The following is a 230,686-nucleotide window of genomic DNA, read 5'->3' as shown; positions in this document are numbered from 1 at the left end:
CCAACCTACGCCATGAAGAATCCGCCGTTGATCTCAATCACCTGGCCATGGATAAACGTCGCCTGATCGCTGGATAAGAACACCACCAGATCGGCAATCTCCTCCGCCGTTCCCAGCCTTCCAATCGGCGTTGCAGCACGCACTCCGTCCAGACCTTCCTGCGTAGAGAACGAGCGGTGATAGCCCGTGTCCACCGTGCCGGGCGAAATGCAGTTCACACGCACTCCCTGCGGCGCAAATTCCTTAGTCAGCCCTTTCGTCATCGTCGAAACTGCAGCCTTCGCGGACGAGTAAGCCAGCGCTCCCAAGCCACCACCAAAGCGTGCAGCCACGGACGACATGTTGATGATGACGCCGCTCTTGCGTTCGCTCATGCCGCGCAACACCGCCTGCGACAGGAAGAAGGCGCTGGTGAGATTCAGCATCATCACCTTCTCCCACAGCTCATGCGTGAACTCCAGCACACGCGTGCGCTGCACGAGAGATCCGGCATTGTTCACCAGGATGTCGATTTGCCGGTCTTCCGCATAGCGGCAGAGAACCTGCGTGCCGTCCCATGTGCCCAGGTCGGCCTGCACGATTTCGCCGTCTGCTCCGGCAGCGCGGACCTGATCCAGCACCTTCTGCGCCTCATCGGCCTGCGAGTTGTAGTGGATCAGCACGTGCGCTCCGGCAGCGGCCAATGCCAAGGCCGAGGCGGCACCAATGCCGCTGCTGGCACCCGTCACCAACGCGGTTTTTCCATTCAGTTGTTTTGTCTGCAAGCTGCTCATAGTTTTCTGAAAACCAGTCTTTCGTGGACGCCGAAATTGGAAGCGTTTCCGACAAGCATCAGCGCTGCAGGATTCCCTTGTCAATCCATAGCGGAAGCGTTTCCGACAAAATTGTGCCACAGGTGCCCAAGGAGTGACGAGTTTATTGACAATACAGGGTGACGGTGCGTATTTTCGGAAACGCTTCCGATTCTGCCAGACCCGCGTCGCTCTGCAGTCGCCATACATGCTTCCGGAAATCGGCAAAATCAAAACACTCCGACGGAGCAGACTCCTATGACGCCGCTGCACTTTTCCCGAAAGGCCATCCTCTCTGTATCGCTTGCACTTGCCTGCGTCGCCGTGGCCCACGCGCAGTCCAATACCGGCACCATCCTCGGCACCGTGCAGGACGATACGGGCGCCGCTATTCCCGGCGCAACCGTAACCATCCGCAACCTGGGCACAGGTGAAACGCGCACCGCAACTTCCGATGGCAGCGGCGTATACAACGTCCCCAATCTACAAATCGGCCATTACTCCATCACCATTGCGCACGATGGTTTCACCTCCGCACAGATTGCCGACACAGAGCTGCAGGTGGCTCAGCGAGCCACCATCAACCCCGTACTGCACGTGGGCGCGATCTCTGACAAGGTGGACGTGATCGCCACGCAAACACCGCTGCTGAATGAAGCATCGTCTGCCGTGGGCCAAGTCATTGATACACAGACGGTGCAGAACGTGCCGTTGAACGGCCGCAACTTCTGGCAACTCACGCAGCTTACGCCCGGTGTCAGCTTCATTCAGGGTGGACAGAACATCGCTTCCGGCGGCACATCCATCCGCGCCAGTGCGGTCAACGTGAATGTGAACGGCCTCTCGCCGTCGTGGACCGGATGGTATCTGGATGGATCAAACATCACGGAATCGCAGCTTGGCGGCACGCTCATCTCGCCCAACGTGGACGCGTTGCAGGAATTCAAAGTGGAATCCAGCAACATGCCCGCTGACTACGGCCACAGCCCCACGATTGTGAACGCCACGTTGAAGAGCGGCACCAACGCGTACCACGGCACGGCGTATGAGTTCCTGCGCAACAACGCCTTCGACGCGAAGAACTACTTCTATGTTCCGCCTGCCGGTTCCACGCGTCGCAATCAGCCATTGCATCGCAATCAGTTCGGCATTGCCGTTGGCGGACCGATCGTGAAGGACCACACCTTCTTCTTCCTTGATCTGCAATCAACGCTGTATACGCTGGGCCAGAATTTCGACAACATCGTACCCAGCGCCGCGATGCGTGGCGGCAACTACCAAGGCACCGGCATCACGCTCAAAGACCCGCTCACCGGACTGGCATTTGCGAACAATACGATCCCCTCAAACCGCATCGTGCCGCAGGCACAGTTCTTCCTGAAATACATGCCGGATGCAAACCAGCTTCGTGGCACTGTTTCTCATGCTGTGCTGACAAACCGTTTGAAGCAGCAACTGAACCAGGGCGACATTCGCGTTGATCAGACGCTCTTCTCCAAGGACCGCTTGATGGGTCGCTATTCCATCACAGATAACCATGAGACAGATCCCAATCCATTCCCTGCGCTTGGTGGTTTTCCCCTTCGCAGTCGTGGCCAGAATCTGGTGCTGCGAGAAACACACATATTCTCGCCAAAGTGGCTGACCGAAGCGCAGTTCTCGTACTACCGCAGCGTCTTCTTCTTCACCAGCTCGCTGCAAGGGCAGAACATCAATCAGCAAGCCGGCGTCAAAGGCCTCGAAGGTCTATCGCCCGATCAATATCAGGGCATGCCGCAGCTCAGCATCTCCAACTACGCTGGTTTCACGGGCCAAAGCGGCAACTATCCCAAGCAGAACAAGATTCGCTCGTGGCAGTACGTCATCCGCTCCACGTACACCAGCGGTAAGCATGAGGTCCGCTTCGGCTACGAAAACTTCCACGACACCAACACTTATCTCTTCGGCTCAAATTCGGTAGGTACGTTCACCTTCAGCAACTCCTACTCCGGCGATAACTTCGCGGACTTCCTGCTGGGCTATCCCGCATCCGGGCTGCGCAGCTACTTCCGCCAGCCGTGGGGCAACTACGTCAACTTCCAGACAATGTACGTCCAAGACGATTACAAGGCGAGTTCGAAACTCACCATCAACGCAGGCTTACGTTACGAGATCAACCCCTTCTACAACGGCATCAAGGGCCAAACCTCAGGCTGGAACCCTGCCAATGGCAAGCTGGTCATCCCGTCAGACTTCTCGATGAACGCGCAGCCCGGCACACCGTATCTCTACTCGCTGTTCTCAGACCGCATTCAAGGCAGCAACGACCTTGGCCTGCCCACATCCATTCGCCCCGCAGCCCGCGTCAATATGGGGCCACGCATCGGCCTTGCTTACAAGGCAGAAGAGAACACCGTTATCCGCGCAGGCTACGGCATCTTCTATCTCTTCCCGGATAACAACGCCATCAACAACACGCAGAACGTTGTCCCCTTCATCGCATCACAAACTCTGAACAACAACAACACGCCAAACTCAGCAAATGTACGCGTCCCCAACCTCACCTTTGGCGACTTCTACTCCGGTCAGCCCATCGTCGCCGCCAACACCAGCAACTCAGTCTGCTCATTTGGATATGTAGCGCTCTCCTGCTCGCAACCCAGCCTCACCACCATGGACCTCCGCGTGAAGAACACCTACGCGCAGGAATACAACCTGGCCGTGCAGCATCAGTTTGGCCGCAAAATCTCACTGGACGTGGCGTACGTTGGCAACCGCACGCAACACATCGTGCAGCCCTTCCAGATCAACGATCCGTTCCCCGGCGCAGGTACCATCCAAACGCGTCGTCCCTTCCCACAGTGGGGCACCATCGGACTCTCAAAGTACGCTGGCAACGCCAACTACAACTCACTGCAAACCAAGTTTGAGGCGCGCGCATTCAATGGAGCCACCTTCCTCGCTTCTTACACCTACGGAGCCTGCCTGACCGATGGCACCTTCAACGGCCAGACGCGCGAGCAAAGCAGCAACATCCGTTACTACGGCCCCTGCAACTACGACATCAAGCACAACTTCGTAACCAGCGGCCTGTATGAATTGCCCTTCGGCAAAGGCAAAATGTTTGCCTCGGGCGCAAGCGGCGTGGTGCAGGGCCTCATTGGTAACTGGAGTCTTTCCGGCGTAGGCACCATGCAGTCTGGCCTGCCCTTCACCCTGAGCATTAGCAACGACCAGGCAAACACCGGCCTTGGCGGCCAACGTCCGAACATCACCGGACGTCCGCAGATGGTACGCAGGCCCGGCTGCTGGTATTACGACTCGCACAACGCCTCCTGCCCCACCGGTGGCACGGATGCCTTCAGCATCCCCGCGCAATACACCTACGGCAACGGCGGCACCAACACCATGCGCAACGACGGTCTGGTGCAGTTCGACGTCTCAGTGCTGAAGAAAGTCCCCTTTGGCGACACCCGTTCTCTTGAGTTCCGCGGATCGTTCTTCAACGTCTTCAACCACACTACCTTTGCCACGCCCGTGACGAATATCGACTCGGCCTCGGCAGGCCAGATTACGTCAACACTCAATGCCGCTCGCTCCATTGAACTGGCCGCAAAAATCTACTTCTAAACGCAATAAGAATGCCGCGACGGAGAATTATTCCGTCGCGGCCTTTTTTGTTTGGAAATGGGGGAATAACATGGGACTTTCGGGGTGCGATACGCCCCATTCACGGCTTCAGCCAAGTAAAGTTACCTTATGGCGTATTTTCTGGCGATTGATGCGGGCGGCACAAAAACGGACTTTGTACTGGCCGATGAAACACGCACGCTGGCGAGGCAGCGCACCGGCACCATCAAGCGTCTTCGCACCGATGCGGATACCGCACTGCAGAATCTGGAAGAGGGACTTCGCGGCCTGACCGCGCAGAGCGGCATTGCCATGTCATCCGTACTGCGCACCTGCGTAGGAACCGCAGGCGAAACCGTTCCCATGGTGGCCGATTGGCTGCGCGAAACCATCGCAGAACGTATCAGCGGACAGCTCTTGCTTCTGGGCGATGTAGAGATCGCGCTCGACGCTGCCTTCCGTGGCGGCCCCGGCATTCTTGTACTGGCAGGAACGGGCTCCAATGTTGCGGGCCGCACACCTTCCGGCAAGATGGCCAACACCGGTGGATGGGGGCCCGTGCTCTCGGATCAGGGTTCCGGACACGCCATTGGCCTACGCGCCATCCGTTCCGTCTTCATGGCCATCGACGAGGGCCGCACTACGGCGTTGCAACAGGCCGTGATCGATTTCTGGAATCTGCCCTCGCTGGACCTGCTGATTGAATACGCCAACCGCACACCTGCACCGGATGTATCTCGACTCGCGCAGCTTGTGTACAGCGTGGCGCAGCACGGCGATCCTGTTGCACAGGAAGTATTGAAGGCTGAAGGCGAAGCACTCGCCCACTTGGTGCGCCTGCTGATTCGCAAGTTACAAACGCTGCAGGGCGACGCCACCTTCGTTCCGCAGCTTGCCTTCGCAGGCAGCATCATGGAACGCGTGGTCCCCGTGCGCGAAGCATTGATTGCGTCGTTGCGCAAAGACTTCCCATCGCTGCAAACACGCGATGGCGTGGTTGATCCGATTGAGGGAGCGTTGTGGCGCGCACGCGACCAGCAGGCATTTGAAGCACGCGCACATGCAATCGAACAACGGACCACGGAGTCAGTCGATGCCACCACGGCACAACCTGCTTAGCTCTCTTGCCTTCACCAGTGTTCTCATCGCGACATCAGCCTTCGCACAAACATCCACAGACGCGCATGCAACATGGCGCGCTTACGGCGGTTCAGAAGACGGCACGCAATACTCATCGCTGAAGCAGATCAACCGAACCAACGTTAGTCATCTACAGGAAGCATGGCGCGTCGCCACCGGCGATGGCCGTGGCTACGTTTTCAATCCGCTCATCATCGGCACAACGATGTATGTGCTGGCACAGAACAACAGCATCGTGGCTTTGGACGCAGGCACTGGTAAACAACTGTGGTCGCATCCGCTGGACGCGAAGACGCCTCTGGTTCCCACGCGCGGCCTCGCTTACTGGCAGAGCGCCGATGGCAAGGATCAGCGCCTCATCTTTGCAGTAGACAATCAACTGCGCGAAATTAACGCAGCCACCGGCAAATCCATCACCACCTTCGGCAAAGAAGGCAACGTCGATCTGCGTGAAGGCCTGGGCCGCGACGTGAACAAACTGACGCTGGTGCAGTCCTACAATCCTGGCCGAGTCTTCGGCGACCTGGTGATTCTCGGCTCAGCCACCAACGAAGAATATGACTCCGCACCCGGCGACATCCGCGCGTACAACGTCCTCACCGGCAAGATGACGTGGATCTTCCACACCATTCCGCATCCCGGCGAATACGGCTACGACACATGGCCGAAGGATGCATGGAAGACCGTAGGCGGAGCAAATGCATGGGGAGGCATGGCGCTCGATGTAAAACGCGGCATCCTGTTCGTACCCACCGCCAGCCCCAAGTACAACTTCTACGGCGCCAATCGCACCGGCTCAAACCTTTATGGCGACTCGCTGATTGCAATCAACGCAAACACCGGCAAACGCATATGGCACTTCCAGATGGTGCACCACGACATCTGGGATTACGACAACCCAAACACCCCCATGCTGCTCACCGTAAAACACAACGGCAAGGATGTGGACGTTGTCGCACAGACCAGCAAGACCGGCTACCTGTGGGTCTTCGATCGCGTGACGGGCAAGTCGCTATGGCCCATTGAAGAGAAGCCCGTACCGCAGGACGCCATGCCCGGCGAACACGTGTGGCCCACGCAACCTGTGCCCACCAAGCTTGAGCCCTTCAGCCGCCAGACATTCACATCGAAAGATCTGAGCCCATACCTCTCGCCCGAAGAACACGCGCAACTCAAGAAGCAGATTGATGCCGCGCGCAACGAAGGCATCTACACACCGCCCACGACCAAGGACACAGTGGAGATGCCCGGCAATAACGGTGGTGTGAACTATGGTGGCGCAGCCGTCGATCCCACGCACGGCTATCTTTACGTCGTATCCAAAGACCTGCCTGCTATGTTGAAGCTGCAACTGCCTCCCGCGGTGCCAGTGGGCGATACGCCGGAAGCACGCGGCGCAGGCGTCTACGCCAACACATGCAGCCTGTGCCACGGCACCAATCGTGAAGGCAAAGCTCCCGTCATTCCCACTCTCGTCGACATCAACAAACGACTCACCGAAGATCAGATTCGTCAGACCGTGCGCTACGGCAAGAATCAGATGCCATCCTTCGGTAGCCTGCCGACTGCGCAGGTCGATGACCTGATGAAGTTCCTGAAGAATCCCGGCCTGCCCATCATTGAAAGCACAAACGCTGTAGCATCCGGCGATCCGGCTACGCTGCGCTATCGCAGTGGCTTCGGCTTCATGTTTTCAGAAAGCGGCCTGCCCGTGATCGCTCCGCCATGGGCCACACTCACCGCATACGACCTCAATACCGGCAACGTTCGTTGGAAGATTCCACTGGGTGAGGTGCCGGAGCTAGCAGCCAAAGGCATCACCAACACTGGCGCACACTTTCCGAAGGTGAACCCCGTAGTCACAGCGGGCGGACTCATCTTCACCGGCACACGCGATCGCAAGATTCGCGCACTCGATGCGTCCACCGGCAAAGTTCTGTGGGAACACGAAGTGGGTGCCGCACTCGAAGGCATGCCCGCCATCTACGAGATCAACGGCAAGGAATACGTAGTGTTCTGCGCCGCGGCTCGCGCCACCACATACACGCACGCGGTGCCCGGACACCCTGCAGCGCAGGGCCCGATCCCCGGCGTATACATCGCGTTTACCCTACCCAACTAAGCAGCGGAATCTCCTTCGAATAACCCGGGAAGTTCGGCGAGTAAAGATCATTCCCTTTACGAATCGCTGGCTTCCCGTCCTCCACCCAATGCGGTCCGCGCACCTCAAGATGCTTCACCATGCGCGCACGCCACATTGCCAGCCTCTCCGCATGTGCAGCCGCCGCAGACAGATCATGTAACTCGGCGCGATCCTCCGCCAGATGAAACAACTGCTCCGTGCCGTCATAGCAATGGAAGATGTACTTCCATTTTCCATCGGTCAAAGCCGTCCAGTGGTTGCTGGGGTCATACGTAATGGCATGTTCCAGATCAAGGTACTCGCGCCACTCGTTCTCACCGCGTAGCAATCCAAGCAGGCTCTTGCCCTCCACATCTTCAGGGATCGCCGCTCCAGCCGCATCCAGAAATGTTGGTAGCAGATCGCGAATCTCCACCACTTGCGACATACGCCTCCCGGCAACATGCAACTGCTGTGACTTCGCAGGCCGTACCAGCATGGGAATGTGCGCGGACGATTCATACGCATACGACTTGCGCCACATATTGTGATCACCCAACATGTCGCCATGGTCGCTGAAGTACACAATCATGGTGTTGTCCAACATGCCGCGCTGCTCCAATACGCGCAGAATGCGACCAATCTGCTCATCCACAAAACTCACACCGGCGTAGTATCCCTGCCGTGAGTTATGAATCTCTGCATCACTGAACTTGCCATGCCACAGATCATCGCGCTCGCTGGCGTGTGGCTCATACTTCTTCGCCCAATCGCCCACAGCAGCCTTTGGAAGATCACGCTCATACATGCGGAAGAATCGTTCCGGCGCGTCATACGGACTATGCGGCCGAATGAACGACACCTTCAGAAAGAACGGCTCGTCGCGCTCATACTGTTGTAGAAAACGCACTGCCGTCTCACCAGTCCAATGCGTCGCGTGCATCTCTTCGGGATAGGCAAACGATTTGCTGCTGCGATCATTCCATCCCAGCCCCGTTGCATGCGGGTCTTTGTCCGGCATCTGCGACCAGAACCACGACTCATAATCGCAACGCGGCTCCGCAGACTGCGCATGTTTTCCTTCGCCTTTGTGAAACCAGTAACTGCAATGTTCATCACTCACCAGGTGGTGATAGCCATGCGGATTCGTTATGGGATAGTAGTGATTCTTGCCGACGGACGTGGTGTAATACCCCGCCTTCGCCATGGCCGCTGCCTTCTCTGTCGGATACGGATTTGTAGCGATGGTGCCGTAGCCAAGCATTCCGTGTCCCCACGGACTGCGGCCCGTCATCAACGCGCTGCGTGCGGGCGTGCAGCTTGGCGTAGATGAATACGCGTTCTCAAATACCACTCCTTCGCGTGCAATGCGATCCATGTTGGGCGTGTGAATGGCCTTGTTGCCATACGCACCCATGCAATCCCAACGATGCTGGTCCGCCATCAGCATGACGATGTTCACTTTGCTCGATGGACGATACGGCTTGATCGCCAGCGTTGTAGCGCTCTGCGGCGCTTCACCTTCCGCAAGCGGCCCGTGCAGCAGAGTCGCTCCACTCAACGACAAAAACGTTCGGCGATCCATGTCAGTCTCCCGCAACAGGATTCAACACATCCGCATGGAAGTCACGCGTGATGCATCAACTCCGCCACCAGGCGAACATCCTCAGCCTCAACGCGAGCCTCACCCTGTTGCCACAACACATCCCGAACATCTTCCGTCTTCGGCTTACGACGAAACGATCCATGCAAATCAAGCCCGGGAACCTGCGCCAGCAGCGCAGCGTTCTGCAGAGACACACCACCACCTGCAGCGATGCGAATCCGTCCGTCTGCAATCTCGGTTAACTCAATCAACATCTCCAGGCCCTCCATCACAGTCGGCTCACCACCGGATGTAAGCACCCGATTGCACCCAAGATCGATGACCACACGCAACGACTTGTGCAGATCACGAGCAAGATCAAACGCGCGATGAAACGTAACCGGACGCCCATTCGCAATGCGAATCAACTCCGTTGTCTGCGCCACATCGACAGCACCATCCGTAGTCAACGTGCCAATAACAATCCCGGCAGCGCCCAGCGACAACGCCATCTCCGCATCCGCACATGCCATACGAAATTCCGCAGCGGAATACACAAAGTTGCCACTGCGCGGACGCACCAATGCATGTACTGGAATCTTTGAAGCTGCAATCGCCTCACGCAGAAATCCAACACCAGCAGTAACGCCGCCCTCACTGAGGGCGGCGCACAGTTCAATGCGATCGGCGCCACCGGCATTTGCTGCTTCACATGCCTGCAGTGTCTCCGCACATATTTCCAGTTCTCGTTGCAATACTGCCTCCGCGAAACCAGCGCCTGTTACAGCGCTGCCTTCACTTGCTCAAACAGATACTTCGCGCCCTCCACACCATCCCAGGGGCCGTCCTCATACTCCAGCGCAAACACGCCGGTGTAGCCATTGTTCATCATGATGCGCACATTGCGCTGCACATCAATATGCGTGCCCTGACCAAATGCATTGTCCCAACGATCCCAATGCTTCGCATGGCACGTCGTGTGTGCGTAAGGAGCAAGATCGTTCAGTGCGTGATACACAAGGTACTTGTGCTCCCAGTTGCCGAAGTCCGGCGATGCTTCGCACCAACGGCTGTTTACTTCTTCAATGATGGTGCGGATGTTAATAGGATTCGCTGTCAGACCCCAGTGGTTTTCCAACGTTACCTTCACGCCCACCTTCGAACCGTGCTCTGCCATTTCCTTGAACGACTGGATGCACTGGTCCATGTACTTCTCCAGCTCCGGGTTCTTCGGATAGCTGGTTTCATTCGGCTGTGGTGAAGGCGCAATGCGCGGACCGCCACTGTTAATACGCATGCTCTTTGCGCCGATGATCGCAGCACCATCCAGCCACTTCTTCGCAACAGCAACACCAGCCTTGCGCTTCGCTTCATCCAGTTCGCAGATATCGCGCGGTGCGTTGTTTGAAATGTGATGACAGAAGACACCTTCTTCCTTCTGCTTTGCTGCTAGCTTCTCCAACCACTTCACGCCGTTGGGGCTGCCCGGATTGAACTCCGTAATCTGACGTTCTTTGCCGTTGTATCCCATGACCATCATGGGCTCGTACTGGCTCTCATCGGTGATGTCGCCAAACAGGCTCGACCAGATATCGAACTTCGTCACACCCGGGAAAAGCTTCTTCGCATACGCGGGATACTCCAGCGCCGTGATGCTGCCGTACTTCGCCTGCATCTTTTGAACGGTCGCCTTATCACCCACATTGTTGCGGTTCTTAAAGATCCAACGCAGCGGATAGCTGTTCGCTGCAATGCGGTCCAGCTTCTCGCTCTCAGTCAAAGGACGGAAGGCACTACCCTTCTCAATGGTTTCAGGTGTTGCGCTCTTCTGTTGCGCAAATGCCTCGCCTGCCAATATGCTGGCGGCCGCTGCGCCACCCGCGCCCCTCAGAAAATTCCGGCGATCCAGTTGCATCTTGCTTGACTCCATTGCCTTCTCTCCTCCTGCTGCATGCTGCGTTTCGACGAGTGTTTACGCCTGTTTGGGGCTGCGCGCCGAAATATACACCTTCGGCGTGTACGTGAGGTCATCCACAAACGGGTAGGTCGGCGGACGATTCTGATTCTTTGGCAAATGCACGATGTCCTGATTAATCGCGCCATCCGTAAGCGCCATCAGGTTTGCCTTCGCCATCTGCTTGATCTCCGGTTCCAGATAGCCAGACTTCACCACAACAATCTTCGCCGCATACGGATCAATGCCAAGCTTTGTAAAGTCCTCGATGAGGTGATACGGCCTACGATACGCACTCACAATCAGCGTGATGCCCTGTATCTGCACCGCAGCTTCGCGCTTTGCAGGATCAACATTCTGCAACAGCGCCTTCACCGTGGCCTGCACCTTCACCGGCTTGCTTGCAAGCGGATCAAGCGTTGCGCCAATGGACAGTGGAATTGTCTTGCCAACACCCGCTGCATAACAAGCGTCCGTCGCAGGCTTATCAGCAATGCCGCCAAAGACAACATCCTTCGCACCTGCCTTTAACAATGCTTCGAGCACTGTGGCTTGATCGCCATTGCCGCCACCCGTCGGATTGTCACCAGAGTCAGCGAGCACCAGTGGATGAACATCGGACTTCATCGCCTTCGCGATGCACTCGTCCAGCGGACACACCGGATCACCAAACGCGAACTCCTTGCGCGCATCCCAGTATTGCTGCGCAAGATTCGTGGCGACCTTCTCTTCATTCGCAGGATTGGTTCCAGTCACAACAACAGATGCAGCAGAACGTGACTGGTCAGCCCACACATAACCCACCAGCATGGACACATCCATCACACCCGGCGTCTTATTCAACTCCGGCAGTTGCGCCCACAAACGCTTCGCAGGCTGCCAGCTTGTGGAACTGCGCTCACCCGGCATCAACACAGGAACCGTTGCCCACTCCAGCGTGGGACGAATGTTCTCCTTAATGCACTTCACCAGCATGTCGCAGGCGCGGAACATCGCATCCTTCTGATCAACGTGCGGCGCCGTGCGATACGCAGACATCATGTCCAGCGCGTCGATAATGCGTTTGCTGATGTTGCCGTGCAGATCGTAGCTCGCTGACATCAGGCACTTCGGCCCGACCACATTCCGTGCGGCTTCGTACCAGTCAGCCTCAGCATCATCCAGGCCATCAACGGTCATCGCACCATGCATTGGTAAATAGAGACCATCCAGCGGCAACAGCGCTTTCAGACGATCGAGAAACTCCGCCTTGATCTTGTCATAGGCGTCGCGCGCAACAGGCCCGCCAGGAACGGCAGTGGCAACGATGGTGCCCATGAAAGGAACGTCAGGATAGCGCTGCTTCAACACGGCGAAACGAGGCATCGCATTCAACGCATCGCCACGTGTAATCGTGAATTCGTCATAGCGCGTACGGATATGACCATACGTGCTGCACTCAATCGCAATACCGCCAAACGCAATGCGCGGTGAATTCGTTGCTTTGGAAGTTTTGCAACCAACAACAGTGGCCAATGCGGCCATGGAACCGGACTTCAGAAACGAACGTCGCTGCATCAACGCAATCCCCTGAGCAAAGTACAGCAGTGAAAAGAATCGGGCGGCTCAACTGTGAGCCGCCCGACATTGTTTTAGTTAGAACTTCACTCGAGCCGCGAACTGAATCAGACGCGGGTTGTAAGAGAAGTTCGTTGCAGTGATTGCACCGTAACCAGCCGCTGGCGCGAAGCCGGCAACCGGGAAGCTGTTACATCCCGTGGTGCATGCTACCTGGTTGAGCGAGGCAGACGGATTGACGAACTGTGCCGTGTTCAGGACGTTGAACGCTTCGGTACGGAGCTCGAGCTTGAAGCGCTCGGTCAGATCGAAGTTCTTGAACAACGACAGGTCCACACGCTGGATGCCGGGGCCGTAGAGCTGGTTGCGGCGCTGCTGGCTGGTGGTACCGTTTGGCTGCCAGACAAAAGCATTCGTATCGAACCACTTGGTGATCGTCGGATGGCCGACGCGACCGCTGGAGAGCCTTGCGGAGCGATCGCTGTTGGTTGCCGTGGGACGCGTACCGGAACGGTTTACGTTGTTCGTGACGGAGAACGGAAGACCTGTTCCCCATACAACGATGCCGTTTGCCTGCCATCCCTTGGCAAGCACGCCAACGAAGCCGTGCGTGTTCTGACCGAATGGCAACGCGTAGTTGAAGGTTCCAGTGATACGGCTGCGCATGTCCAGGTTGCCGTTGCCATACTCAATCGAGTTGAGCAACTCTGCAGTGGAACCGAAGCCGTTGCCGCCGTTGTTGGAGATGGATTCCGTGTTGTCCAACAGACGTGACTGCGTATAAGCGACCTGCAGATCGAGGCCCTTGCTGAAGCGGCGCTTCAACACTGCCTGGAAGCCGTGGTAGCTGCTGGCACCGGTGCTGCGGTACAGCGGCACGCCCAACAGCTGCGTGTTGTTGCCCGAAGCAAATCGGCGACGGGAGTTATAGTCGGCCGTCGCCACCGGAGCGAGGGTAGTGCTGCCCTGTGTCGCAGCGGTGAACGACTGCGGCGCCAGGTTAAGCGGAACGGTGTTGAAGTCCGACAGGTAGTAACCGTTGCGGCGGCCGAGCTCGCCCACATAGGACAGCGTTCCAACGAAGCCCGCAAACTCGCGTTCCAGGGTCAGGTTGAACTGTTCAATATAGGTGGACTTGAAATTCGGATCGAGCGCTGCAGTCGCACTGCCTGTAGGAACAAGGTATGGATTCGCAGTCGGCGTGGGCATGCCGTTTGCAAACTTACCAAAGCCTCCCGGAGCCTGGACCTGTGTGTAGGGTCCAAGGGTTGCGGTGAAGGGCTGGTTTACCAGCGCCGAGCCGGAGGTGGTGTTTTCCGGAGCGAAGGTCAGACCGAAGCCACCGCGAATGACGGTCTTGGGTGCGGGGGTATAGGCAAAACCAATGCGTGGAGCAAAGTTGCTGTAGTCCGTCTTGATGCCACCGTGGGAATCCGCATTCACGCCGGCGATAAGGAACTTCTGCTGCACGATATCGAAGTTGGAAAGAATGTTATTCGTTTCGGTATACGGCGTGAACAAGTCGTAGCGCGCACCCAGGTTCACCGTCAGGTTCGGCGTAAGGTGAACGTCGTCCTGGAAGAAGAAGTGCGGTTCCCAGGTACGGTTACGTGGCGTGTACAAAATCTGGTTGCGAGCGGCTGTAGCGTAGTCGCCCGAAAGCAGTTTGGCAAAGTTGTCGAAGACCCAGTTGCCGTTGGCGGTATCGGTCTGTGTGGTGGAGTCCTGACGGCGGATCACACCTGCGCCTACCTTGATGATCTGCTTGCCACGTATGTAGGTGACCGTGCCTTCATACTGATACGTGTTCTCGTGGTAGATGATCGGCGGGCGATTGCCCAGGGTTGCGCCGCCGAGCGTCACGTTGACGGCCGAGAGTTCAGCCGTACGTCCGTCCACATTTATATTGGGTTGGCCAAACGCGGTGTTGATCGCTTTGCCAAAGTTCAGCGGATACTGCGCGTTATCCAGCAGCGTGTAGCCCGCCTTGAGTTCCATCAGCAGGTTCGGCGTGAAGGAATGCACATAGTTTAGGTGGGCCTGGTGAGCACGCGTGAGCGCAGGGCCAGGATAGGAACCCAGGTTGCCGCCCGGATAGATTACGCCGGCCGCAGAGTTGACCGCCGGGAAAAGGCTTCCGATGCTCGTGTCCACACGGTTGTACGTGTAGCGCACATAGAAGAGATCACCATTGCTGAATCGCTGATCGCCACGGACATCGCCCACCTTGGAGAACTGCGAGTCAGGACGCGCCGCCGTGTAGTTATTGGCAACCGTCGCGGCTGTACCGGTGTTCGGCAACGGGAACAGGTTGAAGTACTGCAGAGCAACCTTGTCGAAGCTCGCAGCAGGAACAATCGTGTTGATACCTACGTTGTCCGTGAAGTTACCGGGGTTGTTCCGCTCAAAGAGAGTGGGCACAGTCGTCGACGAAGGATTCTGATTGAAGACCTTGTTCAACTGCTCGTAGTCAGCAAAGAAGAACGTCTTGTCCTTGAAGATCGGTCCGCCGATGCTACCGCCGAACTGGTTCTGGCGATACTTCGGCTTCGGAATGGCCGCGCCGAACTTGAACGGATTGGCGTTCAGCTTGTCATGACGGAAGAACTCGTACACCGTGCCGTGGAACTGGTTGCTACCAGACTTGGTGATGACGTTCACAATCGCGCCCGCCGCACGGCCCACTTCTGCCGTGAACACGTTCGTCTGCACACTGACTTCCTGGATCGAATCCACCGACGGACGAACACCGATCGAACCGATAACGCGCTCGTTGTTGTCAATACCGTCAATCGTCTGGTTGTTCATCATGTCGGCCTGGCCGTTCATCGAAATCGACGACGTCTGGCGGCGATCATCGGGACGGTTGCCGCTGGCCAGACCGTTGTTCAGGCCTTCCGTAGCGCCCGGCGTCACCTGCACCAGGTTGATGAAGTTACGTCCATTCAGCGGCAGTTCCTGCGTAGCCTTTTCCGTCACCGTTGTAATGATGGCGGCGGAGTCCGTGCGCAGCGCGGGCGTGGTCGCTTCCACGTTGACCGTTTCGCCTTCGCTACCGACGGCGAGATGAGCATCTTCACGCGCGCGGTCACCGGCTGACAGGTTGAACGTGGTGATCTGGAAAGTCTTAAATCCTGACGCGGTAACCGACAGCGAATAGGTTCCAGGGTTCAGCAGCGTGAATGTGTATTCGCCACCGGTGCCCGCTTTGACGGTACGCGTTGTGTGCGTGTTCACGTCGGTCAACGTCACCGTCGCATTTGGCACCACAGCGCCTGATACGTCCGTTGCAGTGCCGACAACGTCAGCGGTAGTGGTCTGAGCAAGGGCCGGTGAAACCGCTGCGGCAAACATGCCGACCATCGTCATCGCGCGTAGCGCGCCTTTGGTCATAGCGAAACGCTGCTCATCCGCAGTGCCTCGCGACTGAGTACAGATTCTTGAAAGGTCCTTCATGGTCCTGGTCTCCCGAGGTATAGTTCCGCCTGGTATCGGCCTGTGTCGTCGTCCACGTGCGCACAGGCATCTTCTTGTGCCAAAAGGGAAATGAGTTCTTCCCCGGCGAAAAATGCGCGTACTCCCTGCCAGCTGCACTTCATCCTGTCCCGTTGGCTCGCCTATAAATTCACTGAGTGAATAAATTGGAGTCAATCCCGGTGCGGCTGATGTAGTATTGCGAAGGTAATCAGGTCAACAATGTTTCGGTAGGTGGATCATATCCACCACCCCGTGAAGGGTCAAGAAGGATTTACATCCCTGTCACCCTGGCGCAACACCCCGGCAACACATCCCGGGGTTCGGAGAGCTTTCTCATGAAGGTGTCTTTCCGGTCTGCGAAGACCGCCGTGATTGCCGCATTGCTCGAAAACGACCAGCTTTCCCGGCTGGAACTGAGCGATCGTGCGGCCGTGAGCCCCGCCGCTATCACGGAAGTGACACAACACCTGCTGCAACAGGGACTCTTGCTGGAAACGCCTGCCATGAATGCGGGCAAGCGCCGCGGACGCCCCACGGTCCAGCTGTCTCTTCAGGCCTCCCACTCCTGCTTCGTCGGCGTCAGTGTGAACGAAGAGAAGATACAACTCGCCATCACCGATTTGCGAGGCGAAGTTCTCGGGCACGAAGAAGTCACGGAACACAACGACCTTGACGGTCTTCCCGCCGCCATCCAGGCCAGCTTCACGCGGATGCTGCGCAAATCCGGAGTGGCACGCAGCCGCGTTCGCGGCGTTGGCATCTCCGTCGCCGGCATCGTAGACGCCGAAGCCGGCATCTGCCGCTACTCCGCCGGTCTGGACTGGCGCGATGTTCCCATTGCAGAAAAGATTGCAGCCGCACTGAAACTCCCCGCATGGGCAGACAACGACGCGAACGCTATCGCTATGGGAGAAAAGATCTTCGGTCGCGGCCGCGAGTATGACAACTTTTCCATCGTCATGCTGGGACGCACCATTGGTTCCGCGCATTATATGAACGGGATGCTCTATCGCGGACACGACGGCAGCGCGGGCGAAATCGGTCACATTACAGTCGACCCCAAAGGCCCGCCTTGCCGCTGCGGACGTAACGGCTGTCTGGATACGCTGGCGGGTGGTTACGCGTTGCGTCAAGCTGCGAAAAAGGCAGGGCTTTCCATTCAAAACATGCGTGATCTGGAAGACCTGGCCATGCGTGGCAATGCCAAAGCGATCAAGCTGTTGCGCGATGCAGGTGCAGCTCTTGGCAGCGCCATCGCGACACTGGTTCATTTGAACGATCCTGCGGCGGTGCTGTTTACAGATTTGGAAGGCTTCGAAAATGGCCTCTTCCGAACCGCCACCCGACAGGCCATTGAGAACGGCATTCTGCCGCGTTTCCTTGCTTCCACACAGATCATTTTTGGCGATGGTGAACCGGTCTCGCTGCCCCGCAGCGCGGCCTCTATCGCGGCCTTTAACTATCTGATCGCCCTGTAGCTATCAGAACCATACGGAGGGGAAAGTACATGCAGGAGCAGCACACACAGCAAGGAGAATCCGCAGGGCTGACGCGTCGCGGCTTTTTGAAGCACGCGGCCACCGCAGCCGCGCTGGCCACTGTCGCAGGTAAGATCGCGCTGCCCAACCGCGCTGAAGCACAGGCCATGAAGCGCACGCACGCTCCCATGGCCCTGGGCCTGCTCATCAAGCCTTTCCCAGATGCTGAAGCCCGCATCAAGCTGGTGCACGATCTCGGCTTCACAACCTGCTTCCTCTCTCTCGATAACTACATCGGCAAGTTCACGCCCGCGCTGGCGAAGCAGTTCAACGAATACTTCGACAAGTACCAGGTCGTCCCGACCACTGCCGAAGTCGTGCAGCCACTGCCGCTGAAGTGGAACTTTGTTGAAGGCCCGTCGACCATCGGCGTTGTGCCACCCGCATATCGTGCGGCGCGTGTCGATGCACTGAAGCAAACTTCAGATTTCGCAAAGCTCATCGGCGTGGGACGCGTTCAAACGCACTGCGGCTTCATCCCCGAAGATCCGCATGATCCTCTCTACGACGGAACCGTAAAGGCCATCCGCGAACTCACCGAGCATTGCGCGGCCAACGGCCAGCAGTTTCTGATGGAGACGGGCCAGGAAACACCCACCACTATGTTGCGCATGATTAAGGATGTGAACAATCCCGCACTTGGCGTTGGATTGGATACGGCAAACCTCATCCTGTACGGCAAAGCGAATCCGGTGGATGCATTGAAGGTTCTCGGACCGCACGTAAAGGCCATGCACGCGAAGGATGGCAAGTGGCCCACCGACCCTGACAAACTCGGCCAGGAAGTACAGATCGGCAAAGGCGAAGTCGACTTCCCCACCGTGTTGAAGATGCTTAAGCAGCTTAACTACACCGGCGCTGTCAGCATTGAACGTGAAACATCGGGCCCGCAGCAGGTCCAGGATGTGAAGGAAGAGAAGATCTACCTCGAAAACATCCTCAACAAGCTCAGCCACGCCTAAGCGACATTCGGAGAGAGAACAAAAATGGATCGCAGAAAATTTCTCAAAGGAACCGGCGCAGCTTGCGGTCTCCTTATCGTGAAACCTTCCACGGCCTTTGGTTATGCCGCAAACTCCGCAGTGCGTTACGGCCTGTTGGGATGCGGCAACCGCGGCACCTCCGTGGCGACATCGTTCGCGAAGAACACCGATGCGCGCATCGTCGCGCTCGGCGACATCTTCCCGGATCAGCTTGCCAAGGGTAAGCAGCACTTCGATCAGGTGAACGCTGCACTGGGCAAGCCTGCCGTTGACCCAAAGCTGACCTTCCACGGATGGGACGCATACAAGGCAATGGCCGCCAACCCCAACATTGACGCGGTACAAATCTCCACGCCGCCAATCTTCCACGTGGAGCATCTCGACATCCTCACCGCGGGCGGCAAGCACGTCTACGTTGAAAAGCCTGTAGGCGTTGACACTCCGCAGACACGCCGCGCACTCGACATCGCCAAGCGCATCGATGGCAAAGTGAGCGTCGCCGTTGGTTTCCAGATTCGCAAGGCACCGCCGTTCGTCGAAATCGTCAACCGTATTCACAACGGCGACATCGGCAAGATCGCATCGCTCAACGGCTATTACAACTCGCCGCCGGCAGTCTTCCACGATGTGCCGAACATCTCGCAGGAAGAGTTCCGCCTGCGCAACTGGCTGCGTGACAAAAAGCTCTCGGGCGACATTCTGCTGGAGCAGAACATCCACGTCATCGACGTATGCAACTGGATCATGGGCGCGCATCCCATCAAGGCCGATGCACGCGCCAGCCGCAAGGTCGTCACCACCTACGGCAACACCAACGACAACTACGAAGTCATCTTCACGTACCCCGGCGACGTACAGTTCGTCTTCAACTCCACGCAGTTCAACTTCAAGGGCTTCTTCGATGTTGCCGAACACATCTTCGGCAGCGAAGGCATTGCAGAAGCACCCTACAAGGGACCGCTGCGCATCCTTGGACCGAAGGCATGGACATGGAGTGGTGGACCTGCGAAGACTGACAGCAAGTTCGCTGCGGACGGAGCCTTCAACGACAACCTTGCTGAAGCCGACAAGATGAAAGATCAGGACTTCATCGGCAGCATCACCGGCAACAAGTATCAGAACCAGATTGCAACCGGCGTGGAAAGCGCACGTAGCTGCATGCTGGGTCGTATGTCTGCGGAACTGGGCCGCGTTGCCACATGGGATGAACTCATGGCCAACAACGAAGCCTACGAACTGGGCCTCGACATCAAGAAGTACCACTAAGCCTGACGATGACCATGCAACCTGTTCGCGCTGCCCTCCTCGGTTTCGGCTATGCTGGCCGCACATTCCACGCGCCTCTGCTTGAGGCCGTGGAGGGCATCGCATTTTCGCTCGTCGGCTCCAGCCGTCCTGACGATGTGCACGCACTCTATCCAAATGTGCGTGTATCCAGCGCGCAGGATGCTGTTGTCGATCCTGAAATTGATCTCGTAGTTATCGCCACGCCAAACGATTCGCATTTCCCGCTCGCAGCAGCAGCGTTGCGGGCAGGCAAACATGTTGTTGTCGACAAGCCGTTCACGCTGAACCTGCAGGAAGCAAAAGATCTGCAGCAGATCGCAAACGAACACAACCGCATCCTCAGCGTCTTTCACAATCGTCGTTGGGAGAGCGAAATCAAAGGCGCACGCGAAGTTTTGCAATCCGGCATTCTCGGCCAGGTGACGCATTACGAACTGCACATGGATCGCTTCCGTCCCAACGTGCGTCAGCGTTGGCGTGAAGATCCCGGCCCCGGCGCAGGCCTGTGGTTCGATCTCGGCCCACACATGATCGACGCGTCCATCTATCTCTTCGGCATGCCGCAAGCAATTCAAGGAACCTTGGGGATACTGCGCCCCGGCGGCGAAACAGACGACTGGGGCCACGCCGTTCTGCATTACCCGCACATGCGCATCGTGTTGAACGCATCCTTGCTAGTGGCAGGCACGGGCCCACGTTCCACACTGCATGGCACTGCAGGCACATGGATGAAATACGGCGCAGATCCGCAGGAACCGCAACTGCAATCCGGCATGTCGCCCAACGATCCTGCGTTTGGCATTGACCCCGATGGTGGTGTCATCATCAATGGAGCAACTGGCGAGACTACCCCAGCCACACCGCAACGTGGTTGCCAGCAGAAGTATTACGAAAGCATCCGCGACGCCATCCGCACAGGCGCAGCACCCGCCATCAACGCGCAAGACGCAGTGAATGTCATGACCGTGCTGGATGCCTTCTATCTTTCCGCCCGTGAAGGGCGCACCGTGCCTCTACGGCACGGATCAAATGAACAGCAATAGCAAGAACTAAAGAGGTAAACACTGTGAGCGATACACCTGCACCATACCCCCACTGGATGCTCCGCGAAATCCACGAACAGCCGGAGACGCTGGCCGCTACCCTCGCTGCCTACGCCACCGCGGAAGGATTCCGCGACGACACCTGCTCGTCCATTCGCCAATGGTTGCGTGAAGCACAGCGCGACATCGTTATCGCCGCCAGCGGTTCCAGCCGCCACGCCGGCCTCGTTGCAGAGCTGCTCATTGAGGACAAAGCAGGCATCCACGTTGACGTGGAATACGCCAGCGAATACAGCTACCGCTCGGAACACTCATTGAAGAGCGCCGCTGTCATGGTCATCTCGCAGAGCGGCGAAACGGTCGACACACTCGCCGCACTGCGTAAGGCAAACATCGCCGGTCATCACACACTGGCCATCACCAACGTTCCCGGCTCATCCATGGCGCGTGAAGCATCTGTTTCCATGCCCACCTTCGCAGGCCGCGAACGCGCCGTACCCGCCACCAAGAGCTTCACCGCACAACTGCTGAACCTCTATCTCCTCTCGCTGCTCGCAGCAGAAGAGCGTGGCGTTTTGGTGAAGCCGGAACTCGACAAGCTCCTCGCAGAACTCAGCACTCTCTCTGACCGTGTGCGTCGTCAGTTGCCGCTGTGGGAGAACCGCGTCCGCGAAATCGCTGCACAGATTGCAAACGCGAAAGCATTCCTCTTCGTAGGCCGCAGCGTTCATTACGCCATCGCACGTGAAGGCGCGTTGAAGTTGAAGGAATCCGCATACATCAACGCCGAAGGCTATCCCAGCGGCGAACTCAAGCACGGCCCCAACGCACTCGTCAGCAAGGAAACACCGCTGGTCATGATCGCCACCGTCGATCGCACCGACAGCGAATCCCTTGAGCGCTACGACAAAGTCGTGCAGCTTATGCAGGACATGCGCACGCAGGGCTCCACGATTCTCGCCGTCGGCAACGCGGGCGATACAGCCGTCGAACAACTCGCGGACTTCTTCGTTCCCGTGGAAGAATCCAGCGAGGGCATGCTCACCATCTGCGAAGTGATTCCGTTGCAGATTCTGTCTTACTGCATGGCTATCCAGAATGGCATCAACGTGGACAGCCCGCGCAACCTCAACAAGGCAGTGCTCGCCGAGTAGCACTGCCTCGAAAACACCCCTCTGTGCATCCAAATGTGCAGAGGGTACCTTCTACTTATGGCTACAGAGACAGCAATTCTGGCAGGCGGATGCTTCTGGGGTGTGCAGGAACTTCTGCGCAGCTATCCCGGCGTCATCTCCACACGCGTGGGTTACAGCGGCGGCGACGTGCCCAACGCAACCTATCGCAATCACGGCACGCACGCCGAAGCCGTTGAAATCGTATTCGATCCAGCAAAGCTCACCTATCGCACACTGCTGGAATTCTTCTTCCAGCTACACGATCCCAGCACGCTCAACCGTCAGGGCAACGACCTCGGCACCAGCTATCGTTCGGCCATTTACTACACCACGCCGGAACAGAAAAAGATTGCCGAAGACACCATCCTCGACGTGAACGCCAGCGGCCTGTGGCCCGGCGAAGTCGTAACTGAAATCGCACCCGCTGGCCCCTTCTGGGAAGCCGAGCCGGAACACCAGGACTACCTACAACGCATCCCCAACGGCTACACCTGTCACTGGATTCGTCCAGACTGGAAGCTGCCCAAACGCAACGGCGCTTGAGGAATAACGAGAAAGACACAATGAACATCGGACTCATCGGATACGGCTTCATGGGCGGCGCACACGCTGCGGCCATCATGCACATCCCCGGCGCAACACTTGCAGCCGTCGCCTCCCATAACAAGCCATCCGCAGATGGCCCCACACGCGGCAACCTCGATCTGAAAACCGAGCCACTGCCTGACACCGTTCGCTGGACACCGGACTGGCAGGAAGTCATCGACGATCCCACCATCGACGCCGTCGACATCTGCCTCCCCACGCCCATGCACCGCGAAGCCATTGAACGCGCCTTCGCAAAAGGCAAGCATGTGCTCTGCGAAAAGCCGATGGCGCTCAGCAATCAGGATTGCGAAGAACTCGTCGCCCTTGCAAAAGCCAGCGGCAAGACCTTCATGATCGCGCACGTTCTGCGGTGGATGCAGCCATATCCGTATGCGTTCGACTTCGTAAAGAAAACAAACAACATCACCACTGCAACACTGCGCCGCAGCACCGGCTACCCACACTGGAGCGGCTGGCTGCGCGACATTAAAGTCAGCGGCGGAGCCATCCCTGATCTTCTTCTTCACGATCTTGATCAAGCGCTGCAATGGTTCGGCGACCCCGTCACCGTAAGCGCCACCAGCATCGGCGAAGTGGATACCATGCGTGCAAGCCTTCGTTACGCAGACAAAGAAATCATCGTCGAAGGTGGATGGCTCGCGCCAGAAACACCCTTCGCCGCATCCTTCTCCATCACCGCAAACGATGCATCGCTAACGTTTGCGGAAGGCAAACTGACGGAAACCCACGGCAACGAATCGCAGGAAGTAAAGCTCCCCGAACACGACGCCTACTACGACGAGATTGCCTACTTCGTCGAATGCTGCCGCACCGGCAGCGCACCCACGCTCTGCACGCCCGAAAGCTCTGCAAAGGCTGTTCGCCTGGCGCTGCTGCTCATGCAATCACGCGACAACAACGGAAAGGAAATCTCATGGCAGTAGCAGAACCATTGGAAACAGGCCTCATCTTCTGGACAGAAAAGGATGCCAACACGCATCTTCAACACTTGAAGAGCTTCGGCCTGCGCGTATGTCAGCTTGGCATCGCGCCGACGCTCGATTGCGCTGCAGCCGTCAACGAGTGGAAAGAAGCGATTGCACGTGAAGGCGTCATCGTCTCTGGCGCTGCCGTTGCCTATCGTGGAGAAGACTACGCCAACCTCGCAAAGGTGCATGAGACCGTAGGATTCACCGCACCGGGCTACGCTGCGGAACGCATCGCACGCACGAAGGAAGCGTCGAACTTCGCTGCGGCTCTCGGCATCACATCGCTGTCATGCCACATCGGCTTCATCCCCGACGAACCCGCATCGCCCATCTTCACCGAACTCGTTGGCATCGCGCGTGAACTCTGCGATGCATGCGCCGCCAACGGTCAGAGCTTCACTCTGGAAACAGGACAGGAAAGCGCCTACACGCTGCTGCAATTCCTCGCCGAGGTGAAGAAGCCAAACCTGCGTGTGAACTTCGATCCCGCCAACATCACCCTCTACGGCATCGGCGATCCCATCGTTGCATTGGACTTGCTGCAGAAGCATGTACTCTCGGTCCACTGCAAGGACGGCACATCACCCAAGGCAATGGGCGAACTCGGCCATGAAGTCGCGCTGGGCGAAGGCGAAGTAGACTTCCCCGCATTCATCGCTCTGCTGAAGAAGATCGGCTTCACCGGCCCGCTCATCATTGAACGCGAAGAGCCCAACGCAGAACAGCGCGACAAGGACATTCGCCTCGCCATCGAGCGCATCGCGCAGTGGAAGCAGCAGGTCGCCTAAGCGAAGCGCATACGGTACGAAGTGGTGTCATCCTGACCGAAAAGAAGCCACTCGAATACATCATTCCAGCAACAAACAAATCCAGAAACGAAGAAGGGGATGGCCAAAGGCCATCCCCTTCTTTCATAACGAAACCGTCGCTTACAGAGGGCGAACGTTCTCAGCCTGCAGACCCTTCGGTCCCTTTACAACTTCGAATTCCACGTTCTGGCCTTCTGCCAGCGAACGGAAGCCCGAAGACTGTACTGCAGTGTGGTGAACGAATACATCACCACCACCGTTTGCACGGCTGATAAATCCAAAACCCTTTGCATCGTTGAACCACTTAACTGTTCCCTGTTCCATGTCTCTGTTCCTTAGTGAAGCTGTATGTACCGACGAACGCAATGTGGAGGTAATGCGGTGACGGTGGAACCAGAAACACGCAAAATGACCAGATCGAATCGTACGATCCTTATTAGGATAGCAGCAAGGCACGTTCGGGTTGGCTGGGTGCATTAGATTCGCACAACGAATGTAAGCTCAGCAAACAGCGCAAACCACGGAAGTGCACCGATAGCGGTGCAAGGCTGCTAATAGTCCCCGCCACCGCCGCCACTTGGCGCAAGATTCTCAAAACGCGTGTAATCCGACAGATACGCCATCTTCACCGAACCCGTAGGACCGTTACGCTGCTTGGCGATGATGATCTCCGCCTGCCCCTTCACATCCTCGTTTTCGCGGTCGTAATACTCCTCGCGATGGATGAAGCACACCACGTCCGCATCCTGCTCGATCGAACCAGACTCACGAAGATCCGAAAGCAACGGCTTCTTATCGCCCTGACGCTGCTCACTTCCACGCGACAACTGCGACAGAGCAATCACCGGCACATTCATTTCCTTGGCCAGCGCCTTCAGACCACGCGAAATCTGTGACACTTCCTGCGTACGGTTTTCCGGCTTGCGTCCACCAGGTCCACTCGCCGCAATCGTCATCAACTGCAGATAGTCGATCAGGATCAGGTCCAGCGAACCCTCCTGCTGCTTCAAACGACGCACCTTCGCACGCATCTCCGTCAGCGTAATGCCCGGCGTATCGTCAATGAACATCTTCGAACTCATCAGTCGATCCAGTGCATTGATGAGCTTCTGCTTGTCTTCACGCGGCAAAAAGCCTGTCTGAATCTTGCGGCTGTTCACCAGAGCCTCGCTGGCCAACATACGGCGCAGCAACGACTCCTTCGACATTTCCAGCGAGAAAACAGCCACCACCTTCTGGTCGCGCACACTGCAGTTCTGCGCAATGTTGATGGCCCACGCCGTCTTGCCCATCGAAGGACGCGCCGCAATGATCATCAGATCGGCCTTCTGCAAGCCGCTCGTCATGCGATCGAACTCGGTGTAATGCGTCTCCAGCCCGGTGATCTCGCGGCCCTGTTCGTAGAGCTGGTCAATGGAACCAAAGCTCTCCGTAACAATCTGCCCAATGTCAGAAAACCCGCGCTTGATGGCGCTTTCGCTGATCTCCATCAGCCGGTTCTCCACATCGCCCAGCACATCCAGCGACACTTCGCTCTGATCCGCGGCGCGATTCAAACCCATCTCGCACACCTGCATCAGCTTGCGCAGAATCGACTTGTCCTTCACCACCTGCACATAGTTTTCAATCGCCAGGTGGCGCGGCAAATCTTCCGTCAGCGAGATCAGATAAGGACGTCCACCGATGGCTTCCAATTCCTTGCGACGAATCAGCACTTCAGCCACCGTCACAAAGTCGATGGCGTGGCCCATGTCGGACAGTTCCTGCATGCAGCCATAAATGCGCTTGTGCGAGTCCAGCGAAAAGTCATCCGCAATCAGCTTCGCCGTGGCATCCACAACGGCCACCGGGTCAGACAACATGGCGCCAAGAATCACGCGTTCCGTGTGTACGGATGCGGGAAGCCCGTCGCGCTCGACGATCTGGAGGAAGGTTGCCATGGGTGTGTTCTCCTGCGCTTAACTACCGGCGCTCGTGGAGCGGGTGCAGCATTGCGTTTGTACAGAATATGCAGACGGCGGCTCGGTAAAACAGGTCTTGCAGCCTCGCCTAGTTCAGAGTACAGCCTCTGCCACGAGCCCGCTTTTGCCCAAGATCTGCAGCAGCCTCACCCTGCCCAGACTCAATTATTCACAGTCTGTTAGCAAGCCATGTAAGCTCTCAGGTGCCTTTGCAGTTACGTTTGCACCCGTTATCCACAAACAGCCTGTGGATTGCCTATAAGAACTGTGGATTACTGTGAATTCTGAGGAAGAAACCATGTCACAGAAAGATTCGCTACCCATTCCCGCCGCCGCATCGCGCGATCCCCGTTCGCTGGAGGTCCTTCGCGTGTGGATCGCCAACGGTGAACAGCACGTAGCGCTTGCCTTTGGCATGTGGGAAGACCCATCCGCATGGGGCCTGCTGCTGGCGGACCTCGCCCGCCACATCGCCGAAGCCCACGCACAACAGGACGAGCAGGTCGACGCCGAAGACTTTCTGGAACAGATCCGCGCCGGGTTTGAAGCAGAACTCGACGCCCCCACGGACGACGTAAGCGGCAGCGTGCAGTAACAACGGAGGCAGCCATGAATGGAAAGCTGATCGGCTTCGCACCCATCACCGACGCAGATCGCGCAAAAGCTTTCTACGCCGATGTGCTGGGCCTAACCTTCGTGGGAGATGACGGCTTCGCCCTCATCTTCCGTAGCGGCGCAAACATGGTTCGCCTCGCGAAGATGCCAAAGGTGGAACCAGCCCAGTTCACCATCCTGGGCTGGGAGACCACCTCCATTGAAGACGACGTGCAATCCCTCACAAGCAAAGGCGTGGAGTTCTCCCGCTTCGGCTTCATGGAGCAGGACGCGCTCGGCATCTGGACCGCACCCGGCGGCGACAAAGTCGCCTGGTTCAAAGACCCGGACGGCAACACACTCAGCCTGTCGCAACACATCTCTGCGTAAACGCGAACGGAACCGTGCTACAAACGGAGCATCCCTATTGCTTCCGAGGTTCCCACCGATGCGCCTTCTGCCGCTTGCGCTGGCTGTTGCCGTTGTTGCCTCCACCGCTGCTGCCCAGCAGCGAAGCACCTCACCGGAACCCATGTCACCGCCGCCGATTCCAATCCCGGCGAACCTGCCCGTGCTTCCCGCAGCCCAACAGGCAAAGATGGATCACGACCTCCTCGAGATCGACATCGAGCAACTGCACCAACTCTACAGACAGCGCAAATACACGGTGGAACAGGTCACGCGCTGGTACATGGGCCGGATCGCGAAGTACAACGGCATCTACCGCGCAGTCCAAACGGTGAACACCGAAGACGCCCTCGCAACAGCGAAGGCGCAGGACACCGCAAAGTTCGACGCAACGAAGCCGCTATGGGGCATCCCCGTAGTCATTAAGGCCAACACCGCGGTCAAAGGCCTGATCGACAGTGACGGCTGGCAAGGCTTCGCCCTTCCCGGCCACGAGTTCATCGCGCCCAAAGATGCAACCGTCGTAGCCCGCCTGCGCGCAGCGGGAGCGATCATCCTCGGCATCACCAACATGCCGGACTTCGCCGCCAGCGACACCAACCGCTCCACCGCCTTCGGCCGTACCGGCAACGCGTATGACGTACGCTTCTCTCCCGGCGGCTCCAGTGGAGGAACCGTCACCGCCGTCACCAGCAACATGGCCATGCTGGGCACCGGAACCGACACCGCCAACAGCATCCGCATGCCAGCGGGGACAAGCGCGGTCGTAGGCGTCCTTCCCACACGAGGCCTCGTCAGCATCGCAGGCATCGCCCCGCTCGACTGGCTGCTGGACAACACCGGCCCCATCGCCCGCAACGTGACCGACGCCACCATCGCCCTCGGTGCAATGAACGGTAGCGGCCACCCCGCCGATCCCCTCGACTTCCGCACCGAGGGCACAGGCCGCACCGAAGGCGCAGACACAGCACAGCTCGGCCCCTATCTTCCCTACCTGAAGAAGGACGCCCTCAAAGGCAAACGATTCGCCGTCCCCGCCTTCATGCTCAGCGGCAACACTGGCTTCGGCGTCTCCGTCGCACCCCGTCCCACCAACGGCATGCGCCCTGAAACCCGCGCCATGTTGATGAAAGCCATCGACCAGTTCCGCGCAGCCGGCGCGGAAGTCATCATCGACGACACCTTCATGCCCGACACCTTCGCGCAAGCCGTGCGCAAGGTCAACACGCGCGCCTACCGCCGCGACGGCACCAACCAGTGGCTGGCCGAGTTCGGCCCCGCTGAATACCGCTCGGTCGACGCCTACGAAAAAGCCATCGGCTCACCCCTCCCGGCAACCGTCACCGGCATCAGTCCGCCGGGAGCACCCGCGAATCCAAACCGCCCGCAGACTCCGCAGGTTCTGCTCAAGGGCGACCCCAATGCCGACGAATCCTACTTCGCCCCGCGCAAAGCGGCGCTCGCCCTGTTCCTCTCCGAACTCGACCGCCTCCACCTCGACGGCGTGATCTACCCCAGCGCGCAGATGCCGCCACCAGACGAAACCATGCCCCAGAACGGCCAACTTTCCAGCGGCCCGCACTCCTCCACCGGCTGGAACAACAACATCGGCGTCCCTGCCGTGGTGGTTCCGGCTGGTTTCTACGACAGCGGCCTGCCCTTCGGCCTCGAGATCAGCACACGCCCCTGGCACGACGGCGACCTCCTCGGCTGGGCCTATGCCTATGAACAGGTGACCAGGCTGCGCAAGCCGCCTACTCTGGTTGAGGCTGGTCTATTGCCGAATGCCCGTTAATCCCAACACGTTACGGGGCGGGTACCAGCGGTAGAAAAGTCACATCGATCAGGTCAAACTTGCATCCAATACCTGATACCCCGAGTGGCTGGCGTAGATCGTCGCTGTGGCGATTTTGCGCCAGTCAATACACTGGACGTTTGGAAACGATGAAGCACGCTCGAAGGAACTCACTGCTGCTCCTGGCGCTCTTACCAGCGCTGGGTGGTTGCCTTCGTACGACGCGCTCCGTCATGAAGACCCATCATCCGGACCAGGTGCTTTCGTCATCGCTCGATCAGGTCGTTAAGTCCACCACGGATCGCTACAACAGCATCAAGACCCTGAAAGCCTCCGTTGAGATGCAAGCCTCAACCGGCGGCGGCAAGCAGGGCAAGGTCGTCGACTACACCTCGTTCAACGGTTACATCCTCATCCGCAAGCCCGGCGACTTCCATTTCCTTGGACTGCTCCCCGCCATTCACACGCGGATGATCGACATGGTCACCAACGGCCAGAACTTCACACTCGTGATCCCGCCCAAGAGCCGCGCTGTCACCGGCTCCAACACGGTCACCACGCCGTCGAAGAACGCGCTGGAAAACCTGCGGCCTGACATGTTCACGGACTCGCTTCTGATCCAGAGCGCGAAGACTGGCGAACTCGTCTCCATGACCTCCGACGATCGCATCTACCAGCCCGACCCCACAAAGAAATACATCGTGGACGAGCCGGAATATGAGTTCGGTATCTATCGCCCGGTAGAGAACAGCCAGGAACTGAAGACGCAGCGCGTCATCCACATTGGCCGTTCCACGCTGCTGCCCTACCAGCAAGACATCTACGACGAGAAGGGCCAGCTGGTCACGGTCGCCAACTACAGCGACTACAAAATGTTCGGCGAGACCACCTTCCCCTCGAAGATCACCATCCGTCGGCCTCAGGACGAGATCACGCTGAACATGACCATCACGGAACTCTCCGTGAATCAAACGCTGGAAGACGACCAGTTCGAAGCTCCCAAGATCCCCGCGAGCTATTCCGTAGAACACCTCCCGTAGTTACTTATCGTCTTCCATGCTGCTTCTGAGCTTAGGTAAGAAACCTAACGGTATCAGCAGCGCTTTCAGGCGGTCATTCGTGTGCGCAGCGAAGAATCCCAACGCATCCTAGCGCAGCGACAGTTTCAAACCCTTCCAGCCACACACCTAAGCCAGCTTCGCGAAGTGAAGCTCATACGTCCGCAAGGTCGTCATCCTGAGCGGAGCCGAAGGACCTGCATTCCTCAACACCACTACAACGCATCAAGAAAACAAAAAGGCGGATGGCAATCGCCATCCGCCTTCACGTCCTTACGACGATTACAACAACTCAAACGCATACACTGTATCGCCCGAAGCCGCGATCACGTACTGATGTCCATCCAGAACAAACGTCTGCGGAGCATTCGTGATGCTGCCAATGTGCGCGTGCCACAGCGGATTGCCATTCGCCGTATCGAATGCCACCAGGTTGCCCGAACCGTCGCCGCTGAACAGCAGACCACCAGCCGTCGCCAGCAAACCGCCGCCGCCCGTGCCCTGTCCATACAGCGCATGACGCCACCGCGCCTTGCCCGTCTTGTAGTCGATACCCGAGATGTAGTTCGAGTACGTACCGATGGAAAGCTCATCCTTGCCACCCAATCCCATAGCGCCACGCGGATCAGGATCAGTCAGGAACGCCTCGGAGAATCCGTTGTTCTCATACTGGTACAGCAGACCCGTCTGCGGCGAATAAGCCGGAGGCTGCCAGTTCACAGTACCGCCCGAAGCCGGTGAGATAAGGCTGCCACCAATCGAAGCATCCTTAGCCGGATCAGGATACGGTCCACCACGTGGCGTCAGCTTGTTCGACCAGTTCGTCGTCTCGCCATACTTCGTGGTCAACAGATGCTCACCCGTCACACGATCCACCACAAAGAAGTAGCCGTTACGAGCAGCCGTCACAGCCAGCTTCCGCTTGCGTCCGTTGAACACACCGTCCACCAGCACCGGCGTCTGCGCGGAATCGTAATCGTGCGTGTCATGCGGCGAAGTGGACATGTACCACTTCAGCTTGCCGGTATCCACATCCAGCGCCACCAGCGAGCAGGCGTACAGATTGTCGCCGTCGCCGCGGTTGCCGTTCGTCCAGCTCGGCGTGGGATTGCCCGTGCTCATGATGTAGTAGTTCGTCTCCGGGTCATACGCACCCGTCACCCAGGTACCGCCGCCACCATGGCGAGCAGCATCCAGGTTCTTCCACGAATCAAGACCGGGATCGCCAGCATTCTGCGGCGTCACGTACCACGTCCACTGCAGCTCACCAGTCTCAGGATCAAACGACTTCAAAAAGCTCGGCGCATCAATGTCGTTACCCACGCCTGCAATTACATGGTTCTTGATCACAATCGGCGCGGGTGTGGCGAAGTATCCGCCCTCCACATCGGCCAGCTTCTTATGCCAGCGTTCCTTGCCCGTCTTCACTTCCAGCGAAACAAGATAGTCATCCGGCGTCTCGAAGAAGAGATAGTCCTTATATAAAGCAACGCCGCGATTGCCAATGTGCGTACCGCCACGCGTCTTCCAGTAGTAGTGCCACAGCACTTCACCGCTGCGTGCATCCACGGCATAGGTGTTGTCCGGCTGCGTCACATAAAGGATGCCATCGTGCTGCAGGATGGTGCCCTTGATACCGCCAGCACCCAATCCGCCGGGGCCTTGGCCACCAGTGATCAGCGTAGGACGAACCTTGCTATAGCCGGTTAGCGGCGCAAGCCCGTCACCCGGCGTCATCTTCGACGTCCACGCCAGCGTCAGGTGCTTCACCGTCTGCCGGTTCACAGCCGTCAACGCACTGTAGCGGCGCGCGGTGTAATCACCGTTGTAGGTCAGCCACTCGTTCTGCAGAGGCTTTGCGATATCCGCATTGGTCACGTTCTGCGCTGGCGCCAAAGGAGCCAGCAACAGGGCAGCAGCAAAAGTTAGGAGTCGTCGCGCCATCACTTCAGGGTCACCAGGTAAGCCGTTATGTCGTGAATGTCTTTGTCTGTGTACTTGGGCAGCAGGCTGCGATGCGCATCCAGCGGATCTTTCACCACCACCTTCGGCACCGCGCCATTGCGCTCAAACGTCTGCTGCGTGCCGTCTTCCACCTTCAGCGTCACCAGGAAGTCATCCACGTGAATCAGTGTTCCGCTCACCGCCGCCTTGCCCGGTTCCGTGACGGTCGCCGTCACCACAACCGGCGTCGCGCCCAGGTAGGTGCCACGCAGCCACGCAGCCTGCAACAGCTTGGGCGAAGCCACCTTCTTGGCAAATCCCTTCAGATCGCCCTCCGCAGAGTGGCAGGAGCCGCACGTCTTCGCAAACGTGGCCTTACCCACAGTCGCATCGCCCACCACAATGTTTGGCTGCTTCTGTGCGTCATACGGTGCGCGTCCCTGGCTTCCAATCAACGCCAACATGCTGCGAACGTAAGCACCCACAGCCAGGGCATCGGCATTGGAAATGTCGACCTTGTGCGTCTGCATGCCGGTCCACTGGCCCAGCATGATCGGCGTCAGGTGATCGTTGCCATGATCGGTCAGCGCAGGCTGCGAACGCAGAATGTTCACACCCGTATCCGTTCCGCGCAGATCGTCCGCGTGGCAGGAAGCGCATTTCTGCGCATAGACCTGCTTGCCGTGTTCCACGGCCTTCGGGTCTTCCGCAGGACGCTTCGGTGCCTGGTTAAACGTAGACGTTTCGATATGCTGCGCTGCCGCATAAGGCGCGCACGCTGCAACCGTAAGAAGAAATGCACCCGCTGCAGAGAGACGGTGAACACTTCGGTTGAGATTCCATTTCCGCATTCAGAAAGTCCTTGGCAAAGAAACAGTGTTGCGTCGTTCGAGAGGAGTTAGCGCTTGGAAAGATCGCGAATCCAGATGTCCTTAAACTGCATGTTGCCCGCGCCGCCTGCATGAAGCTGCAGCGCAAGCTTTCCATCGGGAGCGCCCGGCTTCGGATCGGTGAAGTCCACCATGGGCACGCCGTTCAAACGCGAACGATAACGATTGCCGATGACCTCAACAAGATAGTCGTTCCACTCGCCCTTGCGCACCACGCCCTCATTCTCAGGCGACGGCCAGACCACCCAGCCACGGCCATCTTCGGCATACACGCCAGCCGTGTGGTGCATCATCGTGCAGTCAATCTCAAACTGCATGCCCGTCTTGGCATCCACGCCATCGAAGCTCGTGTGGAAGAACACGCCGCTGTTGCCATCGCCCACGCACTTGAAGCGCAGCGACAACTGAAAGTCCTTGTAGTCCTTGTCCGTCTCCAGGTAGCCGTAGGCCTTCGTCAGACCCTTGCCGTGCAGAATGCCATCGCCTTCCACGGTCCAGCTCTCCGCACCAATCGGCGTCCATCCGGTCAGGTCCTTCTCATTAAAGAGCTGGATCCAGTCCATGCCAGGACGAACAGGCTTGGGTGCGGCCGTCTGCATCTGCGTCGTCGCGGTCACACCGGTCGACAGAAGAAGGGCCGTTACACCCGCAATGCGCACCGCTGTGCGACCAAACGAAGAGCGAAAAGCAAAAGCCTGGCCCATGTGCAGGAACCCCGGAAAAGGAATTAATTAAACGAGCAAAATAAGCATACATGCAGCCCTACACGGCGCAATACCCTCGCCCATAAACTCTGTAAGCACAATGCCCCGCCGCGGGAAGCGTGCCAGCATGCGAAGCGAACCTGGGATATAGCGCGATAGCGCGACCACGCGAAGCGTCGAGAACGGTACGAAGTACCTTAAACCCCGACCGGCGGCGCGACCTCCACCAATCCTTCGCTGCTCTTCCCCGGTTTGTGGCCATTCAGCGCAAAGAACAGAACATACGCGTAGCAAACCAGCACCACCAGGAAACTCGGCTGATAGCCATAATGGTCGGCCACCCAGCCCTGAATCTCCGGCACCACCGCGCCGCCCACAATCATCATCACCAGCAGCCCCGAAGCCTGGCTCGTGTACTTGCCAAGTCCTTCAATCGACATGGGGAAGATGCACGGCCACATCACCGAGTTATAAAGTCCGCACGAAACCACTGCCCACATCGCAGGCGAACCATGCCCCAGAATCGCCAGCGTGATCGCCAGCACGCCAAACGCGCTCACAAATGCCAGCGCATGCGACTGCTTCACATGCCGCAGCGCAACAAAGCCGATGAAACGCGCCACCATCGCGCCGCCCCAGTACAGCGACACATACTTCGCTGCCTGCAGATGCGGCATGCTGCCCATCGAAGGCTGCCCGAGGTAGTTGATGATCAGGCTGCCCACGGTCACTTCCGCGCCGACGTAAAAGAAGATTCCCAGCATCCCAAACCGGAGCTGCCGAAAATCCCACGCACTCCCTTGCAGTTTCTCGTGCGCCTCCGCCTGCGGAATTAGTTCCGGCAGATGCACCAGTCGCACCACCAGCGCCATAGCAAACGCCATCAGCCCCAGCACCACATACGGCATCCGCACACTGCGAGCCAACTCAGCCGTCGTCGCACCAGCCGCCACAAAGATGAACATCGCGCCCACATGCGGAGCCAGCGTTCCGCCCAGCGAATTCAATCCACCCGCCAGGTTCAATCGCGAAGCAGCCTTCGAAGGATCACCCAGCGCGCTGATGTACGGATTCACCGCCACCTGCAACAGCGCCAACCCGCAACCCACCACAAACAACGCAAACAAAAACAGCGGATACGTAATCAGCAACGACGCCGGCAGAAACAGCATCAATCCGCAGCCAATCACAGCCATCGCCGCGATCATGCCATTGCGATAACCAATGCGCCCCACAATCTTGCCCGAAGGAATCGCCAGCAGAAAGTACGCTCCGAAGAAGGCGAACTGCACCAGCAGCGCCTTCACATTCGTGAGCTGAAACAGATCCTTGAAGTGCGGCACCAGCACGTCATTCATCGCAGTGATGAAACCAATGCCACCAAACAGCGCAACAATCAGCGCCAATTGAACCGTGTACTTACCTTCCGCTGCTGCGGCCGAGGTGCGAACCTCACCGTGACTCGAAATCGCCAACGCCCCTCCAGGAGAAACCGTGCCTTAACAATGCGTGCTTGGTTCGCAGCTTACCTGAACACGCAACAGACACGAAATATCGCGGCGTAACGTCAGCGGTTCCCTCTCGTCGGCAAATCAGGAAACGCAATGATGCGCTGGTCGAGCGGCAGCGCGTTTTCGACTCGACGAGGAGCAGGCAACACGCGATGAGCAATGGCAGTCCCCTTCGCCTCAGCTTCATCAAAAGCCTCAGTGCTGGGTATCTGTCCAGTGACTGAGAAGGAGTCGATCGCGTAGGGCAGCCCGTTCGAAGCCAGCGATGAAGGCTCAGCCATCAGCTGGAAATGAAGATGAGGCGCAACCGAATTGCCGGTATTGCCGACCAGCCCAAGAACCTCGCCAGGATGAACCTTCTCGCCTTCGTGGACGCGAATACTGCGAGGCTGCATATGCGCGTACATCGCAAAGACATGGCCGCCAAGCCGCGGATCATCAAGCCGCAGAATCACCGAGTTCCCATCCGCCTTATCCAGCGAGATGCCCTCGGGATACTTGCCAGGAGTCTGTTCCGGAAGATCATCCACAACAGAAACAACCGTAGCGTCGGCAACGGCAAGCGCGGGCTTACCGAAGATCGTGTAGCTCTTGAGATTCTCACGAGGCCCGGAATAGATCCTGCCCTGCGAATCCAACTGCTCCCAATCCACAGCGAAGCGCTGAGCCAACCACACATGATTGTTCACTCCCAGCGCGGCCCGCATGTGACGACTCGAATCGCAACACGAGTCAGCCGAAACATAATTGCCACCAGCCAGAGGAGGATGAATAACCGCCACCGTCTGTCGAGACGGCACAGTCTCACCTCCGGCCATCACGAGGTGTTGAAACGCAGGCGGTGCCGCAGCAATGAACGTCGTGACGCGATGCGTCAGACGACGCGGAACAGCAGCACCTCCAGGCAGCGTGATGTGAACAAAGAGAAGCGCCTGCGAGCTTTTCGCCAGCGTACCCGTTGCGTCGCGCAGCCCCACAGGCTGCAAACGAGTAGCAACCGTCTTGGCGTCCATCGTCTGAATGACTGTACCGTCGCCAAGAATATCGACACTCTGCACAGCAATGTCACCGCTGGAGAAGTTCAACATCCACAGCTCGTACACAAGGTGCGTGTTGCCATCCGACCCAGTAAAGACCACCGGAGCATCTTGCACTGACAGAATGAGAGGCGTGGGCTTCTCAGCTGCATGAGCCGCAGTCAGTGCCAATGAAAGAGTGAGTGCAACACCAACCATGATCCGATGAAGCAATCTGCAGAGAAACATGCGGTAGTTCTCCAGGCAACTCGCGTACTTGCTTCGCAGCTTACCTGAAAGCCCCCACACCGCTTCTAAATTTCACGCGCACCGTTTTACAGTTTTTCGATATCAGGCAGAACCCACGTCTTCTCGAAGAGCGCCTCAGTCGGACCATACAACCGGAACATCACTTCGAATTGCCGCGACGGATCAGTCGGAACCCAATTCGCATCCTTACCGCTGGGAGCCTTCGGCCCAAAGTAGATATCTACCGATCCATCCGCGTTCTTCTGCAACGTCGTGTCATTCGAAGCGCGGCTTGCACGATCAAGATTCTTCACCAGTGCATGCGTCTCACGGTCATACACCGTCGCCGACCAATACTGCTTCGTCGGCGGATCAGCCGGCACATGCAGACGGTACGTGTTCTTGCCCTCGAACGTATCGCCGTTCTTGTCCTTGCTCTCCATCAGATAGAACTGCGCCTTGCCCAGCCGTTTGATCCCGATGTAGCCCAGCGAATAAGTCAGCCCGCGAGCATCCACAGGATAGATATCCGTTTCTGCATAACCTGATGATCCAGCTCTGACAAGATCCGGCATCGCAGGCAAAGCCCATCGCGCGCTAGAAAAGAACGGAGGAAACCCGGCCTGATAAAGCCCATCGATGTAAGCATGCGCGTCCACAGCCGCACTCTTCAAAGCATCGGTCATTGCCGGATCCGGATGAAAGGGCTTGCCCTTCTCAATGCCAATTGTCTTCAGTACATCAATCATCGCCTTGTCACGCGTCTGCCAGGGCTCGATCTGAACGATGCGGTCAAGCGACCGAAAGAACCGAACGTCAAAAGGAATCGTCGAGTCGTAGAGTGTGTCCTTCGCATCCGTAAACTTCGTCTCTGCCGGACGCGACGCCCGACCAAGCGGATAGACCTTCAACCGTCTCCCATATGCCTCAGCCTTCGCCACGTCCTCATCACTGTGGCTGGGGAGGTTGGACCGCAACAGCGCGTAACCGCCATACGTCTCCGACCGCAGCGGAATATACCCATCAGGAATTTTGTCTTTGTATCCCGGCGGCAGCACCAGGTACTTCCCTCCCTTACCCTGATCCGCCCCCGCCGGCCCCACATCTTCCAGTGGCATTTGCCATACGGTCACAATGTTTGCGGCAAACGACCCCGTATCCGCAGGAGGAACTTCAATCACCACCGGCCCTGCATCCCGCGTATTCGTGAAGATCATGAAATACAACGCATCAGGATTCGGTGTCAGCGTCTGGTTCTTCCACGTCACAGGCTTTGACCAGTACACAACCTCGTTCTGTTTCGACGAAGTCTTGTGGAGCATCTCCTGCAGCATCAGGTCGTAGTTCACAGCGGGCATGCCCCAGATCACCGCCTGCATAGCACGCGCATGAAGAACAGACGCGTTTACATCACCACCCGCATTCTGACCTGACATCGGCGTCTCCTGTTTCGTGTGCTGTTCACATGCAACGAGCGAAAGCATGAACAACGTAACGAAGATCGATCGCGCTACTTTGGAGCGCATACTCACCATCGTTTTCTCCTGGAAACATTCCTGCGTCCCTGCTTCAGACCGTTCAGATCAAAAAGCTCCGCCCTACTTCACTTCAACAAAATCCGCAGGCTTCCAACTGCCATCAAACGCACCCTGCTCCGGCCCATAAATGCGGAAGTAAGTGAACCATCCCTTGCCGGGAATCGTTTTGATCCACTCGTTCTCATGACCCGCCGGTGCTGTCGGCCCAAAGTAAAGTTCCGTTGGCTGCGTCTTTGAAATGTTCTTCAACTCAAACATCGATCGCAGCGCCGCCTTCCCTTGATCCGTCGCCACCTGGCTGCGCGTGTCCGTGTCATACACCGTCACTGACCAGAAAAGTTTTCCCGGCACCGGCTGCGGCACACTCAGCTTGTAGCTCTTGCCGCCATCCAGCGTGTTGCCATCGCTGTCGCGCGCACCCAACCAATAAAGCGACCCCGCCATCGGGTCGCGCCGGAACATCGCATGCGACGCGCCAATCGCCTGATAGAACCACTTATCCCTCGCTACCAGGTCGTTGTAAGTCGCCGTATTGAAATCGCCGTCTTCATAGCGCAGCGCCGCCCATTCCCACTTGCGGTCCGGCCACACCACACGGTCGGGCCTGCGGTCGTTGAACGACTCCACACGCATCTGCCCGTTCGCAATCTTCGCTGCCTTCTCCAGAATCGAGGTCATGCGCGCATCCGGCTGGAACGGCTTGCCCTTCTCAATCCCCAACGCCGCCAACTGGCCATACCAGAAGTGAAAGCGCTGATTCGGAACCTCCGAATTGATCACCTCATACAGTTGCTGCCAGTACTGAATGTTGCCTTCCCATGCCAGCGGAGTCGTGTCCTGCGGCATCGGCGTCAGGTCCAGCCACTGCAATTCAGGCCATCCCGGCGTCGGCTTCAGCGGATGCACCTTCGTCGTCTTGATGAGCGCAATCGCCCCCGCCACATCGCCACCCACCGGCAGCGAACGAATGCCCACCAGCATCATGTTCGACGGCGAATTCGCCACACGATATCCCGCCGGCACAGCGTCCTTGTAACCCGGCGGCAAAAACACCACCTTGTCACCCTGACCATGCGCTGGCCCCGGTATTCCAAGATCAGCAATCCAAAGCTGATTCACATCCATCGCAATGCAAATCAGCGGTCCTGGCGGCAGCTCAATCACCATCGGCCCATTCGAAAGATCAATCAACGCGGGCGCATACGGCGTATCGGAATTAAGCGTGTAGCCAACATGCTTCGGCTTCGTATCCAGCGTGCCAAAAACCTTGTTCGGCACAATGCCCAGCTTCAAGTTGCCGACAAAGATCGCGTGACCAGACACCGTGGGATAGAAGAACTTATAAGCCTCAACCGCACGATTCAGATCGTTATCGTCATAGGCTTTCGTAGCCGCATCCTGAGTCGCAAACCCACGCTCAAACGCGTAGGGTCCAGCCGCATCTTGCGCAGGCGTCGTATCGGACTTGGGCTTCTCACATCCTGTAAACGTCAGTGCCATCAAAGCCACTCCCACAGTCAACCAACGACTCGCTCGCTGCATACGTTTCTCCTGAAAATTAGGAAACGAATCTTCCGGTTTCCCCACGTCCTTGCAGTGACATTGGTAAACCCTCTGGATAGGCGGGAGTACTGTTAGAAACGACAGGCCACACCTTCGCCTTCCATGCGCCTGTGCGGGCGCGCAGAGGAGCCACCCACGCGGAAAAACTGTTTATTCCAAAATTCCGTGGTCGGTTTGTAGAATTGGTGTCCAGCCGTTCGTCGACTAGTAAAGGCGGCCAATCCCCGACCCCGCCTGACCGAGGTGTGAGATGTCGTTTTTCCGCGATCTGAAAGTTGCCGCACGTTCCCTGGCGCGTGTTCCTGCGCTATGGATTACAGTCGCCCTCACGTTGGCATTGGGCATCGGCGCCAACGCTGCGATCTTCAGCGTCGTGCGTGCTGTGCTGCTTCGTCCGCTGGCGAATAACGATGAGGCCCGACTGCTGTATCTCCGCCAGAGCGCCCCGGGCCTCGGCCAGGACAACGCAACGTTCTCGGTCCCTGAAATCAAAGACATCGGCACCGGTCTGAAGTCCATTAAGGAGCTGGGCACATTCTCCGAGGTCGATTTCACGGTCGTTGGCCTCGGCACGCCACGAGAAATTCCGGCAGGCGTAGTGGATGGAAACTACTTCGATGTCATGGGTCTGCACCCCGTGCTCGGACGTCTTCTCACTCCCGCCGATGACGGCCAGAATGCCGCCGGAGCCATCGTGCTCACCTATCACTTCTGGAGAGCATCGCTGCACTCCGATCCCACCGTGATCGGAAAAACTGTCCGATTGGAAGGCCCCACCGGCGCACGATCCGCGACCGTGGTCGGCGTGCTGGAGCCATCCGTCCCCTATCCCGTGTCGACTGAAATCATCGCCAACCTCGTCACCAGCCCGCATCACCTCTCCGCTACCATGGTCACGGGCCGCGAGCATCGCATGACCGAGGTCTTCGCGCGCCTCTCCCCCAACGCCACGCTGGACAACGCACGCGCAGAACTGCGAACCGCATACGGCGCAATGGTGTCCGCACATCCTGAGGTCTACAAGGCGGAAGACCACTACCAGATCGACGTAACGCGCATGCACGATCAGATCAATTCGCGCGCCAATACCATCTTGTGGATACTCTTCGCGGCTTCGGGTCTGCTCTTCGTCATCGCAAGCTCAAACGTCGCCAATCTTGTGCTCGCACGAACGGTGCGCCGCGAATCAGAACTCGCAATACGCTCGGCACTGGGTGCGAGCCATGCTGCACTGCGCCGCTCTCTGTTGGCCGAAAGCCTCATCCTCTGCGGCAGCGGGGCAATCGCGGCAGTCGCCCTCGCTATACCAATGGTCGCCGTACTCGGTCGTTATGCATCGCGCTTCTCCGTCCGCGCCAATGACCTCACACTCGATTTCAGCATGGTGTGGTTCGGCATTGCGCTCGCGTTGGCAGCGGCGGTCTTTCTCGCATTCATTCCACGCCTCCCATCAGCAGACTCACCACAAGGTGGCCTCACCGGTCGTGGAGCACGCATCGCTGGAGGCAGCAGTCGTCGCCTCCGCATCTTCGCAGTAACGCAGATCGCAGCCTCCTTCCTGTTGCTTGGCGGAGCATGCGTGCTCATGAAAACTCTCTTCGTGCTGGAGCAGACGCGCCCGCCCTACGATTCGGCCAACGTTCTCGCAGTGAATCTTCCACTTATGTCGTTCGGAAAAACACCTCTGCAGGTGGATGAGTTCTATCGCGAAGTGCAACGTCGTGTGAGCGCGCTGCCTGGCGTCGAGCACGTGTCATCAGGCTTCGGCACACCCTGGCGCGACGATCGTGGCCTCGGCATCAGCTTTCAATTCGCTGCAGAAGGCGCCAAGCGCGACAACGGCGAAGACTTCCGCGCAAAGTTCCGAGTCGTGTCGCCGGGATTCTTCGATACCTTCGGTGTACCGCTGAAGGAAGGTCGCGACTTTAAAGACAGCGACCGCGACGGCTCCGAACGTGTCGTCATCATCAGCCAGAGCCTCGCCAAAATGCTTTACCCCGGACAGGACGCGCTCAACCGTACCGTGCGCTGGACAGACGGCGTCATCAAGTTTGTTGGCATCAGCCCTGAGCCAAGGCGAATCATCGCCGTGGTGCCCGACTTCGACGACGAAAACATCATCCCCGCACCGGCCATGACGATCTATGAGCCCGTCGAACAGGAACAAGGATGGACAGGCCGTCTCTTCGTACGCACCAAGCAGGACGCGTATTCCGTGGTCCCCGCCATCACACAAATCGTTCATGATCTATCGGCAGATCAGCCCGTTGAAAAGGCCAGCACACTCGGAGACGTGCGCGCAGAAGTGCTCACACCCGATCGCCTCAACGCGATTGTCTTCGGCGGATTCGCCGCCGTGGCCCTCTTAATCTCCGTGGTGGGCGTAGCAGGCGTTCTCGCATTCTCTGTCAGCAGCCGCACGCGCGAGTTCGGAATCCGCATGGCAATGGGCGCTCTACCGCGCAACATTCTCACCAACGTTCTGGCGGAAGGCCTCACGATGGCCGGCATCGGTGTGGCCGCAGGCGTGGTGATAGGTTTTGCACTCACACGCATCGTCGCCAGATACGTTACAGCGATCCATCAGCCTGGCTCACTCGCATTCGTCGCATCCGCCATAGCCATTCTCGCCGCAGCCATCATCGCATCCGCCATTCCCGCGGCACGTGCCGCAAAAGTCGACGCCGCGGAAGCACTACGTTCCGAATAACTCGCCATTCCCAACAAAAATCGAAAACGATCTCATGACGATTGAAACAGTGAGGCCCGCAAACGATGCGGGCCTCATTCATTTCGCTTACTCAGAGTCTTACTTGGACCAGGGAGGAACCACACCATTGACGCGGGCATAAGCGATGGACTGGCCCAGATGCTCATGCTGATCCGCAATCAGTAGCATCACCGCATCCTGTTTGGTCATATCTCGTCCAAACAGTTTGACCGAAGACTTCAGATCGCTATCGGAAAGCCCGCGAATAGCACTTTGCAAATCTGCGTAAGAGGACTTCAGCGCATCCTGCAGTTTGGTCGGATCGGTGATCGGAGCGGGTTTGGATGCAGCTCCAGAAGCGCCGGTGAGAACCCGCGTCAACATCCCGTTTTCAACCACGATCAGATTCAGCACCTCTCCCATGGAACGCACTCCGGGGCCGGGCTTCCAGTCATATTTGTCAGCCATGACTCGAGCAATTCCGGTGAACTTGTCAGAGAGCTTGCCCGCATCCGACGCATAAGCGCTCTGAATGCCAGAAGCGGATTGTGCCTTCATCCCCGGCACGGCGAATGCGAGAAGAAGGACTAGTACAGACGCGATAGGGACAAGGCGCTTGATCTTCAAGGTTCAGCCTCTTTCTGCCCAATGTGGGCGACAACACGGTTCAGCGAAACGGTAACAGAAACGTACCGGCTTTACTTGTTAGGAGTGACGTGAGGATTGGCAAAATGTACCGTTATCGCTGCGGATCGGATCATTTTTATTCGTGGCCTCACCCCCGTGAGCCTAAACCCGTGTGTCAGCCCATCGCTCGCCCATTTCAATGGAAGGCGATGGCGAACTGCACTTAGTCGCACAAGCAGGATTTGCCCTGATCAAAGGTTCAACTTTTCTTACAGCAAGTTCCATGTACGCTAACCACCATGGAAGTCCATCTCATCGACGGCACGTACGAACTCTTCCGCCACTTCTACGCATGGCCCTCCATGCGCGATGCCGACGGCAACGAAGTCGGTGCAGTGAAGGGTGTACTCGCATCCATCCTCGCCATGGTGAAAGAAGGAGCCACACACATCGGCGTAGCCACCGATCACGTCATCGAATCCTTCCGCAACGATCTATGGCCCGGCTACAAAACCGGCGAAGGCATCGATCCCGATCTGTGGCAACAATTTCCGTTACTCGAAGAAGCGCTGCAGGCGATGGGCATCGTCACCTGGGCCATGACGAATGAAGAGGCAGACGACGCACTCGCCTCCGCAGCCCACATCGCTGCACTCGATCCGCGCGTCACACGCGTGCTCATCTGCACACCAGACAAAGACCTCTCACAATGCGTGCAGGGCACACGCGTAGTGCAGATGGATCGCCGCAAACGCGAAATCCGCGACGAAGCAGGAGTCATCGCAAAGTTCGGAGTCCCACCTGCCTCGATCCCCGACTATCTGGCCCTCGTAGGCGACGCCGCAGACGGCTATCCCGGCCTGCGCGGATGGGGAGCCAAAGGCACCGCCGCTGTCCTCGCAAAATTCGGCCACCTCGAAGCCATCCCCAAAGACATCGCAGACTGGCAACTCGCCATCGCCAACCCACGCGGCATGAACGAGACCCTGCGCACCAACTGGGACAACGCCATCCTCTTCCGCACCCTGGCCCGACTCAAAACCGACCTGCCCCTCTTCACCAACGTCGACGAACTCCACTGGACCGGCCCCACACCCGCCTTCGAAGCCATAGGAACCCGCCTCGACAAGGCCAAAGTCACCAAATCCCCAAAGCAACGGTAAGAAGACCGATTGTGCTGGCCGAGATAAGCTCACTCATGACGCAGTGTGGCTTGTGGGTCCGTCGCGGACGCACGCCGAGCCGGAATCCAACAAGCGACCAACGCCACCAACATAAGAAATAGTGGCGTCAATGTGAAAGATATGGCGTCATAGGCCGTTATCCCATTCTGCAAACTCGCAGCGACCTTCGATGCGGCGAGAGCCATCGGAAAGCCGATCGCCAATGCGATGACCGTACGCGCTATCCCATAACGAACGATCAAGCTCTGTATCTGGCCCATAGTTGCGCCAAGTGCCAGACGAATTCCCATTTCCTTCGTCCGACGCTCAACGGTATAGCTCATCACACCGTAGAGCCCCACAGTAGCGAGCAACAGACCAGCAATACCGAATACTCCGAAGATGGTCGACTCCGCTCGTGGAATGATCAACGAATCCATGATCTGTTCCGCCATCTCTTTTTGATGGAAGATGGCAAGCGATGGGTCGACGGAGTGCACTTCCGCCTGGAGCGCGTTAGCCACTTGGGCTCCGTTTCCCTGGTAGTGAACCATCAGAGAATATCCAAGCAGCGGCGCCGAAGTGCCCATATTCTGCTCCAGGGCTTCATACACAATGGGTGGGTTGTCTTCGAAATTCATCATCGTCGACTTGCTGTTTTTCACGACACCGATGATCTCGTAGCTGACAGGCGTTTGTGGGCTCGCATCCTTCGGTACCGTCGGCGTCAAATACTGACCTACCGCACGGCGATCCTTAAACATCCGGTGGGCGAATGCTTCATTCACGATCATCTGTTTAGGGCCATCCGGCCCTGCGCCGTTGAAGTTCCTGCCCTCTATCTGCTGGATACCCATGGTGGCGAAGTATCCCGGTCCAACATCGTAAACATCCGCTTCAGGGTCAAGCCCAAGGTCTCCAGGTTGTCCCACGTGATGAAACTTCTTCGACTTCATGGCGATCGAAAGAGGCGTGGAGTCTGTCCACGCAGCCGATGCAACTTGAGGCATCGCCATCACACCGTCCAACACACGTTTCAGAACCAGCGGGACCTGCTCCGCTTTGTATCCGTTGTGGACTGGATCGATGGAAAGCACGCGGACTCCATCCATACGAAGTCCAGTATTGCCATTGGTCAGCTTGAGCAAGCTATGAAGATAAAGCGATGTCGTACACAGCAAAACCATGGTTGCAGCGATCTGCACCATCACAAGCACATCGCGCATGGCCCAGCGACGTCCCGGTTTCTCCAAACTGCTTTCACCTTTCAATGCATTTGGAACCGATGGTCGTGTTGCCGCAAGCGCCGGGCCTAGTCCGCATAGCATCCCGGCCACTACGCTCAACACAAACGCGTACCAAAGCACCACCGTGGATATGTTCAGGGTGAGGTCAATCGGCAGATCGACTGGCATGTGAAAGTACGTAAGCGCGCGCATCGCCAGCACACTTGCACCAACGCCGACCACACCACCGCCAAGGGACAAGACCAGGCTCTCGAGCAGCATTGGCTGTATGAGTTGCCACCGCGTCCCACCCAAAGCAATGCGTATGGCCATCTCCCTATGCCTCGCCATCGCTCGTGACAACAGCAGATTCGTAACGTTGGAGACTGCAATCGCCAATACAAGCAGGGCGATCCCCATAACTGCCGCCACGAAGGCAGCGATGTGCACCCACGCCTCAGCGGGTAAGCTACCTGCTTGCTCACATCGCAGCTCTCGTTCCTGCATCTCCTTCGGAAACGCAGTCGCAAGGCGCTGCGACACAGAATTCAATTCCGCCTGCGCCGTTGCTCGGTCCACTCCCGGAGCGAATCGGGCAATAACATTGACTAGCTCGCTATCCGTTTCTTGAAGAAATCCCAGGCTCGCTTGCTGGCTCAGCGGTATCCAGAAGTCCGCAACCTGCATTTGCAAGGTTCCACGAAATTTAGGCTTCGCTACACCAATCACAGTGAATGGCTTTCCAGACAGGAACACCGTGTTGCCAATCACTCGATCGTCTGCATTGAAGTAAATCCTCCACAGGTCGTAGCCCAACACGATCACGGGAGAATACACATCGCGGCTTCCAAATCCCCGGCCGAGCGTCATCGGAACTTGAGTGACATCGAAGTAGTTCTGTGTCACGCTCTGGCCCCACGCCCGCCTTGGTTCTCCTCTGCCCGTAAGGGCCACCTGGATATGTGACGTGAAGGCAGCGAGATCCGAAAACGATTTAAGTTGTCCCCGCAGGCTCTCGTAAACTTCCGCGTAAATCAGCTGTGCACGTTGCCCATGTTGATCGGTTGGATAAACACTCATGAGCTTCGTAGGGTCTCCAACCGGGGGACCCTGCAGTGCGATTTTGTCCACGCCCGAAAAGACAAGCGCGTTCGCGGCGATTCCAATTCCAAGCGAGATCATCACGGTCAGTGCCGCGGAAGGCGCGCTGATGAGCTTTCTCAGCACATAACGCAGGTCTCCCCACATGTGCTCAATCCAAAGGAAACTACTTTCCCGCCAAACTTCTTCACGTACTCGATTTACGCTTCCGAATTTCAGGTGTGCACGCCGCCGCGCTTCGTCCTTGTCCATGCCACGGGCAATGTTCGCGTCGATCTCTTCTTCCAGATACAGCTCGATCTCTTGTTGCAATTCCAGATCAGCCTGCTTACGCCGAAAGAATCTCTGCCATCTCATCGGCCACCCACCATGCGCACGTGTGATTCGCCCATCATCAATCCGCAAGCCATCATGTCCCAGGTTCTCTTCAGCATCTCGCGGCTGGACGCTCTGCCAACGCTCATTGCCTCTCCCCTAGAACTTCGATGGAAAACATCCTACACCAGTAGAACTTCTAGGGGAGAGCAAAATCGCCGCCGGGTGCTCGTCACCTTGAAAGGTGTTTTTGAAATCAAAAAGAGGAACTACCAGCCCAACCTGCTTTTGAAGGAAGCAGGAGATCGGTCCGCGACAATTATCCTGCGTAGGCTCAAAGCAGCGTCTCAGTTTTCGTAGAAGCCTCATTTCCCCGTGTTCATATCGACCCTGACTGGCCACGGAAACCTGTCAACCCCCTACATCACCTAAAGCCATCAAATAAAAGCAAATAGAGTTGGCATGGTATTTCTTCCAAATCACTAAAATAGAAATAGGAAGAACAAAGAGCCAACTCTGAAGGGCGTAACCCCTTTAGAAAGACGATTTTGCCCCTAACTCCAATAGGCAGACGATTTTACAGCCACTCAGAACCCTAACCCCAATAGAAAGACGATTTTAGAAAAACAGGGAGGAGGGGGAGGGGTTACCCATCTACAATGACCAAGTCATGCAGTACGAAGAAGCAGTTAGTAAGCTGTACACCCTGAGCGGCGAGCTTGCTCCTGCCGCGCCTGGCGTTCCGCGCCGCAAATTCGAGCTTGCTCACATGCGCATACTTGCGGAAGCCTTGTGCAATCCGCAGAACCGTTATCCCTCTGTCCTCATCGCAGGGACCAACGGCAAGGGTTCAACGGCCGCAACACTCGCCAGCATCCTCAGCGTCTCCGGCTACCGTACCGGCTTGTACACCTCACCACACCTGCTGCGCCCCAACGAGCGCATCCAGATCAGCGGCGCAACTCCGGGCGAGAACTCGCTCACGGACATCAGCGACGACACCTTCGCCGAAGCCTTCGCAAAAGTAGAAACGACAGCAGCCCAACTCGTAAGCGACGGCAAACTACCGCACGCACCCAGCTTCTTCGAAGTCATGACCGCGATGGCATTCGTCGCCTTCGCCAACGCAGGAATCGATATCGCGGTCCTTGAAGTAGGACTAGGCGGTCGCCTCGACGCCACCAATATCGTGGAACCAGTACTCTCCGTCATCACGGACATCTCTCTGGACCACACGGAATGGCTCGGCAACACGCTGACCGAGATCGCCCGCGAGAAGGCCGGCATCCTACGCCCAAAGGGACTGCTGGTAACCCTGCCACAGCACCCCGAGGCCAACGCCGCCATCGGCGAAGTAGCCATGGCGCTCGACGTAACCGGGGTAAACGCCGCCGCATACCTGCCGGATCGGATCACCGGTGACGTCTCCTACCCGGTATCAATCCAGGGAGAGGGCATCACGGTAGCCAGCCCCCTGCCGGGGGACCACCAGCGTCGCAACGTCGCCCTGGCAATCGCAGTAGCCGAACACCTCATTACACAACAACAACTTACAGGACTTACGCCGCAGTCCATCGAACGTGGCATTCGGCTGACAAGTTGGCCGGGAAGACTCGAATCCGTCACCATCCCGGGAACGCAGATCACACTCCTGATGGATGTAGCGCACAACCCCGCCGGGGCATGGACACTACGCAGCCACCTCTCCCGCCAGATAGACGGTGACCAACTACCCGCACCGCGCACACTCGTCTTCTCCGCTTTAAAAGACAAGTCCATCCGCGAAATGGCGCAGATCCTGTTTCCGCTCTTTGACGGTCCTGACGACCGCATCCTGCTGGCCCCCATCCATAGCCCACGTGCCGCAAGCGCCGAAGCCCTCTCTGAAGTGGCTGCGGAGCTGGATACCGCCGCCGAAGTGTGCACATCCGTGGCCGACGCCATGGACAAGGCCACCGACCGCGTAGGAAGTGTAATCATTTCAGGTTCGGTATACCTGGTGGCCGAAGCCAAGACATGGCTGAAGGAGCGACGCGGATGAAACGGCTGCTGCCCTGGGCTTCGTACCTGATCTTCATTCCTCTGATTCTGTTCATTACGGTCGCCTGCGGTTCACTTTCACTGCTGGTCTCTCTATGGGATAAGTCTGGTCGGCAGCAACACGCCATTGCCCAGCTCTGGGCAAAACTGATGCTCGGAATCGCCCTCTCTCCAATGAAGGTGGTGAACCCGCAAAATCTCCGCCTGGGACGCGCCGCCGTATTCGCCAGCAACCACCTCAGCTATATGGATACGCCCGCGCTGTTTGGGTCGCTCCCTTTCCAGTTCCGCATTCTGGCGAACCATTACCTGTTCAAGATTCCTTTCATTGGCTGGCACCTCACCCGCTCCGGCCAAGTGCCCATTGACCAGTCCAGTATGCGTTCGCAGGTCGCAGGTCTGATGCGTGGCGTGGCAACCCTTAAATCTGGGATGCCTCTATTAATTTTCCCCGACGGTGGACGCTCCTCCGACGGCCACATCCGCCAATTCCTCCAGGGTGCCGCCTTCATGGCCATCAAGGCACAGGTCCCCCTAGTACCACTGGCCCTTGTAGGAACCTACGAACTCCTGCCGATGCACACCTACCATCTAGCCCCGCGGCCTCTAATGCTAGTAGCTTGCGATCCCATCGAGACCACCGGCATGAACACCAAGAACGCGGAAGCCTTGACGCAGCAGCTGATGGACGCCATCGCCGCGGAGTATTACCGTCATTCACAACTCACGCAGCCGGACTCTGTCCCGGAAAATCAGGCGAAGATTCCCAGTAGCCAGCTCTAACTGTTCCACGTGGAACATCGAGCATAGAGTGGCGGCAAGCGGCGTATCATCAGGGAAATGAGCCGACCACGAATCCTGATCCCGATTCCTACCAGCTTCGACGAGCCCTACAACGCGAAGAGCTGGCCGGAATATGCTGCGGCCATTGAGGCAGCGGGTGGCGAACCGATTAAGGTGGTGCTGACGCACTCCGTGGCGGTACTCAAGGAGATGGCGCGTCAGGCAGACGGCATCCTCCTACCAGGAAGCGGAGCCGATATCGACCCGGCTCTCTATGGACATGATCGTGATCCCGCCTCGGCAGCCGCCGATCCCCTGCGCGACCAGACCGATCGAGCCCTGTTCGAAGCAGCAGAGGAAACAAAGAAGCCGTTGCTGGGTATCTGTTTTGGAACACAGTCCATGAACGTTTACTACGGTGGCACGCTCATCCAGGATTGCTCCCCTGTACCGGTAAACCATCGCGCCGGGCGCGCTGTGGCCGTAGCCCATATCGCGCAGTTTTCACAGGACAGCCGCCTAGGACGCATTCTGCAACAATCCGGAGAATCGACCGCTATCGACGACGAATTCTCACGCATCCCCGTGAATAGTAGCCACCATCAGGCCATCGCTTCTCCCGGTGACACTCTGCGGGTCGTTGCTCGATGCCCAGAGGACGCGATTATTGAAGCAGTAGAAGGTTCTGATCCAAAACATTGGCTAATAGGAGTACAGTGGCATCCGGAAAGAACGGTGGGTTCCAGCGCAGCATCGCGGGCAATCTTCGCCGATTTCCTAAAAGCGGCAGCAGGAGCCTGAGCCATGCTCTATGTCCCATCCCGCGACCATATCGCTGAACTACTTGCACCTTACACGGAACACCTTACTGTCGAGACGCTGGAAAAGCTTGAGGTCTATCTCATGCTTTTGCTGCGATGGAACCAGAAGACCAACCTGACCGCCGTACGCGATCCAGAAATGCTGGTACAGCGGCAAATCGGCGAGAGCCTGTTCGCCGGGCGACTTCTGAACGGCGCAGAGACGCTGCTCGACTTCGGTTCCGGTGCCGGCTTCCCCGGCATTCCGCTTAAATTGCTACATTCGGACCTGAAAATCACCTTGGCGGAATCCCAGGGCAAGAAAGCGTCGTTTTTGCGCGAAGCGGTACGCACGCTCGGCATTGATGCAGAGGTTTGGTCCAACCGGGTAGAGGCGATGCCTTCAGAATCGACATTCGATCTCGTAGCCCTGCGCGCCGTGGATCACACGGAAGCTATGCTCCCAATCGCAGAAACGCGCGTAAAGGACAAAGGGGCCATGCTGCGTTATCTCCCGTTGGAAGGCGCTGAGCCTCTTCCGGGTTGGGCATTGGAGCACTCCTTGAGTGTTCCTCTTTCACAAGGCTGTGTATCCCTGTGGAAACGTGTGGAAAGCCCAAATCTCGGGCAATAACGCCGAAATCAGCGTTCCACGTGGAACGTTCTCCACAGCATCTCCTCAGGTGTTCCACGTGGAACAATACTCATATATCACCGTCCCTGCTACTCTGGCGAAGCGCCATGGGCAAAGTCATAGCAGTCGTCAACCAGAAGGGTGGCGTGGGAAAAACCACGACCGCGATCAATCTTGCGGCAGCCGTTGCGTTCAATGGCCTGTCGACTCTGCTGGTCGATTGCGACCCACAGACTAACGCTTCCGGCGGCCTCGGCATAGGTCGCGATCCTGACCGCAAGACTGTTTATGACCTACTGCTGGGCGAAGTCACCGCGGCGGAGATCACCTTGGACACAGGCATCGAGAATCTTCGCCTGATTCCCAGCTCAAAAGATCTCATCGGCGCCAATTTTGACCTGGCGCAACTGACCGAACGTGAGTTCCGGCTGCGCAAGGCGCTCGAGGATGTCCGTGACTCCTACGACTTCATCTTTCTGGATTGCCCGCCGGCGCTCGATTTGTTGACGCTCAACGCCCTCGTCGCAGCCGATACCCTCCTTGTCCCTATGCAGGCCGAATACTTCGCCTTGGAAGGCATCTCCGAATTAACCGGAACGCTTGACCGTGTGGCAGCAGCGTTCCAGCCGGATCTGGGGCTCGAAGGCGTCGTGCTCACGATGTATGACCCACGCACTTCGCTATCGCAGCAGGTCGCAGAGAACATCAAGGGCTTCTTCGGCGACAAGCTTTACACAACCACCATTCCCCGCAACGTACGTGTGGCGGAAGCACCCAGCCACGGCCTGCCGGTCATCGCTTACGACGCAAAGTCTCGCGGTGCTGAAGCCTATCGCGATCTCGGCCGTGAGCTCCTCGCCCGCAATGGCGTATTCACCACGGAAGGCAATCCCGCTGGCACCGTAGTGCATGTACCCGACGAATCTGAAGAGTAACGACTCCCCCTAGTGGGTAAAAGACAGGAACCCCATTATGTCCGATGTAAAGACGCAGGATCCAAAGCGCAGGGCTCTTGGACGAGGGCTTGAAGCGCTGCTACCTTCACGGCAGACTGCGCCCGCACCAACACCAGCCGCTCCTGCAGCGCCCTCAGGAAAACCGTTGGAAGTGGACGTCACCGTTATTCAGCGCAATCCTTTCCAGACGCGTACCCGTTTCGATGAAGACGCGCTGAATGAACTGACACAGTCCGTTGCGTCCACTGGCGTGGTGCAGCCTATTGTTGTGCGAGCGCTGCCTGGCGGCAAGTACCAACTCATCGCCGGCGAACGGCGCTGGTTGGCATCGCAGCGCGCTGGAAAGAAAACCATTCCCGTCATCATCCGCGAAGTTTCGGATGAACAAGCGATGGAAATGACCATCGTGGAAAATCTGCAGCGCGCCGACCTGAATCCCATGGAACAGGCTCGCGCCTATGATCGTCTGGCCCGCGACTTCAAAATGACGCAGGAACAGATGGCGCAGCGCACCGGCAAGGAACGCGCCTCTGTCGCTAATTTCCTGCGGCTTCTGCGACTGCCACAGGCAGTGCAGGAAAAGGTGGAAGGCGGCGACCTCAGCTTCGGGCATGCACGCGCCTTGCTGGCGTTGGAGTCCGAGGCGCAGATACTCGCCGCCGCGCAGAAAATTCAAGCCCTGAGCCTCTCGGTCCGTGGAACAGAAAACTATGTGAAGGGGCTACTAGACCCGGAACGCAAACTCGGCAAAGTGAAGGACGTCGAAGAACCCGAAATCGATCCCAACGTGAAAGCAGCGCAGGACAAACTGCAGCGCTCGCTGGGCCTGAAGGTTCGCATTGAAGACACACGCGGAAAAGGGCGTGTGGTCATTGAGTACAGCAATCTGGAAGACTTCGATACGCTGCTCACCATGCTCTCTGCAAACTAATTTCACAAGACACACCGAGTTATCTCCTAATACTTTAGGAGGTGACTCCTAAGAGTTTAGGACTGAAACACGATACGCCATGATGGAAGCCACCAGGTTCGAGTACAAACACCGCTTTCTGATTCACGCGTTGATCTACGCGTTCTGTTTCGCGGCCCCATGGCCTGACTATCACAATGGCTTCCACGGCGTTTCGCTCTTCAGTTTCATCCGCAATGGCAGCGCGTGGTTCCGCATCGCAAACAATCTTTCGCAGCCGCAGTACGTTCGCTTCGCCAGCTACTGGAACGGCACACTGGTTGTCATTCTGCTGTTCGCCTTCGCCGGCGCTCTACTCCGCACGTGGGGAGCTTCCTATCTTGGAGCGTCCACCGTTAAGAACGGTGGCATGGAAGGCAATCGCGTCGTTGCTGACGGCCCATTTCGCTTCGTTCGCAATCCGCTTTATCTGGGCACCATTCTGCACACCATTGCCCTTGCATTTCTCATGCGGCCCGAAGCGGCAGCCCTTTGCATCATTGTCATCACGATTTTTCAACTACGCCTGATCGGCCGCGAAGAACCATATCTCACTGGCCACCTCGGCGAAACCTACCGTGCCTATGTCGAAGAAGTCCCACGCATCATTCCATCGTTGAAACCTTGCACGGCTCCCGGCACCAATCGCCCAGACTGGAAGCAAGGCATCCTTAGCGAGTTCTACATGCTGGGCGTGGCAATCTCTTTCGCAACGCTGGGATGGGCCGATGGCTTTAACTGGGAGAATACGGTGCCTCACGTCATGCAAGGCATTCTCATCTCGCTCGGCATATCCATCGCGCTTCGCGCATTTATCCCAAAATCCGAGTTCTAAATCGTCGCCAACGCGCGCTCTGCATCGCTGAAGGGTCGCGAGCGCGCGACAGAGATGCCACGTACCGAATTCTTCCGGTCGCCCCCAACGGCGCAGTAGAAGTGATACAGATCGCCGTTGCGGATCACCACAGACGGCTTATGCGCATAGATGCCATCGACCGATCCTGGCGCACCCACATCCACCACCGGCGCCTCCTGCTTCGTTGCATGAAACAGGTCGGAGCCGCTGGCCACCAGGTCGCGTGCCACACCTTTGTCATCCAGGCCGAAGTAGAAGAATGCCCATTCCCTGCCGTTCTTCAACACACACGGATCACTGGCAAAGTGCGCATCGTACGATCCCGTTGGCCCATTGCGAAGAATTGGATTTCCTTCATAACGCGTCCACGTCTTCAGATCACGTGACGTCGCCACACCCGTCTGCTCATGCCAGGGTCCCGTCGTGTGATCCTTCGCGTTGTAGAAGAGGTAGAACGTATCACCATCGCGCAGCAGGCATGGCTTGTACAGGCCGCCACGCTCCCACGACGCTCCATCTTCCGAACGCAGGATGATGTCGCCCGGCATCCATGCAAGTCCATCCTTACTGTGCGCCAACCCAATCACCGCAGCGCCACTCTCATACCCCTGCGATGGATACGCGTGATACGCGCCCACATAGCTTCCCTGCACGCGTTGGATGCGCCCCTGCGATGCCAGGTCGTTCTCGCGCAGAATCCAGTTCATCGCCACGTTGTACTTCAACACAGGGTTGGTCGCGTCACGACGCAGGATGCAATCCACCTTCTTCCATCGCAACAGGTCTTCTGACGATGCCAGGCCCGTCTGATAGCCGATGCCATCAAACGCCACAAACGTCATGTACCAGAGATTGCCGTTGCGAAATACAAACGGGCAATCGACACTCTTGCTGTCATACGCACCATCATCATGCGATGGGCCCAGCACCAGCCGATCCAGCTTGTAGGGGGAAAGTAACGAACGCGGTTCAGCGTTGCGTGGCGCGGCGTAGGCATGCGAAGCCGCAAGTGCAGAGAGGGTAACAAAGCGTCGGCGGGAAAGAGTATCCATCGCGACTCCCTTATACGTCAGCGAAGTCACAAGCAAAAGCCGCGACAGCGTATAGCCGTCGCGGCTTTGTATGCTTCTGCGAAGCGTCTGCTTCGCGGTGAAACTACTTCTTGGCGGTAGCGCCCTTAACCGGAGCGATTGCGTCCTTCGCAGCCTTGGCCACGCGGAACTTCACAACGGTCTTCGCCTTGATCTTGATGGCTTCGCCGGTCTGGGGGTTGCGGCCGGTGCGTGCCTTGCGCTCTGCCTTCACCAGCTTGCCCAGTCCGGGAATGGTGAACTCGCCGTTCTTCTTCGTTTCCTTCACGGCGGTTGCAGACAGGGTGTCAAAGAACAGGGCAACCTGCTTGTTGGGCAGTTCGAGCTGCTCTGCGATGGTGCGGATCAGTGCGGTCTTGGTCAGTCCCTTTGCCATTTGGTGTTACTCCTTCGTTGTAAAAAATCTCGGATCATGGGTAGTGGTTCCGCCTGCAGAAATCGCCAGTGTTCATGCGGGTCCCACAACCGTTCCGCATATCAAGATGAGCTTTCGCGCATCAGTTGTCAATCGGTAAACATTGGTTTTTTTAGGTTTTATTGGGTTTTTAGCGGTTTTTCTGTGGAAAGGTGCTTGCCCGGGTACATTTCGCGTCCCAAAACCGCACTTCCCACCGCAAAAATCACAGGAATTTCTGAAACCAATCCTGCGCCCTCACCCGTCTTTAGGCTCAGACTCCGGCCGCGCAATCTTCGGTCAGGGTATTGCTGAGTGAAGAAAGAACCGCCATGAACATGACAACGATCCGTACCTTCGCCACGCGCATCAGCGTCGTGGCTATCTGTAGCGCAGCACTCTGTTCCACGCCGATGCTCGCCCAGGGCCGCGGCATGATGGCACCAGAGCAGCGCGTGGAGGCCATCGACAAGGCCGTCACCCTCACCCCGGATCAGAAGACCAAGATCCTCGCGCTCTACACCGAAGACCAAAAGAAGATGCAGGCCCTCCGCGACGCGCAGGACCCCGACATGCGCACCAAGATGATGGACATGCGCAAAGACGAGAACACCAAGATCAAGGACATGCTGACCGACGACCAGAAGACCAAGTTCGATGCCTACGTCGCGTCCATGCCCATGGGACGCCCCGGTGGTGGCCCTCCTCCGCAGAATTAATTTCTCTCCGAAAGCGGCCCTCTCCGCTAACGGGCAGGGAGTGGATGCTCCCTGCCCGGACTTTTTGCTGACTACAGCATTCCGTCCGGGCCGTGCATTCCTTGCTCCTCCTCGCCATCAGGATTAGGCTGTGTCCTGCATCCATGCGAATCCGCCTTCAGCTTCCGGCCATCGTTGCGCTCCTCGTGTTTCTGAATGCAGCACACGCTCAGCAGACTCCGAAACCAGCAATCGCTTTTGAAACGGCGGCGATTCATCCTTCGCACGTAACGCCGGAATGCTCCAGCATTCCGCCACCGGGCAGCAGCCACTTTGACGGCACCTGCCTCACGTTACGTCTCCTTCTGCAGATCGCTTTCAAACCGGAATATCCTGACTCCATTGAAGGCAGTCAGCACGCGCTCGATTCTCACTACGACGTTCGGGCAAGCTTGCCCGACGGTGTCACGTGGAACTATGAATCTCTGCGTCCCTTGATGCAGCAGCTTCTCATCGAACGCTTCCACCTGACGTATCACTTCGGAACCAGGTCGGTCTCCGGGTATGAGATCACCACGGATAAGAACGGCACCAGGCTCACGCCCGTCAGTCCCGATTCCGTGGAGCAGGGTAAGAAAGCTGGAGAACTCACGCAGAATTTCTTTGCTCCCGGCCACATCCAGGCCCGCGGAATCGATGCAGACGGCCTTGCAGGAATGCTGTCTCTTGCAGCGCGCGTACCCGTTGTGAACCACACCGGCCTCACAGGTCTATACAACATGGACCTGCGCTACGCGCCCGATGACGCCGCATCTTCCGATCTGCCGTCATTCCCTACCGCGATCAAGGAACAACTGGGTCTCAATCTGAAACCAGCCAAGGTCCCGGTAAAGACAATCGTCATCGACCACGTAGACGAAGTTCCCATACCCAACTAACCGGCTGTTAAAAGAATGTTCGCCGCGGCGTCTTCGCCTGCAGCAACGGAGCATTGAGCAAAGCCACCAACGGAGCGGCAGCGCGGAATCGCTTCACCAGTTCATCCAGCAGCTTCGACGTCGTCGCCACCTCTGCGGGCAGTGTTACTGATACTCCCCACTTCCGATCCCGCAAGTACTCCGCAGCCGGATCATCTGCGGCAAATCCCTTCGGCACACGTGTCAGCGGCATCGTCTCCAGGTCCGGCATCAGCTTGCGCAACTTCTTGTCATTCATCAACGCGCGCATCGCTTCATAGTTCTGCTGCAGGTGCCTGCGAATCGCCAGCATCTGATCTGGCTGCGGCATGAAGGCCCCCACCGCCACCACAACATCGTCCGCACCAATGTGCGCATAGAATCCAGCGCCACTCGTCTTCGCAAGCGATGAAGGCGACCACCACGCACCCACATGCGTCTTGTACGGCTTCTTGTCACTGCTGAACCGCGTATCGCGATAAATGCGGAACATCGCTTTCGGAGCAGGCTTCACACAGTCCGGCGCGAAGTCCACCATGGCGTGATTCACTTCCTCAATCAATGCCAGCCACGGTGCCTTCACTTCCTGCTCAAAGACACTCTTACGATCGTTGAACCAGTTGCGATCGTTGTTGCGTTTCAGGCTTTTCAGAAAACGAATCGCGGCAGGAGAGAACTGTGTCGGCATGCGCATTAGATTCTATGCCGCAACAAAAGAAGCAACGTCACAACCTTGCATTGTCTTATTCGAAAAGGACTATGCTTAGTTATGGCCATAACATCGGTCAGAAAGTCGTTGTGTAACCGGCCCGGAGGGGCCACTCTCCATGGAAGGCTCAGGTTTTCCTATCGCAGGAATCACCATCCTCGTGATTCTTGGTCTTATCGCCCTCGTCACATTGCTTAAAACCCTGTACACCGTCCGCACTTCGCAGGCGGGTGTTGTCGAACGCTTTGGCAAATTCCATCGCATCGTGCGTCCCGGCTTGCACGTTCTCATTCCCTACGCAGAGCGCGTCTTCTTCGTAGACCTGCAGGTCCAACAGGTGCAGTTTTCTGTAGAGACAAAAACGCGGGACAACGTCTTCGTACAAATCCCCGTCAGCGTGCAGTATCAGGTCGTCGACGACAAAGTCTTCGACGCCGTCTATCGACTCTCGCGTCCGCAGAAGCAGATTGAAAGCTTCGTCTTCAACTCCATCCTCGGCCATGTGCCCAAGCTCACGCTCGACGAAACATTTGAGCAGATGAGCGGCATCTCCATCGCTGTAAAGACCGAGCTCGATCACACGATGCATGACTTCGGCTTCAACATCCTCACCGCGCTCGTTACGGACATCATCCCGGACGGCAAGGTGAAAGACGCGATGAACGACATCAACGCCGCACAGCGCAGCCAGGTGGCAGCAATGGCGCGCGGCGAAGCCGAAAAGATTCTGAAGGTAAAGCAGGCCGAAGCGGAAGCAGAAAGCAAGGCCCTGCAGGGCCGCGGTATCGCCGCAGAACGTCAGGCCATCATCGACGGTCTGCGCGCGTCCATCGAACACTTCCGCGAAGCCGTTCCCGGCGCCACCGCGGAAGATGTGATGGCGCTCGTTCTGCTCACACAATACTTTGACACGCTGAAGGACATTGGCATTCGCAGCGGTACCAACACGCTGTTCTTGCCCAACAACCCAGGCGCGGCGAATGACTTCCTGCAACAGATCCTCGCTGGTCTCAGAGCAGGAACACATCGCGGCACCATGGGTGAAGCCGCCACAAAGTAATCACCACATCGCAGTAACAAGGGAGGGTTGCGATACATCATCGCAACCCTCTACTGCTGTCCCGTATCAAGCGGCAGTTATACTTCGTTCGCATATGAAGATGGCCACGCGACTGCTTGCTCTCCTGCTCTTCGTCCCTCTGCTTTGCCATGCGCAGAGTAAGCCGTACACGCAGCTCTATGTCTTCGGCGACAGTTACTCCGACTCAGGCGCAGGCTACATCGATGGCAACGGACCAACCGCCGTCGTCTATCTCGCACAGCGCCTCGGCATTCCGTTCACCTACTTTGGCGACCCCAAAACACAAACCGAACATCCCATCCCCGAAGGCCTCAACTTCGCTGTAAGCGGCGCACGCACAGGAGAAGGCAAAGGGAGCTACGGCCCACACCGCGAACTACTCGGCCGAGGTATGTGGAACCAGGTCGATGACTTTTCGGCATTAGTGAAATCAAACGACATACGCTTCGATGCAAAACAGACCATGTTCTTCCTACTCGGCGGCTTGAACGATCGCACACTCCCCGCAGGCCAAACACGCACCAATGAAGAAGCACTCATCGACACGCTCTATGCTCTCGGCGCTCGCCGCTTCATGGTCGCATTGCTGCCAGTGAAGATTCCGCAATTCGCCACCGCTGGCGAACGCGCCAATGCCGAACTCACCTCAGTGCCTAAGGACATGAAAGCGAAGTACCCAGACATCCAGATCGCGCTTAGCAACTGGGGCTCCTTCTACGATCAGGCCATCACACATCCATCGCAATACGGCTTCACCAACACCACCGACAAGTGCGCGGGCCGCGCCCTCCGTAACGAAGACACAACCGAATGCGCCACACCGCAAACCTACTTCTTCTATCACGACGGTCATCCCTCCACCGCCGCACACAAAGTCGTAGGCGACATGCTGTACGACGAGGCAGTATCGAACAAATCATCGCAATGAGAAACTATGAGCTATGGCTCAGGAACCAAACGTCTCTCTCTTCTCGTACGGAACGTTGCAGTTGCTATCAGTGCAGACAGCCTTGTTCAGACGCCCACTCCAGGGTCGTCCCGACGCCATGCCGGGATACCGGCAGACGATGATTGAACTCACGGATCCCGACGTCATTGCAAAAAGCGGAACAGCATCACACCCCATCGTCATCCACACCGCCAATCCCGATGAGAAGGTCGAAGGAACAGTATTCCTCATAACAGAAGATGAACTAGCCGCCGCGGACAAGTATGAGGTCTCCGACTACAAACGCATCCAGGTTCGCTTGCAATCAGGAACAGACGCGTGGGTATACGTAGAAGCCTGATCGATCAATCGGCTCATATGAAAAAGTAGTATCCCTCAAAGCCAAGTCATAGTTACATAGCTGCTATGCACATACCAGCGCAAACGCTGACGTATCTGTTCATGATCTTCGGCCTGCTGGTTGTGCCCCGCGCGCTCCAGCGATTCCGCGTACCCGCACCACTTACCTGCTTTGCTCTCGGCATCCTCGCAGCCATCTTTCTCAAGCAGCTCGTAGGCGATCCCGTCGGAACGGTCGTAGCCACCTTCGGTATTGCTGCGCTCTTTCTTCTCGCCGGCCTCGAAGTCGACCTCGTAGAGATCCGTCATCAACTCCCACGACTCAGTGGATACCTCGCCACGCGCGCCCTATTCCTCGCCGCATTCGCGTGGGTGGGCATTCGTTACCTGCACATGTCATGGCAGGCATCCACACTGCTCGCACTCGGCCTGCTAACGCCATCCACTGGCTTCATCCTCGACACGCTACCCAACTCCGGCCTCGACATCAGCGAACAGGGCGAGGTCAGCATCGACGCCATCGCCGGCGAAATCATGGCGCTGCTGTTGCTCTTTTTCGTCTCTCAGTCAGGGTCGATGGTTGTGCTCGGATCGTCCGCACTCATCCTGCTTCTGCTCATCGTCATCACGCCATTTCTATTTCTCTTCTTCGGCAAATACGTCGTCCCATACGCACCGGGCTCTGAGTTTTCACTCCTGCTCATGGTCGGCATCGTGTGCGCTGTCATCACGCAGAACATCGGCATCCATTACCTCATCGGCGCATTCATCGCGGGTCTCATCGCCAGTCTTCTCAAAACGCGAATGGCAACACTCGCCTCAAACGAGAACCTTCACGCGGTGCGTCTGTTCTCGTCCTTCTTCATCCCCTTCTACTTCTTTCATGAAGGTATGGATGTTCCCGCAGGCGCACTCGTTCTCAAATCACTTCTTTATGGAGTGCTGCTCTCCGTCATCGTCATACCCATACGCATCGGCAAGAATTGGCTGCAGACGCGCTATCTCTCACGCCGCACAGCACAGGCTGCGTTTCGCGTTGCCATCGCGCTGGAGCCAACGCTGATCTTCACGCTCGTCATCGCAGGTGTCCTCCACGAATCATTCCATATCCCCGATGCTCTCTACGGCGGCCTGCTCATCTACGCAGCAGTCACAACAATCCTGCCATCGCTGGTACTTCCTGGCTTGTCGATCCCTGCGGAACCCGAGGCGTAAGGAGAAGCAGCGATAAGTACTTTCTAAGTGCTTATCGGATAACTCCGTACCGGCATTTGAATATTGCTCACTCCAGAAGGTGCTCTAAACCGCTTTCGATATTCCGAGGGTTGAAGGCCCACACTCTTCTGGAATATTTTTCGGAACGCGCCAACATCTTCGTAACTCACGTTCCGCGCAACTTCTTTCACTGACAACGCAGTCATCTCCAATAACTCGCGTGCTTTCTGCACGCGTATCGACTGTGCATACTCAGTCGGTGTAAGACCTGTCGCCTTTTGAAATCTTCTTAGAAAAGTTCTCTCGCCAAGCCTCGCGGTCGACGCCATCTCTCCAACACTCACAGCCTCTGAGACAGAACTTTCAATCGATACCTGCACTCGCAGAATCGCATCGTCTCCATGCTGCAAACGTGGAGAGAAATTCGCGTAATACCGCTGTTGTCGCGCAGCCGGATCCACCAGGAAAAACTGGGCCGTCTTGATCATCACCAAAGGCCCCAGGTAGCGCTCCACCAGCTTCAATCCCAGATCAAGCCACGCCATCATCCCTCCGGCCGTCACCACATCTCCCAGGTCAATGATCAGGTCATCGGACTGCACGCATATCTCCGGGAAGGTAATCGCCAACAGGTTCGCGTAACTCCAATGTGTTGTCGCCGGCCTGCCATTCAACAGCCCCAACTGAGCCAGCAAAAACGTCCCGCCGCATACCGAGCAGAGAGTTGTCCCCGCAACGTGCTCTGCCTTTGCCCACGCCAGCAATCTTTGTGTGGACTCTGCATTCTGTTGGACCTCCAGCGTAGGCGGAAAAATAATGCAGTCCGGCTTCCCATGCTTTCCCGGATGCGACTCGTAAGTGCGAGTCAAACCGAGCGATGGATTGGTTCCCCAGTGACTAACCATTACCTCTACCCGCGAAGAAGTTTCGCCCTGTTCCGCGCTGATCCTGTTAGCAACTTCAAACAGATCCGTCAGCCCGTGGACAACCGCAGGCCTCGCTCCCGAGTAAAGAACGATCGCGATCTCATGCATTGTGTGGGCACGCAGAATGTCCGATTTGCCACGTCGTTTGGCAGTTACGCCTCTAGGCATACCAACCACCTCTCGCTTTACTGGGAGCACCACTGTACCGCATCGCGAACAACACTCCATCATTTCCGACAGGAAAGGTTGAACCCATGGGCACGATCAAGGTCAAAGACGGCACGGAGATTTTTTACAAGGACTGGGGCAGTGGTCAGCCGCTGTTCTTCCACCACGGATGGCCCCTCTCAGCCGACGATTGGGACAGCCAGATGATGTTCTTCCTGCATCACGGCTACCGCGTCATCGCACATGACCGCCGGGGCCACGGCCGCTCCACGCAGACTGCAAACGGTCATGACATGGACACCTATGCCGCCGATGTCGCAGAACTCGTCGCCTTTCTCGACCTCAAAGATTCCATCCACATCGGACACTCCACCGGCGGAGGCGAAGTCACACGGTTCGTCGCGAAACACGGAAAGGGACGCGTCGCAAAAGCAGTTCTCATCAGCGCCATCCCGCCACTCTTCATGAAGACCGAAAAGAATCCTGACGGTGTTCCCAAAGAGGTGGTCGACGGCCTGCGCGACGGCACTGCGTATCACCGCGCGCAGTTCTATCAGGACATCACCATCCCGTTCTACGGCTTCAATCGTCCGGGTGCGAATGTCTCCGAGGGCATCCGTCAAAACTGGTGGCGTCAGGGCATGATGGGCGCAGCCACTGCCCACTATGACTGCATCAAGGTGCTCTCAGAAACTGAGTTCTATGACGACCTTGCCGCCATCGACGTGCCCGTTCTCGTCATGCATGGCGAGGACGATCAGATCTGTCCCTTCCCAACAACCGGCGCGCGTTCCTGGAAGCTTCTCAAGCATGGATCGCTCAAGTCGTATCCCGGCCTCCCGCATGGCATGCCGGCAACTCACGCCGACATCATCAATGCCGACCTGTTGACGTTCATCCAATCCTGAAGTCGCGACCGGGTGAGCGTGCCACACATCGCTCACCCGACGCCTTACTCGACGACCTTCCAGTTCGTATCGGGATCAAACGCATTCATCGCAGTGACCGTCTGAACCGTGTTCGGTCCTAGATCCTTCTCCAGCAGAACGCCGTCCTGGTTCATCATGAACGTCATCACACCTGAGTTTCCGTACTCCACCGGGTACGCCACAAAGGCGAAGCCATTGGCCATCTTTCCATTCACCAGATAACTCTTCGCACCACCCGGAGCTTTATCCGTCTGGCCGTCAAGCATCTTGAACAGATACCCATGGAACGTGGTGTGTCCCGCGGGATTCGCCTTGTAACCCTCGGCGGTTGCAGAGGCAGCCAGCGGACCAAGCGGACTCGGCGGCTGTCCTTCACCGGCCTTCCAGTACAGTCCGTTCTCTTTGCCAGGATCACTTAGAAACTTCGCCGCGTATTGTTTCGCCGGTTGACCATCATGCGGCTGCGTGAAGTATTCCGCCTGCGCATCGGCAATACCCTGGGCAATGTCCATCACGTCAAACTCGTTCTGGCCAACGCGACGCGACAGTACTTCTTCTTTTCCAGCCGCGGTATCAAAGAACCACTTGCCGTCCGCATTCTTGCGAAGCGGAATCGGAAACGGATAATTATCCGCGCCAATCACCAGCGACTCGCTACCGTCCTCCAGCCTGCGCCAACGATGCATCTCGTCGTAGCGAGCAAGGAACTTCGTCACAGCATTCTTGTCTTCCACCGCATCGCCGGAATAGACGACCTGCTTCGTCTCCGGACCGAAGATGCTCTTGATGGTGTCTTCATCGCCTGACTTGGCAGCAGCCACCAGCGCGCTTGCCGCATCATCCATCGAGGCAAATGTTTTCGTGGAAGCCTCAGCAGGCTTTTTATCTCCAGAGCGATTACACGCAGCCAGCGGAAGAAACAGGGTGAACGCCAGCAGCCGGGCCGAAAGCGCAATTGTGCGGTTTTGCATCGACATCTTCCCTTCTCCAGAAACTGTTCTCGTGAACACTACCTGCGACCCCGGAAACCGCCACCACCGCGGCTTACAGAACCACGCGCGCTCGCCTGCCGCGCTTCCCAGCCACTTCCACCACCACCAAAAGCTCCGCCGCTGCGCTGCTGGGCACCATAGCCGCGAGAGCCTCCATTGTTGGTGTACACATGGCCGTTCACATTCACAGCGCTATTGCCATTGGCCGTTCGAACAGCCGCTGCACTATTGCCACGCGCTCCGGTTCCGGCAACAGCCGCGCCACCGCGAGAGTTCTCGGCAGCAGCAACTGTTCCGTTGGCATTGCTTGCATGCTGCGTATAAGTCGTCTGCCCATTCCTGGAAACGGTCGAGCTTCCTGCGTTTCCGTAAGCACTCGCAGTCTGGCGCGTCGAAGCGTAAGTGCCGGTCCGAGCGTTATAGGCCTGCCCCGCAGCAGCCGCGCCATTCGGTCCGGCAACAGCACCGCCGCGCGCAGCAGTCCCGGTGTATGGGTTGTAAGCCTGTCCCGCGGCCCGCGCACCGTAAGGGGTGGATACCGCGGCACCGCGAGCATACGTGCCAGTGTTCGGGTTATAAGCTCTCGCCGCGGTGGCGCTGCCGTAACGTCCATACGCGGTCACGCTCGAGCCGTAAGCGCCGCCACGCCACGCCCTGTTTCCGTAGTAGACATTGTTGCGATACACCACACCGCCACCGTGCCAGTTGCAGTTCCAGTAGCTGTAACCCCATCCGCAGCAGTTGTTGTTGATGGCCGCACCCACCGCAATGCCAACACCAAAAGCAAGCAGCGCCGTCCCCACAACAGCCGCGGTGCTATAACCGGGCGTCTGCACCGGCGCACCGTACACCACGGTGGGGTTGTATTGGGGAACGTACACCACCTGCGGATTCGTCGGTTGGATCACGATCACATCCGGCGACTGCTGCACCACCGTGATCTGCGAACCCGTCTTCAGATTGCCCGCAGCCTTAGCCTTCGCGCGCAGAGACTGAATCGCCGTCATCACCTGCGTGGGCTGCGTGTGATACGCCTCTCCAAGTGACGATGTCCAGCTCAGGTTCTTCACCATGTTGTCCAGCACAGAAGGGAACTGCGTCAACGCCTTCACGCTGGGATCCCACGGCTGTTTGTCGACGGCCTGGGCGAGCGACGTCCCTGTCAGGTTCTTGTTCTGCTGCAGCCAGTCACTCGCAGCAGTCACCTGGTCAGGAAAGGTCGCCGCTCCCAGCACCTGCGCAACCAACGCATCCGGATACAGCGCAATCGGAGCCAGCACCTGTTCCAACTCGGCAGCAGAAAGTGGCGCTGGCTCCTGTCCGGAATCAGCCGCTGGCGCAGGAGCTTGTTGCTGAGCAAGAGCCTGCATTTCCGACGCGGGAAAGACCAACAGAAGACTTAAAACCACTGCTAAAAACTGCTTGAAACAGCTCCTGACCATCACGTTCCTCCCGTGCAGGAAAGACATTGGCGGTTGCGTGTGTTTCAGGCAATGCAACGCAACGCTCAGTCAGTAAACAGTGACAGTGCGCTATGAGGTACTGTGCATTTGAACAGGTGGGCTGTTACTTCGCCAAAGCCGCCGGTATCGGATTATCCGGGCGCTCCGTGTCCCAATAAATCTGCAGAATCCAGTAGCGAGTGCCATCGTTCAACAACTCCCAGCTATTCACACCGCGTGTCTGCGGCGTGGTGTCCGTGGGCGTATGAAAGATGGCGTACGACTCGTACACATGCGTCATATGCCCAAAGCTTTGTTTGTCATACGCAATGGGCTTTTCATAGAACGTCTGGTTCCCTGCGCGCGCCTGGTAGTCGTCGTTGGAAAGAATCGTCAGGTCCGCAGGCCCCGTCTTGCTGTGACGCACGACGATCATTCGTCCTGATCCCGGAACAAACAGGCTCTTGAAACGGTTCCAGTCGCGCGGCTTGCCAGCCTCACCAGAAATGGTGTCTGACAGTGCCTGAATGATCGCCTCAGGCGAATTCACATCCTCCGGGTTCGCCTTCGGCCAATCCGGGTGCGATGCAATCACGCCGGGCGTCGGTGCCGGACGCGGGGTCGCCGCCGCCTGCTGCTGCGCTCCACTGCTCTGCATCGCCATCAGCATCCCTACCGCCAGAACCATCGTTTTCATCGCCATCTTTCCCTCATGCACCATTTCCGATGCTCACGGTAACAAATTTTTCTTATCTTCCCCAACCGCAAAATCATTGCGGACCGGCAATCCACAGAATTCCGTAAACCCTGTGCAAGCAGTGGATAAACCCGGTATTCCTCAGCCCAAACGTCGTGCCTGTGGATACAAAAGCACAAACTATCCCCGCAATCACGCGGTTCGGCCCTCGGTTTCCACTTCCACACGCCTCTCCCGTACACAAAGCCTGTGAGGAAACCTGTGGAAGACGTGGAAACACGATCACATCATTCGAAATGTCCACCCGGCAACACACATCTTCCGTTCTTCGTGGACACTTTTTCTGAATCTCGTCCACTTTCTAACTCTTTCTGTACCAACAATATGGGACGTTCATCCACATTTCCTCGCCAAACGATTACGACGGCTATTTCAATCTTTCCTTTTCACTAAGGTTCTTAAAAGCAGTCCTCGCATCAGCCAGGTTGGAGCTCCACGCAAAGCTGTGTCGCCGCTTTCCACGGTTTGGCCCGAGCCTTCCACATCCTCCGTCCGGCTACGATTAGCCCTGTCAAAACACCACGCACCAGCTTTGTAACCGGGGATGAAAACCAACCTTGGGAAACCCAGCAGCGCGGTGATACGCTGAAATCCACTCAGGCACCTGGCCCACAGTCCGCTCTGAACGCTGGCTCAAAACCGATGCCGCCGCACCCAAGATTTGCCTGAACTTCCGGAGGTTTCTCCCGTGTCCACCACTGCCTCACTCCCGTCCATGGAAAACAGCGGCGCCGCACCTTCCGGCAATCTCGATATCACGGTCACCCGTGCGGAACTGTTGCGCGAACTGACTGCCGCTCAGTCCGTCGTGGAACGGAAGACGACAATCCCCATCCTGTCGAACTTTCTCTTTGAGGCCGACGGCGAACGCCTGACCATCACGGCGACCGATCTCGATCAGAGCCTGCGCACCTCCTGCCCTGCACGCGTGAAGAAGTCCGGCGCATGCACCGTCCCGGCGCGCAAGCTGTACGACTACATCCGCCTGTTGCCCGAAGGCGACATCTCCATCAAGCTCATGGACAACCACTGGGTGCAGATTCGTGCAGGCCGCTCCAACACCAAGATGGTGGGCATGGCACGCGCCAACTTCCCCCAGGTCCCGGAATTTCCGACCGTCGGCGCAGTCAAGATTGCAGCTCCATCGCTGAAGAGCATGATCTCGAAGACCATCTTCTCGATCTCCAGCGAAGAGTCGCGCTACACGCTCAACGGCGCGCTGCTGGTGCTCAAGGCAGAGTCCATGGCCATGGTCGCAACCGACGGCCATCGCCTGGCCCACGTCGAACGCTTCGGCGAGACGCTGGAAGGTGTCTCCGGCGAAAAGAAGACACTCGTCCCGCGTAAGGCCCTCGGTGAACTCTCTTCCCTGCTAGCGAACACACCCACCAGTGACGATAACGACTTCATCGAGTTTGCCGACGATGAGACCACGCTCTTCTTCCGCATCGGCGGACGCGTCCTCACCAGCCGCAAACTCACTGGCCAGTTCCCCAACTACGAAGCCGTACTGCCGCGCGACAACAACAAGTTCGTCATCGTGCGCAGCGAAGACCTCATGGGCGCACTGCAGCGTGTATCGCAGTTTGCCGACGAGCGTAGCGGCGCCATCAAGATTCGCCTGGAGCAGAACGAACTCCGCATCTCCTCCTCGTCCACAGACGCAGGTGAATCGGAAGACTCCATCGAAACGCCGTACAACTACGATCCGCTCGTCGTCGGTTTCAACTCGGCCTATCTCATTGACTTCCTGAAGGCCATCGGCAACACCGGCGAAGTTCGTCTCGAATTCAAAGATGCACAATCCGCAGGCCAGATGCGCCCCGAGGACGCAAACGAAGATCAGAAGTACCGCTACATCCTCATGCCCATGCGCATCTGACGATCTGCCATCGAGGCCTCGACATCGCTTTGCGATGTGGTTCGTGCGGATACGTAAGACAGAAAAGCCCGGCTTATCGCCGGGCTTCTTCTATTCGTCGCAAAGTATCAAAAAATCTCACGTATACAAATCATTTGCTGCCATACTGGCAACGATCTTCCGCCAGTTTTAGAAACACCATTGATCCATCCGTGCGCGCGCATACGGGTAAGTAATCGCAGCACCCATTTCTCATGAGGTGATGTTTGGTATGACAGGTCTGCAGATCTTTACTCTCATTCACGTACTGATAAGTCTCATCGGCATAGCCACGGGTTTTCTGGTTTTGTTCGGCTTTCTTGGTAACTCTCAGAACCGTTCATTGAATCTGCTGTTTCTCAGCACAACAGCACTTACCAGCATCACCGGTTTCTTCTTCCCGTTTCACGGAGTCACGCCAGCCATCGTGGTCGGCATCATCTCGCTGGTGTTATTTATCCCTGCTATCTGGGGCTATCAAAAGGGATACAGAAAGACTTACATCATCACTGCATCCATCCTTCAGTTCTTTAACGTGATGGTGCTCGTCATCCAGAGCTTTATGAAGATTCCGCCACTGCATCAGTTCGCGCCCACCGGCAAAGAACCCATTGTGGCCATCTTCCAGCTTTTATCACTCCTGTTCATCGGCGCACTCGCCACATTAGGTATTCGCCATCGTGCGCAGTAATACCTAGGCGCATCGCACAACCTACTAATGTGAAGTATGAAAAGGCTCGTTCAATAAACGAGCCTTTTTCTATGCCGTGACTTCGTAAACTGCCAGCTTTTCCGGCGGTTCGATTGCTGGCAGCATAGTTACGTAGATATTGCGCGTCTACGGAGTTTCTGACCCTACTGAATGGGTGAAATCTGCCCGTTTTTACTACGCTAAACTCGATTTATCTCTTCCCCTGCCCCTTGCATAATCCAGGCCGATCGCGCAAAGACGTTTACCCACGCGCAGCCGCCTCGACACTTTTTGAATAAGGAATCCGAACCATGTCACATCGTCATGTGCACGCAGACCCGCGTGGGCTGATGTCCCGCGTTATCTCCACTTTGAATCCAGAATCGAAACGTCGTGACTGGCTAAGTCTTTTGCTACTTGCGCTGCTGCCGTCCGTTGCAGTCGCACAATCCCTGCAAGTTACTTATGGCGACAAGGGCGTCCAAACCCTTTCGTTCAATGGCCAAACCCTTGCAGATGTAGGTACCAATCCTTCTGACAACTTTCACATCTGGCATATGAAGGCCACTGACATGGCCGGCAATACCAGCACCGATTCCCAATCCGGCTGGGGCGAAAGCAACAACGGCACCAGTTGGGACGCATCTTCCAGTACGGAAACCTATTACTTCAACTGGGGTTCCATCGCGACCAAGTTCGTGCAGAACAACAACCAGCTCGACATGATCGTCACGGAAACAAACAACGCAAGTTCCGGCTTGATCTTTGACGGCGCTGAGATCTATCCGCTGGTGCTGCACTTCCCGCAGGATCCGAAAAACTTCAACGGTTACACCCAGTACGCCATCACCACCACCGGGCCCGGCGTCAGCGTCGCAGACTTCGGCTCAGGTGTTGTTTCAGTAGTGTTACCAGACGAATCGCAGCCCATGTATACCGGTTGGAAGCAGGCGGGCGCGAACGCTTACAGCCCGTTGATGACGTCCACCGCGCCTGATGGTCTCGCCACATTCCTGCCGCACAATGATCGTCCCGTGCAGCCCGGCACCAGCTTCACGTACACGGTGTCACTGCGCTTCGCTGCGGCCAACACCACGCCCAACGCGTCTGACGCGTATACAAGTTTCGCTCAGACCTATCCCAGCCAGATGACATGGGCAGATCACCGTCTCATCGGAACCGCATACCTCGCCAGCTCACCGCAAGGCAGCTCTGACAAGACTCAGCCCGGCGGCTTCCCAACTAATCCGCGCCGCTACTTCAACGACGCATCCGTCGATGTAACCACCTCTGCTGGCCTGCAGGCGTTCCAGAATCGCATGCTCGCGGTTGCGCAGGCCAACGTGGTTAACACGCGTGCCATGAACGGTCAGGGTGTTATCACATGGGATCTTGAGGGCGAGCAGTACCCCCAAGACACCAGCTACGTTTGTTCGCCAGACCAGGTCGCAACGGTTGCTCCAGAGATGGAGTCCACCGTGCTCGATCCGCAATCGCCCTACCAGGGCCAACGGCTTGACGATGCCTACTTCGGCATCATGACCGGTGCCGGTCTTCGGGTTGGTGTCTGTCTCCGTCCTCAGGTCTTCACCCTCAGCGGCAACGGCCAGGCATCGCAGAACTTCCTCACATCCAACGATCAGATCATCGCGAACCTCGAGAAGAAAGCTGCGTACGCCAACTCCCGTTGGGGCGTCACCGTGTTCTATGTGGACTCCACTGTTGACACGAATGGTGGCACACTCGATCCGGCAATCTTCCAAAAGCTGATCACCGATTACCCATCATTCCTGTTCATTCCGGAAGAAAGCACGCCGCGTTACTACGCGTACACCGCGCCCTTCTACTCGTTCATCTTCCATACAGACATCGGTACCGATGCTTCCGTCTACAACTACTATCCAAACGCGTTCGGCGCGAACCTGGTGAACGATGCATCGCAGGCCACGCTCAACAGCTATCTCCCCGCACTGACGCAACAGGTCAGCAAGGGCGACATCCTGATGGGTCTCGTCGATTACTGGCAGGATAACGATCCCATCCTGGCATCGATCTATGCCTCTGCTGGCGTATCGGCTCCGCCCGTAACGACGCCTCCCGTAGTGGCTCCTCCCGTGTCCAACGATCCACCGGACACGTCTTCAGACGTTCCTCCGGCCACCACCACACCGAAACACCATCGTCGTCCACGCAGTTAAATGCCACTGCAACCTTCAACGCACCGCATAACGTAACAAGGCAAACCGCTCATGGCAGGCTATGCTGTCTGCCATGAGCTTCTGCCTCCATCGCACGTTGCGAAACCTGTTGCTCCTCGCTGCACCACTCGCAGCCGCCTCTGCATCCGCACAAACCGCCGCCTTTCAGAACTGTTACGCGCGCTGGTCTGCAACAGAGTTGACCGTAGGCAACACACACTTCGAACGTCGCTGGCAGATTCGCAACGGCCATCTCTTCGCCACATCTTTTCAGGATCGCGACGCTAAGAAAGAATGGCTCGCAGCACCATCGCGTCTGCCCTCACCGCGCATCGCAGGACCGCAAGCTGACACAACAGTAGCGATCCACGCAGAAACAGGCCGCACCAATCCAGTAGAAGCAGCATCACTGCAACTCCGCATCGACATTGGCTCGGACCAACATCTGCGAATGAAGATTTTCCCGGATGCCACCGGCATTGAAGAAGACTTCACAGCACCTGCAGACGCATCCTCGCAAAACGACGCACCACAAACCATCGCCACAGGCAAAGAAGCAGAAGCAAACAAAGCAAAGAAAGACAACGAATCCGCGCTCGACGAATTTTCTCTGCAGCCACAACATCTTCGCCTCACAGAAGTCACACTGCGCGACGTTACAGACACGCACAATCAACTCGTCAGCACACGCGAGTGGATGTTCATGAACAACGAGGAAGATATTCTCGCCCGCGGCAACGTTGTCTATGTCGAAGATGTTCTCAGTGGCGCAGGATTGATCTTCTTAAAACAAGCACCACTGCCTGATGCACGCGCACAGCAATCGCTGTTTGATCTCCGCATGATGGCGTCGGATCGCACCGTACGCCTCACTGGCGCAGGTTATCCCTTCGCAGTGCTCGCATACTCCGGTGGTCGCAGCGGCCGCATCCGTGCACTGCACAACTATCAACGCCAACTACGCACATACGAACCACAACGCGACGCAGCGTTCCTCAGCAACACCTGGGGTGATCGCAATCGCGATGCGCGCATCAACGCAGACTTCATGGCGAAAGAAATCGAAGCAGGCGCAAAGCTCGGCGTCGATGCAGTGCAGATTGACGATGGCTGGCAGTATGGCAAGTCCATGAACTCCGCAGTAAAAAGCGGCGGTGTGTGGAGCGGCTTCTGGGCCAACTCATCACACTTCTGGGACGTCGATCCGCAACGCTTCCCGCAGGGTTTGAAGCCACTCGTACAACAGGCCGCAACGCACCACATGAAGTTCGGCCTCTGGTACGCACCCGACTCTTCAGACGACTTCGCTAACTGGCAGCGTGACGCAAACCGAATCCTGGAACTATGGCGCAACGAAGGCGTGCTGTACTTCAAGTTCGACAGCATCGTCATGAGTACTCCAACCGCAGAGCAGCATGTGCAACAGATGTTCGATCGCATCCTCGCTGAAAGCAAGGGCGCCATCACCATCGATCTCGATGTCACCGCAGGCCGTCGCCCCGGCTACTTCGGCATGATCGAAGGCGGCACCACGTTCGTTGAAAATCGCTACACCGACTTCCATCGCTACTACCCGCACATGACACTGCGCAATCTCTGGCAGTTATCAGAGTTCGTCGATCCCATCCGTCTGCGCATGGAGTTCCTCAACAACACGCGCAACACACAGCGCTACGCAGACGACCCACTCGCACCTGCCAACTACAGACCCGACGCACTCTTCGCCAGCGTCATGTTCTCCAGCCCGCTCGGCTGGTTTGAAACCTCCAGCCTGCCACCGGCATACATCGCATCCGCCGCGCCAGTCGTCGCCACATGGAAGCATGAACGCGAGCGCCTCTTCCGCGGCACCATCGAACCCATCGGCAACGCACCCGACGGCGTGTCATGGACAGGCTTCGCTTCAACCGACGCAGACAGCAAAGGCGGCTACCTACTCCTCTTCCGCGAAGCCAACAGCAACGCGCAATGGACCACGCCACTCCCAACCGGCCTACCTGCGAACGCAAAGATCACAGTACTCGCAGGCACAGGTTCGGCAACCATACGCGACGGTGCAACCGCAGTAACGATTGCAAAACCTCTGGGCTATGTATGGCTAAGGTTCGACAGCAAGTAGTTACAACTTCAGAACATGCCACCCGGTGCTATCAGAGACAGCAATTTGAATGGGGCGAGGCGGCCCGTTGGAGGGAACAGTAACCTCAACCCACAACGAAGCATCGCGCGATTGCGGTACGGGCGAGGCTGCGTGTTCCGGCAGGAAGAAATTGACACCCTGATCCAGTCGAGCGTTGTGGCAGTCCTGCCCCTTCCACAGCGAGACAGCCTGCGAGTTGTCCGGTGAAGGCGTTGCGACAGCATGCACCGTTAAGTGCCCGCTCTCCGCACTCAGTGTCACAGGCCACACTCCGATCCTGGGCGTATTCGGCATTCCCTCAAACGAGTTGTAGGGGTTTGAGGCATCGACGCCGGACGTAGGGAGTGAACATCCATCCACCGCAAGTTGCAGTGCAAGGTATCGGCCACGCAGCGGTGTGGAGGGATCAAACTGCTGCGTCCGCACCCACACACGAGGCTTGGTGATGCGATCAAGCGCATACGTTCCTGCAACACTAAGCGCTATCGCTGATTGAATCACCAGCAGAGTCACTGCAGCCTTAGTTCCAGAGAGTGTCATGCCGCCTCCTCTGTCATCTGCAACAGCAGCCTACGGCGCAGACGCTCCAGCACGTAGCCACCGGCAAGAAACAATACGCCCAATCCGATCAGTCCAAGCGACCGGTCCAGCTTGTCCATCAGGTCAGAGAAGTAGAACCACAGAACGACCACACCAAACGCAACCGTGGCATAGTTCACCACGCCACGCGCTTTGTGCCGAACACCCCACCACGCAAGCGCAGCAGCCGCCAACGCCAACAGCAGATAACTGAATACGGAAGGCTCCCAGGTCACATAGGGACGACTCCACGGATTGCCCAGATCAACGACGCCATGGCTTACGGGCCGTACCAGCCACGGCAACGCAATGCCCACAGCAACAGCTCCTGCAATCACCGGAAACGCTTCTCGGCTGCGAAGCCAGCCCCATGCCATCAGACCGATAACGAGCAATAGCCACAGTGCGCGATAGCGCAACGGTACAAAGCTGCTATAGCCCCGGGTGAAAAATACATAACGATACTGCCAGCCGTCAGCCAGAATGCCTACGGATACCGGTATTGCCAGTGCTCCCACGGCAAACAACCAGTTCCCCACCGCACGCACCGGCTCGGCCAGATACCGCAACAGGTAAACAGCTCCAACCAGCAACGCCAATCGTGACAGATAGACATTGCCACCCTCGTACGGCTGCATGCGGTCGCCCAACTCGCAGAGAGCCCACGCCGGCACCAACAGCAGCGTCAGCGTCTTCTGTGGCGCGTCTCGCAACAGCCACCATCCCGCAGCGGCTCCCAGTGCCCACATCAAAATCGCGTTGGGCCAGTGCGATTCAATATTGAAAATCTGTCCGGAAAGGGCAATCGCTCCACCCAGCGCAACGGTGCCAATAGCGTGCAGTGCCGTAGCCAGCGCAGCGAACCGTTCTCGCACCGCAATGGCCGCGCCGTGCAGTCCCACCAGCGTTCCCATGATCAACAGCAGGCGGAATCCGGGACCAATGTTGTCCCAGTGCGCTGCCACAAACAACAGGATGCCCGCGCTAAGCAGGACAGCTCCAAAGATCAGCGCCAACCGCACCTGCCAGCGCTGCGCCTCAGGCCGCGCCGTGCGACTCGCATGCTCCTCTTCCCACGCACGAATGCGTTGAGCCGTTGCGGAGTCAATCACACCTGCTGCAGACCACTCCGCAAGCTTCGTTTCAATGTCCTGCATCATCAGTGCAGCAAGTGGAGCATTGCAGGAAAGATCCAGCAAGCGAAAAAGAGGAGGTACCAACCCGCTTTTCCCAAAACAGATACACTAGGGAACGCGATGGCTTGGTTCAAACGGCAAGGCAATGAGATCGTCTCGGAGGCGGAGCGTACCGTCCGCACCGAAGGTTTGTGGGTCAAGTGCCCGGACTGCGGCAAGGCGATCTTCCGCGCGGAACTGGATGCAAACCTCCAGGTCTGCCCCTACTGCGGACATCACTTCAAGATGGACGCACGCCGCCGCATCGAACTGCTGCTGGAACCCGGCTACGAACTCGTCGATCTCGAACTCAAATCGACCGACCCGCTCAACTTCACCGATCTCAAGCCGTACAAGAAGCGTCTGGCAGAAGCGCAGGCCAAGACCGGCCTCAACGACGCCATCGTCAACGCCGTCGGCAAACTCGGTGAACATAACATCGTCATCTCCGCCATGGAATACAGCTTCATCGGCGGTTCCATGGGTGCCGTCGTAGGCGAAACCATCGCACGCGCAGTCGATCGCTCATTGGACACGCGCAGCCCTCTGGTCATCATCTCTGCCAGCGGTGGCGCACGCATGATGGAAGGCATCGTCAGCCTCATGCAGCTCGCCAAAATCTCCACCGCGCTGGGCCGCCTCGCCGACGAGAAGATCCCCTACATCAGCCTCATGACCGACCCCACCACCGGCGGCGTCACGGCATCCTTCGCCATGCTCGGCGACCTCAACATCGCCGAACCCGGAGCCCTCATCGGCTTCGCCGGCCCCCGCGTCATCGAGCAGACCATCCGGCAGAAGCTGCCCGAAGGCTTCCAGCGGTCGGAGTTCCTGCTGCAGCACGGCTTCCTCGACGCCGTCGTCTCGCGCAAGGACACCAAGGCCTACCTGGACCGCGCCTTCACCTGGATGACTGCTTAGCCAGTTTCCCAAACTGGTTCAATTCCCGCGACCTGCATCTTCTTCCCCGGCGACAAATGCCCGTGACGGGTGTTTACTGCTGAGTAGAATCACCGTCCAACGGCATACCCGCAGACCGTGCGGTTCTGTCTCCGTGTCCCGTTTTGTTGCTCGGACTTCGCTACTTGAACCAGAATCAAGGCCGCTCAATGACGCATATTTCTGCCCCCCGTCGCCGTTTTCGCAGCACCATAGTCGCTGCCGCCCTGTTCGCCGCAACCGTGTTCCCCACACTCGCAGGAAGCCAGGTAGCGCGCCGGTTGTATTCGCTGCCGTCGTCCTCTGACCCGCGAGTAGCACTACCTGACACCGTCTCGCCACGCGTCAAGACCGCCTCCGTCCTCGGCCACCTCGGTGGCGACACGCAGCTCACCGGCATGTCACTGGTGCTGAAGCCCACAGACGCCCAGTCTGCCGCACTGCAACAGTTGCTGGCGGATCAGCAGAACCCGTCCTCGGCTCAGTATCACCAGTGGCTCACGCCGCAGACCTTCGGCGAACGGTTCGGCTTGTCCGATGCTGACCTGAGCATCGTGAAAGATTGGCTCACGTCGAGGGGCTTCAGCGTGGACGAGGTCGCGCCCAGCCGCAACCGCATCGTCTTCTCCGGCACAGCATCGGCCGTGGAGAGCGCCTTCACCACCAGCCTGCAGCGCTTCCACCGCGCCGACCAGGACTACTTCGAAAACAACACCGCCATCAGCCTCCCCCAATCCCTGGCAGGCGTAGTCAGCGGCATCACCGGCATCAGCAGTTATCACATCCAGCCGCCGGTCCATGCCCCACAGGCCGTCGCGCCGCAGTACACCGACGGTTCCGGCGCGCACTACATTGTGCCGTGGGACTTCCGCCAGATCTTCGGCATGAACTCGCTCATCTCGTCGGGCTTTGACGGCACCGGCATCAAGATCGGTGTCATCGGCCAAAGCTCGGTGGACCCGAACCAACTCACTTACTTCCAGAACAAGACCGGACAAACGGTGAAGCTGCCGACACTGGTTCTGGTTCCGAACACCGGTAGCTCTGGTCAGCTCAGCAAGGGCGACGAAGGCGAAAGCGAACTCGATCTGGAGTACGCCAGTGGCAGCGCTCCTGGCGCCCAGGTGCTGTTCATCTACACCGGCACGGCGCAGTCCACCACAAACAACGGCGTCTTTACGGCGATGCTGTACGCCATCACCAACAACCTCGCCCCAATCCTCACGTTGAGCTATGGCGGTTGCGAAGCCTCCAACGCCTCCTACGCCACCTCCGTCATGGAGCCGATTCTGGCGCAGGCCTCCAGCCAGGGCCAGACCATCCTTGTCTCTTCCGGTGACACAGGCGCAGCCGAGTGCGAACTATCCTCCAACACCACCACCACGGCTACCCAGGGGCTCTCCGTCGCCTATCCGTCCTCATCGCCCAACGTCACGGCAGTAGGCGGAACGCAGCTCAACAGCGACGCCGCTACATATTGGGGCTCCTCCAATAACAGCTTCGGCGGTTCCGCCGTTGGATATATGCCGGAAACTTCCTGGAACGATACGGTGGCGTACAAGGCGCTCAGCGCCAGCGGTGGTGGTTCCAGCACCCTCTTCGCCAAGCCAAGCTGGCAAACCGGAACAGGAGTTCTTTCGGATGGCCACCGCGACGTACCCGATATCGCCTTCCCGGCTGCGGTAGAAGAGCACGCTTACATCGTTTGCACGGTCAACGCACCCTGCACCACGACGGCCGGCTTTGGATCCGGTGCCGGTGGTGGCGGTCTCATCGGTGGCACCTCAGCCTCCACACCAAACTTCGCCGCAATGCTCGCCGTTGTGGAACAGGCCGCTGGTGGCGGCGCACTGGGCAACATCAACCCCAGGCTCTACACGTTTGCCGCAGGCAGTAGCGCCAGCAGCATCTTCCACGACATAACCACCGGCAACAACATCGTCAACTGCACGGGCGGCACCACAGGCTGTTCGTCCACCAACCCAACCACACTCGGCACCATGGGCTACAGCGCCGGGACGGGCTTTGACATGGTCACAGGCCTCGGTTCGCTCGACGCCTCGGCATTGACCACTGCACTCAAGGCGTCAACCGGTACCGGCGGAAAGCTGGCACCCACGATTAGCCTTGGCGCTGCCACGAATACGCCCACAGGCGGAAGCTCGGATCTGCTGACGCTCACTATCAGTGGCAGCGGCTCCGCCCCCACCGGTACAGTCGCTTTGTCTATCGACGGTACAAGCGCAACCACCTTCACGTTGGCCGCAGGAACCACCAGTTACACCTACACCTACACGGTGCCCGCCTGCACCATCACCACCGCCAACACCTGCGTTCACTCGGCCACCGCGCTGTACGCCGGTGACACAAACTACCTCAGTGCCAGCGCCACCATCAACCTCTCCGTTCCCACAACGGCCACGCCTGCCAGCATCGCACTCACTCCTGCGGCCGCTACGTTGACCGTCACCAGTGGTGCCACCGGCACCGATGTCATCACCATTGCCAGCACTGGCTTCGCTGGAACGGTCTCGTTCAAGGCCACCACCTCAGCCTCGCTGAACGCCTGCTACAACCTGCCAAGTGTCACTGTCGCGGCGAACACATCGGCAACGTCCACCTTCACCGTGTACACCGCCTCATCCAACTGCACCTCCGCAAGCGCGCAGTCATTAGGGACAAAACTAGTGTCCTCGCAGCCCACACGCAGTCCATGGCAACGTGGCGGCATGGCCGTTCTCGCTGCTGGATTGATGAGCGCGTTCTTCTTGCGGAAACGCATGCGTCCGGCATCGCTTCTGCTCCTCGCTCTGTTCTCCGTTGCGGCCCTCAGCCTCTCCGGTTGCGGTGGCAGTAGTTCCAGCAGCACGACAACCACTGGCGGCGGCACAACCACGGCCACGGGTACTTACCCTCTCACCATCACCGCCACTGGTGTTCCATCCAACGGAGCCACCAGCATCACAGCCACCACCACGGTCACCTTGGTCGTGCAGTAACACTCCTTTAACAAACAGACGAGACATCCCTGGCCTGCTTCTCATACAGGCCGGGGATGTCTCGTCTCCGTGTGTTGCAATGGAAGTATGCGTGAAGGCACCCCCTCCCGCACGGCCTGGCGCGTAGCGCTGCGTCGTGCCGCCCACCAGGTCTTTGATCAGCCCATCATTTTTGACGACCCTCTGGCTCTTCGCATCCTTGGCCTGACCAACAGCAGCAACTGGGACGCCGAAGGATTGCGCGCGCCCAACCGCCCGCACTCCGTCAGCCTGCGAGCCTTCCTCGTAGCACGCAGCCGCTTCGCTGAAGACACACTCACCGCAGCCGTCTACGAAGGCGTGCGGCAATACGTCCTCCTCGGCGCGGGACTCGACACGTTCGCCTATCGCAACCCCTTCCCACAACTCCAGGTCTTCGAGGTCGACCACCCCGACACGCAGGCGTGGAAGCTCCGCCAGTTGGAAGACCATGACATTGACGTCCCGCAGCAGGCCCACCATGTCGCTGTCGACTTCCATCACGACGACCTCGCCGAACGTCTTCGCAGCACCGGTTTTGATCCATCGCAACCGGCGGTCTTCGCATGGCTAGGCGTCGTTCCATACCTCACCGACGAAGGCTTCGCAGCTACTCTCAACTTCCTCTCCAGTTGCGCTCCCGGCTCAGTCCTCATCTTTGACTACGGCATGCCCCGTCACGCGCTGCCGCCGCTGGAACGTCTCGCACTCGACTCCATGTCCGCTCGCGTCGCCGCTGCAGGTGAACCCTTCCGCCTCTTCTTCATGCCCGACGAGATCCAACATCGTCTGCAGCAATCCGGATGGCAGCTCTTGCACGACCTCGATCGCAACGCCATCAACACGCGTTACTTCCACGGCAGCGACTTGCACGTCCTCTCCAGCGGTGGCCATCTTCTCGCGGCAAGGCTGCAGCCACAGCGGTAACGTCCATACGTGCATCCCATAGAGGGCCATGCGCGATTGGACAGAAGACAACGGCATCTTCACGCTGCGAATGACAGAGACGATCGCTGCTCCCATCGACCGCTGTTTTCTGCTCAGCTGTTCCATCGCCCTCGTGCAGGAAGAGCTGGGCATGACGCCCATCAGCGGACGCACCAGCGGCCTCGTACAGTCAGGCGATATAGTGCGTTGGCAGGGCTGGCAGCTGGGCATGCGCCACTTCCACGTCTCGCGCATCAGTGGCTACGTCCGTCCCACCTTCCTGCAGGACACCATGCTCGCGGGTCGCTTCCGCACCTTCCAGCACGACCATCACCTGGCACAACTGCCAAACGGCCAGACTGAACTCCACGACGAGGTTCGCTTCAATCTGCCGTTTGGATTCGCAGGCCGACTTGTTGCGCGATACATCATGACACCCCACATCCTCCGTCTCATGCGCAGCCGCTTCCATCGCCTGCGTCGCATTGCGACAACAGACGCATGGAAAAACTATCTCGCAGAAGATGGCGGTAGCATCTGAGCTGAACAAGGACGGAACCCAGCCATGAACGCAGTGCGCCTCTATGAGTACGGCCCGGCAAAGAACCTGCATTATGAAACCGACGTTCCCGACCCTCAGATCGCGGATGACCAGGTGCTCATCGCCACCGCCGCCACCAGCATCAATCCCATCGATTGGAAGATGCGTTCCGGCGCAGCACAAGAGCGATACCCTCTGACCTTCCCGGCAATCCTTGGCCGTGATGTCATCGGCATCGTGCGCGCCATCGGCAAAGACGTGCAGGGCGTCAGCGTCGGCGATCGCGTCATGGCCTTCAGTCCCGAATCTGCCACCTACGCCTCGCTGGTCGCCATCAAGGCCGTCGACATCACGCACACGCCCGAAGGCCTTGATCCCGTAGAAGCGGCTGCTTTACCCCTCGTCGTTCTCACCGGCGACCAACTCGTCCGCGAAGGTTGCGCTCTGCAACCGGGCCAGTCCGTGATTGTCACAGGAGCGCTCGGCAGCGTGGGCCGCGCAGCCGTGCACAGCGCTCTCACGCTGGGCGCCAACGTCATCGCCGGTGTTCGCTCATCGCAGGTTGAGGAGGCGAAGGAACTCGGCGCGCACGGCGTCCTCGCCATGGACGACGAAGAAGCGCGCAAATGCATGGGCACCGTCGACGCCATCGCTGATACCACCGGCGATAAGGCGACTACGCCACTGCTCACCCACATCTGCGAAGGCGGCGTCTGCGCCACCGTGGTTACGCCGCCGCCCGACGTATCACTCCACCCCGGCGTTCGCCTCGCGCGCGTCAAAGCGCACCCCGACCCCAAACGCGTCCTCGCCTTCGCGCAGGACTACCGCGACGGCAAATTCAAACTCCCCATCGTCCGCCGCTACGCTCTGCACGAAGCCGTCGAGGCACAAACGTTCGCAGAAAAGGGTGGCACCGGAGGCAAGATCCTGCTGCTCGTTCTCTAGTCGCGTATCCCATGAAAACGGCGCACAATCGACTGTGTGCTGATCCTTGCTTCCATTGTCGTTGCTGCCTGGTTTTACCTTGCTGTAGCGCATGGGCGTTTCTGGCAGGCCGGGCCAGAGCTGCCGCATCATGCCACTCCGCAGATGGCGCGCGTCGCCGTCGTCATCCCTGCGCGCGATGAAGCAGAGCACATCGAACACACCCTCTGCGCACTGCTGCAACAGCATTACCCCTGGCCCCTCCGCGTCATCCTCGTCGACGACAACAGCACCGACCGCACCGGCGAAATTGCTCGCGACATCGCCGCGGAAGATCCACGCCTCACCGTCATACAAGGCAATCCTCTGCCCGCAGGTTGGACAGGCAAGATGTGGGCTGTATCCCAGGGCCTCGAGCACGCTGAAGATGCAGACTACGTTCTGCTCACTGATGCAGACATTGTGCATGCGCAAAGCCACGTGGCGCGGTTAGTAGCCGCGGCGCAGGCAGGCGAGTACGACCTTGTCTCAGAGATGGTGCGCCTCCGTTGCAAAACACTGCCGGAGCGCTTCGCCATTCCCGCATTCGTCTTCTTCTTCGGCATGCTCTATCCCTTCGCGCGCGTGGCAAACAAACGCAGCAAAGTGGCCGCAGCGGCCGGCGGTACCATGCTCATCTCGCAGGCAGCACTGCAAAGGATCGAAGGCGTCTCGCGCATCCGCGCCGAACTCATCGATGACTGCGCACTGGCACGCGAAGTCAAACGCGGTGGCCACGCAATCTGGTTGGGCCACGCCACACGCGCGACAAGCCTGCGCCAGTATCCGCATTTCGCTGACACATGGCAGATGATCGCCCGCACCGCATACGTGCAGTTGCAGTATTCGCCCCTGCTGTTGCTCGGCACAGTAGCAGGCATGCTGCTGCTGTATGCCGTACCGGTGGCGCTTGCGCTGGCGGTGCACGGAGTAGCCATGTGGTGTGGACTGGCCGCATGGGTACTCATGGCAGCGCTCTTCCAGCCCATCCTGCGGCGCTATCAGCAGTCGCCCTTGTGGGGCATAGCACTGCCCATCATCGCCATGTTTTACATGGCGGCCACCGTGGCCTCCGCCTTCCGCTTCTACAGCGGCAAAGGCGGCCAATGGAAGGACCGCACCTACCCCGCCGCGTGATCTCAGTTAGGACGAAGGATTGAGAAAGACATACACCGATTGAATGCGGCCATTCGCAAACTGCACTACGTCGTAGCCGGTTACCATGTTCGCTTGGTCGGGTGTGCCAGCGGTCCACGGCGCGCAACACATTTCGTGGTGGATCAGTGCTGGGCCAGAAGCCACAAAACGGAACCGCGGCGGAAAATTCTTCAGCAGCTCTGAGACTGTCGAAGAGATAGCTTCAATGCCGCGAACAATGTTCGTTGGCTCATACAGCACCGCATCTTCTGCATAGAGTTCACGCAAGGCCGTTATGCGCTTCGTGTCATCCACTTCACTGAAGACTTCCGCAAGATGACGTTCGATCATCTGCTCATACTTACTTGTCTCGTCGCCCATCGCTTCCTCGCTTGTCTATGTACCTACAACAAGAGCCTCGTATATACGAGGCTCTTGCAGTCTTGGAGTGATTGGTTCTTAAGCTAACGTTTCCATCAGCTTGCTGATCGTTGAGCTCAGCGCCTTATCCGTTCTGCGCTGCTCATCAATCTTCGCAATGGAGTGCATCACAGTCGTGTGGTGTTTGCCACCAAACTGGCGGCCGATCTCCGGCAACGAAGCTTCCGTCATCTGCTTCGCCAGGTACATTGCAATCTGCCGTGGCACCACAATCTGGCGCGAGTTGTTCTTCTGCTTCAACTCGCTGATCTTCATACCAAACTGCTCAGCCGTAGCCTTCTGAATGGCTTCAATCGTGATCTTGCGCGTCTGCGTATCAATGAACTGCTTCAGGCACTGCTGCGCGGTTGCCAGCGTAATCTCCACGCCATGCAGCGATGACCACGCAATCAAACGAATCAGCGCGCCTTCCAGTTCACGCACGTTCGTACGCACATTGCTCGCAACAAACATGGCAACGTCGGTGGGCAGCGTAACGCGTTCGCTCTCTGCCTTCTTTTGCAGAATCGCAACCTTCGTTTCCAGATCCGGCGGCTGAATGTCGACGATCAATCCCCACTCAAAGCGCGAACGCAGACGATCATCCAACTCCGCCAGTTCCTTTGGCGGACGATCACTCGTGATCACAATCTGCTTCATGCTTTCGTGCAGCGCATTGAACGTATGGAAGAACTCTTCCTGCGTACGCTCTTTGCCGCTGATGAACTGAATATCGTCGATCAACAACACATCAACCGTGCGATAACGATCACGGAAGCCCGTCATCTTGTCATAGCGCACGCTGTTGATCATCTCGTTGGTGAACTTCTCACCCGAGACATACATAATGCTGGCGTGCGGATTCCGACGTTTCACCTCATGCCCAATGGCGTGCATCAGGTGGGTCTTGCCCATACCCACGCCGCCATACAGGAACAGCGGGTTGTAGGCCTTTGATGGGCGCTCTGCAACGGCCTGCGCCGCAGCATGGGCAAACTGGTTGCCGCTACCAATCACGAAGTTCTCAAACAGGTAGCGCTGATTGAGTTGCGCTGCCGTGTTCCAGTCAAAGCGAGCCTGCTCTGCACTGGGAGCCTGCGGAGCAGAACCACGTCCCGGCGCCAGCGAAGATGCGTTCTGCGGCGCATTCGGCGAATGCGAAGGCAGCGGCGCGAAACCACCATCCTCCCGCGTCTTCGGCGTGGTGGGATCGTCCTCTACGGTCACAAAGCGGACGTCGTCCACTTCCAGCGTAAGGTTCTCAATCGCTTCCTGGATCAGGTCCGCGTAGCGGTCGCCAATGTGCTGAAACTGTTGCGAGGGGATGCGAACGTAAAGCGTGCGGTCGTTCGCATGAGAGAAGCGCGTGGGCTTCAGCCATGTCTGAAACGACTGACGATTAACCTTCATCTCAAGCGCGCCTAGGATACGTGTCCAGGCGTTCTGCGGAGCGGTTACGGTCGATGCCGTGGGTCCAAATGACATCCGATTTCTTTCCTTGCCTTGCCGAACCAGCGTCCGGCGTTCACTGTCAAACCTGGCTGCATTGCCTTTGGGGGAAGTGCAACCGCGAGCAAAATTTTGAAACAACGACACCATCTCCGCTCTGCACTGTGGCGGATGAGCATGTCTGTCTCTGTCTTGAAAACCGTCGGCAGAGCCTTGACAACTACCGATCGGTGATGTGATGCAAATTCAAATCAAGCTGGGGACGAGACCCTCTCTGCTTGAGGAACGAACCTGATGGTAGCACGATGAGAACCTCTCTCTGGAAGGCCTGCGACGCAAAAATTTTTACTAAAAATACACTTGCACCAAAGGTGGTGAAAGGTTCCATTTCGGTAAAAAAGGCGTACATCCAAAGGTACGATTTCCCTTGCCACGGATTGCGGCAGGGTGTACACCCGCGCACCTGTACAACCTGCAACGGCGAAAGCAGCCGGTGTTATTCCGGGCTGCCCTGTGCGATGTTCGTCCGGCCCTGCGCGTCCATCCAATCCTGCAATATCACCATGGCCGCCACGCGATCCAGCAAGCCCTTGCGTTCGGCTCCGCGAGCATAGCCATGCGCGTCCAGCCACTCATCCGCCTCGGCAGAGGAAAGCCTCTCATCCTGCAAATGAACAGGCATAGCGAAGTGTTCCCGCAACGCTGTGGCATACGCCTGACACTTCAGCGTCTGCGCACTCGCACTGCCGTCCATGTTCCGTGGATGCCCCACCACCATCGCAGTCACGTTGTGTTTGCGCACCAGTCGCGCAATGTTGCGCAACTCTTCCTTCTGCGACGAACGCCCCATCGTGATCAAAGGCTGCGCCATCCCCAGCGCATCGGTTACAGCAATGCCAACACGCCGTTCTCCCACATCAAAACCAAGCACGCGCGTCACATCGCTCATGCATTCAGCATAGAAGGTTTACTGTTGCTCGGGCTGTTCCATGCCATCAATCACCAGTAAAGGAACCATCGCCTTCGCAGATGTCAGCTTCAACCCCGCCTGCTCACGCAACGCCGTCACAATGCCCGGTGTAGCCGCCGCATCCAGGCCATTGTCATTGGCCGCGTTGGCAGATTTCTCCGGCGTCCATCGCACCTCAATGTCGTAAGTACCCGTCAGGTCCGTCCTGTCCAGCACAACGCGTTCCACCAAAGGTGAAAGACCGTTCGCAAACTGCGCCATTGTGATGCGCTCGCACTGCGCCAGTCCAGCGATAAAGGTCCATCCACCAAAACCGCGCTTCGTCCCATCAATATTTGCGGATGCTTTGAACTTTGGCCCTGCGGGCAGAACGCTCAGTTCGTACACGGGCTGCAGCTTCTCACCAAAGTGATATCGCAGTCGGAACTGCTCCGTCAGTATGGTTTGCAACATCTGGCTGCGTTGCTCGCGAGTGAGGTTCTGCATCAGCTTCAGATCGCTGGCGGCAACTTTTGCGTTTACATCCCACGTGTTCTTCTCTGCCCAGGCAGGCAGACCATCAATGAGCCACTTCTTCACACCAAAGGCCTGCGTCATCAGGAACGTCAACGGCACGTTGTTCGCCTCAAACGTCAGGCCGCTCCAGTGAATGCCTCCATCCTGGCTCACATCACGCGGATCGTGCTGCCTCACCACGATGGCATCAAACTGTGGCGTGCTCTGTGACCACGCCGCAGGCCACGGCACGAGAAGCAACAGCAAGACACCCACATAGCGCAACGCCGTCGGAAGCAACATCAGTTCGCCTCAGGCTGCTCAATCTTGTCGACGACAACAGTGGGCACAGGCGCCTTATCCGTAGTCATCTTCAATCCAAGCTGTTGCTTCACAGCTTCAATGATCGTCGGCGGAGCATCACTATCCGCTGCACCATTGTCCGCGCCTTTCGTGCGGGACTCTGGCTGCCAATGAATTTCAAAGTCGTATTCGCCTGTAAGGCCGGTCTTATCCAGAACCGTGCGCTCCAAATGCGGCGACAGCATATCCGCCAGGAAACCCATCTTCACGTACTTGGCCTGCACCACCCCGTCGTTCATCAGAAACGAACCACGCCCAAACTTCGGCTCCGGTTCTCCCTTCGGCGGTGGCGGACTCTCCTTGAGCTTCACACCATCCGGCATCACCGTCATCACAAACACCGGTTGCACCTTGGTTTCGTTGTGCTCCACCAGCCCAAACCGGTCATGGGCAATGCTTCCAATCAACGCAACCCTTTCCTTCGTCGTGACCTTTTCGATCGGTTTCATCTCCGGATCGGTCACCTTCGCCAGAATGTCCCATCGCGACGACTCTGCCCACGAAGGCAAACCGAACACCAGCCACGGCTGCACGCTGTTTGAGGTAGAGATCATCGTCTTCAGTGAGACATTGGTCATCTCAATGCCGGTGCTCGTCCAGCGCCATCCGCTCATGCCGCCGCTTTCTTTGTGCGGCTTCACCGTAATCACGTCGAACTGCACAGGCGTCTTCTCTTGCGACACCGCCACACAAGGCAACACCATCACCATCGCAATCATCGCCTTCTCCATCTTCATCCGTGCAGTCCTTTCCATAGCAAACAAAGAATCAGTTCTCTTCTGGCTTCACAATCGCATCCACCACAACCGTAGGCACAGGAGCCTTATCCGCGGTCAGCTTCAACCCGGCCTGTTCTTTCAAACTCTCGAAGATGCTCGGTGCAGCATCCTGGTCACCACCGTTCACAGCCACGCGATCGCGATATTCCGGCGGCCATTGAAACGCAAAGTCGAACTCGCCGCTCAGTCCTGTCTTGTCAATCACGTTGCGCTGCATGCGAAGCGTCAGTTGGTCCGCCAGTTGCGCCATGGTCGCATTCTTCACATGCAGAACGTCGCCTTCCATCTTCCAGTCTGTGCGCCCAAATTTCGGTGCTGGCTGTCCTGCTGGCAAAGGCGGACTTTGTTTGATCTTTAAGGTGTCTCCCGCAAGCGTCATCACAAACACTGGCTGCAGTTTGCTCTCTGTGTGCGTCACCATGCCGAAGCGGTCGTGCAATGCACTCGACATCAACGTCCTGCGTTCAGCCGCAGACAGCTTATCCATCGGCTTGGCCGCAGGATCAACCACCTTCCCCTCAATGTTCCAACGGGAAGATTCAGCCCAAGCCGGTAATCCAAGAACAAGCGACGGCTCCACTTGATTTGAGAACGCAATCAGCAACCGCAGCGGAAGATTCTTCGCCTTCCACTCCGTGCTGCTCCACATCAGCGACATCTGGTTCTCACCGGGCGTACTGGGCCGCACCACGGTCACATCGAATTGCGTCGGCACCTTGTCCTGCGCCCAACTAAGTGAGGGCACAATCAGTGCAACCAGCGCGACCGCAACAGCCAACCTCATCAAGCGCCCTCCCCGTTGGAACCAGCGGTATCAGTTCTCTTCTGGCTGCGTAATCTTATCCACCACAACCGTAGGCACAGGCGCTTTATCCGCCGTTAGCTTCAACCCCAACTGTTCCTTCAAAGCCTCATAGATCGCAGGCGGAGCATCCCCTGTGCCGTTATCTGTGGCTGCATTCGCACGCTCTTCCGGCGTCCACTTCAACTCCAGGTCGTACTCACCGGTAAGTCCCGTCTTATCGACGATGGTGCGGCCCACCTGGTATGACAGGCTCTCTGCAAGCGTCGACATCTTCGTCCGCGTAGCGGTCATACTGCCGCGGGCAATACGCCACGTGCCGCTGGTCAGCTTGCCCGGTTCCGGATTCTCTGCCGGAGGCGCACTCGCCTTCAGCTTGCTGCCTGTTGGCAACACGGTCAGCACAAACACCGGCTGCACCTTGTCTTCCTGGTGAACCACCAGGCCAAAGCGGTCTTTCAGAATGCCGCCAATCATCACACGTCGCTGCTCAGGCGTAAGCTTCTTCATCACGCTCATGTCAGGCGTGCTCACCTTCGCATCAATGTCCCAGTGTGACGACTCCGCCCACGACGGCAACCCGAACACCAGCCACGACTTCACGCCGTACACGTTGCTGATCATGTTCTTCAGCGTCATGTTCACGGCTTTATAGTCCGCCTCGCCCCAGTGCATCATCATGATGTCGTCGCCTCCCTTGTGCGGCTTGACCGACATCACATCAAACTGCGGCAACTCGCCCGTGTACCCTCCGCCCGGCAACAGCGGCGGCATCGGCATCTGGGCACAGCACATCGCGGAGCCCATGCCACAAAGAGCAAGAGCCAGTACAAACAGGCGACAACGATTCACAGAGAGCATGGTTGTTGATAGGACGCGAACGTCGTCACGATGGTATCCGCACAACCCGCCCTAACGGAACGCATAAAGAATTAATTCGCATCCGGCATCTGCACATGATCAATCACAATGGTCGGCACCTCGGCCTTCGTCGGCGTCAGCTTCAACCCAAGCTGATCCTTCACGGCTTCGAAAATCGGCGGAGGAGCCTCCTGTCCCGAGCCGTTATCGCCGCCGTTGTTCAGCATCTCAGGCGTCCACGATAGCTCCAGGTCATAGCCATTCTCGCTATGCATATCCGTTTTATCGATGACTGTGCGTTCCACGCGGTACGACAGGTTCTCCGCAAACGCCTTCATGGCGATGTGGTGCGCCACCATGTGATTGTCTGAAGTGCTCATGCTCGCACCTGGATTCTTACCCGGCGTTCCATCATCATTCTTCGGGGGCGGCGCACTCTCCTTGAACTTCACGCCGTCCGGCATCGCCGTCATCTCAAACACCGGCTGCACCTTGCTATCCATGTGCAGTTGCAAACCAAACCGCTCCATCAACAGCGCCTTCACCATGTCATCGCGCTGTTGGCGTGAAAGATTCTTCATCACTGCCGGATCAGGCTCACTCACCTTCGCAACAATGTCCCACTTCTGCGACTCTGCCCACGGAGGAAGACCAAAGATCAGCCACGCCTTCACGTTGAAGTTGCCCGCAATCATCTCCTTCAACGAGATGTTGGTCGCCTGCAGGCTGGTAGGGCTGCGATTCACGTTGGTGTTCGTATCGCCCGGCTGATGCGGCTTAATCGTCACCACATCAAACACCGGAAGCGGCGACTGGGCACGGCACATCGCAGAGCCCATGCCACAAAGGACAAGAGCAAGAGCAAACACGCGGCAACGATTCAAAGTGAGCATAGTTGTTAATGAGGGCGCGACGCCGTCACGATGGTATCCGTATTAACCGCCGCATCGGAATGCAGAAACTCTTAATTCGCATCCGGCTGTTGAATGTGCTCCACCACAATCGTCGGCACCTCGGCCTTACCCGGCACCATCTTCAGTCCAAGCTGTTTACGCACAGCCTCAAAAAATGGTGGAGGAGCATCGGTCCCACTGCCATTGTCATTGCCCTTGTCGCGTTCCTCCGGCGTCCAGTGCAGATCAATCATGTAGCCGTACTCCGACTTCAGTCCGGTGCGGTCCACAATGTTGCGCTCCACCCGGTACGACAACGTGTCAGCCAGCGTCGTCATGGTCACGCCTCTGCCGCTGATCAAGCCATCGTCCACCGTCATCTGGCTTCCCTGCGAAGGCTTCTCACCGCCTTCAGAGCTTGAAGGTGCAGGCACAGCCTTAAACTTCACACCTTCCGGCAGAGCCGTCATCTCAAACACCGGTTGCACCTTCGATTCCTTATGCGCCACCAGCCCCACATGGTCGCGCAGCAGGGCATTGAGCATGGCTCGCCGATCCTCGCGGCTCAGCTTGCGCATCACCTTCATATCCGGCTCGCTCACCTTGGCTTCAATATCCCAGCGCTGCGAACCCACCCACGAAGGCAGCCCAAAGATCAGCCACTCCTTCACGCCATACGCCTGGCTGATCAGCATCTTGAAGGTCACATTCCGCCCGGAGTACATTGCCGGCGAAAAGCGCTCGCTCACGTCATCATCGCCCGGCTTGTGCGGCTTGATACTCACAACGTCCCACGCCGGCAACGCCTGCGTCTGCGCCGATGCCACAGGTTGCTGCGCACCCAACGAAAAGCCAGCAACAGGACCAACAAGAAACACAGCAAGCAAAAGCGCGCGAATCAATGGAAAGCACATCGATTGAAAACTCCAGGGTGTTGGAACACAGAACCCAACCTCAAAACGCGATGAAGGGTCAGGGTTTCGGTTCCTGTTGTTCCATACGCACAAACTCCCCACGACGTTCCGGAATTTTGTGTTGCAAACCAGATACGCTATTGCCGTGCGAAACCTCACTCGTCGCGATGCCTTGAAATTCAGCGGAGCCGCCGCTGCCCTGTTGCCCGCCACCCTCACCGCGCAACAACCAAAAGCGCGCCAGCAACACACGCCCATCCCACAGTGGGAGATCTTCGAACTCACACTGCAAGGCCCAGCCACCGGCAATCCCTTCATGGAAGTCGAACTCTCTGCCGACTTCCACCTCGGCCATCGCAGCGTTCATATCCCCGGTTTCTACGACGGTGAAGGCACCTACAAAGTCCGCTTCATGCCTGACACCGTGGGCGAATGGTCCTACACCACAGCCAGCAACAACGCATCGCTCGCAGGCAAGACCGGCAGCTTCACGGTAAGCAAGCCATTGCCAAACGCGCACGGCCCCATCGTCGTCCACAACGCACAACACTTCTCATACGCCGACGGCACACCCTACTTCCCCTTCGGCACAACAAGCTACGCGTGGATTCATCAAAGCGAAACCCTGCAACAGCAAACATTAGCAACGTTGAAGACCGCGCCCTTCAACAAAATCCGTATGTGCATCTTCCCCAAGCACTACGAGTACAACCACAACGAACCGCCGTTCTACCCCTTCCCGCGCAACGGCACCACCAACGACTACACACGCTTCGACCCACACTTCTTCGCGCATCTCGAACAGCGCATCCTCGACCTGCAGAAGCTCAACATCGAAGCCGACCTCATCCTCTTCCATCCCTACGACCGCTGGGGCTACAGCAGCATGACGCCTGAGCAGGACGCGTTCTATCTGCGCTACGTCGTCGCACGTCTCGGCGCCTATCGCAACGTGTGGTGGTCCATGGCGAACGAGTGGGATTTCATGAAGCAGAAGACCCTCGCGGACTTTGATCGTCTCTTCCACGTTCTTGAAGCAGCCGACGCACACCATCACCTGCGCAGCATCCACCACGCGGCCATCATGTACGACTACGCGCATCCGTGGATCACGCACGGCAGCCTGCAGACCGACGAGTTCGACAAAGCACCGCAGTGGCTCGCCGCATACAAGAAGCCAGTCATCTTCGACGAATGCAAGTACGAGGGCAATCTCAACAAACGTTGGGGCAACATCAGCGCCGCAGAAATGACTCGTCGCTTCTGGCTCGGCCTTATCAATGGTTGCTACGTCACCCACGGCGAAACGTACCTGCCCGACACAGAAGAAGCCTTCAACGAAGACACCACACCCACGCTCTGGTGGGCGCACGGCGGCACATTGCACGGCGAAAGCTCCGCAGCCATCGCGCAGCTACGCAAACTCGTTGAAGAGTCCGCATCCACACCAAACGCCCGCATGGGCTTCTTCGCTCAAGACAAGCCGTACTACCTCAACGCAACGGTCTACGGCGGAGCAGATGGAAAACAGGCGCAAACCATCCTCTACTTCATGGATGAACACCAGCCCGTCTGGTACGAGTTTCCATTGCCCGAAGGAACCTTCACCGCAGAACTCATCGATCCACTCACCACCACCGCAACACCCGTACCCGGCACACACACAGGCAAAACAAAAATCCGCATGAAGGTAAAGGCCCACCAGGCACTGCGCTTCCGCCGCGTGTAATCCAGCGAAGCTCATACGGCCAACGTCCGTCATCCTGAGCGAAGCCGAAGGATCTGCATTCCTCTCCCTCACGAGAATGCGGGTGCCCACGTCTCGCTTTTGCGAAGTGGGATTGAAACAAGTCTCGACAGACAGCACAAAGGGCCCGCGCAGCGCGGACCCCTTCGTGAAGATCGTTCTCTCTGAGAAACGGTTAGGAAGCTTTCTTAATAATCTCCAGCTTCACCTTCGCCAATCCCTGCTCAATAATGCCCAGCTCTTTCGCTGCGGCAGAAGACAGGTCAATCACGCGATCCGGAGCCAGTGTTCCACGATCATTAATCTTCACCACCACTGACTTCATGTTTTCCATGTCCGTCACGCGGACAATCGTGCCCAGCGGCAGAGTCTTGTGTGCGGCAGTCAGCTTGGTTTCGTCAAAGGTTTCGCCACTGGCGGTGGTGCGTCCGTTCCAGACCTGCCCATACCAGGAGGCCAGTCCGCGGAAGGCAGTCGCGCGGAAATTGAGAATCGGATGACGCTTCTTCGTCAGTTCCACCGGCGGTGCGGCGGGAGGCGCAGGTGCGGGTGCCAAAGGCTCAACACGTGTGTGTGAATCCACCTGGTGCGTCACCACGGTAACCGTGGCATACGCGGCAGAAACAGCAGCGCCGGTGGCCAATGCCAGTCCCAGGGCGAGCGAGTGACGCTTGCGGGCCAACCGCACAACGGCGCGGCTGCGTAACAGGGTGCGAGAGAGTGATACAAATCCGCGGGTAAGTTTCGCGGGGTGGATCTGGAGAGTGTTGTCCGAACCGATTTCGGTTGAGTGGATCAATGAACTGCCTGCTAAACCAGGAGCAATGGGGCGGAGATAAATCAACGAGCGCGCGCGTGTTTCTGCTTGTGCTGGTCACAGGGTAGGTTCGCCGGCTTTCTTGCTGTCGCAAATCGCGACAGTTAAAAACGCACGACAATGTCCCTGAGCTCCGCTGTCTTCCTGTCTTCTTTCTTTGGGATTTGGCGATCTTGCCGTCGCCTTGGCACTTCTGCGCGACTGGAGCGGCACTGTGTGCCTGCGCCTCGCGCGGATTGGGCAGCAGGTGGACCGGTAAGCCCGAAACCTGTCAGCACTGTTGGTCGGGATTCTTAGAACCCTCAAACCTGTGTCAGGTTATCAACTCCCCCCGCAAAATACCAGCCTTTTGGCGCATTCTTTCGGGTTCATCACGTAGAATCAGTAGCTTACATAATGCCCAAAGCACACAAAAGGTTGCATCGGGTATCCTCAGAAACTGAGGAACCATCCATGGAACAGCCAATCACGGGCGCTGCCCGCCGCACCGAAGACATCGCGCTCGACCTGCTCAAGTTCATCGCCTCCACCACCAACGTGGTCAAGTCCACCGGCGGTGGCACACCCGGATTCGCTGGCACCGCCACGCCCAAGTCCGACGATCAGGTCGCAGCTCTGCTTGAGCTCTACGGCCGTTGCCGCCAGGCTGTCGAAGCGAAGTAACCCCATGAGCCACATCGCTCCATCCGGCGCCACGGCCATCGCCGTTATCGGCGCCGGAGCCTTCGGCCGCAACCATCTCCGCGTCTATCGCGCGCTGGAACAGGCCGGTGCGGGCATCCGCCTCGCCGCCTGCGCCGACCCCAGCGAATCCGCCCGCGCCGCCGTCGCCGCGGAATACGGCATCCCCGTCTTCGCCTCGGTCGACGATCTGCTCGCCGCCGGACTCGGCATTGCCGCCGCCAGCGTCTGCACACCCACCGTCCACCACGCCTCCGCAGCCATCGCGCTGCTTGAGGCGGGCATCGACGTCCTCATTGAAAAACCCATCGCCTCATCGCTCGCCGAGGCGGACAGCATCCTCGCCGCCGCCCGCGAACACGGCTGCATCGTGCAGGTGGGCCATCTCGAACGCTTCAACCCCGCGGTTACAGCGGCCACCTCGCTCGTCCACCAACCCATGTTCTTTGAGTCGCACCGGCTCAGCATCTTCACGCCGCGCTCGCTCGACGTGGATGTCGTGCTCGACCTCATGATCCACGACCTCGACATCGTGCTCACCCTCGCCGACTCCCCCGTCCGCGAAGTCCGCGCCGTCGGCCTGCCTGTGCTCTCTAAGAAGACCGACATCGCAAATGTCCGCGTCGAGTTCGAAAGCGGAGCGGTCGCCAACTTCACCGCCTCACGCATCTCGACGGAGCGCGTCCGCAAACTGCGATTCTTCCAGCCGCATCAATATCTCTCGCTCGACTTCGCGCGCCAGGACCTGCTCATGATCGACGTCACAGCCGCAGCGTCCCTCACCGCCGCGCAAATGCAGGCCCTCTTCGCCGCATCCACGGGCCGCGACGAATCGCACACCGCGGAAGAAGTCGAAGCGCACCTCGCATCCCTGCGAACTACGCAACAGGCAGCAGCCTCACCCATTCCCACCGAGGAACATCCCTCGGCAGGCTTGTCGCTTCGCAAAATCCCGACAGAACCCGGCGAACCCCTGCGCCTCGAAATCGAAGACTTCCTAAACGCCATCCGCACGCGGCAGGAACCCCGCGTCACCGGCCACAACGGCCGCAACGCCCTCGCCCTCGCGCTGGAAATCAACGCCGCCATCGCCGACCACCAGCAACGCGCCGGACTGGTTTAACGAAGCGTAAACCGGGTGCCCCAGGTGCGCGAAGCTAACCTGGGTCTTCGTGCGAAACCAAACCAGCGAAGCTCCAACGAACGAAGTTCGTCATTCTGAGCGCAGCGAAGAATCCCCACGGACTCAATCGCGCCGAAAACGGCCGAACCTTCCAGCCACAGATCAAACCAGCTTCGCGAAAGCGAAGCTCCAACGCGTAAAGCGCGTCTTCTCTCGGAAGGGCAGGGCTTTAGCCCTGCCGTAAAGACACACGCTGAGAAAGGGGCTTTAGCCTCTGAGGGAATGCGCGCGTAGCAAAATATAGAAGAAGCCATGCCCATCGAACTCAATCGCCAGCAGCGCACCGACGCCATCGCCTCCCTCAAACGCTACTTCGAAGAGAACCTCCCCGAGCCCATCGGCGACCTGCCCGCAGGCATGCTGCTCGACTACCTCCTCGAAGAGATCGGCCCACTCGTCTACAACCAGGCCATCAGCGACGCGCAATCGCGCCTCACCTCCGTAGTAGCCGACCTCACCGGCGACCTCTACGAAAAACCCCTCGCCTACTGGCCCACCCTCGACAGCAAACGCAAACGCCGCTGACGAATCCCCTACAGAACAAAATGGCGGTGGCGTAACATTCGAAAGAAATCGGCTTCGTTTGTGCTTCCTGGGAGGTTCACATTCTTAGAACGATCCTCATCGCGCCCCTCGCCGCTCTCACTTTTCTAAGCGCTCAGGAACAGCACGACCACCCCGCGCCTGAAAAGCTGGGCAGCGTCTCGTTCGCAACGTCGTGCAAGCCTCAGGTGCAACCAGAATTCAACCGCGCCGTCGCGCTCCTGCACTCCTTCACATACAAAGAGGCGGATGAAGGCTTCCATCACGTAGCCCAGCAAGACCCCAACTGCGCCATCGCGCACTGGGGCAGTGCCATGACGCACTATCACCAGCTATGGGATATTCCCCCATCACCTGCGGATACCGCAGCGGCAAAGCAGGAGATCACGCAGGCCGCAGCACTTCAAACCACAGAGCGTGAGCGCGCATTCATCCAGGCATTCAGCCTCATTGTCAGCGATACCTCAGTGCCTTACACCACAAGAGCATTGCGCTACGAAGAAGCCATGCAACAGATCGCGACAGCGAATCCCCAAGACCCCGAGGCACAAGTGTTCTACGCGCTAGCTCTCATCTCCAACGCCTCGCCGTTAGACAGAGAACATCGAAAACAGAAACAGGCAGCAGACATCCTCGAGCCGCTCTTTCGCAAATATCCCGACCACCCCGGCATCCCGCACTATCTCATCCACGCCTGCGATAACCAGGAACTGGCCTCGCAAGGTCTACCAGCAGCGCGAGTCTACGCAGGCATCGCTCCCTCAGCGCCGCACGCGTTGCACATGCCATCCCACATCTTCACCCGACTCGGTCTATGGAACGACTCCATCACATCCAATCTCGCTGCAAGAAAAGCCGCACAACAGCAGAACGACATCGGCGAAGAGCTGCACGCCATGGACTATCTCGTCTACGCCTACCTGCAAAACGGTGACGACCAAAAAGCCCTGCTCACCATTGAGCAACTTAAGGCAATGGACAACCTCCACATGAACGACTTCAAAGTCGGCTACGCAGCCACAGCCATGCCCATTCGCTACATCGTCGAACGCAACCAATGGAACGAAGCAGAACAGGTCGCTAATCCATCCGACACAACCCCACCGCAGATCGTGGCCATCGCTGTGTGGGCACGCGGACTCGGCTTCGCACGCAACGGTCATTCGCAGCAATCAGATCAGGAAGCCAAAACGCTCCAATCACTCGAAGATCGTCTGCAAGCAGCGGGCAACAGCTACTGGACCTCGCAGGTCCAGATCATGAAGCTTGAAGTCATGGCATGGTCAGCGCAGGCTTCGCATCAACCCGCGCAAGCTGCAACCATCCTTCGCAACGCTGCAGACGAAGAAGACGGAATCGAAAAACTCCCGCTAACACCAGGCCCCATCGTCCCGGCCCGCGAACAGTTAGGCGACCTATTGCTGCTGCAGTCAAACACAGAGGCAGCCTCCGAAGCATTCGCAACCGCACTGCAAAACGCTCCCGGAAGACGAGGCGCACTTCAAGGCGCAGCCCAAGCTGCACGCTAACGCAACGAGCCAGGCATTACGCTGAAGTTCGTCGAGTCGTCGCGACTCCAATCAATCCGGCGATCCCCTGTGCAGCCGTCTCGGGTTCCATCCTGCCCAGCAATGCAGACTGCACAATGAAGCCCAGGAAGAATGACAGCAAAACCTTTCCCACCTCATCCGGCTTTCCTTTTTTCGAAAGGTGTCCTTCCTTCTGCCAGATGCGAACAATGTGGGTCAACGCTTCGCGATACTTAAGCTGGAATCCAGAAACAAGCTTCTTCACCGTTGGATTCGACTGCGCCTCGCTCCAGCACATCAGGATGATCACGTTCAGATCAAGGCCACCCCTTTGCGTATGCGATGAAATGGCAGCGGTAATCTCTCGCGCAAACGCAGCGGGCGGCAGCGGCTTTTCTCGCATCAGCAGAGGCAGAAGAAGCCCTCTCAAATCACCCATGTAAGTCTCTATGGCTGCAAGGATCAGTTCATCTTTGCCCTTGTAGTACAGATACACCGCACCAGCCGAAAGCTCCGCCTCGCGAATGATCTCTTCCATTGAAGTCGCGTGGATTCCGTTGCGGGCAAAGCACCGCCATGCAGCAGCCAGGATCTGGTCCCGACGCGCCTGCCGCTGTTCCTCTGAAATTTTCGGCATCCATTTTTCTCCTTGCCAATCTCATAATAAAGAAAGAATATTCTTTTTGTAAAGTCTGAGACCGCATAGGAGAAAAAACAAATGACACATCTTCAGATCATGCTGTGGCTTTGCGTTGCCGCATATGGCGCGCACGTTTTAGAGGAGTTTATTTTTGACTGGCGAACCTGGTCGCAGCAGGTGCTTCACCTTCCCACGCGCTGGGACGACTTCTACATCACCAACTGCCTTGTCATCGTTGTAGGCATCGTCGCCGTCGAGATCGCTCCGGAATATCCCGCCGTCTCCCTCGGCTTCCCCGCACTCATGCTCATCAACGCAACGTTGATGCACGCATTTCCCTTCGTGCGATCCATGGGCCGCCGCTTCTCACCCGGCCTGATCACCGCCGCGCTTCTCTTCTGGCCGCTTGGAACGTACACCATGCTTGCTGCGGAATTGAATGCGCGTGTCGTGATCACCGCCTTCCTCGTAGGCGCGGCGCTTCTCGCACTGCCAATCAGCTTCCTTCTGCTCAGGCGCAGCAGCTACTTCGACCAGACCCGAGCGTACTGAATCCACAACTGAAAGTAAGAGGAGACTCCCATGGGCTACGAATATCCGATCGACGCGAAAGCCATGTTTGAAGACCGCTTCGGCGAATTTGTCGGGCTCGGCGTTCCAAAAGCAGAAGTCGCGGAGATGCAGACCGCCATCACGGACATGTGGTCCAACGCTCCCGGCGGCTGGGTATATGAATGGTCACGTCTCGCGCAGAGACACGCAGATGCAAACGAAATGTTCCTGGCTTCACTCGCATACGGATGCGCAAAATTTCCCTGCCTCGCGAACGACGCCAGGCGGACAGCGCTCCCAAAACAAGTCGAAACCTATCTCGCCGCAGCACCGGGTTTTCCGGTGAAGTTTGAACGTCGATTGATCGACCTGCCGTACAAAGGTTCCACAACAACGGTGCCCGCCCACTTCTACAGCGCCACAGGTCAATACGGCCATCAGCCCATTCTTCTGTTCAATGGCGGCGTCGACACATGGAAGATGGACAGCCATGGAATCTTCATTGCGCTCGCACAACATCTTCCCGTCACAGTCATGGCGTTTGACCAACCCGGCACGGGCGAGACAGACGTTCCCCTCTCGGCCGCCGCGGACGAAGTCGTGCTCGGCCTCGTAGCAGAAGCACGCCGCATCGGCAACGGCAAGCTCGCGCACTTCGGCATGTCGTTCGGCGCAAACTACTCAGCCATGACCGGGCTGCTGAAAGTTGTGGATGCATCCATCATTCTCGGCGGCCCCGTCGATCACGCATTCGCACCGGAAGCGCTTCAAAAACTTCCATACGGCATGCAGGACATCATCGCCAACGACATGGGCTTCGACCGTCAGCCATCGGAAGCAGAGTTCATGGCTGCCGCAGACAAACTGGCCAGGCGCGATCTGCTCGCTCGCCCGGACAATGCACCATTGCTCGTCATCAATGGCGCCGACGATTACTTCGTCCCGCAGGCCGATACGCTCCTGTTTGAAAACAGGAAAGATTGCGAAGTCCATTTGATTCCCGGAACCGGACACTGCGCTTTTTCAAAACTTCCAGAGGTTATGTCATTGATAGCCCACTGGCTCCCCACGCAACTCGGCCTCACCCGCCCGCAATAAGCGTTAAACCTCTGTGATCGGCGGAACAGCCTCTGCTCGCCTGAATCAGGCGTCTAGCGCTGTTTCCTTTGAACCCATGTCGTCATGCAGCGGTAGTCCTGCACGATCGTGGTCTTCAATGGGTCTACAAGTACGCTGTCCAGCTCCTCCGTCAGTTCCATCAGCATTTCCTCATCTGCCAGGAACCACTCCGAACCGTCTGGCATCAAGAACCGACCACCCCGTACTCGCTCGAAGTCCATGCCAATCCTCGAACCCAGGCGGCAAAACAGCATTCCTCCAGGCCTTACAACGCGCCATAACTCCGCCAGCATCGCCCTGAAATGCTCTTCATCCTTGGCGAAGTGAAGTACCGAGTTACAGATCACAACATCGGCAAAGGCATCTGGGAAAGGGATCTGTTCAATGGGAGCAACTTGAAAATTCTCTGCGGGGAGTCCGGTTCCCAGCGAAGCAGAAAGTTGTCTTACGTGCTCCACACCATCGCGGTCCAGGTCGACTGCAAATATCTCGCAGCCTTCCCGCAGTAGATGCACCAGGTTGCGCCCATATCCGCATCCAGCATCAAGAACACGCATCCCCGGTGCAATATTTCCGCGAAGAATTTGATCGAAGACGTAAATGTCGATGTGTCCAAACTGCTCTTTAATACTCAATGCCATGCTTTCATCATCGCAGCAGCTGGTCATTGGGTTTGGACTGATTGAAATGGGTTACTTCCAACAAGCCGACTTCACGGTACTAATCGAAACTTCCGAAACGCTGTTTCCGGGAATCTTGGCGGATGTTGACTAGAGTGCTTCGAGAATTTGATAGCGTGGTAAGGCGCATGGTCGGACAAGTTGGCTTCAATATGCTGCGACACGGTCTGCTCTTCTTGCTCTTCTTTGCCGTTTTACCCGTGTTTCGCGGTCAGCAGGTGTTTTACCGTCCGCAGGCAAAGCCGCTGGAATGGCGCATAGAGCAGCAACCAGTAACGAAATCTTGCAGTGAAGCCGATCTCGCATTCGCAGGTGCTCCGGAGCAAATTGCTCTGGCACAAAGCTATGGTGCACCCTTCCATCCCGGCATGAAATGTGAGTCGATTGGTGCGCCAGCTTTCCACGGAGCGCGTGTTCTACGAATTTGGCAGCCCAGTGTCTACGACGACGGCTACGGGTATACCCTTATCCAGCCCAAAGGCGCCTCGACGGTACGTCTCATCTTCAATGGTGGCGGAGATATTCGCCATACAGGCCATGAAAATGACGAAGCTAATCTCGCCGCGATGAATGCCATGCTGCAGACATCGGACACGGAAGACTTTGAAAAAGCCGATTGGCTCGCAATCAGCCTGGCCTATCTCACTATTCTGGGCGAAGAACCTTCACTGAAAGATCGTAGCTACGCGCCTGGGCCGAGCCAGAATTTTCAGAGCTATACAGTCCCCGGTCTACTGAGTGAACTTCCAACATTAGCGAGAAAGCACCAATTGCCGACCGTTGAATGCGGCCCGTACTGGTGTACGGTTCTCTTTTATTACAGGACTGAACCGGTAGAGCCGCTGGAGAAGTGCGCCTTCGAATTTGTATTGCTCGATGGCAAGATTCGCATAACCTCTGCGCGTCTTGTCGATGATTCGAGAGACTCCGGCAAGAAGAAACGCACAAATATCAAGTAGGTGAGCTTCCTACTCCTCATAAACGCCAATACTGTCAGTGCGATTCACTTCGCAGTATCAACTCTAGCCTCGCGTATTACGCAGAAGCGCATCGTTCGCGCACTGCCTAAAAACCGAAACAAAAAGCGCGCCCTCACGGAACAACGATGGCTGGCCTCACGCCAACGGTGCGAATTTCATTTCGACATCCGCCAAAAAGCGGAATATGATTCCGTCCTGAATTCAGGCGTTAACAACCAACAGATAAGATCGAAATCCAAAGCGCAAGCAAGCGAGGATCTTGAGATGATTTCCACGTCACTTGGCATGTCACGTCGTCAATTCGTTACTGCTGGCAGCCTCACGGTCGCGGCTGCGTGCCTCGATCCAAAGCACCTCATCGCCCAGACAGCCAGCATCGTTCCGGGCGCGTTCAAAGAGGCTGCAACAGCCAAGGTCACCATCCAAAACCTTCGACGCAACGTCAGCGTTCTTCTCGGTGCTGGTGGCAATATCGCTGTTCTCACAGGCCCTGACGGAAAGCTGGTGGTCGACGCTGAAATCGTCACCGCGCGTCCAAACGTCTCAGCAGCCCTCGCAAAGATCAGCGCAGACCCCATCAAACAACTGATCAATACCCACTGGCACTTTGACCATACCGGTGGCAACGAATGGGTCCATCAAGCCGGAGCCAGTATCCTGGCGCACGAAAAGACGCGCGAACATCTCTCCAAAGCCACGTACGTCGGCGGAAACTTTCAGTACACGTTTCCAGCCGCGCCTGCCGGTGCAATTCCTTCCACCGTCTTCGTTGACGAATACCATCTGCATATCAACAACACCACGCTCGCTCTGAAGCACTACGTGCCTGCCCATACGGACTCCGATATCTCCGTGTATTTTGCTGAGGCCGACATCCTCCACACCGGAGACACCTTCTGGAACCGCGATTACCCTTTTATCGACTACTGGACGGGTGGCAGCATCGACGGCCAGATACGCGCCGCCGAAGCGAACATCGCCAAGGTGACCAGTAAGACAATCGTCATCCCGGGGCACGGTGCGGTGGGCGGCAAAGACGACCTCATCCTGTTTCGAGACGTTTTGGTGGATATCCGCGAGAAGGTCGCAGCTCTCAAAAAACAGGGCAAGCCTTTGCCTGAGGTGATCGCGGCAAAACCCACTGCGCGATACGACGCCGTGTGGGGCAACCTGTTTCAGAATCCGGCGAACTTCACTGCGCTCGTGTATCAGGGCGTCTAAGCAATGCGGTCGAAGTCCAGAAAATCGTTGTCAAGCCCTCAACACACTTAAATGCAACAAATCAAAAGAAATAGAGTTGGCATGCTATTTCCGCGAAAGAACTACAATAGATACAGAGAGAAAGGGCCGCGCTTAGCGCGGCCCTAACTCGTTTAGAAAGACGATTTTGCCTCTAACCCCAATGGGCAGACTATTTTAGCGGCACCAAAAACCTAACCCGTTTAGAAAGACGATTTTAGAAAAACAGGGGGGAGGGGGGACCCTCCCTACCGTATGGCCTGCATAGCGTATCGGAACAGGGCGTCGAAGTCTGTCCGAATCGTCAGTTCTGAGCTTTCGTGTTTTGCAATCGCCGTCTCCACGGCGCGCTGCGCACTGTCGCGCTTGTATCCCAGGTTCACCAGTGCAGACAGTACATCATCCACCACAGGTCCGCCCTTGAACCCGGAAGCCTGCGCAGGTGCAGCAGCCTGCAGATCGTCCAGCTTGTCCTTGAGCTCCAGAACCACGCGTTCGGCGGTCTTCTTGCCAATGCCCGGAATCTTCACCAGCATCGCCGTGTCACCGGCACGAATTGCACTCACCAACCGCTCCGCCGAAAGCCCGCTGAGCACGGTAATCCCCAGCTTCGGCCCAATGCCGCTGACAGTGATCAGACGCTCAAACAGCCGCTTCTCGTCGCGGTCGGTAAAGCCGAACAGCGCAATCGCATCCTCTCGCACCTGCGTGTTGATGTGCAGCGACACCTCAGCGCCTTCATCCGGCAGCGAGGAGAATGTGGTCACACTGATGGCCACGTCATAGCCAACACCACCGCAGTCCACAATGACAGCGTTGGGCGACTTGGAGAGTAAACGTCCGCGCAGGTGAGCAATCATCTAGCCGCGCCGCCTGTACAGGATCTGGAACTGGTAGCCATCGTTCGGCGGGAAGAGCTTGCTGATGGTGCGCAACCGTTCCGCCAGCGCCGGAGCAGCCAGCAGCGGATACTCGCGCTCACGCAGGTCGCTGTAGTCGAAGTCCATGAATACGCTGAGCAGGTAGATCGCCAGCGAGTCGGCAAAGGCCGCTGCATAGTAGTTGGTGCGCGCCTTCTCATCCACGGTGCCACGCGGTGCAGACCCGCGAGCCCGCGCATCCAGCTCCGCCACGGAGACACCCAGTGCCGCCGCCCGGTCCTCCCAGGCATCAATGGAAGTCTCCCCGCGCACATTCGCAGTCGCCTGCTTCCAAAGCAGTTCGCTGAATGTTGGCGGAACGCCGATTGTGTCCGTGAAGTTATGCGCGATGTTGATGAAGAACTCGAATGCCAGCGCAAAACGGTCGCTGTGCAGACGGCTGCTCAGGAAGACAACCTCTTTGCCGTTCACCTGCGCATTGCGGTGGCAGATAGCTCGATCCGCCAGCGCCACGCTGTACGTCGGCGCAATCAGTGTCCGGTCAACCAGTGGAAAGGCCGGCGTGTCGCCGCCTTCCAGCCGAGACCCGCTCAGTGCCAGCGGCACAAACACATACTGGAAGGTGCTCAACCCATTGCTGAGACCGGTTGGAACGGTTCCCACCAGGCGCGCAATCTGCTCTACCGTCAGCGACGGCAAGTCCAGCCGTCCCAGCGTCGCGTACTGCAGACCATTGGGTGCGGTCGCGGCCTGCGCCTGTTGCGTAGCCTCTTCCGGCGTCAGTAGATCGGTTGTTAGAGACTCAGCCATTCAAGCGGTATTCTAATGGCAGAGGCAGCCGTAATTCACATGGCAGATACAACCGCATCCCGCCCGCAGATCGCACCCGGCTACACCGGCCCCCGTTTCCTGGGCGCGCCAGTAGGCGACTTCACCGTCTTCCAGACGATTCTGCTGTCACTGGCCAGTGGTGCTGTGGCCTTCTTCGCGGGTACGTTTCTCGCCATCATGTCCATGCTGGTGATGACCATGTTCGGCCACAAGCCAGACTTCTCCATCGCCTACCGCTGGGTCGGTGTGCCGCTGGGGCTCACCGTCCTCGTGGTTGCCGGAGTATTCCTCACCTCAGCGTTGGTGAGTCGTATTCGCCGCTCGGCACAAGCACCGCGATAACTTACACTGGCCTCACCTTCATGGCTGGCGAAACCTACTACGCAGATACCTATGCACCCGCGGAACGCTACCGCTGGACTATCGGCGTGCTCCTCGGCGTCGGCGTGCTGGTCAACTACTTCGACCGCGTCAACCTGTCCGTATCCCATGACGCGCTGGTAGATAGCTTTGGCATCACACCGCAGGTCTTCGGCCAACTCTCTGCGGCGTACTCGTGGACCTATGCCGCCTGCCAGCTCCCCACCGGCGTAGTCCTCGACCTCTTTGGTGTCCGCAAGGTCACCCTATGGTCGGTACTGATCTGGGGCATCGCATCCCTGGCTGCAGCCTTCGCGCCGGGAATCATCTTCTTCTTCGCAGCGCGACTGTTGTTGGGTATTGGCGAAGCTCCGACGTTCCCTGCCAATGCCAAGGCGGTGGGGGCATGGTTTCCCGCGCACGAACGCTCCCTCGCAACCGCACTCTTTGATGGATCGGCAAAGCTGGCCAATGCGATCGGTGTGCCGCTGCTAGGCTTCTTGCTCCTGGAGGTTGGGTGGCGCTGGTCGTTCGGCTTCACCGCAGTGTTGTCGTTCGCATACATGGCGCTGTTCGCCCTGCTCTATCGTGAGCCGGGCCGCTTCTCTATGCGCAACGTCATCCGTACGCCATCGCTCGTTCCAGGTGGCGATGCTGCGCAGATCATCGCTCCTCCCATTCCGCTCGGACAGTTGCTGCGTCAGCGGAAGATCATCGGTCTGGCGATTGGCTCCGGTGCGTACAACTATGTCTTCTATCTACTGATCACTTGGCTGCCAACGTATCTCGCGCAGGCACAACACATCACGCTGCAGCAGTCGTTCCTGTACACGGGTGTGCCGTGGTTGGTGGCGGCCGCTTGTGGCTTCCTCATCGGTGGCGTTTTGGTGGATGCGCTCATCCGGAATGGTTATAACGCCAGCACGGTGCGGCGGACGGTGCTGATTGGTGGAACCATCTGCGGGCTTGGGATTCTGGGTGCGGCTTTTGCGCATACCGTCAGCGGCGCGCTGATATGCATCACGCTATCCATCGGTGGATTGTCTGCGGCATCGCCGGTTATTTGGAGTCTTCCATCGCTGCTGGTGCCGAATACGAGCACTGGTAAGGTTGGTGGGATCGTTAACTTTGCGAACCAGATCTCTGCGATCCTTGCGCCTATTGTTACGGGATATACCGTGGGGGCAACGCACAGCTATACGCTGGCCTTTGCCATTCCCGCCATCTATATCGTGATCGGGATTGCTTCGTACTTCGTGCTGCTGGGGCGCATCGAGCCGATTGATGTGCGCGAAGCTCTCCAAGGCTAAGAACGTCCGCAAGATGGTTACTCTTGCGGACGTTGCATTTACTTGGTGAACTCTCTTACTTCTTCACCAGTGCGCGTGTTGCGCCTACGGAGATGCCGCCGTCGATCAGGATGGTCTGTCCGGTGACGTAGCGTGATGCTTCGCTCGCGAGGAATACGACTGCACCATCCAGATCGTTCGGTGCGCCGGGACGCTTCATCGGGATGCGTTCGACCAGATACTCAACCCAACCTTCGTCCTCATACATGGCCTTGTTCTGGTTGGTCTTGAACCATCCCGGTGCGAGGACGTTGACGGTGATGCCGTGCTCTCCCCAATCGTCTGCGAGGGACATGGTGAGCTGCTTGATGCCGCCGCGGCTTGCACCGTATGGGCCAAGTCCGGCGGAGCCACGCACGCTGGTTACGGAACCAACGTTGATGATGCGGCCGTAACCCTGCGCGATCATGTGCCGTGCAATGGCTTGTGCCACAAAGAAGGGGCCGCGCAGATTGGTATCGAGGATGGCGTTCCAGTCATCCCATGTGACTTCCAGTGCACGCTTGCGGATGTTCATGCCTGCGTTATTGACGAGGATGTCGACCTTGCCGAACTGCTTTGGTGCGGCTTCTGCGAATGCATTGATGCTGGCTTCATCGCGTACATCAAGCACGAGTGCCTTTGCTTCGATGTTCATCGATGCAAGCTCTGCGATGAATGCATCGCAATCGCCAGCCTTGCGCGATGTGACGATCAGCTTCGCTCCCGCACGACCGAGAGCGCGTGAGAAATACTGTCCTAAACCACGGGATGCGCCAGTCACAACGGCTACTTGGCCGGTTAGATCAAACAAGTTTTCTGCCATCTTTTCTCTCTCGCCTGCAGGTGCCGGGGCGGGGGTACCCCCTCCCCCCTGTTTTTTGCAAAATTGTCTTTCTAAAAGGGTTACGTTTTGTGTCCCTCTAAAATCGTCTGCCCATTGGAGTTAGGGGCAAAATCGTCTTTCTAAAGGGGTTAGAAGCAGCGAGTCAGCAGGTCAGCTAGTCAGCGGTTCGTTCGCTACTTCTATTTTAGTGATTCAGCGGAAATAGCATGCCAACTCTATTTCTTTTGATTTGTTGGGTTTGAGTGGCTTGGGGGCTTGACAGGATTTGTATGGACCCCTCGCCTGCCACCTATTCGTTTGGAGCGACCACGACCTTGAGCAAACCCGCCTCACGCGCATGCAGGCGATCGAAGTAATTCGCTGCATCTTCGAGTGACGAAACGGCGGAGATGAGCGGCTTTACTGTGATCGCGCCGCTTGCCATCAGACGGATTGCTTCTGGATATTCTCCAGCGGAGGCGCATGATCCCTGAAGGCGGACTTCGCGTGTGACGACACGTTGCAATGGCAGCGGTACTTCCGGCTGAATGTTGCCGATGAGTGTGACTGTGCCGCCGCGGCGTACGCATTCGATGGATGCGACGACAGTTTCACCGCGACCGACTGCTTCCAGCACGACGTCAACACCTTCGCCACCAGTGCGCTTCAGCACTTCGTCGATCAGTTCTTTGCCGCTCATATGCAACGTGTCAGGAATGCCTACTTCTTCCGCCATCTTCAGGCGTGCCGCATCGACGTCAGCGATCATCACGGACCTGCATCCCTTGGCGCGTGCAGCTTGTGCGGTGAGCAGGCCGATCATGCCTGCGCCGATGACGAGAGCGGATTCTCCGCCCTTCATCTTGGTTACATTCACGCCGTGCAATGCGATGGAGACAGCTTCCAGCATTGCCGCTTCTTCCATGGGGAAGTCTTCGGGCAGGCGATAGAGAATGCGCGCGGGAACGCTGACATATTCGGCGAAGGCACCATGGCGACGGAACTCATTGCATGACACGCCGACGACCTGGCGGTTGTTGCAGAGATTCACTTCACCACGCTGGCAGTAGTCGCACTTGCCGCAGTAGACGGTGGAGTCAAAAGTGACGCGGTCGCCGGGCTTCCATTCTGTTACGTCAGCGCCAACCTTTTCGATCACGCCTGCGGCTTCGTGGCCCATGATGATGGGAGGAATGCGGCGACCGCTGCTGCCGTCGTAACCGTGTACGTCGCTGCCGCAGATGCCACACGCACCCACGCGGATAAGAACCTCTTCCGAGCCAATCTCAGGCACCGGAACATCCTTGACCTGCAGCTTTGAATACTCTTCCAGCATCAGCGCTTTCATCGCAAAACCCTCGCCGATTAGCTTACTGCGGAAGGTAGACAAAACACGAACGCAGCGCCTTCGGGGATCAACCGCGGGCGCTGCGTTCTGTATTTCGTTTGCTGCTTATTGCGGAAGCGGTTTCAGAGTGATGGTCTTGCCTTCCTTGATGGAGGTGCGCGCCGCATCCAGAATCTGCACTACAACCATGTTCGTTTCCAGTGACGAGAGGTCGCCCTTGGGATCGATCTGGTGGTGCAGTACGGCGGCCAGATAGTCGAGTGAATTGCTTTGGTTCTGCGGTAGATTCGGCGCGGGATAGATGGCGGATTCAACCTTCTGGCCCTTGTAGCGCGAGATGATGTTGCCCGGTCCAACGGTGAACATGGTGCCGCCGTTGCCGTAGACCTCCATGTTTTTCACGGCAAAGCTCCAATCCCAGCTTGGCATCAGAATCGCCTGCATTTCGGGATAAGCGACGATCACAGTGGCATCGTCTTCGGTGCGCGTGTAGATGTCGGGCTTGTGTGTCTGCGCGAAGGCGGTGACGGATTGCGGTGTTGCACCTTTGTTGATGACGGTGGCAAGGTCCGCGCCGTAGCAGCCGAAATCAAACAGCGCACCTGCGCCGTTCTGCTTCGGGTCGGTGATCCAGGGCAGCCACTCCGGGCCTACACCAATTTCCTTGGGGCCTTCGTGGCCGTCGCGTACCAGGATCTTGCGCACGGTGCCCAGCTTGCCAGCCTGAATCTCCTTCAGCGCTTCGGCGTTGCTGTTGTACCAGGTGGTCTCGTAGTTCACCAGCACCTGCACGTTGTACTTGCGCGCGGCATCGCGGATGGCCAATGCGTCTTCCACGGTGGTGGTGAGCGGCTTCTCGACCATGCTGTTGATGTGGTGCTTCGCAGCAATTTCAATGACCTTGCGATGCTCCAGGATCGTGCCGTAGCCAAGCACCGCATCAGGATGCGTCTTCTCGATCATGGCCTCTTCGTCGGTGTAGAAGAGCGCGGGATCAAGCTTGTACTGATCGCGATACTGCTTTGCGAGAGCGGCGTCGGGTTCGACAATCGCGACGAGCTTTGCGCTCTGGCTGGTGGGCAGGTTATGCAGAAAACCCTTCACGTGGCCGTGTGTGAGGCCCACGATGGCGACACGGATGGGCGTGGCGGCCTGTTGGGCTTGAACGGCTACGGTCAAGAAGAACAGAACAGCAAACACATACGAAAGACGCATGAGGCGAAGCATAGAGGGACCTTTCAAAACGCAGGATCGTCAGAAGCGGGAACCACAGCATGTTAGTCCGCTGATATATCAATCGTCATGACGAATGAGAGACAAAAATAAGGAGGCGCAAGTTGGCCTTGCGCCTCCTTCATTTGGTTTGGATCTGATCTACGGTAGCGGCTTCAGCTCCACCGTCTTGCCGGTCTTCACGCTCTCTCGTGCGGCGTCCATGATTTGTACGGCCACCATGTTTGTGTCGAGCGAACCGGGGAGCCAGTGGTCATCCACCTCATTGCGAAGCACGGCAACCAGGTAGTCCAGTTCGTTACTGCGCTTGGGATCCACGGCGGGTGCGGGAGACTGCGTTGCAGTTTTCTCTCCCTTTAACTGCAGCGACACATCCTTTGTGCCAATGGTCTTTACCTGGCCCTCTTCGCCGAACAGCTCCAGATCCTTGCGAGTGGAATTGAAGCTCCACTCCCAGCTCGGCATGAGAACGGCCTGGAAGGTGGGATAGCGGATGATGATGGTCGCGTCGTCATCGGCTTTGGGGTAGGTTTTCGGATTGTCGGTCTGCGCAACGGCGGTCACGCTGATGGGCATCTGGCCCCTCAAGAGAAACGTGACGAGGTCGGCGCCGTAGCAACCGAAGTCATAGAGCGCACCTGCACCGTTCTGTTCCGCGTCCGTGAGCCAGCTCATAAATTCCGGTGGCGAATTCAGTGCGACCGGTCCAGCGTGGCCTGCGTAGAAGACCATCTTGTGGACGGTGCCCAGCTTGCCCGCCTGGGCCAGCGCAATCGCCTCGTTGTTGCTGGGGAAGTAGCTGGTGTCGTAGTTGGTGAGGATGTGTACGTGGTACTGCTGCGCGGCTTTGCGCATGGCCAGTGCCTCGGGCACGGAGATGGCCATCGGCTTTTCCATGATGCTGCTCACGTGGTGCTTTGCGGCTGTGATCGCGACTTTGGGATGCTCGCTGTTTCGGATGTACATGAGGATCGCATCCGGCTTTTCTTTGTTGAGCATCGTCTCCAGGTCGGTGTATGTGGGGATTGCCTCGAGGTGAAAGCGATCGACATATTTCTTCGTGAGCGCGGTGTCCGGTTCTTCAATGGCTACAAGCTGAACGTTGGGATTGGTGTTGTGTGCGAATCCGTTCAAAGTGCTGCTTACATGGCCGTGCACCAGGCCGACGACGGCCACGCGGATGGGCGTTCCGGAAGAAGCGGTTTGCGCATACAAGCAGGGCGCAAATGCTGTGAGGAGAACAAGAAAAAGCAGTCGGAGAGCGGAACGCATACAGGACCTCAGCAGAAAATTCGCCACGAAGGCATGGATTTGTGGGTGCGTCCGCCAGCATAGCTGGTTCGTATTACTCAAAGGCGACAGATACGTGCCAAATGGCGCGGCTGCTACCGTGTAATAACATCTTTTTCACACAGAAATTGTTTTCACCCTGTTTTGGAGGCACCACCCGCTATGTCCCGTACTTTTTCGGCACTGCGTCGCGGCATTTGTACCGCCACGCTGCTGTCTACTGTTGCTGTTTCGTCCATGCCTGCGGCCTTTGCGCAGAAGAATAAGCCTGCTGCCGCTGCTACCGAAGAGAAGAAGACTGTTCCCAGCTATTACGGCGCGCAGCCTGCTACGGAAAACGTTGATCTGGGCATCTATGCGCAGATTCGCAACGAAGGTCTGCTGCACTCGCATGTGATGGAGTACATGGAAGGTTTGTCGGATGGCATTGGCCCGCGCCTGACTGGTTCGCCCAACATGAAGAAGGCGAACGAGTGGACGCGCGATCGTATGACTGATGCTGGTCTGGTCAATGCGCACCTGGAAGACTGGGGCGAGTTCGGCATGGGCTGGAAGCAGATCAATAGCTGGGCCCGCATGATCACGCCGGACACTGAGCCAGTGTGGATTCAGGCAACACCGTGGTCGCCCGCAACCAAGGGTGCTGTGACTGCTGATGCTGTGCTGGTTGAACTGAACACGCAGGCTGATCTGGCGAAGTACAAGGGCAAGCTGGCGGGCAAGATCGTTCTGCTGGGCGCGCCGCATCCGATCGTCGATCTGACAGAGCCTTTGTTCTCGCGTTATACCGAAGCCGAGTTGAAGGAAATGGAAGGCCCGGAGACGCCGCGTGGTCGTGGTGGCGTGAATATTCAGCAGGCGCTGGCAGACCGTGCGCGTCTGGCGCAGCTTCGCGGTGCGGCATTGAAGATGATGACGGAAGAAGGCGTTGCGGCCATCATCACTCCTTCGCGCGATGGCGGCAAGGGTGGCGGTACCGGCATCATCTTTGACGACAACGGCGCGAACCTGGTCCGCGGCGCACAGGTCAAGGAAACGGCTGTCACCATTCCGAACGCTGTGACCACGGTTGAGAACTACGGCCGCATCTTCCGCCTGCTGCAGCACCATGTGCCGGTACAGATGGAAGTGAACATCCAGACGGAGTTCACGGGCGATCATGAGCATGGCTTCAACACTGTTGCTGAAATCCCGGGCACCGATCCGAAGTTGAAGGAGCAGGTTGTGATGGTTGGCGGCCATCTGGATAGCTGGATCTCTGGCACGGGCGCCACGGATAACGCTGCGGGTTCGGTTGTTGCGATGGAAGCTGTGCGCATCCTGAAGGCGCTTAACATCAAGCCGCGCCGCACCATCCGCATTGCCCTGTGGAGCGGTGAGGAGCAGGGTCTGTTCGGTTCGCGTGGATACGTGAAGCAGCACTTTGGCGAGATCACCACGCCTCCGGGTGGACCTGCACCGGGTTCGGATGCAGCCATGATGGCCGCGCTGGGGATGGGCGGACGCAACGCTCGTCGTGGACCGCTGAAGACCACGAAGGAGTGGGAGACGCTGGACGCCTACTACAACCTGGATAACGGCACCGGCAAGGTACGCGGCGTGTACACGCAGCAGAACTTCGCCATTGGACCGATCTTCGCGCAGTGGATTGCACCGCTGAAGGACCTGGGTGTTACCACCATCACCAATCGCAATACGGGTGGAACGGATCACCTGTCGTTTGATTCGCTTGGTTTGCCTGGCTTCCAGTTCATTCAGGACGACATGGATTACGAGACGCGCAGCCACCACTCCAACATGGACACGGTGGAGCGCATTCACGAAGACGACCTGAAGCAGGCTGCTGTGGTGGAAGCGATCTTCCTCTACAACACCAGCGAGCGTGAGGCGATGATGCCGCGTAAGCCGTATCCGCATCCTGAAGAGGACTCGGATCGCAACGCACCGTTGAAGAACCTGTATCCCACCGCAGTTTCGGGCGCAGATAAACAGTAACGCAATCCGCAAGAACAGAACGGGTGAGCAGAGTATGTCTGCTCACCCGTTTTGCATTTGCGCCTTAGATTGGATTGCTGAGGTTCATGGTGCTTACCTCGACAGTGACTCCACCGGGTGCATTGACGTAGAAGCCGTACGTTGGTGGTCCACCGCGTTGAAGCATTGCTGGTTCGGGTGCGGCGAGGCCTTCCTGTGCGATTGCGGCATGGCGCTCGTCCACTGCACGGGGTGTGTCCTGCAGAAAGCCCACGTGGAAGAAGCCGGGGTATCCGTGTTCTGGTGTCATGTTCTTGTCGAACATCAGCGCCAGCAGAAAGCCTTGTGCATCCTGCAGAATCGCGAATTTCCCTACGCGGGTTTCAAGCGTGCGCAGTCCGAAGATGCGCTCCAGAAAGGCCTGCAGAGCGGGAACGTCATAGGTGGTCAGGTTGGCGTGATTGAGTGTGTGCATGGTGCGAAAACCTCCGTTAGGGCGTGGTTGTCGCATGAATCCGATGAGCGCCACTGGGACACATGCGACAGAAAAGCAAGTGCATGCGTGCACTGCTGCTTGTCGCCGTGGGTCCCTTCCCCGATTTCTCCCGGGGGTGACATTACCGCAACGTCAGGTGTTGCGGCGAACCGGGCTTACCAAGCCGGCTCCGCGTTTTTCGGCAATCTTGAGATGCGAGTGATTCTGTGTGGGGTTCAGATTTTGTTGCTTTTGAAGTTTCTTCAGAAAGAGTTGAAACGCAGTTGCAACAGGTCTACGAACTCTCCGACGTGCGATCCATCTACCAGTCCGTGATGTACGTGGATCGATACGGGCAGAGTTTTGCGGTCTTCGTTGTCGGTGATTTTGCCGAAGGTGATGCGCGGTGCAGAGTCTTCTGCCCCGTAGTTGCGTGCATGGGACAGCGATGTGAAGTCCAGCCACGGCAGCGAGGAGAAGCGGATGAGATTCTGTGCAGGCGGACGCTCCAGGTCGTTGCTGTTCCGGCTCTGCTCTATGGCGAGCGAGCCCACGCGAACGAATTCATGCAGGTCGTCGTGATACGGATAGTGGGCAAAACCGATGGTGCCGTTTGGGCGGCCAATCGCGCAACCGGCGTTAATTCGTTCGTACTCCCATGGTTCACCGTTCAGAATGCGTGTCCGGAAGTTTTGAACGTGTTGCGCTGCCGTGAGGGCACAATGCACCTGTGTGAGGAAGATGGAGAGGTTCTTGGCCTTGGCATAGGCGAAGGCTTCCGTGCAGTCCATCCGGATGCAGACACTGTGGAATGGCTCGCTGAAGTTGTGAAAGAAGTGGAACAGGGCCGTGCGGGGCCAGGTCGTGAGGTTTATCTTGCGGCAAGCTTCCACGATGGTTAGTCCAACCTCTTCTCAAAGACCTCAGAGGTCTTTACATGTTCATAGCCGTCGCGCAGATAAAAGCGATGCGCGTCCTGCCGTTTGATCTGAGAACGTACGCGTACGCGCGGTATTTCCTGGCGTACAGCCCACTCCTCCACTGCTTCGCACAACCGCCGACCGATACCCAGTCCACGATGGCCTTCCGCCACGACGAGTCCGCCCAGTTCTACTACGTCAGGAGACTGCAGATGCCGTTCAATGCTGGCGTCTGCCCATCCCACAACGATGTTTTCCAGAACTGCGACGAAGGCGATGCGGTCCGGTGAGTTCGCGAGTCGATGGATTCTTTCATGCATCGTCGCAGCGTCACAGGGATAGCCAAGTTGCGTGCTGAGAGAGCTTACGGCCTCTGCGTCGTCGATGTCGAGAGGGCGCACGCTGAGCAGAGACGATCTGTTATCCGCTGTCATATCCGTCAGTTGCCCTCCACAGTCATCGTATCTGGGGTGCGACTAAATTCTCCCTGAGCGGCATTATTCCAGAGGCACGTTGTCCAGCCCACCCTTGCTGAAAGGGTGGCAGCGGGCGATACGTTGCAGCGCGAGCCACGTGCCGCGCCAGGGACCAAAGCGGGCAATGGCCACCTCTGCATACTCCGAGCAGGTGGGCGTGTAGCGACATCCGCTGATGCCGGTGCTGTGCAGCATGGGCGAGAGCAGGCGGCGATAGACGCGGAGTGCTGCGAGTGCAAGATTCATGGAACGGGTGCGCGGCGAGCGTGCCGCTGACAGGATTATCGCTCTGGCGGTGCGGCGTATTGCTTGCGGACTGTACGGAAGACGTTCGCTACCTCACGCTGCAGCTTGTCCCACTCCAGCAGAAGGACGGTGCGGCGCGGGTGCAGGATCACATCCAGAGGCAGGTTGGCCAGCAGTGCCGCATGCATCGTGACGGCGGCGCGCATGCGGCGCTTGATGCGGTTGCGGTCATGCGCCTTGCCCATGACTTTGCCTACGGTCAGGCCGATGCGCGGTCCCGTGTGGGGCTGACCGAACAGTAGTTCCGAGGGGTGCAGGCGGCGTTCCGGCATGGCATCGCGGCGGGCGCAGAACCACGCGATCTCGCGCGAGTGCTGCTTGCGTGATGCAGCGTAGGCACGCTGATAATCCGCATGTTTCCGCAGGCGCAGCTCAGCGAACGAGGTCTTCGGCTTGGGGATAGGAAGGGTCATTGCGTGCAATGCGAAGGGGCGCGACAGGCGCGCCCCTTGCAGAAACGGAATGCGATAGAAAGAACTAGTCGCGGAAGCCGGCGGAGACGGCAATCTTATGACGGCCCTTTGCGCGACGGCGGTTCAGAACAGACTGGCCCGCCTTCGACTTCATACGGGTGAGAAAGCCGTGCGTCTTGGCGCGGCGGCGGCGGTTCGGCTGAAAAGTGCGCTTCGGCATGCTGTTACGTCTCCTGCGCTAAGCGTGCAGAACTCTCCGTCAGGGTGGAGAAAGCAGCAGCGCTGAGCTTGAAAAGTGTTTTGTCCTGTCCGGCGAGCCTGAATGGAAGCACTCTGCCATCACAAACGCGCAACGCTATGGCGGCGCACTGCGGACAACATCGCTTATATTACCGCATTTCCCACAGGAGGGAAACCCCTTGTTGCAGATTCGTGGGAACAGACCGAATGCTCTCAATCCATCGAGATACACTCAGATGCACCATGCGACCTCTTGTTTCGCTGCTTTTTCTTGCGTTTACGGCGCACGCGCAGTTTGTCCTGCAAAAGAGCCCTTCGCCTGCCAGTCTGCGTGGCGTGGCGAACATCGATGGTCGCATCGCATGGGCCAGCGGCACTTCCGGCACGGTGCTGCGGACGCTGGATGGCGGCGGCACATGGCAGCAGTGCGCCGTTCCGGATGGGGCTGAGAAGCTCGACTTCCGCGCGGTGCAGGCCTTTGACGCCCAGACGGCTATCGTAATGAGCGCTGGAGCGGGCGATGCCAGCCGACTTTATCGCACCACGGATGGATGTCGAACATGGAAGCTGATCTTCACGAATCCGGACGCGCCGGGAGGGTTCTTCGATGCGTTGTACGTCCCGCAACATGGAGAGGGATGGCTGCTGGGTGACCCCGTAAAGGGTGGTTTCTATGTCGCGGTGAGTCGTGACGGAGGTTTGTCGTGGGCGAAGGTGCCGGTTCCCATCCAATCGGACACGGAAAAGGGTGGTGCCTTCGCGGCCAGCAATCAATCGCTTGCGATGGGTGTGGCGGGACCCTCGTTCGGTGGCGGTGGTGGTTTGCTGTATCGCGGTGAACAGGATCGCTGTCCCGATCCCATTCAATACAACGATCCCAATGCCTGCGCGACCCATGTTCGGTTTCGCAAAATGACGACGGAAGTTGGTGGTGTTGGTGCGTCGTCGGGCATCTTTGCCCTGGCTGCCAATGACAAGGCGATGGTGGCTGTTGGCGGCGACTACATGCACCCGGAGTTGTCGGCGCGCACTGCTGCGTTCAGCGTGAATGGCGGCATGGGATGGCAACCTGCGGAGACCATGCCACGCGGCTATCGCAGCACGGTGGCGTATGACGCAGCTACGAAGACGTGGATCGCGACGGGACCAACAGGGACCGATGTCTCCACGGACGATGGCCGCAACTGGAAGCCATTGTTGCCGGATGCGAAGGCTGGTGATTCTGCCGAAGCGGATCGTAACTGGAATGCATTGTCGTTGCCGTTTGTGGTGGGGCCGAAGGGGCGCATCGGACGGCTTCGCGATGGTGCGCTTAACAAAAAGTAAGTTCGCGATTCGCGCGGACGTCATGCAAGCCCGGCTGCCCTCCTGATAGAAGGGATGGGATGAAGCTTTCAGGATTGAAGAGGCTGCTGGTGGTTTTGCTGGCGTTGGTTGCCGGTGTGGCGTGTGCGCAGGAGCCGCAGTTAACGCTGCATGGCGAGGTGCGTCGCGCGCAGTTCATGTCGTATCAGGAAGTGCCGTTTGATGTGCCGGAGGGCGTGTCGCGGCTGAGTGTGGAGTTTACGTACACCGGGCATGATCACGGCACGAACCTTGATATGGGTGTGATTGATCCGCAGCGTTTTCGCGGATGGAGTGGCGGCAACAAACACTCGTTTACTGTGAGCGAATCGGATGCGACGCCTTCGTATCTGCCGGGACTTGTGGTCGCAGGGCGTTGGCGTTTGCTGGTGGGTGTGCCTGCGATTCGTGAGGGTTCTGTTGCGCAGTACACGGTGAAGGTGTGGTGGCAGAAGGTTGGCACGGATGCTGTGTCGGGCTCCACGTTTTCGCAGAAGCCGATACGTGAAGGTGCTGCGTGGTATCAGGGTGATCTGCACATGCACACGGGACATAGCGATGGTTCCTGTGCGAGCGAGAGTGGTGCGAGGATTCCTTGTCCTGTGTTTCTGACTGCGCAGGCTGCAGTGGCGCGTGGGCTGGACTTCATTGTTATCACTGATCACAACACCACGTCGCACTACGACGCGATGCGGGAATTGCAGCCGTACTTTGACAAGCTGTTGCTGATTCCGGGACGTGAAATCACCACGTTTTATGGGCATGCGAACGTGTTCGGCACAACGCAGTTTATTGACTTTCGATTGGGCACAAAACCTGTTCCCACGATGAAGGCGCTGCTGGATGAAGTGGATGCAGCGCATGGATTGCTTGCGTTGAATCATCCGGGGGTGCCTTCCGGCGAGCAGTGCATGGGGTGCGGATGGACTGCTCCGAATACAGACTTCACGCGCATTCATGTGATGGAAGCAGTGAATGGTGCGGATGCGGATGGCGAGAAGTCCGGTGTGCCGGTGTGGCAGCGGCAACTGGATCGCGGTCTGCGCATCACGGCCATTGGTGGCAGCGATAATCACAATGCTTTGATCAAGCCTGAACAGAACAATGCGATTGGTTCACCGACCACGGTGGTGTATGCGACGTCGTTGTCGGAGAGCGCGATTCTCGCGGGGATTCGCGCAGGGCATGTGTATGTCGATACAGATGGCACGAAGGTGCGGTCTTTGATCCTGTCTGCTGTTTCGGGCAGTGAACATGTGTTGATGGGCGATGTGATGCATGTCGCTGATGGTGGGACTGTTACGTTCACTGTGGAGGCAAACGGTGTTGCTGGAATGCATGGTGAGGTCATCACCGATGGCAAACGCAGCGCACTGGAAGGCGGCATATTCGCGCCGGGCAAACAGTTAAGGAGCTTTACTATTGCGAGTGATGGCAAGCCACATACCGTTCGCGTGGAGATTCGTGATGCTGACGGCAAGCTTAAGCTGCTGGGGAATCCGATCTATCTGAATCGGTAGAGCGTTAGTGAGTTGCGGGACGCGTATGCATTAGGGTTGGATGGCGTCGCATGAGTAGTACGAGCGCGCGTCGCAGATAAATCGCGAGGAGCGGTGTGAGGATAACGGCAATTGCGCCCCAAACAATCAGCGCATGCCATTCCCATTGCCAGATGTTGCGCACCATCAGAATGGGGTGGTGGCTTAGGTGGTGAAGCTGTTGCCGGGAAAGAGGCAGGCGACGTGTGCGGAAGAGATGCACGCCCGCCTGAATGAATGGCAGGAACAGCAGAACATGCAGCGGCGCAACGATATGCGAGCCTATCTGCGAAGCGGTCTGGCTGAGACGAAAGAGCCACGCAATGAGAATCAACAGCACTGTGGTGACGCCTACGGTGGGATTGATGCCGATCATCATTCCCAAAGCGAGACTCCATGCGAGACGGCGCGGTGTGACTCCACCGCGAAGCAGCCGCAGTAAGGGCCGCAGCACCTTGCAACGCAGGAACTCGCGTACGGATTGTGGCACACCGAACATACGAGATTGTTCGATGTCGTCGATGGTCAATGGGTTTACGACAAGAAGTCTCTTCTTCTATGCCTCATGCCATTCGAGCCCAAAAGGCAATTCGGTGGCTGCGTAATCCAAGTGAATGACACGACGATGCTTCAATGTGTTGTTCGTGTTTGATTCAGACGAAGCATGAAGAAGTAAAGGCTTCATTATCAGTGCCCCGCCAGCCCTTACCTCACAAGTAGTCGCTTCACGCTCTGCAATAACTGAGTCTGTTTCGGCATGACGAAGCTTGCCAAGCAGATGTGTTCCCGAAATGACTCGAAGCGCACCATTGGATGCAGGGCAATCATCGAGATGCATCCGCACCGAGAGCATCTGCTCGGATATCGTTGCGGGTGGCTGCACATGAATAACGCCGGCCTTCACAGACCATGGGCCGTAGCCGTCGCATTCTTGGCGTTCTTTTACTGCAATCGTGACGTCCTGATGCCACGGGATTTTCCAATTTGCTTCCGGCGTCTTGTCAAAGAAAATCGCGCGAACGGGAAATATCTCGGACCCAAGAATCGGTGTGACGAGAGCTCGTATCGCATCACTCTGTGCCAGCGCAGCAATTGCAGGTGAACGCCGCATCAGGTTGCGAATACCGCCACTCACCTGTGCCACTTCCTCCTGTAAAGGCGAAAGCGTCTCGATAAAACTCGAGACGCCTTCCTGGGTGATGACGTTTTCCACGATGGCAAAGCCGTTTATATCGATCTGTTCGCAGTAGGTCATCGAATCAAAATTACAGCGTGGCAGATCGGGTGGTGAGAAGATCTTTGGCGCGTGCGATGAAGTCCGTGAGTGGGGTGCTGCCTTCGTCGCCTTTGCCTCTGGTGCGGACGCTTACGGCTTCGTTGGCGGCTTCCTTGTCGCCCATGATGAGGACGAAGGGGATCTTCTCGTTCGCGAAGTCGCGGATCTTGGCCTTCATCATTTCGTTGCGTTCGTCGAGGTCGACGCGGAGGCCGATCTTTTCGAGTTCGGCTTTCACCTTGCGGGCGTAGTCGATGTGCTTCTCGCTGATGGGGACGAGGCCGACCTGCACTGGCGCTAGCCATAGCGGGAACGCTCCGGCGTAGTGTTCGATCAGCACGCCGAAGAAGCGTTCGACCGAGCCGAACAATGCGCGGTGCACCATCACTGGCTGGTGCTTTTCACCGTCTTCGCCGGTGTATTCGAGTTCGAAGCGACGTGGCAGGTTGAAGTCGAATTGCACGGTGGAAAGCTGCCAAAGGCGTCCAAGGACGTCGACGAGTTTTACGTCGATCTTGGGGCCGTAGAAGGCGGCTTCACCGGGGAACTCCTGGAACTTGAGGCCGCGCTTGGTGAGTACGTCACGCAGTGCGCCTTCGGAGTAGGCCCAGTCCTCGGAGGTGCCGAAGAATTCGCCTTCCTTGTTGGGGTCGCGCGTGGAGAGTTCGACGCGGTACTCGGCAAAGCCGAAGTTCTGCAGTACAGCTTCTGCAAAGTCGAGGCAGGCTTCTACTTCGCCGCTGATCTGGTCGGGCGTGCAGAAGATGTGTGCATCGTCCTGCGTAAAGCCACGCACGCGCAGCAGGCCGTGCATGGTGCCGCTGCGTTCGTAGCGATAGACGTTGCCGAACTCGGCGTAACGCTGCGGCAGATCGCGGTAGCTCTTGGGCGAGTTCTTGTAGATGAGGATGTGGCCCGGGCAGTTCATGGGCTTGGCGCGATACTCCGCGTCGTCCAGCTCCATGGCGGGGAACATGTCCTTGCTGTACACGCCGTCGTGCCCGCTGACCTTCCACAGATCGCGCTTCATGATGTGTGGTGTGTAGACGAGCGAGTAGCCGCGACGCAGGCACTCGTCGCGCATCCAGTTCTCCATCTCCTTACGGATGAGCGCGCCCTTGGGGTGCCAGAAGATCAGGCCGGGGCCTGCGATTTCCTGAATGGAGAACAGGTCAAGCTGCTTGCCGAGAACGCGGTGGTCGCGGGCCTTGATCTCTTCCAGGTGCTTGAAGTGCGCGTCGAGTTCCTTCTGCGTGTAGAACGCAGTGCCGTAGATGCGCTGCAGCTGCGGGTTCTTTTCATCGCCCAGCCAGTAGGCTCCGGCGATGCTCATGACCTTGAACGCCTTCACGCGGCCGGTGGAGGGCACGTGCGGTCCGCGGCAGAAGTCCAGGAACTCGCCATTGCGATAGAAGCTGACGCCTTCACCGCTCTTGGTGAACTTCTCAATGAAGTGAACCTTCATGAAGTCGCCCTGCTGCAGATAGCCAACGAGAGCTTCGTCGCGTGCGATGTATTCGTGGCGGAAAGGTTCGTTGCGCGCGACCACTTCGGCCATCTTCGCTTCAATGGCGGCGAGGTCTTCGGGCGTGAACGGCTGTTCGCGCAGGATGTCGTAGAAGAAGCCGCTATCGGTCGCGGGGCCGTGGCCAAGCTTTACTTCTGGATACAGCTCCGTGATGGCCGTGGCCATGACGTGTGCAGCGGAGTGGCGCACTACGCGCAGGGATTCGGGATCGTTCTCCTTGAGCAGCCACAGAGCGACGTCTTCATTCAGAGGCTCAGCGAGATCGACGATGCGCTCGGCTGTGGCGACGTCACTGTACATGCTCTCTTCCGTCTGCGCGCTGTTGTGGCCTGCGTCGGACTGCTCTTCGGCGCCGTCGGTGGTTTTGCCGGTAGTGGTGCGAATCTTCGCAACAACAACTGCGTCGGCAAGGCGCGGAGAGATGCTATGGGCAATGGCGTAGGGCGTGGTGCCGCGCGGAACTTCGCGCACGCTGCCATCGGGAAGGGTGACTTTGATCTGGTCGCTCACAATAAACAGGATACTGCGAACGGTTCCGGCCGCGGCTGCACGAACGCTATACTTCGGCACGGATGGACCACTCCAACGGATACGAGGCAATTTCAGCCGAATGGATCGCACGTCGTGGCAGCGACGCCGGACGCGTCCGGGCAATCGGCGTGGACGAGGTGCGACGTTGGGCGCGGACGCTTCCCGTGGGCAGCAGCGTGATCGATATTGGGTGTGGCCCCGGCTTTCCTCTGACTGCCATGTTGGTCGAAGAAGGACTCCAGGTGTACGGTCTGGACGCTGCTCCATCGTTCGTTGCCGCATTTCAACGGAACCTGCCCGGGATACCCGTCACGTGTGCGTCTGTGCTCAAGTCGGATTGTTTTGGACGCAAGTTCGACGCGGTGCTTGCTGTCGGCGTGATCTTCCTGATGACCGTCGACGAACAGGCACGTCTGCTGCGGAAGTTCGCAGAGATTCTGAATGTGGGTGGGCGCCTGTTGTTCACCGCGCCTTTGCCCGCATGCACGTGGATCGATCAGATGAGCGGGTTGCGGTCGGTTTCATTGGGTGGGGAAGAATATCGAAGGCAACTCGCATCAGCGGGGCTCTCAGTGGTGGCGGAGTTTGAGGACGTGGGCGAAAACCACTATTTCGAGGCACGGAAGATGGGAGCCGCTCTGTAACACTGGTTTCAAACTTCCTTGAATCCCGTGCAACGGCGTATGCTTTCGCGCATGAATTCCACACGCCGCGATCTATGCCTGAGTTTGCCCGCCCTTGCTTTCTTTGCCGAACTATCTGGTGTTGCACAACAGGCAGCGCCTGCCGCTGCGACTGAATCCAAGCCCGATCCTGCGAAGATTGCTGCCGGAACAAAGATTTTTTCAGATAACCACATCTTCAATGGCCGCGAGCTGCCCATTCATAGCGGGAAGACAGGATCATCGCAGGCGGTTTGCCAAGGTGTGCTGCCTACAGGCGAAGGCGTGGAGATGCACAACACGATGTTGCTGCCGGGGATGGCGCCGCATCCGCCGCATCAGCACATGCACTCTGAGTGGCTGTTCCTGCGCGAAGGCAAAGTGGAGTGGCTGATCGATGGCAAGTGGGAACCGGCAGAGGCAGGCGACATTCTGTATGCGAGCAGCATGAAGCTACACGGCCTCAAAAATGTCGGCACGGTGCCGGCGAAGTACTTTGTGATGGCAGTAGGGCCCAATTTAAAAGGCTGATTCGCCGCAAAGGCACGCGATTTTTATCGAACACAGGCGCCCGATCTGAAGCGTGGCGTGATCTGGCGCGCCTGTTTTTCCCAATTGTCGCAGTATCGGCCACGCTTGTCCGCGAACGTGGCAGGAGACTGCTCGAAGGTTGTAGAGACCCCGTTCCGTATGGGGCATGGGCATGTGTTGTTGGGAGGCCTAGTGTGGATTTCAGGCAGCCACTCGTGGCACTTCTCCCAGGCTGTCGCTGAATTTCTTCGGAGCACTACGACTATGCCGATTGCATGTCGCCCGTCGAACCTCAGCAGCGATGTACGCTGCACGGTTTGCGGTCAAGGATTTCTCCTCTACGGAGACCGCCTTATCTCGCAAGAACGAGTGGCGGTTCGTGAGTCAGTTCAACGGATGCTGCGTCGTCAGCACGAGGACTCGCAACACACCGCTGAAGGGTTTGATTTTGACTGGGTTGCAGAACCCGGGATGCACTGAGTGGCAACAGACGATGTTCGTCGGCCGGAGTGATACCCGCGTTGTTGGATGGGGTCATATCTACGGTCGTCCACGTAACAGGTCCACCGCGAAATGAGTGGACCGAAACAGAAAAGAGTCAGGAAATGCATATTCCTTGCATTGCTACAGAGACCGCATTTGACGTCCAATGCCCCGTTTGTGGACGCGGATTTCTCCTGTTGACCGAACCCACCCTGAGCCTGCAACGCGGATCGATGCGCCGACACGCTCGCCAAGCGCTGGCTGCGCAACACGATCTTCCCCTTGCGGCGAGCGGCAACGCGCACTCAGACGAAGTTTTCGATTTGCCTGGATGGGACGGTGAGCCGGAAGGATCCAGCGTGGCGCTTGATTTCACAGCGCCGCTACGGTTGCAGACCACCCACTAAGGTCTATCTGGATAACCCCATATTGCCCTTCTCAATTGGGCAATGGATGCAAACGCGACTTCCCTGGAGCACCCCCACGATTCGTACATTGCTGGGGTTCGCTATACCTATTTACTTCGGCAATGGCGCAGCAGCCGGGCTGCAATGTCCTTTTCCGTCGCAGCTTCGGATGGCGAGGATGACGTTGTCTTTGGATACAGGCAGCGTCATGGTTTTCGCGTTGCCGTCTGCGGTGAGTTGAAACGAAGCGACAGGTGCGCTGAACTGCCAGTCCGGCGCGCTGGTTTCCCGCCATACAACTTCATCATGTGCGTCTGCGGAGGAAGTCCAGGTGATGGTGGTGTCGTTGTTCAGGCCACCCGCTTTGAACTGTACCTTCTCGGGGATAGCTGGCGCAGTGGCCAATGTGGCCAGCGTGGCTGCATTCAGACGAGCGACGCGCGCCATGTAGGGGAAGTCGTCGAACTGGATCAGATCGCCGAACTGCGTTCCGTTCTCCACGCGAACGACTTGATGCTGATGATCAAAGTTTTCGCGCCATTCCGTAAAACGAACGCCGGTGAAGCCTTCGCGATTAAAGGAAGAGTGATCGCCTCCGCGGCCATAGCGATCGAGCCGGAAGACTAACGTGGGCTTCAGTGCGTCTGTGGCCTTCGGAGGAGCGGGTTCGGTGTACGTGCGGGCGACATCGGCTACTGCGCGCGCAAGTTGACGCGATGATGAATCGCTTTCATAGCCTGCGGTGAGAATCTTCTGCGTCTCTTCTGGCGTTGCGGCCAGAGAGATACCTTCTGAGAAGACACGAACGCGGTGCTTATCTTCATTGGCCAGATCAGCAGGTGTGGTGTCACCGCCAACGATGTCGTTGTTCAGAACAGCCTCAAGATTCCAGCCTTCTTTCTTCGCCGTCTGTGCGAGATGGCGACTGCCGAGCAAGCCCTGCTCTTCGCCGGTGACCGTGGCAAAAACAATGGTGGCGGGAAAGCGATGCTTTGTGAGCACACGTGCGCATTCCAATGACACGGCTGTGCCGCTGGCGTCGTCGTTGGCGCCGGGCGCTTCATCGCGTACGTTCTGCATGTCGCGGGTGAAGAAGCTGTCGTAATGACCGGTAACGAGAACCCGCCGGTCGGGATCGCTGGTGCCCTTCATTACTGCGTAAATGCTCTTCAGCGGCGTGGGCTTGATGATGCGTCCGCGAGGGCCGGGCTGGGCAGGCTGCGTGTAAACGTCCTCGTGAATTTCCAGACAATTTCCGCAGTCCTTGCTGATGGCTTCAAAACGCTCGCGAATCCATGCCGCGGCAGCGTCTACTCCGACATGTGGAGGCAATGTGGTGTCGCCCCCACCAGCAGTATTGCGGTTGCGAAAGCTCACCAGGGCTTCAATCGTCTTGCGCATCTCTGTCGGCGATACATCACGCAGGGCCGAGGCAATCTGCGGATCTGCGGTTTGCTTTGCCAGGGGCTTACCGTGTTGCTGGAAGTCGACCCCTGCTGTGGTGCGTTTGGTTTGCGCGGACACAGAAAGGCTTAGCAGAGAAACAGCGGCGAGCGTGAGACGGAGATTCATCAACAGAGCCTCGGAGACTTCAGCAGAATTGTGGGAACGATGCCTCAGAAGATATCGCAGAAACGCTGATAACGTGAAACACCAGCATTGAAACGATTCACTGTCTGCACCGTTCGTGGAGCAGAGTCAGGCTGTGGATTTGCCAGATGTAATTCCAGCGGGTTAGTATCCAATTCTCGCTGGCAGATCGCACTGTTTTCTTTGGAAGTAGTGGCTTGGTCTGCGTCTGAAAAAAAGTTTTTAGGCATCGGGAACAAAACAGAAACATGCGGTGTCTACAGTCGCAGCTTTACCTCTCGTAGATCGGGGTTGCATATGTTTGAAGATTCTTTGGTGGAGTCATCCGGCAAGCTGAAGTCGAAGTCTGGCCGTTGGATGTGGGTAACGGCAGGCTTCAACCTGGCCATTGTCCTGGTGATGATTCTGATCCCGCTCCTCTACCCGGAAGCGCTGCCGAAGACCGCCATGACGGCGATGCTGACGGCACCACCTCCGCCTCCACCTCCACCTCCGCCACCGCCACCGGCACAGGTGGTAAAGGTGACCAAGGTTGTTCAGGCCCTGGACGCGTTTACCGCGCCTACCAAGATTCCTAAGAAGATCGATATGACCCATGAAGATCCGCCGCCGCCGGCTAACGTTGCTGGTGTTGCTGGCGCAGGCATGGGTTCCGGTTCGGGTTCCGCTGGTGGCATCATGGGCGGTCTCGGTCTGGGTGCTGCCCCCACTCCTGTGGTGAAGGCTGCTCCGCCGAAGCCGACGGGTCCCGCCAAGATCTCCGGTGGTGTTATTGCCGGAAACATCCTGGTGAAGACGCAGCCGGTCTATCCGCCGATCGCTAAGGCGGCCCACGTTTCCGGTTCGGTTGTGCTGCACGCCATCATTTCCAAGGCGGGTTCCGTGGAGCAGCTCTCCGTGGTTTCCGGTCCTGAAATGCTTCGCGCTAACGCGATTGCCGCTGTGCAGCAGTGGAAGTACAAGCCCTATCTTCTGAACGGCGAGCCCACGGAAGTGGACACGACGATCACTGTGAACTTCACCTTCGGCGGATAAATTATCCGGGTGGACGTAGTCAGCGGCATCGCTGCTGCGTCCTACGAAGGAAACTTTGATTCGCGGTGCCCCTATGGGCTCTGCCAAACCTTTTTACGCAGTACGAACCAGGAGGACTGAATCTCGTGATTCTCGCTCACGCAGCAGCAGCATTCGCTCATGTACCCGCCACCCTCGGCATGTTCTTCCAGGAAGAAGGCGGCGCAGCAGCCGGCGGCTTCTCCGTTCTCTCCATGCTTAAGAGCATGGGTTGGATCGATCTTGTTGTGGTCGGCCTGCTCTTCATCATGTCCATCTGGTCGCTGGCCGTCATGATCGACCGCGCCCTCTACTTCTCGGCAGCCAAGAGCCAGTCGCGTGAATTCGCGCCCAAGGTTGCTGGTGCTCTGAAGGACGGACGTCTGGACGAAGCAATCAAGGTTGCTGACCGTTCGAAGAAGTCGCACCTCGCTGAAGTTGTTACCGCTGGCCTGCAGGAGTTCCGCTCCTACGGTTCGGGTGGCGCAATCTCCGACGAGCAGATCGAATCCTCGAAGCGCGCTCTGGAGCGTTCGGAAGCCATCGTTCACGCCAAGCTGAAGCGCGGTCTGGGTTCGCTGGCAACCATCGGTTCCACCGCACCGTTCATCGGCCTCTTCGGCACCGTCGTCGGCATTCTGCACGCCTTCCAGCAGATCGCTACGCAGAAGACCTCGGGTATCGGCGCAGTCGCCGGCGGTATCTCGGAAGCTCTGGTTACGACCGCTTTCGGTCTGCTTGTAGCTATCCCTGCCGTTATGGCCTTCAACTACTTCACGAACAAGGTTGAGTCCTTCGACGTGGAGATGGACAACAGCTCCTCCGAGCTCGTCGACTACTTCATCAAGCAGTCGCAGCGCTAGTCCGGGGCGTTCGACGCGAGATCGACACGAGACCGGTGGAGGCCCTGAAATCCTCCACCGGCGACTCCGGGATCTCGAGTCGCTCCATAACGATTTTCTTCAGCCGATTAGGACGGAGTTGCTGCTATGGCAATGGCAACGCGGGATGAGGGCAAGAAGGTAAATTCAGACATCAACGTAACTCCCATGGTGGACGTTATGTTGGTGCTCCTGATCATCTTCATGGTCGTCACGCCCATGCTGAACAACAAGGTTAACGTGGAACTGCCGCCGTCAACGGCCGCAGTGGTCATGGAAGACGCTAACAAGGAAGACTCAATTGTGGTTGCGGTGACCCGCGACGGCAAGACCTTCCTGGGCGGCGACCAGGTACAGTCCGCTGACCTTGGACCCAAGATTACGGAAAAGATCGAAAACAAGACCGACAAGCGCGTTTACTTCCGCGGCGACATCCGCGCGAACTACGGCAAGGTCATGGAAGCGATCGACGGCATCCGTGCCGCTGGTGTGAGCCAGTTGGGCATGATCGCCGAAAAGCCGCTGATCTAACCACTTTCTCCGCCGGCCAATCGGGCCTGCGGAACAGATTCGGTCGCCTCGGCGGCCACACAGGAGATTCACCATGGGCATGGGAGGCGGAGGCGGTTCGGGCGCGCGTTCTGATATCAACGTGACGCCGCTGATCGACGTTCTTCTGGTGCTGCTGATCATCTTCATGGTCATCCAGCCCAACACGGTACGCGGCCTGGACACTCTGGTGCCCCAGCCGCCGAAGAAGGAAGACCTGAACAAGGAAGTGGATCAGCGCACTATTGTGGTGCAGGTCCAGGCCTCAGGCGGCCAGCCTTCCTACAAGATCAATGAGGACCAGGTGGCGTTGGATCAGCTCACCGCGCGTCTCACAGACATCTTCTCGGCTCGTAACGACAAGGTGATGTTCGTGAAGGGCGATAAGGACCTCGACTTCGGCCAGGTGCTTCCGGTAATCAACGACGGCCATGCTGCCGGCGTCGACAACATCGGCATCATCACCCCGGCGGTTGAATCCGGTAAGTAGTGAAAATTCGACGGAGGGCGATGAGACTTTCATCGCCCTCCGTTCGTTTTCTGATATATACCTGAGTACCGTCTGTGTTTTCGTTATCCTCCGGACAGGAGATGCTTCGCTTCGCGAAAGCGGGATTTCCGGTCTGGTCAATCGTTTCGAGTTTCTCTTGCTCCCTTTGGCTCCGCAGTCTGTGTGTCAGAAGTAAAAGGAATTTATCGCGTGTCATGGCGTTTTCTTGTGACCGAAATTCCTTCCGCTCATCTGGCCAGTAGTCTTTCTCTGCGGGTACAATCACTCCACGCGTTGCCCCTTCGGCTCCTGCGTCTTTACCGACTCACTTTGCTCGTATGCGGCATTTGAAGGAGATCATTCGCTCAATGAAAGCTAACGCACGTGTATCCGCCACGGTCGCTCTTCTGCTGTCGCTTGGAATGCTGACTGGCTGCGCCAAGTTGAAGGCACGCGACCAACTGACCAAAGGCGTTGCGGCGTTCAAGAATGCGCAGTACGAGCAGGCAACGAATGCTTTTGAGAAGGCCATCGAGTATGACCCGACGTACGACACCGCCAAGCTGTACCTGGCGACTGCGTATTCGTACCAGGTTGTGCCGAATCTGCTGGACGACAACAACATGAAGACCGCCAACAAGGCGATCAAAGGTTTCCAGGATTACCTGAACGATCATCCCGGTGACAAGGTCTCCCTACAGCAGCTCGCTTCCATCTACCGCAACATCAAGAAGTACCCGGATGCAAAGCGCTATGAGATGGAAGTCATCAAGGTAGATCCGAAGGACGCCGAGGCGCATTACACCATCGGCTTCGTGGACTGGGTTGAAGCCTATGACAACGCTCGCCAGTTGCTTGCTGCTGATGGTCTGACAGACGACGGCAACGGCAATGCGAAGATGAGCAAGGCTACCTGCGCAAAGATCAAGGAAAAGAATACGGACCTCGTCAACGACGGTCTGGATCACCTGAAGCAGGCGATTGCCATCAATCCGACATATGACGATGCATTCCAGTACCTGAACCTGGTGTATCGCCGTCAGGCTGACGTACTTTGCGGTGACCCGGCTGCAGTTAAGGCAGCTGTGGCGAACGCTGAAAAGGCCAGCCAGGATGCAATGGGCGCACGCAAGATCAACGAGCAGAAGAAGGAAGAGAAGCTCCGCGGCGGCGTGACGATGAACTAATCATCATCACTGAATCAAGCGAAGGCCTCCGGAAACGGAGGCCTTTTGCTTGCTCTCATGTTGTGAAGATCGAGGGGCCATTACGAAAGCTGTACCTGTATCGCTGGGGAATCCTTCGTCGGCGACATAAAGGTCAATTGGATCCAGAGGCATTGGGGCAGCGAAACGCAGCCTCTTGTTCGCACGATGCTATCCGCTTCAGACGAATAACTTTCGGTATTGGATGAAGCCACTGCGCGCGGCAACCTTCTCATAAAGCCCGATGGCTTCCGCATTTGTTTCATGCGTCAGCCAATACACCCGTGAAGCACCTTCTTGCGACGCTCTTTCATACACAGCTTCGATGAGTGCGGCTCCAATTCCCTGCCTTCTGCTGGACGGAGACGTAAAGAGATCCTGCAGGTAGCAGTAGGGTCCTGTCGTTGTAGTGGAGAGATGGAACAGGAAATGAACGATCCCCACGAGCTTTTCGTCAGAGAAGGCGCCTAAAGCGTATATGGGAGCGTGGTCGTCGTGGAAGCGTCTCCAGGTCAACTCGGTTGCTTCCGCCTTGACTGCCATGTTGTAGAAGTCCTGATACGCAGCCCACAGTATCTGCCACTCTGCGCGGTCGCTTTCTCGTAATGCTCGAATCTGCATTCAGCCTCACTTTGAAAAGGGTGAGTATATCTTTCAGTGGGATTCATCGTGAAGCTGTGGCATGCGCTCCAGTCCCCACGCCCGATAGCACTTGTCGAGATCACGAGTCGAGGAAAGATAGATCTTCGGCAGGTGGAGTTGTCGGTATATCTCTGCGTATCGCTTTCGATTTCCGGGTGTCACTACTGCAATGTGGTGCAGCATGGCGAACTTGATGCTGTCCTGCCCACCGGCCAATGCACCGATACGGCTTCGCTCGAAGACGGATCTTCTCATTTATCGGAAGAGGCTTGTCAGCGTGGAGACATCGAGAACGATGATGCCGGTCGCGCGTAGGAAGCGTTGCGGAAAGTGGATGGAATAATTGCCGTCGATTACCCATCGTTCGCCTGCGATGGCTTCGTCATGCAACGCGAGAAATTCGCTTGCTGGGCGCGGCACCCAATTCGTATGAGGCAGGTGGTGAAGCTGATCCAGATGGACGGCTTGCAAGTCGACTTTACGAGCGATCGCATCTGCAAGCGTGGACTTGCCGCTGTTCGACGGGCCCAGGATGCAGATGCGTTCGCCGAGCTCGGATAGCGGCATCATGCAGATTCAAACCTCCATGAAGCGCGTGCGTGTGAAGTGGCGCTCGTTCTTACTGCACTTTTGCGAGGAGGCGGCTGAGGGTTGCGAGTGGCAGACCTACAACATTGAAGTAGTCGCCTTCGATGCGGGGTATCCACCGCGCTGCGATGCCCTGAATCGCGTAGGCGCCTGCCTTGTCCATCGGTTCTCCGCTGGCGATATAGCCCGCGATCTGCTCTGGTGTGATTGCTGCGAAGGTGACGCGCGTTGTTTCGGCTGCAGTCAGCGTCTCTGTTGTGGTCAGCACTGCAATGCTGGTGGTGACTTCGTGCGTGTTGCCTTGCAGCAGTGTCAGCATGCGTTGGGCATCGGCTGCGTCCTTTGGTTTGCCAAGGAGTTCGCCATTCAAGGTGACGGTTGTGTCTGCGCCAATGACGATGCTGTCTGGATGCTTCGCAAGTACGGCGCGTGCTTTTTCTTCGGCCAATCGCAGCGTGTAGGTGCGATGGTCTTCGCCGGGTAGCGGCGTCTCGTCGATGTCCGCAGTGACTACAGTAAAGTCGACGCCGATCTGCGTTAGTAGTTCACGGCGACGAGGCGATGCGCTGGCAAGGATGATGGGCTTCGTCTGACTCATGAGACGGGGTAGTCTTCCACGGTGATCTCGCGGACGCTGCCATCGGCACCGGCAAGTAGAACGCGCTCTGCCATATTCAGGAACAAGCCATGCTCCACCACGCCGACGATGCTGCGAATCTCTGCGGCCGTCACTTCTGGATCGGCGATGCCGCTGGACGAGCAATCGAGCAGGATGTTTCCTTCGTCGGTGATGTAGGGGCCGCTGCCGGATTTGTCCTGCCGGATCTTCGGCGTGAATCCAAGGTCGCGCAGCTTCTCTGTGACTAGCGGAACGGCCATCGGAATGACTTCGACGGGCAGTGGGAATGCGCCGAGTTCCTTCACGAGTTTGCTGTCGTCCGCGACGATGATGAAGCGTTTGCAGGCGCTGGCGACGATCTTCTCGCGCAGTAGCTTGCCGCCGCCGCCCTTGATCAGAGCAAGGCCAGGGGCTACTTCGTCGGCTCCGTCCACGGCGACGTCGATGGTGCTGTTGTGATCGAAGTCGGTGATGGGGATGCCGAGCTTGCGTCCGAGGACTTCGCTGTCCTCTGAGGACGCGATGCCTTTGATGTCGAGACCCTGCTGCACCTTTTCACCCAGCAACTGGATGAAGAGTGTCGCAGTGGAGCCGGAACCCAGGCCTACGACCATACCGGGTTCGATGAATCGGAGAGCGGCCTTGGCGGCGGCAAGTTTGGCGGCCTGTTGTGCTTGTGCGTCGGGCATGCGAGTCCTCAACGGTTATCGTATCGCGGCCTTAGTGGTTGATGATGCGCACACTCGCTGCGCCGCGGCATTCGTCGCTCATGCATCCCGCGGCCAGTGCTTGCAGCTTTTCCGACGATAGCTTCCATACAGTGGCATGGTTCAGGCTGCCCATCAGATCGCGCTCGGTTGCGCGGGCTTCACCTGGTTCGGTGCGCCAGTCGGTAGCGGCATTCACCTCTGAGGCGCGTGGTGCCCATGCCTTGCGCAGATCGGTCAGGCGTTTCTCGATCAATGCTTCATCTGTTGCTTCGCCGTGACCTGCTAATTGATAGGCGAGATTACGTTGTTCTGCCAGTCCGGACGTGGTGGTGAGGCGTTGGCGCATCCAGGCTAGTACTGGGGGTGGGAAGGGCTGGTGGAGTGCCTCGTAGATGGTGTCTGCCGGGTAGAAAGGCAGGCTGTTCCAGTTGGTGGTGCGGTCCAGCATGGTGACGGCTTCGGTGGGTGCCATACGCATCAGTACGGCAACCATGGTGCCGTCCTGGGCGTTGGCGTTCCATCCGGCCTTGATCTGGGGCAGGATGGCGGGGGTGGCGTAGCGGGCGGTGAGGATGGCTTTGCCGTTCCATATACCGCCGTGGTCTGCCGGTGGCGACTTCAGCTGGTCGGCGAGGCAGCTGTCCACCTCGGGGAGGCGGTCGCCATGCCATGCCGAGAGTGTGGTCAGTTGGATAGGGTATCCCGGTGCGCATATGGCGTGGATGAGCACTTGCTTCTGGTCGTCGCCCGAGGTGAGTTCCAGTGCGGCGGTGAGGAGTTCGCGGTCGGCCGGTGTCTTGTCCAGCGTGGCCTTGAGGGTTGGGAGCAGGCGTGGGTCGCGCAGTGGTGGGCGTGCGGTCTGGAGGAGCATGCCCTGCATGGTGTGGTCCATGTGGGGGAACTCTTCCACGGCATATTCGTGGGCCTGCTGCTTCTCCGCCTCGGTCAGGCCCTGAAACTCCAGTAGGTAGTAGGCGCTCATTGTGCGGCTCTCGCCGGTGCGTTGCGGCATGGAGGCCAGCAGGTCTTCCATGTCGCGGTTGTGTGCGGCGATGAGCTGCTGCTCTGCCTCAGTCGGCTTTCTGGGCATCACGGCCATCTGCCAGCCCTGGAGCGGCAGGTTCGCCATCAGGCGACGGGTTTCGTCCATAGCTGTCGGCTCGTCCCAATGCGGTGGATTGGCGGGATTGTGCCATACGGCTTCTAGTAGTTCCAGCTGGCGCGACAGGTTGCGCGTCGTGGCCATAGCTACGGGCACGAAGCTGCGGAAGCCGTCATCGGCCGCCGCGATCAGGCGCACCTTCTCTACCAGTGCATCGTCACCCTGCAGTGCGGCGAGACGGGTGAACGCAGCCTGACGGATGCGCTGTCCCACTACGCCTGCCGGGGCGTTGGCGACCTCGTTCTGTACCTGGCGGACGATGTCGGCTTCCATGCCTTTCGGCATCTCCTCCACGTCGATCTCCACGCCGTTGGTGAGTGCGGGTGGAATGGTGGTGGACTTGCCCATGGTGCCGCCGCTGACGCGCTGCTCCGTGACGCGGATGGTGTAATGGCCGGGCTTGCGGAAGATGTAGCCGTCGTTCAGCCGGAGGGGAATGCGTTCGGCGTGGCTTGTGAGGGTTTGCACGCCAGCATAGTCATGGCCGCTTTGGCCACGCCACTGCATCCAGCCCTCGGCGGGCGAGATGCCGATCTTGTCCGCCATGTCGTCATAGTCCGTGATGTTGAGCATCATCGGCATTCCGCTGGTGTTGCGGAAGACCATGTCGAGACGGATGGGTTCGCCAAGGTAGAAGTGGGTTTTGCCGTCGTGCGGTTCCAGCGTGACTTCCGGCATGAGAACGGTTTGTGCTGCGGCTGTGATTCCCGTCATGCAGAACAGTGCAGCAGTCAGCGCAAAACGCATACAGGCGAAGTCTCCCTTGGTGTGAGAAGAGACTTCGCCTGTATGAGGTTTGTTATCCGTGCGGAAGAGGAAATCTACAGCGATGTGACCGAGATGGCCATGGCCATGCCGTGGGTGGCACCGGGTTCCAGGGTGATGCGGTCGTCGGCTGCGTTTACTACCTCTACGCAGGCGAAGTGTTCCCAGCTATCCTCGGCCAGATCCGGGAAGTTGGGCGTGAGCACTGTCCAGGGATTCCACACCACGGTGCTGTGCGAACCGGTCTTGAGGATGTGGATGGCGCGGTGGTTTGCGGGATCCTGCAGGATGAGTGGTTCGCTGGTGTTCACGTGGAGCTGGTCCACATCGCGGGTGAAGGCCAGTTCCGTCTCGCGCTGCACCTTGCGGGTGAGGTTGTCGCGCTTGTCGATGTACGTGCTGCCACGCAGACCCAGAACGCGTACGGCGTTGATGTTGCCGATGGCGAAGTAGGTGTGGAAGCCCTCTTCGAACAGTATGGCTTCCTTGCTGCGGTTGGTGACGGAGAGCGTCATGTGCAGTTCCTTGCCGATGCGGAACTCCAGCGTGGCGTGGAAGTCGGGATAGCCGAATGCCTTTGCCTGCTCGTCAACGGGCAGCGAGAGAGTGACCTCTACTTCGCCGGTGGGATCGAGGTGGACACGATCGACCGTCCAGACACTGGTGCGGGCGAAGCCGTGCATGGGCGAGGTGGTGCCGTGTGCCGCGTCGTATTCGGCGGCGTTCCAGCGGGGTCCGAACCACGGGAAGAGGACAGGAATGCCACCGCGGATAGGCTTGCCTGATGTGAGAGGCGACTTGGGCGACAGGTACAGCACTGGATTGCCGCCACGCGGCGTCCACTGCGTGAGGTGTGCGCCGTAGAGATAGAGCGTGGCGTCCGAAGCGCCTGTGGCGATGCGCATCTTCGGCAGGCCGGGCTCGTCTTCAGTGAAGGTGATGTGATCGCGGATGGCGAATTTCGAGTTCAGTTCAGCAATGGTCTGCGGCATGGTGTGGGTGACCCCTCCCCCTCCCCCTATCATTTCGCAAAATCGTCTTATTGTGGGAGTTACGGTTGGGGTATCCCCTAAAATCGTCTTCTGATTGGGGTTAGGGGCAAAATCGTCTTTCTAAAAGAGTTAGCCTGTTGGCCCCGTCGCACCGAAGCTTCCCTTTTACTATTTTAGAGATTTGGGAGAAATGGCATGCCAACTCTATTTCTTTTGGTTTGTTGGGTTTGAGTGGTTATAGGGCTTGACAGGGTCTTCTGCGGTTCTCGAAAGTCTGCCGAGGATTCGTTTCTGGAAGCATTCGGATGGTCAGGACTTCTATTCGTCTTTTGTGTGTCGAGTGGGGCCAGTCGTACGTAAGTCTTTTGAGACTGCCAACAGAATTGCCACGGAATGGCTTTCACGTCCGGAACTGGTGGGCGAGATTATTTTTTTGAGGTGAGTTGTGAGTTTTGTACACCGGGGTTTTGTCGCCGCTCTCTTCGGAACAGTCCTTCTATCCTGCTACGCAGCAAAGCCTGAAAAAGCAGTTGTCACAGAGCTCAATACCTATCTGAACCGAGCCCATGAAGCGGGTTTGTTCAACGGCGTCGTGCTGGTAACGGATCACGGGAAGGTGACTCTACGTTGAGCACTTGGCAATGCGGACGGGTCTCGGACGGTGCCTTTGACGCTTTCGGACAGGTTCGATATCGGATCGATCGGGAAGGAGTTCGATGCTGTGGGTTTACTGATGCTTGTTGAGCAAAAGAAACTTTCACTGACTGATCCTGTGTCGAAGTTTTTCCCGGATCTTCCTGCGTGGGCTGCCACCGTGACGATTGATGACCTGCTGCACTATACGAGCGGGCTGCCGGACGTGGACTGGAAAACGGTAAAGAACGACGCGGACATCTGGAGAAACCTCCACGCGCTGGAACACCTTAACTTTCCGGCAGGCACTCACTACACCTACAACAACAACGACACCTTTTTGCGTAGACGAGTCATTGAAAAAGCCAGCGGCATGAGTTTTGGGAAGTTCCTGGAGACGCGTGAATTTCCAAAGGCTGGAATTCGTAATGCTGTGATTGATCCGATAGATGGGACACCCAGAGTGCCGAGGTCCTTTGACGCGAACTTCAAGGAGAGCCCGCTTACTGTCGACATGACAGGCTGGACGTCTCTGAGTGCGGACGACTTTCTGAGCTGGTCCAACTGCATCACGAATTTCTGTCTCATCACTCCGGACAGTACGCGTCGCATTGTGACCACCCAAGACTCCAAATGGCAAACCGGCCTGGGGCATGGCGAGATGGAGGGGGATCGCCTTGTGCGTCATGTTCATGATGGATCGGACCATCACTATCAAGCCTTGCTTGTAAATGACTCGTCCAAAGGCCGCACCGTCATCATCCTGACAAACCAGAAACGCGGAAACGTCTACGCGATAGACGACGCGATTGATGCCATTCTGGACGGCAAGCCCTATGTGCCTTTAAGCGATGTTAAGAAATGAGCGTGACAGGTTCTTGAGGATCGCTTATCGAAAGTGGTGCGTCAGTCTGGACGGGACGTTCCTAAAGGAAGGGACAACAGTTCCTTTACGAGTCCGGAAAGACGCTCAATATCTTTGGAGAGCCCTTCGCCCAAGGCCTGTTGCTCATCGATTGAGGAACTAGTCGTGATCAGAAACGCAGCATTGGTCATGCTCTGTAGCGGATTGTTGATCTTGTGGGCAAGTTCATTCGCGACATGCGCGGCTACCGCTGCTCTTTCCTGAGCAATCAGTCGTGCTTGTTGCTTTTGGTGCCGATAACCCATGGCCGCGAAGTCGGCGAGCATGGTCATCAAGCGCGCATCACTCTCATCGAATGCTTCGGTTCGACCGTGCGCCATGACGAAGATGGTGCCTCTTGTATCTTCAGTGGTCCACGGAAGCAGGATGCCATCCGTTACAAGCGGAGCTTCTACGCCAAGGATGTCGAAGAACTTTTTCGATACGGTGAAGTGTTGGGCGTGACCGCGCTTGAGGCAGAGGCCACATGCGCTTGGTTCGCGCGGCAAGATCGCGTTCAGAAAGCCTGAATAGGCACCAGCGGTGGCGATCCAATGCCAATACGCCTGATCGCTACCATCTTCTCGCTGAATGCTGATGCCAGCGCTGTCTGCACCGCAAAGGTCGACGGCGGAACTCACCAGTTCCTGAAGGATGGTTTCCGGATGATCGACCAAGGCTTTGGAGAGGCGTTGAAGACCTGCCATCTGCGCTTCAATGTCGCGAACATTCAGATTTCTACAGGCAAATGCTTTGTCGGTCCTCAAATCGAGGACCTCTAGTCCGGTTTCCTCGACGGTTATTTCCATGCAAATGATTATGGACCCACACGATGTGGGCGCGGCGATGGAATTATTGGGATGGAACCGCAGCTCGCTTGTTGGATATGGCAAGCTCCATCGCGGCGACTAGTTTCCGCATTCCATCCGGAGCGGTGGTGGCCATCACCATTGCCTGATCGAGAAAAGTGGCTGCGTTATCTCCGTATAGCGCCAGACGTTGGGTGATGTGAGTTCGCTCTCCGTCAAGATCGTCAAAACTCCAATCAAAGACGAAGGAAGCGTTTGGCAGACCGACTTCGATGATGGCGGCTCGCCCCTTTCGTACTTCCCGGATTACTGACATCAAAGTCTGTTCTGGCAATTCGGTGATGATTTGCGAGCCCTCTTCGAATTTCCCTTCGAGTCGAAACCTCGCCGGTGGATCATCCCAGTTGGCAATATTCGTCCAATAGTTCCAGCAAAACTCTCGCGGCGCATTGCACTCCATCGAGTGGTAAAACTCCCAAACGGCTTCCATCGGATTTACCCCTGCGTGGTGCGATTCAGATTGAGTGATTTCAACGAAGGCAGCGCTGTGTGGCGACAGTCACGTCTGGTGGGCTGAGCTTCGCTTTCGTATCGTCCATTCAAGACCAATCGCTACGACCAACACAACGATAGAGAGCGTAGTCATTGCGGCGAAGTGTTGTGCCGCGACTACGTATAGCGCGCCCACAAAGGCGAGAAGCATGCACGAAGCGAGAGGCGGATTGCCGAAGATTCGTTTGACCACCTGAAGGCCCGTTCGAGAGAAGATGAACAAACCTACTGCGAATATGGCCAGCAGAGCAATTTGGTATTTGGGAGTGAGAGGTACGTTGATGATCGCGTGGGCAATCATGGATGGGATCAATGACCGCGTGTACGCGAAGATAACTCCCAGCCCGACAGCAAGGCACAACAAGCTGAGCACCATTCCTACGTTGTAAGCATTTGGAATGAGGTACTGCTTATGCGCAAAGACAAAGAGGCAGGACGTGCCCAGGATGGCTGGAGCGTCGCCCCAATCTTCCGCAAGACGGCGCTGGTAGTAGCCACGGAAGAGCAGTTCCTCGAGAACCGGGACCACTGCGTAACTGGATATGCCGGCGAACAGCCAAAATTGCCATCGTTGCCATGAGGTGTCGAAGAAGGCTTGTCGCCAGGGAGCCATGGCACCGAGAGGGTGAACGACATCGACCAACGACAGGATGAGCACTGGCCATTCACAAAGACACGCTGTGGCGATGCCCGCAACAATGAGCCACTTCATGGAGTGACCGGCTCGCGTGAGTCCGTACGCCGTGGGACCACGACGTCGATACCACCAGTTCAGCGGGATGATGAGCGCGAAGTACGATCCGTATTGCAGAAGCCAGATGAGCAGTAAGCGGTGGCTGGCGAGCAGGAGATCGGCGTTCGTGGTGTGGTTGGTGAGGAGTGCGAAGGGGTTTGAAATGGAAACGATGTGGAAACGGGTGAGCAGGTCGATCAGGCGATCTTCAAGCGCGCCTGCCGCAAGGTAGACCCCGAGTACTTCGAGCAGAGCAGCGGTCCGTTTCAAGCGCCTGGCCCCCGACCAGCTGACTATAGCAAGACAACGTCATTTTCTTGCGGAGACATTGTTGGGGTTCGCGTTTGACGATATGCCGCGCGACACGACGCAGGTGTTGCTCCGAGGATTATGCTTGCAACGGGAGCGTGGCGAGCGAGTGGATATCGATGATCTAAGGATATTGAACTCAGTTGCGAAGCACGGCAGTATGAATCGTGCGGCTGCTGCGCTTCACATGGTTCAATCGAGCGTGACGGCGCGTATACGTCAGCTGGAAGACGAGCTGGGTGTGTCTCTCTTTGTGCGTCATAGCCGCGGAGTGAGATTGAGTGAGGCGGGAGAGCGTCTGCTTTCGTACTCGGGCCGCATCGATGCTTTGTTTCAGGAAGCTGTTGCGGCTGTGAAGGAAGACGGTGTCCCTAAGGGAACATTGCGCATTGGTTCCACTGAACCTACTGTTTCATTTCGTTTGCCGTCGGTACTTGCTGCATACGCTAAGCGATATCCTGCGGTTTCGTTGACTGTGACGACAGGCAACAGTTCGGAGTTGATTCGGCAGGTGGTCGATCAGAGTTTGGATGGAGCGTTTGTTGCGGGGCCTGTGGCGAATCCATTGCTCACTGAGGAGCCAATGTTTCGTGAGGAGTTGGCGTTGGTTACTCAGGCATCGACGCGAAGCATTGACGATCTTCGTAGCGCGCAGGAGGTTAAGGCGATTGTGCTTGCTGAGGGTTGTTCCTATGGTGAGTTGATCAACAACGTACTCAGTGGCTATGGCATCAAGCATCAGGTGCTTCCGCTGGCCTCGTTCGATGCGATTCGTAGCTTTGTGCAGTCGGGTATCGGCATCACTGTACTACCGAAGGAAATTCTTGCTGCGTCGTGGAAGGATACAGCCGTGGCTGTGCATGAGCTTCCAGGAGCAATCGCTCAGGTGGAAACGGTTTTCATTCGCAGGGCCGATAGTTCCAATCGCAGTGCGCTTGAGGCTTTTCTGTTGCTTAGCCGCGCTTCCTCGAACCTTGATGGATAGCTGCGGGAGCTATCGTGTTTTTCGATAGTAGCTCTCAGAAAATCTCGTGACGCGCTACTGACCTGTTCTCTCATCTAGTGTCCAGTACGAACGCTGCAAGCGCTTCGGATGACCGAATGATGTATGAGTCTCCATGAATCGCTGCTGTGTCCGCACGCAAATGCACTCACAGGAGTTGATCATGGCAAGCAAAGGAACAGTCATCGTGACAGGAGGCTCGCAGGGTATTGGAGCAGCCGTCGTTCATTCATTTTTGAAGCAGGGCTATAACGTTGTGGCGACGTCGCGGAACATAAGCAATGCTGGCTTTGAGCCGTCTGCGAATCTGGCGCTGGTTGACGGGGATATTGCTCAGGAAGCAACTGCGAGAGCTGTGGTGGAAACGGCGATTTCGCGTTTCGGCTCAGTGGATCATCTTGTTGCCAACGCTGGCATCTTTATCTCGAAGCCCTTTGTCGACTACACCGCTGAGGACTTTAAGGCGCTGGTGTCGACCAATGTTGAAGGCTTCCTCTACGTTACTCAGCTCGCAGTGAAGCAGATGCTGGCTCAGGGTAAGGGCGGTAGCGTAACTGGCATTACGACTTCTATGGTTGCTAATCCGAATGCGGCGATCGGTGCTTCTGTGGCGATGATTACGAAGGGCGGCGTGACCGCAGCGCTGCTGAACCTGGCGAGCGAATACGCGAAGCAGCACATCCGGTTTAATGCTGTTGCTCCCGGCATTGTGGATACGCCCATGCACGCGAACAATCCGAAGGACTTTCTCAAGACGCTGTCACCCATGGGGACGATTTCTTCCTCGCAGGATATTGCAGATGCTGTTGTGTATCTGACCGAGGCGAAGAACGTTACGGGCGAAGTGCTGCATGTTGATGGCGGCTCGCACGTTGGAAGCTGGTAATCGTATGAACGCCGATAACGTTTCAGCGGAAAAGAGAATCGTTGAACTCGGGATCGATATGCCTCCAGCGCCGCAACCGCTGGGGGCATACACCGAAACTGTTCAGAGTGGACGCCTGGTTTATGTGACAGGGACGCTTCCCGTTGTTGCAGGAAAGCTGCAGTACGTGGGCACGCTTGGTAAGGAGATTGACCTTATCGATGGACAGAAGGCTGCGAGGCTTGCGGCGTTGAATTCCCTTGCGGCGGTTCGTGAGCATCTTGGATCTTTGGATCGTATTGTCCGCGTTCTCAAGACCGAGGTTTATCTTGTCACGACGGATGAGTTCGCAGCGATGCAGCCGAAGATTGCGGATGGAGCGTCGCAACTGCTGCTCGATGTCTTTGGAGACAAGGGACTTTCCGTGCGGAAGATCATGGGCGTTTCCAGCATGCCGCTGCATGCGCCGGTGATGGTGGAGTTGTTGTTCGAGGTGGATGGCTAGTTCTTCAAGTTGGCTTCTCGAAAGCGATAGAAGGTCGTTTAGGCTAGCTCGCGGTTGTGCCTGATTATGGATCGGCCCTGTGAAGTGGGATGTAAATTCTCCGTACCGCGGTGTTACAGTGCTTCGTATCGAGACGTCTGATGACTGATTACGAAGAGCAATCCTTCAAGTTCCTCACTGAGAACAGCGCGGACATGATCTTCCGCTGCGACTTCACACCGAAGTTTACGTACGTCTCGCCCTCTTCCATTCGTTTGCTCGGCAAAGCACCGGAAGAGTTCATCGGCCTTCATCCCTCGTCTGCTGTGTTCGCCGACGATCTCGTCATCGTCCGCAAACACATTGAAGAGCTGAGCAAGCCGGGCGCGGGACCTTCCAATGTGGCCGTGCGCTTCTTTCACAAGAACGGCTCGCTGATCTGGATGGAGGTCAGCGCACGAATGATCGAAGATCCCGAAACAGGTCAACCGAAGGAAATGATCCTCGTCGCTCGAGATCTCACCGAACGGAAGAAGCTCGAGGACCAGCTTCTCGCCATGGCGATGACGGACGGTCTGACCGGTCTCTCCAATCGGCGCGCCTTTGATGCCGAGCTCGAACGGCAGTGGAGCCGTGTTCTTGCGGAGAGCTCGCAGTTCTCTCTCGTGTTGCTCGACATCGACCACTTTAAGAAATTCAATGACGAGTACGGCCATCTGGCTGGCGACGATTGTTTGCGCGTGGTTGGCGCTGCGGTAAAGTCTGCGGTTCGGGACGGCGATGTGGTCGCGCGTTATGGCGGTGAAGAGATTGCGATCATCCTGCCCTCTACCGATTCTCACGAAGCAGTGATCGTTGCCGAAGCAGTGCGAACCGCCATCGAGAACCTGGGGATCGAACACGGAGGCAATCCCGAAGGAGGAAACAAGGTCACGGCAAGCTTCGGCGTCGCCACCGCCCTCGCACGCGCGGGAGGAGCGATCCGAATGCCCGAATCGCTCCTACTCTCTGCCGACAAAGCCCTCTATATGGCCAAGTCGGAAGGGCGGAACTGTGTGCGCAAAGTCATGATGATGGCGGCGCCACAGAAGCCGTCGGAAGCATAGAGCGCCCCCTGGTTCGTCGGCTTTCGCAAGTTTTGTCAGCTCACGAGAAGCGCGTTTATCGGAACTGATCACAGGTCTAGAATGTCTCAGGATTTCGGAGGCAGGGTGAAGTGAGAGGACAACGATGAATCTGCTTTTACTGGGCGCTACAGGGCTGGTAGGGAAAAACGTGTTGGCGCAGGCCCTTGCGGACTCGACTGTCACGAGCGTGGTGGCCCCGACGCGCCGTGCGCTGGCGTCGCATCCGAAGTTGAGAAATCCTGTCTCTGATTCATTGACTTCAGTTCTGTCGGACGGGTTCCCGGATGGAATCGACGGTGTGATCTGTGCGTTAGGGACGACGATCGCCAAGGCCGGTTCCAAAGAAGCATTTCGAGAAGTGGACTACCAGTTGCCTTTATCGTTTGCGAAGTCTGCGCGTGACCGGAATGTAGGAACGTTTGTTCTGGTGACGGCGAGTACGGCGAATGCCAGCTCTTCCATCTTTTATTCGAAGACGAAGGGCGAAGTGGAGAGAGACATTGAGCGCGTGGGATTCCCATCGCTCACCATCGTTCGCCCTGGTTTGATCGAAGGTGAACGAGAGGAATCACGCTTGCTGGAAAGCGTGGGCCTGCGATTGATGAGCCTCCTGGGGCCTGTTGTTCCTAAGAAGATGCGGATCAATCCTGCTCCTGTGATCGCAGAGGCTTGTCTGAGTGCATTTCGCGATGGCAAACCGGGTGTTCATTACTGTCTTGCTGAAAGTATGGTGGGAGCTTAATAGCGGGACGTTGGCTTGTGGGTGGCGGTAGTCGACAGTTACTTCCTCTAACGGCGGTTATCGGAAGTAGAGTTGGCCGGTCAACCTGCGGGAGCATAAAACCCTGGCGTAGCGTTAATCTGTGCCACTCGTCGCGGGCCAGCCAGCACAATGTGATGAAAGGTACCGTTTCGAATTAGGCCGGATGGCTTAAACGACAGGACGTATTCGCTACGCAATCGGGACGCTAGCTGTTGCAAGTCAGCAATTACTCCTTCATCTGTATTGCTTAAGAGGAGAAGACCACCGGTTTGCTCGGTGAGCATCCGCAGAACGCCTGTTTCTATTTGCTCTTTCTCAGGTCCAGACGCCGCATTGAAGGCGTAGATAGATGTTTCACTTTTGCGGCAGGCTTCGATGGCGGCTTCCAAGGAGCTCTTACTCGTGGTATCCACGCCGTCCGAGAACAACAGCAGCGCATTCGTTCCGTGCACCGCATTCGCCGAGTCGAAATCGTGTTGGCACGTATTGAAGATAGTGTCGTACACGCTCGTACCATCGACGAGATTGTGTTCTATGCGTTTGGCGGCTTGAAGGTCACTCATCACGGCGGTTCTGTCATGCGACCAACTCCGTAAGGTATGTCTGGATCGGTCAAAGGTGATCACAGACGTCTCATCATATTGCCCTGATGAAAGCAGAACGGAAGCCACTTCTTTGGCCTGTCGGCGTGATCGCGCTAGCTGTGACAAGGCTGAGCCACTGGTATCCAGAACGAATGCGACGTGGAGCGGCGAATCCTGAATGTGCTGCATACTGACTACTTTGTTTGGGCCTTGTCCTTCATCAAAGACATCAATCTCCTCGGGCCTCAAATCGAGCACGGGGTTACCGGAGGCATCGTTTGCATGGAAACGAATCTGTACTTCCTTCACAGAGACAGCGAGGGCATAGGACTCTGGCTTGGAAAACGGAGCGGAGGACTGCTGTGCGAACCCCAGCAGAGGAGCGATTAGAACGGCAGACAAAAATGATCGTTTGGCCACTTTGGCGGACCTACGGATGCAATTGTACTTTTAAGAAACTATTTACGAACGTTGGACGGCTGCACGCGTGATACATAGCGGGAAGTCGGGTTGTAGGCGGCTTTAGAGGTGAGTTCCTTCGTCTGAAGGCGTTTGTCGCTACCTGTGACGAGCTATTTTGCGCGGATCTTCAGTCCATCAATGAAAGCCGAAACACTTGGATCGTTCCAATCAGCTCCGCCTGCATGCTGGGCGGCAATTCTGCCGTCTTTCGAATAGAGGAATGTTGCCGGGTACTGGTGAAAGTACATTGAGGGCGGAATGTCTTCATCTCGCGTTACGAAGAACGGCAAGGAGTAGTGTCCGAGTCGCGCATAGTGTTCCACGCGTTGCGGCGTATCCAATCGGGAGACGATTAGAAAAACGACCTCTGGATCATTCTTGTATCGGTCGTATAGCGCCTGCACGGTGGGCATTTCTGCTACACACTGTATGCACCATGTTCCCCAGAGATCGAGAAAGACCACCTTTCCTTTGTAGTCTCTGAGGTGCCGCTCGTGTCCATCGAGTGTTTGGAACGCGAGGTCCGGTGCTGGCAGTGATACAGCGATGAGCCCAGGCGACCGCGATTCAACGTTTCTTCGGACAGCGTGAAAGAGCAGGAATCCCGCGAGAGCCACGAGAACGCACAAAACGATAAAAGTTCCGCCGATCCACTTCCACGCTCGTTTCATGCGCTCCTCGTTGAAACCGGAAATCGAATGACAATGCAGGGCAGGCACAAATGCAGGGCAAGCATATCAGTCCTGTAAAGTGGGCCTGTCGGGCGGCTCTAGACATGAGTTCCTTCGTCTAAGTGATATCGGCACCGGCAGCGATGAGGTTTGTAATTACGGCTACTGGGTTTGCGTCTCATAATGCCTGGGAGGGATGCGGGTGAGAATGCGGTTTAAACTGGCTCTCGCGCTTGTCCTGCCGACTGTTTTGATCACTGCTCTTTGGGCGCAGCGGGCGTTTCGGCAATATCCGTCTGTCGAGTATGGCTTGAGTGTTCCTCTGCCGCCGGATTGGAATGTGCCCGCTGAATTTGTGTGGGCGCGGTTGATGTATGCCGGAGGGCCGCTGGATGGGTATCAGCGGACAGGACGGTTTACCGGGCCGTGGCAGGAGGGGCTTTCGCTGTGGACACAGGATTATCCGCGCGCGGACCGTTTGCTTGCCGCAACGCTGCGGCGGCTGACACGGATCGATGTGCGGTCTGTGGAGCAGTCTGTGAACCCGGATGATGGCGACGAGATTTACAACTGGCCGTTCATCTATGCGGTGGAAGTGGGTGAGTGGCAGCTGAGCCAGGCGCAGGCGAATAAGCTGCGTGATTACCTGCTTCGCGGCGGGTTTTTTATGGCGGACGGGTGCCATGGTGCGGACGAGCGGGCCTTTTTTGAGAAGACCATGAAGATGGTGTTTCCTGAGCGGCAGCTTGTGGATATACCCAATGATGATCCCATCTTTCATACCGTGTTCAACCTGGATGACCGGATGCAGATTGTGGGTGTGGAACATCTGCGGGAGGGCCACAAGAAGGATGGCTATGTGGCCCGGTGGATGGGGATTTACGACGACAAAGGGCGGCTGATGGTGGCGGCCGATCTGAACTCGGATATGGGCGATTCGTGGGAGTATCTGGATGACCCGCGATATCCGGTGGATTACTCGATCATGGGTGCCAAGATCGCGACGAATTACGTGACGTATGCGATGACGCACTAAGCCTGTTCGCTTCACGTCGTGAGTCGGCTTGGGGGTGGCAGTGGACATCGTTAGGAATGCGGATGAACGAATATAGTTATCGATCTTCGCTTGTGCTGTGTGTGGTTGCCTCGCTGTCCTTCGTGGGGCCGCAGCTTATGGGCCAGGCTAACGCGGTGCCGACAACGCCTGCGTCTGCGCGCTCGACTGCGGATCCGACGCTGCCTGCATTTGACGTGATCACCGTGAAGCCCAACCACTCCGACGAGCGACCGAGCATTGATTTTGATGGTGGGAACTTCTCCGCAACCAACTTTTCCGTGAAGATGCTTGTACTGTTCGCCTATGACCTGAAGGACGATCAACTTTTCGGAACCCCGAAATGGACCGACGAACTGCATTTTGATATGAAGGCGAAGGTGCTCGACGCTGACCCCGCTGTTCTTCAGCACCTCAGTAATGATCAGAAGCGCGTGATCGAGCAGACGATTCTCACGGAACGCTTCGGGCTGACATTCCATCGCGAGACGAAGGTGCTTCCGGTCTACGAACTGGTGGTGGATAAAGGCGGGCCCAGGTTTGTGCCGTCGAAGATTGAAGCCGGACAAAGAGGAGCGAACGGCCTGGGAGCCGGAAGCCTGCATACGAACAATCACAACGGAAATCTGGACATGGCATCCACTGCTGTCCCCATTTCCTCGCTGGTGAATGTTTTGTCCAGACAGGTGGAACGCATCGTTGTGGATCAGACCGGACTGAGTGGACGGTACGACCTGAATCTGACCTGGTCACGCGATGATGGCGGGAAACCGGCAACTGATCAAAATAGCCCGTCGATTCTGACCGCAATTCAAGAGCAACTTGGCCTGCGTCTTCGTCCCGCGAAGCTTCCGGTCAGCACGTTTGTCGTTGACCATGTTGCAATGCCATCCGGGGACTAAGCAGAACGGTGCCTGAGAGTTTGCTTGTGGTCATTCGGGACAACTTCAGTTGCTTGTGCTGACGTTGTTCGTGCTGACGCCAGTCGATATGCCGCGTGACACGACCCAGGCGCTGGCGGCGAAGAACCATGTGATGAAGAAGGCTGTCCATGGGAGTCTGGTTTTGGGTGCGGCGAGGATTGCGGGGAGCCAAACGAACATGGCAAACAGGCCTACCATCGCAGCCTCGATTGCTGCGGCAATGCGTGGAAAGATGGAGAGCAGAACTGCTGCGCCGCAGAGCATTTGCGCGGCTCCGGTGAGGTAGGCCAGCGCGGGCCTGAAGGGTAGCCACAGTGGTATGAGGTCGACGGTCTGTTTGGTGTAGAAGATGTGCGACAGGCCGATTGGGATTAACGAGATGCCGAAGAGCATGGTCGCCATGCGGATGCCTCGTTCGCCGGAGATGAGGGCGAGAACGGGCGTCGAGGTGGTTTCGGCGAGCGTGGCCAAGACGACCCATCCGGCGGCGAAGAGAACGGCGATTTCGCCGAAGCCCAGCCAGACGGCCTCCATCTTTGGGGCCACGATGAGGGCGGGGACTTTGAGAAGCATCCAGACGAAAAGGTAGGGGAAGAGGAGACGGGCTGACCACACGGCGGAGACTCGTGAGAACAGCCCAATGCCGCCAAAGAGCATCAACATCCCCGAGGCGTATGCGAGCGCTGTTCTGCCCGGCAGCGAAGGCGGTACTGGCTGCCAGACGAGCGCGAAGTCACCGTAGATGAGGGCGAGAATGCCCAGGCCGATCAGTCCGAGAGCAAAGGCCGTGAGGGCAGGCTGTAGACGTCGATTCATCGCATTCCTCTATGCCGAGCCATTGAAGACGTTGCGGAAGGCAAATGCAAGGAGGTTCTTTTAGACAGCCTCTTCAGTCTTTAGGGAGTGGGTGGAGGTGGCAGGACGCCCAGCTGACCCATCAGGCTCATGGTGTCCATGATGATGCGGGTGTCCTTGATGCGGCCGTCGACGAGGCGATCGATGACGATGCCCCAGACGCGAACAGAGTGCCCTGTTGCTGGGATCCCGAGAAATTCACCGTTGTGTGTTCCGGTCCATTCGAAGCGGCTGGCGACCTTGTCGTGTTCTGCGATCTGTTCGTGGATGGAGAAGACGATATCTGGAAAGCCGGCACGCATGGCACGGAGGATGTCTTTCAGGCCTTCGATTCCAGGGCCCTGGCCGGGAAGTGGAACCTGCTCGACGACGTCTTCCCAGACATACTTCGCTGCTCCTTCAATGTTCCCCTGCGTGATCACATCGTCCACAAAGTCCCGGACGATTGCGGCATTGTCTCGCGACATTCTCTTCTCCTTTGGAAACTCACGTTGGATTGTAGCCATCGGGGATTCAGAATCTGACTGCGATTTGCGCCGCGTGTCATTGAATTCATCCGGATTGTGTCCTGTTTGAGACAAGGCCTGGAGGAACTGGTCTTGCGCGTAGGTAGTGCTTGATGTCACCGCTGTTGTCCGAGGCTTTTGACTATGTCGAAAGCGGGGCGCCAATTCCGTTGATTTGAGTCTCGTTTTTTGCGGGTCCCTTCAAGGCACAAAATGTCCGATTTGGGCGTTGCACCAAAGATGGTGAAGGACTACGCTTTTTGCTATCCCGTTGCTGTTCACGGGATGTTCACAGAACGGCCCTTGCTGGCGTCTTACCTTCCCCCACACAAGAGGAAGATAGCCGGCCCCCACCTGCGCCGACTGGTCCACGGAAATCCCGATGGTTTCAGCAGCGTTTGACGGTCCCCATAGCAGTAACACTTCTGGAGGCAGTACAAAATGATGAATCGCAGGACGCAGAGCGCCTGTTGGGGCGTTGCCCTGATTGCGCCGCTTGCCCTTTCCGCCACACTTGTCGCGCAGGACGTGAGTGGTTCCATTTCCGGCACCGTGCGTGATGCCAGCGGCGCCGTTATTCCCAATGCCACGGTTAAGTTGACGAACACGGATCGCAACCTGGTGGTTCGTACGTTGAACACTGGTGGTTCCGGAACCTATAGCGCTCGTTCTCTTCCCCTGGGCAACTACACGGTTGAGATTGCTGCGCCGAGCTTCGGCACGCAGACCGTGACCGGCGTTGTGGTGCATGTGAATGACACGCTCACCATCAACGGCGAACTGAAGGCTGGCGGCGGCAATGAAGCCGTGACCGTGACGAGCGAACAACAGTCCATCAACCTGGAGAATGCGACGCAGGCCGGTTTGATTAACGGCACGCAGATGCGCGAGCTGGTGTTGGGAACGCGTAACTATGAACAGCTGGTTGGATTGCAGCCCGGTGTTTCTTACAGCGGTGGCGACCAGATCTACATTGGCAACAGCAGCCCGAACGGCGCAACGAACGTTGTGAACTTCAGCGTGAACGGTGGGCGTACCAGTGGCAATGCGTGGACTGTGGATGGCGCGGATAACGTGGACCGCGGATCGAACTCGACGCTGCTGACCTATCCTTCCGTCGATGCGATTGCCGAGTTTAAGACGCTGCGCGGGCAGTACTCCGCGGAGTTTGGACGCAGCGCGAGCGGCCAGATCAACGTGGTGACCAAGAGCGGCACGAACAGCCTGCATGGAAGCGCGTACGAGTTTGTTCGCAACGATGTGTTCAATGCGAACGATGTTTTGAACAAGTTGACGACGACGCCTGCGGGTGCGGCGAAGACGACGAGCGCACGCAGCAAGTTGCGCTACAACGATTTTGGTTACACCATTGGCGGACCGCTGTTCATCCCGAAGGTCTATGATGGCCGCAAGCACAAGACATACCTGTTCTTCTCGCAGGAGATTCGTCGTGTGATCACGTACAAGCCGGTGACGTTGACCGGTGTGCCGACGTTGGCAGAGCGCCAGGGAACCTTTGTCGTTCCTGTTTGTACCGTCACGACTTCTGCTGGCGCATGCGCAACGGGGAGCCCCACGGTGAACCAGACAGTGCAGGTGCCTATCACCAGCGTGATGGCGCAGGCCTATCTGAAGGACATTTATGCGGGCGTTCCACAGCCGTCGACCGATGGCACCGGAACGCTGGTGACCGCGCCGCTGCAGAACATCTTCAACGCCAATCAGCAGATTGGCCGCGTGGACCAGAGCTTTGGCGACAAGGTGCAGGTGTTCTTCCGGATCATCAACGACTCAATTCCGACGATTGAACCCGGTGGCCTGTTCTCTGGCTCTGGCTACCCCGGTGTGCAGACCACGTCGACCAATGCTCCTGGCCGCATCTACCTTGGACACGCAACGTACGTGATCACTCCCACGCTGGTGCTGGACGGCGGCTATGCCTTCTCGCAAGGCGCGCTGCTGAGCGATGCGATTGGAACGGCGCGGCTCTCCGCGTCGCCCGATATAGCTGCTGCGACGAAGCTGCCGTATACCTCTACGCTGGCGCGTGTGCCGGCGATTGCGTTTTCAGGTGGTGGCACGGGTATCACCACATTTGGTCCTTATCGCGATTACAGCCGCAATCACAACAGCTTTGCGAATGTAACGAAGACCATTGGCACGCACACGCTGCACTTTGGTGTGGACTACAACCACTACAACAAGCGCGAAAACAATGGGCTGGCGAATGCGGGCAGCTTTACCTTCGCTGCTCCCACGCCTGCGTTTCCAACGGCGAACAAGGCGCAGACCTACCAGTCCAGCTTTGCCAACCTGCTTACGGGCAACGTGAATACGTTCTCGCAGGCATCGTACGATGTGACACCGGATATCAAGGTGAACCAGTACGAGTTCTACGCGCAGGATGACTGGAAGGCTACGCAGCGGTTGACGGTGAACCTGGGTGTTCGTTACAGCAAGTATGAACAGCCGACGGATTCGAACCACGCGTTGAGCACGTTCGATCCTTCGTTGTATGTTGCTGCGAATGCGCCGACCATCGACACCACCACGTCGGGCAATCTCTGCGTTCCGGGCGCGCCCTGCACGGGGGCGACGCCGAATCCGAATGCGAATCGGTTGAACGGTATCAGCATTAACACGGGTGCGGCGTCGAATCCCTTCGGTGCCACGGGTACTTCGCCCTACGGCAGCAAGGTGGGCAAGAGCGACAACCTGAACTTCGCGCCTCGGCTTGGTTTTGCATACGACGTTATGGGCAATGGCAAGATGTCTGTGCGAGGCGGTTACGGCATCGCATATGACTCGTCGCTGTTCGGCATCTACGAGCAGAATATCTTCCAGAACATTCCATTCGTGAACACGCCTACCATCGTTAACACCAGCTTCGATAATCCTGCGGCTGTTACGGCGACTGTGAGCTATGCTGCGCCGGTGCTGCGTGCGACGTCGCCGAAGTTCCGCACACCGTATAACCAGCAATGGTCGCTGGGTGTGCAGGCGGGCATTGGTCTGGGCGTGACGCTGGATGTGAGCTATGTTGGCAGCCACCAGGTGCATCTGCTTGGCTTGGTCGACATCAACCAGCCTGCGCCCGGAGCGTTTGCTGCTGCGAAGCTGGGCACCAATACGAATGGCGTCTACAGTCTGACCACATCGAACATTAACCTGATTAACCAAATCCGCCCGTACCGCGGCTATGGCGTGATCAACAGCGTGCAGCCGATCTTTGATGGCAACTACAACTCGCTACAGATTGCCGGACGCAAACAGTGGAAGCATGATTCGCTGGTGAGCGTGAACTATACGTGGTCGCGCGCGCTGACGAATGCGAACGCAGACCGTACCGGCGCACCGCAGATCTCGTCGCGTACCGACCTGGAGTATGGCCGCAGTGCGGCGGATCGTACGCACATCTTCAACTTCAATGCGGTGTATGCACTGCCGTTCTTCTATGAGCAGCGGGGCTTTGTGGGACATCTGCTGGGCGGATGGGAGGTTTCAGCGCTGGGCTACTTCAACAGTGGCCTGCCGCTGAACGTGACCACGACTGGCCTTGATCCTGCCGGCGTGGGCGTTATCGTGTCATCGTCCGCAGCCAGTGGCCGTCCTGACCAGGTGGCGAACCCGAACGTGGCCAGCGCAACGAGTGGGCCGATCCATACGCGTCAGCACTGGTTCAACATCAATGCATACCAGGCGGTTCCGGCAGGCCAGTATCGTCCTGGAAACTCGCAGCGTAACGGCGTGAACGGACCGGGATGGTGGCGTGTCGATCCGGGTGTGTTCCGCAACTTCAAGATCCACGAAGGCATTGGTCTGCAACTGCGTGGCGAAGCGTTCAACATCTTCAACCACACCAACCCTGACACGGTGACCACGGGCAGCCTGATCAGCACCACTGGTCTGAGCAGCACGGCGGGCAACATTACGGGCTATCGTGACAAGCGCATTCTGCAGCTTGGCGCGAAGCTGGTGTTCTAACAACTGTTCCAAAACGAACATAAGAAAGAGGGAAGCGCTTCGGTGCTTCCCTCTTTTTGTCGTTTCTGCGTAGTTCTGTTGCTTAACTGAATTGGTTCGTTTTGTGAACGAATTGTGCCTTCTGCGGAACGATTTGCAACGTATTCAGTGCAAGCCACCAGAAATGATTACTTTTTTCAAAATGAATAGTTGCATTGTGAACGTTCCTTGAATAGGGTGATAGCTACCTTGTCAATTCAGATGTTCTGTCGTTCCTAACCGCCCCCGCATCGCTGGCAGTCAGCGTTACAGGAGGTTTTGGTCCGCACGGGGATACGTGTATCTCATTGCAGACCCGTAGGTTCGGTACGACCCCAGGCAGCAGGAGAAAAGAGCACCATGAGTATGTTCACTAAGAGGTCACACCTGGCGCTATTCGCGTCAGCAGTATTGGTAGGCAGCGTTACAGCAGGCGCACAGACGTACCGCGGCGGTATTGGCGGCACGGTTGTAGACGCTTCGGGCGCAGCCATCCCACAGGCAAAGATTGTTCTGAAGAACACGGAAACCGGCGAAACACGTACGACGAACAGCACGCAAGCCGGCACCTATGTGTTCCAGGATCTACAGCTGGGTACTTATGCGGTGACGATCTCCGCGCCTGGCTTCGGCGATCTGACACTGAACAAGATTGATGTGAACCCGGGTGCTGTGACCCCGGCGAACGGCAAGCTTTCTGTTGGTACATCGGAAGTTGTGGTCGATGTAGCTGCAGATACCACTTCTGAAATCCAGACGCTTTCGTCGGCGAACAACGCCGTTGTAGGAAGCAAGGCGGTTTCCGAGATTCCGCTGAATGGACGTGACTTCACGCAGCTGCGGCAGCTTGCTGTTGGCTACAACGCCAGCGGTTCGTTGAATGGTTCGCGCTCCAACCAGTTGAACTACCAGATCGACGGTACGGACAACAACGACATCTGGCAGGGCGGTACGGCTGCCAACCAGGGTGGCGTTGGTCCTATCGCGGGTGTAACGCTGCCGATCGAAGCGATCGATCAGTTCTCCATTCAGTCGTCGGGTAATGCAGAATCGGGCCACAGTGCTGGTGGTCTCGTATCTCTGGGCCTGAAGACTGGTACGAACAACTTCCATGGTTCGGCTTACTTCTATGGCCGTAGTGAATTCTTTGCAGCGAATGACTTCTTTGCCAAGACCGGTGCGCGTAAAACGAAGACCCGCAATCAGCAGTTCGGCGGATCTATCGGCGGACCGATTTTCAAGGACAAGCTGTTCTTCTTCACCAACTATGAGCGCCAGGCATATGGCATTCAGCTCTCCAGCAACTCGCTGACGGAACCGGGTGCTGCCTATGTCTCAATGGCGTCGGGGATTCTGGCACGTCACGGTGTGACTGCCGTGAATCCTCTGTCCACGAATCTGTTGCAGGCGCTTTGGGCAGGCGGTAACGCTTCCGGCCTTGCTGCGAACACCAGCAACTATGTGGAAACACACCAGCGTCATGGTTACAGCGACAACTTCGTTGGCAACCTGAATTACATCCTGTCGCCGAAGCAGACCCTTCGTCTGCAGGCATTTATCGGTACGGGACGTCAGGCAGAACCTGCCAACAGCACCAGCACGTACTGGTACTACCAGGTGGCTCCGGACATCACGCAGAGCTTCTCGCTGTCTGACAACTGGGCACCCACGGATCGCCTGTCGAACCAGATCATTATTGCGACTGGCATCTTCAACCAGACATTCAACGATCTCCGTCATGACTTCAACATGCCGGGTCTTGGCCTGAATACTGGCGTGACGAGTCCTTCCTTGTTTGGTGCTCCGTCGATCACTCTGGGCAGCTTTGACACTGTGGGTGTGACGCAGCCCCTGGGTCGTAAGGACTACACCGGCCACATCACGGATTCGGCAACGTGGGTAAAGGGTCGTCACCAGATCCGCTTCGGTGGTGAAGTTCGGCGAAGCTACATCGATCTGCAGTACCAGAGCGGTGTGCGCGGCAACTTTACGTTCAACGGATTCGCTTCCAGAACGGCAACGCTTGGAGCCGGTCAGAGTGCATGGTCGAACTCCGCAACGCAGGCTCAGCTTTGCGGCACGCCCGGCGCCACAGTCGCAGCGAACTGCAAGGATGCGAACGGCAACCTGATCGACGATTACAGTGCAACGCTCAATTCGGCAGGTGCTCACGCCGAAGTGCTGGCGCTGGCGGATTTCATGAACGGCACGTACTCTGCTGGATCGTTTGTTCAGGGCAACCTGCGCCGCGACCTGTACCGTAACGACCTGACGTTCTTCCTTCAGGACCAGTTCAAGGCTTCACCGAAACTGGTGTTGAACTTTGGTGTGCGCCACGACTACTTCGGAGCGCTTTCCACCACTGGTCCAATGTCGATCTACCGTCCTGGTGCTACGGGTTCCGATGCGAATGGTTTGATCGGTGTGGGCATCCCCGGAAAGCCTTCAACCTATAACCCGAGCAAGTTGAACTTCTCTCCGCGTGTTGGCTTTGCTTACACCACGAGCGATAAGTTGGTGGTCCGTGGAAGCTACGGCATCTACTTCGATTCGGCACCGTTCAACGGCTTTGGCAACAACAGCGCGAGCACGTTCTCTGGAATCACATCGACTGGTCTGCAAACCAATCCTTATGGTGGCGTGCAGAACGTGTCATTGGGTGTGGGCTCATGGCAGACGAACCAGTATGTATGGGCAAGCGCTGCTGGAGCTTCTAACTACGGTCTGTTCTCTATCAGCCCCAACCTGAAGACGGCGTACGCGCAGAACTTCAACCTGGGAATGGAGTATCAGGTAAGCCGTAGCGCGGTAGTCACGCTGGGCTACGTCGGTTCCACGGGTACGCACCTGTATGGTCTGCGTGACGCCAACCAGGCGGGGTACTGGTCAGCGTCAGCTCCTGGCAATACCGGTGGTGTGACAAGCACGGGTGCACTGGTGGCAGCAACAACAACCGCCAATGCCTGCGCGAACTCCACGAACATCTCCAACCAGAGCTGCTTGCTGCAGCGCCGTCCTTCGTTCCTGAGCAAGTCCATCGCAAACTTCGCGAACGTAGGCGCGGTGGCGGAGGCTGCGAGCAACAACTCATCGAACTTCAACTCGCTGCAGGCAACGATCAAGTCCAACAACTGGCACCACCTGACGAGCCAGTTGTCATGGACCTACGGTCACTCTCTGGACAACGGCTCGGGCTTCCGCAGCACGGGTCCGACCGACTCCAACAACCTGTCGCTGGATTACGGCAACGCCGCATTTGATATCCGTCATTCGCTGAATGGATACCTGGTGTGGGAAGTGCCGCAGTTCACGCAGCATCTTGCTCCGCTGACCGCAGGCTGGCAGACGACTCTGAATGCCCAGCTTCATACCTCGGCACCCATCAACATTGCTTCGGGTGATTACACCGGCATCGGTATGAACAAGGACCGCGTTTCCTACAATGGCGGTTCTTATAAGACGGGCAGTCGTAGCATCGTAACGAACCCCGATGGTAGCAAGTACATCCAGTACTGGTCGGCTGCTGCTGTTGCAGGCGGCGCCAATGCGGTACTGCAGACTCCAGCCATTGGAACGCATGGCAACGTGGGCCGCGACTTCTTCCGCGGACCCGGCTTCTATGTGCTCGACGCGGCGCTGGCGAAGAACACGACGATCTATGAGAACGTCAAGTTCCAGTTCCGTGCGGATCTGTTCAACCTGTTCAACATCCTGAACCCGAACACTCCGACGACTGGTCTCACCAGCTCGCAGTTCGGTCGTATCACCGGTGCTCCGACTGGTATTTCTTCGGGTGCTCCGTTCAACGTACAGTTCGCCGGAAAGATCATCTTCTAACTTCGGCGTAACGCAACACACAGGCCCGCATGGCTTCCAAGCCATGCGGGCCTTTTCTTTGTCTCATGGTGTGTTGAAGCTGAGATGCTTCGCGCTGTTGTGTTGCAGATGCGGTGCAGTGCGATGTCCGCGTAAGAAAAATATGAAAGTTACTTAACTTTATCTCTTGCGTGATGGGACGTTAACGATTACTGTGGGCCTATCGTTCAACCTTTTTCACCGGAATCACGTTCCGGGACTGCGATGTGCTGTGTTTCTTACAGCGCAAACGCTCTCTTGTATCTGCCCACAGGCGCAGGCTGCACAGACGCCGTTGGGCTGAACTTTGCAGGACCTCAGGGAGATATCAGATGACCATGTATTCCAGGAGCAGCCGTTTTTCTTTCGGCAGGCGCGGCAGCATTGCATTGGCAACTTCAGCTGTTCTCATCGGCAGTGTCGTTGCAGGAGCTCAGACGTTTCGTGGAACGGTGAGCGGTACGGTTACTGATAGCACAGGCGCGATCGTTGCGAATGCTTCAGTGGAGTTGAGAAATCCTGCGACGGCCGCAGCGATCCAGAGCAAGTCGAACGGTGCCGGCAACTTCAGCTTCCCTGAAATTGCGCCGGGTAAGTATGAGTTGACGGTTACTGCTCCGGGCTTTGCGACGCGCAAGGTGTCTGACATCGATGTGCAGGTAACGAAGGTCGCCACGATTGATGTGACACTCAGCGTGGGTGCGGAGAGCACAGTTGTCGACGTTGCTGCGGGCAACACGGTTTCGCCTGACACGGAATCGAGCGCGCTGGTGACCGTGGTGGACAACAAGGCCGTTGCGGAACTGCCGTTGAATGGCCGTGACTTCACACGATTGGTACGCTATGCGCCGGGTGTGGCTGCGCTCTCCAACTCAGTGAACGGATCGCGTACGGCTTCCATCAACTTTCAGGTGGACGGCGCGGATAACGTGGATGCGTGGCTTGGCATTGTGGCCTCGAATCAGGGTGGCATCGCGAGCGTTGCAGGCGGCTTGATTCCGATTGAAGCGATCGATCAGTTCTCGATGCAGAGCGGTGGTGCTGCGGATCAAGGCCGCAATGCTGGTGCAAACAGCAACATGGTGCTGAAGTCCGGCACGAATAATCTGCATGGCGACGTGTTCTACTTCGACCGCAACGAATTCTTCGCGGCGATTTCTCCTGTGGCTCCAGTTGGTAGCCGCAAGCAGTTCCTGCGTAATCACCAGGGCGGTTTCACGTTGGGTGGCCCGGTGTGGAAGGACAAGACGTTCTTCTTCGTCGCAGGTGAAATTCAGATTGCAAAGATCAACACTGCTCTGACCGACACGGTGCTGACGGACTCGTGGATTTCGGGTGCGACATCGTTCATGAATGCATGGCGTGGTGGGCTTGCGACTTCGCCCGCGGTAAGCCAGCTCAGTACGAACCTCTATGGTTTGCTGTTCCCTGCAAGTTCGAAGGGCGGTCCTGCAACGACCAGCAACTACTTCGCGCAGGGCACCACCAACTACAACTCGTATAACGGCATCATCAAACTGGATCAGCGCTTTGGCGAGAAGAACACGCTGAGCGTGCGCTATCTGGGTACGACCGGTAAGCAGACCGCGCCGACGGGTTCGTATTATGCGGACTACTATCAGACCGCACCGATGCACATCCATAACTTCTCTGTGGTGGACAACCACATCTTCAACAGCAAAATTTTGAACCAGTTGACGCTGGGCGTGAACTACTTCCTGCAGACGTTCAATGACGCAAATCAGAACTTCTTCCCACAGGCGAAGGCTGGTTTGAACCTGGGCATCACGAATCCGATTGTGGCGCAGGGCGCACCGACCATCAACGTCAGCAGCTTCGATATCACCGGCGCGACGCAGCCTTCAGGTCGTACCGATGTTACGGGTCACATTACAGATTCATTGCACTGGACGCTGGGTCGTCACCAGTTTGTGTTTGGTGGTGAGTATCGCCGTGGCGATATCAACCAGCTTTACTTCTCGTCATCGCGTGGCACGTTTAATTTTGATGGCACGCGTGGCCCGTGGTTCCGCGCCACGAACGGTACGGGTGCAACAGGTTCCACGTGCAATGCCAACTCGTTGACGTATGCAGCGAGCCTTGGCTTTACTACTTCTGCAGCTTGCAACAACCTGGCTTACATCGCAGACTTCCTTGCAGGCCAGCCGACGGCATCGTCCGGCGCACGACTGTTGCAGGGGAATGCGCAGCGCGTGTGGTTGATGAACACGGAAGAGGCGTGGGTCGCAGATACCTTTAAGGTGAGTCCGAAGCTGACGTTGAACCTGGGTGTGCGCTACTCGGTTCCGGGCGTAATTCATTCGCAGGTGGATGATACGTACAGCTTCCGTCCAGCGAGTGGCTCGAATGCGGCAGGCTTCTACAAGCCGATGTACAACCAGTACTACGCTTCGGTTGCACCGCGTATCGGTTTTGCGTACTCGCCACGTGAGGACAACTCTACTGTTATTCGCGGCTTTGTCGGTCGGTTCTACGATACGGTTGCGATGAGTGCGTTCGCCTCGGGTACCACGGGCAATGGCGGTGCAGCGTACTCGCAGAACAATCCCGCAGGCCCCGATGCAGCTGCTATCTATATCAACAATGCAGTGAGCTGGCAGGTAAATGTGAATCCATTCGTTGGAGCGGCTGCTCCCACGGTTGGTGCGGTTGGTGTCGATCCGAGCATCCGCATGCCGTACGCCGATGAGTTCAACCTAAACATTGAGCAGCAGGTGAGCAAGAAGACGCTGATGACGGTTGGTTACGTTGGAACGCTCGGCCGCAATCTGCTTACTTATTTCGATCTCAACCAGCCGCTTGCCAGCGGATCGACAGCCTACAACGCTCGTCCTTACGCGACGCAGACCTCGTTCGTGAATGAGAGTGCCGCGTTCGTTGGCGGCGCGTTGCAGGGCATCAATCAGCTTCGCGGATCTGCCACATCAAACTACAACGCGCTCCAGGTGAGCGTACGTCAGGCTGACTGGAAGGGTTTCTCTGGAAACCTGAACTACACATGGAGCAAGTCCATGGATACCAGTTCTGCAACCGGAACGCCGATGAACAGCTATAACCTGAAGGCGGATTACGGTCCGAGCACGTTCGATGGTCGTAACAACTTGAACGGCTACGTCTTCTACACGGTGCCGCAGTTCTTCCATGCGATGCCACGCGTGACGAAGGGCTTTCAGTTGAATGCGTCGTTCCAGTACTCTTCGGGTCTGCCGTTGAGCCCGACGGTAAGCACGGATAACAGCCGCACGTACCAGTTGAAGGATCGTCCGAATGTGAACGCCGGAGTCAATCCTTATACGGGTCTGCAGTTGTCGACCAGCACCAGCAGTGGACGGCAGTATCGCTGGATGCAGAATGCCGGAGCGTTTACAGCGGCTCCTGTGGGGACTTACGGTAACGAGCGCCGCGATGCGTATGTTGGTCCTAACTTCCGCACGATTGACTTCTCTTTGTTCAAGCACACGCCGATCACAGAGAAGATCAACACGGAGTTCCGTGCCGAGGTGTTCAACATTTTCAACTTCAACAACTTTGCCAGCCCGAGTGTGAGCAACATTAGCAGCAGCACGTTCGGCCTGATCACCAATACACGTAACGGTGCGTCGGCTCCGGGTATCGGATTTGGCGAACCGTTCAATGTGCAGTTCGCCTTCAAAGTTACTTTCTAAAAACAGTGACTAACTGAAACAATGGCCGGGCCCGTTTCGTTCTGTATCTATCGACAGAATGCAGCGGGTCCGGATGTTTTCAGGGCATCGATGCGCTTTTGCACCTTCAGGGGAGATGACAGTGATTTATTTAAGAAACAAGCTGGCGGCAGTTGCGTGTGCAGCTGCGGTGGTGATGGGACAAGGTTCGTTCGCGCAGGAGGCGGGCGGCGACAAGGTGGATCTGACCACGTTGAACGCGATCAAGCGCGAGGCGTTTGAACGTTCGCAGGTGATGGAAAATCTTTATTACATGAGCGAGGTGTACGGCCCGCGTGTGAACAACAGCCGTAATCATCGTGCAGCTGCAGAGTGGGCGATGAAGCAGATGAAGGAATGGGGTCTGCAGAATGTTCACCTGGAGTCGTGGGGGCCGTTTGGATACGGTTGGCAGATTAAGAAGTTTTACGGTGCGCTTGAAACACCGGCCTATGCTTCGCTGATTGGATTCCCGCTGGCATGGACGCCGGGCACGGAAGGTCCTGTGACGGCTGAGGCAGTGTGGGCACCGTTGCATAGCGAGCGCGACTTTGAGAAGTACAAGGGCAAGCTGAAGGGCAAGATTGTTCTGATCTTTGATCCGCGCGAACTGGAGATGCACACCGAAGCGGAAGCCAGACGCACGACCGATGCGGAAGTGATGGCGCGCACGATTACGAATGACGTTTCGCGTCCCGGTGGTTTTGGTGGAGCGCGTCCCGGTGCTGCTGCTCCGCGCCCTGGTGACATTACTCCTACGACGACTTCGACTGCTGCGCCCAGCGGCATGGTGCTTCGCAACAAGATCAACAAGTTCCTGAAGGACGAAGGCGCCGCAGTTGCGATTACGCCGGGTTATAACGGCGATGGTGGCACGGTGTTCGCGTCGTACGGTGGTTCGCAGAATCCGAATGATCCTGTTGGACCGCCGATGGCTGCGATCACTCCGGAACAGTACAACCGCGTGGTGCGTTTGCTGCAGCATGGCGAGCATCCGAAGCTGACATTCGATATCCAGGTGGATTATCAGAAGGATGACCTGAATGGCTTCAACGTGATCGGCGAGATTCCGGGAACGACGAAGGCTGATGAAGTTGTGATGGTTGGCGGTCACTTCGATAGCTGGCAGGGTGGCACGGGTGCGACTGACAACGGCACCGGTTCTTCTGTTGCGATGGAAGCGATGCGTATTCTTGCCACAATCAAGAAGCCGATGGCGCGTACGGTTCGTGTTGCGCTGTGGGGTGGTGAAGAAGAGGGTCTGTACGGATCACTGGCGTATGTGCAGAAGCACTATGCGCCGCGCGCCACGATGGTGAAGACGCCTGAGTATGACAAGCTGGACGTCTACTTCAACGACGATTCGGGTTCGGGGCGCTTCCGTGCTGTCTCTGCACTCGGATCGGATGAGATGGCATCGATCTTCCGCTCGTGGATTGAGCCGATCAAGGACGTAGGCATCATCGCAGTGACGGGACAGACCGCTGGTGCGACGAAGGCTCCGGGTGGTACGGATTCCACTTCGTTCTCATGGATTGGGCTGAACGGCATTGGCTTCATGCAGGATCCGTTGGAATACGGCTCGCGCACGCATCACTCCAACATGGATTTGTATGACCGTGTGCAGAAGGGCGATGTGATGCAGGGCTCGATGATTGAAGCGTGGTTTGCTTACAACGCGGCGACGCGTGCTGAGATGTTGCCGCGTATCGAAACTCCGAAGCCGGATCCAACGGCGAAGGGTTTCTAACTTCTCGCAAGTTGTAAGTTCAAAAGCAAAACAGGCGGAGCTATATGCTCCGCCTGTTCTCTTTTTGTGAAGACTGACTATTGCGTGCGCAGTGCGGCCATGGGGTCGATTTGTGAGGCTCGTCTTGCTGGCAGATAGCCTGCGAGGAGAGCTACTGTGAGCAGCAGTATGAGGGTTGCGGTGAAGGTAGTTGCATCTGTTGGTTGGGTTCCGTAGAGCATGGCGCTGATGCCTTGCGCCACGATGAAGGATGCGATGGAGCCCACGATAATGCCGATGGCTGCGAGTTGTAGAGTTCTGCCGATGATGCCGCGTAGCACCACGTCGCGTGATGCGCCGAGTGCCATGCGGATACCAATCTCCTGTGTCTTGCGTGTGACGGAGTAGGAGATGACGCCGTAGATGCCGAGGCAGGCGAGGATCAATCCTGTTCCCGCGAAGGCTGCGACGAGGATTGCGAAGAAGCGTCGTGGTGAGGTGGAGTGGTCCACGAATTCCTGCAAGGGGCGCAGTTGCATGGCGGGTTGGCCGGGGTTCAGTTTGCGTAGTGTTTGCATGATGGTGGGGCCGAGTGTGTCTGCGGGTAGCGTGCTGCGCACGACGAGTTCTACGCCGTTTTCGCCCCAGTCCTGCGTGACGGGTAGATAGACCTGCCATGCGGAGCTGGCTTCCACATCGGTTTCGTGAACGTCGGGGACGACGCCGACGATGCGGACATCCTTACCGCTCATGACCACCATGTGATCGACCGCATCGCCATTGGGGAAGAGAGCGCGTGCTGCTTTCTCATTGAGGACGATGACGAGTTCTGATGTTTTTGTGTCGTTCCATGAGATGTCACGACCGCGCAGATGCATGCCCATGGTGGGCAGATAGCCGGGCGAGATGACATAGACGAAGGTGGGCATGCGTTCGCTTGGACCGTACTTCACGCCTTTGATACCCGGAGCACCCCATGTGCGATTGCGTGCAAGAGGAAGGTTGTCAGAGAACCCTACGCTCTGGATGCCGGGTATGGTGGAAACCTCGTGCACCAGGTTGCGATAGAAGGCATACCGCTCTTCCCCTTTCAGGTTCGGGCGATCCACCGTGATGGTGGAGGCCTGTGTGGGTTGGTAGCCGAGGTCGATGTCGAGAACGCGCAGAAAGCTGCGCAACAACAGGCCCGCGCTGACGATGAGGACGCACGCCAATGCGATCTCGCTGACGACGAGCGCGTTGCGTAGGCGTTCATGCGAACGGCCTTCACTTGTTCCGGGGCCGCTGTCTTTCAGTTGCGATTGCAAGTCTCCGCCAGTGATACGAAGGCTGGGCATGATGCCGAAGAGAATCGTTACGACAATTGCGAGAAGCAGGGTCCACAGAAGCGACGCGGTATCGACGCGAAGCTCAGAGAGAAGCGGGAGAGCGACGGAACCCTGGTGCGCGAGCCACTGCACGATTCCTTCCGCGAGAGCGATGCCGAAGATCGCTCCGAAAAGAGAGAGCAGTGCGCTTTCGGTGAGCAACTGCCGGATGAGTCGGCTGCGGCTGGCACCGAGTGCGAAGCGGACCGAGAACTCTTTGCTGCGGGTTGCGGCGCGACCCAGGAGAAGGTTGGAGAGATTCACGCAGACGATGAGCAGGATCATGGCGACGGCTGCCCAGAGCAAGTAAAGCGAACGGCGAATCTGTCCGGCGACATGCTCCTTCATGGGAATGGCGACGGCAGGACCGTAGTTGCCCTTGGTATCGGGGTAGCGCTTGCCCCAGTAAAGCTGCGGAAACAGCGTGGCCGCTTCTGCTGAAGCCTGTTGTGCCGTGACGCCGGGTTTCATGCGTGCGATGAGTGTGACGATGTTGCCCCACTCGCGCCCTTCATCGAGGCTAAAGGCGGTGAGGACATCGACTCGCGAGCCGGGAGAAAACGTGGCGCCGAAATCAAACGCCTGTGGAAGCACGCCGACGATGGTGAGTGGCGCGTTATCTACGGAGATGGATTTGCCGACGATGTTTGGGTCGGAGTGGAAATGCGTCTTCCAGAAGGCGTGCGATAACAGCGCGACTGGCGGTGCGTTCTTGCGTCCATCCTCATTCAGGAAACCGCGGCCGAGTTCGGGCTTGATGCCGAGTACATCCATGAAGTTCGTCAGCACGCCGATACCAGTGATGGGTTGCGGTACGCTCTGGCCGGTGAGCTTCATGTTGTTGGGCGCGGAGAATGCGAAGTAGCCCGTGACGCCTGTGAATGAACGGTTCATGGCGGCTACGTCGTCATAGGCGTCTGACGAATACGTGGAGCCGGATAGGCCGCCGCCTGTCTTTGCAGGTTGCAGCCACACGACACGGTCCGGGTCTTGAAACGGCAGCGGTCGAAGAAGGATTGTGTTCACGAGACTGAAGACGGCAACGTTCGCACCAATGCCCAGCGCAAGGATCAGGATGGAGACGATTGCAAAGCCGCGGTCGCGCTTGAGCGAGCGAAGACCAAAGCGAAGGTCCTGGCCAAGGATGCCGAACCATGAGCGTGGATGCGCGTCTGCTGTTTGTTCACGCGCGGCTTCCATGCTGCCGAACTCAATACCAGCCTGACGGCGCGCTTCTTCTGGCGACATGCCGGATGCGATTTTGCTTTCGATGGACTGTTCCATGTGCGTGCGAAGCTCCTCGTCGAGGTCGTTGGCGGGGCGGCGGCGGAAGAGGAAACCGAGGCGAGTGAAGAGTTCGTGGATCATGCGAAGTCCTCCTTCGGTGCGGCGAGCACGAGAGAGATGGCAGAGCTGAGGCGGTTCCACTGATCGATTTCGCTGCGCAGTTGTTTGCGGCCCACGGCGGTGAGTGCGTAGAACTTGGCCTTGCGATTGTTGTCGCTGGCGCCCCACGAGGATTCGATCCAGCCTTTGTATTCGAGGCGATGCAGCGCGGGGTAAAGCGAGCCCTGGCCTACTTGCAACACATCGTCCGATACCTGCTGGATGCGGGAGGCGATGCCCCATCCGTGCATTTCGCCGTGGGCAAGTGTTTTCAGGATGAGCACATCGAGCGTGCCCTGCAGAAGGTCTGTGGATGGTGGCATTTAGCTTTCCCCTTGATACTCGACAAGAGTCGCGCTTCTTCTGTCGGATGTCAAGGGGAAGTACGTTTGGTTCGTCGACGCGGTTCCGTAATTTTTAAGGAGCATGCGAAAGCCCCGCTTTGGGCGGGGCTTTTGTTTTTGCTTCCTATTGAGTTTGGAGTTACTTGGCTTCTTTGCGGTATTTTTCGGCCAGAGGCTTGTCGGCGAGGGCCTTGATGAAGAGGCCGCCGACTACGCTGCGGGCCTGGAAGCCTACCTGCTTACCGGTGATGGTGTCGTACCAGTCGGTCATGGGGACGCGGCTGGTGGTTTCGTTGGCCCATGTGTAGAGCGGGTCAACGAGTGTGTGGAAGTCAGCTTCGTTGTCTGCGAGCGTGGCGGTCCACATCTCCCAATCGAGCTTGGTGTAATCCTTGCGGCTGTCGAGGGGCAGACCGTACTTGTTCAGCTTCGTCTTGTAGAAGGCGATTTCGCTTTCACGCACGCTCTTGGGAAAGAGGTCGAAGCCAAGTAGTTTGTCCCAAATGAGGTTGTACTTCTGGCTCCAGGTGTTGGGCGAATCGTAGGCGAGCTTGTAGTGATCGCCTTCCTTGTCCATCTCCATCCACTTCTTCGCATAGGCGTGTGCGTCGTCGTTGTACTTCTTCGCTTCAGCGTCGTGATGCAGCAGCTTTGCGAGATCGGCGTATGCGGCCATCGCGTCGATGGCCTTCAGCGCGAGGTTCGCGTTGTGTGTGACGTGTCCGGCGAAGTCGTCGGTGGTCAGCTGGTTCTCAGGATCGAGGCCGTGCTCGTGCAAGAAGTTGGCCCACTGCGAAAGCTGCGGCCAGAACTGCTCGGCGAGTTTCACGCCTGCGTTGTTGGGTTCGAAGCGTGCGAGCGCGTCAACGAGCAGGATCATGTTGCCTGACTCTTCGACGGGCATCTGGTTTTCTTCTGTCTTTTCACCGCCGCCGTAATCCTGTCCGTTGGCCAATGGGTAGCGGCCAAGGTCATGCGGAGCGAAGGGGAACTTCCAACGATTGGGAAGCGCCGAGTATTCGAGGATTGGCAGCACCTGCGCGTGCAACAGGCGCGGATTGAAGAAGAGGAAGATGGGCGCGGAGGGGTAGAAGACATCGACGGTTGCGGTGTCGCCGTTGCTGAAGTTTTCTTTTGCGAAAAGCAGCGGCTGCCCGTCGCTGTCGGCGATGAGCTTGTGTGCGGCGATGCTCTGGCGATAGGACAGCGTGCAGAGCCATGCGTACTTCTCACCTGCACTCTTGGTCAGGTCATCCTTCAACTTGGTGTCGAAGGCGTTGCCCTTTGCGTCGAGCTTGGTCTGTTCTGCGAGCGCCTCTTCCAGCATCTGCGAGACGGGCTTGCCTTCACGCTGCCACCACGGGCGCAGGCGCTTGTTCAGCACTTCCATGCTGTAGCCGTCGGTGTAGCTGACCATTGCGGTCTTCGACACAGCCTGTGCGCTGACAGAGCCGAACGGGATAGCGACGGCCATTTCCGTCTGTCCCTTGGTGAAGGGTGCGGGGCCGTCGATGTCGTCATTGGCGGGCAGAATGCCATCGGTGGCGAAGGCGCGTGCGGTGCCGCTGGCGAGCGAGGTCTTCGGCTGCGCATCGTTTGGCACAGCGATGTGAAAGTAGCCCCAGTCAATCTTGAGGTCGTCGCCGCTGCGGTTCAGTACTTGCTGCGACTGCGTGCCGACGGAAAGCACCGTGAGGTTCGCCGTTTGTTGACGCGAGTAGGTGACGGGCTGGCCGCTGTAGCTGGTGGCCATCTCTGCGTTTGCGTTGAGGAAGACGCTGACCTGGTGCGATGCGCCGTCGGTGCTCTTTGCGGTCCACGTCAGGTACGTGACGGGGCGCGAGAGGATATCGAGGTCATCGAGGAATGCGGGCGTGAAGAAGGTCAGATCGATCGCAACACCGTTGCCTGCGAAGTGATAGCGCGAGTGCGTGAACGTTAGTTCGCTGCCGGTCTGCTGCAACGCTGGGATGTCGCGGCTGTTGCCCATGATGCGATAGGACTTACCGTCGATGCGGACCAGGCTGTTCAGCGGCTGCGGATGACCTGTCCAGTGCTTCGTTGGTTCCGCGGTGAGCGTGTCGGCCGTGGACCATACGGAGAAGTACGGGTCATGCGCGATGAGCGGCGTGGCGGGCGGGCGCTCTGCCGTTTGGGCCGTGAGCGTGGAAGCGGCGATGAGAAGCAGCGATGCGGCGTGGCGAGCGTTCATTTGGGGACGTGTTTTCTCCGGAAAGTTGAGCGAGGAAAGGATATCGCGAGCGTCGTTGTTATGCCGTTATGCTCCTGATCCTTCGCGAGCCTGAGTGTTTGCGTTGGTTTGTAGTGATCTGAAAAGAAACCAGGTCGTTTTGGGCTTCGTTCAGGATTACGACCTTTGGTCATGTGAGCTTCGCAGCCGCGAAGCTGATATCGCTGATGTCATACAGCGTGTCATAACAACACAGCGATGAAGTTTGACGTTGCGGTGATGCGCAGTGTGAGACATACTGAGTCACCGCGATTTTTCATCAACTGTTTTTGAACCGTTCCCCTGAGGGTTGGTGTATGGCCGTTCTTTCACGCGTTGTTGGCGTTCTGCTGTGCGGATGCGCGTCTCTGGCGTTCGCGCAGGCGCCGAACATTGTGCAGCCGGGTGCTCCCGGAAAACCCACGCAGGAACTGTCTGCTGTAACGGCAGCTCCTCCTGCAAAGGGGCCAAGCGAAGCTGATGTGAAGTTCATGCAGGACATGATCATGCATCACAGCCAGGCCATTGAGATGACAGAGCTTGCGAAGACGCGAGCGACGAACACCGATGTGAAGGCGCTGGCATCGAAGATTGATCTGAGTCAGGGCGATGAGATTCGCTGGATGAAGCAGTGGTTGGCAGAACGCGGTTATCCAGAGGCTGCTGCGGGCGGCATGGATCACATGGCTGGCATGGATCATTCGCAGATGGCGGGGATGGATCACGGCGATATGGCTGGGATGGACCAGTCGCAGATGCAGGGCATGGATCACTCTGCCATGAATCATGATGGCGCGAAGAAGACCGATCCCATGGACGTGGCGCCGATGGTCGGTATGTTGACGCCGCGACAGATGCAGGCGCTGCGTGCGGCGCATGGCGCAGAGTTTGACCGGTTGTTTCTAACCGGCATGATGCAACACCACGGCGGCGCATTGCTGATGGTGAAGGAGTTGTTTCAACAGCCGGGGGCAGGACAGGACCCACAGCTATTTGACTTTGCAAACGACGTGGATAACACGCAGCTTGCAGAGATCGACATTATGAAGGGCATTCTTCGAAAGGTGAATCCATGAAACAGTTCTCCTCGCTCAAAGCCGCGTTTGCAGTAGCCGCGGTCTTCGCCTGTTCGCTGCCGGTGCTTACCGCGCAGATGGACCATGAGAAGCCGATGGCGGCTCCTCCCACTCCGACCGTCTATGTAAACCCGCGCGCTCCTGAGAGTGATCCGCGCGTTGGTCTTAAGGCTGGCCTGTATGACGCAGGTGTTGCCGCCAAGGGCTTGGAGTTGGTTCAGACGATTGCCAAGCCTGCGGGCTTTGCGCCGGACGAATCCAAGGTTCCCGCATGGGAGAATGCTGCTCCTCCTGCACCGGGTGCGCCGCGTGGCGCTGCGATTCCGGCGCCGTATGGCACCACGAACTCTGACCTAGCATTCAAGGGCAAGTACGTGTTCGTGGGTAACTACTATGGCGTGAACACGTATGACATCACCGATCCGGCACACACGAAGCTGGTGACCAGCATGGTGTGCCCGGGCGGTCAGGGCGACGTGTCCGTCTACGGCAACCTGCTGTTCATGAGCGTGGAAGCTGCGAACGGCCGTGTTGACTGCGGCGTGCAGGGCTTTGCTTCGCTGGAAGAGGCGCAGAAGGCACAGGCCGCTCAGCGCGAGCAGTTGGCGAACCTGTCGGCAGAAGAACGGCAGAAGGCAATGGCCGGCATGATGGCGAATCGCAAGCCGGAACCCGCCGAGAAGGATCGCGTGCGTGGCGTGCGCATCTTCGACATCAGCGACGTAACCAAGCCGAAGCAGATCACCGACGTGCAGACCTGCCGTGGATCGCACACGCATACCGTGGTCGTCGATCCGAAGGATAAGGACAACGTGTACATATACGTGTCTGGTTCCGCCGGTGTGCGCGATGCGAAGGAACTTAGTGGTTGCTCGGGCGCTTCTCCTGATGAAGATCCGAACACGGCGTTGTTCACCATCGTTGTGATCCAGGTGCCGTTGGCGCATCCTGAACTGGCGAAGGTTGTGAACTCGCCCCGCATCTTTACCGATCCTGAAACGGGCAACATGAACGGCCTGTGGAAAGGCGGCAACCATGGCGAAGGCACGCAGCAGACTTCTGCAACGCGTGGCTGCCACGACATCACGGTGTATTCGGCGGTGGGTCTGGCTGCGGGCGCATGCTCGGGCAATGGCATCCTGCTGGATATTTCGGATGTGGTCCATCCCAAGCGCCTGGATGCGGTGAGCGATCCGAACTATGCTTTCTGGCACTCGGCCAACTTCACCAATGATGGCAAGGCGATTCTCTTCTCTGACGAGTGGGGCGGTGGTGGTCAGCCGCGTTGCCGTTCAACCGATCCGATGCAGTGGGGCGCAGACGCTATCTTCTCCATTGGCCCGGACAAGAAGATGACGCTGAAGAGCTACTACAAGATGCCGGCAGGGCAGACCGATAAGGAAAACTGCGTGGCTCACAACGGTTCTGAAATTCCGGTTCCGGGACGTGCGCTGCACGTGCAGAGCTGGTATCAGGGCGGCGTTTCGCTTGTGGACTGGACCGATCCGGCACACCCGTTTGAAATTGCTTACTTTGACCGTGGACCAATCAGCGGCAAGAAGTTCGCCATGGGCGGTCAGTGGTCCACGTACTGGTACAACGGCATGATCTACGGTTCGGAGATTGCCCGCGGACTGGATGTGTTGAAGCTGACACCAACAGAGTTCATGACGGCGGATGAGATTGCTGCAGCGAACCAGATCTCCTTCAAAGAACTGAACGTGCAGGATCAGCCGAAGGTAGTTTGGCCTGCAACATACATCACTGCTAAGGCGTATCTGGATCAGCTTGGCCGCGGCGATTCGTTGTCGAAGGACAAGGTCGCTTCCATCAAGGCTCTGGTCAACCAGGCCGGTACGGACAAGAAGGCTGCTGCGAAGCTGAAGGGCATGGCAGGCGAACTGGATAAGGCTGCTGCTACTGCTAAGACTCCTGCGGATGCAAAGCGCCTGCAGGGCCTGGCAGAGATCTTCCGCAAGAACGCGGACGGTGCTCCTCTGGCGCTTGCTTCGCTGTAACTCACTCAACGCACGAACAGAAGAGCCGCGGCCATAACGGTCGCGGCTCTTTTCTTTTGTCTTCGCGCTTGCTGACTGGATGGAAGCTTAGTGGCTGTGGCCCGCTGAAGTCGCGGCTCCCACTTCCACTTCCGCGGCGAGGAATTTGCCATCGACCTTCTTTGCGTGGATGGCGACGCGGTCGCCGGTGTGAACGTCTTTTGCGGTGATCATGTCTTTGCCGCGCATCCACATGGTTTTGGCATCGGTCACGACAGGGGTGACCTTGCCGTCCTTCGGGTTCTTTACGTCGATGGAAGTCGCCGTGATGGCGGTAACTGTGCCCATGATGTGTTCCATGCCGTTGTGGGCGAAGGCAGAGACGCTGAGGACGAGAGCTAGAGGTGCGGCAAGCAGGCGCTTCACGAGTGGTTCGTTTCCTTTCCTAACTACTTCCAAGTTACTTCGCGGCGGGGGCACCGTTCAGAAATTCCTGTTCCTGTTTCTCTTCTTGTAATTCATCCGGGCCCTTGGGATTCATGCCATTCATCTCTTCGACCTCAGTTGGCGTGATCTTCGGCAGATGGCGGATGAAGCGAACCAGCTTCCATGAGTCTGTGCCGTCGTCATTCGGCGAACCGAAGGCGGGCATGCCGGTGAGTCGCACACCGTTCTGGATGATGAAGAAGAGTTCGCCATCGCTCAGGTTCTGTGTTGCGGCAAGCCGAAGATCGGGTGGTTTGGGGTAAAGCCCTTTGCCGTACATCGTGTCGCCGGAGCCGTCGTTGGCGTGGCACGAGGCGCAGTGGTCCGCGTAATGTGCCATGGCTTCGTGCTGTACTGCGGATGAATCCCCAACGGGGTTTTGCCGTGACTTTGCAGAGGCGGGAATCGCAAGGCTGCGGGTGTATCGCGCCAGCCCCGTTTCAAGAGGGGTTGGCGCCGTCCGCGCACTGAAGCCTCCGGTATGTCGCGCCCAGGCCGCGACTGCCAAGGCAGCAACGACAGCCAACAGCAGAAGGCACGCGAGCATTCGCAGCAGGGTCCTCATAGCGATACTCCCCTATCGGCACGGATGAAATCAGAGTGAGTGTGCCTACAGCATACGGTGCGGAAGACGATATGTTTGCATGCAAACGTGCGTCATTGCTCGATGTAAGCGTCCGTTATCAACCTGCAAGGGCCTCTGTAATATCACCGGCGGAATTAGCGGTCATATCAGACGCGCGACCATCGGTAAGGTGAGCGAAATGGCGTTTGCATGTCCTTTATTTTCAAGCGTAAAGTCTTCCGATGTTGTTTTCCTGTAATTGTCCCGGACGTGTTTTGCGGAGGTGGCCGAAGAGGACATGGCTTGAACGCCATGTGCTTTGGAGATTTGGTTTGTATCCATGGGAGTGCGTGCAATGTCGCCGCACGTTCTATCGGAAAGACAGCAAATCGGAAGATAGAAAGAAGCGTGCTTCAGGAGAACACTCCCAATCAATCGGGTGAAGGCTTGCTGATGCTGTCCACCTGGATGGCGGGAACGGCAGTCTTTGTGGCAACGAGTCTTAGACCGAGTTGTTGCTGAAGAGCTTCAAATAACGATGGCAGGTCGCTTGAATTGGCAGAGAGAGAGCTAAGCTCCGGTGTCCAGTTCAGCTTCCAGCTATATTCGCCGGTTAATCCGGTGTGATCCACGATGGGATGTCCCTGCACCTCCGGCATAAAGCCCATGCGCATGACCAGCAGCGCCATGGATGCACCGTTGGCCGTAATGTGGCCGTTGGGTCCGTCCAGCCCTTGGAACCCCTGGATGACGGCGTCGGCGGGTTGGGCTTTCAGGCCAGATTTGGCCACGGTTAACTCATAGGCAGGCAGAACGCGCGTGGTCTTTGACTCGCGCAGGCCGAAGCGGTCGTGCATCAGTTCCAGAATCAGTGAGTTCATCAGGGCCATGCGCTGATCCAGCGGGCCGTGCTCCAGCTTGCTGGAGATGTCTTCCTCCTCCGTCGCCTTAATGTCCCAGCGGTCGTTCTTTGCCCAGTCCGGCAGGTTCACGATCTGGTCGTTGGTGGTCAGGCGGTAGCAATGCCGGATCATGTCTGCCACGGTGATGCGCGTCAACTCCGCATGGCCGCCGTCAAAATTGAGACTGTATGCCGGGGTTTCGCCCACATACGGCTTGACCGAGGTGACGGCGAAGCTGGGGTGGTCTGATTTTTGTGCCGAAATGGCAACCGGCGCCACGGAGAGCAACAGAAGCGCCAGCAAGCTTTTACGGGGCACAGAGGTCAGGCCAAGCGGCGAGGGCATACCCCAAGATACTTTGGGGGTGACGAGTAACTAGGCGAAATCTTGACACTGTGGCGGTATTCCTTGAGCATATTGGACTAGCACCCCTCTGTCTTTTGCCGGCTGGTGTTTCCGTCGTCCCGGTGGGAGCGGGTACTCCTGCCGTGCAAATCCACTGACATCTGGTGCATGAATTTCGCCCGCGAACCGGTTGCGGGCGTGGAATCAAGGATGTTCCCTGTGCACGCATTGTTCGCGCTCTACTTCTTGCAATCCAGCGGCGGCTCCGCATTTGGCGGATTCAGCTTGCTGCTGCCTGTTCTTCTCATCGGCATGGTGCTGCTCACGGCTATCCCCAACCAGCGCAAACAGAAGAAGTGGAACGAGCAGCTTTCGCAGCTGAAGTCCGGCGATCGCGTTGCTACGACGGGCGGCATCCGCGGCACCATCATCAGCCTGAAGGACGATGTGGTGGTCCTGCGCACGCAGCCTGACGGCGTCAAGCTTGAGTTTCTGAAGACCGCCATCGCATCCGTGACCACGGAGGAAGAGGCGGGACAGTAAGTTCCGGGTGAGAAAGATCAGCGCCTTATGGTGCGATCCTCACAACCTTAGATAGATATCCATGCAGAAGAATCTGAACGGCAAAATCGCGGTCATCATCGCCATCCTGGTGGTGTTTCTATACGGCATCTTCGGTATCCCGCACGGCGGGCTGAAGGAGTCGATCACACGGCGCATTCACCTTGGCCTGGACCTTCGCGGCGGTACGCACATCGTGTTGCAGGTAAAGACGGCGGAAGCCGTTGCAGCCAGCAGCGACAACGATATGGTGCGCGCGCAGGACGCAGCCAGCAAGGTTGCTCCCGGGGCACACGCCACCAAGCCTGAACCGTCGCAGCCAGTCATCGTGGTCAGCGGCGTACCTGTAAACAATATGTCTGCGGTTAAGGACGCGCTGAGTGCGACCGAGTTCTCCGCATACGACCTTGCTTCCACCGCTGATGGTTACAAGATGACCATGAAGCTGGCCGAGGTGAAGGACCTGCGCGAACGCACGCTGGAGACGTCGATTGAGACGATCCGTAGTCGTGTGGACTCGCTGGGTGTCGCTGAACCCGTGATCCAGAAGTATGGCCTGGGTGAGGATCAGATCCTTGTCGAACTGCCCGGCATTGATAATGCCGATCACGTTCGCGATGTGATCCAGTCCACGGCGCGCCTTGAGATTCACGAAGTAACCGGCGGCCCGTTCACCACGGAGCAGGACGCACAGATGCAGCTTCAGCCGGACAGCGTTCTGGTGCAGGGCGGCAACGCGCTGGGTGACCAGTCGTGGTGGAGCCTGAAGCGCATTGCTGTGGTGCAGGGACCGGACTTCCGCGACGCTCGCGCATCGCAGGATGAAGCCGGACGCCCGGACGTTTCCTTTACTCTGACCACCGGCGCTGGCGATCGTTTCTACGCGTACACCAGCACCAACATTGGCAAGCAGATGGCCATTGTTCTGGATAACAAGGTGCGCGAAGTGGCGAACATCAACGGCGCCATCCGCGACCAGGGCCAGATCAGCGGCGGCGGCTTCACCAAGCAGACAGCAGGCGATCTGTCGCTGATGCTGCGCACGGGTTCGCTGCCTGCTTCCATCGTGTTCCTGGAGACGCACACCGTCGGACCTTCGCTGGGTGCTACGAGCATTCGCCAGGGTGTGATCGCATCGGTCGTCGGCATGATGGCCGTGATGATCTTCATGCTCATCTACTACAAGGGCGCGGGCATCAACGCGGACCTGGCGCTGATCCTGAACCTGGTTATTCTGCTGGGCTTCATGGGCTTCACCGGATCGACGCTGACACTGCCGGGTATCGCGGGTGTGATCCTCACGATCGGTATGGGCGTCGACTCGAACGTGCTGATCTTTGAGCGCATCCGTGAAGAGATTCGTGCAGGCAAGAATGCCAGCGCGTCTGTCTTCGGCGGATTTGAACATGCATGGCAGACCATTCTGGATACCCACGTCACGACCATCGTCTCCGCGCTGATCCTTTTCTTTGTGGGAACGGGCCCGGTGCGTGGCTTTGCTGTAACGCTGATGTTTGGTCTGTTGGCCAACCTGTTTACGGCCGTGTTCGTTTCGCGAGTGATCTTTGACAGCATTCTGCAACGCAAGACGCGCGGCGAAGCACTGTCGATCTAACGTTTCTGTTTCTGTAGTACCGAGGTTTCGCAAGTGGAATTCTTTCGCGATAGCAACATCGACTGGCTCAGCAAGAAGTGGCTGTTTCTTGGCTTCTCGCTGATCTTCTCTGTGGCAGGCGTGCTCAGCATGCTGTTCTGGAACCACATTCCCGTGGGCATTGACTTCAAGGGCGGCACGCAGGTGCGGGTGTCGTTTCCGCAGCAGCCGAATGAAGAGCATCTGCGCACGGCCATGGATCGCGCTGGCATTCACGATGCCAGCATCCAGCGCCTGAACGGCGCCAATGGCTACGAAGCTGTGATCACGCTGCCGGAGACGAGCGACAGCAACTCTGACTCTGCGCGCGCAACCGTGGTGAAGGCTCTGAACTCCAACTACACCGACTCCACCAATAAGGTGGAAGATGCGTACACCGTGGGGCCCACGGCAGGTAAGCAGCTTACGCGTCAGGCAGGCTGGGCCATTCTGTGGTCGCTGCTGGGTATGCTCGCGTACCTGTGGTTCCGGTTCGAATTCATCTACGGCGCAGCGGCTGTGATCGCGGTTTTCCATGACACGCTGATCACCATCGGCGCGTTCTCACTGACCAACCAGGAAATCACGCTGACCGTCATCGCGGCCATCCTGACGCTGGTGGGTTACTCCATGAACGATACGATCGTGGTCTTCGACCGTATCCGCGAGAACCTGCAGTTGATGCGTCGCGCCACGTTGAGCGAAGTGGTGAACAAGAGCATCAATCAGACGCTGTCACGAACCCTGCTGACGTCGGGCCTGACGTTCCTGACGGTGCTGGCGTTGTACCTGTTCGGCGGCGAAGTGCTGCACGGCTTCTCGTTCGCGCTGGTGATCGGCATCCTGATCGGTACGTACTCGTCCATCGCGGTGGCGGCGCCCATGCTGGTGGCCTACACCGACTGGCGTTCCAGCAAGGGCAAGAGCTCCGGTCTTCAGGCGGGACGTAAGGCTACGGCTTAATCCAGTCTTGCATGTTTTGCGGAAACGGACGCTTCGGCGTCCGTTTTCTGTTTTCGCCAGCCAAGCTACTGCCAAGGCGTAGCTTTATGAAAAGAAAGCAGATCCTTCCGGCTAGGTTTTAGCGATCCTTTCGAGGATCAGTGGATCTGGCGGCAGAAGCCGTAAAACGGCAACGCTTGCTGGATTTCCGTGTCTGTACGCTTGTAGATGGGTAATTCGTCCATCCCCCAAGGAAGGGTTTACGCCGAGAATGCTTCAGCCGTCGCAACTTGAGGATGTGTCTGTCCGTTACGCGGATGAGATTGCGGAGATGTCCGAGTTTTTCACCACAGCGGGTATCGCTGTGGAAAAGCCACAGGCACTGGCGCAGGTGTCTCGCCGTTTGCATGACGAGCGAGGATTTCATCGCGACCTGACGTCGCATGTGTGGGTGATGCTGCATCGCCGTGGCAGTGCAGTCCGTTATGGCGAAACGCTGGGTGTGGTGGCGCTGGCGGCCGCCGGTAAGCGGCTGGCAGCGGAGGCTGATGAGACTGTGGCGCATGATCTTCTGCGCTTTGTCATGGAAGCACATGACGGTCTGAATCCACCCGTTGGCCGCACAACGGCGGCTTCCCTTCCTGCCTTGCCTGTTGTTGCCCCGATTGTTGCGGCCGAGACCTTGCAGGGAGAATCCACAGTTTCCACTGCGGATGTGGTCAACATTCCTGTCCCCGTGCCGATTGCGCGGTTCCCTGTTGCTTCCGCGATCGATCGCAGCGAGAAGGAAGATTTATCTACTTTTCCTGAGGCTGTTGAAAAGCCGTCGCCGGGGCCTGTGCTGGATACGCCGATTCGATTTGCACGGGTGGACGTTGAAGTCGCCGACGATTCCCGGCGTAAGCCGCTTGTGTGGGCGTCCGTGGCCGGTGTGCTGCTGGTGGTGGCCTTGGCAGGATGGTGGTTCTATCGCAATACTTCCGCCGCGCCAGAGGCTGTCGCGACGCCAGCTCCGGTGATTGAGGGCAACTCCACCCCGACGCCAGCGCCGGTTGTGCCGCAGTCCGGGGTTGTGGAACAACCCCCGCCCAACATTGCGCCGATCAAGCCATCGCAAGCCCCGAAGGGCAGCCATTCGCCGCGTGCTGCGGAGCCTTCGCACAACAAGGCTGTCTCTGCTCGGCAGACGTATGCAGTGCCTTCTCCCGCGAACACTGGGCCGTCCAAGCCGCAACAGGTGGCCGCCGTTACGCCTCCGCCTGTGGGCGTATCGCGTCCGCCTGCAGCCGCACCTGCGTCGACTACCTCATCGCCTGCGTCCATTGTGCGGTCGTCTGCGAATGCGTCGAAGCCAGCGGCTCCCACAACCGTTTCCCCGGGCGTTCTGTCGAAGCAGCTTGACCACCCCGGTCTGACGCCGCAACAGGAAGCCGAGTATGACAACACGGGGCGTCGCTACCCGCATCTTTTGCGCCGTACCCCGCTCAGCAACAGTGATTCGTTGATGGCCAAGGCCAACGTGCCGCCATCCTTTGGCGCCGTAAATACAATTGCGGGCTCGGCGCCTGCGGGAACGGTAAGACCCACGTCGCTGGGGGTTATGTCCTCAAACCTGATCTACAGCCCGGCGGCAGCTTATCCTGCGGCGGCGTCGGCGGCGCATGTAGCGGGTGCAGTGAAGGTTGAAGCGGTTGTGGATAAGTCTGGTAACGTTGCAGCGGCTCGCGTCATCAGCGGCCCCGTGCAGCTTCGCGATGCCGCATTAAACGCGGTGCAGCAGTGGCGCTACAAGCCCTATGTTTTGGGCGGTAAGGCGCGCCAGTTCACCACGCAGGCTCTTATGGAGTTTGAGCTGCAGTAAGCGGCTAAATCGTAACCACCATGCGAGGCTCGCCGGGCGCCTGCCATGCTTCGGCAATCTTCTCCAACGGCAGCGTTGCGATGGCTATTTCGAATGCGCCCTTGGCTGCGCCTTCGAAGACGTGTGCAATGCCTTCCATCAGCTTGTTCATGGGGACGGACTTCAGGCCACTGCCCATCAGTTCGATTGCGGAAGAACGCAACGCGGCGGCGGGGAGATCGATGCTGTTCTCACCCGCCGCCGAGCCGATCTGCACAAGGCGAACCCGGTGGGCATCTTCCACGTTGCGCGCAATCGAGGCGATGATCGCGCGTGCGCTGCCACCCCACAGGTAATCCAGCACCACGTCGATTCTATTTTGGAAATGTGGTTTTAGCGCCTGCTCGAATGCGTCTGCGCCGTCTGGGTGATCCGCGTCGATGGTGAACGGGATCACCTCGTCTGCGCCCAGCTTGCGCAACGCTTCCAGTTTTTCCGCGTTGCGTCCGCTGACTAGGATTCGGCCTGCGCCAAGGTATTTCGCAATCTGCACGGCCATGCTGCCTGCGGAACCTGTGGCGCCGTTGATCAGCACCGTTTCGCCGCGGACGAACTTTGCGCGTTCCACCAATGCGGCCCATGCAGACATGCCGGGATTGGCGATCGCCGCGGCGGTTACATCGTCCAATCCATCGGGGATCGGGATGCTGAGTTTTTCGTCCACCAGCGATTTTTCTGCAAGCGCTCCGAAGGGTGTCTCTGGGAGGGCGAAATAGACGCGTCGGCCATCCTGCGTGGTGCCTGTGCCGTCCACGCCCGGGACAGAGGGGAAGACGCCCTCGGAACTGTAATGCGCACCGGATGAGCGCATCTTGCTGAGATGGCTCAGGGCAGAGGCGCGAACGTTCACAACCACTTTGCCGTCAATGGCTTCCGGCTCACGGAATTCGCCGAAGACGGGAGGTGCACCTGCTGCTGGAATGATGGCTGCTTTCATGGCGTTCCTGGTCCTCACGATTACGGGCAATGTGGGGATTGGATGCGGCAGGGGTGTGAGGCGACGCGGCGAGGGTTGTCATGGAAAATTCTCTTTCATGCCGAATCCTTCGATATAGAAACGTCATCAGAAAGAGCGCACGATCAGAATTCATTTCTCGTTTCGGAGATTTTTCGCACATGGCATCACTTTTGAAGATTGACGTCAGCCCCCGTGGCGACTACTCGTATTCGCGTCAGCTTGGACAAACGTTTGTGGAAGGCTGGCAGGCAGCGCACACGGGAGGCACCGTGGTGACGCGCGATCTGGCGAAGAATCAGCCGACGTTCCTTGACCTGCCGTGGATTGCCGGCGCATTCACGCCGCCCGATCAGCATTCTGAAGAGAGCAAGGCCGCGCTGAAGGTCTCCAACGAGATCATTGGGGAAGTGCAGGCAGCAGACCACATCCTGATCACCACGCCCATGTACAACTTCCAGATTCCTGCTGTTCTGAAGGCATGGATCGACCATCTGGTGCGCGTGGGTGTGACCGTGAATTACACGGAGAACGGTCCCGTGGGAACGCTCCTGGGCAAAAAGGTTACGGTCATTGTGGCCAGCGCTGGTGCATACCCCAAGGGCGAACCCAGCGAGGCATACGACCAGCTGACGCCATACCTGAAGCACATCCTCAGCTTCATTGGCCTGACCGACGTGACATTCCTGGCTGCGGGCGGTGCTGCCGGCATCCAGTACGGCAAGATCAGCGAAGAGGATTGGAAGAAGCCCTTCGTGGAGCAGGCGAAGGAACTCGCCAAGGCGTAATCGTCATTCAAACGAAAAGGCTAAGCGAGGACATTGTTTGTCTTCGCTTAGCCTTTTTATTTGTAGAGCGCACTAACGCCGGGAAAGCGCATCGTTACCGCCGGTGATGTCATGGGGTCGATCAAAAGGATCGTTCGTTCCTGCGTTGACAAAATGATGCGATACGGTTCGTGCAGCACCTGGGTAAGGTGATAGAGCGCGACCAGCTCCGCCGAGTCGTCGTACCAGTTTGTACTGCCGTACAGAGAAGCAAATGGCGAGGACTGAAGTGCCTTATAGGTTTCCTGGGCGTTGTCCATGCTGCCGGGCCTACCGGTGCGAAAGCATGTCCCGCCTAAAAATGGCGACCGATAAGCGGGATTTACTGTGAGTGAGTCATTCCAGATGTCTGCCGCAAGAGATGGCGGTGGCGTATAAGCGGCTGTCGATTGAGCAGCCGGGATGCCGTCCACCACGTGCATCGCCTCATGCAAAAGAACGTACAACACCGCATCCTGCGAGCCCGCCTCGATCGCGATCATCGCCCCTGACGTGGATGGTCGATAGCAACCCTGTTCCTTGCGCGTGAAGAAGGCGGATACGGTTTCGTCGAGTACAGGTGCGTGAATCACAATGTCGTAGATTGTTCCTGACGGCGTCGCCGAGGCAATTGTCATTCCATTGGCGAAGCGCCCGTCTACAAAGCTGATGGAGCGTACATGGGCAACGAGGGCATTCGTTTCGAATGCTGGAAGCGCAGCCAATGCCTTGATGACCTTGTCGCGCTCTGCAACGGACAAGGTGTGGGGCTCCACGCGCGCACGAATGGTCCGCAGTACAGAGGCAGGCGTGTCCACAATCCTCTGTTCTAAGGGGATGGTCGTATCGATCGTCGTAGATTCGTTCTGCGCATGTAACCCGGAGCCAGTCAGACAGCCCGCGAGCAACATGCCCAGGAAGAAAGTCCTGCCCCGGATCCGCATGGTGGGAATCTTACAGGAGCCGACCGACCCCGCGAGAAGCTGCTAAAAACGATCGTCGTTTGTTGAACTCTTCATTCCTTCATTGAACTTTGGCGATAATAGTCGGTGCCATGGCAAAACAGGAATTTCAGACAGAAGTATCGCAACTCCTCCAACTGATCGTTCATTCGCTGTATTCGCACCCGGAGATCTTTCTCCGCGAACTGATCTCCAACTCGTCAGACGCGCTGGATAAGCTGCGCCACCTGAGCCTGACGGATGAGAAGTTCAAGGCGCTGGTGGGCAACGGCATTGATGCACCGCGCATTGACTTGGAGCTGGACGAAGCGAACAAGCTGCTGACGCTGTCCGATACGGGCGTTGGCATGAACCAGGAAGATTTGATTTCGCACCTGGGCACCATTGCGCGTTCGGGAACGAAGAACTTCCTCTCGCACCTTTCCGGCGATGCGCGCAAAGATTCCAACCTGATCGGTCAGTTTGGTGTGGGTTTCTATTCCGTGTTTATGGTCGCGGATAAGGTGGATGTCTACTCGCGCAAGGCGGGTGAAGAGACCACATGGAAGTGGACCAGCGACGGCAAGACCGGCTTCGACCTGGAAGAGGTCACGGGCGAGCATGCGCGCAGTGTGGCTGGAACCACCATCGTTATCCATCTGAATGATGAGGGCGCGCAGTACGCCAATGGATATCGGCTGCAGGAGATTGTGAAGAAGTATTCCAATCACATCGCCTTCCCCATCTTCCTGACGTACGACAAGAGCGAGTGGGATGCGGAGAAGAAGGAATCCATCAAGACGCGCACCACGGAACAGGTGAATGCTGCGAGCGCGATGTGGCGTCGTTCCAGGTCCGAGTTGAAGGATGACGATTACAAGGAGTTATACAAGTCGCTGACCGGCGATTGGGACGATCCGCTGTTCTGGTTCCACACGCGCGCGGAAGGCACGCTGGAATACACCACGCTGTTTTACATTCCGTCGAAGGCCCCACTGGACCTGTATCAACAGGACTACAAGGGCGGCGTGAAGCTGTATGTGAAGCGCGTGTTCATCATGGACGACTCGAAGGATCTGCTGCCGCCGTATCTGCGTTTCGTGCGCGGCATTATTGATTCCGAAGACCTGCCGCTGAATGTGTCGCGCGAGATTCTGCAGCAGAACAAGGTGCTCACCAGCATCAAGACGGCCAGCGTGAAGAAGATCCTGTCGGAGTTCAAGACCATTGCGAACAACGACAAGGAGAAGTACGCGCAGTTCATCACTGAGTACAACCGTCCGCTGAAGGAAGGCGTGTACGGCGACTATGCGAATCGCGATACGCTGCTGGACCTGGTGCGCTTCAAGTCGACAAAGGTGGAAGGCCTGACGTCGCTGGCGGAAGCAAAAGAGCGCATGCAGCCCGAGCAGAAGGCGCTGTATTACATCACTGGCGGCACAGAGAGCATGCTGCGTAACTCGCCGCTGTTGGAGATCTACAAGAAGAAGGGCATTGAAGTCCTGATTCTTGATGACGAGATTGATGAGATCGTCTTCTCCACCGTGAACAACTACGGCGATGTGGAATTCAAGTCAGTGAATAAGTCTTCCACCTCCGAAGACGTGAAGGATGAGGCGTCTCCAGAGAAGACAGAAGAGTTGAAGCCGCTGCTGGAGAAGATCAAGGCTACGCTGGGCGACGCAGTGAAGGATGTGCGTGCGTCATCGCGGTTGGCTGATAGTCCTTCCGTTATCGTCAGCGATGAGGATGAGCCTTCGGCACGGATGCGTCGCATGATGGAGGCGATGGGGCAGAAGGACCTGCCTGCCATGCAGCCCACGTTGGAAATCAATCCCGATCACGAGATTATTCGCAAGCTGCTGGCCGACCCAAGCAACAGCCGTGTGGACGATGCGGCGTGGTTGTTGTTTGATCAGGCGTTGTTGTTGGAAGGCGTGCCGTTGAAGGATCCGACAACGTTTGTGCAGCGATTGAATCGCGTGTTGAACCAATCCATCTAGTGCTTAAAGGGAGTGAGTGTTCTGCTCACTCCCTTTAAGCTTCTGTGCGGTCGGTATGCGCACTTGGGCTTTGCCCTGTTCTATCCAATAAATTTCGCGGCATGTAAAAAACAGAGGCATTTTGCGATAGCATCGTACCGCCCGGAGAAACAATGCTCACAAGACTCTCTGCCATTGCCACTGCTGCTGTTCTTACTGCGTCGCTTGCGCACGCGCAGGCCACTCTGACCATCCAGGCTGATAAGCCGGTGCATCCTGTCAGCCCCATGCTCTATGGCCTGATGACGGAGGAGATTAACTACTCCTACGATGGCGGCTTGTATGCAGAGATGGTGCGCAATCGCACGTTCCACCACGACTGGAGCGGCATGCAGCATTGGATCGTAGACAATGCAGGCGACTCCGCGGCGACCATCAAGATGGTGGCCGGTGATGGCCCGTCGAATGCTCTGCTGGACAGCATGCGTGTGGATATCGCGACGGCGACGGATGCTGCGCCCGCTGGTGTGCGCAACGATGGTTGGTGGGGCATGGCGCTGAAGCCAGATACCACCTATAACGGATCGTTTTATGCACGCGGCGATCTTGGGTCGATGACGATTTCTCTGGTGAACAACACCACGGGCGCGGTGGCTGCGACGGCAACAGTCGACGGCATTACTGGCGACTGGAAGCAGCACACGTTCTCGCTCCACACAGGAAGGATTGAGGCCGGCGCGAACAATCATTTGCTGCTGAGCTTTAAGAAGCCGGGCAGCGTGATGTTGCAACTTGTGTCGCTGTTCCCGCCCACGTACAAGGACCGCGAGAATGGCAACCGTACGGATCTGATGGAGATGATGGCCGGGATGCATCCGAAGTTCCTGCGTATGCCGGGCGGTAACTACCTCGAAGGCGACACGGTGGAGGAGCGCTTCGATTGGAAGGCAACGCTGGGTCCGCTGGCGGATCGCCCTGGACATCGTGGCCCGTGGAATTATGCGTCGACTGATGGCATGGGGCTGCTGGAATTTCTGGAGTGGACTGAGGACCTGAACATTGAGCCGGTGCTGGCCGTGTATGCGGGTTACTCGCTGAAGGGAACGCACATTGCCGCGGGCGCGCACATGCAGCCTTTTGTGGATGATGCGTTGGACGAGATTGAGTTCACCATGGGCGGTGCCGATACCAAGTGGGGTGCGGTTCGCGCAAAGCTGGGACATCCGCAGCCATTCCCGCTGCATTATGTGGAGATTGGTAATGAAGACAATCTCGATCGCTCCGGCAGCTATGACGAGCGTTGGCCGCAGTTTGCGAAGGCGATCCATGACAAGTATCCAAGCTTGAAGTTGATTGCCACGGCGCCGGTGAAGCGTGGGCTGCAGCCAGACCTCATTGACGATCACTATTACAAGCGCGCGGAAGAGTTCTATGCCATGACCGATCACTACGATCACGTGCCGCGCACAGGGCCGAAGATTTTTGTTGGCGAGTGGGCCACGCGCGAAGGTTCGCCGACGACCGACCTTGGCGCCGCTCTGGCCGATGCCGCATGGATGACCGGCATGGAGCGCAACAGCGACCTCATCGAAATGTCTGCATACGCACCATTGTTTGTGAACGTGAATCCCGGCGGTATGCAGTGGGAGAGCGACCTTATTGGCTATGACGCTGCGAAGAGCTACGGCTCACCCTCGTATTACGCACAAAGCATGTTTGCGCAGTACCTGGGCACCGAAGTTTCAGAGACGCAGTTGAGTGGTGGAGTGCATACGCGCTTCTTCACGTCAGTGACTCGCGATCCTGCAAAGGGCGAGATTTACGTGAAGCTGGTGAACGGCTCCACGGAACCGCAGACGCTGGATGTAAAGGTGCAGGGTGCAACGCCGGGGGCGGGCGCATCGCTCGTTACGCTGAAAGGCGATGCGCGCACGGCGACCAACAGCATCGCGGACCCGAAACACATTACGCCGCAGGTATCTCGCCTACGGGCGTCTGCATCAATCCACCATACGGTGCCACCGTTGAGTGTGCAGGTGATGGTGCTTCCGGTGAAGTAACTGCCGGGAGCCCACATTCTGCCAGACTGGTAAAATCAAACCTTACGTTCGGAGCCTTTCTCGTTGCCGTGTGGCGCGACCTGGCCGCGCTCCCAGATTTCTATTGCCTGATTGGAAGCATCGCTATGCTCGACATTACGAAGAAGCTCGAAGAAGAGATCAAACTCCTGGAACACGAGTTGACGACGGAACTGCCTGCAGAGATCAAGAAGGCAGTTGCGCTGGGTGACCTGAGCGAGAACGCCGAATATCACTCTGCCAAGCAGCGGCAGGAGTTCGTGAACGCGCGCCTGGGCCAGCTGAAAAAGCGTATGGGCGAGCTCTCATTGGTGAACCTGACGAACATTCCCGCGGACCGCGTCGGCTTCGGCTCGACCATCGTTGTCTTCGACAATACCAAGGACGAAGAGATCACCTACAAGCTGGTGACCAGCGAAGAGAGCGATGTCACCAAGGGGTTGATCAGCACCACGTCGCCGATTGGTAAGGCTCTCGTCGGCAAGAAGGTGGGCGATGAAACCACCGTCGTTACGCCGAACGGCAAGCGCGAGTTGGAGATTCTGAAGCTGACGACGATCCACGACGCCGAATAACGTTTTCCCGTCTAGACAGTGAAAGGCCCACCGGCTGATGTGCAGGTGGGCCTTTTCGTTGTTGCGTTGCGAATTACTTCTTCTTCTTGCCCTTGGCGGCCGCCGGAGCTTTTGCAGGTTTCTGCGTCAGCTTGATCTGGCCAGCCTTTTCGCGTGCGTGCAGCACTTCCATCAGGTTTGCCAGCGGTAGCGGTGTGAATTCGCCGGAGAGGAAGTCGCGGATTTCCAAGGCAGTCATGTGCTTCGGCAGCAGGAGCTGGAACTCTGCGTTCATCTCCTGCGGAAGCTGCGGGCCGGTCTGCGGTCCACGGCGTCCGCCGCCACCAGCACCGCCAGGGCCTCCCGGTCCACCAGCGCGAGCAACGGATTCCACCAGAATACCGGCGGCTTCCTTCTCTTCTGCTGTCTGGACAGGTTCGCTCGGCGTTACGCCGCGCTGCACAGCCTGGAGCTGGTACGCAGCCTTCACTTCGGCAAGCAGCGAGGTTGCACGCGCATCAATCAGCGGAGCAAAGGCAGCGGTGCTCTTCTTGCCGCTGTCCGTGTTCGTCCACAGAACGCTGGCGGAATCCACAACACCCTTTTCGACAGCAGCCTGATGCAGGATGGCGATCTTAGCTTCCTTGTACGCGGTGTTCAGCGAGGCGGCATCGGTCGCATCTGCAATGTAGCCAAGGCCCTTGGTGTGCGACTCGCCCATACGGGCAAGACCGCGGCCCAGGTTCTCATTCAGGATGCGCGCAGCTTCTTCATCCGTGCCGGAAGCCAGTGCAGCAAGCGAACCCGTTGCCACGGCAGCAGCGCGCTTGTACTGCGTGGAATCCTGCTTGTCTGGCGTGTCCTGCGACGAGTGGTACCACATGTCCGGCCACGTAATGAACATGATGGCGGGGATGCCGTGCTGCATGTACGTCACGTGATCGCTGGAACCGTAGTGCTTGTCCACCTTGATGTAGAAAGCGTCATTGCTGCCGTTGGGCGATTCCACGGGCTGCGATGCTCCGTAACCCAGCGCACGATAGCGGACACGCTCGCGCGACACTTCCGCGATATATTCCAGCATGCTTTGGCCAATGTCGTTGATGTACGACGGGAAGGTGTCCGGCGTACGCTGCAGGATCCAGAGGCTGCGGCTGGCGGTCAGGCGCAGGGCTTCCATGTCGAAGTTCAGGTCGCCAATGATGACCTTCGCCTTTTCGGGATGCGCGTTGAACCACGCGTTGGTGCCGCTGATCTCCTGCACCCATTGGAAGTTGATGGTGCGCTTCGGCTTGGGCAGTTTGCCTTCAGCAACAAGCTTCATGTACGCGCGGCCCACTTCGAGTGTGAGTGCCACACCGGAGTTGTCGTCGTTTGCACCCTGCTTGATGTATGCCTCAAACAGGTGGCCGCCGATGGCCACTTCCTGCGTGGTGCTGCCGTCGCCGGGGATTTCCGCGTGGACCAGCTCCTGCTTGTTCGGCACCTGCTCGCTCTTGGTGATGGAGCGGATGGTGACCTTCTGGCCGCGGTTCAACTGCGTTTCCAACTGACGCGCCACACGCGGCGACACAGCCCATGCCACGGTGCCGGGCTTGGCGACAACGGTGGTCCAGACCACTTCATTCGGGTAATCGACAGCGCGATCACCTGCGCCAATCGCGCTGATGCCTACGACGCCGATAGCGCCTGCATCCACTGCGCGGTTGTAGATGGCAGCAAGGCCGCTGGGAGCCAGCGACAGCACGAACTTGCCTTTAACGTCCTTGCCCTCAAAGTCCTTCGCGGTGCCCTGGCCTACGTCGACCAGATCGGCGCTGATGTCGCCGTTGGCGTTCGTCGATGCCAGAACTTCCGGGATGTCGTGAATGTCATAGATCTTCACGCTCTTCGGCGAAGTCGTCCACAGCTCGCCCACGGTGGGCTGATAGGTGGTGCCGCTGGGATAGTCCTCAATGGAGACCTTGCTGAAGCCATATTCCTTGGCCATCTTGGCCACGGCTTCTGCTTCGCGGAAGTGTCCCTGATACTCCGACGGCGGACGCACAAACTGGTACGGCACCTGCTCCATCACGTTGTGCATGGCGCGTTCGCCCGACACTTCGTTGATGATGGCCGTCATCTGCTCCTGCGTCAGCAGCGTGCGGTCTTCTTTTTCCTGCCCCATCAGGACTCCAGCATGGCAACCCACCAGGGCAATGCCAGCCACAGCCGCTATCCATCTTGTCTTCATACTTCTCCTCTTGCTTTTTCTTTCGGGCATGACGGAAGCCATGCCCTTTCGAAACTCATCACGCTTACTTTTGTGTCTTCTGCAACTGTTTGGCTACCTTATCGACCTCGCCCCACACGCGCAGCAGGTTGCCGCTCCACAGCTTGCCGATCTGCTCTTCGCTGTAGCCGCGGCGCACCAGTTCCAGCGTCACGTTGAACGACTGGTCGGTGCTGTTCCATCCATCAATGCCGCCACCACCGTCGAAGTCCGATGCCAGCCCTACATGATCAATGCCGATCTTCTTTACGGCGTAGTCCACGTGATCAATCAGGTCCTTCACATTGGCACGCGGTGCGGGCGGATACTTCGCATCAATCTCCGCGATCTGCTTCTGGAAGTCGGCGCGTTTGTCTTCCGGCAGCATGTTTGCGTAGGCGGCCATACCACCACGGCGAGCACTCTTTGCGTCGGTTGCACTTTCCACTGGGCACGAACGCGCAGCAGCCTCACCACGTGCACCCCTGCGCGCCAAGTCGCCAAAGAACTCCTTCTGCAACTTGGTTAGAGCCGCGGTGCGTTCAGGCGAATCCGGCTTCAGATAGCTGGCGAAACCGACCACCTGGATCACGCCGCCATTCTTCTTCAGCGCTTCCAACTGTTCGTCATCCATATCGCGAGTCACGCTGGGCGCCAGAGCGCGGACGGCCGAGTGTGATGCAATGACCGGTGCCTTCGACAACTTGATGGCTTCCAGGTTGGAGCCCTTCGCGGGATGCGAGAGGTCCACCATGATGCCCCATTTGTTCATCTCTGCGATGACCTCGCGACCCTCGGGCGACAGACCATTGTTGTAGGAGTAACCGTCCTTCTCGCCGGTGTTGGAGTCGGCAAGCTGGCTGTTGCCGTTGTGTGCCAGCGACATGTAACGCGCGCCGCGGTCGTAGAACTCCTTCACGCGCTTCACATCCAGGCCAATGGGATAGCCGTTTTCAACGCCAATGACGGCAATCTTCTTGCCAGCCTTGTGCAGGCGGATTACGTCTTCCGGCGTCAGCGCCAGGCCAATCTTGTCAGGGGCAATCTGTTCGGTAAGGCGATGGATCGCGTCGAACTTCGCAATCGCCTGCTTGTAAGCGTCGTCATAGCCTTCGGGCGTCAGTGGGCCCTGTCCCACGTAGACGATCATGAACGACACATCCATGCCGCCTTGAATCATCTTGGGGATGTTCACCTGCGTGGTCAGGCGCATGGAGTAGTTGCAGTCTGCCGTGAAGTTCGAGGGCTCAATGTCGTTGTGCGTATCGAGCGTGATCACGTGGTCGTGGATCTTGTGCGCTTTGGCAACCAGGGCCGCGTCGCTGTTGGATTGCGCCAGGCTGGCCTGCGGTGTGATCAGCAGAGCCGCACTCAGGGAAAGAGCTATCAGGTGTCTCAAGCGAACCTCCAGCAAACGTGGATGAAACAACAAACAGACTGAAGCGGAATTCCCTGAAATACGGGGAAAGCCAGTGGAAATTGTGCGAGGTAGGGCTCATTGTAACCCGGCATTTACGGGCTTAGAACGCTAAACGCAGGCAAATTTGCAGATAGAGAAGAAGACGTAACAACAGGTTCGTAAGACTCGCTCTTTGACGTTCGGAAACGCTTGCGGGAACCTTGTTACACTCCTTCTGCCTTTTGCCACAGGTCTACTTCCGTTGTGAAATCCCTTTGTCCTGGAGTCATTTCCTGATGCGTCGTCTGCTGCTTTCCGCTTCGCTTGTGTTGTGCAGTCTTCCGCTGGCTGCCGAGGTGCGCCTGCCGCACGTATTCAGTGACCACGCCGTCATTCAGCGCGACCGTCCGGTGCGTGTGTGGGGATGGGCGCGGCCCGGCGAGCAGGTTTCTGTCAGCTTTCATCAGCAGAAGTTGAGCGTTGCGGCGAATAACTATGGCCAGTGGGAGACGTGGCTCAAGCCGGAGTCTGCGGGGGGGCCATACGAGCTGACCGTTTCAGGCGATGCAACGGCGTCCCCCATCACGCGCAATGACCTGCTGGTAGGCGATGTGTGGATTGCCAGCGGCCAGTCCAACATGGAGATGCCGCTGAAGGGATTCAACCCGGACACGCAGATCAAAGACCACGAGAAGGAGATTGCAGCGGCCAATCACCCGAAGATTCGCCTGCTCTTCCAGCACAAGCGTCCTGCTGCCGTGCCACTGGCCGACACGGACGATACATGGACCGTGTGCACCCCGGAAACGGCCGCGGGCTTCTCTGCGGTGGCCTACTTCTTCGGACGCGATCTGCAGGAGCACGAAAAGGGCGTGCCCATTGGCCTTATCGATACAAGCTGGGGTGGCACACCGGCCATGACGTGGATGAGCGCGGGCGGTGCGGGCTTCCTGGGCCAGGGCAGCCTATTCACCAACGGCGCGGGCATGGTCGCCGACCAGGGCGCGACAGACGAGATCAAGGCGAACCTTGCCGCGCAGGACGACGCAGACAAGGCGGCCGGAAGAACGCCGGTACCGCACGCGAAGTTCACCGATCGCAACAGTTCATGGAATCCGGCAGCGCTCTACAACGGCATGCTGGCGCCGTATACGAAGTACGCCATCCGCGGTGCCATCTGGTACCAGGGCGAAGCAGACCAGAGCATGCCTTACGCGCCGTATTACGGCCGCATCTTCGGCGGCATGATTCAGGATTGGCGGCGGCAGTGGGCGCAGGGCGACTTCCCGTTTCTGTTTGTGCAGCTTTCCAGCTATGGCACAAACACGGTGGACGGATGGAGCACCGTGCGCGACGCGCAGCGCAAGACGCTGTCGCTGGTGAACACGGGCATGGCCGTCACGCTCGACGTGGGGCATCCCACGAACATCCATCCCGGCGACAAGCAGGCCGTCGGCGCGCGCTTGGCCGCGGCTGCATTGAGCATCAGCTATGGGGCAAAGGCAGAGGGCTTCTCGCCCATGTTTGAACAGGCCACCACGGAACCCAACGGCATGCGCGCCTGGTTCACTCATGCGGAAGGACTTGCGCCGAAGGCTGGCGCGGTGGGCGGATTCGAAATCGCCGGTGCCGACCACAAGTTTGTTCCGGCAGAAGCCCGCGTGGAGAAGATTGGCGACCACGTAACAGTGGTGGCGACCTCCTCCACCGTGAAGGAGCCAAAGTACATCCGCTATGGCTGGGCAGCGGTTGTCACGGACTATCTGTACAACAGCGCAGGTCTGCCTATGGGCACGTTTACGTCCGAGCCATAAGGCAAACGGCGTAAACTTAACAAATGCTCAAGTTTGGTTGTGCGGCGATGTCGGATGGGGATTTCCTGCGTGCTTTTCAGGACCGCGACATCGCCACCAGCCAGTTTCACCACGGCGACCACCTTCGCCTGGCTTGGCTGCTGCTGGAGCGTCTGCCGTTTGACGACGCGCTGGACAGCGTCCGCAAGGGGTTGCAGAACTTCGCCCTGCGCACCGGCAACGCCGCGCATTACAACGAGACCGTGACACAGGGCTGGATGCGCCTGCTTGCAGCGCAGGAGGCAAAGACCTTTGCCGACGCCATGGCGGATTACCCCGAAGAGGGAGACAATCCGCTGCACGCCTTCTGGCAGCCGGAGACGCTGAAGTCTGAGGCCTCGCGGACCGGCTGGGTGCCACCGGATGTGTCGCCCTTGCCGCCCATGAGCAACCGCTGGAAGCTTCGCGCAACGGCCCCGCGCACACGGCGATCCACGCCCCTGCCGGTGGATGCATTGCCTGAAACCGCCTCTTCACAGACACTTCCCCTGCCCTTTGAAGAACAGACAGACCCGGAAAATCCGCGCGAAGAGTTGGCCGCTGCGGCCCGCGACACGTTTCAACTGCCCGCGCACCACCCCGAACGGGCTACACTGGAAGAGGATACGCACGGACGCATGAGCTCTCGATTCACCTGGACCAGCGCCTTTGGCAAGGGCAGCGGATGGCTGCTGCAGAAGATCGTCAACGGTTTGGCGCTGTCGAAAATCTCGCCGAACACGCTGACCTTCATTGGCCTCATCATCAACATTGTGGCCGCGTTCTTCTTTGGCTACGCGCGCGGCGAAAACGCGCACCGCATGTTCCTGTACGCGGGCCTCATCCTGATTGGTGCGGGTTTGTTCGACATGGTCGACGGCCGCGTGGCGCGCCAGACCAACCAGGTAAGCGTCTTCGGCGCATTCTTCGATTCCGTCATCGACCGCTACAGCGATGTAGCAATCTTCTTCGGCCTGCTGGTGTATTACGCGCGCGGTAACCGCTTTGTGTACGTGGTGCTGGTGGCGTTTGTGATGACGGCGTCGCTCATGGTCAGCTACACACGCGCCCGCGCAGAAGCCCTTATCGGTTCCTGCAAGGTGGGTTTCATGGAGCGGCCGGAACGCATCGTTCTGGTTATCCTGGGTGCCTTGGCAGACACATGGGGCGTGATGGCACCGGCACTGTGGGTACTGGCTTTCCTCAGCACCGTCACCGTGATCCACCGCATCCGCTTCACGTACACAGAAACCGAACGCCGCAAGCTGCAGCCCGCGCGATAACTTACCAGTCGGTTAGCGTTCCATCCAGCAGTCGCGCCACGGGTAGATACGCGCGCTGGTACGGATACTTCGCCGCAAGTTCTTCGTCAATGGTCACGCCCAATCCCGGCGCATCGCCCGGATGCATATAGCCGTTTTCAAACTTGTAGGCGTGTGGAAACACTTGGTCGGTCAGGGCCGTGTGCGGCATGTGTTCCTGTATGCCGAAGTTGTGAACGGCTAAACCAACGTGCAACGCCGCGGCCATGGTGACGGGTGAAAGATCGGTCGCACCGTGATAGCCCGTCTTCACCTGGTACAGGTCGCAGAAGTCGGCGGTCTTCTTCGCAGGCGTGATGCCGCCGCCGTGCGACACCGTCATGCGCAGATAGTCGATCCACTGATTACGCACAAGGTCATGCGCGTCCCACACGGAGTTAAAAACTTCGCCCACGGCCAGCGGCGTTGTGGTGTGCTGGCGGATGATCCTGAAACCCTCCTGCAACTCCGCGGGTGTCGCATCCTCCATCCAGAACAGGTCATACGGCTCAAGTGATTTGCCGAGACGAGCTGCCTGAATCGGTGTCAGTCGATGATGCACGTCATGCAGCAGATGAACATCTTCACCAACGGCATTGCGCACTACATCGAAAAGCTTCGGCGCAAACCGCACATACTTTTCGGTGGACCACAGACTTTCGGAAGGCAAGCCACGTTCGGCAGGTTCATACGGCTTGCCCTTTTTCGGCACACCATAACTTGACGCAATCCCGGGAACGCCAGCCTGTGCACGAACGGCAATGTACCCATCAGCAAGATGCTTCTGCACGGAGTCAACGGCTTCCGCAATGTCCGCACCGTTCGCATGCGTGTACACCATGCATCCGTTGCGGCTCGCACCGCCAAGCAGGTTGTAGACAGGCGTGTTCAGCGTCTTGCCCTTGATGTCCCACAGAGCCACGTCGACCGCTGCAATCGCCGCCATCGTCACCGGCCCACGACGCCAGTAAGCACCGCGATAGAGATACTGCCACATGTCCTCTGTCTGAAACGGATCACGACCAATCAAACACGGAATCACATGCTCCGTTAGATAGCTGGCAACAGCGAGCTCGCGGCCGTTGACCGTGCCATCGCCAAGGCCGTAGATGCCTTCATCCGTATCGATGCGCAGCGTGATGAAGTTGCGGTCTGGCGAAGTGATGATGAGGCGTGCGCCTGTGATCTTCATTTGGGCTCCAGCTTACTGCGGTGTGATCAGGCCGGCAGGGCCAATCGCGATATAGTCTACCGGCGCAAATTCACGATAGTCGCGCGCGCGGATCTGGCTGTTGGCTTCGGCGGACGGCATCACGTTCTGCAGCTCCAGCCGCATGTCCGGCACGGCGTGCAATGTAATGACCGCACCAGGATGCAGCGCCACGTTGTATGCGGTGTAGCGTGTCGCAGTTTGGCCACTGGGATTCGGATCGAACTGTGCAGGTGGCAGTTTGTCATCAGCTGCAAAGGTTGCGATGGTCTTGCCGTCCACCAGCAGTTCGTACTTTGAAACACCGTTCCACATGTCGTAATAGTTCACGGCAATGTTGTAAGTGCCTGCGGGTTGCTGTGCAGTCATCGTAAGCGTGCATCCTGCGGCTACATGGCAGTTCACAGCCTTGCCACCCGATGCCGTCTCCCACGGATTCACATCGATAGTTTCAAAGCCTGTGGCCTGCATCGCTTCTGCCTCGATGCGGCCTTTGTCATGCCCCACACGTCCTTGCGCATCGGCAATGCCAGAGATGCGTTGGAACCAGTTGTTAACCGCATCGCGCCACACAATCGCATCGCCTGCCTGAAATTCAAACAGTCGCAGTGTCTGCGTATAACGTTCCGCATCAATCTTGTCCTTCAAGGCACACCACTGCGGCACGTACTCTGCCGCGGCAAGTGCAGAGGCGTAATGCGTGTCGTAGATCGATTGAACCAGTGTCTTGCCGCTGTGCAGCTTGTAGTCGTACGGTACATGATGGAAGAACAACAGCAGATCATCGCCCGTGGTGGCTGGATTCTCATACTTCGCGGCAAGCTCCGGCGCGTACTGCTGCGCGTAACCGGTGCCATGCGATGTGCGATCCATACCAATGCCGTCTTTCTCACCACGGAACCATTGACCCCATCCATTGCGCTCAGCCGATTCAATGCCTGGACCAAAGTGATAGCCAAGAATGTTGGTGAGCGTACCCATGCCGTTCGGGCCGGTATATCCCTCGTACACGCTCCAGCTCTTGCGCAGCATCGACGTGATAGTGCTGACTACCTGCCCATCGTTGCCCCATGTCATCCGCGTCCACGTGTCAGTGATCTCGCTCAGCGGCGTATCTGGATTCCACGCCAGCTTGCCAAAGCCATACAGATTGGCAAGCGCCATAGGATGATGCAACCAGTTCGTTTCACTACCTACATTGGTAACTGAGACGAAACCGCTCAACCGAGCCGAACCACCTGCATTGGGAAACGTATGACCGGTGACAATCTGCTTTACCGGCGTCGCTTTGCCGTTTGCGCGCAGATCGGTGTCCAGCACCCACTTCCACATGCTCGGAAGAAACACCATGTGACGCTGCTGCCCTGTGTACTCCTGCGCGGTCTGCAGCTCAATCGCAACGTTGCTCTTCTTCAATGCGCTGAACAGCGGACTCACCGCTTCACGCGCCTGAAAATCAATCGGCCCTTCTTTGATCTGAATGACAACGTTCGATTCAAACGTGCCGTCGTTCTTCACAAAGTTGTCAACACCGGCACGTGCTCGGTCGGCCTTCTTGTCATTCCAGTCAAGATGGTTGTTGTAAACAAAGCCGCGATACAGCACCACACCGCCATGCGGCTTCAATGCACGCGCAAGAACATTCGCCGCATCGGCAGGCGTGCGTCCATATTGCGATGGCCCTTTACGCCCTTCACTATCTGCCTTCACCGTGAAGCCTGCAAAGTCCGGAATGAGTTTATAAATCTCATCCACCTTTGATTGCCACCATTCGGCCACCTTCGGGTCAAGCGGATCGAAAGTATCCAGTCCACCCACAACCTGCGGACTCGTAAGATCAACACTCAACGCCAGCTTCACACCCCACGGACGAAAGACCTCGGCAACCCGCGCAAAGTCACGCAGGTTTTGCCCGGACAACGTTTGCAAATTCGCATTGACGTTGTTCACATTGCATCCGTTGATGCCAACCGAAGCAAGCAGCCGAGCATACTCCCCAGCACGCGTAAGGTCCTGCTTTACGCGCCCATTCTCAAAGAAGATGGACGGCCCCGCATAGCCGCGTTCCACCGTACCATCCATGTTGTCCCACTCATCGCTCCAGCGAATCTGCGCAGCCGGCGATTGTGTCTCATTGACGATGGGCTTCTGAGACGCCACACGTTCAAGAAAATGAAACACGCCATAGAGCTCTGCTGCAGCCGACGAACCTTCGATGTGTAAGCCGTCCATGCCACGTCTGATACGGTAAGTCTCGCGTGGCAGACGGGCATTGGAACGGAGCACAATGATCGCTCCGGTGCCAGCGTTTGAAACCACAAAGTTTCTGCCCAGCATGGAGGTTAATCCACGGCGAAGCTCTTCCGCAGCGGCGCTCTCCGTAGGTGAGCTATCCCCTGAGACGATCCGCGTCGGCAATGTCGCATATAGCTTTGAATCTGTGAGCGGTGCATAACGCAGCCACGCGGCTGAGCCATCTTCTGCGACGATGTTCAGGGAACCGCACAGTGCCAGGGTCGCGGCACAGATAGTTTTCCGCACGAACTGCTTCATTGCGGCTGTACCGGCAGCGGCCCTGCGGTCCGCCATTTATCGGCCCACTCAATGAAGAACGGTACATTCGGCAAATCCGTATGACCGCCATCATGCTGTCGCCATGCAAGCTGACCATCCAGCAATCCATGCAGCACAGGCGGCATCTGTACCTTGTCTGCGTGATAGTCGTTGGGAACACCGAGAGTCTTGTCACCCAGCAGTTGATACACCGGCTGCGCGGCCACAGTGGCCATGAAGCTACCCTTCTGATCCAGCCACTTCGCATCGCCTTTTTCCGGCACGCCATAACTGATGAACAGCAAACGGGGCGCGGCCAGAGCGATGAGGTCATGCGCGTCCACGGGGTTATCGCCTGGTGTCTTGCGGCCAAAGTTACCATCCTCCGCGCCATACTTCATGAAGTTGCCGGCCATCCAGTAGTACTCGCCACCAGTAAGGCTTTCGACGGCCTCACCAAAGTTTCGGCGACTGAGCTTCGCACCGCCTTCACCGGAAGATCCAATCAATCCCATCGCAAACCGAGGCTCAAACGCCATCGTTACCAGCGCGGCCTTGCCATAGCGCGACACACCTTCAATACCTACCTGCTTCGCATTCACCGCAGGGTCGGTCTCAAGATAATCCAACACACGCGCCGCACCCCACGCCCATGCACGCAACGCACCCCACTGCTCCGGCGTGCGTGGTTGGCCATGATTCGTAAGGCCAATGATGCCGCGCGTAATCCCCTGGCCGTTGTCTGCCTGAATGCTCGTCGTACTCAGTGCAACATAACCCCATCCCGCAGCAACAAGTTCATTCGGCGCGGGCAGCGTATCCGCGGTATACGCGGGTAAGCCCGGCGCACGACCAGTGAATGGATTCACCGCTTGCGATGCAATCGGGTTGTAAGCTGGATATTTGTCGAAGATTTCTTTTAACGACGGATCCTGCTGCGACAGCAGTTTGCGGAATGCTTCATTCACACGTTCCAGTTCAGGAGCCGTGGGTTGCGCAGGCGATGGCAAAACACTTTGCCCAAACATCACCAGCACCGGCACAGGTCCTTTCACGTTCACCGGAATCACCTCGGTCGCTTCAATGTCCACACTGATTGCGGGATATGCCGAGTTATCCACGTGTCCTACAAGCCGTTTTGCAATCACCGGAGTGCGGCCCACAAATTCCTTGTCCGTAAGCACCACGCGCCACGTGACACCAGGAATGTTCTTCGGCAAACGGCCATACATCTCGCGTTCCACATCTTCCACAATCTGCGGACGACGCTCAGTCCACCATTGCTGTGGCGTGGTCACGTTCTTTCCATTCTTCAGCGTCAACGGATCAGGAAGATCGGGATACGGATTCGCCTTCGACTCGTCGTAGTTCGCATGGTTCGGCGCTTTCTCATCACCGCTGGGCCCAGGACGCAGCGTCTTGATGCCAAGCTGATCCATCATGTTCTGATGGTCCTGCTCGGCGGTGAACGTCACAGGCGCCTGCGCACGCGCAACTGCGCAACCGGTGACCAGCAAGGCAAGTGCGGCCAGACAACGAATCGTCTTCACGAATTTTCTCCTAGGCGTGCTGCGGCATGAATGCGTATTTGGCGCGCTGCGGACGCGAGAGCCATTTGTTGGCCGCGTCGTTATTAAGGAAGCGCTCGTTCACTGGATCCCAGTGCAGATGCTCATTCGGCATATGCATCGCGATCTGATGTACCAGGCACGTGGAACACGCGCGATGTCCCATCTCCACAGGCGAAATATTCAACTGCCGTGTGTGAATGCAATCGAGCCAGTTGCCGTGCTGGTCCTCGCTCACATAAAGATGAATCTCATCCGGTCCAATGACCGACTTCAAAATCTCCGGATCACTTGCCTCAAGTCCAGTCGCCTTCACGTCTGCAGCCTTGCCCATGTCGGTCGGCGTCAACTGCTCAGTGCGCGTGACAAACACCCATCCCTTGGTGCCAATGAACTTAATGCCATTGCGGAAATCGCCGGAGATGTCCATCGTTACGCCATTCGCGTAGCGAGCATGCGTGAGGAACTTGCCATGCACATTCCACAGGCCACTCTTAGGAAACTCCGCGGTTCCCCAAACTTCCACAGGCCCTGTGTATTCCGTGTTCATGCCCCAGTGCGCGCTGTCGATGTGGTGCGCGCCCCAGCCCGTAATCATGCCCGCGCCAAACTGTTCGCAGCGCAGCCATCCCGGCCGATCAAAACCCTTCTGTGGATGTACACGCATCTCGGTGTAATACACCTCGGGCGTGGTGCCCAGCCATGCGTCGTAATTGAAGCCATCAGGCACAGGCATGTGCGGCGCTTCCGGTCCTGCAGGGTCACCGGGCAGGCCCACTTCCACATGTTTCAACTCGCCAATGCGACCATTGCGCACAAGCTCGGCCGCGTAACGAAACTGCTTCCACGAACGCTGCTGGCTGCCCACCTGCACAATGCGCCCAGTGGCATTTGCAACATCGGATAGATAGCGCCCTTCCGCAATCGTCAGCGATGCGGGCTTCTGCATATAAACGTCTTTGCCCGCGCGCACCGCGGCCACGGCGCAGGCAGCATGTTGATGATCCGGCGTGCTGATCACCACGGCGTCAATATCCTTGTTCGCCAGCAGTTCGTGGAAGTCCGCGTAGCCCGTTACGCCGTTGTAAGGCGCGCCGCCACGCTTCTTGGAGTACACACCGTTGATGAGCTGCTTGCCCTCTTCCACGCGATGCGCATCCAGATCGCAGACGGCCATGATGTTGGCCTTGTCGGACTGCCAGATGCCCGGCAGATCATGCCCACGCGAGATGCGACCCACTCCGATTGCGCCAACATTAATGCGCTTGGACGGAGCGTACTGCCCAAAAACCGAAGAGGGAACAATCGTGGGGAAGCCGACGGCAGCACCTGCGGCTGCGGCACTCTTCAGAAAGCTGCGGCGAGAAACCTGCATGGGGCACAACACCTCATCCGTCAGCGCGGCGGCATACTGTGTCTTTTAAAAAGCCGCTCTGACAAGGAATAATCCAGCCCCCGAACTATATCCGCGGATTTCTGTTCCTGTCCAGACACAGATGCCGCCATTTCAAGGCTTCTTCACATGTATTGGGCTTGTGCGTCGTTGGGCACTGCGTAATGGCTTGAATCAAGTTCGAGCCAAGATTCTGGAACCATCAGGAACCATTTCGTTTGCGCACCACTTCGTCCGCACAAGATGTTCGAAAACGATAATATTCGACATCACCCACATTTGCGAAACATGACGTGATCGCAATCAGAAAATGACCATAACCCCTGCGCGCAAACTGAAGTTGATCCCACTCCTCGCGGCCACCTATTTCATGGTTTCCGGTGGCCCGTACGGGTTGGAAGACATCATCGGCTTTGCCGGTTACGGTCGCGCACTTCTGTTGCTCCTGCTGCTGCCTTTCGTCTGGAGCCTGCCCACCGCATTGATGCTGGGCGAGCTATCCGCAGCCATGCCGGAAGAGGGCGGCTTCTACGTTTGGGTGCGTCGCGCCATGGGGCCGTTCTGGGGATTTCAGGAAGCGTGGCTGTCGCTCGCCGCTTCCATCTTCGACATGGCCATCTACCCAACCATCTTCGTCGACTACCTTGGCCGCGTTGCACCAGCCATGACCAGCGGACACCGCGGCCTGGCGCTTGAGATCGGCGTGGTCGTCCTCTCGGCTCTGTGGAATCTGCGCGGTGCCAAGTCCGTGGGCGATGGTTCCGTCTTCATTTGGCTGCTCGCACTCAGTCCGTTCGTCGCACTGGTTGTTCTCGCCGTTTATACGGGATCGCACACACCGCACGCTGCCATGGGCGCGCCCTCACGCATCGATCTTCCTGCCGCGATCCTTGTGGCCATGTGGAATTACATGGGTTGGGACAACGCAACCACCATTGCCAGCGAAGTGGAAGAACCGCAGCGAACGTATCCACGCGTAATGCTGCTGGCCGCAGGCATGGTCATGCTCACGTACCTCATTCCCATCGCAGCGGTGGCATGGGCGGGCATTCCCGCAGATCGTTTCTCTACCGGCGCATGGGCAGACGCGGCGCATCTTCTCGGCGGGACAGCGCTCGCTGTAGGAGTGGTCCTCGCGGGATCGCTCGACAGCATGGGCACATTCAATGCGCTCACACTCAGCTACACACGCCTGCCGTATGCGATGGCCTGCGACGGCCTGCTCCCCAGCGTGTTTGCAAAGCGCAATCGTAACGATGTGCCATGGGTCTCGCTGATCGTATGCGCCACATGCTGGGCACTGGCGCTGAAGCTCACGTTTGAACGCCTCATCACGATCGACGTGTTGCTGTGGGGACTATCGCTGATCCTGGAGTTCGCTGCGCTCGTCATCCTACGGAGACGCCAACCGCAGATGCCACGGCCCTTCCGCGTGCCCGGTCCCACATGGTTTGCCGTGGTGCTCGGGTGCGGTCCCGTTGGCCTGATGCTCTTCGCGCTGTGGGCCGCTCGCGACGAACACGTGGGCCATCTTCCCGCAGTGGTGTTCGCATTGATCATCGCGGCCTTCGGTATTCCCTTGTACCTGCTTGCCTCGCGGAGTATGCTGCGTTCGCGTCAACGCAAAGCTTCCTGAAAAATTTCTGCACCCTTTCTTCAAACGTCAGAATCCGATAGATGCAGTTGTTTTGATATCGAATTACTTCACGCAGAGGGACTCGCAATGAAACTCGCAGCAACCATCGCTCGTTATCTGCTGGGACTGATCTTTACTGTCTTCGGCCTGAATGGATTCCTGAACTTCATCAAACAGCCGCCACCGCCAGACCCGAACGCCATCCACTTCTTCACCGGCGTTGCGGTTTCGCATTATGCCTACATGTTCTTCGGTTTTCAGCTCATTGCGGGATTGCTGCTGCTGAGCGGCTACTTCGTCCCTCTCGCACTGACGATTCTTGCAGCGGAGCTGGCGAACATCCTCACCTTCCACGCCACCATGAATCCGGAAGGCTTTGCGCCTGCTCTGCTGGCCGCCGTGCTTTGGATCATCGTCTTCCTGCAATACCGCGCCAGCTTTGAGCCGCTCTTTGCTGCCAAGCCGCCAATCGAGTAAGCATCTTTCAAAAGAAACTGTAGATAGCGCATACGTTTCCCGCGTATAGAGAAACGTATGCGCTTCCGTTCGTTGTTCTCTGCCTGCTGCGTCGCCCTTTGTTTTCTTTCGCTGTCTGCTCTGCCGCAAACGGCGCAGCAATCGCGCATGCAGCAGATCGTGGAAGGCTTCGTCCATGAAAACCACTTCATGGGTGTGGTGCTGGTAGCAGAAGGTGACCACGTTCTTCTGCAAAAGGCCTATGGCGAAGCCGATCTGGAATGGCAAACGCCGCACACACTCGATGGTCGCTTTCGCATCGGCTCGCTGACTAAGCAGTTCACCGCCGCCAGCATTCTTCTGCTGGTGCAGCAGGGCAAGGTGCATCTGGATGACCCCATCCGCACCTACTATCCCGAAGCTCCCGCAGCATGGGACCAGGTCACCATTCGCCGATTGCTGAACCACACCGCAGGCGTGCCAAACTTCACCAGCCTGCCGGACTACTCCAGCACCCAGCGCCTTCCGGTAACTCCACAACAGTTGATCGCACGCTTCCGCGACAAGCCGCTGGACTTCGCACCTGGGACAAAGATGAAGTACAGCAACTCCGGCTATGCGCTGTTGGGATGGGTGATTGAAAAGGCCAGCGGCATGCCTTATTGCGACTACCTGCAGAAGAGCATCTTCACACCACTGAATATGGCGGAGACGGGATACGACAACCCGGCAACCATCGTCCCCAAGCGTGTTCACGGCTACGCTCTGCAGGATGGCAAATTCCGCAACGCCGACTTCATCGACATGAGCATTCCCTACGCCGCAGGTGGCTTCTATTCCACCGCAGGCGATCTGCTCAAGTGGGAGCGCGGTCTCTACGGCGGCAAGGTGCTGTCATCAGAATCGCTTCACATGATGCTGACGCCTGAGCCAAAGCAGACCTACGCCTTCGGCATTTCGGAACATACTGCCGCGGGCCACAAACGTTATGACCACGATGGTGGCGTCGATGGATTCAACGCCGACATGATCTATTACCCCGAGAAGCAACTCAGCATCATCGCGCTATCGAACGTGGAAGGCATCATCGCAGACCGCATCGCCGATGCTCTCGGCCGCTTCTACATGGGTGAAAACGTAATCCTGCCCTTCGAGCGCAAAGAAGTTCCCGTTACACCATCGAAGCTGAATGAGTACACGGGGACCTACACCGAAGCCGACGGCACACAGGATGTCATCACCGTTGAAGACGGCCACCTCGTACTGACATCGGGCGCGCGCAAGCGGCCTCCGCTCTCTGCAGAGTCGGAGACCCGCTTCTTCTCGCGCGCAACGGACCTACAAGTTGAATTTCATCGCGAGGCAGGCAAAGTCTCTTCCCTCACCATCACGCTCGGCGGCAATCAAACAACCGCCACACGACACTAAGCACTACGTCGTGATGCGCAGCACATAAGCGTAAGGATTCGGCTTGTCCGCAGGCATGGTGACTTCCAGTGTATCCGCCGTCTGCGTCCACTTCAGCTGTGCTGCGTTTGGCAGCATCTCCACTCGGTGGATGGAAGACGGAGTATGCTCACCACCGCGCCGCATCGACTTGATGCGCACCTTGCCATCCGTAGGCCACGCCAGCACAAACGCATATACAACATTGCCCTTGGCGGTGAAACGAATGTCTTCCGCCGTGTGCGGACGCGTCTTCTCGCTGAAGTTCTTTTCAATCGGCTCCGGCGGCCCTTCACCAAAGACCTTCCAAGGACGCGTGCCATAAATTGCCTCGCCATGTACAGGAACCCACGAAGCAAGCTGTTGCAGAAATGCATGCTCGTCTTCATCAAGACTGCCATCGCCACGCACAGGAACGCTCAGTAGCAGGTTGCCATTCTTGCTGATCACATCAATCAGCAACGCGATCACCGTATCGGCAGTCTTGTATTTATGTTGCTCAAAGATCGAACGCTTGTAATGCCAATCTCCAATGCAGGTATCGGTCTGCCAAGGCTCTGCAAGGATCTCAGTCGAGCGCGAACGTTCAATATCCAGCGTGAATCCGCCCATGTGGTTCGGGCCGGGCTTCTTCGCAAACACCACAGCCTGCTGCGATCCATGCCGCGCAACGCTGGTGTTGTACAGGTGTGCCGTCACGCTCAAACCCTTATCGCCAAAGGGCAATTCCTCATCGTCAAAGTACACAAGGTCAGGGTTGTACTTATCGAAGAGTTCTTTGCATCGCAGGAACCACAGCTCTGAAAAGTGCGGATTCTGCGGTGGATCTTCCTCATGCCACTTGCCATCGTGATCCTTGTGCCATGCATTCTGCGCGGCAATGGTGTTCACGCCATCCGGCATCGCAAGATCGGTGCGACCCGCATAAAGCGCTTGCGGATCAAGTCCTTCCCACCACTTGCCTTTGCCATCAGCCTTGGTCAGCGTAGCTGCGTCGTAACGCTGATTCGCCAACGGACCAACCGCGTCATATCCATACGCCACCTGGAACCAGTGCCACGCATGCGAGCTGTGGTTCGACACACCAAACTTCATGCCATGCGCACGCGCCACCTTCTCCCACGTGCCAATGATGTCGCGCTTCGGCCCTATGCGCGTGGAGTTCCACGGATGATACGTCGACGCGTAGTTATCAAAGTTGTCGTGATGATTCGCCAGCGCAAAGAAGTACTTCGCACCCGCAGCTTGATAAAGCTGCATCATCTGCTCCGGCTGCCACTTCTCAGCCTTCCACAGGTTGTCAATCTCCATGAAGCCAAACTTCGTGGGATGACCGTAGTGCTTTACGTGCCACTCGTAGGTGGGGTCGCCCTGCATGTACATCTTGCGTGCGTACCAATCGCCTTGTTCGGGTACACACTGCGCACTCCAGTGCGCCCATATGCCAAACTTCGCATCGCGAAACCAGTCCGGCGTTTTGTAGTGCGCCTTCAGCGAATCCCACGTAGGTTGAAACGGGCCGGAAGCAATGCGCATGGCGCTCTGAGGCCACATGGAAGCAGCACGTGCAGCAGCCACTGTGGCGGCGCTGCCCTGAAGAAAACGACGGCGAGACAAGTGCGAGAGCATGGCCAACATCCTACTCTCACACCCATCATCGCCGCCTGATGACGTTCTGATTGTGTAACTACGAGACGGTAACGATCTTCGTCTTCTTGCCCAGCTTCACCAGCAACTCAACAGTCTCAGCAGCAAGAGCAAGCCGCGCATCTTCCACTGTCACGTTGTCGATCTTCACGGCCTTCTCGGCACGCTTGCGACGTGCCTCACCCATGCTCGCGCAGAAGCCAGCAGCCACCATCAGCTTGTCCGTACCAATGGTGTTCGTTGCTTCTTCAAACGCAAGGTCAGCCTTCGCCAGCGACACACGTTCTGTATCTTCGCTGGTGCCGCCCTTTTGAAACTGTGTGGACCAGTTCTCTTCCGCACGCAGCGCATCTTCCTGTGATGAGAAGCCCGCGGTGATGGTGCGTGCCATGGCCTTCTTCACTTCCATGGGATGCAAAGAACCATCGGCAACCTTCGCCTTCATCGTGTCGATCTCGCTGGCTGGCACGTCCGTCAGCAGCGTCCAGTAACGCCACATCAGATCGTCGCCCACGGTCATCAGCTTGCCGAACATCTCAAACGGCGGCTCATCCACGCCAATGTAATTGCCCAGCGACTTGCTCATCTTCTGCACGCCATCCAGGCCCTCAATGATGGGCATCATCAGGATGATCTGCGGCTGTTGGCCGAAGTGGCGCTGCAGATCGCGACCACGCATCAGGTTGAACTTCTGATCCGTGCCGCCAAGCTCCACATCGCTCTCCAGCGCAACGGAGTCGTAACCCTGCACGATGGGGTAGATCAGTTCGTGCAGCGCAATCGGCTCTTCGTTATTGAACCGCTTGTGGAAGTCTTCACGCTCCAGCATCTGGCTCACGGTGAACTGTGCCATCAGCTTCACCATTTCAGCGAAGTCAAGCTTGTCCAGCCACTCGGAGTTCCAACGAATCTCGGTCTTATCGCGGTCCAGAATACGGAAGACCTGATCCTGATACGTCTTCGCGTTGGCTGCAATCTGTTCGCGTGTCAGCGGCTTGCGCGTCTGCGACTTCCCGGTGGGATCGCCGATCAGCGCCGTCGAATCGCCAATGAGGAAGATGACCGTATGGCCAAGCTGCTGAAAGTGACGCAGCTTACGCATCAGAACGGTGTGGCCCAGGTGCAGATCGGGCGCAGTGGGGTCAAACCCGGCCTTAATGCGCATGGGTTTGCCGCTGGCAAGCGAAGCCTCAATACGCTTCGTCAGTTCGTCCAGCGGAATAATTTCGGCAGCGCCTTTGGTAATCAGGTCAAGCTGCTCATTCAGTGGCGGGAAATTAGCCATAACCATCTAAGTGTAAAAGATGGGAGCCATTTCGCTGTGAAACCCGCTCAAAGCACAATCCGCGAGACCATCCTTCGTTTGCTGCAGGAGCGCGGTGACGGCAAGACAATCTGCCCCAGCGAGGTGGCGCGTGCCATCGCAGGTGACGTCCGCCGCGACTGGGAGCCATGGATGCAGCCTGTTCGCAACACAGCCGGAGTCATGGCCGACGAGGAAATCCTTCAAGTCACGCAACGCGGTCATGCCGTGAATGCTGCCACTGCAAAAGGCCCCATTCGTTTGCGACTGCGGTAAAAACACCTGCATTTCTGCCGCATTGCCAGTGAACGCGTATAGGCCGTTCCATCTCTAAGCTGGCTATGGCTACTGCGAAGAAATCAGCGAAGCGCGCAACCAAGTCCGCCAACACGAAACCCGCCGCAAATCGGCAGCACATCACGGGCGCCGATACAAAGAAGACACCAGGAAAGAAGTCCGCAGCAAAGAAGGGCGGGAAGAAAACCTCCGCAGCAAACGCGTGCTGGCCGGGCTACGAGCCCGTTCCGGGGAAGATGGAGGGAGAGAAGGGGAGCTGTGAGCCGAAGAAGAATCAGACGGCGGCAGAGCGAAAGGGAGACCAGAAAGCCGCAGCAGCGGCTCGTCTAAGCGGTCAGAGGAAGTAAGGGTGTTCTGCGAAATCGGCTCTTCGGCGCGAATTTTCATCGGAACGGCACTGCAAACTACGGGAAGAAGAGGGGCAGAGCGGCTGCGGAACAGCCTGGGGGAGGAGGGGTTACGCCTGGGACTCTGTGCGGCCGGCAAGGCTGGCAACGACACAAGGAGAGAGAACCATGGCGAAAAAACCGACAGCAACAATCAGATCATGCATTTCTAATACGTCTCACTTCTGTTGGAGAGCATCCACGCCCTCTCGACAGATTGAGAATCTCGTCTTCCCGCCAAATGCGATATCCATCGAAAGCTGCTTTAGAAAATCGTTGGTGGAAGACGCGATAACACCCTAGCGGCATTACCGTAGTCCGGCCACCCCACCCCCTTGATTAATCGGGAACATATGTAAGCCGCACAACATTCGGAACGATTCGATCAATAGCCTCGAGGCGGGGCGACGGCTGTGGCTTTGAGAAGAATGGTTTGTCGCCGCCAACCACTACGGGATGTAGGTAAATCTGGTACGCATCGATAAGCCCAAGATCAGTCAGGCTTTGCGCCAGCTCTGGACCGGCTACTTCTATATCGCCGGTCAGCTCAGCCTTCAGTTTGCGAATCGCCGTTTCCACGTCCCCTGAGATAAGCGTTGCATTCGGGCCAACGGACGTCAGCGAGCGCGACACCACCCATTTCGGTTTGCTCCGCCACGCTGCTGCGTACTCCCGCTCGTGCGGCTCCCAGCCCGGCTGATCATCGTCCCAGTACCGCATCACCTCGTACATGCGCCGGCCATAGATCATGCCGGCCGCTCCACTCACTTCACCGATGAAGTGGCGAAAGAGTTCCAGATCCGGCGAAAATTTCGTGTGGTCCCACGTAGCCGTCCAAAGACTGGTTCATTGCGAAGATAAGTTTCGCCATAAGGCTCTCCTGAATACTCAGGCAAACATTGCATGTTCTTTGTGCAACGCATTCGCCAGCGCATCGCTATCCGAAAAGGTGCTGTACAGGCCCGGCGTCACGCGAATCACAGGCCCCTTCGCCACACCCTTCCGCCACACTGTATGCACACGGTACTTCTCGAACAACATCGTTTGCAGATGTTGCGCCTGTTCGTTCGTGTGCATGCTCTTCAAACGAAAACTGGTGATCGCGCAGTAGCGCGCAGGATCATCCGGCACACAGATCTCTACGTTTGGCAGATCGGTCACAGCATGCACCCAGCGATCGCGCAGACTGCGCAGGTGCTTCTCTTTTGCCGCGCCGCCCACAGCAAAATGAAAATCCGCAGCCGTCGGAATCGATAGCAGCGCCGCGAAATTCACCGTGCCCGCAGGCACACGCGCCGTAATGTCATGCGGCGGAATCTCGTGGTTGTCATACGAAATATCAATGTCATCGATACGTGATCTGCGGATGTACATTGCCCCCGTGCCCAGCGGCGCAGAGGTCCACTTATGCACACTCCATCCGGCGAAATCGCATCCCAGATCGGCAATTTGAAAATCAAGGCAAGCCACACCATGCGCAATGTCGCAGATCGTATCCACGCCACGCGCACGCGCCATCGCAACAATCTCTTTCACCGGAGTAACAAGCCCCGTACGGTTCGACACCTGCGTCACCAGCAGTAGCTTCGCATTCGGTGTGCGCTTCAACACATCTTCATAAGCGGCAAGAATGTTGGCCGTGGTCGCAGGCTCCGGCATATCGAACTTCACCACCTGCGCGCCACGATGGTCACCCAGCCAATCCATGCTCGCAATCATTGCGTCATAATCCAGATCGCAGTAGATGACGGCATCGCCCGGCTTGATCGCCTTGTAGTTGCAGATGAGCGATTGCAACGCATCGGAACCGCTGCGCGTAATCGCAATCTCCTCATGCGACACGCCCACCATCTTCGCAATGGCGTCGCGCGCTTCACGCCCACCCGCTGCAAGACAAGCTCCGCCCGGCATTACATTGCGCGCCCAGATCGAGTTGTTGCGATTCACATACGCCGACTGCTCCGCATACACCTGCGCCACCGCACGCGGCATCACGCCCCAGTAGCCGTTCTCCAGGTTGTGGATGCCCGTCTCCACGTCATAGTGCTTTGGTAGATCGGCAACGGGAATGGAGTTCGGTGTGAGCTTCACGGCAACAACTGCGGCGGCTTGTGCGTCGGCACTTGCTGAAGCCATCATCGCAACAGGCGCGCATGCGGCAGCGGACTTCAAAAAAGTACGGCGATCCGGTCTCATCAGCGGTTGAACCTCGAAATGCGTAGCGGTGGCGTTATGCTATCGCACTTCGAGGTCGCACCACATCAAACTAAGCCTTCTTCGCCGCGGCATAGATTCGGGCGATGGCTTGCATATCGCGCAGACCCTCTTCGCCGTTCGGGCCCGGTTCCTTGTTGTCCAGAATGCAGCGCGAGAAGTAATCGCTCTCCACCAAAAACTGATGCGGATCTTTGTTCGCATCGGGCTGTGGCACTTCCACCGCTGGCTTCGACCTCAACGACATGTGAATGCCGTCGTATCCATAGCCAAAAATCTCCAGCGTGCCTTTGCTGCCGTGCAGTCGTGTGAAGCCTTCCTGGCTCGCACCATAGGTCGTATTGCACGTTGCAATCGCGCCTGAGGGAAATGTCATCACCCAACCGATCGTCTCTTCCACGCCCTTGAAACGCGGATCGGTGGGGTCAACATAGCTATGCGCGCTAATGTCCTTCGGCTCTTCCTGCAACAGCCAGCGACATGCGTTCAGCGAATAGATACCCACATCCATCAACGGCCCGCCGCCCGCATACTTCGCATCGCTGCGCCACTCATTCGGAGCAATATTGAAACCATTCGCTGCTTCGATAGCCCACACCTTGCCGATCACACCATCCTGAATCATCTTGCGCGCTTGCAGGAAAGTGGGCTCCAACTGGCAGCGATAGCCAATCATCAGTTTGCGATTCGCCTTGTGGCAGGCATCAATCATTGCCTGGCAATCGGCAGGCGTGTTGGCCATAGGCTTCTCGCACAACACGTGCTTGCCCGCCTGCGCCGCGCGAATGGTGTACTCCGCATGCATGTTGTTCGGCAGGCCGATGTACACGGCGTCAATGTCGGGGTTGTTCTTCATCTGGTCGTACGTTTCGTACGTGTAGATGTTTTTCTGCGGAACGCCATACTCCGCGGCGAACTTTGCAGCCTTATCCGGATGACCACTCACCAGTCCGGTGATCTCCCCATACTGGCCCAGCTTGGTGCCCGGCATAAAGTGCTGACACGATATGCGACCAAGTCCCACCGCGGCATAACGAATCTTCTTCGGAGCCTGGGGAAGCATGGTTGCAGGAAGGGATGTGGCCGCAGAAGCAGCGGCGGCAAGACGAACGAAATCACGACGATTCAGCACGGCGGCACCTCTCAGCAAAGAACCATAGCAGGGTTCGATGGCTGAGAGGATGCCAGTTATTTTCTGACAGCAAGAAAACTTAAGCGGAGCGCCGTCTTCTGCCGCTGACCAGGTAGATAGCCGCACGAAGTTCCAGCAACGGGTCCGCAGAAGCCTCAATGCCATCCACGCGCGGGATGGGATCAAAGATGATCGTCTTCTGCTCTGCCGCATCATCCGGAACTACTGCATTGATCTCAAGGGTGCCCAGGGTCAACACTTCGCGTTCGGCAGGCCAATGGATCGTCGCATCGTCCACCACATCACCAGGCTCCGCAAGCTGCACAGCCAGCGTGAACTTCGCAGGCTTCGCGGCAACACGCGCGCGAATCTCATCCATCAGGAAGTTCGCATCCTTCGCAGCAGCTTGTTCAGCGGTCAGGAAGTCATTGCCCTCTTCCGGCACAATGCGATAACGCCCAAACCTCGAAGCACCATCCCCGTTGATGAACTCCATCGCCGTAACGCCAAAGTAGGTTTCGCGCGCAAAGCTGCTGGGCGCAGGCTTCGGAATCTGAACAAAAGCCAGCGCCGCCGGATGCGACCCCAGAAACGCCTCCAACGGAGAACCCGCAAAGTTCGCAGGATCAGTCGCCTTCACAGCCTTCAGGAAGTCAAGAAACTCATAGCCATCACGCGCAGGGAACGCGTCGACCGAGTGCGACACAATGTCCGTGTGTTTGTGCTCGCCCAGCACAAAACGAACTGCCAGGCCGCGTGGGTCAGCATTCGCATCGTTATCCGGCAACATCGGCACGCCCGTCGAGTTTGAGAAACGAACCCGCACCGGTGTCGAGGGTTGATTGAAATGCGGCGCACGCGACAGCTTCGCAGCTTCTGCGGAAGGCGTGAACACACCCGCCAGCAATGCGCCCTTGGCATGAGCGGCGCGGAAACCAGGATGAACGCCAAAGATCGCATCGAACTGCGCCAGCAGATCGTTCGCAAGGGCAACAACGCGTTCATCATTCGGCAGGGGCATGTGTGTCTTCTCCAATGTGTTGAGTTCAAGACACTTTCGCACGTCACGGCTATCGTGTCGACCTGTAGAAGATCAATAGTGAGGAGGCGGCTCAGGATCGCGGATGGGTTCCGGATCATCCTTCACCGCGTGCGGATCCTGGCCAATGTTGTAGATCAAGCCGAAAGGATCACGCATATACAAACGCGGGATCGAAGGATCATCTGCAATCACTGTGCATCCACTGTCCAGCAGATCACGTCGCGCTTCCGCAACATCATCCACCAGAAATTCAAGCACCGGGCCAAGCGATCCAGCACGATCCAGATAGAGCGAAAACGCGCCCGCATCCAGCCCCACCATATCGGGTGTGTTCATGAACACGCGCAGACCCAGCACATCCCGATAGAAGGCCGTGGCCTCTTCAAGATGTGGGGTCTGCAACAGAACGTCTTTTGTAGCGCGTGCCTGCATCCTGCTTCTTAGTTTCCCGCAGGAGTCGCAGAAGTGGAAGTGGGCACCGCAGGCGTTGCAGGATTTGCAGGTGCAGCAGTCGGTGTTGGCGCAACAACTTTCACTGCCAGCCGCGGGAAAGTAAACGTCCCAGCAGTGTCATCCACCACATTCACCTGGCAGATGTACGTGCCCGGCTTCAACGTGTCCAACGGCACATCGAAGGTGAAGCCAACCGCACCGCGCTCCGCTTCATTCAATGTGTCTGCGGCAACCAGCGGAGTCTCAAACACCTTCGCGCCGTTTTGCAGGAACTCAATGGACGTCAGCACATGAATACCGCCAGACGCTGGCCGCGACTTCATGCCACTCTGTTTCGCATTCGCTTCCGTGACTGCCTGTTGTTGCGCCACAGCAGCAGCCTTCGCCGGATCGTACAACTCGTACAGCAGATACAAGTGCGCATCCTGTCGGAACACGTGCGGTACATTCGGCACAAACTGTTGCCCATCCTGCACCAGCGGATTCACCGGCGCATGCATTCCCGGAGGCATCGGTCCCGGCCGTCGTGGCTGTTGCGCTGCAGGTGTGCGCTGCGAACTCAGCACCACACTCGAAAGTTTGATCGGCTGCTTGCGTTGGTCGGGAACCACAAGGTCCGTCTCAAACGAGCCCATGTTGCCGGTCTCATTTTCACGCGCCACAAACTTCACGTGATAGTGCCCCGGAGCCAGCGAGAAGCCAGTGCTGTATTGAATGTTGCGCCGCGCCGCGCCAAGGTTCCCATCAACGGACAGCTTGATCGTTTCGCGCGCATTGCCCACCGCAATGCCCTGCGCATTCTTCACCTGGCCAACAATGTCCAGCGTTGCCTTGTCCTGATCCTTGCTGCGAGTAAACGGAATCTGCGAACCCGGCACAATCAGCGACATGGGAATGTAGTACTCATTCGGCGCAACGCGGAAGTAGAAAGCCTCCAGATACATTGAAATATCCATTGCGGGCAGGTCGCTCTTCAACTGTTCGTTGAGCGCGTATTCACGATCTTCCGTCTTCTGATGTTTGAAGTCGGCAGGAGCGTAATAGCCAGGACGATACTCCAGCTTCGCATCGGGATGGTTATTTAACTTAACCGTCAGATGACGGAACACGCCATCGCGCCGTTGATCCGTGGAGCGGAAACCAAGAATGTAATACGCCTCAGTATCGTGCTGAATCTGCGCGAATGCAGGGCCGAAATCATTCGAGTCTGAGAAGAACTTGCCGCCCGTGTCTGACGCCAATGTGCCCAGCGTCTCCTGCGATGCGAAGTTCGAATCCAGTCGCGACTGCATTGCACGTCCGCTATATGCGGAGGTGCCGCGCAGTGAACCTGTAGACGCATCACCCAACGGCGACAGTGCCTCCAACCCACGCGAATCCACGCTGTAAATAGCCATGTTCGCCTTCACGGCTTCATTCGTCGCGGCACGCATGCTGGCTTGATTTTCAATGCCCTGGCGCGTTAAGCCACCGCTGAAGTACAACATGCTCTTATGCTGTTCCAGCTTCTCCAGACTCTTTGCAATGGTCTGAATCGCGTAGAGCTGGCGATCGGTATTCAGGTTGTTGTATTCGGTGTCATCTGCAGTAAAGCCGGTGCCGTCTTCACTGGTCACGTCAGTATCTGCAGTAGCACCGTTTGCGAATCCCGCACCCTCATTGGTGCCGTTGAGCTTGCTCACCGTACGCAGCAACTGGTCTTTATCTGCGGTGAAATCATGGTCCAGCGAAAGCGATGTACTCAGGCTTGCCACGGCCACCAGATCGGCGGGCGCCATCTTCTTGTTGATGTAATCCTTCGCAGCTTGCACAGCACGATCAATGTCTTCATCCTGCATGCTCGACAGATCAAAGAACATCACGATCAAACGATGATCCCGCAACTGCTTCTGATCCGCTCCCATGCTGCGATCCAGAATCTGCGCAATCGTCGGTGCTTTTCCGCTCACTGTGGCTTCATTCAAACGCGCGGCTTGATCCACAGTCTGATAGTCGAACGATGAAATCTTCTGCGCTTTGTTGTTCTCAAGAATGGTGAAGTCAGAAGCCTTTAGGTCCTTGATCACCACGCCTGTCTTCTTATCGCGCACCACCACATTGGTGAGCACCATGTTCGAATCGACTCGCAGCGTAAAACTCTGCGACGAACTATCGCCCACCTGTTGAATGCTGGTTCCGGTAGACGCAGGCTGTCCCGGCTGTGGTGTAGGAGCCTGCTGCACGGGCGTGTTCAATTGCACCGGAGACTGTTGTTGCTGTTGCGCGAGCGCAACACTGGCGCACAACGAAATGCATGCGAGTGAACGGAGCGTGTTGGCCATTAGAACCGATACCTCGCATCAAAAGTGAGTTTGCGTGGCGCCGCCACAGCCGTAATCTGCCCAAAGGTCGATGAGTTCAGCACGGAGTTCACACCGCTGTACTGCACTGTGTTGAACACGTTCGATGCCGTGATGCGTCCTTCAAAATTGCGCAGCTCGCCAAGCGGAATGCTCTTTGAAAGCGACATGTTCACAGCCACCGTTCCCGGCAGTTCAATACTGTTGCGCGATGCCGTGCCAAACACCACGGAAGAAGATGGTGTGGTGAATGCTTTCGGGTTGAACCAGCTACGCAGCGTTCCCGCGCCTGCAATCGGCTGGGTGAAATCGCGGTCCGGACGCAACGTGAAGTTATTACCTGCAGAAGCCTGCGCCACCGTGTTCTGATACTGCGGCGTTGTGTACGTGCCTGTGGCAAAAGTGAATGTTCCACTGAACCCGAAGTTATCCAGCGCCTTCGATAACTTGCCGCCCTTGTTTAGGAATGTGCGGTTCGGGCCGATAGGCAGTTCATACAGAAAGTTTCCCGTCACCTTGTGACGCACATCGAAGCTGCTGTTGCCATACTCCAGATCAATGCGCTTATCGTTCTGCACAATCGTGTTGTTGCCCACGCCGCCAATCGAACTCGCATCATCAATCGAGTGGCCGTATTGATATGTCGCCTGCAGCGACACACCCTTCTGCAGCCGCTTGCGTGCATTCACGCTCAACGAATGGAAACGCGAATCACCAATGGAATCCTCATACACAATCGATTGCGCATTACCAATGACCGACGTTGCCGTGCGGTTCGGTGAGCGGCGCAGATCCAGGCTGCTGCCCAGCGATCCGTTGTAGCCAACATTCGTCACAATGCCCATCGGGAACGTGTGCTGAATGTCCATGTTGAACACCTGCACGCGACCCAGTCGATAGTTCTTATTCACCGCAAACGTGTTCTGCAGAATCGACGACGAGGTGCAGCTAAAGCCATTCGCCAGCGTGAACAAACTGCCACTCGCAGAACCCGCAGTCGTGATGTTGCCGCAACCCTGATCCGTGCTGCCTACCTTCGCTGTGTTGTTTTGTGATTGGGCAAAAGGCTGCTGATACGAGAGCGAGTTCGCGAAATTCGCATACTGGCCCACGTTAAAGTTCAGGCCGTACCCCCCGCGCACCACCGTGTTCTTCAGATACTTCGGACTCCACGCCACACCAATGCGTGGTGACCACAGCGAGCCATCCGGTGTAATCAGCGAGCGAGGAAATGCCCCTGAGTAAGGTCCGCTGGCACCTGAAACCACACGCGCGTATTCCGTAAAGTCAGCGTTATGATCCAGATTCACCAGGCGGTTGTTCTCTTCGATATACGGCGAGAAGTATTCGTAACGCAGTCCATAGTTCACAGTGATATCGCGACGAACACGATAGTCATCCTGCACATATCCATCGAAGATCCACTCGCGCAGATAAATCTTATTGCTGCCCGCCTGAATGGCCGTTGTCTGTGGCGCTCCCAACAGAAAATCTGCAAACGCAGAACCACTGGTAGTCCCTGTGGCGTTCGTCCCTGATGGAGATTGCGTTGCATAGCCGGTAAAGGAGAACGAACCCAAACCATTGCTGCCCGCAATCATGTCCAGATGCTGGCGACGGCCATCAAATCCAAAGCGGAAGTTGTGTTTGCCATGCCGCCAACTCACCACATCGCTCAGCGTGAACACTTCCTGCAAACGATCGGAAGGCTGCGTGTCAGAGATGCCTGTGAAGTTGGTGAACGATAGCCCTGGCACGCCGTAATACAAGCTCTGCTGCGCTGTGATGGGCTTCGGAATGCTGAGCCCCGCCGCACTTGCGGGATCGACTGTGCCGCTAGTGAAGTTGTTCGTCGCCATACCGCGACTGCGGTTCCACCCCAGCGTCAGGCTGTTGCTCAGCCGTCCATAGCTCAATTGGTATCCCGTACTTAGGCTGTAGCCATTGCTGACGTTCTTGCCATCCAGCGCAGCCATCAATCCACGGGAATCGCTTGCAGTGTGTGAGTAAGCAAAGTTCGCACTCAAATTCTGACGCAACACTGCAGGTCCCTGCTGACGCTGATTGCCACCGCCGCCACCACGGGCTCCGCCACCGCCGCGCCCACCACCACCAAAGCCTTGTCCCGCACTGGCACCAAGCTGCCGCGTAAACCGCGCCGAAATCTGTGACGAATTGTTTCCAATCGTCGCAATGCGTTGGTAGTTGTAATTTTCGTTTGTACTGGTGGTGCCGTTGGTCGTTGTGTTCGGCGTGGGAATGTACTGCAGCAACGCCTGCGCCTGCGCACTCAGTGGCGTGGTGATCACGTTGCACGTTGGATTGGTATACGTCGCGCAATTGCCATACGGAGTACCGGTGTAAGGGTTGTACAGAATCACCGGCGTCGCAACGCCACTCACCGTCTGCGTCAACCCATTGAAATCACCACTGCGTTGCAGCAGCGTAGGCACCGTTCCGTAGATATTGCTTGGCGTGGAGACGCGCTGACCAGTCCAGTTCAGAAACAGATTCTGTTTCGTACTCGGCTTGAACAATCCCGGAATATACGGCGACCCATTCAGCGCCACACCATACCGATTGCTGCTGTATGCAGGCTTCACCGGATTGCCAGTGATGGAAAACTGCGTGGCATCCAAGGCAGCATTGCCTGCGGTGTAATACACGTTGCCGTGAATGGCGGAAGGATTGAAGTTGCGGAAACCGCCGCGGCCAAATCCGCCGCCACCACCAAATCCACCCGGCCCGCCACCTGGCCCACCAAATCCACCACCACCGAAGCCGCCGCCAGGACCACCCCCCGGTCCACCAAATCCACCGGGACCGCCCTGCATCATGCCGCCCACCATGCCCACAATGGCATTGGCAATTTCAGATTGCCCGCCACCATTGCGCTGCGCATTCGCAATCGCATCCTGAATGCGGTTACGCATGTCGTCTTCGTTAAACCCGGCAAGCCCGTTGATCTGCCCGCCCTGCCCGCTCACGGCAACAGAGTCCGCGCCCGTCGTATCCGCGCCGCCAATGGAAGTCAGTGTGGGAGCAGCCTCGCCTCCCGCTGACGCATCTTCTGTATCCACTGCACCAGCCTGAGCGCCGCGCAATGATTGCAACCCGCGCGTCAGCGTCTGCGCAGTCACTCCCGCAACAGCAGTTGTTCCGCTTTCCTGCGCCGTGCGTGCGGCAACGCGCGAAGCCAACTCCAGTTCCAGCGCAGCCTTGCCTTCGTGCTGCGTTGCATTCAGTACAACCTCAGCCGTGGCCGCAGCAAACGCAGCAAACTCCGCACGGATCACATAACGCCCGTTACGCGGAATGGTCATGCGAAAACCACCGCTAACATCTGTCGCCGTGGAGTACTTCTTGCCGGTCAACGTGTTCGTGGCGGTAATGGTCACGCCCGGCAGCGGTGTTCCTGCGGCCTTCTTGCCGTTCGCATCCGTAGCCGATGCAGAAGTCACGGTGCCAGTAATGGTGCCGCCCTGCACTTCTTGTGGAGCAGTTGCAGCCTGGGGCGGCGCATCTGTAGCAGGTGCAGGTGGAGCGGCTGTTTGCGCCTGCAACATGGCCGCTCCAAGAAACGGGGCGGTTAGAGAAAGACGCTGCCATGGACGGCAAATACGCACGAAGAACCCTCGCAGAAATCCGCGAACGGATAAGTAATAATCTGCTCCTAAAGACGCGATGTAGAAAGAAAATGTTTCGGAAGAAATTAGTTAGGAAAGTTAATCGTATGCGGCCGATGATTGAGTCGTTTCATCATCATGCGCAATAAGCAGCACTGCGTGTTGGCCGTCGCTTTACACTCAAGCCACCAACCTGTGTTGCAATAGTCCGCGAAACAAATCGCGGAGGCAACGCGTCGTGAAACAACTTCTTGCAACACTCCTGCTGGCGGCAACTCCGCTCGCAGCAGTTCGTCCCACACCGGCACAGGAACGCAAGCCGATGGTGGTGGTCATCAGCCTCGACGCATTTGGCGCGTCACTCCTGCACGATCCCGTGCTCCCCGTTCCCACTCTGCACAGCCTGATGCAGTCCGGCGCATGGGCCACCAGCATGCAGCCTGTAAATCCCACGGTCACCTGGCCCAATCACACTGCCATGGTTACCGGCGTCACGCCCGCAAAGCACGGCCTAATCGCGAACGGCCTCATCCACGGCCAGCGCACCGGCGGCCCAATTGGCGTGGAGTTCCACGCAGATAAATCAAAGCTGGTACACGTACCCACCGTCTATGACGAAGCCAAAGCCAAGGGCCTCGTCACAGCAGAGATGGATTGGGTCGCCGTAGAAAATGCAGGCATCGATTACAGCTTCTTTGAACAGCCCGTGGAATCCAGCAAGCTGATCCAGGAGATGATTGCCTCCGGCGACCTGAAGCCCGAAGAGCTGAAGAACTTCAATCACGGCCCATCGCAGCCTTACCGCGATCGGCTCTACACACGCGGTGCAATCTATGCCATCAAGCATCATCACCCGAGCCTGACGCTGCTGCACCTGCTCACGTTAGACGGCACGGAACACGCATACGGTTACAAGACGCAGGCAGGCGATAACGGCGTCGCGTTTCTTGATGATCAGGTGAAGGAAGTCATCAACGCCGTGCGCGAAGCAGGCGATCTCGACCGCACCACCTTCCTCATCGTCAGCGATCACGGCCAGTCCAGCGTGCACCACAGCGTTGATCCGAACGCCGTGCTGAAGAACGCAGGCATTCAACCCAGTGAAGCCGCCGCACTCGCCGAAGGCGGCGCAACGTACATCTATGAAACGCATGCCAACGCAGCGTTAACTGAGAAGATCAAAGCCGCCTTCGCTGCCAGCCCCGCAACGGATACCATTCCGACCGAGAGCGAGATGGTTGCGCAGGGATGGCCGCGTCCTGCCAACAACGACACCGCACCAGACGTCATCGTCTACGCGAAAGAGGACTGGAAGTTCGGTGGCGTAAGGCCCAACGCTCCCAATCCCGAACCGCAGACCGGAGCACACGGCTATCCCAACACGCGTCCGCTCATGCAGGAGATCTTCATCGCCAGCGGTGCGGCCATCAAGCCCCACGCAGGCGAACAGCCATCGTTCCCCAACCTTGACGTGGCCGCGACCATCGCAAAGATTCTCGGCCTCTCTTACAGCAACATGGATGGCAAGCCGCTCACCAACATCCTGAAGTAAGCGTGATAGCGGGCGTCGCAAATCAAACGACGCCCGCCTTCACAACACATCAATCCACGCGCAAAATCAGGCACTTTAGATACGCCGTCTCAGGCAGCGTCAACACCTCAGGATGATCAGGTGCCGCACCGCGTGTCTCCATCAATCGCACATGTCGTCCTGCATCCGCAGCAGCTTCCGCGACGGTGGCGATGAACATCTCGCGGCTCACATGGTGCGAACACGAACACGTCACCAGCACACCACCCGGCTTCAGCATCCGCATCGCGCGCAGATTCAGCTCCTTGTAACCGCGCATCGCGCCCTCGGCCGCACGCTTCGTCTTCGCAAACGCAGGTGGATCCAGAACAATCGTGTCGAACTGCCGCTTCTCCGAGTCATAGGCGCGAAGCAGTTCAAACGCATCCGCCTCAATCCACTCCACCTCGGCCGCAATCGCTTTACGATTCTGCTCCAGGTTCTCTTCAGCAGTCTCAAGCGAACTACGGCTCTGATCCACACCCGTAACCTTCGCCGCCACACGCGCCAGGTGCAGTGCAAACCCACCCTGATAGGTGCAGATGTCCAGCGCCTCACCGTTGCCGCTGCCATGCGCTTCCGCATGTGCTGCGGCTGCCGCGGCGTAGTTCAATCGCTGATCCAGAAACGCGCCCGTCTTCTGCCCGGCATTCGCGTCGTAGTGCAGGTGAAGTCCGTTCAGCGTGAACAGCGTCTTCGGCGGCCCACTCACGCCTTCACGTACAAAGAGCGGCTCCGCAGAAGGCGCAGGAAGATTCTCCAACTCGCGAATACGCGGATCGGCCCGCTCCACCACCTGGTTCACACCATCTACAGCCAGCTCGCGTGCCAGTACGTCGCGCACATCGTCCTGCGCCGTGCCTTGTGCCAGCAACTGCAGCACTACCAGGTTGCCGTAACGATCCACCACGATTCCCGGTAGGTTGTCGGCCTCTGAGAAGATCAGCCGCGCCGAATCTGTGCTGCCATCCGCCAGCATCTTCTGCCGCAGGGCCAGCGCAGCGCGCACCCGCACCGCCATATCTTCCACATATTCGCCACGTCCCACACGCGGTTCTGCGGAAATCTTGCGGAGCGCAATCTGCGAAGCCTCGGAATACATTGCCGATCCCAGCGGAATCCGCCGGCTATCCATCAGCGTCACCAACCCACCCGGCACCATCGCAGTCGCCCCCAGAGCCGGAATCAACGACTCCACATCGCTCCGGTACACCCACAGGTGCCCCGCGCGCAGCTTATCCGCCGCCCGCCGCGACAGAATCACCGCTGGCCCTGCCTCATCTGCTTCAAGCAATTGGGGTTCGGTGGCGACAGGTCGGCTGCCACCGGAAAACTTCTTGCGTGCGCCGGTATCGCGCCGTTCTTTGCGTTTTACAGTCATCCCTTCCATCCTCGCACGGTAGCGCTGTCGGCCAATTTGGCCCAAAGGAACAGATTCTGGGTGATTACCGCGACTTCCATCCCCATATCAGGTCTGATCAGGTTACGGCTCCGGATGCTTCCGGGCTAAGGCGGTCTGATGAAGCGAAGTCTCGCACCGATGGTAGCCGCATCCGTACTCATGCTGTTCTTCACTGCAATGGCACCATCGCAGACAGCTCCGCCCACGCAAAAGCAGGCACCATCCGCCTCCACCGGCACGGAGCCACAGCGTTCAGCCGACGGCAGTTACACCTTGCGCCGCAGCGCACGCCTCGTCGTCCTGGATGTAGTAGTCACAGACCGCAACGACAAGATCATCACCGGCCTGCCCAGGTCAGCCTTTCACGTCACCGAACTCGACCAACCGCAGACGCTGCTCAACTTTGAAGAAGCCGGCGCGCACTCCGTCCCCACCACAGCGTCTATCCATTCCACTGCAGAGCTGGATCGCGTCGCACCGCAGGCACCGGTGAACATCCTCCTCCTCGACGAGTTCAACACGCGTTTTGAGGACATGGCATTCGCCCGCTACTCGCTGAAAAAGATACTGCAGAAACAGCCTGACAAACTCACCACACCCACCATGCTGATCGCCGTCAGCCTCAACAACTTCACTGTCCTGCAGGACTACACGCAGGACAAACAGGCGCTCATCGCCGCGCTCGATCATCACTTCGTCGCATTTCCCTGGCAGGTACACAACGGCGGCTGGGTCGCCGAACGCTTTGCCACCGCCTTCGGCACACTCACACGCGTAGCAGAAGCCGTCATCGGCCATCCCGGTCACAAGAACATGGTGTGGATTGGCCGCGGCTTTCCCGCTTACAACTTCATCAACGGCCCAGTGGACACAGAGAACCGCGTGAACAACGCGGTGCAGCAATGCGTGAATGAATTGCGCGACGCCCGCATAACGCTCTACCCCGTGGCCCCCGCCGGTCTCACAGTGAGCCCCGGTGGCGGCTACGGCCCCGACGCAGCTTTTAACGATCCCTTCGGCGGCAACTACCAGTTCACAAAACTCGCCGTGGCAACAGGCGGTCGCAGCTTCTACGGCCGCAACGACGTCGACACAGTCATCGGCGACGGCATTCGCGATGGCGGCAGCTTCTACTCGCTCGCCTACCGCCCCACCACGACCTCAGCCGATCCCAAGAAATTTCGCCGCATCAAGGTCACACTCGACGACCCCAACATGAAAGCAATCACCCGCGAAGGCTATTACGTCGAGTTACCACCAGCGCGCGTGAATCCCGTGAACCCATCGCGTCGCCTCGCCTTTGAAGTGCTCTCCGCAGATAGCAGCAACATGGTCTACGACGGCGTCCCCATCACGCTCACACCCGACGCGCAAAACCCCGACGCGTTCAACATCTTCATCGACGGCAACGGACTCATCTGGTCCAACGCAACAGACACAGACCCACGCCGCGCGGAAGTCGTAGTAGTAGCGTCCACCTTCGACAAGAAGAACAAGGAACTGAAACGCATCTCACGCATCGTCCGTGTAGCCGCGCAGGACGTTCCACCCGTAGGCCAGATTCACCACAACATGGATCTGCACTTCATCCTCGATCATGATCCCAAAGCAGTCCGCGCACGCTTCGTCATCCGCGTCTCGGCCACAGGCCGCATCGGCACCGCCGACGCCAAGCTGAACCAGCCAACACAGGCACAAACCAAAACCGCAAACTAGCGCGTATTCACCGCGGGCAGTTCACTCTCCACCACCACGCTGCCTTTGCGTGCAATCGACCACATCCGTTGCGGATTCGCGCCATCCCAGTCAAACGCCTGCCCATTCGTCGGCACACCAAACGTCGAGACGTGCTCCAGCCGATCTCCCTTTGCCGGCAAACGCAACACATACATCTCAGGCAGATCATGTCCCTGCACATACAGCAAACCATCCGCACCAAAGCGACCGCCGCTGGCGCTCATATGTCCGAACTTGTCCAACACATCTTCCGGAAATAGCCAACGCTGCTGCTTCTTCCAGTGTTTGTCAAAACGCACCAGTACCGTTGCGCGATGATCGCGTGGCGGTTCGCCACCTCTGCCGTCATAGTTTGCAAAACACGCATACCAGCTGTTGTCGTGCCACTCCACCCACGTCAGCGATCCGCGCCCCGTACCCAGCGGCGTTGAACCCACGTGCTTCAGATCGCTGATCTGAAAACGCTCCACCGACGACACCTGTGGCACGCCGGGAAAATTCGACATCGCACACACCAGCTCCTTCGCCATCACCGTGCAGCTATTGATGTGAATGAACTGCGGCGGCTGCCCATGCCACTCCGCCACGCGAACGCCATCCGTCTTGCGATATTTGCCAATGTCATGGTCGGCAATGGCATAGAAATACTCGCGATCCGTCGCCACACCCTGGTTAGCCTCCTCCGCAGGAAAGCGCCGAAGCTCCTTCGCCTGCGGCATCATCTGTGCCGCCACAGATCCTGCAAACAACAACGCAACCATCGCCACAACAGACCGCATACATCTCTCCAGAAAAAGCTGTGGGGTCCACAGAATAGCTTCCGCGGACCCCACGCAACATCTCGTAAATCGTTAAATCTCCTGCGAAGGCGGAATTACCTTCACATCCGTGCCCAGCGATTCATTCGGCGTAGCACTCATCACAAACGTCAGCGTGCCACCCTTTGCAATATCGCTATGCCGGAACCACGCCTTGTCCTGCGCCGTTCCATTCAGGCGGAACTCCTTCACATAGCAATCCGAAGCATTCGAGCGCTGCACTTCAATCTTCAGCACACGCCCCTTGCCCATATCCAGCGTCGCGCCGGTCGTCACCGGAGAACCCAACACATAGATGCCGCTCACCGGATCAACCGGATAAAAACCAAGCGCACTCAGGAAGTACCACGCCGACATCTGGCCCACATCTTCATTGCCCTGCATGCCATCCGGCTCTGCCTTGTACATCGTGTCAATCAGGCTACGCACGCGGCTCTGCGTCTTGTGCGGCGCACCGGCATACACATACAGATACGCAATATGATGCGACGGCTCATTGCCATGCGCATACTGCCCCACCATGCCCGCAATATCCGGCGGCGCATACGACGGCAGCGTGCTCGGCTGATTAAACAACGCATCCAGCTTCGTCACAAACGGCGCATTGCCGCCAATCATCTTGATCATGCCGCCCGGATCACACTGCACCGTAAACGTCGTCTGCCACGCATTGCTCTCCGTGTAGTCCCACCACTTCTCCCAGTGCCGCATCTCAATCGGATCAAACGGCGTGGTCCACTCACCATTCGAAAGTTTCGGACGCAGGAAGCCCATACTCGCATCCCAGTTGTTCAGATATCCCTTTGACATCTTCAACCGCTCATCGCGTTCCGCCGTCATACCCAACCGCGAAGCAATGTTCGCCATCGCCCAGTCGTCATAGCAAAACTCCACATGCTTTGACACGGACTCGCCCTCAAGATCAGCCGGGATATATCCATGCTCCTTGTGCCACGTCATACCCTGCACATCATCCGCACGGCCCTTCTGCAACATCGCATACGCACGCTTGTAATCCGCGTTGAAGCCCTTCTTCTGCGCCTCGGCAATGACTGACGAACAATGAAAGCCCGTCATGCACTCCGTCTCACGACCCCACAGCGGCCACACCGGCGCACCCGCAGGCGATTCTTCACCCATACGGATCAACGTATTCACAAACTGCGGCACACGTTCCGGCTCAATGATCGTGTACGCCGGATGCGCACCACGGAACGTATCCCACAGGCTGAACGTGGTGTAGTTGCGCTCGCCATTGGGCAGCGTCTTCACAGTGTTATCCATCGCACGATAGCGCCCATCCACATCGTCAAACAGCACCGGCCCCAGGCTCATGTGATACAGCGACGTGTAAAAGATCGTGCGATGCGTATCGTCAATAAACGAAGCGCGCACCTTGCCAAGTTGTTTGCGCCACGCCGCCGCGGCCATCATGCGCGTGCCATCAAAATCAAAGCCTTTGACCTCGGCAGCAACATTCTTCGCAGCACCCGCAGTATCCACCGCGCTGATGCCCGTCTTCACAAGGATCGTTTCGTTGGCCTTCGTCTCGAAGTACAGAACAGCCTTCAGGTTCACACCTTCAGTCTTCTTGCCACTCACCGGCTGATCGTCTGAGAAAATCTCCACCTTCTTCGGCTTCTTCGAAAACTGCATGGAGAAGTAAGCATGACGCCCATTGCCCCATCCATTCGTCACATGCCCACCCTGCAACGTGTCGCCCGCAAGCTCCACCTCGCTGCTCACAACGGTGGTGCCACGCTTCGTCAGGTGCGCATGGTGCAGGTCAACAATCAGGTAAGCCTCATCGCTCTTCGGGAATGTGTAACGATGCACGCCCACACGCTCTGTGGCGGTCAACTCCGCCTTGATCTTGTATGTGTCCAGCATCACGGAGTAGTAGCCCGGCGTCGTCACCTCCGTGCTGTGTGTAAAGCGCGAACGATATCCCTCTTCCGGATTCTTCCGGTCGCCCGGCACCAGCTTCGCTTTGCCTGTACCCGGCATCACGAGGAAGTCCAGCAGATCGCCAACGCCCGTACCGCTCAAATGCGTATGGCTGAACCCCATAATGCTGTCATCGGTAATGTGGTATCCGCTGCTCCAATCCCAGCCATCGTTGTACGTATCCGGCGAAAGCTGCACCGCACCAAAAGGCATGCTCGCACCCGGATAGCAGTGCCCATGCCCACCCGTACCAATGCGCGGGTCCACCCACTGCAACACATCATCCTTGGCAACAGCCTTCTGTGAAAGCGCCATCATCGAGCGCGATTCCATGTGAGCAAGCGTGGCGGCAACAGCAGCGGATTCCAGAAACCTACGACGAGTAATCATGAGCGTCTCCAACTGCCGTTCATCCTACCAAGCCAGGAAGACAAACAACACGCATGCAGAGCGCCTCACAGCGAGCTTCGATATACACAAAACATTTCCACTTGCATTCCCACGCAACAAGCCTCACGATGAGCACACCATGCGCCCGCGTCCCCTGCCGCTGCTCCTCATCACCGCAGCCATCGCATGTGCCATTGCGGCCATCATCACGCATCACCATCAACAACAAGCCACCACGGCCACTGTCCAGGCTGCACCCGCCGACGCATCGCTCCACAAGACAGTCGCATGGGTATGGGAGCGCCCGGAAGACCTGCACACGCTCTCACCGCAACGCGAAGCCGTAGCCATCTATCAAGGCACACTGCACCTCAACGACGAGGCTGTTTTCACCCCGCGTCGCAACCCGGTCCTGCTCCCGCAAAACATTCAACGCATCGCCACCGTCCGCATTGAAACCGGCTCCGCATTCGGCGCACATCATTACGACCGCGCATTGCTCAAAGCCGCAGTCGCATCGCTGGTAAAAACGGCGCAACAACCCGACCTGGCCGCCCTGCAAATCGACTTCGACGCTCGCCGTTCCGAGCGCGCCTTCTACAGCGATCTTCTCCAGCAACTCCGCCGCGAAATGCCCGCGCAACTCCCGCTGGAAATGACGGCACTCGTCTCCTGGTGCAGTGAAGACGACTGGCTCCGCACGCTCCCTGTCAACGCCGCCATCCCCATGTTCTTCCGCATGGAACCCGGCCGCGCACGCATGGTGCGCATCGCCATTCCATCCGCGCAACTACCAGAGCCGCTCTGCAACACCACCGTCGGCATCTCCACACACGAACCCGCGCCCTCCGGCATCGCCAATCGCCGCGTCTACATCTTCCCCGACCGCGGCTGGAAACAAGACCTCCCACAACTCGCTGCACTGGAGCAGCAAACACAATGATCCCCCGCCGCATCGCCCGCATCCTGCACGCAACCGCTGTCTGTGCCATCACACTCACCACCGCACAAGCCTGCGGCCCCGACTTCTTTCCCGATGTCTTCGTCCGCACCAATCGCCCAGACCTCCCCGAGCGTTACGTACAGGGCCACCTCGGCATCCTGCAAACCGACTTCCCCTCAGCAGACCTCTTCGTCGCCTACCGCTACCTCAACGGCGGCACGCTCACGGCGGATGAGCAGAAGGGATGGGCCCCGTCCTACTCTGTTGCAGAGCAAACGTACGGCGAACCACCAATTCGTTACCACTACGAAGAACCAAAGCCCAATCCGGCAATTGCCAACTGGGCTGCCACTCGTGCTCGTTTTACAAACATCGCACTTGCCAATGTCGACCCCGACTTGCAGAAAAAGGTCACTACCCCCGATGGATATCGCTTCGAAGTCACGGTGCCCAACTGTGCTGACGATGCTTTCCGTACAGCGGTAGTCACCTTGCAGTCGCGTGCAGCCACATGGGGCAAATCCAGTCCTGTCCTTGCGGACTGGATACAGGCTCAGGACAGCGTCTTCGTCAACTGCAGTGGGGGCAATGGGACCACTCCCAAACCGGCGCCGTCTGGCTCGCCATTGTTGCTCCAACAAGACCGCGCCTACCAGATTGCAGCCGCACATTTCTATGTGGGGAATCTTGAAGCTGCCACGCGTGAGTTCGACGCAATCGCGGCAGACGTCGCCTCACCATGGAAAGCCATTGCAGGCTATGTAGGCGGTCGCGTGCGTCTCCGTAACGCGGCTAACGATTCACCGACGGGCTTCAATCGAAGCTCACTCGAGGATGCCGAACGCCATATTGATCGTTATCTCGCCACAGAGCCTCTGAAGCAGTGGGCCGAGGCCGCAAAAATGCAGCGCAACCTCATCCGCATCCGTCTCGAACCAGAAGTCCGCACCCATGAACTCACTGCGTTACTCTCCGGTCCCGGCGAAGACTGGAACTACCAGCAGGATGTGCAGGACGTTCTCTGGCTCATGAGAGCGAAGGTTCCAGACAACCTACGCGCTGAGCCCGAGCATTGGGAAGAGGTTAAAACGACCGACGGCAAAATCGACTATCGCACCTTAAGCCCGTCCGAAGCTCACGCAAGAGCTGTCGTTCTTTGGGATAAAGCCTTCGCAGACTCTGCTTCTTTCCGAGCCTCAGCTCCCATTCTCGATTGGACGATTACGTTGCGCGCATACTCTGCGCAAGCCGCTCCGCACGCTTTGCAACAGTGGAAGCAGACTCGCACACTTCCATGGTTGGTGGCTGCGCTGATGCTTTCGCCTGATAACACACCACAGGATGCCGCTTTGTTACAGGCTGCCATGGAAGTTCCTATTTCTTCACCCGCCTGGCAAACCGTCCGCTACCACCTCGCCCGCCTTCAACTCGCTTCTGACCAGCTATCGGCTGCACGCGCCACCATAGCCACGCTTCAACAGGCACAGAACATAACGCCTCTCAAGGAACAGGAACCGTCCACGCAAAATGCTCTCCGCAGCCTCGCGATGCGTGCTGCCACAACACGCGAGGATTCCTTCGCTCATCTGCCTCGTACCATCCTGCTCGCCGCTTCGGAAACCTCTTGCTCCAGTGACGAATGCAAGGAAGTTATGACGCATCGGAGCAATTGGCATCGTTGCCTCACGCCCGGTCAGCAACAAATGGATGCGAACACGGCACGCTTTCTCAACGAACAAGCCCCACTCTCTGTGTGGGTAGAAGCTGCCAACTCCTCATCGATCCCACAACCCTTGCGCCAATCCATCGCCATGCAGGGCTGGACACGCGCAACACTCCTCGGCGACACCGTAGCCGCAGCCAGCCTCCAGCCACTCCTGCCTCAATCCTTGCAGCAGCAACTCGCCGTCAAATCTCCACTCACGCCCTGGCTCGTACTCGCGCGCAACCCGGGTCTCCAGCCGAATGTCGATCCTGGTACACAGCGGGCTTACAGTTACGACTTCGTTGAGAGCTATCGACTCAACTGGCAGTACAACGCGCCGGAATTCGCCACACCACTTCTTGCTCCGCCCGCATGGATGACACCCCAGGAGCTCCAGCGCGGCCGTGCAGACGCCGTAAAGCTACAGTCCATCCGCGCCGCAGAGGTCGGCAGAAAAATCATCGTCACGGTCCGGTCCAACCCGCATGACACGCAGGCCCCGCAGGCGCTTTACTACATCCTTCGCATGATCCGATATGGTGGCAATCTTGAGAACGAACCCAGTCAGCAATCTGGCGTCTACCGAGCGGACAATCCAACCGCCGCGAGTGTTGACCAACTCGGCCGCGACGCCGCCGCCCTCATGCGCCGCTACTTCGCCACCTCAACCTGGACAAAGAAAGCCGCCCCGTTCGTAGGAGAGGTTCACCCACCAAAGCCCTGACCCCAGCGAAATTCCCAAATCGGAACGCCAAACACCGCATACCACAAAAGTGTGATGACCATAACGCAAAGGGTGGTATTCCTGACCCTGGACCTTGGCGGTTACGGTTATCCGCAGAGTTCGAAAAGCCCCGAACTCCCTGGTCTGTTGTTTGTGTCATTGTTCCGCTGATCTGAAAGGTCTCTCATGCTTCTTGGTTCACTCTTCATCGCTGGATTCGTGATCGCCATCGTGGCAGGTTTTGCCAAGGTGGAAGACAGCTCCTACTAACCTCGGTTCAACGCCCTAAACCCCTCCCCCCATCACCCCGCTCCAAGCTTCCGAGCACTCGGAAGCCCTCCCCCGCGCGCCCAACGGCCATCTCGCCACGAAATTCTGCCAGGAATCACGTCCCCGGAGCGACGTCGAGCACGGCACGAAGTGCCGAAGCACGTAGAATCAAGGGTGAGCATGGACCCCAAGTACATACGTAATTTCGCGATCATCGCGCACATCGACCACGGCAAGTCGACCCTCTCTGATCGCCTCCTCGAACTCACCGGCTCGCTCACGCAGCGAGAGATGCAGGCGCAGGTCCTCGACGCCATGGACCTCGAGCGCGAACGCGGCATCACCATCAAGGCCCACTCGGTCCGCATGATGTACCAGGCCCACGACGGCCAGACCTACCAGCTCAACCTCATCGACACCCCCGGCCACGTCGACTTCAGTTATGAAGTCTCGCGCTCCCTCGCCTCCTGCGAAGGCGCCCTCCTCGTGGTCGACGCCAGCCAGGGCGTAGAAGCCCAGACCCTGGCCAACGCCTACCTCGCCATCTCCAACGGCCTCGAGATCATCCCTGTTATCAACAAGATCGACCTCCCCAGTGCCGACATCCCGCGCACCAAGGAGATGATCGAAACCACCGTAGGCCTCCCCGCCGATCACGCCATCGCCGTCTCCGCAAAGACCGGCCTCAACGTCGCCGACATCCTCGAAGCGGTCGTCACGCTCATGCCGCCACCCACCGGCGACAGCGAAAAGCCGCTCCAGGCACTCATCTTCGACAGCTGGTTCGACCCCTACAAGGGCGTCATCGTGCTCGCCCGCGTCATCAACGGCAAGCTTCGCAAGGGCCAGCGCATCAAGCTCATGTCCAACGGCAAAGTCTTCGACGTAGAATCCATGGGCGTCCTCACCCCCAAGCCCGTCGAAATCGCCGAACTCTCCGCAGGCGAAGTCGGCTTCTTCGTCGCCACCATCAAGGACGTGGCAGACACCAAGGTCGGCGACACCATCACTGACCCCACCAACCCCGCCACCGAAATGCTCCCCGGCTTCGAAGACATCAAGTCCATGGTCTTCGCCGGCCTCTACACCGTAGAAAGCCACGAGCACGGAGCCCTCCGCGAAGCCCTCGGCAAGCTCAAGCTCAACGACGCATCCTTCTCCTTCGAGCCCGAGTCCTCCGTGGCCCTCGGCTTCGGCTTCCGCTGCGGCTTCCTCGGCCTGCTCCACATGGAAATCATCCAGGAGCGCCTCGAGCGCGAGTTCGGACTCGACCTCATCACCACCGCTCCCGGCGTGGGTTACAAGGTCCACCTCACCGGCGGCACCACGCTTGAAGTGCAAAACCCCTCGCGCTGGCCCGACCCCACGACGATCGACGAGGTCGAAGAGCCCGTCATCATCGCCAAAATCCTCACCAACGAGGAGTACGTCGGCAACATCCTCAAGCTCGTAGAAGAAAAGCGCGGCAAGCAGCAGAACATGGAGTACGTCTCCGCCAACCGCGTCATGATCACCTACGAGCTCCCGCTCAACGAGATCGTGCTCGACTTCTACGACCGCCTCAAGTCCGTCAGCCGCGGCTACGCCTCACTCGACTACCATCTCTCCGGCACCTGGACCAGCCCCATGGTCAAGATGGACATCCTCGTCTCCGGCGAACCCGTTGACGCACTCAGCATCATCGTCCACCGCGACTTCGCCTACGAACGCGGCAAAGCCCTCGTCCACAAGATGAAGGAGCTCATCCCCCGCCAGATGTTTGAGGTCGCCATCCAGGCCGCCATCGGCAGCAAGATCGTAGCGCGCGAAACAGTAAGTGCCATTAAGAAAGACGTACTCGCCAAGTGCTACGGCGGCGACATCAGCCGAAAGCGCAAACTCCTCGACAAGCAAAAAGAGGGCAAAAAGCGCATGAAGCGAATAGGCAAAGTAGACATCCCCCAGGAAGCCTTCCTAGCCGTCCTAAAAGTCGGCGAGTAGATGTGGTAGTTCCTGGGAGAGCTGGCAGATGAAGACGCACAAGCTGATTGTTGTGGATGGGTGACGTCTTCGCTGGTAGACCCCCAGGTGTACCTCTTAGACGACCAAACCTATAAACTCATTCTCCAATGAGTTCTAATACCCTCGATATCGACGATTTCGTCGTCGAGGATCCTTCGTCATATCGTCGATGAAATCATCCGGGACCCGGCCCCTCGACCTCATCACAAACTCATCGAAATTGTCCTGTTCGTGATACATGGTTGCGATCTCCTGTAGCTGAGAGAAGTCGTGCCTCGCGAGTGCAACCTCTAACCCGTCACGAAGTAAGGCTATGGCGATTTCACCGTTAGCCAATTTGAGCAAACGGATAAGCGCTACGGGATCATCGAGACGTACGGCTTCAAGATTAAATGCTGGATCTTGCAGCACTGCTCTAGCACCTACCTCGTTATTCTGGTCCACAAGGAGTTTCGCCCAGGCTGTTTGAAATTCCGGAGAGGTGTCTAATATCTTGAACTTGTTGACGACTGTTAGCGCCTGCGAGAAAAATCTCCCACCTCTTAAGACATCAACCAATCTCACAATGGCTGTCATTTGGGGCTCTCGAGCCCTCTCAATCGATTCAACCAGCAAACGCACGGCCCGATCACGTCGCTCAGGCAGGTACGCGTTCGCAATGTTAATCAGTACTTTTACGTCTTCGATTCCGTTTGATCTCCAGACATTCGCGGCGAAGTCCGCATATTTCTTTTGCAATTCACTAGCACGCGGTTCGGAGTATGCACTTCGAACGATGTCCGCTAACAAAGGCTCCGGAACTGAGCCAGAAGAGTGAAGCTGCCACATCAGTGCCGCGGTCGCTATGCTCTTTTCCAGAGGCGCTTTTCTTACTTGGTAAAGCTTGAGGAGTGCGCGATAGGCGTCTTCATCGGCGCAGTAAGTGGTGAGAGCTTCGAGATCACTCTGCGCACCATCTGGATCGTCTAAAAGACGGCTAATTGCCTGTTGGATAAGTAACCCAACATGAGGCCGAACTTCTTCCGCCGGGATTATCTTTGAAAACAGCTTCAAGTAGTCGCGCAGCAGTGGTAAATCGTGGGGACTATTGCTTCCTCCTACAAGGAGTTGCTCTTCTGTAT

General features: G+C 57.6%; 192 protein-coding genes and 1 pseudogene (1 of these 193 only partly in view). 98 read left to right on the top strand and 95 right to left on the bottom strand.

All coding sequences use genetic code 11. The features are described 5' to 3' along the window. Positions 1–5 precede the first annotated feature (5 nt). On the bottom strand, positions 6–773 hold the full coding sequence (locus tag M504_RS12025; protein WP_047491643.1) for an SDR family NAD(P)-dependent oxidoreductase: 768 nt from the start codon (positions 771–773) through the stop codon (positions 6–8). Positions 774–1,049: 276 nt separating this feature from the next. Here M504_RS12025 and M504_RS12020 point away from each other — a divergent pair, with 276 nt between their 5' ends. The 3 genes from M504_RS12020 (at position 1,050) to M504_RS12010 (ending at position 7,662) form a co-directional block, all read left to right on the top strand. Further along, a complete protein-coding gene (locus tag M504_RS12020; RefSeq protein ID WP_047491640.1) occupies positions 1,050–4,400 on the top strand; it encodes a carboxypeptidase regulatory-like domain-containing protein in 3,351 nt (1,116 codons plus the stop codon). 129 nt (positions 4,401–4,529) lie between these two features. After that, on the top strand, positions 4,530–5,519 hold the full coding sequence (locus M504_RS12015) for an N-acetylglucosamine kinase (RefSeq protein ID WP_047491637.1): 990 nt from the start codon (positions 4,530–4,532) through the stop codon (positions 5,517–5,519). After that, positions 5,494–7,662, top strand: a complete 2,169-nt coding sequence (locus tag M504_RS12010; protein ID WP_047491633.1) for a PQQ-binding-like beta-propeller repeat protein — start codon at positions 5,494–5,496, stop codon at positions 7,660–7,662. The genes M504_RS12015 and M504_RS12010 overlap by 26 nt, the downstream gene beginning before the upstream one ends. On the opposite strand, the gene M504_RS12005 is transcribed toward M504_RS12010, so the two are convergent. From M504_RS12005 to M504_RS11985, 5 genes are all read right to left on the bottom strand, one after another. Then, on the bottom strand, positions 7,646–9,247 hold the full coding sequence (locus tag M504_RS12005; RefSeq protein WP_052200663.1) for an arylsulfatase: 1,602 nt from the start codon (positions 9,245–9,247) through the stop codon (positions 7,646–7,648). The two genes, M504_RS12010 and M504_RS12005, sit on opposite strands and share 17 nt — an antisense overlap. 41 nt (positions 9,248–9,288) lie before the next feature. Beyond that, a complete protein-coding gene (locus tag M504_RS12000) occupies positions 9,289–10,002 on the bottom strand; it encodes a copper homeostasis protein CutC (RefSeq protein WP_047491628.1) in 714 nt (237 codons plus the stop codon). A gap of 26 nt (positions 10,003–10,028) precedes the next feature. Further along, a complete protein-coding gene (locus M504_RS11995) occupies positions 10,029–11,177 on the bottom strand; it encodes a sugar phosphate isomerase/epimerase (RefSeq protein ID WP_047491623.1) in 1,149 nt (382 codons plus the stop codon). Between the two features lie 42 nt (positions 11,178–11,219). Then, a complete protein-coding gene (locus M504_RS11990) occupies positions 11,220–12,758 on the bottom strand; it encodes a M81 family metallopeptidase (RefSeq protein ID WP_084214299.1) in 1,539 nt (512 codons plus the stop codon). Positions 12,759–12,836: 78 nt separating this feature from the next. Further along, complete coding sequence (locus M504_RS11985; RefSeq protein WP_047491618.1) at positions 12,837–16,214, bottom strand: TonB-dependent receptor; 3,378 nt, start codon at positions 16,212–16,214, stop codon at positions 12,837–12,839. A 356-nt stretch (positions 16,215–16,570) separates the two neighbouring features. Here M504_RS11985 and M504_RS11980 point away from each other — a divergent pair, with 356 nt between their 5' ends. From M504_RS11980 to M504_RS11945, 8 genes are read left to right on the top strand one after another with little or no spacing between them, the layout of a single operon-like run. After that, complete coding sequence (locus M504_RS11980; protein ID WP_047491614.1) at positions 16,571–17,713, top strand: ROK family protein; 1,143 nt, start codon at positions 16,571–16,573, stop codon at positions 17,711–17,713. Between the two features lie 29 nt (positions 17,714–17,742). Continuing rightward, entirely contained in the window at positions 17,743–18,735 is a 993-nt protein-coding gene (locus M504_RS11975; protein ID WP_084214298.1) for a sugar phosphate isomerase/epimerase, read from the top strand. A gap of 24 nt (positions 18,736–18,759) precedes the next feature. After that, positions 18,760–20,022, top strand: coding sequence for a Gfo/Idh/MocA family protein (locus tag M504_RS11970; RefSeq protein WP_047491611.1), 1,263 nt, complete (start codon positions 18,760–18,762; stop codon positions 20,020–20,022). Positions 20,023–20,036: 14 nt separating this feature from the next. After that, positions 20,037–21,086: an oxidoreductase gene (locus tag M504_RS11965; protein ID WP_232296265.1), complete on the top strand. Its 1,050-nt coding sequence runs from the start codon at positions 20,037–20,039 to the stop codon at positions 21,084–21,086. Positions 21,087–21,109: 23 nt separating this feature from the next. Then, positions 21,110–22,240, top strand: coding sequence for an SIS domain-containing protein (locus M504_RS11960; protein ID WP_047491605.1), 1,131 nt, complete (start codon positions 21,110–21,112; stop codon positions 22,238–22,240). Between the two features lie 57 nt (positions 22,241–22,297). Continuing rightward, on the top strand, positions 22,298–22,804 hold the full coding sequence (gene msrA / locus M504_RS11955) for a peptide-methionine (S)-S-oxide reductase MsrA (RefSeq protein WP_047491603.1): 507 nt from the start codon (positions 22,298–22,300) through the stop codon (positions 22,802–22,804). Positions 22,805–22,824: 20 nt separating this feature from the next. Further along, a complete protein-coding gene (locus M504_RS11950; RefSeq protein ID WP_047491600.1) occupies positions 22,825–23,793 on the top strand; it encodes a Gfo/Idh/MocA family protein in 969 nt (322 codons plus the stop codon). Further along, a complete protein-coding gene (locus tag M504_RS11945; protein WP_047491597.1) occupies positions 23,784–24,626 on the top strand; it encodes a sugar phosphate isomerase/epimerase in 843 nt (280 codons plus the stop codon). Before M504_RS11950 ends, M504_RS11945 begins: the two co-directional genes overlap by 10 nt. A 141-nt stretch (positions 24,627–24,767) precedes the next feature. On the opposite strand, the gene M504_RS11940 is transcribed toward M504_RS11945, so the two are convergent. Both M504_RS11940 and dnaB read right to left on the bottom strand, forming a co-directional pair. Next, positions 24,768–24,971, bottom strand: a complete 204-nt coding sequence (locus M504_RS11940) for a cold-shock protein (protein WP_047491595.1) — start codon at positions 24,969–24,971, stop codon at positions 24,768–24,770. A 227-nt stretch (positions 24,972–25,198) separates the two neighbouring features. Then, a complete protein-coding gene (dnaB, locus tag M504_RS11935) occupies positions 25,199–26,587 on the bottom strand; it encodes a replicative DNA helicase (protein ID WP_047491592.1) in 1,389 nt (462 codons plus the stop codon). A 319-nt stretch (positions 26,588–26,906) separates the two neighbouring features. Between dnaB and M504_RS11930 the strand changes: the two genes are divergently transcribed. From M504_RS11930 to M504_RS11915, 4 genes are all read left to right on the top strand, one after another. Then, positions 26,907–27,203: a DUF5076 domain-containing protein gene (locus tag M504_RS11930; RefSeq protein WP_052200661.1), complete on the top strand. Its 297-nt coding sequence runs from the start codon at positions 26,907–26,909 to the stop codon at positions 27,201–27,203. Between the two features lie 14 nt (positions 27,204–27,217). Next, positions 27,218–27,592 (top strand): VOC family protein, encoded by a 375-nt coding sequence (locus M504_RS11925; RefSeq protein ID WP_047491589.1) that lies wholly within the window; start codon positions 27,218–27,220, stop codon positions 27,590–27,592. Positions 27,593–27,650: 58 nt separating this feature from the next. Then, positions 27,651–29,405: an amidase gene (locus M504_RS11920; protein WP_047491586.1), complete on the top strand. Its 1,755-nt coding sequence runs from the start codon at positions 27,651–27,653 to the stop codon at positions 29,403–29,405. Between the two features lie 149 nt (positions 29,406–29,554). After that, complete coding sequence (locus M504_RS11915; RefSeq protein WP_047491583.1) at positions 29,555–30,445, top strand: outer membrane lipoprotein-sorting protein; 891 nt, start codon at positions 29,555–29,557, stop codon at positions 30,443–30,445. Positions 30,446–30,745: 300 nt separating this feature from the next. Here the strand turns inward: M504_RS11915 and M504_RS11910 are convergent, their stop codons facing one another. From M504_RS11910 to M504_RS11880, 7 genes are all read right to left on the bottom strand, one after another. Beyond that, a complete protein-coding gene (locus M504_RS11910; protein WP_047491580.1) occupies positions 30,746–32,407 on the bottom strand; it encodes an acido-empty-quinoprotein group A in 1,662 nt (553 codons plus the stop codon). Further along, positions 32,407–33,258 carry a c-type cytochrome gene (locus M504_RS11905; protein ID WP_047491577.1) on the bottom strand — a complete coding sequence of 284 codons (852 nt, stop codon included), beginning with the start codon at positions 33,256–33,258 and terminating at the stop codon, positions 32,407–32,409. The genes M504_RS11910 and M504_RS11905 overlap by 1 nt, the downstream gene beginning before the upstream one ends. Positions 33,259–33,305: 47 nt before the next feature. Next, a complete protein-coding gene (locus M504_RS11900) occupies positions 33,306–34,001 on the bottom strand; it encodes a DUF1080 domain-containing protein (RefSeq protein WP_052200660.1) in 696 nt (231 codons plus the stop codon). Between the two features lie 197 nt (positions 34,002–34,198). Then, on the bottom strand, positions 34,199–35,476 hold the full coding sequence (locus tag M504_RS11895) for a sugar MFS transporter (protein ID WP_047491574.1): 1,278 nt from the start codon (positions 35,474–35,476) through the stop codon (positions 34,199–34,201). Between the two features lie 92 nt (positions 35,477–35,568). Further along, entirely contained in the window at positions 35,569–36,777 is a 1,209-nt protein-coding gene (locus tag M504_RS11890; RefSeq protein ID WP_052200659.1) for a M23 family metallopeptidase, read from the bottom strand. An 86-nt stretch (positions 36,778–36,863) separates the two neighbouring features. Beyond that, entirely contained in the window at positions 36,864–38,303 is a 1,440-nt protein-coding gene (locus tag M504_RS11885) for a DUF1254 domain-containing protein (RefSeq protein ID WP_232296264.1), read from the bottom strand. Between the two features lie 72 nt (positions 38,304–38,375). Then, positions 38,376–39,857 carry a DUF1254 domain-containing protein gene (locus M504_RS11880; protein WP_047491571.1) on the bottom strand — a complete coding sequence of 494 codons (1,482 nt, stop codon included), beginning with the start codon at positions 39,855–39,857 and terminating at the stop codon, positions 38,376–38,378. A gap of 271 nt (positions 39,858–40,128) precedes the next feature. Here M504_RS11880 and M504_RS11875 point away from each other — a divergent pair, with 271 nt between their 5' ends. Beyond that, positions 40,129–42,588: an ADOP family duplicated permease gene (locus tag M504_RS11875; protein WP_047491569.1), complete on the top strand. Its 2,460-nt coding sequence runs from the start codon at positions 40,129–40,131 to the stop codon at positions 42,586–42,588. A 99-nt stretch (positions 42,589–42,687) separates the two neighbouring features. Here M504_RS11875 and M504_RS11870 read toward each other — a convergent pair whose 3' ends face one another. Beyond that, on the bottom strand, positions 42,688–43,215 hold the full coding sequence (locus M504_RS11870; RefSeq protein WP_047491567.1) for a DinB family protein: 528 nt from the start codon (positions 43,213–43,215) through the stop codon (positions 42,688–42,690). A gap of 299 nt (positions 43,216–43,514) precedes the next feature. Here M504_RS11870 and M504_RS11865 point away from each other — a divergent pair, with 299 nt between their 5' ends. Next, positions 43,515–44,378 carry a 5'-3' exonuclease H3TH domain-containing protein gene (locus M504_RS11865; RefSeq protein ID WP_047491564.1) on the top strand — a complete coding sequence of 288 codons (864 nt, stop codon included), beginning with the start codon at positions 43,515–43,517 and terminating at the stop codon, positions 44,376–44,378. Positions 44,379–44,407: 29 nt separating this feature from the next. On the opposite strand, the gene M504_RS11860 is transcribed toward M504_RS11865, so the two are convergent. Further along, complete coding sequence (locus M504_RS11860) at positions 44,408–47,062, bottom strand: ABC transporter permease (RefSeq protein ID WP_052200658.1); 2,655 nt, start codon at positions 47,060–47,062, stop codon at positions 44,408–44,410. Positions 47,063–47,690: 628 nt separating this feature from the next. Here M504_RS11860 and M504_RS11850 point away from each other — a divergent pair. From M504_RS11850 to M504_RS11820, 7 genes are all read left to right on the top strand, one after another. Next, complete coding sequence (locus M504_RS11850; RefSeq protein ID WP_047491559.1) at positions 47,691–49,061, top strand: folylpolyglutamate synthase/dihydrofolate synthase family protein; 1,371 nt, start codon at positions 47,691–47,693, stop codon at positions 49,059–49,061. Beyond that, positions 49,058–49,843, top strand: a complete 786-nt coding sequence (locus M504_RS11845; RefSeq protein ID WP_047491557.1) for a 1-acyl-sn-glycerol-3-phosphate acyltransferase — start codon at positions 49,058–49,060, stop codon at positions 49,841–49,843. Before M504_RS11850 ends, M504_RS11845 begins: the two co-directional genes overlap by 4 nt. Before the next feature lie 57 nt (positions 49,844–49,900). Next, the gene (locus tag M504_RS11840) at positions 49,901–50,644 is read left to right on the top strand and encodes a gamma-glutamyl-gamma-aminobutyrate hydrolase family protein (protein WP_047491554.1); all 744 of its coding nucleotides are present in this window, start codon (positions 49,901–49,903) and stop codon (positions 50,642–50,644) included. A 3-nt stretch (positions 50,645–50,647) separates the two neighbouring features. Continuing rightward, on the top strand, positions 50,648–51,277 hold the full coding sequence (gene rsmG / locus M504_RS11835; protein ID WP_047491552.1) for a 16S rRNA (guanine(527)-N(7))-methyltransferase RsmG: 630 nt from the start codon (positions 50,648–50,650) through the stop codon (positions 51,275–51,277). Between the two features lie 107 nt (positions 51,278–51,384). Next, the gene (locus M504_RS11830; RefSeq protein ID WP_047491549.1) at positions 51,385–52,212 is read left to right on the top strand and encodes a ParA family protein; all 828 of its coding nucleotides are present in this window, start codon (positions 51,385–51,387) and stop codon (positions 52,210–52,212) included. Positions 52,213–52,249: 37 nt separating this feature from the next. Next, the gene (locus M504_RS11825; protein WP_047491546.1) at positions 52,250–53,164 is read left to right on the top strand and encodes a ParB/RepB/Spo0J family partition protein; all 915 of its coding nucleotides are present in this window, start codon (positions 52,250–52,252) and stop codon (positions 53,162–53,164) included. A 79-nt stretch (positions 53,165–53,243) separates the two neighbouring features. Then, positions 53,244–54,017 carry an isoprenylcysteine carboxylmethyltransferase family protein gene (locus M504_RS11820; protein WP_047491543.1) on the top strand — a complete coding sequence of 258 codons (774 nt, stop codon included), beginning with the start codon at positions 53,244–53,246 and terminating at the stop codon, positions 54,015–54,017. On the opposite strand, the gene M504_RS11815 is transcribed toward M504_RS11820, so the two are convergent. Together M504_RS11815 and M504_RS11810 are read right to left on the bottom strand one after the other, a co-directional pair. Further along, on the bottom strand, positions 54,014–55,090 hold the full coding sequence (locus tag M504_RS11815; protein WP_047491539.1) for a family 43 glycosylhydrolase: 1,077 nt from the start codon (positions 55,088–55,090) through the stop codon (positions 54,014–54,016). The two genes, M504_RS11820 and M504_RS11815, sit on opposite strands and share 4 nt — an antisense overlap. A gap of 103 nt (positions 55,091–55,193) precedes the next feature. After that, positions 55,194–55,505, bottom strand: a complete 312-nt coding sequence (locus M504_RS11810; protein ID WP_047491536.1) for an HU family DNA-binding protein — start codon at positions 55,503–55,505, stop codon at positions 55,194–55,196. A 350-nt stretch (positions 55,506–55,855) separates the two neighbouring features. Here M504_RS11810 and M504_RS11805 point away from each other — a divergent pair, with 350 nt between their 5' ends. Further along, positions 55,856–56,242 carry a hypothetical protein gene (locus tag M504_RS11805; RefSeq protein ID WP_047491534.1) on the top strand — a complete coding sequence of 129 codons (387 nt, stop codon included), beginning with the start codon at positions 55,856–55,858 and terminating at the stop codon, positions 56,240–56,242. 143 nt (positions 56,243–56,385) lie between these two features. Further along, positions 56,386–57,159 (top strand): TIGR03435 family protein, encoded by a 774-nt coding sequence (locus tag M504_RS11800; RefSeq protein WP_047491530.1) that lies wholly within the window; start codon positions 56,386–56,388, stop codon positions 57,157–57,159. 7 nt (positions 57,160–57,166) lie between these two features. Here the strand turns inward: M504_RS11800 and M504_RS11795 are convergent, their stop codons facing one another. Continuing rightward, positions 57,167–57,865 (bottom strand): DUF2461 domain-containing protein, encoded by a 699-nt coding sequence (locus M504_RS11795; RefSeq protein WP_047494642.1) that lies wholly within the window; start codon positions 57,863–57,865, stop codon positions 57,167–57,169. A gap of 139 nt (positions 57,866–58,004) precedes the next feature. Between M504_RS11795 and M504_RS11790 the strand changes: the two genes are divergently transcribed. The 4 genes from M504_RS11790 (at position 58,005) to M504_RS11775 (ending at position 61,470) form a co-directional block, all read left to right on the top strand. Beyond that, on the top strand, positions 58,005–58,946 hold the full coding sequence (locus M504_RS11790) for an SPFH domain-containing protein (protein WP_052200657.1): 942 nt from the start codon (positions 58,005–58,007) through the stop codon (positions 58,944–58,946). A gap of 100 nt (positions 58,947–59,046) precedes the next feature. Then, the gene (locus M504_RS11785; protein WP_156993710.1) at positions 59,047–59,895 is read left to right on the top strand and encodes an SGNH/GDSL hydrolase family protein; all 849 of its coding nucleotides are present in this window, start codon (positions 59,047–59,049) and stop codon (positions 59,893–59,895) included. A 13-nt stretch (positions 59,896–59,908) separates the two neighbouring features. After that, a complete protein-coding gene (locus M504_RS11780; protein WP_047491525.1) occupies positions 59,909–60,256 on the top strand; it encodes a gamma-glutamylcyclotransferase family protein in 348 nt (115 codons plus the stop codon). A gap of 65 nt (positions 60,257–60,321) precedes the next feature. Further along, on the top strand, positions 60,322–61,470 hold the full coding sequence (locus M504_RS11775) for a cation:proton antiporter (RefSeq protein ID WP_047491522.1): 1,149 nt from the start codon (positions 60,322–60,324) through the stop codon (positions 61,468–61,470). Between the two features lie 23 nt (positions 61,471–61,493). Here M504_RS11775 and M504_RS11770 read toward each other — a convergent pair whose 3' ends face one another. After that, positions 61,494–62,564: a GlxA family transcriptional regulator gene (locus M504_RS11770; RefSeq protein WP_198137581.1), complete on the bottom strand. Its 1,071-nt coding sequence runs from the start codon at positions 62,562–62,564 to the stop codon at positions 61,494–61,496. A gap of 86 nt (positions 62,565–62,650) precedes the next feature. Here M504_RS11770 and M504_RS11765 point away from each other — a divergent pair, with 86 nt between their 5' ends. Next, positions 62,651–63,472 (top strand): alpha/beta fold hydrolase, encoded by an 822-nt coding sequence (locus M504_RS11765; RefSeq protein WP_047491520.1) that lies wholly within the window; start codon positions 62,651–62,653, stop codon positions 63,470–63,472. Between the two features lie 44 nt (positions 63,473–63,516). On the opposite strand, the gene M504_RS11760 is transcribed toward M504_RS11765, so the two are convergent. The 3 genes from M504_RS11760 to M504_RS11750 all read right to left on the bottom strand — a co-directional run bounded on the left by M504_RS11760 (position 63,517) and on the right by M504_RS11750 (position 66,630). Continuing rightward, the gene (locus tag M504_RS11760) at positions 63,517–64,464 is read right to left on the bottom strand and encodes a DUF2950 domain-containing protein (RefSeq protein WP_232296263.1); all 948 of its coding nucleotides are present in this window, start codon (positions 64,462–64,464) and stop codon (positions 63,517–63,519) included. A 38-nt stretch (positions 64,465–64,502) separates the two neighbouring features. Next, a complete protein-coding gene (locus tag M504_RS11755) occupies positions 64,503–65,927 on the bottom strand; it encodes a DUF3300 domain-containing protein (RefSeq protein WP_047491514.1) in 1,425 nt (474 codons plus the stop codon). A 124-nt stretch (positions 65,928–66,051) separates the two neighbouring features. Next, positions 66,052–66,630: a hypothetical protein gene (locus M504_RS11750; RefSeq protein WP_156993708.1), complete on the bottom strand. Its 579-nt coding sequence runs from the start codon at positions 66,628–66,630 to the stop codon at positions 66,052–66,054. A 769-nt stretch (positions 66,631–67,399) separates the two neighbouring features. Between M504_RS11750 and dnaN the strand changes: the two genes are divergently transcribed. The 4 genes from dnaN to M504_RS11730 all read left to right on the top strand — a co-directional run bounded on the left by dnaN (position 67,400) and on the right by M504_RS11730 (position 73,592). Beyond that, entirely contained in the window at positions 67,400–68,566 is a 1,167-nt protein-coding gene (dnaN, locus tag M504_RS11745; protein WP_047494629.1) for a DNA polymerase III subunit beta, read from the top strand. A gap of 250 nt (positions 68,567–68,816) precedes the next feature. Beyond that, positions 68,817–69,275 (top strand): hypothetical protein, encoded by a 459-nt coding sequence (locus M504_RS11740; protein ID WP_156993706.1) that lies wholly within the window; start codon positions 68,817–68,819, stop codon positions 69,273–69,275. A gap of 311 nt (positions 69,276–69,586) precedes the next feature. After that, positions 69,587–71,473 carry a hypothetical protein gene (locus M504_RS11735; RefSeq protein ID WP_047491508.1) on the top strand — a complete coding sequence of 629 codons (1,887 nt, stop codon included), beginning with the start codon at positions 69,587–69,589 and terminating at the stop codon, positions 71,471–71,473. Positions 71,474–71,546: 73 nt separating this feature from the next. Further along, positions 71,547–73,592 carry an alpha-galactosidase gene (locus M504_RS11730; RefSeq protein WP_198137580.1) on the top strand — a complete coding sequence of 682 codons (2,046 nt, stop codon included), beginning with the start codon at positions 71,547–71,549 and terminating at the stop codon, positions 73,590–73,592. Here the strand turns inward: M504_RS11730 and M504_RS11725 are convergent, their stop codons facing one another. After that, entirely contained in the window at positions 73,593–74,153 is a 561-nt protein-coding gene (locus M504_RS11725; RefSeq protein WP_047491501.1) for a GDYXXLXY domain-containing protein, read from the bottom strand. Continuing rightward, positions 74,150–75,412, bottom strand: coding sequence for a DUF2157 domain-containing protein (locus tag M504_RS11720; RefSeq protein ID WP_052200654.1), 1,263 nt, complete (start codon positions 75,410–75,412; stop codon positions 74,150–74,152). Before M504_RS11720 ends, M504_RS11725 begins: the two co-directional genes overlap by 4 nt. A 36-nt stretch (positions 75,413–75,448) precedes the next feature. Between M504_RS11720 and accD the strand changes: the two genes are divergently transcribed. The 6 genes from accD to M504_RS11690 all read left to right on the top strand — a co-directional run bounded on the left by accD (position 75,449) and on the right by M504_RS11690 (position 82,894). Beyond that, a complete protein-coding gene (gene accD / locus M504_RS11715; protein WP_047491498.1) occupies positions 75,449–76,288 on the top strand; it encodes an acetyl-CoA carboxylase, carboxyltransferase subunit beta in 840 nt (279 codons plus the stop codon). Positions 76,289–76,476: 188 nt separating this feature from the next. Then, positions 76,477–79,305: a protease pro-enzyme activation domain-containing protein gene (locus M504_RS11710; RefSeq protein WP_156993704.1), complete on the top strand. Its 2,829-nt coding sequence runs from the start codon at positions 76,477–76,479 to the stop codon at positions 79,303–79,305. Between the two features lie 87 nt (positions 79,306–79,392). Beyond that, positions 79,393–80,250, top strand: a complete 858-nt coding sequence (locus M504_RS11705) for a class I SAM-dependent methyltransferase (protein WP_047491493.1) — start codon at positions 79,393–79,395, stop codon at positions 80,248–80,250. Between the two features lie 28 nt (positions 80,251–80,278). Further along, positions 80,279–80,791, top strand: coding sequence for a hypothetical protein (locus M504_RS11700; protein WP_047491491.1), 513 nt, complete (start codon positions 80,279–80,281; stop codon positions 80,789–80,791). A 24-nt stretch (positions 80,792–80,815) separates the two neighbouring features. After that, on the top strand, positions 80,816–81,739 hold the full coding sequence (locus M504_RS11695) for an NADP-dependent oxidoreductase (RefSeq protein ID WP_047491488.1): 924 nt from the start codon (positions 80,816–80,818) through the stop codon (positions 81,737–81,739). A gap of 36 nt (positions 81,740–81,775) precedes the next feature. Next, the gene (locus M504_RS11690; RefSeq protein ID WP_156993702.1) at positions 81,776–82,894 is read left to right on the top strand and encodes a glycosyltransferase; all 1,119 of its coding nucleotides are present in this window, start codon (positions 81,776–81,778) and stop codon (positions 82,892–82,894) included. Positions 82,895–82,900: 6 nt separating this feature from the next. On the opposite strand, the gene M504_RS11685 is transcribed toward M504_RS11690, so the two are convergent. From M504_RS11685 to M504_RS11640, 9 genes are all read right to left on the bottom strand, one after another. Further along, on the bottom strand, positions 82,901–83,275 hold the full coding sequence (locus M504_RS11685; protein ID WP_047491485.1) for a nuclear transport factor 2 family protein: 375 nt from the start codon (positions 83,273–83,275) through the stop codon (positions 82,901–82,903). 78 nt (positions 83,276–83,353) lie between these two features. Continuing rightward, positions 83,354–84,799: a chromosomal replication initiator protein DnaA gene (dnaA, locus tag M504_RS11680; protein WP_047491483.1), complete on the bottom strand. Its 1,446-nt coding sequence runs from the start codon at positions 84,797–84,799 to the stop codon at positions 83,354–83,356. Between the two features lie 460 nt (positions 84,800–85,259). Further along, positions 85,260–85,712, bottom strand: a complete 453-nt coding sequence (gene ruvX / locus M504_RS11670; protein WP_047491477.1) for a Holliday junction resolvase RuvX — start codon at positions 85,710–85,712, stop codon at positions 85,260–85,262. Positions 85,713–85,730: 18 nt separating this feature from the next. Then, complete coding sequence (locus M504_RS11665; protein WP_047491475.1) at positions 85,731–86,531, bottom strand: TIGR03435 family protein; 801 nt, start codon at positions 86,529–86,531, stop codon at positions 85,731–85,733. Continuing rightward, positions 86,531–87,328 carry a TIGR03435 family protein gene (locus tag M504_RS11660; RefSeq protein ID WP_047491472.1) on the bottom strand — a complete coding sequence of 266 codons (798 nt, stop codon included), beginning with the start codon at positions 87,326–87,328 and terminating at the stop codon, positions 86,531–86,533. The genes M504_RS11665 and M504_RS11660 overlap by 1 nt, the downstream gene beginning before the upstream one ends. A gap of 31 nt (positions 87,329–87,359) precedes the next feature. After that, a complete protein-coding gene (locus M504_RS11655) occupies positions 87,360–88,154 on the bottom strand; it encodes a TIGR03435 family protein (RefSeq protein WP_047491469.1) in 795 nt (264 codons plus the stop codon). A gap of 30 nt (positions 88,155–88,184) precedes the next feature. Next, the gene (locus M504_RS11650) at positions 88,185–88,979 is read right to left on the bottom strand and encodes a TIGR03435 family protein (protein ID WP_232296262.1); all 795 of its coding nucleotides are present in this window, start codon (positions 88,977–88,979) and stop codon (positions 88,185–88,187) included. Between the two features lie 125 nt (positions 88,980–89,104). Beyond that, the gene (locus M504_RS11645; RefSeq protein WP_232296261.1) at positions 89,105–89,872 is read right to left on the bottom strand and encodes a TIGR03435 family protein; all 768 of its coding nucleotides are present in this window, start codon (positions 89,870–89,872) and stop codon (positions 89,105–89,107) included. A gap of 125 nt (positions 89,873–89,997) precedes the next feature. After that, positions 89,998–90,840 carry a TIGR03435 family protein gene (locus M504_RS11640; RefSeq protein ID WP_047491463.1) on the bottom strand — a complete coding sequence of 281 codons (843 nt, stop codon included), beginning with the start codon at positions 90,838–90,840 and terminating at the stop codon, positions 89,998–90,000. Between the two features lie 145 nt (positions 90,841–90,985). Here M504_RS11640 and M504_RS11635 point away from each other — a divergent pair, with 145 nt between their 5' ends. Beyond that, entirely contained in the window at positions 90,986–92,569 is a 1,584-nt protein-coding gene (locus tag M504_RS11635) for a DUF5060 domain-containing protein (RefSeq protein ID WP_052200847.1), read from the top strand. A 193-nt stretch (positions 92,570–92,762) separates the two neighbouring features. Here M504_RS11635 and M504_RS22325 read toward each other — a convergent pair whose 3' ends face one another. Continuing rightward, entirely contained in the window at positions 92,763–93,386 is a 624-nt protein-coding gene (locus M504_RS22325) for a septal ring lytic transglycosylase RlpA family protein (protein ID WP_198137578.1), read from the bottom strand. 471 nt (positions 93,387–93,857) lie between these two features. Here M504_RS22325 and M504_RS11625 point away from each other — a divergent pair, with 471 nt between their 5' ends. The 4 genes from M504_RS11625 to M504_RS11610 all read left to right on the top strand — a co-directional run bounded on the left by M504_RS11625 (position 93,858) and on the right by M504_RS11610 (position 97,340). Then, the gene (locus M504_RS11625; RefSeq protein WP_047491460.1) at positions 93,858–94,067 is read left to right on the top strand and encodes a hypothetical protein; all 210 of its coding nucleotides are present in this window, start codon (positions 93,858–93,860) and stop codon (positions 94,065–94,067) included. A gap of 4 nt (positions 94,068–94,071) precedes the next feature. Next, entirely contained in the window at positions 94,072–95,208 is a 1,137-nt protein-coding gene (locus M504_RS11620; RefSeq protein ID WP_047491457.1) for a Gfo/Idh/MocA family protein, read from the top strand. 312 nt (positions 95,209–95,520) lie between these two features. Then, positions 95,521–95,793, top strand: coding sequence for a DUF2164 domain-containing protein (locus tag M504_RS11615; protein ID WP_047491455.1), 273 nt, complete (start codon positions 95,521–95,523; stop codon positions 95,791–95,793). Between the two features lie 206 nt (positions 95,794–95,999). After that, positions 96,000–97,340 carry a hypothetical protein gene (locus M504_RS11610; RefSeq protein WP_232296260.1) on the top strand — a complete coding sequence of 447 codons (1,341 nt, stop codon included), beginning with the start codon at positions 96,000–96,002 and terminating at the stop codon, positions 97,338–97,340. Positions 97,341–97,356: 16 nt separating this feature from the next. Here M504_RS11610 and M504_RS11605 read toward each other — a convergent pair whose 3' ends face one another. Then, positions 97,357–97,977: a TetR/AcrR family transcriptional regulator gene (locus M504_RS11605; protein WP_047491451.1), complete on the bottom strand. Its 621-nt coding sequence runs from the start codon at positions 97,975–97,977 to the stop codon at positions 97,357–97,359. A gap of 81 nt (positions 97,978–98,058) precedes the next feature. Here M504_RS11605 and M504_RS11600 point away from each other — a divergent pair, with 81 nt between their 5' ends. Continuing rightward, on the top strand, positions 98,059–98,532 hold the full coding sequence (locus M504_RS11600; RefSeq protein WP_047491448.1) for an HXXEE domain-containing protein: 474 nt from the start codon (positions 98,059–98,061) through the stop codon (positions 98,530–98,532). A 30-nt stretch (positions 98,533–98,562) separates the two neighbouring features. Then, the gene (locus M504_RS11595; protein WP_047491445.1) at positions 98,563–99,630 is read left to right on the top strand and encodes an alpha/beta fold hydrolase; all 1,068 of its coding nucleotides are present in this window, start codon (positions 98,563–98,565) and stop codon (positions 99,628–99,630) included. Positions 99,631–99,683: 53 nt separating this feature from the next. Here M504_RS11595 and M504_RS11590 read toward each other — a convergent pair whose 3' ends face one another. Beyond that, a complete protein-coding gene (locus M504_RS11590; protein WP_052200649.1) occupies positions 99,684–100,292 on the bottom strand; it encodes a class I SAM-dependent methyltransferase in 609 nt (202 codons plus the stop codon). A gap of 122 nt (positions 100,293–100,414) precedes the next feature. On the opposite strand from M504_RS11590, the gene M504_RS11585 reads away from it, so the two are divergent. Both M504_RS11585 and M504_RS11580 read left to right on the top strand, forming a co-directional pair. After that, on the top strand, positions 100,415–101,290 hold the full coding sequence (locus M504_RS11585; RefSeq protein ID WP_156993700.1) for a hypothetical protein: 876 nt from the start codon (positions 100,415–100,417) through the stop codon (positions 101,288–101,290). A gap of 285 nt (positions 101,291–101,575) precedes the next feature. Next, complete coding sequence (locus tag M504_RS11580) at positions 101,576–102,532, top strand: MBL fold metallo-hydrolase (RefSeq protein ID WP_047494611.1); 957 nt, start codon at positions 101,576–101,578, stop codon at positions 102,530–102,532. Positions 102,533–102,798: 266 nt separating this feature from the next. Here the strand turns inward: M504_RS11580 and ruvA are convergent, their stop codons facing one another. Both ruvA and M504_RS11570 read right to left on the bottom strand, forming a co-directional pair. After that, positions 102,799–103,410 (bottom strand): Holliday junction branch migration protein RuvA, encoded by a 612-nt coding sequence (gene ruvA, locus M504_RS11575; protein ID WP_047491440.1) that lies wholly within the window; start codon positions 103,408–103,410, stop codon positions 102,799–102,801. Then, positions 103,411–104,241, bottom strand: coding sequence for a hypothetical protein (locus M504_RS11570; RefSeq protein WP_047491437.1), 831 nt, complete (start codon positions 104,239–104,241; stop codon positions 103,411–103,413). A 39-nt stretch (positions 104,242–104,280) separates the two neighbouring features. Between M504_RS11570 and M504_RS11565 the strand changes: the two genes are divergently transcribed. Both M504_RS11565 and M504_RS11560 read left to right on the top strand, forming a co-directional pair. Further along, positions 104,281–104,604, top strand: coding sequence for a hypothetical protein (locus tag M504_RS11565; RefSeq protein ID WP_047494610.1), 324 nt, complete (start codon positions 104,281–104,283; stop codon positions 104,602–104,604). A 20-nt stretch (positions 104,605–104,624) separates the two neighbouring features. Further along, positions 104,625–105,932, top strand: a complete 1,308-nt coding sequence (locus tag M504_RS11560) for an MFS transporter (RefSeq protein ID WP_052200647.1) — start codon at positions 104,625–104,627, stop codon at positions 105,930–105,932. Positions 105,933–105,987: 55 nt separating this feature from the next. On the opposite strand, the gene M504_RS11555 is transcribed toward M504_RS11560, so the two are convergent. The 4 genes from M504_RS11555 to M504_RS11540 all read right to left on the bottom strand — a co-directional run bounded on the left by M504_RS11555 (position 105,988) and on the right by M504_RS11540 (position 110,629). Then, complete coding sequence (locus M504_RS11555) at positions 105,988–106,776, bottom strand: SDR family NAD(P)-dependent oxidoreductase (RefSeq protein ID WP_047491434.1); 789 nt, start codon at positions 106,774–106,776, stop codon at positions 105,988–105,990. A 310-nt stretch (positions 106,777–107,086) separates the two neighbouring features. Next, positions 107,087–108,124, bottom strand: a complete 1,038-nt coding sequence (locus M504_RS11550; RefSeq protein ID WP_047491433.1) for a galactitol-1-phosphate 5-dehydrogenase — start codon at positions 108,122–108,124, stop codon at positions 107,087–107,089. Between the two features lie 105 nt (positions 108,125–108,229). Then, entirely contained in the window at positions 108,230–109,351 is a 1,122-nt protein-coding gene (locus M504_RS11545; protein ID WP_047491429.1) for a Gfo/Idh/MocA family protein, read from the bottom strand. A 147-nt stretch (positions 109,352–109,498) separates the two neighbouring features. Further along, positions 109,499–110,629: a Gfo/Idh/MocA family protein gene (locus M504_RS11540; RefSeq protein WP_047491428.1), complete on the bottom strand. Its 1,131-nt coding sequence runs from the start codon at positions 110,627–110,629 to the stop codon at positions 109,499–109,501. Between the two features lie 180 nt (positions 110,630–110,809). On the opposite strand from M504_RS11540, the gene M504_RS11535 reads away from it, so the two are divergent. After that, positions 110,810–112,642, top strand: coding sequence for a M20/M25/M40 family metallo-hydrolase (locus M504_RS11535; RefSeq protein WP_047491427.1), 1,833 nt, complete (start codon positions 110,810–110,812; stop codon positions 112,640–112,642). A gap of 64 nt (positions 112,643–112,706) precedes the next feature. Here M504_RS11535 and M504_RS11530 read toward each other — a convergent pair whose 3' ends face one another. From M504_RS11530 to rpmH, 6 genes are all read right to left on the bottom strand, one after another. Then, positions 112,707–113,096: a VOC family protein gene (locus tag M504_RS11530; protein WP_047491425.1), complete on the bottom strand. Its 390-nt coding sequence runs from the start codon at positions 113,094–113,096 to the stop codon at positions 112,707–112,709. Between the two features lie 263 nt (positions 113,097–113,359). Then, the gene (locus tag M504_RS11525) at positions 113,360–113,989 is read right to left on the bottom strand and encodes a CatA-like O-acetyltransferase (RefSeq protein WP_047491424.1); all 630 of its coding nucleotides are present in this window, start codon (positions 113,987–113,989) and stop codon (positions 113,360–113,362) included. Positions 113,990–113,994: 5 nt separating this feature from the next. Next, positions 113,995–114,450: a GNAT family N-acetyltransferase gene (locus M504_RS11520; protein WP_047491420.1), complete on the bottom strand. Its 456-nt coding sequence runs from the start codon at positions 114,448–114,450 to the stop codon at positions 113,995–113,997. Positions 114,451–114,513: 63 nt separating this feature from the next. Further along, complete coding sequence (gene yidD / locus M504_RS11515; RefSeq protein ID WP_047491417.1) at positions 114,514–114,738, bottom strand: membrane protein insertion efficiency factor YidD; 225 nt, start codon at positions 114,736–114,738, stop codon at positions 114,514–114,516. Between the two features lie 35 nt (positions 114,739–114,773). After that, entirely contained in the window at positions 114,774–115,211 is a 438-nt protein-coding gene (gene rnpA / locus M504_RS11510) for a ribonuclease P protein component (protein ID WP_047491414.1), read from the bottom strand. Positions 115,212–115,275: 64 nt separating this feature from the next. After that, complete coding sequence (rpmH, locus tag M504_RS11505; RefSeq protein ID WP_047491411.1) at positions 115,276–115,431, bottom strand: 50S ribosomal protein L34; 156 nt, start codon at positions 115,429–115,431, stop codon at positions 115,276–115,278. Positions 115,432–115,694: 263 nt separating this feature from the next. Here rpmH and M504_RS11500 point away from each other — a divergent pair, with 263 nt between their 5' ends. Continuing rightward, positions 115,695–116,777 (top strand): hypothetical protein, encoded by a 1,083-nt coding sequence (locus tag M504_RS11500; RefSeq protein WP_047491407.1) that lies wholly within the window; start codon positions 115,695–115,697, stop codon positions 116,775–116,777. Between the two features lie 59 nt (positions 116,778–116,836). Then, on the top strand, positions 116,837–118,315 hold the full coding sequence (locus M504_RS11495) for a CehA/McbA family metallohydrolase (RefSeq protein WP_084214293.1): 1,479 nt from the start codon (positions 116,837–116,839) through the stop codon (positions 118,313–118,315). Between the two features lie 4 nt (positions 118,316–118,319). Here M504_RS11495 and M504_RS11490 read toward each other — a convergent pair whose 3' ends face one another. From M504_RS11490 to thrS, 3 genes are read right to left on the bottom strand one after another with little or no spacing between them, the layout of a single operon-like run. Beyond that, complete coding sequence (locus M504_RS11490) at positions 118,320–118,832, bottom strand: DUF2062 domain-containing protein (protein WP_047494602.1); 513 nt, start codon at positions 118,830–118,832, stop codon at positions 118,320–118,322. A 57-nt stretch (positions 118,833–118,889) separates the two neighbouring features. Beyond that, positions 118,890–119,588: a phytanoyl-CoA dioxygenase family protein gene (locus tag M504_RS11485; RefSeq protein WP_047491404.1), complete on the bottom strand. Its 699-nt coding sequence runs from the start codon at positions 119,586–119,588 to the stop codon at positions 118,890–118,892. Positions 119,589–119,598: 10 nt separating this feature from the next. After that, entirely contained in the window at positions 119,599–121,647 is a 2,049-nt protein-coding gene (gene thrS / locus M504_RS11480) for a threonine--tRNA ligase (protein ID WP_047494599.1), read from the bottom strand. Between the two features lie 62 nt (positions 121,648–121,709). On the opposite strand from thrS, the gene M504_RS11475 reads away from it, so the two are divergent. From M504_RS11475 to M504_RS11465, 3 genes are all read left to right on the top strand, one after another. Continuing rightward, on the top strand, positions 121,710–122,312 hold the full coding sequence (locus M504_RS11475; RefSeq protein ID WP_052200645.1) for a bifunctional 2-polyprenyl-6-hydroxyphenol methylase/3-demethylubiquinol 3-O-methyltransferase UbiG: 603 nt from the start codon (positions 121,710–121,712) through the stop codon (positions 122,310–122,312). A 51-nt stretch (positions 122,313–122,363) separates the two neighbouring features. Further along, positions 122,364–122,861, top strand: a complete 498-nt coding sequence (locus M504_RS11470) for a cupin domain-containing protein (protein ID WP_047494593.1) — start codon at positions 122,364–122,366, stop codon at positions 122,859–122,861. Between the two features lie 680 nt (positions 122,862–123,541). After that, entirely contained in the window at positions 123,542–123,751 is a 210-nt protein-coding gene (locus M504_RS11465) for a hypothetical protein (RefSeq protein WP_156993698.1), read from the top strand. 111 nt (positions 123,752–123,862) lie between these two features. Here the strand turns inward: M504_RS11465 and M504_RS11460 are convergent, their stop codons facing one another. Beyond that, positions 123,863–125,323, bottom strand: a complete 1,461-nt coding sequence (locus M504_RS11460) for a M20/M25/M40 family metallo-hydrolase (protein WP_047491397.1) — start codon at positions 125,321–125,323, stop codon at positions 123,863–123,865. A gap of 315 nt (positions 125,324–125,638) precedes the next feature. Between M504_RS11460 and M504_RS11455 the strand changes: the two genes are divergently transcribed. From M504_RS11455 to M504_RS11430, 5 genes are all read left to right on the top strand, one after another. Beyond that, positions 125,639–126,376, top strand: coding sequence for an energy transducer TonB (locus M504_RS11455; protein ID WP_047491394.1), 738 nt, complete (start codon positions 125,639–125,641; stop codon positions 126,374–126,376). A gap of 125 nt (positions 126,377–126,501) precedes the next feature. Beyond that, entirely contained in the window at positions 126,502–127,257 is a 756-nt protein-coding gene (locus tag M504_RS11450; protein ID WP_047494591.1) for a MotA/TolQ/ExbB proton channel family protein, read from the top strand. 126 nt (positions 127,258–127,383) lie between these two features. Further along, positions 127,384–127,806 (top strand): biopolymer transporter ExbD, encoded by a 423-nt coding sequence (locus tag M504_RS11445; protein WP_047491391.1) that lies wholly within the window; start codon positions 127,384–127,386, stop codon positions 127,804–127,806. Positions 127,807–127,879: 73 nt separating this feature from the next. Beyond that, complete coding sequence (locus tag M504_RS11440; RefSeq protein ID WP_047491388.1) at positions 127,880–128,314, top strand: biopolymer transporter ExbD; 435 nt, start codon at positions 127,880–127,882, stop codon at positions 128,312–128,314. Positions 128,315–128,682: 368 nt separating this feature from the next. Then, positions 128,683–129,501, top strand: a complete 819-nt coding sequence (locus tag M504_RS11430; RefSeq protein WP_047491381.1) for a lipopolysaccharide assembly protein LapB — start codon at positions 128,683–128,685, stop codon at positions 129,499–129,501. A gap of 198 nt (positions 129,502–129,699) precedes the next feature. Here the strand turns inward: M504_RS11430 and M504_RS11425 are convergent, their stop codons facing one another. From M504_RS11425 to M504_RS11400, 7 genes are all read right to left on the bottom strand, one after another. Then, complete coding sequence (locus tag M504_RS11425; protein ID WP_047491377.1) at positions 129,700–130,140, bottom strand: GNAT family N-acetyltransferase; 441 nt, start codon at positions 130,138–130,140, stop codon at positions 129,700–129,702. 33 nt (positions 130,141–130,173) lie between these two features. Continuing rightward, positions 130,174–130,416, bottom strand: coding sequence for a hypothetical protein (locus tag M504_RS22320; protein ID WP_198137577.1), 243 nt, complete (start codon positions 130,414–130,416; stop codon positions 130,174–130,176). Beyond that, a complete protein-coding gene (locus M504_RS22315; RefSeq protein ID WP_198137576.1) occupies positions 130,417–130,731 on the bottom strand; it encodes a hypothetical protein in 315 nt (104 codons plus the stop codon). A 49-nt stretch (positions 130,732–130,780) separates the two neighbouring features. After that, the gene (locus tag M504_RS11415; protein WP_047491374.1) at positions 130,781–131,347 is read right to left on the bottom strand and encodes a nucleoside triphosphate pyrophosphatase; all 567 of its coding nucleotides are present in this window, start codon (positions 131,345–131,347) and stop codon (positions 130,781–130,783) included. After that, positions 131,344–132,057 carry a ribose-5-phosphate isomerase RpiA gene (gene rpiA, locus M504_RS11410; protein WP_047491370.1) on the bottom strand — a complete coding sequence of 238 codons (714 nt, stop codon included), beginning with the start codon at positions 132,055–132,057 and terminating at the stop codon, positions 131,344–131,346. The genes M504_RS11415 and rpiA overlap by 4 nt, the downstream gene beginning before the upstream one ends. A 31-nt stretch (positions 132,058–132,088) precedes the next feature. Beyond that, entirely contained in the window at positions 132,089–133,987 is a 1,899-nt protein-coding gene (locus M504_RS11405) for a hypothetical protein (protein ID WP_047491367.1), read from the bottom strand. 74 nt (positions 133,988–134,061) lie between these two features. Next, complete coding sequence (locus M504_RS11400) at positions 134,062–134,997, bottom strand: D-hexose-6-phosphate mutarotase (protein WP_047491365.1); 936 nt, start codon at positions 134,995–134,997, stop codon at positions 134,062–134,064. A gap of 445 nt (positions 134,998–135,442) precedes the next feature. Between M504_RS11400 and M504_RS22310 the strand changes: the two genes are divergently transcribed. Both M504_RS22310 and M504_RS11395 read left to right on the top strand, forming a co-directional pair. Beyond that, positions 135,443–135,628 (top strand): hypothetical protein, encoded by a 186-nt coding sequence (locus M504_RS22310; RefSeq protein ID WP_198137575.1) that lies wholly within the window; start codon positions 135,443–135,445, stop codon positions 135,626–135,628. 18 nt (positions 135,629–135,646) lie between these two features. Continuing rightward, positions 135,647–136,495: pseudogene (locus M504_RS11395) on the top strand (serine hydrolase domain-containing protein); the annotation flags it as partial. Between the two features lie 41 nt (positions 136,496–136,536). Here M504_RS11395 and M504_RS11390 read toward each other — a convergent pair. The 3 genes from M504_RS11390 to M504_RS11380 all read right to left on the bottom strand — a co-directional run bounded on the left by M504_RS11390 (position 136,537) and on the right by M504_RS11380 (position 138,898). Next, entirely contained in the window at positions 136,537–137,301 is a 765-nt protein-coding gene (locus M504_RS11390) for a GAF domain-containing protein (protein WP_232296259.1), read from the bottom strand. An 85-nt stretch (positions 137,302–137,386) separates the two neighbouring features. After that, positions 137,387–137,833, bottom strand: coding sequence for a hypothetical protein (locus M504_RS11385; protein WP_047491359.1), 447 nt, complete (start codon positions 137,831–137,833; stop codon positions 137,387–137,389). A gap of 69 nt (positions 137,834–137,902) precedes the next feature. Next, positions 137,903–138,898 carry a CPBP family intramembrane glutamic endopeptidase gene (locus M504_RS11380; protein ID WP_047491357.1) on the bottom strand — a complete coding sequence of 332 codons (996 nt, stop codon included), beginning with the start codon at positions 138,896–138,898 and terminating at the stop codon, positions 137,903–137,905. Between the two features lie 103 nt (positions 138,899–139,001). Here M504_RS11380 and M504_RS11375 point away from each other — a divergent pair, with 103 nt between their 5' ends. The 5 genes from M504_RS11375 to M504_RS11355 all read left to right on the top strand — a co-directional run bounded on the left by M504_RS11375 (position 139,002) and on the right by M504_RS11355 (position 143,158). Beyond that, positions 139,002–139,922, top strand: coding sequence for a LysR family transcriptional regulator (locus M504_RS11375; RefSeq protein WP_369792910.1), 921 nt, complete (start codon positions 139,002–139,004; stop codon positions 139,920–139,922). Between the two features lie 181 nt (positions 139,923–140,103). After that, positions 140,104–140,826, top strand: a complete 723-nt coding sequence (locus M504_RS11370) for an SDR family NAD(P)-dependent oxidoreductase (protein ID WP_047494585.1) — start codon at positions 140,104–140,106, stop codon at positions 140,824–140,826. Then, complete coding sequence (locus M504_RS11365; RefSeq protein ID WP_232296257.1) at positions 140,792–141,310, top strand: RidA family protein; 519 nt, start codon at positions 140,792–140,794, stop codon at positions 141,308–141,310. The genes M504_RS11370 and M504_RS11365 overlap by 35 nt, the downstream gene beginning before the upstream one ends. A 140-nt stretch (positions 141,311–141,450) precedes the next feature. Next, complete coding sequence (locus tag M504_RS11360; protein WP_047491354.1) at positions 141,451–142,395, top strand: sensor domain-containing diguanylate cyclase; 945 nt, start codon at positions 141,451–141,453, stop codon at positions 142,393–142,395. 124 nt (positions 142,396–142,519) lie between these two features. Next, positions 142,520–143,158 (top strand): NAD(P)H-binding protein, encoded by a 639-nt coding sequence (locus M504_RS11355; RefSeq protein ID WP_047491351.1) that lies wholly within the window; start codon positions 142,520–142,522, stop codon positions 143,156–143,158. An 80-nt stretch (positions 143,159–143,238) separates the two neighbouring features. Here the strand turns inward: M504_RS11355 and M504_RS11350 are convergent, their stop codons facing one another. Beyond that, on the bottom strand, positions 143,239–144,165 hold the full coding sequence (locus tag M504_RS11350; protein WP_198137574.1) for a VWA domain-containing protein: 927 nt from the start codon (positions 144,163–144,165) through the stop codon (positions 143,239–143,241). 170 nt (positions 144,166–144,335) lie between these two features. Continuing rightward, positions 144,336–144,896 (bottom strand): TlpA disulfide reductase family protein, encoded by a 561-nt coding sequence (locus tag M504_RS11340; protein ID WP_052200642.1) that lies wholly within the window; start codon positions 144,894–144,896, stop codon positions 144,336–144,338. 208 nt (positions 144,897–145,104) lie between these two features. Between M504_RS11340 and M504_RS11335 the strand changes: the two genes are divergently transcribed. Then, positions 145,105–145,932 (top strand): DUF4159 domain-containing protein, encoded by an 828-nt coding sequence (locus M504_RS11335; RefSeq protein ID WP_047491342.1) that lies wholly within the window; start codon positions 145,105–145,107, stop codon positions 145,930–145,932. Positions 145,933–145,994: 62 nt separating this feature from the next. Continuing rightward, positions 145,995–146,852, top strand: a complete 858-nt coding sequence (locus M504_RS11330; protein ID WP_047491340.1) for a TIGR03435 family protein — start codon at positions 145,995–145,997, stop codon at positions 146,850–146,852. Positions 146,853–146,897: 45 nt separating this feature from the next. Here the strand turns inward: M504_RS11330 and M504_RS11325 are convergent, their stop codons facing one another. After that, on the bottom strand, positions 146,898–147,689 hold the full coding sequence (locus M504_RS11325; protein WP_052200641.1) for a hypothetical protein: 792 nt from the start codon (positions 147,687–147,689) through the stop codon (positions 146,898–146,900). Positions 147,690–147,769: 80 nt separating this feature from the next. Then, positions 147,770–148,195, bottom strand: coding sequence for an ester cyclase (locus tag M504_RS11320; protein ID WP_047491338.1), 426 nt, complete (start codon positions 148,193–148,195; stop codon positions 147,770–147,772). A gap of 480 nt (positions 148,196–148,675) precedes the next feature. Here M504_RS11320 and M504_RS11315 point away from each other — a divergent pair, with 480 nt between their 5' ends. The 4 genes from M504_RS11315 (at position 148,676) to M504_RS11300 (ending at position 161,545) form a co-directional block, all read left to right on the top strand. Further along, complete coding sequence (locus M504_RS11315) at positions 148,676–152,218, top strand: carboxypeptidase regulatory-like domain-containing protein (protein ID WP_047491335.1); 3,543 nt, start codon at positions 148,676–148,678, stop codon at positions 152,216–152,218. A 378-nt stretch (positions 152,219–152,596) separates the two neighbouring features. After that, a complete protein-coding gene (locus M504_RS11310) occupies positions 152,597–156,073 on the top strand; it encodes a TonB-dependent receptor (RefSeq protein WP_047491331.1) in 3,477 nt (1,158 codons plus the stop codon). Positions 156,074–156,480: 407 nt separating this feature from the next. After that, positions 156,481–159,777 carry a carboxypeptidase-like regulatory domain-containing protein gene (locus tag M504_RS11305; RefSeq protein ID WP_232296256.1) on the top strand — a complete coding sequence of 1,099 codons (3,297 nt, stop codon included), beginning with the start codon at positions 156,481–156,483 and terminating at the stop codon, positions 159,775–159,777. A 115-nt stretch (positions 159,778–159,892) separates the two neighbouring features. Continuing rightward, positions 159,893–161,545 (top strand): M28 family peptidase, encoded by a 1,653-nt coding sequence (locus M504_RS11300; RefSeq protein ID WP_047491328.1) that lies wholly within the window; start codon positions 159,893–159,895, stop codon positions 161,543–161,545. A 77-nt stretch (positions 161,546–161,622) separates the two neighbouring features. Here the strand turns inward: M504_RS11300 and M504_RS11295 are convergent, their stop codons facing one another. From M504_RS11295 to M504_RS11285, 3 genes are all read right to left on the bottom strand, one after another. Then, the gene (locus M504_RS11295; RefSeq protein WP_047491326.1) at positions 161,623–164,259 is read right to left on the bottom strand and encodes an ABC transporter permease; all 2,637 of its coding nucleotides are present in this window, start codon (positions 164,257–164,259) and stop codon (positions 161,623–161,625) included. Beyond that, complete coding sequence (locus M504_RS11290) at positions 164,256–164,600, bottom strand: PadR family transcriptional regulator (protein WP_047491323.1); 345 nt, start codon at positions 164,598–164,600, stop codon at positions 164,256–164,258. Before M504_RS11290 ends, M504_RS11295 begins: the two co-directional genes overlap by 4 nt. A gap of 160 nt (positions 164,601–164,760) precedes the next feature. Next, positions 164,761–166,833 (bottom strand): glutaminase family protein, encoded by a 2,073-nt coding sequence (locus tag M504_RS11285; protein WP_047491320.1) that lies wholly within the window; start codon positions 166,831–166,833, stop codon positions 164,761–164,763. Between the two features lie 335 nt (positions 166,834–167,168). Here M504_RS11285 and M504_RS11280 point away from each other — a divergent pair, with 335 nt between their 5' ends. Together M504_RS11280 and M504_RS11275 are read left to right on the top strand one after the other, a co-directional pair. Beyond that, positions 167,169–167,927, top strand: coding sequence for a DUF305 domain-containing protein (locus tag M504_RS11280; RefSeq protein ID WP_047491317.1), 759 nt, complete (start codon positions 167,169–167,171; stop codon positions 167,925–167,927). Further along, positions 167,924–169,945 carry an LVIVD repeat-containing protein gene (locus M504_RS11275; RefSeq protein WP_047491314.1) on the top strand — a complete coding sequence of 674 codons (2,022 nt, stop codon included), beginning with the start codon at positions 167,924–167,926 and terminating at the stop codon, positions 169,943–169,945. Before M504_RS11280 ends, M504_RS11275 begins: the two co-directional genes overlap by 4 nt. 87 nt (positions 169,946–170,032) lie before the next feature. Here M504_RS11275 and M504_RS11270 read toward each other — a convergent pair whose 3' ends face one another. The 3 genes from M504_RS11270 to M504_RS11260 all read right to left on the bottom strand — a co-directional run bounded on the left by M504_RS11270 (position 170,033) and on the right by M504_RS11260 (position 172,222). Then, positions 170,033–170,350, bottom strand: a complete 318-nt coding sequence (locus M504_RS11270; RefSeq protein ID WP_047491311.1) for a DUF5666 domain-containing protein — start codon at positions 170,348–170,350, stop codon at positions 170,033–170,035. 34 nt (positions 170,351–170,384) lie between these two features. Next, positions 170,385–170,975 carry a c-type cytochrome gene (locus M504_RS11265; protein WP_047491308.1) on the bottom strand — a complete coding sequence of 197 codons (591 nt, stop codon included), beginning with the start codon at positions 170,973–170,975 and terminating at the stop codon, positions 170,385–170,387. 431 nt (positions 170,976–171,406) lie between these two features. Beyond that, on the bottom strand, positions 171,407–172,222 hold the full coding sequence (locus tag M504_RS11260) for a TIGR03435 family protein (RefSeq protein ID WP_047491305.1): 816 nt from the start codon (positions 172,220–172,222) through the stop codon (positions 171,407–171,409). A 168-nt stretch (positions 172,223–172,390) separates the two neighbouring features. Between M504_RS11260 and yajC the strand changes: the two genes are divergently transcribed. The 4 genes from yajC to M504_RS21315 all read left to right on the top strand — a co-directional run bounded on the left by yajC (position 172,391) and on the right by M504_RS21315 (position 177,219). Next, entirely contained in the window at positions 172,391–172,765 is a 375-nt protein-coding gene (gene yajC, locus M504_RS11255; protein ID WP_232296254.1) for a preprotein translocase subunit YajC, read from the top strand. Between the two features lie 61 nt (positions 172,766–172,826). Further along, positions 172,827–174,398, top strand: a complete 1,572-nt coding sequence (gene secD, locus M504_RS11250; protein WP_047491302.1) for a protein translocase subunit SecD — start codon at positions 172,827–172,829, stop codon at positions 174,396–174,398. A 33-nt stretch (positions 174,399–174,431) separates the two neighbouring features. Continuing rightward, complete coding sequence (gene secF / locus M504_RS11245; RefSeq protein ID WP_047491296.1) at positions 174,432–175,379, top strand: protein translocase subunit SecF; 948 nt, start codon at positions 174,432–174,434, stop codon at positions 175,377–175,379. A gap of 310 nt (positions 175,380–175,689) precedes the next feature. Beyond that, a complete protein-coding gene (locus M504_RS21315) occupies positions 175,690–177,219 on the top strand; it encodes an energy transducer TonB (RefSeq protein WP_198137573.1) in 1,530 nt (509 codons plus the stop codon). A 4-nt stretch (positions 177,220–177,223) separates the two neighbouring features. Here M504_RS21315 and M504_RS11235 read toward each other — a convergent pair whose 3' ends face one another. Continuing rightward, the gene (locus M504_RS11235) at positions 177,224–178,195 is read right to left on the bottom strand and encodes a zinc-binding alcohol dehydrogenase family protein (protein ID WP_047491294.1); all 972 of its coding nucleotides are present in this window, start codon (positions 178,193–178,195) and stop codon (positions 177,224–177,226) included. A gap of 179 nt (positions 178,196–178,374) precedes the next feature. Between M504_RS11235 and M504_RS11230 the strand changes: the two genes are divergently transcribed. Next, entirely contained in the window at positions 178,375–179,001 is a 627-nt protein-coding gene (locus M504_RS11230; RefSeq protein ID WP_047491292.1) for an FMN-dependent NADH-azoreductase, read from the top strand. Positions 179,002–179,057: 56 nt separating this feature from the next. Here the strand turns inward: M504_RS11230 and M504_RS11225 are convergent, their stop codons facing one another. Further along, a complete protein-coding gene (locus M504_RS11225) occupies positions 179,058–179,963 on the bottom strand; it encodes a hypothetical protein (protein WP_156993696.1) in 906 nt (301 codons plus the stop codon). Between the two features lie 110 nt (positions 179,964–180,073). On the opposite strand from M504_RS11225, the gene htpG reads away from it, so the two are divergent. The 3 genes from htpG (at position 180,074) to greA (ending at position 184,595) form a co-directional block, all read left to right on the top strand. Then, positions 180,074–181,963 carry a molecular chaperone HtpG gene (gene htpG / locus M504_RS11220; RefSeq protein WP_047491289.1) on the top strand — a complete coding sequence of 630 codons (1,890 nt, stop codon included), beginning with the start codon at positions 180,074–180,076 and terminating at the stop codon, positions 181,961–181,963. A 152-nt stretch (positions 181,964–182,115) separates the two neighbouring features. Beyond that, positions 182,116–184,002, top strand: a complete 1,887-nt coding sequence (locus M504_RS11215; RefSeq protein WP_047491286.1) for an alpha-L-arabinofuranosidase C-terminal domain-containing protein — start codon at positions 182,116–182,118, stop codon at positions 184,000–184,002. A 125-nt stretch (positions 184,003–184,127) separates the two neighbouring features. Then, the gene (gene greA / locus M504_RS11210) at positions 184,128–184,595 is read left to right on the top strand and encodes a transcription elongation factor GreA (RefSeq protein ID WP_047494561.1); all 468 of its coding nucleotides are present in this window, start codon (positions 184,128–184,130) and stop codon (positions 184,593–184,595) included. Positions 184,596–184,668: 73 nt separating this feature from the next. On the opposite strand, the gene M504_RS11205 is transcribed toward greA, so the two are convergent. Both M504_RS11205 and M504_RS11200 read right to left on the bottom strand, forming a co-directional pair. Beyond that, positions 184,669–186,807 carry a M28 family peptidase gene (locus M504_RS11205; protein ID WP_052200638.1) on the bottom strand — a complete coding sequence of 713 codons (2,139 nt, stop codon included), beginning with the start codon at positions 186,805–186,807 and terminating at the stop codon, positions 184,669–184,671. A 64-nt stretch (positions 186,808–186,871) separates the two neighbouring features. Next, complete coding sequence (locus tag M504_RS11200; RefSeq protein ID WP_084214281.1) at positions 186,872–188,224, bottom strand: dipeptidase; 1,353 nt, start codon at positions 188,222–188,224, stop codon at positions 186,872–186,874. A 296-nt stretch (positions 188,225–188,520) separates the two neighbouring features. Between M504_RS11200 and M504_RS11195 the strand changes: the two genes are divergently transcribed. Beyond that, on the top strand, positions 188,521–190,038 hold the full coding sequence (locus M504_RS11195; RefSeq protein WP_047491282.1) for a sialate O-acetylesterase: 1,518 nt from the start codon (positions 188,521–188,523) through the stop codon (positions 190,036–190,038). A gap of 257 nt (positions 190,039–190,295) precedes the next feature. Beyond that, complete coding sequence (locus M504_RS22530; RefSeq protein WP_369792909.1) at positions 190,296–191,339, top strand: CDP-alcohol phosphatidyltransferase family protein; 1,044 nt, start codon at positions 190,296–190,298, stop codon at positions 191,337–191,339. Position 191,340: 1 nt separating this feature from the next. Here the strand turns inward: M504_RS22530 and manD are convergent, their stop codons facing one another. Genes manD through M504_RS11170 form a run of 4 tightly spaced genes read right to left on the bottom strand, consistent with a single transcriptional unit; the run spans position 191,341 to position 198,063 of the window. Continuing rightward, on the bottom strand, positions 191,341–192,549 hold the full coding sequence (gene manD / locus M504_RS11185) for a D-mannonate dehydratase ManD (protein ID WP_047491279.1): 1,209 nt from the start codon (positions 192,547–192,549) through the stop codon (positions 191,341–191,343). 12 nt (positions 192,550–192,561) lie between these two features. After that, the gene (locus tag M504_RS11180; RefSeq protein WP_232296252.1) at positions 192,562–195,156 is read right to left on the bottom strand and encodes an alpha-glucuronidase family glycosyl hydrolase; all 2,595 of its coding nucleotides are present in this window, start codon (positions 195,154–195,156) and stop codon (positions 192,562–192,564) included. Then, on the bottom strand, positions 195,117–196,670 hold the full coding sequence (locus M504_RS11175) for an acetylxylan esterase (protein ID WP_156993694.1): 1,554 nt from the start codon (positions 196,668–196,670) through the stop codon (positions 195,117–195,119). The genes M504_RS11180 and M504_RS11175 overlap by 40 nt, the downstream gene beginning before the upstream one ends. Before the next feature lie 10 nt (positions 196,671–196,680). Then, positions 196,681–198,063 carry a Gfo/Idh/MocA family protein gene (locus M504_RS11170; RefSeq protein WP_047491276.1) on the bottom strand — a complete coding sequence of 461 codons (1,383 nt, stop codon included), beginning with the start codon at positions 198,061–198,063 and terminating at the stop codon, positions 196,681–196,683. Between the two features lie 328 nt (positions 198,064–198,391). Here M504_RS11170 and M504_RS11165 point away from each other — a divergent pair, with 328 nt between their 5' ends. The 3 genes from M504_RS11165 (at position 198,392) to M504_RS11155 (ending at position 201,601) form a co-directional block, all read left to right on the top strand. Then, positions 198,392–199,717 carry an APC family permease gene (locus M504_RS11165; RefSeq protein ID WP_047491273.1) on the top strand — a complete coding sequence of 442 codons (1,326 nt, stop codon included), beginning with the start codon at positions 198,392–198,394 and terminating at the stop codon, positions 199,715–199,717. Between the two features lie 87 nt (positions 199,718–199,804). Beyond that, complete coding sequence (locus tag M504_RS11160; protein ID WP_047491270.1) at positions 199,805–200,194, top strand: hypothetical protein; 390 nt, start codon at positions 199,805–199,807, stop codon at positions 200,192–200,194. A gap of 57 nt (positions 200,195–200,251) precedes the next feature. Continuing rightward, a complete protein-coding gene (locus M504_RS11155) occupies positions 200,252–201,601 on the top strand; it encodes a serine hydrolase (protein WP_047491267.1) in 1,350 nt (449 codons plus the stop codon). A gap of 3 nt (positions 201,602–201,604) precedes the next feature. Here M504_RS11155 and M504_RS11150 read toward each other — a convergent pair whose 3' ends face one another. After that, positions 201,605–203,248, bottom strand: coding sequence for an alpha-L-fucosidase (locus M504_RS11150; RefSeq protein ID WP_232296251.1), 1,644 nt, complete (start codon positions 203,246–203,248; stop codon positions 201,605–201,607). 58 nt (positions 203,249–203,306) lie between these two features. Then, a complete protein-coding gene (gene tyrS, locus M504_RS11145) occupies positions 203,307–204,551 on the bottom strand; it encodes a tyrosine--tRNA ligase (protein WP_047491262.1) in 1,245 nt (414 codons plus the stop codon). A gap of 36 nt (positions 204,552–204,587) precedes the next feature. Here tyrS and M504_RS11140 point away from each other — a divergent pair, with 36 nt between their 5' ends. Both M504_RS11140 and M504_RS11135 read left to right on the top strand, forming a co-directional pair. Beyond that, positions 204,588–204,845, top strand: a complete 258-nt coding sequence (locus M504_RS11140) for a DUF3253 domain-containing protein (RefSeq protein WP_047491260.1) — start codon at positions 204,588–204,590, stop codon at positions 204,843–204,845. 65 nt (positions 204,846–204,910) lie between these two features. Beyond that, positions 204,911–205,213 carry a hypothetical protein gene (locus M504_RS11135; protein WP_047491257.1) on the top strand — a complete coding sequence of 101 codons (303 nt, stop codon included), beginning with the start codon at positions 204,911–204,913 and terminating at the stop codon, positions 205,211–205,213. A gap of 378 nt (positions 205,214–205,591) precedes the next feature. On the opposite strand, the gene M504_RS11125 is transcribed toward M504_RS11135, so the two are convergent. The 7 genes from M504_RS11125 to M504_RS22670 form a co-directional block, all read right to left on the bottom strand. After that, entirely contained in the window at positions 205,592–206,002 is a 411-nt protein-coding gene (locus M504_RS11125; RefSeq protein WP_232296250.1) for a dihydrofolate reductase family protein, read from the bottom strand. Positions 206,003–206,140: 138 nt separating this feature from the next. Further along, positions 206,141–207,448 (bottom strand): aminotransferase class V-fold PLP-dependent enzyme, encoded by a 1,308-nt coding sequence (locus M504_RS11120; protein ID WP_052200637.1) that lies wholly within the window; start codon positions 207,446–207,448, stop codon positions 206,141–206,143. 70 nt (positions 207,449–207,518) lie between these two features. Next, positions 207,519–208,598, bottom strand: a complete 1,080-nt coding sequence (locus M504_RS11115) for a Gfo/Idh/MocA family protein (protein ID WP_047491251.1) — start codon at positions 208,596–208,598, stop codon at positions 207,519–207,521. 79 nt (positions 208,599–208,677) lie between these two features. Next, a complete protein-coding gene (locus tag M504_RS11110) occupies positions 208,678–209,619 on the bottom strand; it encodes a catalase family peroxidase (protein WP_047491248.1) in 942 nt (313 codons plus the stop codon). Positions 209,620–209,691: 72 nt separating this feature from the next. After that, complete coding sequence (locus tag M504_RS11105; protein ID WP_047491245.1) at positions 209,692–210,072, bottom strand: VOC family protein; 381 nt, start codon at positions 210,070–210,072, stop codon at positions 209,692–209,694. A gap of 8 nt (positions 210,073–210,080) precedes the next feature. Next, entirely contained in the window at positions 210,081–212,414 is a 2,334-nt protein-coding gene (locus M504_RS11100; RefSeq protein WP_232296249.1) for a VWA domain-containing protein, read from the bottom strand. Beyond that, on the bottom strand, positions 212,414–215,998 hold the full coding sequence (locus M504_RS22670) for a TonB-dependent receptor (protein ID WP_052200636.1): 3,585 nt from the start codon (positions 215,996–215,998) through the stop codon (positions 212,414–212,416). Before M504_RS22670 ends, M504_RS11100 begins: the two co-directional genes overlap by 1 nt. A gap of 298 nt (positions 215,999–216,296) precedes the next feature. Here M504_RS22670 and M504_RS11090 point away from each other — a divergent pair, with 298 nt between their 5' ends. Next, on the top strand, positions 216,297–217,610 hold the full coding sequence (locus M504_RS11090) for an alkaline phosphatase family protein (protein ID WP_047491239.1): 1,314 nt from the start codon (positions 216,297–216,299) through the stop codon (positions 217,608–217,610). A 49-nt stretch (positions 217,611–217,659) separates the two neighbouring features. Here the strand turns inward: M504_RS11090 and M504_RS11085 are convergent, their stop codons facing one another. Then, on the bottom strand, positions 217,660–219,009 hold the full coding sequence (locus M504_RS11085; RefSeq protein WP_084214279.1) for a class I SAM-dependent rRNA methyltransferase: 1,350 nt from the start codon (positions 219,007–219,009) through the stop codon (positions 217,660–217,662). A 138-nt stretch (positions 219,010–219,147) separates the two neighbouring features. Here M504_RS11085 and M504_RS11080 point away from each other — a divergent pair, with 138 nt between their 5' ends. Next, complete coding sequence (locus tag M504_RS11080) at positions 219,148–220,746, top strand: VWA domain-containing protein (RefSeq protein WP_084214278.1); 1,599 nt, start codon at positions 219,148–219,150, stop codon at positions 220,744–220,746. Here M504_RS11080 and M504_RS11075 read toward each other — a convergent pair. Both M504_RS11075 and M504_RS11070 read right to left on the bottom strand, forming a co-directional pair. After that, complete coding sequence (locus tag M504_RS11075; protein WP_047491234.1) at positions 220,743–221,546, bottom strand: hypothetical protein; 804 nt, start codon at positions 221,544–221,546, stop codon at positions 220,743–220,745. The two genes, M504_RS11080 and M504_RS11075, sit on opposite strands and share 4 nt — an antisense overlap. Positions 221,547–221,618: 72 nt before the next feature. Then, a complete protein-coding gene (locus M504_RS11070) occupies positions 221,619–223,922 on the bottom strand; it encodes a GH92 family glycosyl hydrolase (RefSeq protein WP_047491231.1) in 2,304 nt (767 codons plus the stop codon). A gap of 139 nt (positions 223,923–224,061) precedes the next feature. On the opposite strand from M504_RS11070, the gene M504_RS21310 reads away from it, so the two are divergent. From M504_RS21310 to lepA, 3 genes are all read left to right on the top strand, one after another. Continuing rightward, positions 224,062–224,865 (top strand): DUF3142 domain-containing protein, encoded by an 804-nt coding sequence (locus M504_RS21310; protein WP_198137572.1) that lies wholly within the window; start codon positions 224,062–224,064, stop codon positions 224,863–224,865. Then, positions 224,862–227,294, top strand: a complete 2,433-nt coding sequence (locus tag M504_RS11060; protein ID WP_047491228.1) for a hypothetical protein — start codon at positions 224,862–224,864, stop codon at positions 227,292–227,294. The genes M504_RS21310 and M504_RS11060 overlap by 4 nt, the downstream gene beginning before the upstream one ends. A gap of 450 nt (positions 227,295–227,744) precedes the next feature. After that, positions 227,745–229,544 carry a translation elongation factor 4 gene (gene lepA, locus M504_RS11055; protein WP_047491226.1) on the top strand — a complete coding sequence of 600 codons (1,800 nt, stop codon included), beginning with the start codon at positions 227,745–227,747 and terminating at the stop codon, positions 229,542–229,544. Positions 229,545–229,679: 135 nt separating this feature from the next. Here the strand turns inward: lepA and M504_RS11050 are convergent, their stop codons facing one another. Next, positions 229,680–230,686, bottom strand: the 3' portion of a protein-coding gene (locus tag M504_RS11050; protein WP_047491224.1) for a KGGVGR-motif variant AAA ATPase. Its footprint extends 778 nt past the window's final position; 1,007 of the gene's 1,785 nt are visible here — the last part of the coding sequence; the start codon falls outside the window, past its right edge; the stop codon is at positions 229,680–229,682.

Origin of the sequence: Terriglobus sp. TAA 43 (assembly GCF_000800015.1) — a bacterium.
In the GTDB taxonomy this organism is placed as follows: Bacteria; Acidobacteriota; Terriglobia; order Terriglobales; family Acidobacteriaceae; genus Terriglobus.
The sequence above is the reverse complement of the archived record's forward strand: the minus strand, read 5'-3'. Positions and strand labels throughout refer to the sequence as shown.

Coding starts and splice junctions, on each gene's coding strand:
- M504_RS12025 (WP_047491643.1), bottom strand. CDS start 773: ATGAGCAGCTTGCAGACAAAACAACTGAATGGAAAAACCGCGTTGGTG.
- M504_RS12020 (WP_047491640.1), top strand. CDS start 1,050: ATGACGCCGCTGCACTTTTCCCGAAAGGCCATCCTCTCTGTATCGCTT.
- M504_RS12015 (WP_047491637.1), top strand. CDS start 4,530: ATGGCGTATTTTCTGGCGATTGATGCGGGCGGCACAAAAACGGACTTT.
- M504_RS12010 (WP_047491633.1), top strand. CDS start 5,494: ATGCCACCACGGCACAACCTGCTTAGCTCTCTTGCCTTCACCAGTGTT.
- M504_RS12005 (WP_052200663.1), bottom strand. CDS start 9,247: ATGGATCGCCGAACGTTTTTGTCGTTGAGTGGAGCGACTCTGCTGCAC.
- M504_RS11995 (WP_047491623.1), bottom strand. CDS start 11,177: ATGGAGTCAAGCAAGATGCAACTGGATCGCCGGAATTTTCTGAGGGGC.
- M504_RS11990 (WP_084214299.1), bottom strand. CDS start 12,758: ATGCAGCGACGTTCGTTTCTGAAGTCCGGTTCCATGGCCGCATTGGCC.
- M504_RS11985 (WP_047491618.1), bottom strand. CDS start 16,214: ATGAAGGACCTTTCAAGAATCTGTACTCAGTCGCGAGGCACTGCGGAT.
- M504_RS11980 (WP_047491614.1), top strand. CDS start 16,571: ATGAAGGTGTCTTTCCGGTCTGCGAAGACCGCCGTGATTGCCGCATTG.
- M504_RS11975 (WP_084214298.1), top strand. CDS start 17,743: ATGCAGGAGCAGCACACACAGCAAGGAGAATCCGCAGGGCTGACGCGT.
- M504_RS11970 (WP_047491611.1), top strand. CDS start 18,760: ATGGATCGCAGAAAATTTCTCAAAGGAACCGGCGCAGCTTGCGGTCTC.
- M504_RS11965 (WP_232296265.1), top strand. CDS start 20,037: ATGCAACCTGTTCGCGCTGCCCTCCTCGGTTTCGGCTATGCTGGCCGC.
- msrA (WP_047491603.1), top strand. CDS start 22,298: ATGGCTACAGAGACAGCAATTCTGGCAGGCGGATGCTTCTGGGGTGTG.
- M504_RS11950 (WP_047491600.1), top strand. CDS start 22,825: ATGAACATCGGACTCATCGGATACGGCTTCATGGGCGGCGCACACGCT.
- M504_RS11945 (WP_047491597.1), top strand. CDS start 23,784: ATGGCAGTAGCAGAACCATTGGAAACAGGCCTCATCTTCTGGACAGAA.
- M504_RS11940 (WP_047491595.1), bottom strand. CDS start 24,971: ATGGAACAGGGAACAGTTAAGTGGTTCAACGATGCAAAGGGTTTTGGA.
- dnaB (WP_047491592.1), bottom strand. CDS start 26,587: ATGGCAACCTTCCTCCAGATCGTCGAGCGCGACGGGCTTCCCGCATCC.
- M504_RS11930 (WP_052200661.1), top strand. CDS start 26,907: ATGTCACAGAAAGATTCGCTACCCATTCCCGCCGCCGCATCGCGCGAT.
- M504_RS11925 (WP_047491589.1), top strand. CDS start 27,218: ATGAATGGAAAGCTGATCGGCTTCGCACCCATCACCGACGCAGATCGC.
- M504_RS11920 (WP_047491586.1), top strand. CDS start 27,651: ATGCGCCTTCTGCCGCTTGCGCTGGCTGTTGCCGTTGTTGCCTCCACC.
- M504_RS11915 (WP_047491583.1), top strand. CDS start 29,555: ATGAAGCACGCTCGAAGGAACTCACTGCTGCTCCTGGCGCTCTTACCA.
- M504_RS11910 (WP_047491580.1), bottom strand. CDS start 32,407: ATGGCGCGACGACTCCTAACTTTTGCTGCTGCCCTGTTGCTGGCTCCT.
- M504_RS11905 (WP_047491577.1), bottom strand. CDS start 33,258: ATGCGGAAATGGAATCTCAACCGAAGTGTTCACCGTCTCTCTGCAGCG.
- M504_RS11900 (WP_052200660.1), bottom strand. CDS start 34,001: ATGGGCCAGGCTTTTGCTTTTCGCTCTTCGTTTGGTCGCACAGCGGTG.
- M504_RS11890 (WP_052200659.1), bottom strand. CDS start 36,777: ATGTTTCTCTGCAGATTGCTTCATCGGATCATGGTTGGTGTTGCACTC.
- M504_RS11885 (WP_232296264.1), bottom strand. CDS start 38,303: ATGCGCTCCAAAGTAGCGCGATCGATCTTCGTTACGTTGTTCATGCTT.
- M504_RS11880 (WP_047491571.1), bottom strand. CDS start 39,857: ATGCAGCGAGCGAGTCGTTGGTTGACTGTGGGAGTGGCTTTGATGGCA.
- M504_RS11875 (WP_047491569.1), top strand. CDS start 40,129: ATGTCGTTTTTCCGCGATCTGAAAGTTGCCGCACGTTCCCTGGCGCGT.
- M504_RS11865 (WP_047491564.1), top strand. CDS start 43,515: ATGGAAGTCCATCTCATCGACGGCACGTACGAACTCTTCCGCCACTTC.
- M504_RS11860 (WP_052200658.1), bottom strand. CDS start 47,062: ATGAGATGGCAGAGATTCTTTCGGCGTAAGCAGGCTGATCTGGAATTG.
- M504_RS11850 (WP_047491559.1), top strand. CDS start 47,691: ATGCAGTACGAAGAAGCAGTTAGTAAGCTGTACACCCTGAGCGGCGAG.
- M504_RS11845 (WP_047491557.1), top strand. CDS start 49,058: ATGAAACGGCTGCTGCCCTGGGCTTCGTACCTGATCTTCATTCCTCTG.
- M504_RS11840 (WP_047491554.1), top strand. CDS start 49,901: ATGAGCCGACCACGAATCCTGATCCCGATTCCTACCAGCTTCGACGAG.
- rsmG (WP_047491552.1), top strand. CDS start 50,648: ATGCTCTATGTCCCATCCCGCGACCATATCGCTGAACTACTTGCACCT.
- M504_RS11830 (WP_047491549.1), top strand. CDS start 51,385: ATGGGCAAAGTCATAGCAGTCGTCAACCAGAAGGGTGGCGTGGGAAAA.
- M504_RS11825 (WP_047491546.1), top strand. CDS start 52,250: ATGTCCGATGTAAAGACGCAGGATCCAAAGCGCAGGGCTCTTGGACGA.
- M504_RS11820 (WP_047491543.1), top strand. CDS start 53,244: ATGATGGAAGCCACCAGGTTCGAGTACAAACACCGCTTTCTGATTCAC.
- M504_RS11815 (WP_047491539.1), bottom strand. CDS start 55,090: ATGGATACTCTTTCCCGCCGACGCTTTGTTACCCTCTCTGCACTTGCG.
- M504_RS11810 (WP_047491536.1), bottom strand. CDS start 55,505: ATGGCAAAGGGACTGACCAAGACCGCACTGATCCGCACCATCGCAGAG.
- M504_RS11805 (WP_047491534.1), top strand. CDS start 55,856: ATGAACATGACAACGATCCGTACCTTCGCCACGCGCATCAGCGTCGTG.
- M504_RS11800 (WP_047491530.1), top strand. CDS start 56,386: ATGCGAATCCGCCTTCAGCTTCCGGCCATCGTTGCGCTCCTCGTGTTT.
- M504_RS11795 (WP_047494642.1), bottom strand. CDS start 57,865: ATGCCGACACAGTTCTCTCCTGCCGCGATTCGTTTTCTGAAAAGCCTG.
- M504_RS11790 (WP_052200657.1), top strand. CDS start 58,005: ATGGAAGGCTCAGGTTTTCCTATCGCAGGAATCACCATCCTCGTGATT.
- M504_RS11785 (WP_156993710.1), top strand. CDS start 59,047: ATGGCCACGCGACTGCTTGCTCTCCTGCTCTTCGTCCCTCTGCTTTGC.
- M504_RS11780 (WP_047491525.1), top strand. CDS start 59,909: ATGGCTCAGGAACCAAACGTCTCTCTCTTCTCGTACGGAACGTTGCAG.
- M504_RS11775 (WP_047491522.1), top strand. CDS start 60,322: ATGCACATACCAGCGCAAACGCTGACGTATCTGTTCATGATCTTCGGC.
- M504_RS11770 (WP_198137581.1), bottom strand. CDS start 62,564: ATGCCTAGAGGCGTAACTGCCAAACGACGTGGCAAATCGGACATTCTG.
- M504_RS11765 (WP_047491520.1), top strand. CDS start 62,651: ATGGGCACGATCAAGGTCAAAGACGGCACGGAGATTTTTTACAAGGAC.
- M504_RS11760 (WP_232296263.1), bottom strand. CDS start 64,464: ATGCAAAACCGCACAATTGCGCTTTCGGCCCGGCTGCTGGCGTTCACC.
- M504_RS11755 (WP_047491514.1), bottom strand. CDS start 65,927: ATGGTCAGGAGCTGTTTCAAGCAGTTTTTAGCAGTGGTTTTAAGTCTT.
- M504_RS11750 (WP_156993708.1), bottom strand. CDS start 66,630: ATGGCGATGAAAACGATGGTTCTGGCGGTAGGGATGCTGATGGCGATG.
- dnaN (WP_047494629.1), top strand. CDS start 67,400: ATGGAAAACAGCGGCGCCGCACCTTCCGGCAATCTCGATATCACGGTC.
- M504_RS11740 (WP_156993706.1), top strand. CDS start 68,817: ATGACAGGTCTGCAGATCTTTACTCTCATTCACGTACTGATAAGTCTC.
- M504_RS11735 (WP_047491508.1), top strand. CDS start 69,587: ATGTCACATCGTCATGTGCACGCAGACCCGCGTGGGCTGATGTCCCGC.
- M504_RS11730 (WP_198137580.1), top strand. CDS start 71,547: ATGAGCTTCTGCCTCCATCGCACGTTGCGAAACCTGTTGCTCCTCGCT.
- M504_RS11725 (WP_047491501.1), bottom strand. CDS start 74,153: ATGACACTCTCTGGAACTAAGGCTGCAGTGACTCTGCTGGTGATTCAA.
- accD (WP_047491498.1), top strand. CDS start 75,449: ATGGCTTGGTTCAAACGGCAAGGCAATGAGATCGTCTCGGAGGCGGAG.
- M504_RS11710 (WP_156993704.1), top strand. CDS start 76,477: ATGACGCATATTTCTGCCCCCCGTCGCCGTTTTCGCAGCACCATAGTC.
- M504_RS11705 (WP_047491493.1), top strand. CDS start 79,393: ATGCGTGAAGGCACCCCCTCCCGCACGGCCTGGCGCGTAGCGCTGCGT.
- M504_RS11700 (WP_047491491.1), top strand. CDS start 80,279: ATGCGCGATTGGACAGAAGACAACGGCATCTTCACGCTGCGAATGACA.
- M504_RS11695 (WP_047491488.1), top strand. CDS start 80,816: ATGAACGCAGTGCGCCTCTATGAGTACGGCCCGGCAAAGAACCTGCAT.
- M504_RS11685 (WP_047491485.1), bottom strand. CDS start 83,275: ATGGGCGACGAGACAAGTAAGTATGAGCAGATGATCGAACGTCATCTT.
- dnaA (WP_047491483.1), bottom strand. CDS start 84,799: ATGTCATTTGGACCCACGGCATCGACCGTAACCGCTCCGCAGAACGCC.
- ruvX (WP_047491477.1), bottom strand. CDS start 85,712: ATGAGCGATGTGACGCGCGTGCTTGGTTTTGATGTGGGAGAACGGCGT.
- M504_RS11665 (WP_047491475.1), bottom strand. CDS start 86,531: ATGTTGCTTCCGACGGCGTTGCGCTATGTGGGTGTCTTGCTGTTGCTT.
- M504_RS11660 (WP_047491472.1), bottom strand. CDS start 87,328: ATGAAGATGGAGAAGGCGATGATTGCGATGGTGATGGTGTTGCCTTGT.
- M504_RS11655 (WP_047491469.1), bottom strand. CDS start 88,154: ATGAGGTTGGCTGTTGCGGTCGCGCTGGTTGCACTGATTGTGCCCTCA.
- M504_RS11650 (WP_232296262.1), bottom strand. CDS start 88,979: ATGGGCTCCGCGATGTGCTGTGCCCAGATGCCGATGCCGCCGCTGTTG.
- M504_RS11645 (WP_232296261.1), bottom strand. CDS start 89,872: ATGGGCTCTGCGATGTGCCGTGCCCAGTCGCCGCTTCCGGTGTTTGAT.
- M504_RS11640 (WP_047491463.1), bottom strand. CDS start 90,840: ATGTGCTTTCCATTGATTCGCGCGCTTTTGCTTGCTGTGTTTCTTGTT.
- M504_RS11625 (WP_047491460.1), top strand. CDS start 93,858: ATGGAACAGCCAATCACGGGCGCTGCCCGCCGCACCGAAGACATCGCG.
- M504_RS11620 (WP_047491457.1), top strand. CDS start 94,072: ATGAGCCACATCGCTCCATCCGGCGCCACGGCCATCGCCGTTATCGGC.
- M504_RS11615 (WP_047491455.1), top strand. CDS start 95,521: ATGCCCATCGAACTCAATCGCCAGCAGCGCACCGACGCCATCGCCTCC.
- M504_RS11605 (WP_047491451.1), bottom strand. CDS start 97,977: ATGCCGAAAATTTCAGAGGAACAGCGGCAGGCGCGTCGGGACCAGATC.
- M504_RS11600 (WP_047491448.1), top strand. CDS start 98,059: ATGACACATCTTCAGATCATGCTGTGGCTTTGCGTTGCCGCATATGGC.
- M504_RS11595 (WP_047491445.1), top strand. CDS start 98,563: ATGGGCTACGAATATCCGATCGACGCGAAAGCCATGTTTGAAGACCGC.
- M504_RS11590 (WP_052200649.1), bottom strand. CDS start 100,292: ATGGCATTGAGTATTAAAGAGCAGTTTGGACACATCGACATTTACGTC.
- M504_RS11585 (WP_156993700.1), top strand. CDS start 100,415: ATGTTGACTAGAGTGCTTCGAGAATTTGATAGCGTGGTAAGGCGCATG.
- M504_RS11580 (WP_047494611.1), top strand. CDS start 101,576: ATGATTTCCACGTCACTTGGCATGTCACGTCGTCAATTCGTTACTGCT.
- ruvA (WP_047491440.1), bottom strand. CDS start 103,410: ATGATTGCTCACCTGCGCGGACGTTTACTCTCCAAGTCGCCCAACGCT.
- M504_RS11570 (WP_047491437.1), bottom strand. CDS start 104,241: ATGGCTGAGTCTCTAACAACCGATCTACTGACGCCGGAAGAGGCTACG.
- M504_RS11565 (WP_047494610.1), top strand. CDS start 104,281: ATGGCAGATACAACCGCATCCCGCCCGCAGATCGCACCCGGCTACACC.
- M504_RS11560 (WP_052200647.1), top strand. CDS start 104,625: ATGGCTGGCGAAACCTACTACGCAGATACCTATGCACCCGCGGAACGC.
- M504_RS11555 (WP_047491434.1), bottom strand. CDS start 106,776: ATGGCAGAAAACTTGTTTGATCTAACCGGCCAAGTAGCCGTTGTGACT.
- M504_RS11550 (WP_047491433.1), bottom strand. CDS start 108,124: ATGAAAGCGCTGATGCTGGAAGAGTATTCAAAGCTGCAGGTCAAGGAT.
- M504_RS11545 (WP_047491429.1), bottom strand. CDS start 109,351: ATGCTTCGCCTCATGCGTCTTTCGTATGTGTTTGCTGTTCTGTTCTTC.
- M504_RS11540 (WP_047491428.1), bottom strand. CDS start 110,629: ATGCGTTCCGCTCTCCGACTGCTTTTTCTTGTTCTCCTCACAGCATTT.
- M504_RS11535 (WP_047491427.1), top strand. CDS start 110,810: ATGTCCCGTACTTTTTCGGCACTGCGTCGCGGCATTTGTACCGCCACG.
- M504_RS11530 (WP_047491425.1), bottom strand. CDS start 113,096: ATGCACACACTCAATCACGCCAACCTGACCACCTATGACGTTCCCGCT.
- M504_RS11520 (WP_047491420.1), bottom strand. CDS start 114,450: ATGACAGCGGATAACAGATCGTCTCTGCTCAGCGTGCGCCCTCTCGAC.
- yidD (WP_047491417.1), bottom strand. CDS start 114,738: ATGAATCTTGCACTCGCAGCACTCCGCGTCTATCGCCGCCTGCTCTCG.
- rnpA (WP_047491414.1), bottom strand. CDS start 115,211: ATGACCCTTCCTATCCCCAAGCCGAAGACCTCGTTCGCTGAGCTGCGC.
- rpmH (WP_047491411.1), bottom strand. CDS start 115,431: ATGCCGAAGCGCACTTTTCAGCCGAACCGCCGCCGCCGCGCCAAGACG.
- M504_RS11500 (WP_047491407.1), top strand. CDS start 115,695: ATGCGACCTCTTGTTTCGCTGCTTTTTCTTGCGTTTACGGCGCACGCG.
- M504_RS11495 (WP_084214293.1), top strand. CDS start 116,837: ATGAAGCTTTCAGGATTGAAGAGGCTGCTGGTGGTTTTGCTGGCGTTG.
- M504_RS11490 (WP_047494602.1), bottom strand. CDS start 118,832: ATGTTCGGTGTGCCACAATCCGTACGCGAGTTCCTGCGTTGCAAGGTG.
- M504_RS11485 (WP_047491404.1), bottom strand. CDS start 119,588: ATGACCTACTGCGAACAGATCGATATAAACGGCTTTGCCATCGTGGAA.
- M504_RS11475 (WP_052200645.1), top strand. CDS start 121,710: ATGGACCACTCCAACGGATACGAGGCAATTTCAGCCGAATGGATCGCA.
- M504_RS11470 (WP_047494593.1), top strand. CDS start 122,364: ATGAATTCCACACGCCGCGATCTATGCCTGAGTTTGCCCGCCCTTGCT.
- M504_RS11460 (WP_047491397.1), bottom strand. CDS start 125,323: ATGAATCTCCGTCTCACGCTCGCCGCTGTTTCTCTGCTAAGCCTTTCT.
- M504_RS11455 (WP_047491394.1), top strand. CDS start 125,639: ATGTTTGAAGATTCTTTGGTGGAGTCATCCGGCAAGCTGAAGTCGAAG.
- M504_RS11445 (WP_047491391.1), top strand. CDS start 127,384: ATGGCAATGGCAACGCGGGATGAGGGCAAGAAGGTAAATTCAGACATC.
- M504_RS11440 (WP_047491388.1), top strand. CDS start 127,880: ATGGGCATGGGAGGCGGAGGCGGTTCGGGCGCGCGTTCTGATATCAAC.
- M504_RS11430 (WP_047491381.1), top strand. CDS start 128,683: ATGAAAGCTAACGCACGTGTATCCGCCACGGTCGCTCTTCTGCTGTCG.
- M504_RS11425 (WP_047491377.1), bottom strand. CDS start 130,140: ATGCAGATTCGAGCATTACGAGAAAGCGACCGCGCAGAGTGGCAGATA.
- M504_RS22320 (WP_198137577.1), bottom strand. CDS start 130,416: ATGAGAAGATCCGTCTTCGAGCGAAGCCGTATCGGTGCATTGGCCGGT.
- M504_RS22315 (WP_198137576.1), bottom strand. CDS start 130,731: ATGATGCCGCTATCCGAGCTCGGCGAACGCATCTGCATCCTGGGCCCG.
- M504_RS11415 (WP_047491374.1), bottom strand. CDS start 131,347: ATGAGTCAGACGAAGCCCATCATCCTTGCCAGCGCATCGCCTCGTCGC.
- rpiA (WP_047491370.1), bottom strand. CDS start 132,057: ATGCCCGACGCACAAGCACAACAGGCCGCCAAACTTGCCGCCGCCAAG.
- M504_RS11405 (WP_047491367.1), bottom strand. CDS start 133,987: ATGCGTTTTGCGCTGACTGCTGCACTGTTCTGCATGACGGGAATCACA.
- M504_RS11400 (WP_047491365.1), bottom strand. CDS start 134,997: ATGCCGCAGACCATTGCTGAACTGAACTCGAAATTCGCCATCCGCGAT.
- M504_RS11385 (WP_047491359.1), bottom strand. CDS start 137,833: ATGGAAGCCGTTTGGGAGTTTTACCACTCGATGGAGTGCAATGCGCCG.
- M504_RS11370 (WP_047494585.1), top strand. CDS start 140,104: ATGGCAAGCAAAGGAACAGTCATCGTGACAGGAGGCTCGCAGGGTATT.
- M504_RS11365 (WP_232296257.1), top strand. CDS start 140,792: ATGTTGATGGCGGCTCGCACGTTGGAAGCTGGTAATCGTATGAACGCC.
- M504_RS11360 (WP_047491354.1), top strand. CDS start 141,451: ATGACTGATTACGAAGAGCAATCCTTCAAGTTCCTCACTGAGAACAGC.
- M504_RS11355 (WP_047491351.1), top strand. CDS start 142,520: ATGAATCTGCTTTTACTGGGCGCTACAGGGCTGGTAGGGAAAAACGTG.
- M504_RS11340 (WP_052200642.1), bottom strand. CDS start 144,896: ATGAAACGAGCGTGGAAGTGGATCGGCGGAACTTTTATCGTTTTGTGC.
- M504_RS11335 (WP_047491342.1), top strand. CDS start 145,105: ATGCGGTTTAAACTGGCTCTCGCGCTTGTCCTGCCGACTGTTTTGATC.
- M504_RS11330 (WP_047491340.1), top strand. CDS start 145,995: ATGAACGAATATAGTTATCGATCTTCGCTTGTGCTGTGTGTGGTTGCC.
- M504_RS11325 (WP_052200641.1), bottom strand. CDS start 147,689: ATGAATCGACGTCTACAGCCTGCCCTCACGGCCTTTGCTCTCGGACTG.
- M504_RS11320 (WP_047491338.1), bottom strand. CDS start 148,195: ATGTCGCGAGACAATGCCGCAATCGTCCGGGACTTTGTGGACGATGTG.
- M504_RS11315 (WP_047491335.1), top strand. CDS start 148,676: ATGATGAATCGCAGGACGCAGAGCGCCTGTTGGGGCGTTGCCCTGATT.
- M504_RS11310 (WP_047491331.1), top strand. CDS start 152,597: ATGAGTATGTTCACTAAGAGGTCACACCTGGCGCTATTCGCGTCAGCA.
- M504_RS11300 (WP_047491328.1), top strand. CDS start 159,893: ATGACAGTGATTTATTTAAGAAACAAGCTGGCGGCAGTTGCGTGTGCA.
- M504_RS11295 (WP_047491326.1), bottom strand. CDS start 164,259: ATGATCCACGAACTCTTCACTCGCCTCGGTTTCCTCTTCCGCCGCCGC.
- M504_RS11290 (WP_047491323.1), bottom strand. CDS start 164,600: ATGCCACCATCCACAGACCTTCTGCAGGGCACGCTCGATGTGCTCATC.
- M504_RS11285 (WP_047491320.1), bottom strand. CDS start 166,833: ATGAACGCTCGCCACGCCGCATCGCTGCTTCTCATCGCCGCTTCCACG.
- M504_RS11280 (WP_047491317.1), top strand. CDS start 167,169: ATGGCCGTTCTTTCACGCGTTGTTGGCGTTCTGCTGTGCGGATGCGCG.
- M504_RS11275 (WP_047491314.1), top strand. CDS start 167,924: ATGAAACAGTTCTCCTCGCTCAAAGCCGCGTTTGCAGTAGCCGCGGTC.
- M504_RS11265 (WP_047491308.1), bottom strand. CDS start 170,975: ATGAGGACCCTGCTGCGAATGCTCGCGTGCCTTCTGCTGTTGGCTGTC.
- M504_RS11260 (WP_047491305.1), bottom strand. CDS start 172,222: ATGCCCTCGCCGCTTGGCCTGACCTCTGTGCCCCGTAAAAGCTTGCTG.
- yajC (WP_232296254.1), top strand. CDS start 172,391: ATGAATTTCGCCCGCGAACCGGTTGCGGGCGTGGAATCAAGGATGTTC.
- secD (WP_047491302.1), top strand. CDS start 172,827: ATGCAGAAGAATCTGAACGGCAAAATCGCGGTCATCATCGCCATCCTG.
- M504_RS21315 (WP_198137573.1), top strand. CDS start 175,690: ATGTCCGAGTTTTTCACCACAGCGGGTATCGCTGTGGAAAAGCCACAG.
- M504_RS11235 (WP_047491294.1), bottom strand. CDS start 178,195: ATGAAAGCAGCCATCATTCCAGCAGCAGGTGCACCTCCCGTCTTCGGC.
- M504_RS11230 (WP_047491292.1), top strand. CDS start 178,375: ATGGCATCACTTTTGAAGATTGACGTCAGCCCCCGTGGCGACTACTCG.
- M504_RS11225 (WP_156993696.1), bottom strand. CDS start 179,963: ATGCGGATCCGGGGCAGGACTTTCTTCCTGGGCATGTTGCTCGCGGGC.
- htpG (WP_047491289.1), top strand. CDS start 180,074: ATGGCAAAACAGGAATTTCAGACAGAAGTATCGCAACTCCTCCAACTG.
- M504_RS11215 (WP_047491286.1), top strand. CDS start 182,116: ATGCTCACAAGACTCTCTGCCATTGCCACTGCTGCTGTTCTTACTGCG.
- greA (WP_047494561.1), top strand. CDS start 184,128: ATGCTCGACATTACGAAGAAGCTCGAAGAAGAGATCAAACTCCTGGAA.
- M504_RS11205 (WP_052200638.1), bottom strand. CDS start 186,807: ATGAAGACAAGATGGATAGCGGCTGTGGCTGGCATTGCCCTGGTGGGT.
- M504_RS11195 (WP_047491282.1), top strand. CDS start 188,521: ATGCGTCGTCTGCTGCTTTCCGCTTCGCTTGTGTTGTGCAGTCTTCCG.
- M504_RS22530 (WP_369792909.1), top strand. CDS start 190,296: ATGCGCCTGCTTGCAGCGCAGGAGGCAAAGACCTTTGCCGACGCCATG.
- manD (WP_047491279.1), bottom strand. CDS start 192,549: ATGAAGATCACAGGCGCACGCCTCATCATCACTTCGCCAGACCGCAAC.
- M504_RS11180 (WP_232296252.1), bottom strand. CDS start 195,156: ATGGCGGACCGCAGGGCCGCTGCCGGTACAGCCGCAATGAAGCAGTTC.
- M504_RS11170 (WP_047491276.1), bottom strand. CDS start 198,063: ATGCAGGTTTCTCGCCGCAGCTTTCTGAAGAGTGCCGCAGCCGCAGGT.
- M504_RS11165 (WP_047491273.1), top strand. CDS start 198,392: ATGACCATAACCCCTGCGCGCAAACTGAAGTTGATCCCACTCCTCGCG.
- M504_RS11160 (WP_047491270.1), top strand. CDS start 199,805: ATGAAACTCGCAGCAACCATCGCTCGTTATCTGCTGGGACTGATCTTT.
- M504_RS11155 (WP_047491267.1), top strand. CDS start 200,252: ATGCGCTTCCGTTCGTTGTTCTCTGCCTGCTGCGTCGCCCTTTGTTTT.
- M504_RS11150 (WP_232296251.1), bottom strand. CDS start 203,248: ATGCTCTCGCACTTGTCTCGCCGTCGTTTTCTTCAGGGCAGCGCCGCC.
- tyrS (WP_047491262.1), bottom strand. CDS start 204,551: ATGGCTAATTTCCCGCCACTGAATGAGCAGCTTGACCTGATTACCAAA.
- M504_RS11135 (WP_047491257.1), top strand. CDS start 204,911: ATGGCTACTGCGAAGAAATCAGCGAAGCGCGCAACCAAGTCCGCCAAC.
- M504_RS11125 (WP_232296250.1), bottom strand. CDS start 206,002: ATGATCTATGGCCGGCGCATGTACGAGGTGATGCGGTACTGGGACGAT.
- M504_RS11120 (WP_052200637.1), bottom strand. CDS start 207,448: ATGAGACCGGATCGCCGTACTTTTTTGAAGTCCGCTGCCGCATGCGCG.
- M504_RS11110 (WP_047491248.1), bottom strand. CDS start 209,619: ATGCCCCTGCCGAATGATGAACGCGTTGTTGCCCTTGCGAACGATCTG.
- M504_RS11105 (WP_047491245.1), bottom strand. CDS start 210,072: ATGCAGGCACGCGCTACAAAAGACGTTCTGTTGCAGACCCCACATCTT.
- M504_RS11100 (WP_232296249.1), bottom strand. CDS start 212,414: ATGGCCAACACGCTCCGTTCACTCGCATGCATTTCGTTGTGCGCCAGT.
- M504_RS22670 (WP_052200636.1), bottom strand. CDS start 215,998: ATGTTGCAGGCGCAAACAGCCGCTCCACCTGCACCTGCTACAGATGCG.
- M504_RS11085 (WP_084214279.1), bottom strand. CDS start 219,009: ATGACTGTAAAACGCAAAGAACGGCGCGATACCGGCGCACGCAAGAAG.
- M504_RS11080 (WP_084214278.1), top strand. CDS start 219,148: ATGAAGCGAAGTCTCGCACCGATGGTAGCCGCATCCGTACTCATGCTG.
- M504_RS11075 (WP_047491234.1), bottom strand. CDS start 221,546: ATGCGGTCTGTTGTGGCGATGGTTGCGTTGTTGTTTGCAGGATCTGTG.
- M504_RS11070 (WP_047491231.1), bottom strand. CDS start 223,922: ATGATTACTCGTCGTAGGTTTCTGGAATCCGCTGCTGTTGCCGCCACG.
- M504_RS21310 (WP_198137572.1), top strand. CDS start 224,062: ATGCGCCCGCGTCCCCTGCCGCTGCTCCTCATCACCGCAGCCATCGCA.
- M504_RS11060 (WP_047491228.1), top strand. CDS start 224,862: ATGATCCCCCGCCGCATCGCCCGCATCCTGCACGCAACCGCTGTCTGT.
- lepA (WP_047491226.1), top strand. CDS start 227,745: ATGGACCCCAAGTACATACGTAATTTCGCGATCATCGCGCACATCGAC.